Below are 222,953 nucleotides of genomic sequence, written 5' to 3' on the forward strand. Positions count from 1 at the left end.
CACCTGGACATCCTGGTGGACCGCATGCGCCGCGAGTTCAAGGTCGAGGCGAACGTCGGCAAGCCGCAGGTGGCCTACAAGGAGACCATCAAGCGCGCGGTCGAGAAGGTCGAGTTCACCCACAAAAAGCAGACGGGTGGCTCCGGCCAGTTCGCAAAGGTACTCGTCAGCATCGAGCCCTTCACGGGCGAGGACGGCGCGACGTACGAGTTCGAGAACAAGGTCACCGGTGGCCGCATCCCGCGCGAGTACATTCCGTCGGTGGATGCCGGCGCCCAGGACGCCATGCAGTACGGCGTGCTGGCCGGCTACCCGTTGGTGAACGTCAAGCTGACGTTGCTCGACGGTGCCTACCACGAAGTCGACTCCTCGGAGATGGCGTTCAAGGTGGCCGGTTCCCAGGTGATGAAAAAGGCTGCGGCACAGGCTCAGCCGGTCATCCTGGAGCCAGTGATGGCCGTCGAGGTCACGACGCCCGAGGACTACATGGGCGAAGTGATCGGCGACCTGAACTCCCGCCGTGGTCAGATCCAGGCCATGGAGGAGCGGAGCGGTGCTCGTGTCGTGAAGGCGCAGGTTCCGCTCTCGGAGATGTTCGGCTACGTCGGCGACCTTCGGTCGAAGACCCAGGGCCGGGCGAACTACTCCATGGTGTTCGACTCGTACGCCGAAGTTCCGGCGAACGTGTCGAAGGAGATCATCGCGAAGGCGACGGGCCAGTAATCTGACCCGCTGGTTTCGCGGAACCACACAACTGCAACGATCAACACTGCTTTAGAAGAAGCACCAACACAGTCCAGGAGGACACAGAAGTGGCGAAGGCGAAGTTCGAGCGGACGAAGCCGCACGTCAACATCGGGACCATCGGTCACGTTGACCACGGCAAGACCACACTGACGGCAGCAATCACCAAGGTTCTGCACGACAAGTACCCCGATTTGAACGAGTCGCGCGCATTCGACCAGATCGACAATGCGCCCGAGGAGCGTCAGCGCGGTATCACGATCAACATCTCCCACGTGGAGTACCAGACCGACAAGCGTCACTACGCACACGTCGACGCCCCCGGTCACGCTGACTACATCAAGAACATGATCACCGGTGCCGCCCAGATGGACGGCGCAATCCTGGTGGTCGCCGCCACTGACGGCCCGATGCCGCAGACCCGCGAGCACGTGCTGCTGGCCCGCCAGGTCGGTGTGCCCTACATCCTGGTGGCCCTGAACAAGGCCGACATGGTGGACGACGAGGAGCTCATCGAGCTCGTCGAGATGGAGGTCCGCGAACTGCTGGCCGCCCAGGACTTCGACGAGGAAGCCCCGGTCATCAAGGTCTCGGCGCTGAAGGCCCTCGAGGGCGACCCGCAGTGGGTCAAGTCCGTCGAGGAGCTCATGGAGGCCGTGGACGCGTCGATCCCGGATCCGGTCCGCGAGACCGACAAGCCGTTCCTGATGCCCGTCGAGGACGTCTTCACGATCACCGGCCGCGGCACCGTGGTCACCGGTCGTGTCGAGCGTGGCGTGATCAACGTGAACGAGGAAGTCGAGATCGTCGGCATCCGCCCGACCGTCACCAAGACGACCGTCACCGGTGTCGAGATGTTCCGCAAGCTGCTCGATCAGGGCATGGCGGGCGACAACGTCGGTCTGCTGGTGCGTGGCATCAAGCGTGAGGACGTCGAGCGTGGCCAGGTTGTGGTCAAGCCCGGCACCACCACGCCGCACACCGAGTTCGAGGGCAGCGTCTACATCCTGTCCAAGGACGAGGGTGGCCGCCACACGCCGTTCTTCAACAACTACCGCCCGCAGTTCTACTTCCGTACCACGGACGTGACCGGCGTGGTGACCCTCCCCGAGGGCACCGAGATGGTGATGCCCGGTGACAACACCGACATCTCCGTCAAGCTGATCCAGCCCGTGGCCATGGACGAGGGCCTGCGCTTCGCGATCCGCGAGGGTGGCCGTACCGTCGGCGCCGGCCGCGTCACCAAGATCATCAAGTGATCTAGGTACTCAGCCAACGAGAGTGGCGCTCACCCGGAAGGGTGGGCGCCACTTTTGTGTTGCCGACTGGTGTAACGCGTCGACAGACAAGTCCGATGTATTGGGCGTCGGCTGTCGAGGGGTCAGTCGGGGTGTGAAGTGAGGTTCGGCGTTTTGAGGTTCATGGTGAAGAGCAAGACCGGCATGACGGCACTCGTGGCCGCGGTGGGGGCCGCTGCCGCGACCGTGCTGACGGCGGGGGCTGCGTCCGCGCAGCCCGCCTGTCCGGACGTGCACTGGATCGGGGCCGCCGGATCCGGGGAACGCGCCGGGGACATGAGTGCCGACGCCGGCATGGGCCGCGTGGTGTACAAGTCCTATCGCGACTTCGCGTCGCTGGTTCAGCAGAGCGGCCGCACGATCACCGCCGAAGCGGTCAACTATCCCGCCACCGAAGTGCCCGAGGACGGCGGCGTCCTGGCCTGGGCGGGATTCATGAGCAGTGTCGACACCGGCGCAGAGGCGCTGGGCGTCCAGTACCAGCAGTTCGTCGCGCAGTGCCCGACCACCCAGGTGGTGCTCGCCGGCTACTCGCAGGGCGCCATGGTGGTCCACCGCAATCTGCACGCACTCGACGCGAGCCCGAACCTGGCCGCGGCGCTGCTCGTCGCCGACGGCGACCGTCTTCCGCAGGACCCGACCATCAACCTCGGCTCGGCGACCTCGGTGCCGGGTGCAGGCAAGGGCGTCGCGCAGGACTGGCCGATCCTGGCGGGGGCTCCCGGGCCGCTGCCGGTGACGGTCGGTGTCAAGACCGTCAGCGTCTGTGACCTCGGGGACGCGGTGTGCGACTACGACCCCGACGCCGAGGACGAGATGAACCCGGCTGCCGTCGCGGTGCACACGAGCTATGCCCGCCGGACAGCCGCGATGGACCCGTGGACGATGCCGCTGTACCAGCTCGTCGCCCGGACGCCTGCGCCCGCGCCGGCTCCGCTTCCCGTGCAGGTGGCGGCGGGCTCCTGAGCCGTTGGGCGCCGCCGGACGCCACTGAACGCAAAGACTAGAACGCGTTCTAATTCGGCTGTTAGCCTGATCCCCATGGCATCAGGTGCACCCTTGGAAGGTCGCGTCGCGCTGGTCACCGGCGCAGCGCGCGGTCAGGGCCGCGCGCACGCGGTCCGGTTGGCCGAAGACGGCGCCGACATCGTCGCGATCGACGTCTGCAAGCCCGTCTCGGCGTCGATCACCTACCCGATGCCCACCTCCGAGGACCTGACCGAGACGGTGCGCCTGGTGGAGGCCACCGGCCGCAAAGTGCTGGCCCGCGAGGTCGACATCCGTGACCTGGCCGCCCAGCAGCAGCTCGTCGCCGACGCGGTCGAGCAGTTCGGCCGCCTCGACATCGTGGTGGCCAACGCCGGCGTGCTGAGCTGGGGCCGCATCTGGGAGATGTCGGAGGAGCAGTGGGACACCGTCGTCGACGTCAACCTCAACGGCACCTGGCGCACGATCCGGGCGGCGGTGCCGGCGATGATCGAGGCCGGCAACGGCGGTTCGATTGTCGTCGTCAGCTCGTCGGCCGGGCTGAAGGCCACGCCGGGCAACGCGCACTACGCGGCGTCCAAGCACGGGCTGGTGGCGCTGACCAATGCGCTGGCCCTGGAGGCGGGGGAGTACGGCATCCGGGTGAACTCGATCCATCCGTACTCGATCGACACGCCGATGATCGAGAAGGACGCGATGATGGAGATCTTCTCGAAGTACCCGACGTTCCTGCACAGCTTCGCGCCGATGCCGTACAAACCTGTTGCGCGCGACGGCAAACCGGGTCTGCAGGAGTTCATGACGGTCGAGGAGGTCGCCGACGTGGTGGCGTGGCTGGCCAGTGACGCGTCGGCGACGATCTCCGGGTCGCAGATCGCCGTCGACCGCGGCACCATGAAGTACTAGCCGGTCAGCACTCCGGCGAACTGCTCCACCGCCCAGTCGATCTCGTCGGCGGTGACCACCAGCGGCGGCGCGAAGCGCAGCGTCGAACCGTGCGTGTCCTTGACGAGCACGCCGCGTTCGGCCAGTCGCAGGCTGACCTGCTTGCCGGTGCCCAGCGCCGGGTCGAGGTCGACCCCGGCCCACAGCCCCTTCCCGCGCACCGCCAGCACTCCGCGGCCGTTGAGCTCGGCGAGGCGCGCGTGTAGGTGGGCGCCGAGTTCGGCTGAGCGACACTGGAATTCGCCCCGGCGCAGGATGTCGACGACGGTGCTGCCGATCGCGGTGGCCAGCGGGTTCCCGCCGAACGTCGAACCGTGTTCGCCTGGGTGCAGGACGCCGAGGATGTCGCTGTCGGCGACCACCGCCGACAGCGGGACCACGCCGCCGCCGAGCGCCTTGCCCAGCAGGTAGACATCGGGCACCACGCGCCAGTGGTCGCACGCGAACGTGCGCCCGGTGCGGGCGAGCCCGGACTGGATCTCGTCGGCGATCATCAGCACGCGGCGTTCGGTGCACAGCGCACGCACCCGCGGCAGGTAGTCGTCGGGAGGCACGACGACGCCGGCCTCGCCCTGGATCGGTTCCAGCAGCACGGCGACGGTGTCGCCGTCGATCGCGTCGGCCAGCGCTTCGGCGTCACCGAAGGGCACCGCCCGGAAACCCGGCGTGTACGGACCGAACCCGCGGCGTGCGGTCTCGTCGTCGGAGAAGCTGACGATCGTCGTGGTGCGCCCGTGGAAGTTGTTGTGCGCCACAATGATGGTAGGGGTGTTCGGGTGATTGACACCCTTGACGTCGGCGCCCCACTTGCGTGCCACCTTGATGCCGCTCTCGACCGCCTCGGCGCCGCTGTTCATCGGCAGCACCATGTCCTTGCCGCACAGTTCGGCCAGCGACGCGCAGAACGGGGCCAGCCGGTCGGAATGGAACGCGCGGCTCACCAGCGTCACCGCATCGAGCTGCGCGTGGGCCGTGGCGATGATCTCCGGGTTGCGGTGCCCGAAGTTCACGGCGGAGTACGCGGCCAGGCAATCGAGATAGCGCCGCCCGTCCACGTCGGTGATCCACGCGCCGTCGGCGCTCGCGGCGACGACCGGCAGCGGGGAGTAGTTGTGTGCGACGTGGCGTCGGTCGAGGTCGATGACCGCATCGGCGGTGGACGTCACGGCCGTCATCGGTGGATCTCCAGCGTGCAGCATTTCACCGACCCGCCTCCCTTCAGCAGTTCGGACAGGTCCACGGGCACCGGGTGGAAGCCTGCGCGACGCAGCTGCTCGGCGAAACCGGTTGCCGCCGAGGGCAGCACCACGTTGAGTCCGTCGGACACGACGTTGAGGCCGAGCACGTAGGCGTCCGCGCTGGCGACTTCGACGGCGTTGGGGAACAGGCGTTCCAGAGTCGCGCGGGAGGCGGGCGCGAACGCCGGCGGGTAGTACGCGACGGTCGCGTCGTCGAGCACGGCCAGCGCGGTGTCGAGGTGGTAGAAGCGCGGATCCACCAGCTCCAGGCTGACGACCGGCATCCCGACGTGGGCGGCGACCTCGTCGTGGGCGCGGCGGTCGGTGCGGAAACCGTGCCCGGCGAGGATCGTCGAACCGACCGCGAGGAAGTCACCCTGGCCCTCGTTGACGTGTCGGGTCTCGTTGGGGCGGTAGCCGTTACGCGACATCCACTCGGCATACGCGACCGCTTCCCCGGCGCGCTCGGCGTAGGCGAAGCGGGCTACCACGGCCCGGCCGTCGATGACCGTGCCTCCGTTGGCCGCGTAGACCATGTCCGGAAGGCCCGGCAGCGGTTCGACGAGTTCGACGGTGTGGCCGAGGTCGAGGTAGGTGCGGCGCAGGGTCTCCCACTGGGTGAGCGCGCGGCCGGTGTCGACCGGCGTCGTGGTGTCCATCCACGGGTTGATGGCGTATTCGACGGCGAAGTGCGTCGGGGCGGTCATCAGATAGTGGCGGCGGCCGGCGGTGCGTTCGGTGGTGCTCTCGACGTTCTGGGTGCCGGCGAGCTCGGTCGTCATGAAACAAACGATATGGGCGGCGTTTCGCGCAATCAATCGACGAATCTTGCGTGTCTTGCGTTGATCTGTTGTTGTAGTCGCGGCTATCCGAAGAATTATTGTGCGGGGGAGAAGATGGACCGACTCGATGAGACCGACGAGCGCATCCTGGCCGAGTTGGCCGACAACGCGCGCGCCACGTTCGCCGAGATCGGCCAGCAGGTGAACCTGTCCGCCCCGGCGGTGAAGCGTCGGGTGGACCGGATGGTGGACGCGGGCGTCATCAAGGGATTCACCACGGTGATCGACCGCAGCGCGCTGGGGTGGACGACCGAGGCCTACGTCCAGGTGTTCTGTCACGGCACCATCGCGCCCACCGCGCTGCGGGCGGCCTGGCGGGACATCCCGGAGGTGGTCAGCGCCGCGACGGTGACGGGCACGGCCGACGCGATGCTGCACGTGCTGGCACGCGACATGCGGCACCTGGAGGAGGCGCTGGAACGCATCCGGGCCAGCGCGGACGTGGAACGCAGCGAAAGCATCGTCGTGCTGTCCAACCTCATCGAACGCGCACCGCGCTGAGCGGTCACCTGTGGGGTGGCGCACAACAGCAGCTCGGCATCGTGTAAAAAGCCCACGTGAGCACATCTGAGGTGTCCGGCGGCGTTGTCATCGTCGGCGGCGGGCTGGCCGCTGCCCGCACGGCCGAGCAGTTGCGTCGTTCCGAGTATCCGGGACCGGTCACGATCGTCAGCGACGAGGACCACCTGCCCTATGACCGGCCGCCGCTGTCCAAAGAGGTGCTGCGCGCCGAGACCGACGACGTCACGCTGAAGCCGGCCGAGTTCTACGCCGACAACAACATCACCGTGCTGCTCGGCAACGGCGCGAAATCGGTGGACACCGAGGCCCGGACCCTGACCCTGGCCGACGGCACCCAGCTGCGTTACGACGAGCTGGTGATCGCCACGGGCCTGGTGCCCAAGCGCATTCCGTCGTTCCCGGACCTTGCCGGTATCCACGTGCTGCGTAACTTCGACGAGAGCCTCGCCCTGCGGAAGGAAGCGGGCACGGCCCGCCACGCGGTCGTGGTGGGCGCAGGCTTCATCGGCTGCGAGGTCGCGGCCAGCCTGCGCAAGCTCGGTGTCGACGTGGTGCTGGTGGAGCCGCAGCCCACGCCGCTGGCGTCGGTGCTGGGGCGGCAGATCGGTGATCTGGTCACGCGACTGCACCGTGCCGAGGGGGTCGACGTCCGCTGCGGCGTGGGCGTCTCCGCCGTCAGCGGCGACGACCGGGTCCGCAAGGTCATCCTCAGCGACGGCACGGAGCTCGACGCCGACATCGTCATCGTGGGGATCGGTTCACATCCCGCGACGGACTGGCTTGCCGGCAGCGGCATCGCGGTCGACAACGGCGTGGTGTGCGACGAGGCGGGCCGCTCGAGCGCACCCCACGTGTGGGCGATCGGAGATGTCGCGTCGTGGCGCGACACCATCGGCGGCCAGGTGCGCGTCGAGCATTGGAGCAACGTCGCCGACCAGGCACGGGTGCTGGTGCCGACCATGCTGGGTCAGGAGCCGCCGACCGCTGTTTCGGTGCCGTACTTCTGGAGCGACCAGTACGACGTCAAGATCCAGGCCCTCGGTGAGCCGGAGGCCACCGACACGGTGCACATCGTGGAAGACGACGGGCGCAAGTTCCTCGCCTACTACGAGCGCGACGGTGTGGTGGTCGGCGTGGTCGGCGGCGGCTTCCCGGGCAAGGTCATGAAGGTCCGGTCCAAGATCGCCGCGGGCGCGCCGATCTCCGACCTCCTCGGGTAGCCCATTCCGTCGAGATTGCATGTAGCGCGGGATAATCCGCGTGATTCGAGCAGAGGATGCAATCTCGGCGAAGGGGTGTAGATAAGGGTGGGAGGGGTCAGACTCAGCCTGTCTTGAGTCAAGAATTTGGCAGGTTTTGTGGGTTTGGTGGGGTGAGGTAGGCCTGTTTCGGGGTGTGGTCTGCCAGGGCTTGGTGGGGTCGGATGGTGTTTGTAGATGATGCGGAAGCGGTGGACTTCCATGTCGAGGGTGTCGCCGTCGCCGATGTATCCGCGGAACAGGTGCTCGTATTTGAGGGTGCCGAAGAACCGCTCGATCACGCCGTTGGTTTGCGGTGGTTGGACGCGATTCCTGACGTGTCGCAGCAGGGGTCCTCGCCGGTGAATGCGGTTTGGAAGGTTTTGCGGCGAAAGCAGGGGCCGTTATCGGAGACCACGGCAACCGGGGCCGGGGCCTGGCCGATGACGGTGTCGTCGGCGTCGAGGATGTCCATCAGTCCGCGATCGGCGCGTAGGTCGTCGAGGTTGAGCAGGCGTTGGGCTTCGCTGACAGCCAGGTGCAGGCAGTTCCATCTGTAGCCGCCGCTGTTCGGGAGTGCCTCTGGCCCCGGCTGGACCGCGGGGCACCTCCTGGAGCCGCTCAGCGCCAGCGGCGAGGAACTGGTGCTTCCACTTCGTCATCGTCACTGTCGTAACCCCGCAACGCCGGGCAGCTTCTGCGCCGTGATCGAGCCATATCCACAACCTTCCAGCCATGGCCGCGGTTATCCACAAGTCGCGACCCTGCCGAAAAGTTTGAGTCAGTGGAGGCAGGTAATATCGAACGTATGTTCGATCGAATGCATGCGGGGAGGGATGAGCCGGCCCTGATCGCTGCGATCGAACAGGCTGCGCGCGAGGAAGCCCAGGCCGGTGCGCGCAAGTTGGCCGCGATCGCCGAATTGGTCGATCTGACGGTCGACGAGGATGACGAACGCGGCAGGTGGGCTTTCGATCCATGGAAGAACGCCGCGTGCCACGTCGGCGCCGCACTGTCGATCAGCCAGCAGCGCGCCTCCGCTCAGATGTGCATTGCGACGGCGCTGCGTTACCGACTACCCAAGGTTGCGGCCTTGTACTTGCGGGGCCGACTGAGCGCCCGGTTGATCTCGGAGATCACTTGGCGCACGCAGCTGGTCGCCGACGAAGTCATCGCCGTCGTCGATGCGACGCTGGCCGATAAGGCCGAGAAGTGGGGTCCGCTGTCCGACGAGAAACTGATCAACGGAATCAACGCCGAGATCGAGCGTCACGACCCCGATGCAGTACGCCGCACGAAGGAAGTGCTCAAGAAGCGGGATGTGCACATCGGGGCGCATGACGATCCCAACGAGGCCATTTCGCTCTGGGGATTGTTGTTGCCTCCTGACGCCGCGGCATACAGAGCTCGGATTGCCAGGCTCGTCAAGGGGCTGTGTGACGCGGATCCGCGGCCGATAGGCGAGCGGCGATCGGATGCAATGGGTGCGATCGGTCGGGGCGATGACCACCTGCCGTGCCGGTGCGGATCTTCGGCATGCGCCGCGGGCGGTCCCGGGAAATCGAACATCGTGATTCACGTGATCGCCGACGAGGCTGCGGTCGATGCCGCGGAGCAGCTGATCGCCGCCGAGGACCGCGAACAGCAGAATGTCAGGGTCGACCCTGAGGCCGAAAACGAGACCGATTCCCGCGCAAAGGAATCCGGGGTGGCACTGCTTCCGGCGGCTCAGGTCCTGCCGATCGCGGCGTTGGCAGAGGCCATCCGCTCGGGAGCGTCGATCAAGCCGTTGTGGCTGCCGGGCCCAGATCCCGAACCGCGCTACCAGCCCTCGGCGAAGCTGGCCGCATTCATTCGCGCCCGTGACCTGTTCTGCCGCTTCCCGGGATGCGATGTTCCCGCCGAACGCTGCGACATCGACCACGTCGTTCCTTATCCGCACGGGCCGACCCACGCGTCGAACATGCACTGCAAGTGCCGAACTCACCACTTGATGAAGACCTTCTGGGGCGGCCCCGACGGCTGGCGCGATAGACAACTACCCGATGGCACCGTCATCTGGACCACGCCGGCCGGGCAGACCTACACCACGACGCCCGGGAGTCGGCTGTTCTTCCCGACGTGGAACACGACGACCGCGGAACTGCCGCCGATGACCCAACCCCCGCCCGGGACGGGCCGCGATGTCCAGATGCCGAAACGGCAACGCACTCGAGCCGCGGACAGGGCGGCACGCATCAAAGCCGAGCGCGAATACAACGCTGTCCAACGCGTCGTCGACCAGCCACCCCAAGAGCCGCAGCCGCCACCCGATTACGCCGACGACCCACCACCTTTCTAGAGCTCGCCGAGGTAGAAGCGGGTGCCCTGATCGTCGGCGCACAGCGCGGACTTCCCGTAGGACTGCTGCGACGGCTCGTCGATCACGGTGCCGCCCGCCTCGCGCACCCGGGCCACCGCGGCGTCGATGTCGTCGACCGTCCACATCGGCACGGTGACCGCGCTCGTACTGCCGCCCGCGGCGCCCGACATCGGACGGGTCCCTTCGATCTCCCAGCCGTCGGCAACCCGACCAGGGGAGAACGTCCAGAACAACACCCTGCTGTAGAAAGCCTTGAACTCTTGCGAATCCGGCACCTGGTAGGTGAGGTAGGACAGCTCGCCGTGCCCGCCGCCGTTCAGCAGCGGCCTCGGTTCCGCCTGATTGGGCACGTACACGCCGAACTCGGTGCCCTGAGAGTCGGTGGCGCGCAGCACGTCACCGAAGCCCAGCCGCTCGACCGCGCCGACGGATCCGCCGCCGGACACGATGCTCTCCCGCGCGCCGTCGAGGTCGGTCACCGCGTAGCAGCAGAACAGCGTCTGTCGGTCTGCCGACGCCAGGCCGATGCGCTGACCGACGTTGGTCACCGTCTGGGTCGCGGCGTCGACCTGCCAGCCGAGCACGCGGCCGTAGAACGCCGCCGCGAGCTGCGCGTCCGGCGTCCACACCGAAACGAACCCGACGTCACCGTGCTGGATCGGCACGACGGCGCCGGTCACCGGGCCGGTGAGCATCCACCGGTGCCCGAACGGGTCGACCAGTGCGGCGTTTCGGGCGCCGTAATTCTCGTACGGCTCGCGCTGGATGTGCGCACCCCCGTCGCGGGCGCGCTGCAACGCGGCATCGGTGTCTGCCACCGTGACCATCAGGCTCACCGAGACCGCCTGCGGCGCCGGTGCTTTCAGCCCGATTTCGGGATACTCGTCGGCCAGGTACAGCACGCCGCCGGCCAGCGTGAGTTCGGCGTGGCCGATCCGGCCGTCGTCCATCTCGATCGGGTCACCGGCCAGCGCGGCGCCGAATACGTCGATGTACCAGTCGATGGCGGCGCGGGCGTCGGCGACGGTGAGATAGGGCACGGCCGCGCCGTGCACCACCGGCGCCGGCCGGGCGAGTTCGGCGATGGCAGTATCGGTTCCGCTCATGGTCACTCCTTGGGTTCGATCAGGTTGCTGTTCGAAGAGGTCGGCCGCCGCCTCGAGGCGGGCCCGCAGGCGCTGCGCGAACGCGCGGTCCGGTGCGACGGGGAGGTCGCCGCCGCGCAGCACGTCGAGCGGATCGTGTCCGTTCACAGCAGTCCTCCTTCCGGTTGCGGGTACGCGGCCCGGAACGCCCGTCGGGCCCGCACCAGAAGCGCCTCCGTCGCGTGGACGGTGCGCCCGATCATCTCCGCGCACTCCGGCACGGAGCAGTCGTCCATGTAGCGCAACGCCAGCACGCTGCGGTGATGCTCGGGCAACCGGGCCAGCACCTGCTCGGCAACGATGCGGTTCAGATGCGCGTCCCAGGTGTCCTCGGGCTCGACCGGTTCGGGCGGCTCGGCGACCGGCACCGAGTGCCGGTCGTGCCGTCGCCGGTAGTGGTCGGCGAGCTTGTGCCGGGCCACCCCGATCAGCCACGGCACGGTCAGCTCCGGCGGTGACGGCTTGCGCGCAGCATCCATCGCCGCCAGAAAGGTCTCCGACGTCAGGTCCTCGGCCGTCCCGCGGTCACCGCAGCGCCTGACGAAGTAGCCGAAGACCGCCGGCAGAGCCTCGTCGTACAGCGCGAGCAGTGCCCGCGGAGCGTGCTCGCCGTCCGGTTGGGCACTCACATCTCTATCGTCGCCCTCAGGCGCCGAACTCCGACACCCCAGTTTCCAGACCGGCGAGACCGGACGACAGCATGTCGAACGACTCGCCCAGCGCAACCGGCAGCGCCACCGACTCGTCGGCCAGCCAGTGCTCATAAGCCGACAGGGACACCGCGAGCATCGTCCACGCCACCGTCTGCGGCATCAGGTGCGCCGGCTCGACTCCCAGCCTGCGGGCGACGAAGGCCGCGATCACCGCCCGCCATCCTTCGTACATCGTCATCGAATAGGCTTGCAGTGCCTCGGTTTCCAGGATCAGGCGCATCCGCTGCCGGTGCCGTTCGGGGTCGTCGAAGTCGTTGAACGCCAGCAGTGCGGTGCGCAGCGCGTCGCGGATCGGTACGCCGGGACCGAACTCGTCGAGCAGTTCGCGCATGTGCTCGAGGTGGGCGTCGAAGTCGCCCCAGGGCAGCGCACTCTTGGACGGGTAGTAGCGGAACAGGGTCCGGCGAGCGATACCGGCCGCGGCTGCGACGTCGTCGACGCTGACCTCGTCGAACCCGCGTGCCATGAACAGGTCCAGCGCGACATCGCTGAGGTGCTCGAAGCTCGTCGACCGACGGCGGCCCACCCGCGCTTTTGCGGCGCCCATCTGCCCCCTCTTCCGTTCCTGCACTCGATGCCATATTGTGAGCGACCTACGTCACAAGTGTCGAGACCCTACCCGGGTCCGGTGAGCAGAAAGGTCAGATCCATGGATCAGAATCAGCATGCCCAGACCGAGGAACTGGTAACCGAGAGCCTGGTCGAAGAGGTCTCCATCGACGGGATGTGCGGGGTCTACTGAGCATGACCGCGCCGAACTTCGATGCCGACCGGCACTGGCGGTTGCACCCGCAGGTGGCGGTGCGGCCCGAACCGTTCGGCGCCCTGCTCTACCACTTCGGGACTCGCAAGCTGTCATTCCTGAAGAACCGGACGATCGTCGAGGTGATCAACTCGCTTCCTGATCACCCCGACGCTCGTTCCGCTTGCCGCGCCGCCGGGATCGACGATGCCGCGCAGGCGCCCTACTTCCACGCGCTGGGTGTACTGGTCCAGTCGCAGATGCTCGTCGCCGACTCAGGAGAGAAGTCATGACGCTCGCCGCACCCGTGCCCCGGCTGGTCGACCAGTTCGAGCGCGGCCTGGACGCCCCGATCTGCCTGACGTGGGAGCTCACCTACGCATGCAACCTGTCCTGCGTGCACTGCCTGTCCTCGTCGGGCAAGCGCGACCCGCGTGAGCTGTCCACGCAGCAGTGCAAGGACATCATCGACGAGCTCGAACGCATGCAGGTGTTCTACGTCAACATCGGTGGCGGCGAACCCACTGTGCGCAGCGACTTCTGGGAGCTCGTCGACTACGCGACCGAGCACCACGTCGGGGTGAAGTTCTCCACCAACGGCGTACGGATCGACAAGGAGGTGGCCGCGAAGCTGGCCGCCAGCGACTACGTCGACGTGCAGATCTCGCTCGACGGCGCCACCGCCGAGGTCAACGACGCGGTCCGCGGCCCGGGTTCGTTCGCGATGGCGGTGCGCGCGCTGGAGAACCTCAAAGAGGCCGGCTTCAAGGACGCCAAGATCTCGGTGGTGGTCACCCGCCACAACATCGACCAGCTCGACGACTTCAAGGCGCTGGCCGACAACTACGGCGCCACGCTGCGCATCACCCGGCTGCGCCCGTCGGGCCGCGGCGCCGACGTCTGGGACGAACTGCACCCGACGCCGGCCCAGCAGGTTCAGCTCTACGACTGGCTGGTCGCCCGCGGCGAGCGGGTGCTCACCGGTGACTCGTTCTTCCACCTGTCCGGGCTCGGCGAGCCCGGCGCACTGGCCGGGCTGAACCTGTGCGGTGCGGGGCGCGTGGTCTGCCTGATCGACCCGGTGGGCGACGTCTACGCCTGCCCGTTCGCCATCCACGACAAGTTCCTGGCCGGGAACATCCTGACCAGCAACGGATTTCAGGACGTTTGGCAGAACTCGGAGTTGTTCCGGGAGCTGCGCGAGCCGCAGTCGGCCGGCGCCTGCAGCGGTTGCGGACACTACGACGCGTGCCGCGGCGGCTGCATGGCCGCCAAGTTCTTCACCGGCCTGCCGATGGACGGTCCCGACCCCGAGTGCGTGCAGGGCTACGGCGAGCCCGCCCTGGCCCTCGAGCGCGACAAGCCCAAGTCCAGCGTGGACCACTCCCGCTCCGGCAGCCGTAAGCCGAAGGGCCCCATCCCGCTCACGCTGCTGAGCGCTCCTCCCAAGAAGTTCTGTAACGAAAGTCCGGTGTAGACCCCCATGGCACGTGATACCTGGTTCGAAACCGTCGCGATCGCCCAGCAGCGGGCGAAGAAGCGGCTGCCGAAATCGGCCTACTCCTCGCTGATCTCGGCCAGCGAGAAGGGCGTGACGGTCTCCGACAACGTCGAGTCTTTCTCTCAGCTCGGCTTCGCGCCCCACGTGATCGGCGCGACTGAGAAGCGTGAGATGTCGACAACGGTGATGGGGCAAGACATTTCGTTGCCGGTCATCATCTCGCCGACCGGTGTGCAGGCGATCGACCCGGACGGCGAAGTGGCGGTGGCGCGGGCGGCCGCGGCGCGTGGCACCGCGATGGGCCTGTCGTCGTTCGCGAGCAAGCCCATGGAAGAGGTCACCGCGGTCAACGACAAGATCTTCTTCCAGATCTACTGGCTGGGCAGCCGCGACGAGATCCTCGCGCGCATGGAGCGCGCCAGGGCGGCCGGCGCCAAGGGCCTGATCCTGACCACCGACTGGAGCTTCTCGCACGGCCGGGACTGGGGCAGCCCGAAGATCCCGGAGCAGATGGACCTCAAGACCATGCTGCGGATGTCGCCGGAGGTCATCACCAAGCCGCGCTGGTTCTTCAGTTTCGCCAAGCACCTGCGCCCGCCGGACCTGCGGGTGCCCAACCAGGGCCGCATCGGCGAGGCCGGTCCGCCGTTCTTCGAGGCCTACGGGCAGTGGATGGGAACTCCGCCTCCGACCTGGGAAGACGTCGCCTGGCTGCGCGAACAGTGGGGCGGCCCGTTCCTGCTCAAGGGCACGGTGCGTGTCGACGACGCCAAACGTGCTGTGGATGCCGGTGTTTCGGCGATCACGGTGTCCAACCACGGCGGCAACAACCTGGACGGCACGCCGGCCGCGATCCGCTGCCTGCCCGCCATCGCCGATGCCGTCGGCGACCAGATCGAGGTTTTGCTGGACGGCGGGATCCGGCGGGGCAGCGACGTGGTCAAAGCGGTTGCTCTGGGCGCCAGGGCCGTGATGATCGGCCGCGCGTATCTGTGGGGTCTGGCCGCCAACGGGCAGGCCGGCGTGGAGAACGTGCTCGACATCCTGCGCGGCGGTATCGACTCCGCGATGATGGGTTTGGGCAAATCCTCGATCCATGAACTGACCCGGGAGGACATCCTGATTCCGGAAGGATTCACCAGGACTCTCGGGGTCTGATACGGGCGGGGCACAGGGGGCTGGTGTGTTTGCGCGACCGGCCCCCGGCCCAGTTCGGGAAATCAGTTGCTTCGCATGACCCAACATTCGGCGCACGGCAGGTGAATTCGGCCTACCATCGTCGCGTGGTCTTCCCCCGTGTGCTCGGGAACTCAACGTCGAGGCAGCTGCACGACTCTTTGACCCAGCAGATGCCCGCCTTGGTCGTTCCGGTCGGCTCCCTCGAGCAACACGGACCCCATCTTCCGTTGGACACCGACACCCGGATCGCGTCCGCCGTCGCGGAGGCGCTCATCACCCGGCTGCGGGCCGGGGACACGCCGGACTGGGTGATCGCGCCTGCGGTCGGCTACGGCGCCAGCGGGGAGCACGAGGGCTTCGCAGGCACCGTCTCGATCGGCACCATCGCGCTGGCCGAACTGCTGACCGAATTCGCCCGATCCGCGTGCCGCTGGGCCTCGCGGATCGTCTTCGTCAACGGCCACGGCGGCAATGTCGAGGCACTGCGCCGCGCGGTGGGCCTACTGCGCGACGAGGCACGGGATGTGGGATGGTCGTCCTGTATGTCCAGCAATGCCGATGCGCATGCCGGCCATACCGAAACATCCGTATTGCTACATATTTCGCCGGACGCGGTGAGGCAGGATGAGCTGGTCCCGGGCAACCGGGCACCGCTGTCTGAGCTGATGCCGCAGATGCGGCGAGGGGGAGTGGCGGCGGTGAGTTCGCTGGGGATTCTGGGGGATCCCACCACGGCGACGGCGGAGGAGGGGGAGAGGATCTTTGCCGAGATGGTGGACGCGTGTGCGGTGCGGGTTCGCCGCTGGGCACCGGACCGACAGGGGATGCTGACGTGACCGGCCCACGGCTCCCGGATGGGTTTGCCATCCAGGTGGACCGAAGGGTGCGGGTGCTCGGGGAAGGCGCCGCCCTGCTCGGTGGCTCGCCGACGCGTCTGCTCCGGCTCGCGCCCGCTGCGCAGACCATGCTTAACGGCGGCAGGCTCGAAGTGCACGACGCGGTCAGCGCGCAACTGGCGCGCACCCTGCTCGACGCCACCGTCGCCCATCCGCGGCCGCTCAGCGGGCCGTCGCACCGTGACGTCACCGTAGTGATCCCGGTGCGCGACAACGCTTCCGGGCTGGGTCGGCTGGTCGCCGCGCTGCGCGGGCTGAGGGTCGTGATCGTCGACGACGGTTCGACCGTGCCGGTATCCGAATCGGACTTCGCGTCGACGCGCTGCGACGTCTGCGTGCTGCGCCACGACACGAGCAGGGGCCCCGCGGCGGCCCGCAACACCGGGCTGGCGGCCTGCACCACCGACCTCGTCGCGTTCCTGGACTCCGACGTCGTCCCCCGCAAGGGCTGGCTCGAAGCATTGCTGGGTCACTTCTGCGACCCGGCGGTGGCCCTGGTGGCGCCGCGGATCGTCGCGCTGAATCCGTCCGACAGCGTGGTGGCCCGCTACGAGGCGGTGCGCTCGTCGCTGGACCTCGGCATCCGGGAGGCGCCGGTGATCCCATACGGGACCGTGGCCTACGTGCCCAGTGCCGCCATCATCTGCCGGCGTACCGCGCTGCTGGAGATCGGCGGCTTCGACGAGTCGCTGGTGTCCGGCGAGGACGTCGACCTGTGTTGGCGGCTCAACGAGGCCGGCGCCCGCCTGCGTTACGAGCCGATCGCCACGGTGGCCCACGACCACCGCACCGAGTTGCGAAAGTGGTTCACCCGCAAGTCCTTCTACGGGAGTTCGGCGGCCCCGCTGACGATGCGCCACCCGGGAAAGACCGCGCCGCTGGTGATCTCGGGCTGGACGCTGGTGGTGTGGATGCTGGTCGCGCTGGGCTCCGGGATCGGCTACGCGGCCTCGATTGCGGTCGCGGCGCTGACGGGCCGGCGGATCGCGAAGTCACTGTCGAGTGTGCAGACCGAGCCCATGGAAGTCGCGGTGGTGGCTGCGCAGGGGCTGGGGTCGGCGGCGCTTCAGCTGGCCTCGGCGATCTGCCGGCATTACTGGCCGGTGGCGCTGGTCGCCGCGGTGGTGTCGCGCCGCTGCCGCCGGGTGGTGGTGGTGGCCGCGGTGCTCGACGGCGTGTTCGACTGGGTGAGCCGCCACGGCCACGCCGATGACGACACCAAACGGGTCGGGCTGCTCACCCACCTCGCGCTCAAGCGACTCGACGACATCGCCTACGGGCTCGGTCTGTGGACCGGGGTGATCCGCGAGCGCAACGCCGGCGCCCTCAAGCCGCAGATCCGAGCCTAGGTGCGCGTTCTCGTCGTCGGCGCCGGTAGTGCGGGATCGGTTCTGGCGGAACGGCTTTCCGCTGAAACAGGCTTCCAGGTCACGGTCGTCGAGGCGGGACCGGGGCCGTTCGATCCCCGGGTGGGCAGCCAGATCACCGATGGATTGCGGCTACCGATCGGGGTGGCCAGCTCGGTGGTGCGCCGCTACCGGACCACGCTGACCGAGGCCCCAGAGCGGCACGCCGAGATCATGCGCGGGGCCGTGGTCGGCGGGTCGGGAGCTGTCAACGGCGGGTACTTCTGCCGTGCGCTGCCGTCGGACGTGGACGGCTGGGGGTTGCCGGGGTGGAGCTGGACCGACGTACTCCCGCATTTCGTCGCGATCGAGAACGACCTGGACTTCCCGGGCCTGCCGCACGGCACGGCGGGGCCGATCACCGTGCGCCGCGTCGCTGAATTCGACGGGTGCACAGCATCTTTCGTGCAGGCATGCCGCGCGGCCGGGTTCGACTGGATCGCGGACCTGAACGGATCGACCCCCGAGCACCCGCTGCCGGCTGGGGTCGGCGCCGTGCCGCTGAACATCTACGGCGGCACCCGGGTCGGCCCTGGCGGTGCGTTCCTGCAGCCGGCGCTGCAGCGGTCCAACCTCACGCTGCTGACCGACACCAGGGTGCACCGACTGCGGTTCTCGGCCGGACGGGTGGTGGGTGTGGACTGCGTCGGCCCGGACGGGCCGGCGACGCTGACCGCGGACCGAGTGGTGCTCTGTGCGGGCGCCATCGCATCGGCTCACCTACTGATGGTGTCCGGGGTCGGACCGCAGCGGATGCTCGCGGCGGCCGGGGTCGACGTCGAGATCGACCTACCGGTCGGTGTCGACACCGTCGACCATCCGGAGTGGGTGCTGCCGGTGAGTTGGTCTCCCACCCACGGGGTCCCGCCGCTGGAGGCGGTGCTGACCACCGGCGACGGGCTGGAGATCCGGCCCTACACCGCGGGATTCGGCGCGATGACGACCGGCGGGCGCCCGGACCCGGCCGACCAGCCGCATCTCGGGGTGACCCTGATGCGCCCGCGCTCGCGCGGCCGGGTCACGATCGTCTCCGCCGATCCGGACGTCGCCCCGGTGATCGAGCACCGCTACGACAGCGCGCCGGCCGACGTGGAACTGCTCCGGTCGGGAAGTCGACTGGCCGCCGAACTATCCTGTGCCACTGTGCAATCCGAGCCGTCGTGGGCGACATCGCAACACCTGTGCGGCACCGCGAGGATGGGCACCGTGGTGGACGAACGGTGCCGCGTGTACGGGGTGGACAACCTGTGGGTGGTGGACGGGTCGGTGCTGCCCGACATCCCCAGCCGCGGCCCGCACGCGACGATCGTGATGGCCGGCCATCGCGCGGCCGAGTTTGTCAGCGCGGCTCACGTATCCGCCTGATGAGTGCCCACTGCCGTCCGTCGCGCCCGGGTGACCAGATCGCGGTGAACACCGATCCGACGAGCAGCAGGATCGCCAGCACGAGCAGCGCCTGGCTGGTGGCGTGCATGAACGCGTCCTGGGCTAGTCGCGACAGCGCAGCGCCCTGCGGGCCCATCTGCTCGGCGACCGACAACGCGTGCGCCAGCGAATCGGTGGCGGTGGCGCGGACCGGCTCGGGGAACGTGTCGAGCTTCGGGGTCAGCGCATTGTGGTAGACGGCGGCCAGGATGGACCCGGCGACCGCGATCCCGACTGCGGCGCCGACTTCGCGGGTGGCGTCGTTGACCGCCGAGGCCACCCCCTGCTTCTCGTCGGGCACCGCGTTCATGATCGCCGAAGTCGTTGGCGCCGTGCATAGCCCGATACCCGAGGCGGTGATGATCAGCGGCCACATCAGATCGAGGTATGTCGAGTCGGCGTCCAGGAAGCGCATGCAGAACAAACCGACCGCCACCAGCAGCAGGCCCACGCTGACCGCGAACCGCAGCCCCACCTTGGGCAGATACAGGTGCAGGGTGGCGCCGAGTACGAGGACCGGAAGGGCCAACGGGGACAACGCGAACGCCGTCTCGAGTGCGCTGTAGCCCATCACCAGCTGCATGAACTGCATCTCGATGAAGAAGAACCCGAAGTTCGCGATAAACAGGAACGTGATGCCGGCCGCGCCGGTCGCGAAATCGGGCCGCCGGAACAGCCGCACGTCCAGTAGCGGGTGCGCCCGGCGCAACTGCACCAACGCGAACAGTCCGGCCAGCACCACCCCGGCCACCAGGCAGCCCACCACGATCGGGTCGGTCCACCCGCGGACGGGTGCCTCAACCAGTCCGAGGACGAACACCGCGATCGCGGTGCCGATCAGCGTGGCGCCGAACCAGTCGATGGGCGTGGCGGTCTCGTCACGCGAGGATCCGATGGTGCAGGTCGCCGCGAACATCAGCAGCGCGCCGCCGGCGAACATGTAGAAGATCGACTGCCACGAGAAGTACTGCAGCAGAATGCCGGTGCCGAGGAACCCGAACACCGCGCCCGAGCCCGCGACGCCGGCCCAGATGCCCACGGCCTTGTTGCGCTCCGACTTCGGGAACGCGGCGGTCAGCAACGACAGCGTGGCGGGCATGATGAACGCCGCGCCGACGCCGGCGACCGCTCGCGCGACGATGATGTGGGTCGGGCTGTCGAACATCACCGGTGCCAGGGACGCCAGGCAGAAGATCGCAAGCCCGGTCAGCAGTGCGCCGCGTCGGCCGTACCGGTCCCCGAGGGCACCGGCCGGCAGCAGCAGGCACGCCAGGGCGAGGGTGTAGCCGTCCACCACCCAGGTGAGCTGAGCCTGCGTCGCGGACGTCTGTACCGCGATGTCGGGCAGAGCCGCGTTGAGCGCCACCATCGACGCGATGACCATCAGCACGTCGACGCTGGCCACGGTGAGCAACCAGACGCGCCGGCGCCGGGACAGGGTGGGCGCCTCGCCGCCGATATCCTGGTCGGTACGCGGGACAGTGTCGACCATGTCGGCTCTCTTCGTCAGGTACAAACGAGACTAACAGTCTCGTAGCAAGACCGAGAGTCTTGTTCCCGTTCGGGAGGTGAGGGAAACACATGAGCGCCGCAGGGGGCGATCCCCGTCCCGCCCAATCCCGGGCGCGGCTGCTCGATGCCGCGACGGAGCTGCTGCGCGCGGGTGGTCCGAGCGCGGTCACCGTGGACGCGGTCACCCGCCAGGCCAACGTGGCCCGGGCGACCCTCTACCGGCACTTTCCCAGCGCCAACGACCTGGTGGCGGCCGCGTTCATGCGGCTGATCCCGCCACCGCCGATGCCGCCGGAGCAGGGCAGCCTGCGCGAGCGGCTGCTGGCGATCGTGGTGGAGTGGGCCGAGTCGATCGCCGAGGCGCCGACGACGCTGACCGCGATGGCGTGGCTGTCGCTGGGGCCCGACATCAACGAGGTGCCCAGTGCGGGGGCGCACACTCTGCGCGAATACATCGCCGAGCAATACGCCGCGCCGTTCGAAGCGGTGTTCGGCAGCCCGGCGGCCGCGGAACGACTCGGCGCCGTCGACCGCGCGAAGGCGCTGGCGCTGCTCATCGGTCCGCTGGCGTTCGGGCGGATCAGCACACTCACCGACTTCGACTACCGGGAGGTCGCCGTCGCGGCCGTGGACGGCTTCCTGGCGACGACCGCGCTCAGCGCACCGAGTACCGAATCGGCAGGTGCTTGAGCCCGCCGACGAACGTCGTCGCCGACAGCTCGGGCTCGCCCGCCAGTTCGATGGACTCCAGCCGCGGGATCAGTTCGGAGAACAGGCTGGTCATCTCCATCCGCGCCAGCGCGGCGCCGAGGCAGAAGTGCACGCCGTAGCCGAAGGCGACGTGCTTGTTCGGGTCGCGGCCCACGTCGAAACGGAACGGCTCGTCGAACACCTCCTCGTCGCGGTTGCCTGACACGTAGGCCAGATACACCGACTCGCCCTTGGCGATCGGCACCCCGCGCACCACGGTGTCCTCGGCCGCGGTGCGCATGAACTCCTTGACAGGGGTGGTCCAGCGGATCATCTCCTCGACCGCGGTGCCCATCAGCCCGGGATCGGCCTTCAGGCGGGCCATTTCGCCGGGGTTCTCGATCAGCGCGTGCAGACCGCCCGAGATCGCGTCCTTGGTGGTGTCGTGGCCGGCGCTGGCGACGATGACGTAGTAGGACAGCGTGTCCATGTCCGACATCGGCTCGCCGTCGACGAGGCCGTTGGCGATCGCCGAGGCCAGATCCTCGGTCGGGTTCTCGCGCCGCGACGCCGTCAGCGCCGAGAAGTAGTTGAAGAAATCGGTCAGCACGGCCATCTGTTCCTCGACCGTGGTGCCGCGCTTGTACTCGTCGTCGTCGCCGCCGAACATCTCCTGGGTCAGCATGTGCATCCGGCCGAAGTCCTCTTCGGGCAGGCCGAGCAGCGACAGGATCACGTAGAGCGGGAAGTTGACTGCGATGTCGGTGACGAAGTCGCACTCGGGGCCGATGTCGCGCATCGCGTCGACGTACCGCTTGGCCAGCTCGTCGACGCGAATCTTCAAGTCCCGCATCGCCTTCGGGCGGAACCAGTCGGCGCCGATCGTGCGCACCTTGCGGTGGTGCGGGTCGTCCATGTGGATCAGGGTGCGCAACCCGATCCCCATCTCCTGCTGGCTCTTGCCGATGTCGTCGGCCTCGGCGGTGGCCAGCAGTGGGCGGGGAGCCGACAGGAACAGGTCGTTGGCCCGTTCGATCGCCATGATGTCGGCGTGCTTGGTGATCGCCCAGAACGGCCGGTACGGGCCGTGTTCGACGTAGGCGACGGGATTGTGCGCCCGCAGGTGGGCCAGCGCGGCGTGCAGTCGGGCGTCGTCGGCGTAGGCCTTGGGATCGGCCAGTGCCTTCGCCGCCTCCAGCGAATCCCGGTCCATCGTCGGTGTGCTCACGGGGCTCCTCACAGGCTGTGCTTGACGGGTGTCAAGCACAGCCTATGTGATCGGCGCCACTGCGGCGCGGAATCAGCGTAGCGAGTACCGGATCGGCAGGTGCTTGAGCCCGCCGACGAAGATCGTCGAGACGAACTCCGGGTCGCCGGCCATTTCGATGGACTCCAGTCTCGGGAGCAGCTCGGTGAAGAAGCTGTTGATCTCCATCCGGGCCAGCGCCGCGCCCAGGCAGAAGTGCACGCCGTAGCCGAAGGACAGGTGCTTGTTCGGATCGCGGCCGACGTCGAACGTCTGCGGGTTCGCGAAGATGTCCTCGTCCCGGTTGGCCGACACGTAGGACAGCAGCACCGACTCGCCCTTGGCGATCGGCACGCCGCGCACCTCGGTGTCGGAGGTGGCCGTGCGCATGAACTCCTTGACCGGTGCGGTCCAGCGGATGATCTCCTCGACCGCGGTGCCCATCAGCGACGGATCGGCCTTGAGGCGGGCCAGCTGGTCCTGGTTCTCGATCAGCGCGAGCAGGCCACCCGAGATCGCTGCGCTGGTGGTGTCGTGTCCGGCACTGGCGACGATGACGTAGTAGGACAGGCAGTCGATGTCGTTGAGGTACTCGCCGTCGAGCTTCGCGTTCGCGATGGCCGAGGCGAGGTCCTCGGTGGGATTGGCGCGCCGGTCGGCGGTCAGCTTGGTGAAGTACCGGAAAAAGTCGGTGATGACCTCGTGCAGTTCCTGGGGGCTCTTGCCGCGGGTGAACTCGTCGTCGTCACCGCCGAACATCTCCTGCGTCAGCTTGAGCATCCGGCCGAAGTCCGATTCGGGCAGGCCGAGCAGCGACAGGATCACGTACAGCGGGAAGTTGACCGCGACCTCTTGCACGAAGTCGCACTCCGGGCCCTTCTCCACCATCTTGTCGACGTAGATCTTGGCCAACTCGTCGACGCGCGTCTTCAGCGCGCGCATCGCCTTGGGGCGGAACCAATCGGCGCCCACCTTGCGGATGTCGCGGTGCAGCGGGTCGTCCATGTGGATCAGCGTGCGGATACCGCCACCGGCGGCGAGGTTGGCCTGCGACAGGTCGTCGGTGGCCGCGGTGACGAGCATCGGCCGGGGGGCGTTGATCCAGAGCTCGTTGTCACGCTCGATCGCCATGATGTCGGAGTGCTTGGTGACTGCCCAGAACGGCCGGTAGTCGGGCACGTCCACATAGGAGACCGGGGCGTGCGCGCGCAGATGTGCGAGCGCTGCGTGCAACCGTGCCTCGTCGGCATAGGCCTTGGGTTCGGCCAGCACCTTGGCTGCGTCGTCGATAATCGGCGTACTCATGTGCCCTCACTCGCATTGACTTGACGGGTGTCAAGTAAAGCACATGTGACCGGCGCTACTCTCGATGATCATGCCGATCCGACGGTTCGCCGCGCTGGCCGCGCTGTTGCTGCTGGTCGCGTGCGGCGGGGCCGAATCGGTGACGCCGCAGCGCGCCGATCCGGCGGTCGTGCAGACCACGTCAGGGGCGGTGCGCGGCACCGTCGCCGAGGATCATCGACTGTTCGCCGGAATACCTTATGCCGCAGCGCCTGTCGGGCATCTGCGGTGGCGGGAGCCGCAACCGGCGTCCGCCTGGCAGGGGGTCAGGGAGGCCACCGCGTTCGGCCCGCGATGCATGCAGGACCTCGCAGGCGATCTGGAGCTCGGCAGGCAGACCGACGAGGACTGCCTGAACCTGAACGTGTGGACGCCGCCGGCCGATTCGGCCGGCGAGCCGACCGCGCCCAAGCCGGTGATGGTGTGGATCCACGGCGGGTCGTTCGTCGCGGGCAGCGGCGGCATCTACGACAGCCGCCGCCTGGTCTCGCGCGGCGACATCGTGGTGGTCACGCTGAACTACCGGCTCGGCGCGCTCGGCTTCCTGGCCCACCCCGCGCTCGCGGACGCCGGGCACACCGGTGACTACGGCCTGGCCGACCAGCAGGCCGCACTGCGCTGGGTGCGCGACAACATCGCGAACTTCGGCGGTGACCCGGACCGGGTCACGGTCGCGGGGGAGTCCGCGGGCGCGATGTCGGTGTGCGACCACCTGGTCGCGCCGGACTCGCAGGGCCTGTTCGGCGCCGCGATCATCATGAGCGGGCCGTGTCAGGCGCAGGTCGCGCTGCCGGTCGCCGAGCAGCGCAGCATCGACTACGCCGCCGAGGTGGGCTGCCCGGATCCGGCCACCGCCGCCGACTGCCTGCGCGCGCTGCCGGCCAACACGCTGCGCACGCCCGTCTGGTACTACGACATCGGCGAAGACCGGCTCAGCGGTCCGGTCACCGGCACGCCGACGCTGCCGGTCGACCCGGTGGCCGCGTTCGGCGAGGGCCGGGCGGCGCGGGTCCCGGTGCTGATGGGCACCACCCGCGACGAGTGGACGCTGTTCGTGGCACTGCAGCATCTGCGGGGCACGAATTACCTCGCCGAGCAGTATCCGCAACTGCTGGCCGACACCTTCGGGGCCGATGCCCCGGCGGTGGCCGCCCGGTATCCGCTGACCGACTATCCCCACGTCGCGCTCGCCTACGCCGCAACCGTCACCGACGGAGTGCTCGCGTGCCCCAACGCACGTTGGGCCCGGGAGTTGAGCCGGGACGCAGACGTCTACTTCTACGAGTTCGACGATCCGGACGCGCCGGCACCCGAGCCGCTGCGCACGCTGCCGTTCCCCGTCGGGGCCAGCCACTCACTGGAACTGCGCTACCTGTTCGACGTCGGCGGCGCGTCGCCGCCGAACGCCGCGCAGGTCAGACTGGGTGAGCTGATGGTCGACCAGTGGTCGGCGTTCGTGACGTCCGGCGACCCAGACGTCGACGGCGGACCGGCCTGGCCCGAATTCGGCGCGGCGGGGGAGGTGCTGTCACTGCGGCCCGACGGCAGTCGAACGGCAGACGACTACGCTCGGGTGCATCAGTGCAGCTTCTGGGACGGTCTGCGGTAGGGCCTCCCGAGTGTGGGGGCTGTGCACGGCGGCGAGCCGTTTTGCGTGCATAAGGCCCACAGTCGGGCGCTCCACCAGGGATTTGGAGCACGCTCAGATCTGAGGCATACTGTTCGGGTTGCCTTGAGCCGGGGCGGTGTGCTTTCACACCGGGTCGGCGCAGGCATGCGACCAGTGCCCCTAGCGGGGCATATCCGGTCCTCAACCTCGATCGCGACGAATTCTGCCGCGTAAGAGTGTGCGAACGGGCGACACACCCGACCGCGTGGACCGGTGAACCAGAGACAGGTAAACAGCGGCGGCACAGCCAGGCCCATGGTCTTTCCATGGACACCGTGGGCCCGTTAGTAGTGAGGTAGGAGAAGCGTGGCGGGACAAAAGATCCGCATCAGGCTCAAGGCCTACGACCATGAGGCCATTGATGCCTCTGCGCGCAAGATCGTCGAGACGGTCACCCGGACGGGAGCCAGTGTGGTCGGCCCGGTGCCGCTGCCGACCGAGAAGAACGTGTACTGCGTCATTCGGTCCCCGCACAAGTACAAAGACTCGCGGGAGCACTTCGAGATGCGTACGCACAAGCGGCTGATCGACATCCTCGACCCCACGCCGAAGACGGTCGACGCGCTGATGCGCATCGACCTGCCGGCCAGCGTCGACGTCAACATCCAGTAGGAGAACCAGAACCATGGCAAGAAAAGGCATTCTGGGTACCAAGCTGGGCATGACGCAGGTGTTCGATGAGAACAACAAGGTCGTGCCGGTGACGGTCGTCAAGGCCGGACCCAATGTCGTGACGCGCATCCGCACCCCGGAGCGCGACGGCTACAGCGCCGTTCAGCTCGCCTATGGCGAGATCAGCCCGCGCAAGGTGAACAAGCCGGTCACCGGTCAGTTCGCCGCCGCGGGTGTCAATCCGCGCCGCCACCTCGCCGAGCTGCGGCTCGACAGCGAGGAAGCAGCGGCCGCCTATGAGGTCGGCCAGGAGCTGACGGCGGAGATCTTCGCCGACGGCGCCTACGTCGACGTGACGGGCACCAGCAAGGGCAAGGGCTTCGCGGGCACCATGAAGCGGCACGGCTTCGCCGGTCAGGGCGCCAGCCACGGCGCTCAGGCCGTGCACCGCCGGCCGGGCTCGATCGGTGGCTGCGCCACCCCGGGCCGCGTGTTCAAGGGCACGCGCATGTCGGGCCGGATGGGCCACGACCGCGTGACGACCCAGAACCTGAAGGTGCACAAGGTCGACGCCGAGAACGGCGTGCTGCTGATCAAGGGCGCCGTCCCCGGACGCAACGGTGGACTGGTGGTTGTCCGCAGCGCAATCAAGCGAGGCGAGAAGGCATGACTCTGAATATTGAGGTGAGGACCCCCGCCGGCACGACGGACGGCAGCATCGAGCTGCCCGCCGCGCTGTTCGACGTGGAACCCAACATCGCGCTGATGCACCAGGTCGTCAACGCACAGCTGGCCGCCAAGCGCCAGGGCACCCACTCCACCAAGACCCGCGGTGAGGTCTCCGGCGGCGGCAAGAAGCCGTACCGGCAGAAGGGCACCGGCCGCGCCCGTCAGGGCTCGACCCGCGCACCGCAGTTCACCGGCGGTGGCGTCGTGCACGGCCCCAAGCCGCGCGACTACAGCGAGCGGACCCCCAAGAAGATGATCCGCGCGGCTTTGCGCTCCGCTCTCTCTGATCGGGCCCGCAACGACCGCATCCACGCTGTCACCGAGCTGATCGAGGGTCAGACCCCGTCGACCAAGAACGCGAAGTCGTTCCTGTCGACACTGACCGATCGCAGGCAGGTGCTCGTGGTGATCGGCCGGACCGACGAGGCCAGTGCGCTGAGCGTGCGCAATCTGCCTGGCGTGCACGTGATCTCGCCGGATCAGCTGAACACCTACGACGTGCTGAAGGCCGACGACGTGGTGTTCAGCGTCGAGGCACTCAACGCGTACATCGCAGCGAACACCAAGCAGGACCAGGAGGTGTCGGCCTGATGGCTAACGTGACCGATCCCCGCGACATCATCTTGGCGCCGGTGATCTCGGAGAAGTCCTACGGGCTCATCGAGGACAACGTCTACACGTTCATCGTGCACCCGGACTCGAACAAGACCCAGATCAAGATCGCTATCGAGAAGATCTTCAAGGTCAAGGTCGACTCGGTGAACACGGCCAACCGGCAGGGTAAGCGCAAGCGCACCCGCACCGGTTACGGCCAGCGCAAGGCCACCAAGCGCGCGATCGTGACGCTGGCTGCCGGAAGCAAGCCCATCGACCTGTTCGGAGCGCCGGCCTCAGCCGGCAGGGAGACCCACAGAATCATGGCAATTCGCAAATACAAGCCGACGACCCCGGGTCGCCGCGGCTCGAGCGTCTCCGACTTCGCCGAGATCACTCGCGATCACCCGGAGAAGTCGCTGGTCCGTCCGCTGCACGGCCGCGGTGGCCGCAACGCGCACGGCCGGATCACCACCCGTCACAAGGGTGGTGGCCACAAGCGCGCCTACCGCGTGATCGACTTCCGTCGCCACGACAAGGACGGCGTCAACGCCAAGGTCGCACACATCGAGTACGACCCCAACCGCACCGCGAACATCGCGCTGCTGCACTACCTGGACGGCGAGAAGCGCTACATCATCGCGCCGCAGGGACTCAAGCAGGGGATGATCGTCGAGTCCGGCGCCAACGCCGACATCAAGCCCGGCAACAACCTGCCGCTGCGCAACATCCCCGCGGGCACGCTGATCCACGCAGTGGAGCTGCGTCCCGGCGGCGGCGCGAAGATGGCCCGCTCGGCCGGCGCCTCGATCCAGCTGCTGGGCAAGGAAGGCACCTACGCCTCCCTGCGTATGCCCAGCGGTGAAATCCGCCGCGTCGACGTGCGCTGCCGCGCCACCGTCGGCGAGGTCGGCAACGCCGAGCAGGCCAACATCAACTGGGGCAAGGCCTGCCGTATGCGCTGGAAGGGCAAGCGCCCCACCGTCCGTGGTGTCGTGATGAACCCGGTCGACCACCCGCACGGCGGTGGTGAGGGTAAGACCTCCGGTGGCCGCCACCCGGTGAGCCCGTGGGGTAAGCCCGAGGGCCGCACCCGCAAGCCGAAGAAGGCGAGCGACAAACTCATCGTCCGTCGCCGGCGCACCGGCAAGAAGCGCTAGGGAGTAAAGCGATGCCACGCAGCCTGAAGAAGGGCCCGTTCGTCGACGACCATCTGCTCAAGAAGGTCGACGTCCAGAACGAGAAGAACACCAAGCAGGTCATCAAGACCTGGTCCCGTCGGTCCACCATCATCCCCGACTTCATCGGGCACACCTTCGCCGTCCACGACGGTCGCAAGCATGTCCCGGTGTTCGTCACCGAGGCGATGGTCGGGCACAAGCTGGGCGAGTTCGCCCCCACCCGGACCTTCAAGGGTCACATCAAGGACGACCGGAAGTCCAAGAGGCGCTAGAAATGACCACTGCACTAAAAGGCGTTGAATATCCGTCCGCGACGGCCAGGGCGCGCTTCGTGCGCGTCTCGGCCACGAAGGCGCGCCGAGTCATCGATCTGGTCCGCGGCAAGACCGTCGAGGAAGCCCTCGACATCCTGCGCTGGGCCCCGCAGTCGGCCAGCGAGCCGGTCGCCAAGGTGATCGCCAGCGCTGCCGCCAACGCGCAGAACAACGAAGGCCTGGACCCGACCACGCTCGTGGTCGCGACCATCCAGGCGGACGAGGGTCCCACCGCCAAGCGCATCCGGCCCCGCGCCCAGGGACGGGCGTTCCGGATCCGCAAGCGCACCAGCCACATCACGGTGATCGTTGAAAGTAGGCCGAGCCGCTCCAACAAGGGTGCTTCGGCTTCGGCGGCGCGCGCGCGTCGTGCGCAGGCCAGCAAGGCTGCGTCTTCCAAGACCGCAGCAGCCGATAACTCGAAGGAGGGCTCGGAGTAGTGGGCCAGAAGATCAACCCGCACGGCTTCCGACTCGGCATCACCACCGGCTGGAAGTCCCGCTGGTACGCCGACAAGCAGTACGCGGACTACATCAAGGAAGATGTCGCGATCCGCAAGCTCCTGGCCACCGGCCTTGAGCGCGCCGGCATCGCCGACGTGGAGATCGAGCGCACCCGTGACCGCGTTCGCGTGGACATCCACACCGCGCGTCCGGGCATCGTGATCGGTCGCCGCGGCACCGAGGCCGACCGCATCCGCGGCGACCTGGAGAAGCTCACCGGCAAGCAGGTCCAGCTGAACATCCTCGAGGTGAAGAACCCCGAGTCGGTGGCACAGCTGGTCGCCCAGGGTGTCGCCGAGCAGCTGAGCAACCGTGTGGCGTTCCGCCGCGCGATGCGCAAGGCGATCCAGTCGGCGATGCGCCAGCCCAACGTCAAGGGCATCCGGGTGCAGTGCTCAGGCCGTCTCGGCGGCGCCGAGATGAGCCGGTCGGAGTTCTACCGCGAGGGCCGCGTGCCGCTGCACACCCTGCGGGCCGACATCGACTACGGCCTCTACGAGGCCAAGACCACCTTCGGCCGCATCGGCGTGAAGGTCTGGATCTACAAGGGCGACATCGTCGGTGGCAAGCGCGAGCTGACCGCCGCCGCACCCGCCGCGGACCGTCCGCGCCGTGAGCGTCCGTCGGGCACCCGTCCGCGCCGCAGTGGCGCGTCGGGCACCACCGCGACGAGCACCGACGCCGGTCGTGCCGCCGAGGCTCCTGCCGTCGCGGAAGCGACCCAGGGCACCGAGGCCGCTGCGGGAGCAGCAGCCGAGACAACAGAGAATTCTGGGAGCTAGTCATGCTGATTCCCCGCAAGGTCAAGCACCGCAAGCAGCACCACCCGAGGCAGCGTGGTATCGCCAGCGGCGGCACCGAGGTCAGCTTCGGTGACTACGGCATCCAGGCCCTCGGCCATGCCTACATCACCAACCGGCAGATCGAGTCGGCCCGTATCGCCATCAACCGGCACATCAAGCGTGGCGGCAAGGTGTGGATCAACATCTTCCCGGACCGCCCGCTGACCAAGAAGCCCGCCGAGACCCGCATGGGTTCCGGTAAGGGTTCGCCTGAGTGGTGGGTCGCCAACGTCAAGCCCGGCCGCGTGCTGTTCGAGCTGAGCTACCCCGACGAGAAGGTCGCCCGGGAAGCGCTGACCCGCGCGATCCACAAGTTGCCGATCAAGGCACGCATCGTCACGAGAGAGGAGCAGTTCTGATGGCTGTCGGAACAACGACCGGCGAACTGCGCGAGCTCACCGACGACGAACTGACCGACAAGCTGCGCGAGTCCAAGGAAGAGCTGTTCAACCTGCGCTTCCAGATGGCGACCGGCCAGCTTGCCAACAACCGCCGGCTGCGCGTGGTCCGGCAGGAGATCGCACGCCTGTACACGGTGCTGCGTGAACGTGAGTTGGGTCTGGCCGCCGGACCCGGAGGTGAGGATTCGTAATGGCAGATACCAAGGGTGCCGAGAAAGGCGCCAAGTACACCCCGCCCACTGAGAAGCCGCGCGGTCGCCGCAAGACCGCCATCGGCTACGTGGTGTCGGACAAGATGCAGAAGACCATCGTGGTCGAGCTGGAGTCGCGTAAGAGCCACCCGCTCTACGGCAAGATCATCCGGACCACCACCAAGGTCAAGGCCCACGACGAGAACGAGGACGCCGGTGTCGGCGACCGCGTGTCGCTGATGGAGACCCGCCCGACGTCGGCCACCAAGCGCTGGCGCCTGGTCGAGGTGCTCGAGAAGGCCAAGTAGCCTCACAACGTCTGACAACATCGACTGCCCACCGCATCGCGCGGTGGGCAGCGGTGTTTGTGCCCCCGCTAACCAGGCGTTGTGGCACAGATATGTGATCCAGATGGCATATCTGTGCATGGCGAGGGTGGGGGTGCCTCGGCGCGCTGCTGGGCGTGCTGGCGGTGTTGACCGCTGCGCCGCCCCTGGCGCTCAACGGGCAGACCGGCACGGTGACGCTGACGGTTCCCGTGCCACCCGGGCTGCGGCCGGCCGCGCTCAACGTCGTCGTCGAGCAGCCTGTCTTTGGGGGCACCGCGGTACTCACCGTGGTACAGAACCGGCGAACCGTCGCCGAGGTCACGCTGCCACCGGATCCCCGCGCCCCGGTGGCGATTCGCTTGACGGCGCCGTCGTCGAGGACAACGCGCTGTTCCTGACGGTTCACTCCTATCTGCTTCCGGACGAGGGCTACTGCCTGGATCCGACCAACCCGCTGCGACTGGTCGACGGCTCCGTCGAGTTCACCGGCACCGAGGTCGCGCCGACCGCCGATTTCCTGCCGCCGGTGCTGCGCAGACTGACCATCGGGATCCCTGACGAGCCCTCCCTGTCCGAATTCGACGCCGCGTTACGGTTGGGGACCGCTGTGGCGGCTCAGTACCGTCGGCAGAACGTCGGCATCGACGTGGTGGCGCTGGCCGACGGGCAGAGTCTGCCCGAGGTGGCGTCGGCGCCGCTGGAGCGGCAGGCCGTGATCCGCGAGGGCCCCGACACCGGACTGTCGCTGCAGGGCGGCCCGGGCGTGCCGGTCCTGACGGTCTCCGCTCCGGCAGGCGAGCTGACGAGCAGACGAGACTGCTGGCGAGCGACCAGCGCACGCTGGCGGTCAGCAGCGGTGCGCTGGTGGGCCCGCTGCGGGACAGTCCGCAGCTGCCCGGAGATTCCGTCACCCTGCGGGACCTCGGCCAACCCGGTGTCAGTGCGGAGTCGTTGGCGCCGCAGGTGACTTGGGCATCGACCATCCCCGGATGGGCAGGTCGGCCCGTGACGTGCGGATCCATCTCCGCGGTTCGTACACACCGGCGCCGGAGAACATCGGGGCGCAGCTGATCGTGCGGGTCGGTGAGGAGACGATCGACCGGTGGCCCGCGCAGGCCGACGGGTTCATCGACCGGTGGGTCGACATCCCCGACCGACTGCTGCAACGCTTCACCGACGTCACGGTCGCGATCGACATCGCAGGCAACACCGGCCGCCCTGCCCGTCCCCGCCCGGACTGCAGTCGCTACCGCAGGCGATGATGCCCCGGATCGAGATCGGCTTGGGCGCAACGCGATTCGCCGACACCGCGCGCGATGTCGAACGCGCCGCAGGAATTCGCGCTTGGCGCGGTACTCGCACCGGACCCCGACAGCGTCAGTCCGACCAAGGCCGAGCAGCACCGCGTCGCGGCAACCTTCTCCACCGAGCGCGAACTTGCGCAGTATCTGGACAGTCTGCGATTACCGCAGAGCTCGGTCATCACCGACACCGTCTACGGGTTCGCCGTCGTCGTTGCCTCGCTGCGGCCGAAAAACTTTGTGGTGCCGTCCGACCGGGACTTCGTACGACTGCCCAACGACCCGGAGCGCAACGACATCCGCTATCTGCTCGCGGTGCCCAACACCGGCCGCGGCACCACGCGCTGAACCTGCGGTATCCCGCCCTCTACGAGACCGATTCGGACGTCGCCACACTCGAACTCGAGATCCACAACGAGGGCGCCAATCAGCCGAATTACCGGCTCTACCGCGTCGCCATTCCCCCTTCCGGGTGACCGCCCGGTGTAGTCTCCGGACGTGGCAACGGACTTCAACGGCAAGATCGAGGTGGACATCCGGGACTCCGAGCCGGACTGGGGGCCGTTCGCGGCGCCGACCGCGCAACCGGATGCGCCCAACGTGCTGTACCTGGTCTGGGACGACATCGGCATCGCCACCTGGGACTGCTTCGGCGGGCTGGTCGACATGCCCGCGATGCGGCGCATTGCCGAACGCGGAGTGCGCCTTTCGCAGTTCCACACCACCGCGCTGTGTTCGCCGACCCGGGCCTCGCTGCTCACCGGCCGCAACCCCACCACCGTGGGGATGGCGACCATCGAGGAGTTCACCGACGGTTTCCCGAACTGTAACGGCCGCATTCCATTCGACACCGCGCTGCTGTCGGAGGTGCTCGTAGAGAACGGCTACAACACCTACTGCGTCGGCAAATGGCATCTGACCCCGCTGGAGGAGTCCAATCTCGCCGCGACCAAACGGCACTGGCCACTGGCGCGCGGCTTCGAGAGGTTCTACGGCTTCATGGGCGGGGAGACCGACCAGTGGTATCCCGACCTCGTCTACGACAACCACCCGGTGTCGCCGCCGGCGACCCCCGAGCAGGGCTACCACCTGTCCCGGGACCTCGCGGACAAGACCATAGAGTTCATCCGCGACTCGAAAGTCATTGCACCGGAGAAGCCGTGGTTCTCCTACGTGTGCCCCGGCGCCGGGCACGCCCCCCACCACGTCCCCAAGGAGTGGGCCGACCGGTATGCCGGTGTCTTCGACATGGGCTACGAGCGGTACCGCGAGATCGTGCTGGAGAACCAGAAGCGGCTCGGTCTCGTCCCGCCGGACACCGAGCTGTCGCCGATGAATCCGTACTCAGATGTCAAGGGGCCCAACGGCGAAGACTGGCCGGCCCAGGACACGGTGCGTCCGTGGGAGTCGCTCAGCGACGACGAGAAGCGGCTGTTCGCCCGGATGGCCGAGGTCTTCGCCGGGTTCCTTTCCTACACCGACGCCCAGATCGGGCGCGTGCTGGACTATCTGGAGGAGTCGGGGCAACTCGACAACACCGTGATCGTGGTGATCTCCGACAACGGCGCCAGCGGTGAGGGCGGGCCGAACGGGTCGGTCAACGAGGTTAAGTTCTTCAACGGCTACCTCGACTCGGTCGAGGAGGCGCTGAAGGCCTACGACGACCTCGGCGGCACCGAGACCTACAACCATTACCCGATCGGCTGGGCGATGGCGTTCAACACCCCCTACAAGCTGTACAAGCGGTATGCCTCGCACGAGGGCGGTATCGCCGACCCGGCGATCATCTCGTGGCCCGCGGGCATCGCCTCCCACGGGGAGATCCGGGACAACTACGTCAACGTCTGCGACATCACCCCGACGGTGTACGACCTGCTCGACATCACGGTGCCCGCGACCGTGCGCGGTGTCGCGCAGAAGCCGCTTGACGGGGTCAGTTTTAAAGTGGCGCTGGATAATCCGACCGCACCCACCGGCAAGGAGACCCAGTTCTACGCGATGCTCGGCACGCGCGGGGTCTGGCACAGGGGCTGGTTCGCCGGCGCCGTGCACGCCGCGTCGCCGGCCGGCTGGTCGCATTTCGACCGGGATCGCTGGGAGCTGTTCCACATCGAGGCCGACCGGAGCCAGTGCCGCGATCTGGCGGCCGAACACCCGGACAAGCTCGAAGAGCTGAAGTCGTTGTGGTTCCGGGAGGCCGAGAAGTACAACGGTCTGCCGCTGGGCGACCTGAACCTGCTGGAGACGATGTCGCGCTGGCGGCCGTACCTGGCCGGCGAACGCAGCGCCTACGTGTACTACCCGGGCACCGCCGACGTCGGGATGGGCGCGGTGGTCGAACTGCGTGGCCGGTCGTTCGCAGTGCTCGCCGAGGTCACGGTGGGGCAGCGCGGCGCGGACGGTGTGGTGGTGAAACACGGTGCGGCGCACGGTGGCTACGTGATGTACCTGCAGGGCGGCCGGCTGCACTTCTGTTACAACTTCCTGGGCGAGTACGAACAGACGCTGGTCTCCGCCGAGGTCGTGGCCCCCGGTCCGCACACACTCGGGTTCACGTTCACCCGCACCGGCACCGCCGAGGGCAGCCACACCCCGATCGGGGACGCCGAGCTGTTCGTCGACACGGCCCGGGTGGCCGCACTGGCAGAGATGCGGGTCCATCCCGGAACCTTCGGTCTCGCCGGGGCCGGCCTGAGCGTCGGGCGGAACAGCGGATCGCCGGTCTCGCGGGCGTACCGCGCGCCGTACCCGTTCACCGGCGGCGCGATCGCGCGGGTGAACGTGGACGTCTCCGGTGCGCCGTACGTGGACCTGGAAAGGGACTTCGCGCGCGCGTTCGCCAGGGACTGACTCCCGTGAGAGCGCAAGGAAAATTGGACGGCATGCAATATATCGCGGGTGGCGACCGTTTACCACTGTATGAACGTCATCGAAGCGAAGTCGACGGCCCTGGGCAGCTTTCTGCGCTGGCACCGCCATCGACTCACCCCGCGTGACGTCGGGCTTCCCGAGTACGGGCGCCGCCGGGTCCCTGGTCTGCGGCGCGAGGAGGTCGCCAATCTGGCCGGCATCAGCACGGAGTACTACATCCGGCTGGAGCAGGGCAGGGAGCGCACGCCGTCGCCGAACGTCGTCGATGCGCTCGCCGACGCATTGCGCCTGGACGCCGACCAGACGGCGCACCTGCGCAACATCGCCCGGCCGGGATCACGGCGCAACGCAGGCGGGCGGCGCACCGACGTCCCCGAGGGCGCGACCCGGCTGCTCGACCACTTGAACGTGCCCGCGGTGATCCTGAATCGGTACATGGACGTCGTGACGTCGAATCATTCTGCGCAGGCGTTGTTTCCGAATATGACGCCCGGAACGAACCGGCTCCGGGCGGTGTTCCTGGATCCGCGCGAGCGGGAGTTCTGGCGCGACTGGGAGTCGGCCGTGGCCGACGCCGTCGCCCAGTTGCGCGCGGACATCGGCAACGAGTTGGAGTCGTCGTCGGCACACGCACTGATCGGCGACCTGCGGAACCGGTGCAGGCACTTCGACCGGTTGTGGTCCTGCCAGCACGTTCAGCAGCGCGCGTGCAGCCCGGTCCGGGTGCGCCACCACCTACTCGGCGAACTCGAATTGCACCGCGAGAAACTTCTCGTCACGGGCGCCGAAGGGCTGTTCCTGTTCATCTATTTCACCGAACCCGGGTCGGCGTCGGCCGAGAAGCTCGACCGGCTGAGGCACCTGCAGGCTGGTAGTGGCAGTACCAGGATGAACATGGCCTGGCTAGCACCTCACCGGTGACCGCACGCTGACCGGCGTGCACGACTACGACCCACGCCTCCAAGGCATTCAACGCGTTCAGAACTTCCAGGACTCTGCTCGAGAATGGCAGAAGCTCCAACTCGGCGTAATCGGTTTCGTCGGATTGTGCGGTGTGTTCAGCGACGGCGGCTCCAGCCGGACCCGTCCGCTCTGGCTGCAGCAGGTCGGCGCCATCTCCGCGCTCGCCGGTTTCCTGCTGGCGGTGCTCGGGGTGCTGCTCGTCGCCACCGTCGCTCATCCGCTGACCGGCCGGCCCAACGCGACAACGATCGCCGGGCGCCGGCTCCTCGTCGGCATCGTGATCACGTTCGTCGCCGCCGCGCTGACCGCCCTTGCCGCGCTGACGTGGTGGTGGCCTCAGGCCGGTGCACAGTGATGGCCCCGGTGCACGCGTTCGGGGACTTCGTCCTCGATCCCAAACGCTACGAGTTGCGCCGCAACGCGGAGGTCATCCCGGTCGAACCGCAGGTCTTCGACGTGCTCGCGGTCCTGGTCGCCAACCACCACCGCTGTGTCACCAAGCAGGAGCTGTTCGACACGGTGTGGGGCGGGCGGTTCGTCGGTGAGGCGGCGCTGTCCAGCCGCATCATGGCGGCCCGGCGCGCACTGGGCGACAACGGCGAGTCCCAGCACTTCATCCGGACGGTGCGCGGCCGGGGCTACCGGTTCGTCGGGACGCTCGCCGAGAACGATCAGCCCGCGGAGGACAGCGGCGCGGGGGAGCCCGCGGTGGAACAGCACGTCGCGTTCTGCCGCGCGGCCGACGGCCTGCGTCTGGCCTACGCGGTGGCGGGGACGGGGCCACCGCTGGTGCGCGCGGCGAACTGGATGACCCATCTCAGCTACGACATCGAGTCCCCAGTGTGGCGGCACTGGGTGTCGGAGCTGTCCCAGCGTTACCGCTTCATCCGTTATGACGAACGCGGGTCAGGTCTTTCCGACTGGGATGCACCCGATTTCACGTTCGACGACTGGGTCAGTGATCTGGCCGCGGTGGTCGACGCGCTGGGGCTGACGCGCTTCCCGCTGCTCGGGGTGTCCCAGGGCGGGGCGGTGGCGGTGGCCTACGCCGCCCGGTATCCCGAGCGGGTCTCCAAACTGGTGCTCTGCGGCGCGTATGCGCGGGGGCGTGCCGTCCGTGCGGTCGGTGAAGGTGAACGACGGGCCGCCACGCTGGACCTCGATCTGGCCCGGGTGGGCTGGGGGCACGACGATCCGGCGTTCCGCCAGGTGTTCGCCGCGCAGTTCCTGCCCGACGGGTCGAGGCGGGACTGGCAGGCATTCGACGACCTGCAGCGCCGGACCACGTCGGCGGAGAACGCGGTGCGCTTCCTGGAGCAGTTCGCGCACATCGACGTCTGCGAGCTGGCCGGGCAGGTCAGATGCCCGACGCTGGTCATGCATTCCCGAAACGACCGGCGGGTGCCGCTTCGCTTCGGCGAGGAACTCGCGGCGCTGATCCCGCAGGGACGCCTGGTCCTGCTGGAAAGCAACAACCACCTGCTCACCGCGACCGAGCCGGCCTGGCGGGCGTTCGGTGCGGAGATGGACGCGTTCCTGGCTGCGTGAGGCTGCGACGGAGCCGATCCCGGCCGCGGTGCAGTCGGGACATCACGGTGCCCACGGGCACGGACATGATCTCTGCGACTTCACGGCAGGACATCCCCTCGACCGCCGTGTAGTACATGGCCAGCCGCATCGGCTCCGGTAGCTCGGCCAGTGCGGCGACCAGGCGGGAGTCCGAAATCCCCTGAAGGACCACGTGTTCGGCGGATTCGGTAACGGCGTCGCTGTCGCCGAAGTCGTCGACCAGATGCTCGCCCACCCGGCACCGGGTCGCCCGGTGCCGGGCGATCCAGGTGTTGCGCATGATGCACAGCAGCCATGCGTTGACGTGCGGGTCCGGGCCGAGCGTGTGAAATCCCCGGTAGGCCTTGAGCAGTGTCTCCTGGACCAGGTCCTCGGCGTCGGCGGCGTTGCGCGTCAACGAGTGCGCCCGGCGGTACAGGCCTGGTGCAAGCGGTAGTACCTGACGATCGAAGTCGTTGTCCGAGTGGGTGTCCAGTGCGATTGTCACACCGACCATGTTCGACGGGATCGGGCGCCGTTGCTTGGAGACTGTATGGAGATCGCGTGCAGAGATATGGGCTAGACCGGGGCCGCAGCCACCTCGTCCTGTCGTCGGGGAGACAGTCGCAGGTGTCCGACGAGGGCCACGACCGCGGTCATCGCGGCGGCCAGGCCGAAGGGCACCGCGAGGTGGATCCGCAGCAGCGCGGCGCCCACGACCGCGCCGGCGAAGATCACCGCGATCGCGGCAAGGCGCCGGTTGAACAACGCTCCCCGGCCGCCGCGGGTCCAGGTCTCCCCGGCCAGCGACGCCAGCGTCGAGGTGCCCACGCCCGGCTGGATGGCTGACCGCCGAGGCGGTGGACCGGTTGGCCCGGGCCGCCCGGCTGGCCTTCACCGACCGATTCGCGTTGTGCGCCAGCGACAATGACGGCGCCTGTGAGGTGCTGGCGGTGGACCGGATCGAGGCCCAGCGGCGCGATCTGGACCTCGGCGTCGAACGGCGCGGCCGCGCCGAGGTGCACGCCGGCGACACCACGTCCACCGTGGCCGTCGACGCGGACGGCCGCGCGGTGAGCTTCATCCACTCGCTGGCCTTCACCTTCGGCGCCAAGTTCAGCGTCCCCGGCACCGGCGTGGTGCTCAACAACCGGCTCGGCCGCGGCGCGTACCTGATCCCCGGCCATCCCAACGAGGTGGCGCCGCGCCGCAAGCCCCTGCACACCCTCAACGCGTGGGTCGTCACCGACGACGCAGGCGCGCTGCGGCACGCGGGAAACACCCCGGGCGGCGACGGTCAGGTGCAGTGGAACATGCAGCTGCTCTACCCACCTGCTCGACCACGGGCTCGATCCGGCCGAGGCGGTCTCGGCGCCCCGGTTCACCGTGTTCCCGGGATCCGACGCCGACGTCCTCGGCGCGCCGGACGAACTGCGCGTGGAGGAGACGCTGCCTGCCGAGACGCGGCGGCGGCTCGAGGCCGCCGGGCACCAGGTCGTGGTCCAGCCCGAGTTCGGCGGCGGTGGCAGCGCCCAGGTCGTCTCCGTCGACGACCGCTGCGTGCTGGCCGGGGCCGCCGACCCGCGTCAGGAAGGTGTCGCGCTCGGTGTCGACTGAGCAGGCCGTGCCGTCCCCGCAGGGCGACTACGTGCCCGCGGTGCGCCACGGCGACGTGGCCTACTCGGCCGGGATGACCCGCGGCGCGACGGGAAACTGGTGGTCACCGGCGTGGTGGGGGACACGCTGTCGGTCGAGCAGGCGCACGCGCCGCCGCGCTGGCGGTGGGCAACGCGCTGGCCGCGGTACGGTCGGTGCTACCCGAAAGCGCAGGTCTGCGGTGTCTCCGGATGACTGTTCTACATCGCGTGCCTACCGGGGTTCGCCGAGTTGAGCGCGGTCGCCGACGGGGCGTCGGCGGTGCTGGCCGCCGAACTCGGCGTGGCTGCGCTGCCCGCCCGGTCCGCGATCGGGGTTGCGGCGCTGCCGTCCGGCGCACCCGTCGATTTGGAGCATTCGGCGAGCTCACCTAGTATATGGGGGTTGCCTAGGGCAGACCTCGGTTGTCTCCATGCGGAGATGGCCCCGCGTGCTCTTAGGGAACAAAGACCGCGCACGTCAGGGTCGGTAATCCTGCGTGCACACAGTAACCAGGTCGAGGAGATCTAGTGATTCAGCAAGAATCGCGGCTCAAGGTCGCCGACAACACGGGCGCCAAGGAGATCTTGTGCATCCGCGTGCTCGGCGGCTCGTCGCGGCGCTATGCCGGCATCGGCGACATCATCGTGGCGACCGTCAAGGACGCCATCCCGGGCGGCAACGTCAAGCGCGGCGATGTCGTCAAGGCCGTCATCGTCCGCACCGCCAAGGAGCGCCGCCGCGCCGACGGCAGCTACATCAAGTTCGACGAGAACGCCGCCGTCATCATCAAGAACGACAACGACCCCCGTGGCACCCGCATCTTCGGGCCCGTCGGTCGCGAACTGCGCGAGAAGCGCTTCATGAAGATCGTCTCGCTCGCCCCGGAGGTGTTGTAGATGAAGGTCCGTAAGGGCGACACCGTGCTCGTCATCTCGGGCAAGGACAAGGGCGCCAAGGGCAAGGTCCTGGTGGCCTACCCCGAGCGCAACAAGGTCCTCGTCGAGGGCGTGAACCGGATCAAGAAGCACACCCCCGAGTCGCGTACCGAGCGCGGCGCGGCCTCGGGCGGCATCGTCACGCAGGAGGCGCCGATCTCGGTGTCCAACGTGATGCTGCTCGATTCCGACGGCAAGCCGACCCGCGTCGGTTTCCGCACCGACGACGAGACCGGCAAGAAGGTCCGCATCGCCAAGTCCAACGGCAAGGACATCGTGTAATGACCACCACTGAGAAGACCCTCCCCCGCTTGAAGCAGCGCTACCGCGAAGAGATCCGCGAGGCGCTGCAGCAGGAATTCGGCTACGCCAACGTGATGCAGATCCCGGGCGTCACCAAGGTCGTCGTCAACATGGGTGTCGGCGACGCCGCCCGTGACGCCAAGCTGATCAACGGCGCGGTCAACGACCTCACCCTGATCACCGGCCAGAAGCCCGAGATCCGCCGGGCCCGGAAGTCCATCGCGCAGTTCAAGCTTCGCGAGGGCATGCCCATCGGTGCGCGCGTCACGCTCCGTGGCGACCGCATGTGGGAGTTCCTCGACCGGCTGATCTCGATCTCGCTGCCCCGTATCCGCGACTTCCGCGGACTTTCGCCGAAGCAGTTCGACGGCACGGGCAACTACACCTTCGGGCTCAACGAGCAGTCGGTGTTCCACGAGATCGACGTGGACAGCATCGATCGCCCGCGTGGCATGGACATCACCGTCGTCACCTCGGCGACGAACGACGACGAGGGACGTGCGCTGCTGCGGGCGCTCGGCTTCCCGTTCAAGGAGAACTGAGCAGATGGCAAAGAAGGCTCTGGTCAACAAGGCCAACAAGAAGCCCAAGTTCAAGGTGCGGGGTTACACCCGTTGCAACCGCTGCGGCCGTCCGCACTCGGTGTTCCGCAAGTTCGGCCTGTGCCGGATCTGCCTGCGCGAAATGGCACATGCCGGCGAACTGCCGGGTGTGCAGAAGTCCAGCTGGTAAGCCGGCTCCAGACCGTAACTACGAAACAGGTTGCGGCAGGCCCAATCCGAGCACCGGGGATGGGAACCGCCGCGAGAAAGGTGAACCGGCTGTCATGACCATGACGGATCCGATCGCAGACTTCTTGACACGTCTGCGCAACGCCAACTCGGCGTATCACGACGAAGTGACCCTGCCGCACAGCAAGATCAAGGCGAACATCGCCGAGATCCTGAAGTCCGAGGGCTACATCAACGACTACCGCACCGAGGACGCCCGCGTGGGCAAGTCCCTTGTGGTGCAACTCAAGTACGGCCCGAGCCGTGAACGCAGCATCGCGGGCCTGCGCCGGGTGTCCAAGCCCGGTCTGCGGGTGTACGCGAAGTCCACCAACCTGCCGCGTGTGCTCGGTGGGCTCGGTGTGGCGATCATTTCCACGTCGTCCGGTCTGAGGACCGACCGCCAGGCGGCCCGTGAGGGCGTCGGCGGCGAGGTCCTCGCCTACGTGTGGTGAGGGAGGGCTAGATACATGTCTCGCATTGGAAAACAGCCGGTCCCGGTCCCCAACGGGGTCGACGTGACGATCGACGGACAGAACGTGTCCGTCAAGGGCCCCAAGGGCACGCTGACCCTCGACGTCGCCGAGCCGATCGCGGTCACCCGCGACGACGACGGTGCGCTGGTGGTCACCCGCCCCGACGACGAGCGGCGTAACCGTTCGTTGCACGGCCTGTCCCGCACGTTGATCGCCAACCTGGTGACCGGCGTGACCGAGGGCTACACCACCAAGATGGAGATCTTCGGCGTCGGTTACCGCGTGGTGGCCAAGGGCAGCGACCTCGAGTTCGCCCTGGGCTACAGCCACCCGGTGCTGATCACCGCCCCGGAAGGCGTGACCTTCACGGTCGAAACGCCGACGAAGTTCTCGATCTCCGGTATCGACAAGCAGAAGGTCGGCCAGATCGCGGCGAACATCCGCCGCCTCCGTAAGAGCGATCCCTATAAGGGCAAGGGAATCCGCTACGAGGGCGAGCAGATCCGTCGCAAGGTCGGAAAGACGGGTAAGTAGTAGATGGCTACCAACACCAAATCCAAAGAGGCCGCGGGTCACACCCCGGTCGGCAAGAACATCTCCGAGACGCGGCGTACGTCGCGGCTGCGCCGGCACGCGCGTCTGCGCAAGAAGGTGTCCGGCACCGCCCAGCGTCCGCGCCTGGTGGTCAACCGGTCCGCCCGGCACATCCACGTGCAGCTGGTCGACGACCTCGACGGCGTCACGCTGGCTGCGGCCTCGTCGATCGAGGCCGATGTGCGGGCACTCGAGGGCGACAAGAAGGCCGCCAGCGCCCGTGTGGGTCAGCTGATCGCCGAGCGCGCCAAGGCCGCGGGTATCGACGAGGTCGTCTTCGACCGCGGTGGGTACACGTACGGTGGACGGATCGCGGCGCTGGCCGATGCCGCCCGCGAAGGCGGGTTGAAGTTCTGATGTCCTACCTGACCAGTAACGGAAGGAATGCATGATGGCCGAGCAGGCTGTAGGAGCCGGCGGGCCGTCGAGCGACGGCCGCGACGGTGGCAGGGGCGACCGCGGTGGCCGTGGGCGCCGTGACGATCGTGGCGGCCGCGGCCGCGACGACCGCGAGAAGAGCAACTACATCGAGCGCGTCGTCACGATCAACCGCGTGTCGAAGGTGGTCAAGGGCGGTCGCCGGTTCAGCTTCACCGCGCTGGTGATCGTCGGCGACGGCAAGGGCATGGTCGGCGTCGGCTACGGCAAGGCCAAAGAGGTCCCCGCCGCGATCGCCAAGGGTGTCGAAGAGGCGCGCAAGAACTTCTTCCGGGTTCCGCTGATCGGCGGCACCGTGACCCACCCCGTCCAGGGTGAGGCCGCGGCCGGTGTGGTCATGCTGCGTCCGGCCAGCCCGGGTACCGGTGTCATCGCCGGCGGCGCCTGCCGCGCCGTGCTGGAGTGCGCCGGAGTGCACGACGTCCTGGCCAAGTCGTTGGGCAGCGACAACGCGATCAACGTGGTGCACGCCACGGTCGCCGCGCTGAAGCTGCTCCAGCGTCCCGAAGAGGTCGCGGCCCGCCGCGGCCTGTCCATCGAGGATGTAGCGCCCGCAGGCATGCTCCGGGCCCGCCGCGAGGCGGAGGCTCTGGCTGCCACGGCCGCGCGTGAGGGAACGGCGTAATCATGGCAGAGCTCAAGATCACCCAGGTGCGCAGCACCATCGGTGCGCGCTGGAAGCAGCGGGAGTCCCTGCGGACGCTCGGGCTGCGCAAGATCCGCCAGTCCGTGGTCCGTGAGGACAACGCCCAGACGCGTGGACTCATCAAGACCGTGCACCACCTCGTCACGGTCGAGGAGGTTTAACCATGGCTCCGATCAAGCTTCACGATCTGCGTCCGGCACCCGGCGAGAAGAAGGCCAAGACCCGCGTGGGTCGCGGCGAGGGCTCCAAGGGTAAGACCGCCGGTCGTGGTACCAAGGGCACCAAGGCCCGCAAGAACGTCCCGGTGACGTTCGAGGGCGGCCAGATGCCGATCCACATGCGGCTGCCGAAGCTCAAGGGCTTCCGCAACCGCTTCCGTACCGAGTACGCCCCGGTCAACGTCGGCGACATCGCCAGGGCGTTCCCCGAGGGCGGCACGGTCGGTGTCGACCAGCTGGTGGCCAAGGGCCTCGTTCGCAAGAACGTCCTGGTCAAGGTGCTCGGCGACGGCAAGCTGACCGCCAAGGTCGACGTGACCGCGCACAAGTTCAGCGGCAGTGCCCGAGAGGCGATCACCGCCGCCGGTGGCACCGTCACCGAACTGTAGAGACATCGCACGAACAGAAACCCCCGCCCCGGCGGGGGTTTCTGCGTTGGCGCTCGTAACGACAGGCGTCGATAACCCGAATTACACTGCGTCGGGGAACCCAGCTGAGGAGCACGTCATGAATCGCCACCGTCGAACCGTCGTCGCGGCACTGGCCGCCACCGGTCTCGTCATGTTCGGCGGCGCGACCGCGCACGCCCAGCCGCAGGACCAGAAGTTCACCGACGCGATCACCACGATGGGGATCCCGCTCGGCGCCAGTGACGACGCACCCACCGTGGGCAAGCGCATCTGCGAGATGCTCACCACGGGGCTCACCGGTAGCCCCAACCCGGTCCCGGTGGTGCGCGGCGTGGTCAACACGCTGGCAGGCAACGGACTGAGCAAGGACCAGGCCGTCGGGCTGACCCGGGCCGCCGTGGCCGTGTACTGCCCGCAGTACACCCGGTACTTCGGGCGCTGACCGCCCGGTTCGGCGTCGGTACGCTCGAACCATGTTCTCTCTGCTGTCCGGATTGCCCGGGTTCGACGATGTCCGTGACCTCGCCCGCAAGGTCGACACCGCCCGTCACCAGGGCGTGCCCGACGGGTGCATCCTCGAGCTGGATCTGCAGGCCGCGCCGCCGGAGTCGGCCGGCTTCGACCCGATGGCATTGATAAACGGCGCCGGGAAGCCGCTGCTGCTGCGCGAGGCGGTCGCCGCGATCCACCGCGCCGCCGACGATCCGCGGGTTGCCGGGCTCATCGCACGCGTCCAGATCGACGCCGCGCCACCGGGACCCGTACAGGAGCTGCGCGACGCCATCGTCGCGTTCACCGCGAAGAAGCCGTCGCTGGCCTGGGCCGAGACCTACCCGGGCACGCTGTCCTACTACCTGGCCTCCGCGTTCGGCGAGGTGTGGATGCAACCGTCGGGCACGGTCGGGCTGGTCGGTTTCGCGACCAGCGCCCTGTTCCTGCGGGACGCCCTCGACAAGCTGGGCGTGGAGGCGCAGTTCATCGCACGCGGTGAATACAAGTCGGCGGCAAACCTTTTCACCCAGGACCGCTACACCGAGGCGCACCGAGAAGCCGACACCGCACTGGTCGACGGGCTGCGCGCGCAGGTGTGGGACGCGGTGAGCACCTCGCGCGGGGTGGACCGGGCCGCACTGGACGAACTGGCCGACCGGGCGCCGCTGCTGCGCGACGACGCCGTCGCAGCGGGCCTGGTGGACCGCATCGGTTTCCGGGACGAGGTCTACGGGCGCATCGCGGAAATGTCCGGGGCAGAGGGCATTTCCCCGGAAACCGGTGACGCCGACGGTGAGGACGCTCCGCCGCGGCTCTACCTGTCCCGCTACGCACGCGCGAAGAAGCCGGCCGTGCCGGGACTCAAGAGCCATCCGAAGGTCGCGGTCGTGACCGTCGCAGGCCCGATCGTCAGCGGCCGCGGTGGGCGGCAGATGTCACCGATGGGCAGCTCGAGCTCCGGTGGGGACACCATCGCCGCCGCGCTGCGCCAGGCCGCCGCCGACGACGACGTCGCCGCGATCGTGCTGCGCGTCGACAGCCCGGGAGGTTCGGTCACCGGTTCGGAGACCATCTGGCGCGAGGTCGTGCGGACCCGCGAGCGCGGTAAGCCGGTCGTCGCGTCGATGGGTGCGGTCGCCGCGTCCGGCGGCTACTACGTGTCGATGGCCGCCGACGCCATCGTCGCCAACCCGGGCACCATCACCGGTTCGATCGGGGTGGTCACGGGCAAGTTCGTCGCCCGGGAGCTCAAGGACCGTCTCGGGGTCGGGTCGGACACGGTGCGCACCAACGCCAACGCCGACGCCTGGTCGATCAACGCTCCGTTCACCGACGAGCAGCAGGCGCACGTCGAGGCCGAGGCCGACCTGTTCTACACCGACTTCGTCCGGCGGGTCGCCGACGGCCGCTCCATGAGCATCGAGGACGTCGAGAGTGTGGCGCGCGGCCGGGTGTGGACCGGCGCCGACGCACTGGAACGGGGCCTGGTCGACGAACTCGGCGGGTTGCGCACCGCGATCCGGCGGGCCAAGAAGCTCGCAGGCATCGACGAGGACACCAAGGTGCGGGTCGAGAACCTGCCGGGCTCGTCGCTGCGGGACGTGCTGCGGCCCAAGCCGTCCTCGCAGCCCGCGGCGGCCTCCCTGGAGGACGCCTTCGGCGCCCTGGCCTTCCGGTCGGTCCGCGGTCTGGTCGACCAGACGCAGCGGTCGCTGTCCGGCGTGAACGTGCTGTGGATGGGGGAGACGCGCTACTGAGGCAGGCGCGCCGTCAGGTAGCCGGAGTCGCCGATCATCGACACCAGGTGCTCGGGCAGCGGCCCGAAGCCCTGTAGCCGGTAGGCGTCGTTGCTGGACAGCACCGTGGTCTGCCAGCCCTGCGCGGCCAGGTGGTCGGCAGCCGAGGTGCGGGGGCCGTTGTAGAACAGCTCGCTGACGTCGACGTCGCTGCCGTGCCTGCGCGCCCGCGCCGACATCTGCTTGGCCCAGTCCCCGGTGAGCGCCTTGGCGTCCATGTGCTCGGTGGCCAGCCGGCTGCCCGGCACGCTGAGCTCGGTGATGTGGTCCAGCAGCCGGTCCTGGGCGTCCGGGGGCAGATAGATCAGCAGGCCCTCGGCGATCCACGCCGTCGGCTGGGCCGGGTCGAACCCGGCGGCGCGCAGCGCGGCGGGCCAGTCGTCGCGCAGGTCCACCGCGACGGTACTGCGCTCGGCGGCCGGGGCGACCCCGGCCTCGGCCAGCACCGTGGTCTTGAACTCGATGACCGCAGGCTGATCGATCTCGTAGACCACCGTGCCAGCGGGCCAGTCCAGCCGGTAGGCACGGGTGTCGAGGCCGGAGGCCAGGATCACCACCTGCCGGATCCCGTCGGCGGCGGCCTCGGTGAAGAAGTCGTCGAAGAAGCGGGTGCGGACCGTGATCTGCTCCAGCATCTGGCGGGCGCCGAACAGCGGGTCGTCGTCGAAGTCGATCTCGCCGCGGGCCACCCGGATGAAGTGCGGCAACCCGACCGCCTCGACCAGCAGGTCGGCATACGGGTCCTGCAGCAGCGGGTCGGGTCCGCGGCTGGCGAACGCGCGGTTGGCCGCCACCGACGTCGCGGTGGCCCCGACGCTGGAGGCCAGGTCCCAGGTGTCGCCCTCGGTACGCGCCACGTCCGGCCCTCCTATCGGGTCGCGCTGACGTAGCGCACGTCGCCGAAGCGCTCGTCAGGGTTCAGCGGGGCCATCCCGTAGCGGACCAGCAGGTCGTTGGTCGGGGCCGCGTCCACGGTCCAGCCCCGGCTGCGCAGGTACTCGTCGACCTCCGCCCGCTCCCCGGTGAACACCAGCTCGCTGAAATCGAGGTCGAAGCCGTGTTCGCGCCAGCGGTCGGTCGACGCCGACATCCGCTCGCGCAACTCCTCGTCGTCGAGGTCCTGAACGGCCGGGACGGCCTCGGCGGCCAGCCGGCTGCCCGCCGGGCTGAGCTCGGTGATGGTGTCCAGCAGCCGGTCCTGTGCGTCCGGCGGCAGATAGCCGAGCAGGCCCTCGGCGATCCACGCCGTCGGCGCGGCCGGGTCGAACCCCGCGGCGGTCAGCGCCGCGGGCCAGTCGTCGCGCAGGTCGACGGCCACCGGGGTCAGCGAGACCGCCGGTCGCACTCCGAGGTCGGCCAGCGTCCTGGTCTTGAACTCGAGCACCTCGGGCTGGTCGATCTCGAACAGCGTCATGTCCTCGGGCCAGCTCAGCCGGTAGGCGCGGGCGTCCAGGCCGGAGGCCAGAATGACCCCCTGCCGGACGCCGGCCGCGACGGCGGAGGTGAAGAAGTCGTCGAAGAACCGGGTGCGTGCGGCCATCCCGTCGGCGAACCGGCTCATCCCGACCGGCGACTCGCCCCCGTCGTGGGTGTCCAGGTCGGCGGGCGTCAACTCGCCGGAGGCCAGCTTGGTGAAGAAGTCGACGCCGACCGCGCGGACCAGCGGCTCGGCGTACGGATCGTTGATCACGGGCTGCTCGGCGCGGGTCGCCACCGCGCGTGCGGCGGCCACCATGGTGGCGGTGGCGCCCACGCTCGAGGCGAGGTCCCAGCTGTCGTTTTCGCTACGTGGCATCGAGTCCCCAAAGATGATTAGGCAGGTTAATTACTGTTTTCGACTGTACGCTGCATCGGAGTGACGGATGCGGGTCAAGCAACCGGCAACTGTTAGTCTCGTAGACTGTTTGAACGCGTGACTTGCGCAGGCTGTTCTGCCTGCTCATGCCGTCGCGCACACGCCTTAACCACGACGCTGGTGACGCCAGCCACATGAGCACGCCGCGATCGACCGGCCGTGCAGGAGGAAAGAGTGCTCTCGGCTTTCATCTCATCACTGCGGACAGTCGATCTAAGGCGAAAGATCCTGTTCACGCTCGGCATCGTGATCCTCTACCGGGTCGGTGCCCAGATTCCGTCGCCAGGCGTCGACTACCCGAACGTGCAGCAGTGCATCGCGCAGGTCAGCGGCGGCGAGTCCGGGCAGATCTACTCCCTGATCAACCTGTTCTCCGGCGGCGCGCTGTTGCAACTGTCGGTGTTCGCGGTCGGCATCATGCCCTACATCACCGCGAGCATCATCGTGCAGCTGCTCGGCGTGGTCATCCCGCGCTTCGAGCAGCTCCGCAAGGAGGGCCAGGCGGGCCAGACCAAGCTCACCCAGTACACCCGCTACCTGGCCATCGCACTGGCGATCCTGCAGGCCACCAGCATCGTGGCCCTCGCCGCCAACGGCGGCCTGCTGCAGGGCTGCTCGCTGGACATCATCCAGGGCCAGAGCGACGGCCTGAACATCGGCACCCTGGCCGTCATCGTGATCGTGATGACCGCCGGCGCGGCGCTGGTCATGTGGATGGGCGAGCTGGTCACCGAGCGCGGCGTCGGCAACGGCATGTCGCTGATCATCTTCGCCAGCATCGCGGCGTCGATCCCCGGCGAGGGCAAGAACATCCTGGACAGCCGCGGCGGCATGGTGTTCACGCTGGTGTGTGTCGCGGCCGTGGCCATCGTGGTCGGCGTGGTCTTCGTGGAGCAGGGTCAGCGCCGCATCCCGGTGCAGTACGCCAAGCGCATGGTCGGCCGCAAGATGTACGGCGGCACGTCGACCTACCTGCCGCTGAAGGTCAACCAGGCCGGCGTCATCCCGGTGATCTTCGCGTCGTCGCTGATCTACATCCCGCACCTGATCACCCAGCTGATCACCAGCGCCAGCGACGCACCGAGCACCGGGTGGTGGCAGACCTTCGTCGCCGAGTACCTGACCGACCCGAGTAGCCCGGTCTACATCGCGATCTACTTCGGCCTGATCGTGTTCTTCACGTACTTCTACGTCTCGATCACGTTCAACCCCGAGGAACGCGCCGACGAGATGAAGAAGTACGGCGGCTTCATCCCGGGCATCCGCCCCGGTAAGCCCACCGCCGACTATCTGCGGTTCGTGCTGTCGCGCATCACGCTGCCGGGTTCGGTCTACCTCGGCATCATCGCCGTGCTGCCGAACCTGTTCCTGGAGATCGGCAACACCGGCTCGGTGCAGAACCTGCCGTTCGGCGGTACCGCGGTGCTGATCGCCGTGGGCGTCGCGTTGGACACCGTCAAGCAAATCGAAAGCCAGCTCATGCAGCGCAACTACGAAGGCTTTTTGAAGTGAGAAAGGGTTCTTCCGTGAGAATCGTGTTGTTGGGACCGCCGGGAGCGGGCAAGGGAACCCAGGCCGTGAAGCTCGCCGAGAAGCTCGGCATCCCGCACATCTCCACCGGGGACCTGTTCCGCTACAACATCAGCAACGGCACCGAGCTCGGCCTGGAGGCCAAGAAGTACCTCGACGCCGGTGACCTGGTGCCCGCCACCCTCACCAACGCCCTGGTCGACGACCGGCTCGACGACGAGGACGCCAAGCAGGGATTCATCCTCGACGGGTTCCCGCGCTCGGTGGAACAGGCCAAGGCCCTCGACGAGATGCTCAAGAAGCGCGACCTGTCGCTGGACGCCGTGATCGAGTTCCGGGTCCCGGAAGAGGAGCTGGTGTCCCGGCTCAAGGGCCGTGGCCGCGCCGACGACACCGAGGACGTCATCCGCAACCGCTTCAAGGTGTACCGCGACGAGACCGCCCCGCTGCTGGACTACTACGCCTCGAACCTCAAGACCGTCGAAGCGGTCGGTGAGCTCGACGAGGTGTTCGAGCGGGCGCTCACCGCGCTCGGTCGCTGACCTCGGCCATGGTCTCGATTCCCGGCCTCCGCAGCCGCAAGGTGGTTCCGCAGCGCACCGCCGGTGAACTCGACGCGATGGCGGCCGCGGGCGCCCTGGTGGCCGCCGCGCTGCGCGCGGTACGTGCCGCTGCCGCACCCGGGGTGTCCACCCTGGAACTCGACGCCGTCGCCGAATCGGTGATCCGCGACGGCGGCGGTGTGCCGTCCTTCCTCGGGTACCACGGCTTCCCGGCGTCCATCTGCGCGTCGGTGAACGACCGCGTCGTGCACGGCATCCCGACCGACGCCGAGAAACTGGCCGCCGGCGACCTCGTGTCGATCGACTGCGGGGCCATCCTGGAGGGCTGGCACGGCGACTCGGCGTTCACGTTCGGCGTCGGCCAGGTCATCCCCGCCGACGAGGCGCTGTCGGACGCGACGCGGGAATCGATGGAGGCCGGCATCGCGGCGATGGTGCCGGGCAACCGGCTGACCGACGTCTCGCACGCCATCGAGCAGGGCACCAAGGCCGCCGAGCAGCGCCACGGCCGCAAGTTCGGCATCGTCGCCGGTTACGGCGGGCACGGCATCGGCCGGGAGATGCACATGGACCCGTTCCTGCCGAACGAGGGCGCCCCCGGCCGCGGGCCGCACCTCGCACCGGGTTCGGTGCTGGCCATCGAACCGATGCTCACCCTCGGGACACGTAAGACAGTCGTCCTCGACGACGGCTGGACCGTGGTCACCGCCGACGGCTCCCGCGCGGCACACTGGGAGCACACGGTCGCGGTCACGGACGACGGACCGAGAATCCTGACCGCCTGACCGGTCCGGGCTGAACCGATCGTCCGCCGCCGTCGTGTCCTGGACGGAGGGCGGGATGGACGATCCGGACGCGGCGATGATGCGGGCGCTCTACGACGAGCATGCCGCGGCGCTGTGGCGGTACGCGCTCCGTCTCACCGGTGACCGGTCCAGGGCCGAAGACGTCGTCCAGGAGACCCTGCTGCGCGCCTGGCGGCACCCCGAGGTCACCGCCGACGCGGACAGGTCCGCGCGGGCCTGGCTGTTCACCGTCGCGCGCAACATGATCATCGACGAACATCGCAGCGCCCGGTCCCGGCACGAGACCGGCGTCCCCGACACCGAGGACGTCGCCGACCGGGCCTCGCCCGACGAGACGGACTCCACGGTGAACCGGATGCTGCTGAGCGCCGCGCTGAGCCGGCTGTCCGACGAGCATCGGGCCGTCGTGCGGCGGGCCTACTACCAGGGCTGGACCACTGGACAGATCGCCGCCGACCTGCACATCCCGGAAGGGACCGTGAAGTCCCGGCTGCACTACGCAGTCCGTGCGCTGCGCCTCGGACTGCAGGAGATGGGGGTGACGCGATGATCCGGGACCATTACCTGACCTGGGATGCCGCGTATGTGCTCGGCGCGCTGGCCGACGACGAGCGCGTCGAGTACGAGCACCACCTGGTCGACTGTGAGCGATGCCGGTCGGCCGTGGCCGAACTGAGCGACATGCCCGCACTGCTGGGGATGCTCGACGCCGACGATGTCGACGCGCTGTACCGGGCCCGCGCCCGGCGGCGCCGCACCCGGTGGCTGGCGACCGTCGCGGTCGGGGTGGCCGCCGCGGTGCTGGCCGCGACGTTGGTGTTGGTGCTGGTGATCCGGCCCGAGCCGGGCCAGTCCGTCGCGCAGATGCAGGAGATGACCAAGGTCGCCGACACCCCGATCAACGCGAGCATCGCGGTGTCCGGGTACGGATGGGGCACCCGCATCGACATGGCCTGCTCGTACGGCGAATGGGGCAGTCAGGACGCGCCGCCGCAGAACCTCGGCATGGTGGTGATCGGCCACGACGGCAGCCGCAACGAGATCGCCACCTGGCTGGGGGTGTCCGGGGCCACCGCACTGCCCAGCGCCACCACGCCGATGGAGCCGGCTGAAATAGCTGCCGTCCAACTTGTTTCGTCGCCCGACGGGAAGGTGCTGCTGGAACGGCGGCTGTGAGCCCGGCCGGGCCATACGGTATGAAGAGTCGTGGCATCCGAACGGCGCGACCCGATCGCCACCGCACGCGCGAACTGGGAACGCTCCGGGTGGGGTGACGTCGCCGACGGCATGGTCGCGGTGACCTCGGTGATGCGGGCCCACCAGATCCTGCTGGCCCGGGTGGAGACCGCGTTGCGGCCCTACGACCTGAGCTTCTCGCGGTACGAACTGTTGCGCCTGCTGGCCTTCAGCCGCACCGGCGCGCTGCCGATCACGAAGGCCTCCGACCGGTTGCAGGTGCACGTCACCAGCGTCACGCACGCGATCCGCCGGCTGGAGGCCGACGGGCTCGTCGAACGGCTGCCGCACCCCACGGACGGCCGCACCACGCTGGTGCGGATCACCGACCTGGGCCGCTCCACGGTCGAGGACGCGACGGTCACGCTGAACAAGGACGTGTTCGGCGACATCGGGATCTCGCCCGAACAGTCACGTGCGCTGGCGGATTCGATTCAGACGCTGCGCCGCAGCGCGGGCGACTTCTGAGCCCGGTGGTTCCGCTCAGGCGTCGCCGGTGTCCTCGGAGCGGTGCCGGACCGGGTTCAGCGGGATCGTCGCGGTCACCGTGGTGCCGGATCCGGGCCGGGAGCGGATGTTGAGCCGGCCGCCGACGATCTCGGCGCGTTCGGCCATCGACAACAGCCCGTAGCCGCCCATCTCGTCGCTGCCCAACGGATGCTCGAAGGTGTCGAAACCGACTCCGTCGTCGGCGATTTCGAGCCGGGCCTGGTTGTCGTCGACGCGGAAGGCCAGTCGCGCCGAGGATGCGCCCGCGTGCTTGACGACGTTCTGCAGGCATTCTTGGGCGATGCGGTAGAGCGCCAGCTCGATGTGGTCGGGAAGCCGGGAGCCGGCGAGTTCGCGGCCGATCTCCAGGTCGATCGGGATCTGCGGGATCGACCTGGCCAGGCTGGCCAGCCCGCCGGGCAGCCCCAGGTCGTCCAGCACCGGGGGCCGCAGCCCGCTGATCGCGGCGCGGGCCTCCTCCAGCGTCAGCCCCGCCAGTTCCCGCGCCCGGTCCAGTTGCTCGAGGAGGGCGTCGTGGTCGTCCGGAGACTTCGCGGCCTGGGCCGCCGCGTCCAGCCGGAACGACAGCGTGACCAGCCGCTGGGAGATTCCGTCGTGGATGTCGCCGGCCAGCCGGCGGCGCTCCAGCTCCTGCGCTTCGATCACCTGCTCGACGAAGTTCTCGTGCGCGCGTTCGCGAGCGACCAGCTGTCGGTGCAGGCGCGCCTGGTGCATCGCGCCCGCGATCAGGCGGCCGATGACCAGCAGGAGTTCCACGTCGCGGTCACCGAAGTCGCGCTCGGCCACCGTGTGTACGTTGAGCACCCCGACCAGCCCGCCGGGGTCGGTCTCCATCGGCACCGACACCATCGAGGTGAAATCGCGGCCGCGGAGCGAGCGGAACGGCAGGTAGCGCGGGTCGGACTCCTTGTCCCTCCTGATCACCACCGGTTCCCGGTGACCGGCCACCCAGCCCGAGATGCCCTGTCCCAGCGGCAGTCTGATCTTGCCGACCTCCGAGTCGAACGGCGGGGTGGCGCCGGTCAGCGTCAGCGAACGGTCGGTGTCGTCGAGCACGTGCACGAAGCACACGTCCGAATCAGTGGCCGCGGTGATCATCCGGGCCGCCGCGGCGGCCAACGGTTCGACACCGGGACCGCTGGAGGCGGCCTGGATCAGCTCACGCAGCAGTGCCAATTCGCGGTCGGCGGTCAGCACCGGGCGGGTCACTGGTAGATGCCTTCCCGCAGCGCAGTGGCGACCGCGCCCGTCCGGTCGCCGACATTGAGCTTGCGGTAGATCGAGCTCAGATGGGTCTTGACGGTCTCGTCGCCGATGATCAGCTTGGTGGCGATGGCGCGGTTGGACAGGCCGTTGACCACCAGCGCCAGAATCTCGCTCTCCCGCTGGGTCAGCCCGCGGCGCGCCCCGGGCCAGAACTCGTCGCGCTGCATGCGGGCCGCGGTGTCGGCGGCCCTGGCCGCCATGCTCGGGTCGATCGCGGTCTGGCCGCCGTGCACGAACTCCAGCTGGCGGACCAGTTCCTCGCTGCTGATGCTCTTGAGCAGGTAACCCGACGCGCCCACTCGCAACGCCTGGAACAGGTACTGCTCGTCGTCGTAGACCGACAGCATCACCACCCGCCGGTCGGGGTCGCGTTCGCGCAGCTGCTGGCATACGTCCAGCCCGCTGGAGCCCTGCATGCGCACGTCGCACAGCACGATGTCGGGGTCGAGGTCCGCCACGACCTGCAGCACGTGGTCCGCGCCGACCGCCTGACCGACCACCACCACCCGGCTGGTGAACGCGGCGAGCATCGCCTTGAGGCCCTCGATGACCATTTCGTGGTCGTCGACCAGCACGATTCGCACCGGATCGGCACCCATACGCCTCACCTTAGAGCCGAGGCGCCCGCTCTCCCCCCAACTTGGCCCGGCGAATCCCCCGCACGGGGGAGGTGGCCGTGGTGTGACGTAGGACACTATTCGTTCGTGCAAGCGACAGAGCAGAAGGCATGGCGGGCCGGCCGATTCTGGTGGGACTGGCCTACCCCGACGTCGATCAGGAAACTGCGCGCGGTGATCTTCGATCTGGACGCGCTCGCCGACCTGGAGGTCGCCGGTCACCGGCCGGCGTTCAACGCGGCGTTCGCCGAGCTCGGGTTGGACATCGAGTGGTCGCCGGCGCGTTACCGGCAACTGCTGGTGCTGCCCGACGAACGCCGGCGCGTCTCGGCCGAACTGCGCAAGCGGGGGATCAGCAGCGAGTGCGACGTGCTCGCCGAGCTTCTGGTCGACGAGATCTGTGCGGCCAAGGCCATGATCCTCGACGAGACGGTGCTCGACGCCGACCTCACCGCGCGGCCCGGGATGGCCGAGCTCATCGCCGAGGCGTACGGCGCGGGCATCGGGGTCGGGCTGATCAGCACCGCCGGCCACACCTGGGTGGAACCGCTGGTGCGCCAGCTCGTCGGGGACGGGGTCGTCACCACGGTCGTGACCGCGGGCGACGCGCCGCGGGGCACGCTCTACGCCGCCGCGCTGGGCGATCTCGGCGTGCCGGCACCGGACTCACTTGCGTTCGCGGGGTCGCGAGAGAGTCAGCGCGCCGCGGTCGCCACCGGGCTCGCGACGGTGCTGGTCGACGACGACGCCCCGGCGGGGGTTCCGCTGTGTGTGGCCGACTGTCAGCGCGTCCACGACGCGTGGCACGAGTCCCACCTGAAGCCGACCGCCGCCTGACCCGCTGCGCTCGACTCTGCGCTCGACTCTGAACTTGTTGTCGAAATCCTGGCCGCGTGGCAGCAACTACTTCAAAGTCGGCGGGCAGAGTCGCTAGCCGCGCAGCATCTCGATGATCGCGCTGAAGTCCTTGTCGGCGTGGTCCTTGTTGAACTCGGCGTAGATCTCGGCCGCGTGGGTGCCCAGCGGTGCGTTGGAGCCGGCCGACTCGACTGCGGCCATCGCCAAGCCGAGGTCCTTGTTCATCAGCGCGGTCGCGAAGCCCGGCTTGAAATCGTTGTTCGCCGGGGAGGTGGGGACCGGGCCGGGCACCGGGCAGTTGGTGTGCACCGACCAGCAGTTCCCGGTGGCTCCGGTGATGACGTCGAACAGCGACTGCGCCGGCAGGCCGAGCTTCTCGGCCAGCACGAACGCCTCGCCGATCGCGATCTGCTGCACGGCCAGCACCATGTTGTTGCACAGCTTGGCGGCCTGACCCGCTCCCGAGGCGCCGCAATGGATGACCTTGCCCGCCATGGGTTCGAGCACTGGGCGGGCCGCCTCGACTGCTTCATCGGTGCCGCCGACCATGAACGCCAGAGTGCCCGCCGTCGCGCCCTTGATGCCCCCGGAGACCGGGGCGTCGATCTGGGCCAGACCCTTCTCGGCGGCCTGCGCGTGGATGGCGCGGGCGTCGTCGACCGAGATCGTGGAGGTGTCGATCAGCAATGCCCCGGCCTTGGCCGCGGGCACCACCTCGTCGTAGACGGACTTGACGATGTTGCCGTTCGGCAGCGAGGTGATCACCACGTCGGCATCGGCGACCGCGGCGGCAGCGCTGTCGAACACGTTCGCGCCCTTGGCCTTCGCCGCTTCCTTCAGTTCGTCGACCAGGTCGAAGGCGTGCACGGTGTACCCGGCTCCCACCAGGTTCGCCGCCATCGGTCCGCCCATGTTGCCCAGGCCCAGAAACGCGATCGTCGTCATCGACACAACCTTTCTTAGACGGCGGCTCGGGCCCGGGCCGCTTCGGCCCGGCCGATCACCACGCGCATGATTTCATTGGTGCCTTCGAGGATCCGGTGAACGCGAAGATCCCGCAGGATCTTCTCCAGGCCGTACTCCTTGAGATACCCGTAGCCGCCGTGTAGCTGCAGCGCGGAATCGGCCACGTCGTAACACGCGTCGGTCACGTACAGCTTGGCCATCGCGCACAGCTCGACCTTGTCGGGGTCGCCGGCGTCGAGCGCGGATGCCGCCCGCCACAACATCATCCGGGACGTCTGCAGCGAGGTGGCCATATCGGCCAGCGTGAAGCGGATGGTCGGCTCGTCGAGCAGCGACCCGCCGAACGCCTCCCGGTCCCGCACATAGCCGGCGGCCTTCTCGTGCGCCGAGCGGGCACCGCCCAGCGAGCAGGCCGCGATGTTGATCCGCCCGCCGTTGAGACCGTTCATCGCGATGCCGAACCCAGTGCCCTCCCCGTCGGCGCCGCCGAGCATCGCGTCGGCGGGCACGCGGGCCTTCTCGAAGATCACCTGTGCGGTCGGCTGGGCGTTCCAGCCCATCTTGGCCTCGTTGGGGCCGAAACTCAGCCCGGGCGTGTCCTTTTCGACGACGAACGTGGAGATCCCGCGCGGGCCGTCGACCCCGGTGCGCGCCATCACCACATAGACGTCGGAGGTTCCGGCGCCGGAGATGAACTGTTTGACGCCGTCGAGCACGTAGGAGTCACCGTCGCGGACCGCCCGGGTGCGCAGCGCCGAAGCATCGGAGCCGGCACCCGGTTCGGTCAGGCAGTAGCTGGCGATGCTGTCCATCGACGCCAGCCGTGGCACCCACTTCTTGCGTTGCTCGGGCGTGCCGTAGGTGTCGATCATCCACGCGCACATGTTGTGGATCGAGATGAACGACGCGATCGCCGGATCGGCGGCGGCCAGCTCCTCGAAGATGCGGACCGCGTCGATGCGCCGCAGGCCGCTGCCGCCGACCTCTTCGGAACAGTAGATCGCGCCCATGCCGAGCTCGGCGGCCTCCCGCAGCGCATCGACGGGAAAGTGCTTGTCGGCATCCCAGTCGAGGGCATGCGGGGCAAGGCGTTTGGCTGCGAACGCGGCAGCCGTCTCGGTGATAACGCGTTCGTCGCTGTTCAATCCGAACATGTCCAACTCGAACACTGAACCGTCCTACTTCATGGTGGGGATGACGAACTCCGCGCCATCCTTGATGCCCGAGGGCCAGCGCTCGGTGACGGTCTTGACCTTGGTGTAGAACTGGATCAACGCCGGCCCGTGCTGGTTCAGGTCGCCGAAACCGGAGCGCTTCCAACCGCCGAAGGTGTGGTAGGCCACGGGAACCGGGATCGGGACGTTGACCCCGACCATGCCGACCTGCACCTTGGACACGAAGTCGCGGGCGGCGTCGCCGTCCCGGGTGAAGATCGCCACGCCGTTGCCGTACTCGTGCTCCGACGGGAGCTTCAACGCCTCGTCGTAGTCCTTGGCGCGCACGATGCACAGCACCGGGCCGAAGATCTCGTCGGTGTAGATCGACATGTCGGTGGTGACGTGATCGAACAGGGTGGGGCCGATGAAGTAGCCCTTCGACAGATCCTGATCGTCGAAACTCAGTTCGTCGGTGGTGCGTTCGCGGCCGTCGACCACCAGCTCGGCGCCGGCTTCCACGCCCTGGCCGATGTAGTCGCGCACCCGCTCCAGCGCCGCGCCCGTGACCAGCGGCCCGTAATCGGCCTTCGGGTCGAGGCTGTGGCCGACCCGGAGCTGGTTGACGCGCTCGACGAGCCTGTTGCGCAACCGATTCGCAGTCTCCTCGCCAACCGGCACAGCGACGCTGATCGCCATGCAGCGCTCGCCTGCGCTGCCGTAGCCGGCGCCGATCAGCGCATCGACGGCCTGGTCGAGGTCGGCGTCGGGCATGATGATCATGTGGTTCTTCGCGCCGCCGAAGCACTGCGAACGCTTGCCGTGTGCCGCGGCGGTCGAGTAGATGTACTGCGCGATGTCCGAGCTGCCCACGAAGCCGACGGCCTGGATGTCGGGATGGGTCAGGATCGCGTCGACGGCCTCCTTGTCGCCCTGCACGACCTGGAACACGCCTGCGGGCAGGCCGGCCTCCAGGAACAGTTCGGCCAGTCGCAGCGGCACCGACGGGTCCCGCTCAGAAGGCTTGAGAATGAATGCGTTCCCGCACGCGAGCGCCGGGCCGGCCTTCCACAGCGGGATCATCGCGGGGAAGTTGAACGGCGTGATGCCGGCAACGACGCCCAGCGGCTGACGGATCGAGTAGACGTCGATACCGCCGCCCGCGCCTTCGGTGAACTCACCCTTGAGCAGGTGCGGGATGCCGATCGCGAACTCGATGACCTCGACGCCGCGCTGGATGTCGCCCTTGGAGTCGGCGACGGTCTTGCCGTGCTCGATGGACAGCAGCTCGGCCAGCTCGTCGACGTTGTCGTTGACCAGCTGGACGAACTTCATCATCACCCGTGCGCGCCGCTGCGGGTTCCATGCCGCCCATTCCTTCTGGGCCTCGACGGCCGAGGCCACGGCGGTGTCGACGTCGGCCGCCGACGCAAGCAGCACCTGCGCCTGGACCTCGCCGGTGCTCGGGTTCAGCACGTCAGCCGTGCGGGTGGACGAGAGCTCGCTGCGCTTCCCGTCGATGAAATGGGGGATCCGGGTGGTCGCCGTGGTTGAGCTTGGCGCCGTAGTTGAGGTCATGGGAATCGAACCTTCCGTGTAGATACTTGGATATCCTAGTAATGCGGTTCGGCCTTGGCAAGAGTGTTGGCAGCGGTACCGCCGCAATTTCGTGGGCCCTTGTCGCACTCCGGTGGGTGTCGGCCACAGCGGCGGTCCCACTCGCGCGATATCGCGGTTTGCGGGAATGGTTGCTGGCTAAACCCGGCGACATGGGCGCGCGTCTTGCGTCAGGCCGGTCGTCGGTACCGTCGCAGGTCCTGACCCGTTCAGTCGCTGCGGAGTTCCTCGACGAACGTCTGCGCCTGCTCCCACGTCGGTAGCAGGCCGGCGGCGCGGGCCTGCTCCAGCGTCGGGGCGGCGCGGTCGCGGTCCGACAGGATCAACTCGTCGGCGGGCGACTCCGAAAGCCAGGAGCGCCAATCGATTCCGAGGGCCGGGTCGAGCGGGTCGACGGTGTGTTCGCGGATGGGGGCGTAGCCCGCCGAGCACAGATACGTCACCGCGGAGTCGTCCTGCAGGGCCAGGAACGCGTGCCCGAGACCCTCGGACAGATACACCGACCGGTGCGCCCGGTCGTCGAGGACGACCGCGTCCCAGCGCCCGAACGTCGGCGAGCCGACGCGGATGTCCACCACGACGTCGACGACGGCGCCGCGCATGCATGTCACGTATTTGGCCTGGCTCGGCGGCAGTTGGGCGAAGTGCACGCCGCGCAGCACCCCGGCCCGCGACACCGAGCAGTTGGCCTGCCGCAGGTCGAGCCGGTGGCCGGTGATCGCGGTGAAGCCGGGATCGGTGAACCACTCGAAGAACGCGCCGCGCTCGTCGGTGTGCACCACCGGCGTGATCTCCCACGCCCCGGGGACCGTCAGCTCGCGTGCGTTCACTGCCGTCGTCCTTCGTACGCCGATTCCACCGCGTCTTTCAAGGGCCGCCACCATGATTCGTTGTCGCGGTACCACGCGATGGTGTCACGCAGCCCGCTCTCGAAGTCCGTGTGCTCGGGCACCCAACCCAGCTCGGTGCGCAACGGGGTGGGATCGATCGCGTACCGCAGGTCGTGTCCGGCCCGGTCGGTCACGTGGTCGAAGTCGTCGGGGGAGCGGCCCATCAGGCGCAGGATCGTGCGCATCACCGACAGGTTGTCGCGTTCGCCGTCGGCGCCGATCAGATAGGTGCGCCCGACCGCTCCGTCGGTGAGGATCCGCCACACCGCGCGGTTGTGGTCGTCGACGTGGATCCAGTCGCGCACGTTGGCCCCGGTGCCGTAGAGCTTGGGCCGCCGGCCGGTGAGCACGTTGGTGATCTGGCGCGGGATGAACTTCTCGACGTGCTGGTAGGGCCCGTAGTTGTTGGAGCAGTTGGACAGCGTCGCGGCCAGCTTGTAGGAACGGACCCACGCGCGCACCAGCATGTCGGCCGCGGCCTTGGTCGACGAGTACGGGCTCGACGGGTTGTACGGCGTCGACTCGGTGAACCGGGCCGGGTCGTCGAGTTCCAGGTCGCCGTACACCTCGTCGGTCGACACGTGGTGCAACCGGATCCCGGCGTGCCGGACTGCCTCCAGGATCGTGAACGTGCCGACCACGTTGGTGTGGACGAAGGGCTCGGGGTCGGCCAGCGCGTTGTCGACGTGCGTCTCGGCGGCGAAGTGCACGACGGCATCGGATTCGCCGATCAACGTGCCGACGAGGCCGGCGTCGGTGATGTCGCCCTCGACCAGCCGGATCTCGGAGTCGACGTCGCGCAACGACTCCCTACTGCCGGCATAGGTCAGCGAATCCAGCACCGTCACGCGCACCTCGGGGCGTTCACGCACGGCGTTGCGCACGAAGTTGGCACCGATGAACCCCGCGCCGCCGGTCACCAGCAACCGCATGGCCACCGAGCCTAACCAGGGCGAGAGATGCAACCGGCCGCCGCCCTGTGTTCTGCTGGGATCGAACCGTCGACAGGGGGAGAACAGATGCGGTCCACGACGACCATCAGCGTGCTGGCGGCAGTGGCCGTGGTGCTCGGCACGACCGTGTCCGGCTGCGCTTCCGGACGTGACGACAGCGCCGAGACCGGCAGCGGAGCCGCCACCAGCGAGACCAGCGCCGCGCCGGCGACCGACGACCGGGACGTCGACGACTATCTGTTGGCCAACGGCGTCACCCAGACCGTCGTCAAGGCCGGCGAGCCGGGGGTGCCGAACGTCGAGTTGCCGATGCCCGACGGCTGGGAACCCGTCACCGACGCCGCCGCAGTGCCCCCGGACGCCTACGGCGCCATCTTCCTGTCCGCGGGCGAGGGCACCCCGAACCCGCCGGCGATCCTGGTCCGGATGGTGCGGCTGGACGGCGGCACCTTCGACGCCGCGAAGATCCTGGAACTGTCCCCGAACGCGGTGAGGGCGCTACCGGCGTGGACCGGCCCGGAAATCGGCACGCCCGGTGAGGTCGGCGGCTTCCGGTCGAGCGAGATTGCCGGCCGGGCCGACATCGACGGCGTACCGAACTTCGTGTCCCGCGAGACCATCGTGATCCCGGGCCCGGAGCACACCTACCTGCTCTTGCTGGACGCGCAGGGCCCGCTGGACCAGCAGCAGGCGATCATCGCCGCGACGAAAATCATCGACGAGCGCACCATCATCACGCCCTGAGCGTCAGCCTTTCAGCTCCAGCGGGCCGGCCAGCTCCTCCAGCGTCGACAACAGTTCGTCGGGGCCGCCCAGGACCTGGATCGCGACGTGGTCGGCGCCCGCGGCCAGATGTTCGGTCAGCCGCGCCGCGATCGCGTCCGGTGATCCGTGCGCGACGACCGCGTCGATGAACCGGTCGCTGCCGGGCCGCACCAGGTCCTCGTCGGTGAACCCGAGCCGCTTCCAGTTGTTCACGTAGTTCGACAACCCGAGGTAGAAGTCGACGGTCTCGCGGCCGATCTCGCGGGCCTTCTCGGCGTCGTCGGTGAGCACCACCTTGTGCTCGGGAGCGATCAGCACTGTCGGACCGAGCAATTCGCGCGCCTGGCCGGTGTGCACCGGGGTGGTCAGGTACGGGTGTGCGCCGGCACTGCGTTGCGCGGCCAGCTTGAGCACCTTCGGGCCGAGCGCGGCCACCACCCGCCTGCTGGTCGGCACCTTCGACACGTCCAGCTTGTCCAGGTAGTCGACCAGCGCCTGATACGGCTTGGTGTACTCCTGGGTGTGCTCAGGGTGACCGACACCGACGCCGAGCAGGAACCGCCCCGGGAACGCCTTCTCGATGCGGTGATAGGACTTCGACACCTCGTCGGCGTCCGCCGTCCAGATGTTCACGATGCCGGTGGCCACCTGCAGCGACTCGGTCTTCTCCAGGATCGGCTCGACGAACGCCAGATCGGCGGCGGGTGACGCGCCGACCCACACCGTGCCGTAGCCGAGCTTCTCGATCTCGACGGCCTGGTCGGGTGACACCGGCGCACCGGTCCACACTCCGAAGCGGCCCAGAGCGGGCTTCAGCGACGGGCCTTCAGTGTCGGTCATGCTCTATCCCTTTCCTCGCAGTCCGAGCGGCCCGGCGAGCTCGGCCAGTGCGGGCACCAGCTGGTCGGGGCCGGTCAGTACCTGCACCGGCACATGGTCGGCACCTGCGTCGAGGTGCTCGGTGAGCCGGGCCGCGATGGCGTCGACGGTGCCGTAGGCGACGACGGCGTCCACCAGACGGTCACTACCCGGTTTCGCCACGTCTTCATCACTGAATCCGAGGCGTTTCCAGTTGTTGAGGTAGTTGGCCAGGTTCAGGTAGATCGCCAGGGCCTCGCGACCGACCGCGCGGGCCTGCTCCGCATCGGTGGTCAGGACCGCCTTGTGCTCCGGCGCCAGGAACGCCTCGGGGCCGATCAGCTCCCGCGCGCGGGCGGTGTGCTCCGGCGTCGTCAGATAGGGATGGGCGCCCGCCGAGCGGGCGGCGGCCAGCTGCAGCACCTTCGGACCCAGCGCCGCCACCACGCGCCGTTCGCGCGGCACGCCGTACTCGTCGAGCTTGTCCAGGTACTCGTTGAGCGCTTCCAGCGGCTTGCGGTACTGCTGCTGCGCCTCGGGGTGGCCGACGCCGATCCCGAGCAGGAACCGGCCGGGATGGGCGGCCTCGATGCGGTGGAACGACTCGGCGACCGGCCCCGCCGCGGCGGTCCAGATGTTCACGATTCCGGTGGCCACCTTCAGCGTGGTGGTGGCGTCCAGGATGGGCTCGACCCAGTCCAGTTCGGCGGGCGGGGAACCGCCCACCCACACGGCGCCGTAGCCGAGGGCCTCGATGTCTGCCGCCTGCTGTGGGGTCACCAGGCGGCCGAACGCCCCGAACCTGCCCAGGTCGGGCTTCACGGCGGTCATGCCGGGCTCGCCGGTGCCGGGGCCTGCCACGGCAGCGAGACGATGAACCGGGTGTTGCCGGGTTCGGATTCCACCGCCAGGTGGCCGTGGTGCTTCTCGACGACGATGCGCCAGGCCAGGTCCAAGCCCAGGCCGGTGCCCTCCCCGAACGGCTTGGTGGTGAAGAACGGGGTGAAGATCCGGTCGACGATGTCCTCGGGAATTCCGGGGCCGTCATCGCAGACCTCGACGACGACCCCGGCATCGCTGCTCTGGCGGTAGGTGCGGATGGTCAGCGTGCCGTGGCCGTCCATCGCCTGGATCGCATTGTCGATCAGGTTGGTCCAGACCTGGTTGAGATCGCCTGGGTAGCACTGCAATTCGGGTAGCGACTTGTCCTTGTCCCAGACCAGCTTGACCGGGTTGTCCTTGCCGACCTTGTCTCCGAAGATCGTCTTGATGGTGCTGTAGATCAACTCGTGCACGTTCGCGCTCTGGTATTCGGCGCGATCCATCTGGGAGTACTGCTTGGCGCCGGCCAGCAGCGCCGAGATCCGCTTGCTGGCCTCGCCGATCTGGTTCATCAGCAGCTCGGTGTCGATCGTGTACTTCAGCCAGCCGATCGCGCCCGGCAGCGTCGCCGAGCAGTCGACGTCGTCGATGGAGGCCTCGACCCGTTCCAGCCAGTCGACGTCCAAGCCCGCCTCCACGAACGTCGGCGCGTAATCCCAGGCGCCCGAGATGCCGTGCTCTTCCAGCCAGTCGCCGATCTGGTCCTCGCGGTCGGAGGTCTCCAGTGCCGTCAGCTCCTGGGATTTCGACTTGGCGACCTGCTCGGCGACCTCGTCCTGAATGCTGACCAGCACCTTCAGCGCGGCCGGGGTGAACTTTCCGTCAGCGAGCATCGCGAGCTTGTGGCGCATCTTGCCCACGCCCTCGCGCAGGTCGGCCACTGCGCGGGCGGTGGCGCCGGCGGGGTTGTTGAGCTGGTGGGTCAACCCGGCCGAGAGCTGCCCGAGCGCCAGCAGCTTCTCGCGCTGGCCGAGGATCTGGCGCTGCCGCAGCCCGCCGACCATGTGGCCCTCCAGCAGGTGCACCGCCATCGGGAATTCCTTCTGCATGAACTCGGCGAACGCGTCGGCGTCGAGTACGAAGAACTGCGACGGCCGCGTCACCCGTACCGACGCCTGGTAGACGTGTTCCTCGCCGGGGATGTACGCCGACCATGCGCCGCAGTACACGCCGCGCTGCGAGGTCCGGTTGGTCTCGATGTCCACGCCGCCCGACCGCTTGGACATCACCAGCTCACCGTCGATCAGTACGTAGAAGCACGTCGCCGGATCGCCCTCGGTGTGGATCGGGCCGGGCTCGAATGTCGCGATGTGACCGTTGGCGCACAAGGTGTCCAGTTGCGCGTCGGTCAGGGCCTCGAACAGGAACAGGGAACGCAGTTGATCGGGCAGACATTTCTCACCCATGACGGGTCCTTCCTAAAGAGGCAGTGAAGTAATGAAACGCGTATCGCCGGGCGTTGATTCCGCCCAGAGGGTGCCGAGGTGCCGGTCGGCGATGCGGGCGGCGATGTCCAGACCGAGTCCGGTGCCCTCACCGAACGGTTTGGTGGTGAAGAACGGGTCGAATACCCTGGTCAGGACGTCGGCGGGGATGCCGGGCCCGTTGTCGCACACCTCGACGCGCACAGTGTCCTGGACGCGGCGGGTGCGGAGGGTCAGCACGCCGGACGGCTGATCGGCGAGCGCGTCGAGCGCGTTGTCGATCAGGTTCGTCCACACCTGGTTGAGCTCTGCCGGGTTGCACGGCAGTTCCGGCAGGCCGAGGTCGTAGTCGCGCACCACGGTCACCGCGTCGCCGAGCCGGTGGGAGAACATCGTCAGGGTCGAGTCCAGAAGTTCGTGGACATCGGCGACGTCGAACGGCGCCCGGTCGAGCTGGGTGTACTGCTTGACCTTGTTCACCAGTGACGAGATGCGCGCGGTCGCGTCGGAGATCTCGCTCAGCAGCAGTTCGGTCTCGGCGGTTCCGGCCAGCCGGCGGATGACCGTGTCGAGCTGTCCCGTCCCGCTGCACGGTGCGGTGGCGATGCGCTCCAGCGAGTCGATGTCCAGTCCGGCCTCGACGAACGTCGCGGCGTGCGCCCACGCGTCGGTGACGCCGCGGTCCGTCAGCCACTGGCCCAGCGCGTCCTCCAGATCTGATTTCTGCACCGAGGTCAGGTCTTTCGGTTTGCCGGCCAGCTCGGCCACCCTGTCCTCCAGTTCGGCCAGCGCCTCGTCGGGCCGGTCGGCCCGGCGGCGCGCGGCGAGCTGGGAGCGCAGGCTGTTGGCCGCGCGCACCGCCGCGGCCGCCGGATTGTTCAGCTCGTGCGTCAGTCCCGCGGTGAGCTGGCCCAGCTGGACGAGCCGGTCGTGGGGATCGACGATGCGGTGGGCGTGGAACCGGCCGTGCGAGTGCCCGATCAGGAGGTGCGTCGCCATCGAGAACTCGGACACCAGGAAATTGCCCAACGTGGCGGCATCGAGCACGAGCAGGCGCGACGGGCGGGTCAGCGTCGCGTTGTTCTCGTAGGTCAGGTCGGGGTCGAGCAGGAACGCCGACCACGCGCCGCAGTACACGCCGGGATCCGCTGCCCGCCAGATCTCGATCTCGCGATCGCCGGACCGTTTCGACAGGGCGATCTCGCCGTCGAGGAGCACGTAGAAGTACTCGGCGAGGTCCCCCTCCCGGCACAGCGGTCCCGCGGGGAACGTCTGCACCGTGGCGTCGGCACACAGCCTGCTCAGCTGCGCGTCGGTGAGTTTCTCGAACAGGAACAACCCGCGCAGCTCCGCGATGTCACAGGTCGACAAGGGCGCGCCTACGTCTCGGCCAGGTAGCGGTGCACGAGCATGACGGCCATGGACCCCTCGCCGACCGCCGCGGCCACCCGCTTGGCGGACTCGGCACGGACGTCGCCGGCGACGAACACCCCGGGCACGCTGGACTCCAGGTGGTGCGGCGGACGGTCCAGCGTCCATCCGCTGATTTCACGCAGGTCCGGGCCGGCCAGGATGAAGCCGTGGTCGTCGCGCACCACGACGCCGTCGAGCCAGTCGGTGCGCGGTTCGGCGCCGATGAAGATGAACATCCGCCCGCACGGGAACGTCTCGCGCTCACGGGTCCGGGTGTTCTCCAGACAGATGCCTTCGAGGTGGCCGTTGCCGTTGACCGCGTGCACCACGGTGTGGGGCAGTTCCTTGATGTTGTCCTGCGCCCTGATCTGCTGGATCAGGTAGTGCGACATCGAGTCCTCCAGCGTGCGCCTGCTGACGATCGTCACCGACTTCGCGGTGCGCGCCAGGTACATCGCGGCCTGCCCGGCCGAGTTCGCACCGCCGATCACGTACACCTCGTCGTCGTCACAGTCGGCGGCCACCGACGCCGTCGCGCCGTAGTACACCCCGGCGCCGGTGAGGTCCGCGCAGCCCTCGGCGGACAGCTGCCGGTACTCGACGCCCATCGCGAGGATCACCGCGCGGGCGCCGATGGTGCGGCCGTCGGACAGGTGCACGGTGCGCGCGCTGCCGTCCACCTCCAGCCGGACCACCTCAGCGGCGGTGATCAGCTCGGCCTCGAACTTCTCGGCCTGCCTGCGCGCCCGTTCGGCCAGCTGCGCGCCGGACAGGCCGTCAGGGAAGCCGAGGTAGTTCTCGATGCGGGAACTCTGGCCGGCCTGCCCGCCGGTCGCGGTGCGCTCGATGAGCACCGTCTTGAGGCCCTCCGACGCGCCGTAGACCGCGGCGGCCAGACCGGCGGGACCGCCGCCGATCACGACCAGGTCGTAGAAGTCCCCGGACGGGGTGGTGGTCAGCCCGAGGGTGGCGGCCAGTTCGGCGTCGGTGGGATCGACGAGCGTCTCGCCCTGCTCGGTGATCACCACCGGCAGCGTCAGCCCGTCCTGGCCCGCGGCCTCCAGCAGCTGGGCGCCTCTGCTCTCGTCTGACCGGAACCAGGTGTAGTACAGGCGATTGCGGGCCAGGAACTCGCGCACCTCCGACGACCGCGCGTTCCACGGGTGCCCGATGATCTTGGTGTGCGGGATCGCCCGGTCCCCGGTGGAGCGCCAGGCGTCTATCAGCGCGTCGATCACCGGGTAGAGCTTCTCCTCCGGCGGGTCCCACGGCTTGAGCAGGTAGTGGTCCAGGTCCACGACGTTGATCGCGTCGATCGCCGCGTGGGTGTCGGCGTAGGCGGTCAGCAGCACGCGGCGCGCCATCGGGAAGATGTCCATCGCCGCTTCGAGGAACTCGATGCCGCTCATCTGCGGCATCCGGTAGTCGGCGACGAACACCGCCACCGTCTCGCCCCGCAATTTGAGCTCGTTGAGGGTCTCCAGCGCGTCCGGGCCCGACTCGGCGCGCACGATGCGGAACTTCTCGCCGTAGTGGCGGCGGAGATCCCGCGCGACCGCGCGGGACACCGCGGGGTCGTCGTCGACGGTCAAGATCACAGGCTTGCGGGGCTGGTGCTCAGGTCCAGTCATCGCAACAAGTATGCGCCGTCTGTCCAGCGGAAATCGGGGGTGCGGCGGACGGGGGCATTTAGTCCCTAGTGGCGCGGGCCGCGGCTGCCTACGCTCGCATCCAACGGTGTGGGCGGCCGCGGGTTCGGCCGGCGGGGGAGGTGCGGATGGCGGCGAGTGTGATGGTCGGATACGACGGGTCGCCGGCGGCGAATGCGGCGATCAACGCCGGCGCGGTGCTGTTTCCCGACGCGCACGCGTGGATCGCGCACATCTGGACTCCTCCGTTCGCCAGCACGAAACTCCGGCGCCGGCTGCGCGCCGCCGCGGCCAGCACCGACGAGCTGGTTGAGCTCATCGAACGGGAGGGCTCCCGCGAGGCAGACGCCATCGCCGCGACCGGGGTCGCGCTGGCCAAGGCTGCCGAATGGGATGCCGAGCCGATCGTCAAGCGCACGATCGGTTCCGACGGGCTGCGGCTGGCTCAGCTGGCCGAAAAGCTGGACAACGACGTGATCGTGGTCGGCGACCGCGGGCTGGGCCGCAGCGAGGCGCTCCTCGGGGCGGTCAGCGACATGGTCGTGCACTACGCCACCGTTCCGGTGCTGGTGGTGCCGAACCCGCTGCTGGCCGACGAGGCCGCCGCGCTGACCGGCGGGCCGGTGGTGGTGGGCTACGACGGATCGGCCGGTGCCGATGTGGCCGTCGACAGGGTGCGCCGGCTGTTCCCCGGCCGCGAGGTGATCCTGGCGGCCGCCCGCGACGAGGGCGTCGATGTCACGGTGGGTCCCGCTGCCTCGGGACTGGAGCTGGTGCGGTTGAGAGAGCCCGCCGGAGTCGGCAGGTGGCGCGAGCGCGCCGTCGCCGACGAACTGATCGGCTGCGCCGAGAGCCGCGGTGCTGCCGTGCTGGCGGTCGGCTCCCGCGGGCGGTCGGCCACCCGTGAGGTGCTGCTGGGCAGTGTCGCGCTCGCGGCGGTTCACCGCTCGCGACGACCGGTACTGGTGGTCCACGGGTGAACCGCCCCCCGGGCGTCGACGTCGACGTCACGACCCACGGCGAGTTCCCGGGCGCCGACGAGTATGTGCAGGCCAAGATCGGCGGCCTGGCCCGGCTGGCGCGGCGCCCGATCATACGGGCGCGGGTCCGGTTGACCCGCCACCAGGACCCGGCCGTCGCGCAACCGGTGATCGCGCAGGCCAACCTCGACGTGGGCGGCCGGCAGGTGCGCGCCCAGGTGACCGCGGACTCCGCACGCGAGGCCGTTGACGCGCTGGAATCGCGGCTGCGCCGCCGGCTGGAACATCTCACCGAGCACTGGGACGCGCGGAAGGGTCACGGTGCGGCGCCTCCGTGGCGACACGACGACAAGCCCGGCCGCGGCCCGCAGGTCGCCACCGGCGCGGGGCCCGAACCCAGGATCGTCCGCCGCAAGTCCTACGCGATGGCGCCGTGCACGCTCGACGAAGCGGTCACCGAGATGGAACTGCTCGATTACGACTTCCACTTGTTCACTGAAAGCGGTTCGGGCACAGCGGCTGTCGTGTACAGAGACGGCCCGGCCGGATACCGGGCCGCGCTGGTGGCGCCCTCGGTCGCCGACGCGCTCGCCCCGCATCAGGGCCGGGTCACGGTCAGCACGCAGCCGCTGCCCTGCCTGCGCGAGCAGGACGCGCTCGAACGGCTCGCCCTGCTCGACCGCCCGTTCCTGTTCTTCGTCGATGCCGCGCAGGGCCGGGTCGGTGTCCTGTACCGGCGCTACGACGGCGACTACGGGTTGATCACCCCGGCCGGGCCGTCCTGAGAGGGGCACGACATGCACGCGATGGTGTACGAGGGGCCCGGACGGCGCTCCTGGCAGACGGTCCCCGATCCGGAGATCCGGCACGCCGGTGATGCGATCGTCCGCGTCGACGCGGTGACGATCTGCGGCACCGATCTGCACATCCTCAAAGGCGATGTGCCGGAGGTGGAAACGGGCCGGATCCTGGGCCACGAGGCGGTCGGCACCGTGACCGCGACCGGGTCCGCCGTGCAGACGCTGTCACCCGGTGACCGGGTGCTGGTGTCCTGCGTCAGTGCCTGCGGCGCATGCCGGTACTGCAGGCAGGGGCACTACGGCCAGTGTCTGGGCGGAGGGGGATGGATCCTGGGACGCTACATCGACGGCACCCAGGCCGAGTACGTCCGGGTGCCGTTCGCCGACAACTCCACCCACAAGGTGCCCGCCGGGGTCAGCGACGAGCAGATGATCGTGCTGGCCGACATCCTTCCCACCTCCTACGAGGTCGGTGTGCTCGCCGGCACCGTCACCCCCGGGGACGTGGTCGCGATCGTCGGCGCCGGCCCGATCGGTCTGGCGGCCATTCTCACCGCGAAGCTGTACAGCCCCAGCCACATCGTGGCGATCGACCTCGCCGACGCCCGGTTGGATGCGGCGCGCGCGCTGGGGGCCGATCTCACCGTGAACTCCCGAATCCAGTCGGCCCGCGAGATCATCGACGACGTGACCGCAGGGCTCGGCGCCGACGTCGTGATGGAGGCCGTCGGCGTGCCCGACACCTTCGAGGAGGCGGTCCGCCTGGTGCGCCCCGGCGGGCACGTCGCCAACATCGGGGTGCACGGCGCCCCGGCCACACTGCATCTCGAGCAGATCTGGAGCAAGAACCTGACCATCACCACCGGCCTGGTCGACACCTTCTCCACACCCACGTTGATCGGGCTGGTCGCCTCCGGCCGCCTCGACACCACACCGATGGTCACCCACCGATTCACCATGGACGAATTCGACACGGCCTACCAGGTTTTCAGCGACGCTGCGCACTCCGGTGCGTTGAAGGTCCTGCTGACGGCGACCACGTGAGCCTGGACCGGGGCGATCTCGGCGCCGAGGTGTACGAGACACACACCGGTCTCGTGGCACTCGTCGGCGACCGCGCATACAAGGTGAAGAAGCCGGTGCGCACCGACTTCCTCGACTTCAGCACCCGCGACAAGCGCGAATCCGCGTGCCGCCGCGAGCTCAAGCTGAACCGCAGGCTGGCGCCCGCGGCTTATCTGGGTTTGGGGTCCTTCCAGCCGCCGACCGGCGACCCGGAGCCGGTGATCGTGATGCGCAGGTATCCCGACGCCGAGCGGCTCGCCGCGCTGGTGCGCGCCGGCGACGACGTCCAGGGATGGCTGGTGACGATCGCCGGGATCCTGGCCGGGTTCCACCGAACCGCGGACCGCGGACCGATGATCGACCGGGAGGCCACCGCCGAGGTCCTGGCCGCGCGGTGGCGGCAGAACCTGACCGAGCTACGGCGGCACACCGGCACCGTCCTCGACGAGCCGTCCCTGGCCGAGATCGAGCGGCTGGCCGAGCGGTACCTCGCCGGGCGCGGGCCGCTCTACGCAGACCGGATCGCGGCCGGCCGCGTCGTCGACGGGCACGGTGATCTGCTCACCCAGGACATCTTCTGCACCGCCGACGGCCCGGTGATGCTGGACTGCCTGGAGTTCGATGATCAGCTCCGGTACGTCGACGGGGTCGACGACGCGTCTTTCCTGGCAATGGATCTGGAGTTCCTGGGCCGTCCCGACCTCGGTGCGCTCTTCCTCGACGAGTACTGCCGCCGAGCCGACGACACTGCGCCGGTCTCGTTGCGGCACTTCTGCATCGCCTACCGCGCGACGGTGCGTGCCAAGACCGACTGTGTGCGCGCCGGCCAGGGCCGCACCGATTCGGCTCCCGAGGCGCAGCACCACCTCTCGATCGCGTTGGCGCACCTGAGGATGGGAAGTGTGCGGCTTGTCATGGTCGGCGGCGGCCCGGGCACCGGCAAGACCACGGTCGCCCGCGGGTTGGCGGAAAGGCTTGACGCAGAGGTGATCTCGACGGACGACGTGCGGCGCGAGCTGATCCGCGCCGGCGAGGTGCAGGGCCGTGCCGGGGAGCTCGGCGCCGGTCTTTACGCCCCGGAGAACGTGTCAGCGGTCTACGGCGAAGTGCTCAACCGGGCCCGTGCGTGGCTCGGCGCCGGGCATTCGGTGGTGCTCGACGGCACCTGGCGCGACGCCGGGCACCGTCGGCACGCGCACGCCGTGGCCGCCGAGACACACTCCTCGATCGTCGAATTGCGGTGCGCGTTGCCGGTTTCCGAGGCGCAACGACGGATAGCGACCCGGGGCGCGACGACATCCGATGCCACCCCGGAACTCGCCGCCGAGCTGGCGCGCTGGGAGGCGGACTGGCCGGGCGCGCATCCGGTCGACACCGCCGCGCCGCTGCCCGACACGGTCGCCGCGGCCCACCGGGTGTGCCTCGACGCCCTGTGACCGGTCAGCTGTCGGTCTCGTCCTGCGCCAGCGCGAAGTAGTCAGGCGCGCAGCACAGCCACCGGAGCCAGAGCCGACTCGGCGACGGCGGTACTGACCGAGCCCAGCAGCATGCTGGAGATGCCTCCGCGCCCGCGGCTGCCGAGGACCACCAGCTGGGCGTTCTTGGATTCGTCGATGAGCCAGCGCGCGGGCTTGTCGCTGACCACGCGGCGCTGCACGTTGACGTCGGGATAGCGCTCCTGCCAGCCGGCGAGGCGCTCGGCGAGGATCTCGTGGCCCTGCTGTTCGTACTGGTGCCAGTCCGTTCCGAGGCCCGGGAACACCGCGACGTCGCTCCATGCGTGCAGCGCGACCAGTTCGACGCCACGGAACGATGCTTCGGAGAAGGCGAACGCCGTCGCGTTCTCCGACGCGGGGGAGCCGTCGATGCCCAGCAGCACCGGCAGTGTGTCGTGCGACTTCCCGACCGCCCCCTCCTTGGTGACCACTACGGGGCAGCGCGCATGGTGGAGCAGCGTGCGGCTCACCGAGCCCAGCACGGCACCGCCGACGGGACCCAGCCCACGGCTGCCGATCACCAGCAGATCGGCGTGCTCGGACGCACCGGTCAGCTCGGGAACGATGCCGTCGTGGCGGATCTCGGCGTTGACCGCCGGCAGCGCGGCGCCCTGCACCGCGGCGTCGAGCGTCTCCTGGGCTTCTTTCACGACGGTCTGCGCGTTCTCTTCCTGCCATTCGTAGAAGCTCGTCACCACCGCGTCGATGGGCCAGGTCACCACGATCGGCGCCACGACGTGCATCAGGGTCACCGGCAGATTGCGCAGCACCGCCTCCTGCGCTGCCCACCGCACCGCGGAATGTGACTCCGGTGAGCCGTCGATGCCGACGAGAATCCCGACATCTGTTGATGTTCCGGACATGTACTGCCTCCTCGGGATGGTCGGACTAGGGCCGGACCACGAGCGCCGAGGCGGCGCCGTGCCGGAACCGGGAATGGCCGTGTCCCACGATCTGCGCCACGTCGCCGGCCTCGTCGGCGCCGATCACGGCCAGCACCACCGGCTCGTCGTGTCTCTTGAGGAAATGCGCGACGTCCGCGTCCCCGGCGACCGGATAGATGTGGACGTCGGGGTGGCTTGCCCGCCAGGGGCGGATCTTCTCTTCGAGAGTTTCGGTCGGGCTGGCGCCCCGATCGTCGCCGAGGGCCAGCACCGGAACCTGCCGCAGCTCCGCCTCCCGCAACGCGTGCTCGACAACTGCTTCGTTACCGGGCCGGTCGTCGACCGCGACGAGGATCCAGCGCTGCGGGGCGGCCGGGTGCAGCTCGGTGCGGATCACCGCGACCGGGCAGTGCGCCTTCTCGGCCAGGTCACCCGCGGTGGAACCGACGATGGATCTGGCGTACCCGTCGATACCGGTCGAGCCGACGCACACCATCTGGGCCTCGGCCGACTGGGCGATCAGCGCCTCGGTGGCCGGCCCGTCGAGGATCGCGGTCTGCACCGTCACCGGCATGCCCATGGCCTCGATCGCGGTGCGCGCCTCGTGCAGGCTTTCGTGACCACGGCGCACGTCCTCGGCGTACTCGGGGGCGCTGCGGTCGTCCGGCTTGGTGACGTAGACCAGGCGCAGCACCGTACCGCGCAAGACGGCTTCGTCGATTGCCCACAACGCTGCGTGCAGTGCGGTCGCCGAACCGTCGATACCGGCGACCACGGGCCCAGAGGTGTTCGCGGCTGTCATCGCGTGCTCCGATCGAGGGTGCGGTTTCTGACGTTATTGCGTGGCGGTGCGCCGGCCTAGGGCCATAGGTCACCCAGGCAGGCTGAACCGCGCGGCGCGCCGGTGCACCCGGTGGGCGTGGCCCCGGGTCCGGTGCGGTTGGCCGGCGGAGCGCATCGGCTCGGCGTAGAACACGGTCTTGGTGACGTCGACGAGCACCAGGTAGCCGACGGTCAGCGCGACCAGTGCAGCGAAGAACTCCCAGGGCAGCGGCGTGAAGCCCAGGTGCGCGGCGGCGGGGGAGACGGTCACCCCGATCCCGACGGCGATCACCAGGCCGGTGGAGAGCATCAGCGCGCCCGCGGGCCGGCTGCGCAGGAACGGCACCTTCCTGGTGCGGATGGCGAAGATGATCAGCGTCTGGGTCGCCAGCGACTCGACGAACCAGCCGGTGCGGAACTCGACCGGGCCCGCGTGCAGTACGCCCAGCATCAACCCGAAGGTGAGGAAGTCGAACAGCGAACTCACCGGGCCGAACGTCAACATGAACCGGCGAATGAACGCGATGTCCCAGTGCGCGGGTGCGTGCAGCTGCTCGTCGTCGACCCGGTCGGCCGGGATCGCGAGCTGGGAGGTGTCGTAGAGCAGGTTGTTGAGCAGGATCTGGCTCGGCAGCATCGGCAGGAACGGCAGCACCGCCGAGGCGGCCGCGGCGCTGAACATGTTGCCGAAGTTGCTCGAGGTCCCCATCAGGACGTATTTGACGGTGTTGGCGAAGATCCGCCGGCCCTCGGCGACGCCGGTGGCCAGGACCCCGAGGTCCTTCTCCAGCAGCACCACGTCCGCGGCGTCCTTCGCGACATCGGTTGCGGTGTCCACCGATATCCCGACGTCGGCGGCGTGCAGGGCCAGCGCGTCGTTGACGCCGTCGCCGAGGAACCCGACCGACCGGCCGGTGCGCCGCAGCGACGACACGATCCGGGCTTTCTGGCTGGGGGAGATGCGGGCGAAGATCGTGTGGTCGCGGGCCGCGGCGTCGATCTCGCTGTCGTCGAGCTGTTCCAGCTCGGTGCCCGTCAGGGTGCCCCGGGACGCCAAGCCCAGTTCCTCACAGACCTTCCCGGCGACCCGAGGGTTGTCCCCGGTGGCGATCTTGACCTCGATGCCGAGGCCCGCCAGCCGGGCCAGCGATTCCCTGGCCGCGGGTTTGGGGTTGTCGGCGAAGACCAGGAACCCGTCGAGGGTCAGTCCCTTCTCGTCGTCGGCGGTCAGCGCCGTCAGCTCGGTGGCGGATCTGGAGGCCACTGCGACCACCCGCCTGCCGTCGGCGAACAGGTCCGAGAGCGTCCGCTGAGCGTCCGGGGGGACCGCGACGCAGCGCGCCAGCACCTGCTCGGGGGCACCCTTGACCACCAGCACGCGCGCGGAGTCGTCGTCGACCAGCGCGGAGCTGGCGCGCCGGTCGTGGTCGAACGGCAGGAAGACGACCCGCGTGACCCTGGACAGCGGACGCCGGCCCACCCACAGCGCGGCATCGAGATCGTTGGCGCTGGCGCCCCCGGCTGCAGGGTCCACGTCGGTGGCCAGCATTCCCTTGCGCACCAACGGCTCCGAGTGCTGACCGGCCGGGGTGACGGCGTCGACGAACGCGACCTGCCCGTCGGTCAGTGTCCCGGTCTTGTCGGTGATCAGGATGTCGATGTCGCCGAGGTCCTCGATGCAGACCAGCCGCTTGACCAGAACCTTGTCCTTGGCCAGCCTGCGCGAGCCGGTCGCCAGGCTGGTGCTGACGATCGCGGGCAGCAGTTGGGGGGTGATGCCGACGGCGATCGCCAACCCGAACAGCGCCGCATCGATCAGCGGCCTGCCGAGCAGCATGTTGGTCACGAAGATCACCGCGGTGAGTGTCAGGGCCACCCGCAGCAGCAGGTAGGAGAACCGGCGCAGCCCGGCCTGGAACGCGGTCTCGGGTGCGCTCTGCGACAGTCCCACGGCGATGCGCCCGAATTCGGCGTTCGGCCCGGTCGCGAACACCACCGCGACGGCCTCGCCGGCGCTGACCACCGTGCCCATGTAGGCCAGGTCGACGCAGTCCGCGGGCCCGGCCCCCGCGGGGGCCGGGGCGGTGGTCTTCTCGACCACCGCGGATTCCCCGGTGAGAATGCCCTCGTTGCACGCCAATCCGTTGACGTCGATGAGGCGGACGTCGGCGGGCACCAGCTCGCCGATGGTCAGCCGGATCACGTCGCCGGGCACCAGTTCGCTGACGTCGACGCGGCGAAACGTCCCGTCCCGGCGCACCACCGCGCTGTGCCGGATCGCTGAATGCATTGCCGCAGAGGCCTTCTCGGCGCGATACTCGTTGGCGAAGCCGAGCCCGACGCTGATCAGCAGGATGATGCCGATGATCACCGCCTGCCCGGAGTCGCCGAGGAAGTAGGACAGCGCGGCGGTCACCGCGAGCAGGCCGAGCAGGGCGTTGGCGAGCTGACGGCGCAACACGGCCAGCGCGCTGACCGTGTGGGTGTGCACCACGTTGGCGCCCAGGCTGTGCAGGCGCGCCTGCGCCTCGGCGCTCGACAGACCCTGGGCGGAGGTGCCGAGCAACTCGAACGCGTCACCGACCGGTACACACGCGATGCGATCGCGGCTGGGCAGCGGGCCGGTGAGCGTCGCGGTCATCGCGCGGCGGCGAGCAGGATCCGGCGTTCGGCGGCGGCGATGACCCGCCGGGTGGCGTCGACGGCGTCCGGGTTGACCGACACGGACGTGATGCCCAGACGCACCAGGTGTTCGGCGAACGCCGGGTTGGTCGACGGGGCCTGCCCGCACAGCGAGGAGGTGATTCCGTACTTGTTGGCGGTCTCGATGATGCGGCGAATGGCATGCAGCACAGCCGGATCCGATTCGTCGAACAGCTCGGCGCACACGTCGGAGTCGCGGTCGACGCCCAGCACCAGCTGGGTCAGGTCGTTGCTGCCGATGGACACCCCGTCGATGCCCATGCCGATGTACTCGGGCAGCCAGTGCACGACCGACGGCACCTCCGCCATCACCCACCGGTGCAGTCCCCGCTGACGGCCCAGCGCACTCGCATCGACGAGGGCCAGGCATTCTTCGAGTTCCCACCGGGTGCGCACGAACGGGATCATCAGCCCGACGCCGGGGTACTGTTCGCGCACCCGGGCCAGCGCCTCCAGCTCGAGCGCGAACAATTCGGGCTGCTTGATGTACCGGTAGCAGCCGCGGAAGCCGATCATCGGATTGTGTTCGACCGGTTCGTATTCCGCCCCGCCGGTGAGGCCACGGAACTCGTTGCTGCGGAAGTCGGTGGCCCGGTACACCACCGGTCGCGGAGCGAACGCCGCGGCGATCCTGCCGACCGAGGCCACCATCTTCTCGACGAGCGCAGGCTGTTCGCCCCGCGCGATCAGGTCGCGGGGATGGCGGCCGCCCAGCGCCTCGGTCAGCATGAACTCCGCGCGCAGCAGCCCGACCCCGTCGACCGGTTGCGCGGCAACGGTTTCCGCGCTGTCCGGCATTGCGAGGTTCACATACACCCGGGTTCCTGTGGCTTCGGCGGCTGGTGCAGCGGCCGGGGCTTCGCGGACCCGGCCGGTCACCGCCTGTGCCGGCGTGGCACGCCCCGACACCACCTCACCGCGCGCTCCGTCGACGGTGACGGTGGTGCCGTCGTGCAGGTCCCGGGTCCCGCTTCGGGTGCCGACGATGCACGGAACGCCCAGCTCACGCGCCACGATCGCGGCGTGGCAGGTCATCCCGCCGCTGTCGGTGACCAGCGCGGCCGCGCGCCGGATCGTCGGAAGCCAGTCCGGGTTGGTCATCTGGGCGACCAGGATCTCGCCCTCCTGTAACCGGTGGCCCTCGTCCGGGCTCTGCAGCACCCGGACCTTTCCCGACGCGATGCCCGGCGCCGCGGCCAGCCCGCGGGCCAGCACCACGTGTTCGGCCTTGTCCGGTGGCGTGGTGTGCCCGAGCGTGGTGATGGGCCGGGCCTGCACCAGGTAGGTCGCGCCGTCGCTGATCGCCCACTCGGTGTCCTGCGGGCATCCGTTGTGGCGTTCGGTGGCGATCGCCAGTTCGGCGATCGAACGCAGTTCGTCGTCGTCGAGCACCCGCGCGGACGCCTGCTCCTCGTCGAGCTGCACCGTGGTGTCGCGGCCGTCCGGACCGCGCACGATCTTGAAATCCTGATGCCCGACGCGGATGTCGATCGGCTGCAGGGTCTCCTTGGACACCATGTAGGTGTCGGGTTCCACCTCGCCGGAGACCACGACCTCGCCCAGACCGAACGCGGCCTCGATCACCACGCGGTCCCGCGCCCCGGTGCTCGGATCGGCGGTGAACGCGACGCCGGACTTGTCCGACTCGATCATCTGCTGCACCACGACGGCCATCGCGGGCGCGCCGAGGAACCCCCGGCTGGCGCGGTAGGTGATCACCCGCGGGCTGAACAACGACATCCAGCACCGCGTCACCGCGGCAAGCAGGCCGTCGTCCCCGGTGACGTTGGTCAGGGTGGCGTTCATCCCGGCGAAGGACGCGTCGGCACCGTCCTCGCCGGTGGCCGAGGAGCGCACCGCGACCACCGCGCCGGGACCCAGTGCGTGGTAGGCGTCCAGCGTCAGCGACTTCGTGGTGTCGTCGACACCCGCCGTCCGCACCAGGCCCTGCATGCGGTCGCACAGCTCGCCGAGCCGCGCGGTGTCGGCGACCTGGGAGAGCGCCTCCCGGTGCAGTGCCGCCAGTTCGGTGTCCACGGCACCGGCCCGCATGGAGTCCAGGTAGCAGTCGCGCAGTAGCACGAAGCCCGGTGGTACCGGCAGTCCGGCAGCGACGAGCTCGCCCATGTTGGCGCCCTTGCCGCCGGCTTCCTCGGCGTCCTGAATCGTCACGGCCGAGATGTCGCGGACGGGGCTGCGACGACTTCCTGGGTCCATCAGCCAATCGTGCGCCTCCGCTGGAGCGCCCGCGTAGCGTTTGAGCTGTCTCGATTTCGCTTCCCGAACGAGAGGGGGCGTGAGGCCGGTGACCGGGTACTGGACCGACCTGGCGCTGGTCGCGGTCCTCGTGCTGGTCAATGGTGTGCTCTCGGGCAGCGAGGCCGCGTTCATCGCGCTGGGCGAGGGACAACTACGCGAGATGGAACGCCGCGGCGGCCGCGTCGACCGGATCGTGGCCCATCTGGCCCGGGAGCCGAACCGCTTCCTGGCCACCATCCAACTCGGCATCACCCTCGCCGGGTTCCTCGCCTCGGCCACCGCGGCGGTGTCGCTGGCCGAGCCGCTGCGGATGCGGCTGCAATTCCTCGGTGCCGCAGCGGGTCCGGTCAGCATCGCGGTGGTGACGGTGCTGGTCACCGCGTCCACGCTGGTGGTCGGCGAGCTTGTGCCCAAGCGGCTGGGCATGCAGTACGCCCGCCGCTGGGCCCGGCTGGTGGCCCGGCCACTGAAGGCGATGGCGGTGCTGGCCACCCCCGTCGTGTGGTTCCTCGGCAAGACGACCGACGTCGTGGTGGCGGCGCTGGGTGGCGACCCGGACATCGGGAAGGAGGAACCGACGTTCGGCGAACTGCGGGAGTTGATCGTCAGCCACAGCGGGCTGAGCGACGAACAGCGCAGGATCATCTCCGGGGCGCTGGAGATCCACGAACGTTCCCTGCGGGAGGTCGCGGTGCCGCGGATGTCGGTGTTCCGGCTGCGCGCCGATCTCCCTGTGCCACAGGCTCGTTCGGTGCTGGGGGCGTCAGGGTACGTGCGGGCGCCCGTAGTGCCCGCCGACGAGTTGGACGACGCGACCGGGGTGGTGCACCTGCGCGATCTCCTCGGTTCCGACGGGACGGTCGCCGACGTGGCGCGCCCGGCGATGCTGTTGCCCGACAGTCTGCGGGTCACCGGCGCGATGTCGCGGTTGATGTCGGAACGCGAGCAGTTCGCTCTGGTGATCGGCGAACGCGGCGGGGTCACCGGGATCGTGACGCTGGAGGATCTGCTCGAAGAGGTCGTCGGCGAGATCTACGACGAGCAGGACGAGGACGTCAAAGCGGTCCGGGTGTTGCCCGACGGCAGCCGAGTCCTGCCGGGTTCGTTCCCGATTCACGATCTGCTCGACATCGGCATCGACGCCCCGGAACTGGCCGGGGACGACTACACGACGGTGGCCGGGCTGATCCTGAGCCGCCTGGGACGGGTACCGGAGGAGCCCGGCGACCACGTCGAGGCGGCCGGCTACCGGTTCGACGTGCTGGCGGTGGACCGGCACGCCATCGCCGAGGTGCGCCTGCGGCCGCTGGGAGTGACCGGGTCGGTCAGCGCGGGCGGACCACCATCACCGGGACCTTCGCCGCCTGCACCACCGCGCCGCTGACCGAGCCGAGCAGCGTGCCTGCGACCGCGCCGTAGCCGTGACTGCCCACCACGACGAGCTGTGCCGTCTCTGCGCGCTCCACGAGCCGGCGGGCCGGTTCGTCGGGCACCACCACGAGTTCGACCGCGACGTCGCGGTAGCGCTGCTGCCGCTCGGCGAGCTGGCGAGCCGCCTCGCGCTCGACCTCGGGGCGGGTCTGCTCCCAGTCGAAGCCCGGCATTTCGAACGCGCCCGGCGACCACCACGCGTGCAGCACGACCAGCCCCACCTTCCGGCGGGAGGCCTCGTCGAAGGCGATCTCGACGGCGTCCTCGGACGCCGCCGAGCCGTCGAACCCGAGCAGCACCGGCGCGCCCGCGTCCGGCGCGGACTCCTCGTCGTGCACCACCACGACCGGGCAGTGCGCACGGTGCACCAGGCCCATGCTGGTGCTGCCGAGCATCCGGCGGGCGAGCCCGCCACGTCCCCGCGAGCCGACGACGACCATGTCGGCAGTGTGGGACTGCTCCACCAGCGCCGCGGTTGGGGTCGCGACGGCGAACTCCATGCTCACCGGTACGGCGCCGCCGGTCAGCTGCTCGGCGATCCGGCGCGCGTCGGTGAGGATGTCCTGGCCGATCTCGCGCTGCCAGTCCAGGAACCCCGTCGGCACCGGCACCACCGGCCACGCCCCGATCGGCAGCGTGGTCGCGTACAGGATGACCAGCGGAACACCGCGCAGCGCGGCCTCCGCGGCGGCCCACTCCAGGGCCGGCTGCGACGACGGCGAATCGTCGACGCCGACGACCACCTTCGAGTTCTCCGCGTCAGCGGCCATGGTGTCTCCTGTCCTCGTGTGGGCAGCGAGGCGATGTCCGCGCCCTGCCACTACGTTATGGGCAGGTGGGTGGCGCGCCTAGGGACTTCGGCGCGGATTTTGGGGTATCGCAGTGTGCGAGTAACATGGATCAACGGTGCGGCTTCCGCGCCGACTTTTCGCGTGCCCCATCGGGAGCCCCGCCGTCAGCGGGGGGAATTCCCGACATCCGGCCCACGTTCTCAAGTCGGATCGAACGCTGTGCCGACCAGGCCAGCAAGCCGATACGAAACGAAAGCAAGGATCGTCACAGAGTATGGCCAAAAAAGACGGTGCCATAGAGGTCGAGGGGCGTGTCGTCGAACCCCTGCCCAATGCGATGTTCCGCATTGAGCTGGAGAACGGACACAAGGTCCTCGCCCACATCAGCGGAAAGATGCGGCAGCACTACATCCGCATCCTCCCCGAGGATCGCGTCGTGGTGGAGCTCTCGCCCTACGACCTGTCCCGCGGTCGCATCGTGTACCGCTACAAGTAAGTCCCGAAGACCCCCGAAGAACTACCGAGAAGAAGGATCGACGACAGCCGTGAAGGTGAACCCGAGCGTCAAGCCGATCTGCGACAAGTGCAGGGTGATCCGCCGGCACGGGCGGGTCATGGTGATCTGCTCCGATCCGCGGCACAAGCAGCGGCAGGGCTAGCAGCTAGGCCGGCGATGAGCGCTCGCGCGAAGAGCAGATCGCCGGAGCAGTACCCACAACTGAATGATGAACTCCCAGCACCACTGAGTGGATAGGCCACTTGCTTCCGATGAACGCTTGCGCGAAGAGCATCGGAGAACGTCCGGAACGGAGGCCGGACCCCGGGCAGACCCGGGAACGGGCTGGGACCAGACCTCCGCAGAACACGAGGGAATGGCACACATGGCCCGACTTATGGGCGTAGACCTCCCGCGCGATAAGCGCATGGAGATCGCATTGACGTACATCTACGGCATCGGCCGTACCCGCTCCCAGGAGATCTTGGAAGCGACCGGCATCAGCCGGGACATGCGCACCAAGGATCTGACCGACGATCAGGTCACGCAGCTGCGCGACTACATCGAGGGCAACCTCAAGGTGGAGGGTGATCTGCGCCGCGAGGTGCAGGCGGACATCCGCCGCAAGATCGAGATCGGCTGCTACCAGGGTCTGCGGCACCGCCGTGGCCTGCCTGTGCGCGGCCAGCGGACCAAGACCAATGCGCGCACCCGCAAGGGCCCCAAGCGCACCATCGCCGGCAAGAAGAAGGCCAGGTAACCCCGGATGGCACAGGCAAAGAAGGGCGCCCCGAAGAAGGGGCAGAAGACCCGTCGCAAGGAAAAGAAGAACGTCCCGCACGGCGCCGCCCATATCAAGAGCACGTTCAACAACACGATCGTGTCGATCACCGATCCCCAGGGCAACGTCATCGCGTGGGCGTCGTCGGGACACGTTGGCTTCAAGGGGTCGCGTAAGTCCACCCCGTTCGCCGCACAGCTGGCCGCCGAGAACGCGGCCCGCAAGGCGCAGGAGCACGGCGTCAAGAAGGTCGACGTCTTCGTGAAGGGCCCCGGCTCGGGTCGTGAGACCGCCATCCGCTCGCTGCAGGCCGCCGGCCTCGAGGTGGGCGCGATCGCCGATGTCACCCCCCAGCCGCACAACGGCTGCCGTCCGCCCAAGCGGCGCCGGGTCTAGGAAAAAGGAGTTTAGAGACTTATGGCTCGTTATACCGGACCCGTCACTCGCAAGTCGCGCCGTCTGGGCGTCGACCTTGTCGGTGGAGATCAGTCCTTCGAGAGGCGCCCCTACCCGCCCGGCCAGCACGGCCGTGCGCGGATCAAGGAGAGCGAATACCGCACCCAGCTGCAGGAGAAGCAGAAGGCCCGCTTCACCTACGGCGTCATGGAGAAGCAGTTCCGCCGCTACTACGAGGAGGCCAACCGCCTCCCCGGCAAGACCGGTGACAACCTGCTCCGCATCCTGGAAAGCCGCCTGGACAACGTCGTGTACCGCGCCGGTCTGGCCCGTACCCGTCGCATGGCGCGCCAGCTGGTCAGCCACGGCCACTTCACCGTCAACGGTGTGAAGGTCGACGTCCCCAGCTACCGGGTGTCGCAGTACGACATCATCGACATCAAGGACAAGTCGATCAACACGTTGCCGTTCGAGCTCGCTCGGGCCAACGCTGGTGATCGGCCGATCCCGGGCTGGCTGCAGGTCGTCGGCGAGCGTCAGCGCATCCTCGTGCACCAGCTGCCCGAGCGCGCCCAGATCGACGTGCCGCTCACCGAGCAGCTCATCGTCGAGCTCTACTCGAAGTAGTAATCCTGGCCCCGGAATCCACCGGGGAACAGGCCACTTAACGGCATCAAATAGCGGTTGCCGAGAAGGAGAACAGAAACACCATGCTGATTTCTCAGCGCCCCACCCTGAGCGAAGAGGTCGTCGCCGAGAACCGCTCCCAGTTCGTCATCGAACCGCTGGAGCCCGGTTTCGGTTACACCCTCGGAAACTCGCTGCGTCGCACGCTGCTGTCGTCCATCCCGGGCGCGGCCGTCACCAGCATCCGCATCGACGGTGTGCTGCACGAGTTCACCACCGTCCCCGGGGTCAAGGAAGACGTCACCGACATCATCCTGAACCTCAAGGGCCTCGTGGTGTCCTCCGAGGAGGACGAGCCGGTCACCATGTACCTGCGCAAGCAGGGACCCGGTGAGGTCACCGCGGGCGACATCGTGCCGCCTGCGGGTGTCACGGTGCACAACCCCGAGATGCACATCGCCACCCTCAACGACAAGGGCAAGCTCGAGGTCGAGCTCGTCGTCGAGCGCGGTCGCGGCTACGTGCCTGCCGTGCAGAACAAGGCCTCCGGCGCCGAGATCGGCCGTATCCCGGTCGATTCCATCTACTCGCCGGTGCTCAAGGTCACCTACAAGGTGGAGGCGACCCGTGTCGAGCAGCGCACCGACTTCGACAAGCTGATCCTCGACGTCGAGACCAAGAACTCGATCACCCCGCGTGACGCGCTGGCCTCGGCCGGCAAGACGCTGGTCGAGTTGTTCGGTCTGGCACGGGAACTCAACGTCGAGGCCGAGGGCATCGAGATCGGGCCGTCGCCGGCCGAGGCCGATCAGGCTGCGCACTTCGCGCTGCCGATCGACGACCTGGACCTGACGGTGCGCTCGTACAACTGCCTCAAGCGCGAGGGTGTGCACACCGTCGGCGAGCTGGTGGCCCGCACGGAGTCCGATCTGCTGGACATCCGCAACTTCGGCCAGAAGTCCATCGACGAGGTGAAGATCAAGCTGCACCAGCTCGGTCTCTCGCTGAAGGACAGCCCGGCCACGTTCGATCCGTCCGAGGTTGCCGGCTACGACGTCGCCACGGGCACCTGGAACAGCGACGCCGGCTACGACCTGGACGACAACCAGGACTACGCCGAAACCGAACAGCTCTGAGCGGAACCCCGAACAGGCTCTAAGAAGTCCGTCCCGGTCCTACCTGATACGGGGACCGGCCCCATTTAGGAGATAGCGCAATGCCCAAGCCCACCAAGGGTCCTCGCCTCGGCGGGTCGTCCTCGCACCAGAAGGCCCTGCTGGCCAACCTGGCCACGTCGCTTTTCGAGCACGGCCGTATCAAGACGACCGAGCCGAAGGCGCGTGCGTTGCGCCCGTACGCGGAGAAGCTCATCACCCATGCCAAGAAGGGCACGCTGCACAACCGGCGTGAGGTGATGAAGAAGATCCGCGACAAGGACATCGTCCACGTCCTGTTCGCCGAGATCGGCCCGTTCTTCGCCGATCGCAGCGGCGGCTACACCCGCATCATCAAGGTCGAGAACCGCAAGGGCGACAACGCCCCCATGGCGGTCATCGAACTGGTGCGGGAGAAGACCGTCACCTCCGAGGCCAACCGCGCACGTCGCGCGGACGCGGCTCAGAAGGTGGCGAGCGCGGGCGCTCAGAAGGTCACCGCCGCCGCGGCGCCGCAGGCCGCCGTCGAGCCCGAGGCAGCCGAAGGCCCGGCCGCCGAGGAGGAGACCGTCGAAGAGGTCAAGGCAGAAGATGCCGCGATCGAGCAGGCACAGGAAGCTGTGGCCACCGACGAGGCCGAAGCCGAGGATGACAAGAAGTCCTGACGACGACGTCGTGAGCATGCCCGCCACCGATTCCGGTGGCGGGCATGTTCATATCTCGTCCCCCTCCGCACACACCCGTCTGCGGCTCGACATCGCCTACGACGGCACTGAATTCGCCGGCTGGGCGACACAGGCCGGGCAGCGCACCGTCGCGGGCGCCATCGACGACGCGCTGTCGACGGTGTTCCGCACCCCGGTGCTGACCCGCGCCGCCGGCCGCACCGACTCCGGCGTGCACGCGAGCGGCCAGGTGGCCCACGTCGACGTGCCCACCGACGCGCTGCCGCACGCCTACCCGCGCACCACGCGACCCGGGGAGCCGGAGTTCGGGCCGCTGGTCCGCCGGCTCGCCAAGATGCTGCCCGAGGACGTCCGGGTCCGCGAGATCACCCGGGCTGCACCCGGATTCGACGCCCGGTTCTCGGCTCTGCGCCGGCACTACGTGTACCGGCTCACCACCGCCCCGTACGGCGCCGAGCCCGCGCAGGCCCGGTTCGTCACCGCGTGGCCGCGTCCGCTCGACGTGGCGGCGATGGCGGGTGCCGCACAGGAGTTGTTGGGACTGCACGACTTCGCGGCGTTCTGCCGCCACCGCGACGGCGCCACGACGATCCGCGAGCTGCAGCGGCTGGACTGCGAGCGTGCGGGCGACGACATCTCCGTGCACGTCAGCGCAGACGCGTTCTGCTGGAACATGGTGCGCTCGCTGGTCGGTGCTCTGCTCGCGGTGGGGGAACACCGGCGGGACAGCGCCTGGCTCGCGGGGCTGCTGGACTCGTCGCGACGCTCCAGCGACTTCGCCGCCGCCCCGGCGCGCGGCCTGACCCTGGTCGGAGTGGACTACCCGCCGGACGCCGAGTTGGCGGCCCGCAACCTGGTGACGCGCGACGTGCGCACCGCCGACGAGATCTAGAGCCCGGTGTCTAGAGCCGGGGTGCCACGAAGTCGGCCGCCTGGTTGACCATGCCTGCGCTGATGTAGGCGGGTGCCAGATGGTCGGGCCAGTAGTCCTGCCAGTTCTCCGGATCCGTCGGGTTGCAGATCGGATCGTCACCGTGGCACAGCTCGATGGTGCGCTCGGCGTAGAGCGGGCTGAAGTTCGAGATCGGGCCGACCCACGCGATGCCGTTGCCGAACAGCGTCACCGCGGCGATATGGCGGTCGGCGCCGGCCGGGAGCGGGGCCTTGAAGCCGAACGCGGCGATCGGCACGGCCAGTACGACGTCGGTGACGGCCGCGCCGAGCGAGTACCCGCCGAGCACCAGCCGGGTGTCCGGGCAGTTGTTCATCATGTACTGGATGCGGTTGCTCATGTCGTTCGCGCCGATGTCGATCTCGGTGTCGGCGGGATACTTCACCGCGTACAGGTTGATGTTCCTGTCGGTCTTGTTGCGCAGCGCGCTGACCAACGCGTTGCCGATCTGCCCGGCGCCGGGAGACTCGATGCGGCCGCGGGCGAAGATCAGCTCGACCTCGGGGCAGGACTGTGCCGACGCGAGGGGCGGCGCGGCCAATGTGGCTGCGGTGAGCAGCAGTGCAGCCGTGGCCGACAGAACTCGGAATTTTCGCAGCTGACGAATCACCGTGCCGATCCTAACTGCCCGCATCCGTTCAGACCCGTCCTGCGGCAAAGCCGGCTGCCTGCCCGATGAAAGGGGAACGTTCGTAGCTGGTGTGGGCAAACGGGTTGCGGCCCGGCGAGCAGATCGGATCACCGTCGGCACACAGGTCCAGCGCCTTGCCCGCGAACGCGCCGCGCGCCGAGACCGGACTACCGAACTTGGCCGACGGGTTGCCGAACACCGCGACTGCGGCGACGTTGCCGTTGAGTCCGGCGGGCAGCGGCGGCGCCGAGCCGATGGTGCCGATCCGGTCGCCGAGCGGGGGCACACCGGCGAGCATCGCGACCACGGCGGCGCCCTGCGAATAGCCGCCCAGCACGACGCGGGTGTTCGGGCACTCGGCCGCCAGGTAGGCGATCCGACCGGTCGCGTCCGTGGCGCCGCTGGCGGTGTTGAGGAAGTCGTAGGTGGCGGGATAGTTCACCCCGTAGGTGGCCACGCTGCGACCGCCGAGCTGGTTGCGGAGGGTGTCCGCGAGGGCCAGTCCGACGCGCCCGACGCCGGGCGGCTCACTGGTGCCGCGAGCGAAGATCACCTCGACGTCGGCGCACGGCTGTGCGGAGGCCGGGGCTGCGGGCAGGAGGAAGGCGGCGGTCGCGGACGCCATCACGGCAGCTGCGGTGGCGACAATCCGGCGGCTCAGTCTTTCGGCGGGCACAAGACACGGTAACGCATAGCTGTGTTAAACAAGTCGGGCGACGAACGCCGCTGCCTGCTCGGTGAACCCCGCGGTGTCGTTGCGGTGGGCGGCGATGTTGACGGCGTACGCGCCTACCGAGCGGCCGCCCACCGTCGCCACGCGGCGAGCGTCAGAGTCGATGGGCGCCCGGCGATGCCAGCTGCTCGGCGGCGTGGTCGCCTGGGCATCCGGCCAGGTCACCCGCGCGGGCCAGGGCCAGGCCGGCCAGCACGACGGCACCGCCGACCGCCTGGGTGGCGGTCATCGCCTCGCCGAGCAGCACCCAGGCCGCCAGCACCGCGAACATCACCTCGGACAGCCCGACCAGCGAGGCGAACCGGGGCCGAAGTCGCGCGATCCCGACGATGCCGAGGGTGTAGGCGATCGCGGTCGGGAGCAGCCCGAGCGCGATCACCGGGACGATCCAGGAGGTGTGCCAGCCCGCGATCACCGCGTCGTTCGCGGTGAACCGCATCGGCATCACGCCCGCGACGCCCAGGGCGGTCACCGTGGCGGCGCCGACGACCAGGCCGCCGGCGGCCAGCGTGATCGGATGCAGCGGCGTCTTTCCGTCGGGTACGGCGGCGCCGGCTTTGTCCGACATCAGGAAGTAGCAGGCCGCGCACACCGCCGCGGCCAGGCCCCAGCCGACGCCGACGGGGTTGATCTGGGCGCCGGTCAGCCCGCCGGGCCCGACCAGCCCGAGTACCAGCATGATCCCGGCGACCGCGAGCGCGACCCCGACCAGCGTCATGCCGGTGGGCCGTTTCCTGGTGCTCGCCCACAGCCAGCCGACCACCAGGATCGGGGCGGTGTATTCGAGCAGCAGTGCCACGCCGACCGACAGGTGCGAGACGGCGTTGTAGTAGAAGAGCTGGGCGCCGGCGATCGGGACCAGGCCGTACAGCGCCACCGTGGTGGCATGTTCGCGCGCCTCACGCAGCCAGCCCGGACGCACGACGGAGGCGAAGATCGCCATCGCCAACGCTCCGCCTGCCAGGCGCGCGGTGACCGCCGCGGTCGGGGTCCAGCCGGCCTCCATCAGCGCTTTGGCGAAGGGCCCGCTGCAGCCGAACGCGAACGCCGAGCCGATGGCGAAAAGCAGACCGGTACGAAAATGATCGGTGCGAACGCCGGGGTCGATATCGAGTGCCGCCATGAGCAAACCGCTTCCATGCATGTGACAAGGGGTGACATGAGTAAAATGAACTTTGGTCATGACGCTACAACCGGAGGGAGTCATGGGTCAAATGCTTTTTACTTATGACACGGAGCTCACATTGCGGGCGGTCAGCGTCCTGATCAACAGCGACCGCGTCGACGGCGAGCAACTCGCCGACCTCGCCGCGCTCGACGAATATCTCGACACGTTCGGGTGGACCGGACGCCGGGACCGCGACGCCGCCGAACTCGACGCGGTGCGCGCACTGCGCACCCGACTGGGACGGATCTGGGAAACCGCGGACGACGAGACCCGCGCCGTCGAGCAGGTCAACGCACTGCTGTCGGACACCAAGGCGTCGCCCTGGCTGACCCGCCACCCCGAGATGCCCGAGTGGCACCTGCATCTGGCATCGATCCACGACCCGCTGTGGCAGCGGATGGGCGCCGAGATGGCAATGGCGCTGGCCGACCTGATCCGCGGCGGCGAACTGCGCCGACTCAAGCTGTGCGCCGCCCCGGACTGCCATGCCGTGCTGGTCGACCTGTCGCGCAACCGGTCGGGGAAATTCTGCGACACCGGCAACTGCGGCAACCGCCAGCACGTCGCCGCCTACCGGGAACGCCGCTCCAACAAGTGATCTGACCCAGTCGCAGCCCCCGCTACGCTGGCCCGGGGGGAGTGATGGCGCAACCGACGACACGCCTGCAGGTCAGCGGGCACCGCTTTCTGGCCCGCCGGATGGAGCACGCGCTCGTCCGCGGTGATCCGCGGCTGCTCGACGATCCGCTTCGCGCGCAATCAGTTTCGCTCGTCTCCGGTGCGGTACTGGCGGTGCTGGCCGTCGCGGTGAGCGCGATCCTGGCGGTCGTCCGCCCCGGCGGAGCGCTGGGTGACGCGCCGCTGGTCGTGGTCCGCGAGTCCGGCGCGATGTACGTCCGGATCGACGACGTCCTGCATCCGGTGTTCAACCTGGCCTCGGCACGCCTGATCCTCGGCGCCGCCGCCGAGCCGCGCCTCGTCTCGCAGCGCGCCGTCGACGCGGCGACGCTGGGGCCGCAGGTCGGGATTCCCGGGGCGCCGTACCGGATCTCACCGCCGCTCGAAGCCGGGGACGCCGGGTGGACGGTCTGCGACGACGCGCAGTCCGGCACTTCGGTGGCCGTCGGCCCGTCCGCCGTGGCGCTGGAGCCCGGCGCCAGTGTGCTGGTGACGCCCCGCGGGGAGAGCGCCGCGTTGACCTACCTGCTGCACGGCGGATGGCGATCGCGGGTGGATCTGCGTCACCCCGCAGTGGTCCGTGCGCTGAGGCTGGACCGAATTGTGCCACAACAGGTTTCCGCTGCACTGTTGGCTGCCGTGCCCGAGGCGCCGGCAATCGAGCCGCCTCGCATCCCCGCACTCGGCACGGCCGGGCCCCCGCCGCTGCGCGATCACCCGGTCGGCACCGTGGTGCGCGTCCGCGGGACAGGCGGCGCGACCGACCATTACGTGGTGCTGCCCGACGGACTGCAGCGCATCGGCGAGGTCGCCGCGGATCTGATCCGCTACACCGACCGCCGAGTCGGCGAGGACCTGCCGACCGTGCCGGCCGATGTGGTGGGAACGCTGCCGGTGGTCGACACACTGCCGGTGGCGACGTTCCCGCTCACCGGCGGCGTCACCGACGCCGCCGTGGTCTGCGCACATTGGGACGGCACCGCCCGGGCGGGTTCGCACACCACGGTGCTCACCGCGGAGGTGGCCGCGCCGCTGCCGCACCCCGTCGCGCTGGCGCAGGCCGACGCCGACGGCCCGGCCGTGGACACGGTCTCGGTGCCCGCGGGACGCACCGCGTTCGTACGCTCGGTATCGCTGACCGGCTCCGGGCACAGCACGGGTTCCCTGTTCCTGGTCACCGACGCCGGGGTGCTGTTCGGTATCCGCGACCAGGAAACCGCGCGGGCCCTGGGTATTTCGGCGCCCGCGGCGCCCGCACCGTGGCCGGTGCTCGCGACCCTGCCCCGCGGGCCGGAACTCAGCGGGCAGGCCGCGTCAGTCGTCAGGGACGGCACGCCGTGACCGGTGCGCCGCGGACATCACTGCCGTGCAACCGGCCAGCCCGACGCAGACCAGAGCGGCGCGCACCGCGGTCCCGCGGTCGGCAGGTCCGGTCTCCGGTGGCGAGGCGGCGGCCAGCGGCGCCACGGTGGGGGTGATGGTCCGGTCCGGTCCGGTCGCCGAGACCGCGGCGAGCGCGTCGACCACGCCGTGCCCGACCACCGGATTCCAGCCGCCGGGTGGGTCGTGCGCGGTGTCCTCGATGATCCGCATGACCTGACGCGCAGTCAGTTCCGGCGCCCGGGCCCGGACAAGCGCCGCGATCGCGGCAACCACGGGAACGGCATAGCTGGTACCGGAGATCGGCGAGCCCGACGGCGCGACGTCGACGAGGCCGTCGCCGGTCGGGGCCAGCGACACCACCGCCTCGGCCGGGGCCGCCACGTCCACCCACGGCCCGGCCAGGCTGAACTCCGACGCGATCCCGTCCGGCCCGACCGAGCCGACGGTCAGCACGTAATCGTCGTACCAGGCCGGGCTGGCCACCATGGTCACCGCGTCGGCGTGCGCGGGATCCCGCGGGTTGTGCCCGGGGCACTGCCCGCCACCACCGACGTTGCCGGCGGCGGTGACCACGACGGCGTTCTTCACGTCGACGGCATAGGACAGCGCGGCGCCCAGCGCCCGGTCGTCGAGTGCCGAGTCGGCCTGCACACACGCCACCGTCGAGATGTTCAGGACCGTCGCGCCCAGATCAGCGGCGGTGCGTACCGCGGCGGCCAGAGTGTCGACGTCGCCGACACCTGTCCCTCCCGGCTCGTCGGCGGCGCGGAACTTGGTGCTGGACTGCCTGATCGCGAGCAGGGACACCTCCGGCGCGATGCCGGTGAACCCGTCGGGGTCGGCGGTGTCCGGGGTGGCGGCGATGATCCCCGCGACCAGGGTGCCGTGTCCGTCGCAATCGGCGGTGCCGTCCTGGCGGGACACGTAGTCACCGCCGGGAACCAGATGGGGCAGCCGGTGGTGGCGCGCCACCCCGGTGTCGATCACCGCGACGGTCTGCCCCGCACCGCGGGTCAGCGCCCACACCGCGCTGAGGTCCATGCCCTGCAACTGCCCCGGCCGCTTCGGCGGATCGGGTGCCGAGCGGGCAGCAGTGACGCACTCGTTGTGTTGGGTGGTGGGATGGCGCGGTGCGGCGGGGCGCGGCTGCGGCAGGCGCAACTCGTCCACCGCCGGCGGCCCCGCCGCCGCTGCACACGGCGCGGTGGGCAGCAGCGCCAGTGCCATGACCGCCGGCGCCCGCCACCATCGGGTCCACCTCGTCATGCCAGGCTCAGCTGTCCGACCATGCCGTAGACCCCGGCAAGCCAGCACGCCAGCGGCACCACGGCCACCAGTGCGGCATACTCGGCGTACTGGATCAGCCGTGACAACAACGGGTTCGACGGCCACGGCCGTGCCGCAGCGGATACCGCCAAAGCGCCGAACGCCGTCGCGCCCGCCCCGAGCCAGCCCGCGTGGTCCGGTGCGGCAGCCACCGTGACCAGCAGCGCGGCCAACAAGGACGTCACCCCGGCGACGCCGAGTACGAGGCGCCGCCGGGTGTCGGCGTGCACCCGCCCGCGCAGCACGAGCAGCACACCGAGATCGGCGGCGAACACCGCGGCAGGCACCGTTTGCGCACCGGTGCCGATCGCCGCGACCGAGACCACGACACCGCCGGCGGCCGCGCTCGCCGACCAGCCGGCCACCAGTTCCGTCAGCGCGCGATGCGCTGCCGCGGAACGGGATCCGTCGTCCGCTGTGCAGAGTGCTGCGAGCTTGCCGGCCACCGACAGCCCGGCCAGCGATACCGCGGCCAGCGCTGCGCCGAATGTCGGTACTCCGGGCGCCAGGTTGCCGACCCCGGCCGCCGCGGTGACCGCCGCCGATGCGGCCGCGAGCGTGGTCAGCGGCGGCAGATCGGGAAGCCACCGCAACAGCAGCACCGTCACCGCGAACCCCGCCGACGCGGCCAGCAGCAGCATCGCCGCCCACGGCGCCGCGGGGGTCGCGAGAAGTCCTGCGGTGACGGCGAACTGCGTGGCCGCGGTGCTCAACAGCGCCGCCAGGGTCCGATCGCCGCGCGCCGCGGCGACCGCGCCCGCCCCGGCAACCAGCGACAGTGCCGCCGCCGTCCAGAGGTGCCACGGCGTCGGTGCCGTGACGCCCGCCCAGGCCAGCGCCGCCGCGCCCGTCGAAGCGGCGGCCACCGCGGCTGCCGGACCCAGAACGTCCGAGCCCGGCGCGGTGATCCCGTCCGCGACGACGGCGCACGGGTCGGCGGGGCGTCGCCGCGGCGGCGGAATCCGGACATCGGCCAGCACGAGCATCGCGCCGTCGTCGACATCGTTGTCGCGCAACGACAGTGATGTGTCCACCGGCTCGCCGGCCACCCGGGTCAGCAGCCAGCGCCGCGGTCCGTCCGCGGCACTCGCGGCAGCCTCGACGATCGACGGCATCAGCTCACCGAGCGGCCGGTCCGCGGGCACGACGAGATCCACGGTGCCCGGAGCGCCGGAATCCGGCACGGTGACGGCGATCCTGCGCAACGTATCCGGCACCGGTTCAACGTAACTCGGCACGGCCTGGCAGTGACGCAGCACTTTGCGTGGGTTGTGGAGGGAACCGGCCGGGCCGCTCGTGCGTCTACTCACACATGGACCCGGGCCGGATCGTAGTCGACAACCCGCCGGAACCACCGGCCCGGACGCCGGTCAATCCGCTGGCCCGGCTCATGCCGGTGGCGATGATCGTCGCGATGGCGGGCATGACCGTGCTGTATCTGACGTCGTCGGGATCGTCGCGCAATCCGATGTTCCTGTTCTTCCCGGTCATGATGATGGTGTCGCTGGTCGGCACCCTGGCCGCCACCGGCCGGGATCGGGGCGGCGACCTCGACGGCGGCCGGGCCGCCTACCTGCGCCACCTGGACACCGTCGACGCCGCGCTCCTGACGGCCGCCGACGAGCAGTGCCTGACCCAGCTCGAGCTGCACCCGGACCCGGCCGCGCTGTGGACGCTGGCGGGCAGCGCCCGGATGTGGGCCCGCACGGAGGACGATCCGCAGTTCGGGGTGGCCCGGATCGGCATGGGGGAGCAACCGGCGGCCGTCACGGTGGTGGCGCCTGCGCTGGGCTCCGACGAGGACGCCGATCCCGTCACCACCGGGGCGGTGCGCAGGCTGCTGCGCCACCACGCGGTCGTCGGCGGCCTGCCCGTCACGGTGCGACTGCCCGGCACCCGCCTGGTCACCATCACCGGTGATCCGGCGCAGATCCGCGATGTCGCGCGGGCGCTGGTGTGCCAACTCGCCACTCACCACCACCCGCGCCTGGTGACCATCGGGGCGGCCCGCCCGGACCCGCACTGGGAGTGGCTGAAATGGCTTCCGCACCAGACTGATCGGCGACCGGGCCGATGTCACCTGCTCCTCGTCGAGGGCGGCGGGCTCCCTGAGCCCGCCGACGGTGTGACCGTGGTGGAGATGCGTGCCGCGCCCGGGACCGAGGTCGAGGTGCACGCGGACGGCCGGCGGCTCACGGCCGAGTACGACAAGCTCGCGTACGCCGACGCGGTGGCGTGCGCGCGGCGGCTGGCCCGCCACCGCAAGGACGCTGCCGCGCGCCGCGCGCCCGGTACGCCGGACTGGCCGGCGCTGATGGGCATCGACGACCCGGAGGCGATCGATCCGGCGCAGCTGTGGTCCGGACGGACAGCGGCGGCCTGCTGCGGGTGCCGATCGGGGTGGCCGAGGACGGGAGCGTCGTCGAACTCGACATCAAGGAAGCGGCCGCCGGCGGTCTCGGACCGCACGGCCTGTGCGTCGGCGCAACAGGTTCGGGCAAGTCGGAGTTCCTGCGCACGCTGGCGCTGGGGATGGTCGCCGCCCATCCGCCCGAGGCGCTCAACCTCGTGCTCGTTGACTTCAAGGGCGGTGCGACGTTCCTCGGACTGGACGGGGTCGAGCACGTGTCGGCGGTGATCACCAACCTCGCCGACGAGGCGCCACTGGTGTCGCGGATGCGGGAGGCGCTGACGGGGGAGATCAACCGCAGGCAACAGATCCTGCGCGCGGCGGGCAACCTGGCCAACCTCGCCGAGTACCGGCGGGCCCGCGACCGGGACCCGGCGCTCGCCCCGCTGCCGGCACTGCTGATCATCGTCGACGAGTTCTCCGAACTGCTGACCCGCCATCCCGACTTCGCCGAGCTGTTCGTCGCGATCGGCCGCCTCGGCCGCTCGCTGGGCATGCATCTCCTGCTGGCCAGCCAGCGTCTCGACGAGGGGCGGCTGCGCGGCCTGGAGACCCATCTGTCCTACCGGATCTGCCTGAAGACGTTCTCGGCCGCCGAGTCCCGCGCCGTGCTCGGCGTCCCCGACGCCCACCACCTCCCCGCGCAACCGGGCGCGGCCTACCTGAGCACCGCATCCGGCACCCTGACCCGGTTCCAGACCGCGTTCGTCTCCGGCCGCTTCCCGGTGCGCGCACCGCACCGGCACGACGTCCCGGCGGTGCGCCCGTTCATGCTCACCGGCGGGGACGGGGGCCCGCCGCCGCAGACGTCGCGGCGCCCGCTGCTGGACGCCGTGCTGGACCGGCTGCGCGGTTCCGGCACTGCGGCGCACCGGGTTTGGCTGCCGCCGCTGGATCGGTCGCCGCGGCTGGCCGAGGTGCTGGCGGGAACGCAGGCAGGCCGGCTGCGGGTGCCGATCGGTGTGGTGGACCGCCCGTTCGAGCAGAGGCGCGATCCGCTGATCGTGGACGTGTCGGGTGCGGCGGGCAATGTCGCGGTGGTGGGCGCCCCCCGGTCGGGCAAGTCGACGACGTTGCGGACACTCATCGGCGCGCTGGCCGCCACCCACAGTTCGTCGGCGGTGCAGTTCTACTGTGTGGACCTCGGTGGCGGTGACCTCGCCGCGCTGCGCGACCTGCCGCACGTCGGGGCGGTGGCCGGGCGGGGCGACGCAGACCTGTGCCGGCGCATCGTCGCGCAGGTGGAATCGGTGCTGCGGTCCCGCGAGAAGTCCGGCGGCGCCGGCGACGACCCGTACGGTGAGGTGGTCCTGGTGATCGACGGTTGGGCCGCTCTGCGCCAGGACTTCGACGGACTGGAGAACACGGTCACCATGCTGGCCGCACAGGGACTGGCCTACGGCGTGCACGTGATGATCGCCGCGGCGCGATGGGCGGATCTGCGGCCAGCGCTGAAGGATCAGATCGGCACCCGAATCGAATTGCGGCTCGGCGACCCGACGGACTCCGAGATGGACCGCGGGCGCGCCAAGGAGCTCACCGATCGACCGCCAGGCCGCGGTATCACCGCGGACGGCCGTGAGATGGTCGTCGCGACACCGGATTCCGTCGCGGTGCAGCGGGACGGCCCCCCTGCCCCGCCGGTCGAATTGCTGCCGATGCGGGTGGACCGGGCCGCCATCGGTGTGGCCGGGCGGCGCCGCGGCGAGGTACTGCTGGGCCTCGGCGAACGTGACCTGGCCCCGGTGACCCTGGATTTCGCCGAGCACCCGCACCTGCTGGTGCTCGGCGACGGCGAATGCGGCAAGACCGCGATGCTGCGACTGCTGTGCACCGAGCTCGTCGCGGCCGCCGACGAACCGCATCTGGAGATCGTCGACTTCCGGCGCACGCTGCTCGGCGTCGTGGACAGCGGCCCCAGCACCGGGTACGCGGTGTCCGGGGTGGCGGTCGCGTCGCGGATGGCCGCGCTGACCGAGCGGCTCAACGCCAGGATGCCCGACGAGTTCGTCACCCAGCAGCAACTCCGGGACCGGTCCTGGTGGAGCGGGCCCGACATCTACGTCGTGGTGGACGACTACGACCTGGTGGCGGGTGCCACCGGGAACCCGCTCACCCCGCTGGCCGATTTCCTGCCGCACGCCAAGGATCTCGGGCTGCGGGTGATCCTGGCCCGGCGCTCGGGCGGCGCCGCGCGGGCGCTGTTCGATCCCGTGCCGGCGCGGATGCGCGACATGGGGTGCGTCGGCCTGATGATGAGCGCGGCACCCGACGAGGGCGTACTGCTGGGCACCGTGCGGCCAACCCCGCTGCCCCCGGGACGGGCCACGCTGATCATGCGGGGACGACCCGACGAGCTGGTGCAGACCGCGTGGGTGCAGCCGCCGTGACCCCGGTGCTGGTCGAGGTCGGACCGGCCACCGTGTCCGGTCCCGGAAATCCTGTCCTCGAACAGGTTTCGGCCGCGCTGGCCAGCATCGACGACCCGCTGGCACTGGTGGACGACCGACCGGTCGAGGTGTGCGCCCTCTGGCGCGACGTGCTGGCCGCCGCGGCCGGCGGGCACGCCGACATCCTGGTGCTCGTGGTGCCGACCTGGTGGCCGGCCTGGCCGGCTCGAAGTGGTCCGCGCCGCGGCCGAGGCCACGGCCACGGAAGTCGTCGTGCGGCAACGTGGTGACGTGCTGGCATCGATAAGCGCCGGCGTGGTGGTGGAGCTGTCGGCCGACTACGCGGTGGTGCTGGGCCCGGGCGACGCCTATGCCGTGGCGGCACGCGAAGACCGGGCGTTGGCGACGCATCTGCAGTCGGCGACGTCGGTGCTGATCGACACCCCGGCCGGCGTCGCACCGCTGTCGCCCGCGCTCACCTCCGAGCTCAGGAAGCTCACGATCCCCATCGCGTACAGCGATCGAGACCGCCTGCACGATGTTGCGCTGGGCGGCCTTCCCCGTCCCGCCCGCCGGTCACCGATGAGCCGGCGGGCCGGTGCGGTGCTGGCCGGAGTCGCGCTGACGCTCGCCGCGGCAGGCGGCGGGTGGGCGGCCCAGGCCGTTTCGGACCGGCCGCCGGTGGACGCGTCGAGGCTGCTGGTGGAAGGGAGGGTCGCCGTCTCGGTGCCGGCGTCTTGGACGGTCGAACGGGTCACCACCGGCCCGGGATCGGCGCGGGTGCGCGTCTCGGCGGTCGGCGGTCTGCCCGCCCTGCACATCACCCAGGCCGACGGGGGACCGGCCACCCTCGCAGATGTCACCGAATCGCTCTCGCGGGCAATCGGTTCCGAGGAGCCCGAGGTGTTCACCGATTTCGATCCCACGGGTGAGCGCGCCGGCCGGGCCGCCGCGACCTACGTGGAGCGGCGGACCGACAGCCAGACGCGGTGGAGCGTGCTGATCGACGGCACGCTGCGGATCGCGATCGGATGCCAGAGCGCGCCGGATCGTGCATCCACGGTCGGCGCCGTCTGCGACGAGGCGGTGCGATCGGCCCGCGCGGTGCGCTGAAACCCAAAACGGTGGAACCGAACTCGGGGCCGGCGCGTCCAATCTGTATATCGCTGTTCCAGGCTACGAGAGGACTGCACATGCCGACACCGTCAGGGGCCGCCGGGCCCGCGCTGACCACCGACTTCGACCTCATGCTGTCGGTGGCCGGCAAGACCGACGCGCGCAACGACGAGATCCGCGCGATGCTGCGCTCGTTCATCGGCGCGATGGGCAATGTCCCGCCGTCGGTGTGGGGCGGCATCGCCGCGACGCGGTTCCGCGACGTGGTCGAGCGGTGGAACGCCGAGTCGGTCAAGTTGAACGACGCACTCCAGCGCATCGCCGAGACGATCCGGGACAACGAGCGCATTCTCCGCGAAGTGGGCGACGGCCACTCACAGCGGATCGCCTCCGTCGCGGCGCAGCTGTAGGGGCCCGGCGATGACCAACACGCTGTCCTACAACTTCGGCGAGATCGAATACACCGTGCGCCAGGAGATCCACCGCACGTCGGCTCGGCTCAACAGCGCACTCGATGATCTGCGCGCCCAGATCGCCCCGCTGCAGGCGACCTGGACCCGGGAGTCCGCCGAGGCGTACCGCGTCGAGCAGTCCCGGTGGGAACAGTCGGCGGCAGCACTCAACGAGATCCTGATCAGCCTGGGCAATGCAGTGCGGGACGGGGCCGACGAAGTCGCCGACACCGACCGCAGGGCCGCCCACGCCTGGGGCGTCTGAGCGCCCCACGATGAGACTGTGCGGCCCCCGAGAGGAGGGGAGCCGATCGGGGGCCGCACTGTATTCCCGCCGCCGCAGCTGCTGAGTTAGGGTGGCAGTACGTGTGATGGCGAACACAAAGGAAGCGCCGGGTGGCAGCAGCTGAGACATCGGTCGGACGGGCATCGGTCGGACGGGCGCCGAAGCTACGTACTGTGCACGAGCTTTTCGTCGCGGGTGAGGTCGACGCGAACTATCTGAAATCCCATGCGGTGCGCCCGCTCGTCGCGCAGAGCTGGCAGCGCAGCCTGGCCGGCGGTGTCGATCCGTACCTCGACGGCGCGCGGGATGCCGTCACCACCATCGACAGACTGCGCGAAACCCATCCGCTGGCGCCGGCACTGCCGGTGATCCGGCGCCTGCTCGTCGACGACGCCGCCGACTCCGGGGTGGTCGTGGCGGTCAGCGCCGCCGACGGCACGCTGCTCTGGGTCGAGGGCGACCCGACCGCGCGCCGAAAGGCCGAGGCGATGAACTTCGTCCCCGGCGCCGACTGGAGCGAGCGCAGCGCAGGCACCAACGCGCCCGGCACCGCGCTGGCGCTGGATCGCGAGTTGCAGATCCACGGGTCCGAACACTTCTCCCGCATCGTGCAACCGTGGAGCTGCACCGCCGTGCCGGTGCACGACCCGGCCACCGGCGTATTGCTCGGCGCGATCGACCTGACCGGCGGCGACCAGGTCGCGACGGCACAGACGCTGGCTCTTGTGCGCGCCACCGCGGTGGCCGTCGAGAACCACCTGGCCCTGCTGCGGATCGCGGGCGTCGCCGCCGAACCGGCCGCGCGACGGCCACACCTGGTCGTGCTCGGCGGTGACCGGCCGCGCTGGGTCACCACCGACCGCAACGGCCACCTCCAGGCCACCTACCTGACTGGCCGGCACGCCGACATCCTGGTGCTGCTCAGCCGCCGGCCGGAGGGGCTGTCGGCCGACCACCTGGCGGTGCTGCTCGACGACAAGGACCTCGACGTTGTCACCGTCCGCGCCGAGATGTCGCGGCTGCGCAAGGTCATCGGCGCCGAGCACCTCGGGTCCCGGCCTTACCGGTTGTCGACGCCGGTCACCAGTGACATCGACGAGGTGTTCGACGCCCTCGACGCCGGCGACGTCGAATCCGCGCTCGCCCGCTACGCCGGCCCGCTGCTGATCCAGTCGGTGTCGCCGGCGATCGCGCGCCTGCGCACCCAGCTGTCGACCACGCTGCGCGACGCGGTGCTCGCCGAGGGCAGACAGGGCGGCACGGATCTGTTGCGGCGCTGGCTGGAGTTGCCCGATGGACGCGACGACCGCGAAGGCTGGCAGGCACTGCGGGACAGCGCAGGGCTGACGCCGGTGGCCCGGGCCCGGGCGCGTGGGCATCTCGCCGGGTTGGATTACGAGCTCGGCTGAGAACCCGAGCAAGGCCGGGAACCCGCAGGTCATCAACCCTGCAAAAGCGAGTTGTCCGACTCCGCAACGGGACTCGATGATGGGGACATGGACTTTCAGAGCTACGCCGCGTTCGTGCCCGGCGCCTACGCCTCGGTGCTGACCCCGCCGGCCAGCACCTGGTGGCAGTGGCGGGGCCGCACCGTGCACATCGCGCGGGCCCGAGCGGCGTCGGCGGACGTCCGCGGCATGGTCGTTCACGGCGGCGGCGGTTACAGCGGAGCGCTGTGGCCCGCCGCCGCGGTCGCGGCCGGGGACGGAATCGAGATGTTCGCCCCGGATCTGCCTCTCTACGGCGACACCGTCGAACCCGATCCGGCCGGCGTGCGCTACGGCGACTGGGTCGACCTGCTGTGTGACCTCGTCACCGCCGAACGTGCCGCCGATCCCCGCCCGTTGATCCTGTTCGGCGCCAGCATGGGCGGCATGCTGGCCTACGAGGTGGCCGCCCGCACCGGACAGGTCGCCGCGGTGGTGGCGACGTGTCTTCTCGATCTGGCCGACCCTGCCGCCCGATCCGCGGCCACCCGGTTCGCGTGGCTGGGCCGTCCCGCACCCGCTCTGCTGCGTGCCGCCGAACCTGTCCTCGGCCGAGTCCGGCTGCCGATCCGCTGGCTGGCCGACATGGCGGCGATGAGCACCGACCCGCAGCTGTCGCGCCTGTGCGCGTCCGACCCCCGCGGCGGCGGAGCCCGCGTCCCGCTCGGATTCCTCTCGAGCTGGATGAACTATCACCACACCGCGCCGGAGTCTTTCGGTGCCGCGCCCGTCACGCTGGTGGCTCCCGCAGCCGACACCTGGACCCCACCGGTGCTGAGTATCCGTTTCCTGCAACGTATTTCAGGACCCATAGAACTGGTCACGTTGGAGAACTGCGGTCACTTCCCGATCGAGGAGCCGGGACTTACCCAGCTGCGCGACGCGTTCACCCGGGTGGTGGAGCGAGCCGCCCGACCGTGAGCATCGCTGCGGCGCCCTCACGCGAGAACACCTGGGCACCCGCCTCCACCAGCGTGTTCACCGTCTCGCAGCTGCGCTGCTCGCGGGGTGTGCGGGCGGTTCTCGTCGATGACGGCAGGCTGCCGAACGATGCAACCGTGGTGCAACGGTGACGCGCGTAGCGTGAGTGACGCACACCACACGAGCAGGAGGCTCCCCATGACTGTGTACGCCCGCCCCGGGGCTGACGGCTCCCTCATGTCGTTCAAGTCCCGCTACGACAACTTCATCGGTGGCCAATGGGTGCCGCCGACCGCCGGCCGCTACTTCGAGAACCGGACACCGGTCACCGGGCAGACGTTCTGCGAGGTCGCCCGGTCTGATGAGAGCGATATCGAGAAGGCCCTCGACGCCGCGCACGCCGCCGCCCCGGCCTGGGGTAAGACCTCGGCCGCCGAGCGTGCCGTGGTCCTGAACAAGATCGCCGACCGTATCGAGGAGAACCTCGAGTCGCTCGCGCTGGCCGAGTCCTGGGACAACGGCAAGCCGATCCGCGAGACGCTCAACGCGGACCTCCCGTTGGCCGTGGACCACTTCCGCTACTTCGCGGGATGCATCCGCGCGCAGGAGGGCTCGCTGTCGGAGGTGGACGACGACACCGTCGCCTACCACTTCCACGAGCCGCTCGGCGTGGTGGGCCAGATCATCCCGTGGAACTTCCCGATCCTGATGGCGGTCTGGAAGCTGGCGCCGGCGCTGGCCGCGGGGAACGCGATCGTGCTCAAGCCGGCAGAGCAGACCCCGGCCTCGATCCTGTACCTGTTCGAGATCATCGGTGATCTGCTGCCTGCCGGCGTGGTCAACGTCGTCAACGGCTTCGGTGTCGAGGCGGGCAAGCCGCTGGCCTCGAGCAACCGGATCGCCAAGATCGCGTTCACCGGTGAGACCACCACGGGACGGCTGATCATGCAGTACGCGTCGCAGAACCTGATTCCGGTGACACTGGAGCTCGGCGGCAAGAGCCCGAACATCTTCTTCAACGATGTGCTCGCCGCCAACGACAGCTACCAGGACAAGGCGCTGGAGGGCTTCACGATGTTCGCCCTCAACCAGGGCGAGGTGTGTACCTGCCCGTCCCGGTCGCTGATCCAGGCCGACATCTACGACGACTTCCTTGCACTCGCGGCGATCCGCACCAAGGCCGTGCGCCAAGGTGATCCGCTGGACACTGAGACGATGATCGGCGCCCAAGCCTCCAACGACCAGCTGGAGAAGGTCCTGTCCTACATCGAGATCGGCAAGAGCGAGGGCGCCCAGGTGCTCACCGGCGGCGAGCGCGCCGAGCTCGGCGGCGATCTCAGCGGCGGGTACTACGTCGCGCCGACGATCTTCACCGGCAGCAACAAGATGCGGGTGTTCCAGGAGGAGATCTTCGGTCCGGTGGTGACCGTGACGTCGTTCGCCGACTACGACGAGGCCATCTCGATCGCCAACGACACGCTCTACGGCCTGGGTGCTGGAGTGTGGAGCCGCGACGGCAACACTGCCTACCGCGCCGGCCGGGACATCAAGGCGGGCCGGGTATGGACGAACTGCTATCACCAGTACCCGGCGCACGCGGCGTTCGGTGGTTACAAGCAGTCCGGTATCGGCCGGGAGAACCACAAGATGATGCTCGACCACTACCAGCAGACCAAGAACCTGCTGGTGAGCTACAGCAACAACGCCCAAGGCTTCTTCTGATCGAGTTCGTGGTGGCCCGGGTGTCGATCACCCGGGCCGCTGCGGCTTGGTTCCCTACGGGTACAGTCCTTTTGGACGCTAGGAGCGATGTTGCCCGAGTTCGTCGCCGCCGTTGACCAGGGCACCACAAGCACCCGTGCCATGATCTTCGATCATGCCGGGGCCGAGGTGGGCCGCTCCCAGCTGGAGCATGAGCAGATCATGCCCCGGACCGGGTGGGTGGAGCACAACCCGGTGGAGATCTGGGAACGCACCGGTTCGGTGCTGGCCACCGCGCTGAACCGGACGAACCTGACGACCACCGACCTCGTGGGGTTGGGCATCACCAATCAGCGCGAGACGACGCTGGTGTGGAACCGGCGCACCGGGCGGCCCTACTACAACGCGATCGTCTGGCAGGACACTCGTACCGACCGGATCGCGAGTGCACTGGACCGCGACGGTCGAGGGGATGTCATCCGGGAGAAGGCGGGACTGCCGCCGGCCACCTACTTCTCGGGCGGCAAGATCCAATGGATTCTGGAGAACGTCGACGGTGTCCGAGAAGCCGCGGAGAACGGCGATGCGCTCTTCGGGACCACCGACAGTTGGGTGGTCTGGAACCTGACCGGCGGGCACCGCGGCGGGGTGCACGTCACCGACGTGACCAACGCCAGCCGCACCATGCTGATGAATCTGGAGACCCTGGACTGGGACGACGAACTGTTGTCCTTCTTCGGGATTCCTCGGCAGATGCTGCCACAGATCCGGCCCTCCTCGTCCCCGGAACCCTATGGGGTGACCGTGCCCACCGGACCCATGGACGGCGAGGTCTCGGTGACCGGCATCCTCGGTGACCAGCAGGCGGCGATGGTCGGGCAGGTGTGCCTGAACGCCGGCGAAGCCAAGAACACCTACGGCACAGGCAATTTCCTGCTGCTCAATACCGGTGAGAAGATCGTGCGGTCGCAGAACGGCCTACTGACCACGGTCTGCTACCAGTTCGGGGATGCCAAACCCGTGTACGCGCTGGAGGGTTCGATCGCGGTGACCGGGTCGGCGGTGCAGTGGCTGCGCGACCAGCTCGGCATCATCAGTGGCGCGGCCCAGAGTGAGTCATTGGCCCGGCAGGTGGACGACAACGGCGGGGTGTACTTCGTGCCGGCATTCTCGGGGCTGTTCGCGCCGTACTGGCGGTCGGATGCCCGGGGCGCGATCGTCGGGTTGTCCCGGTTCAACACCAACGCGCACGTGGCGCGCGCGACGTTGGAGGCGATCTGCTACCAGAGCCGTGATGTCGTCGACGCGATGGAAGCCGATTCCGGTGTGCACCTTGAGGTCCTGAAAGTCGACGGTGGCATCACGGCCAACGATCTGTGCATGCAGATCCAGGCCGACGTGCTGGGCGTCGACGTGGTCAAACCGGTCGTCGCCGAGACCACCGCGCTGGGCGCGGCCTACGCCGCCGGGCTCGCGGTGAATTTCTGGGACGGACCCGATGACCTGCGGGCCAACTGGCAGGAGGGCAGTCGCTGGAACCCGGCGTGGTCTGAGCAGCAACGCAACGACGGGTACGCAGGCTGGCAGAAGGCGGTATCCCGCACGCTGGACTGGGTCGACGTCTCTTGACATGACGGTTGGACTCATTTGCGCGATTGCGCAGGAACTGGCCTACCTGCGTGGGTGTTTGGACGATGTGCGCAGCACCGACGTCGCCCACGTGAGTTTCCATGAGGGCACGCTCGACGGACACCGAGTGGTGCTGGTCGGCACCGGCATGGGCAAGGTCAACGCGGCGCTGGTGACCACCTTGCTCCTGGACCGTTTCGGATGCCGGGTCGCGGTGTTCTCCGGGGTCGCAGGCGGCCTGGATCCGGCATTGGCGATCGGTGACGTCGTGATCGCTCACCAAGTGGTGCAGTGGGATGCCGGGGTGATCGAGAACGAGCGCCTGACGGTGTACCAACCGGGGTTCGTCCCGAACATCAATCCGACCGACCGACTGGGCTATCCGGCCGATGGGCCACTTCTTGCCCGCGTCGCACGACGACTCGACGGCGTGCGGTTACCTGTGCTGTCCCGTGCAGAGGGCGGGCAGGACCGGCCGCCGACGATCAACTACGCCACCGTGTTGACCGGTGACTCGTATCTGCACTGCGAGGTCACCCGCGACCGGTTGCACCGTGAGCTGGGTGGCGCCGCGATCGAGATGGAAGGCGGCGCCGTGGCTCAGACCTGCGAAGCATTCGGGGTGCCGTGGCTGGTGATTCGGGCGCTGTCCGACCTTGCGGGCCGCGATGCACAACTTGACTTCGCAGCGTTCGTCGACGGGGTCGCCGTGATCTCCGCGAGAATCGTACGGTCGATTCTCGATGTCGTCTGACGTACGTCAGAACGCGGCTCTGCCCGCCTCGGCTACCGACACATCCTGCTCCACGCTGCCGGCGCTGACACCGATGGCGCCGACGACCACGTCGTCAACCGTGAGCAGCACCCCGCCGCCGAACACCACCAAGCCGCCGGAGGTCTGCTCCAATCCGAAGAGTTCGGCGCCGGGCTGAACCAGGTCCATCAGCGCACTGGTGGGGAGATTCATCAGAATCGAGGTGCGGGCCTTGCGAATCGAGATGTCGATGCTGGCCTTGATCGCGCCGTCCATGCGGGCAAATGCCACCAGATGACCGCCGTCGTCGACGACCGCGATGTTCATCGGCTGGCCGATGTCCTCGGCCTTGGCGATAGCGGCGTCGATCACCGGCTGTGCCTTGGACAGGGGCATGGATGTCATCGACAAACCTTTCGAGAATTTTCGTCACGCACACGTTGTCGCTACGAGACTAGCCCGGGCAGCGTTGGGACGCCGACGTTTTGGCTGACCTGTGATCGTATCGCGGGAAACCCTATCCAAAAGCTCAGTCATTTGTTCAGTAAGTGGTTGGTACATCGAGAAAGGTCCGTTGAACCGACACGGCGAGGCGCAGAATTCCGCACAGAACGATGCCGCCACGGCCGGGGAATCCTGGGGCACCTCGCGTCGAGCGGTCTTTCGAAAGGACCTGGCTTGTCGAATATCGACATCTTCATGTGGGAGTTCATCGGTACGGCAATCCTCTGCCTGATCGGTAACGGTGCGGTCGCTGCCGTAACGCTGAAGAACTCGTACTCCCATGGTGGAGGTGGGGATTGGGTGATCATCGTGCTCGGCTGGGGCTTCGCGGTCTTCACCGGTGCCAGCATCGCCAACCCTTCGGGTGGCCACATCAATCCCGCGGTGACGTTGGCGGTGGCCATCGACGGGGGCGTCCCGTGGTCGAGCGTGCCGATCTACTTCGCCGGACAGTTGGTCGGCGGCATCGTCGGGGCGACTCTGTGCTGGGCGGCGTTCAAACTGCAGTTCGACAAGATGGAGGACAACAGCGGCACCCGCGGGATCTTCTGCACCGCACCCGCGATTCGGAACATTCCGTGGAACATGGCCACCGAGGTGATCGGCACTTTCGTCTTGATTCTCGCGATCCTGTTGGCCCCGGACCTCAACGGCACGCTGGGATACGCGGCCGTGAGCTTCGTCGTCATCGCCATCGGCTTCGGCCTCGGTGGGCCCACCGGCTACGCCATCAACCCGGCGCGCGATCTCGGCCCCCGGATCGCATACGCGCTGCTGCCCATTCGGGGCAAGGCCCACGCAGACTGGTCGTACTCCTGGGTGCCGGTGCTGGCTCCGCTGATCGGTGCCGCGCTCGCGGCTGGACTGGCGGTGACGCTGGTATGAAACTGTTTGCGAGATACTGGAATAGGAACTCATGGCTGTTCATCTGACACGGATCTATACCCGTACCGGCGATGCGGGTACCACCGCATTGGGGGACATGTCGCGGGTCGCCAAGTCCGATGTGCGAGTCGGGGCCTACGCCGATTGCGACGAGACCAACGCGCTACTCGGAGTTGCGCTGGCTTGCGGTGGGCTCAGTCAACAGGTCGCCTCGGTGATCGGGGTGATTCAGAACGATCTGTTCGATGTGGGGGCCGACCTGTGCACCCCGATCGTGGCCGAGCCCGAGTACGAGCCGTTGCGGGTCACTGAAGAGCAAGTGACGCAGCTGGAATCGTGGTGCGATGAGTTCAACGCCGATCTGCCGAAGCTGTCGAGTTTCATCCTGCCGGGCGGCACGGCGGCTGCTGCCTCTCTGCATCACGCCCGCACCGTGGCGCGACGCGCAGAGCGCAGTGCGTGGTTCCTGGCCGAGCAGGCGACGGTGAACGACCGTGCGTTGCGCTATCTCAACAGGCTTTCGGATCTGCTGTTCATCCTGGCGCGATACGAGAACCCCGACGGGGACGTGCTGTGGCGGCCGGGCGGCGATCGGACGGCCGGATCCTGAACCCTATTGTCCGGTCGTCATCCCGGCGGCGACGGGTAGCGCGGTGCAGCCGGGAAGGAAACCGGCCACCGCACCGATCACCGTGGTGGCCGGCGGGCCGATGCCGGCGCTGCGGGCCACGGTCGCGATCGAACTCAGCGGAGCCCGCAGCACCCGTTGACTGGACAGGGTGCCGTCGGCAATGACCGCCGCCGGGGTGTCGCCGGACATTCCCGCATCCAGCAGCGACGCGGCGATGGCTTCGAGGTTGGCGACCGCCATCATCAGGATGATCGTCGTATTGGCTCGGGCCAGGGCCCGGTAGTTCACGGAGGACTCAGGGTGTCCCGGGGGGACATGGCCGGAGACGACCGTGAATCCCTGCGTCAGACCTCGATGGGTGACGGGGATGAGCGCTGTGGCCGGCGCGGCGATCGATGAACTCACTCCCGGGATCACGTTCACACTGACACCCGCACTGAGGCAGTGGTCGACCTCTTCGCCGCCGCGACCGAACACGAATCCGTCGCCGCCCTTGAGTCGGACCACCGTTCTGCCCGCCAGTGCGTGCGCGACCATGAGGTCGTTGATCGTCGACTGCTCGGTGCGGCGGCCGCCCGGAATCTTGGACACGTCGATGATGTCCGCGTGTGGTGCCAGTTCGGCCAGTGCCGACACCGGCGCCAACCGGTCGGTGATCACCACGTCCGCCCGGGTTATCGCGTCGCGACCCGCCAGCGTGAGTAGACCGGGGTCGCCGGGGCCACCTCCCACCAGAATGACCCGCCCGGTCTCACCATCGCGGGTCGGCAGCGGATGCACCGACCGGTCCCGCAGGTCGTTGCGGACACAGAACACTCCGCGCGCGGTGGCCTCGTCGGCGATTGCGGAGTCTTGGTCTGGATCGCCCGTGCAAGCGAAAACCAACGCTGCAGAGCCGATGTCGGCAGAGGTGAACGTTCTGCGGCGCAATGTCAACAAGCCGCGCGCGGCCAGGTCCGCTACGTACGGGGACGGATCGAGTGATACTGCGGTGACGACCGCGCCGGAGCGGATCAGGTCGGCAATGGTCGTCATCGCGCGCGTGGACGAGCCCACTACGGTCACCGGCCTGCCCTGTACAGGTAGGTCGACAGCCATGGTGGGCATCAACGCTCGCCGCTGACGTGACCGCGCAGCACTGCCGAGACCAATGCCGAACGCTTGCGCACCCCGAACTTGTCCATGATGTTGTGCAGGTGGAACTTCACCGTCGCTTCGGAGACGAAGAGGTCCCGAGCGATGGTGCGGTTGTCCAGTCCGTCGGTGAGCAGCGTGAGAACTTCACGCTCCCGACGGGTGAGACCGGCAAGGCAGGCAGAATCGCGCTCGCGTCGCTGCGCGCGGAGTTCGGTGATGAGCGCGTTGGCGCTGTGCGGGTCCAGCGCGGACTGACCGGAGGCCACCCGCGCAATGGTGGTCTGTAAGTCGGAGGACGACGAGCGACGGTCGACCAGGGCGTCGGCGCCGGCGCGGATGAATCGCAACGCCTTGGCCCCGTCGGCGGCGCTGTCGGCGACGATCACCACCTTGGGGCGCGGTGTGAGTTGGTCCAGCAACTCGGCCAGCGGAGGTGCGTCGTCGGCACAGATCAGCAGCAGCTCCGGCCGGAGCGCCCGAAGGCCGTCGACCAGTGAACTGTCGTGCCGGACATCCCCGACGAAGTCGCACTGGTCGATACCCGACAGCAGGTGCAGCAGTCCGTGCCGGAGCAGGTCGTCGCTCATCACGGTGACGGTACGAAGTCGTCGTCCTGCGCCGGGATGGGTTGGGCCGGAGGCGATGTGATGTGAGGGGGCGAACTCCGGCCTACGCCGTCCGGGGAGGCTCGTGGCGTACTCGGCTCGTGAACGATTCATCATCGACTCCGTCCTGCCAGTTGGCGGGCCGAACGTTAGTGCGCGGCGCGTTGCAGCAGGGTTGCATCGTGACGAGATCAGCGCGCAGGCGCCCGTTGGGAGGTGTCCGGTTGCGGCAGCACGCAATCACCGCAGAAGCCCGATCGAGGTGCCTGATAGAACAGGCAGCAGCTGCGGCGGATGAACGTGCCGGTGTCGAACGTCCCGGTGTCGTGTAGCGGTGCGGTTTCCAGCAGTGCCCGCACCAGGGCCCGTCCTGCGCGCTCGCGGTCGGGTCGAGCCGACGACAGGACCGTGACCGCTCCGTTGGCGGCGGAGGAGACGTTGCCCCAACTGATTTTCGGCGACAGGGAAACCGCCGTGGAGAGAATCTCGTTGAGCGGGTCGAAGAGTTCGTACAGTGCTGAATCCGCTATGGCGCAGGCCGCGTCAGCTGGGCCCGCCACGGTGACGAATTCGATCTCGTCGGCGGCGAACAGCACTGAATGACCGACGGGGCGCCAACGAATCGATGTCCTGTTCACTACCGGTAGGGCCGAATGGCAGATCGCGGCGCCGATCAGCGGGGAAAGTATGCGTGCCGCGATACCGAGTTGAAATGACGAGGCTGCCAGCCGGACAGAAACCTCGTCCCGGTCGCATGTCATCGCCGTGGCGATCGCCTGCCTGCTGCGGTCCACCAGATCCCGGACCGTCGTCTGCTCGAGCAGCGACGACAGCGGGTGCCAGACCGGACCACCGGGCGCGGATACGTCCGGCAGCGCGAAGTACTCGCCGAGTCGGGCGGTCTGCGCAAGAAGCGCGGCGGCGTCCGGGGGCGGGTCCGGCGGCGAGCTGAAAGACGTGCACATGGTCATGCCACGGTAGCCACCACGGAGCCCCTCCAAGGAAAGCCCAGTACTTTCCTGGCCGAACGGTCAGGTCCCGAGCGTCCGCCCTCCGCGACGCCTCGGTGCAACCCCGCTGCAACGTGACGCCAGCCACAATCGAAGGCACGCGATCCTCCGGGTCACGTAATCATCACTCACCACTGGGAGCTGTGCATGACGCGACCGAACCTCGATCCCGCGGTGGACTATCCGCTCAGCGTTCACCGCAGGGATCTGCTGTTCACACCGACCGGAAAGTCCATCGACGATCTCACCATGGAAGCAGTGGTCGCCGGTGACGTCGAGGCCGCCGATCTCCGCATCTCTCCGGACACGCTGCGGTTGCAGGCCGAGGTTTCGGAAAAGGTCGGCAGAAAGCAATTGGGTGCCAATCTGCGCCGGGCCGCCGAAATGACCGCCATCTCTGACGAGCGGGTTCTGGCGATCTACAACGCACTTCGGCCGAACGCGTCGAGCAAAGCCGAACTCGAGTCGATCGCCGATGAATTGGAGTCCCAGTACAACGCGACTCTGCTCGCGGAACTGGTTCGTGAGGCGGCTGACGTGTACCAGCGCCGCGACATTCTGGCGTCGAGCGAATAGGAGACGATGATGACAGCAACAGCAATCCCACAGAGCGAAGGCGCACACGGCGACGGGGTGCGGCATTCCCTGCGGACGCTGGTCCTGGAAGGCCGCCCGGTCAATCTCGACGGCTTCGTCGAGGAGTGGCCCGAGGTGGGCATGGTCGCCATGGACAGCCCGTTCGATCCCGAACCGAGTGTCCGGGTGGAGAACGGCGTGATCGTGGAGATGGACGGCACCGAACGGGCCGACTTCGACTTCATCGACCAGTTCATCGCCGACAAGGCCATCGACGTAGAGACCTCCGAGGCTTCGATGGCGTTGCCGGCAGCCGAAATCGCCCGCATGCTGGTCGATCCGAGGGTGACCCGTAAGGAGGTCATCGCCGTCACGAGTGGCCTTACCCCCGCCAAGCTGCTCGCGGTCGCCAAGACGCTGAACATCGTCGAGATCATGATGGGCATGCAGAAGATGCGGGCCCGTCGCACGCCCGCCAATCAGGGGCACTGCACCAGTGCTCGGGACAATCCGGTGCAGGTGGTGTGCGATGCCGCGGAAGCATCGCTGCGCGGATTCTCGGAGGTCGAGACGACCCTGGGTGTCGTGCGGTACGCGCCGCTGGTCGCGATGGCCCAGCAGATCGGTAGTCAGGTGGGTACGGGTGGCCCGCTCACCCAGTGCGCACTCGAAGAGGCGACCGAACTCGATCTCGGCATGCGGGGGATCACCGGGTACGCGGAGACCATTTCGGTCTACGGCACCGAGCCGGTCTTCGTGGACGGCGACGACACCCCATGGTCGAAGGCGTTCCTCGCTGCGGCCTACGCATCGCGGGGCATCAAGATGAGGTTCACCTCGGGAACCGGATCCGAAGTGCAGATGGGCAACGCCCAGGGTAAATCCATGCTGTATCTGGAGATTCGGTGCATCCTGATCGCCAAGGGGGCCGGGGTGCAGGGCCTGCAGAACGGCTCGATCTCATGTATCGGCGTGCCGGGCGCGGTTCCCGCCGGGATCCGGGCGGTGGCCGCCGAGAACCTCATCGCCTCGGCGGTGGACCTGGAGTGCGCGTCGGGCAATGACCAGTCGTTCTCGCACTCACCCATGCGCAGGACGGCGCGGCTGATGCCCCAGATGATGCCGGGCACAGACCTGGTGTGCTCGGGTTACTCCACGATGCCCAACTACGACGACATGTTCGCGGGCTCGAATCTGGACAGCGACGACTACGACGACTTCAACACCATTCAGCGTGACCTGCAGATCGACGGCGGATTGCGTCATGTGAAGGAGTCCGAGATCCTCGCGGTGCGCACCCGCGCAGCCAAGGCGTTGCAGGCGGTGTTCGCGTACCTGGACCTGCCACCGATCACCGATGCGGAAGTCGATACCGCGGTGTACGCCGACGGCAGCCGTGACCTGCTTCCGCGGGATGTGCTGGAAGATCTCAAGGGTGCCCAGCAGATGATGGACCGCAATATCACGGGTCTGGATCTCGTGAAAGCGCTTGATGCCACCGGATTCTCCGATGTCGCCGAGAATCTGCTGGCCGTGCTGCGGCAACGCGTGTCCGGAGATCTGCTGCAGACATCGGCGATCCTGACCCGGGACCTGGAGGTGTTGTCGGCCGTCAACGACGCCAACGACTACCAGGGTCCGGACACCGGGTATCGCCCGTCGGGCGCACGTTGGGAAGAAATGAAGCGACTGCGCCATGTGACGAGCGCGTCGAATCCCGAGGCGGAGGTGGAATGACCGTGTCAACCGAACCCGCTGATGGGAAGCGGACGATCACGTTCACCGAGATCGGTCCCGCCGGTCGCGGCACGCGATCCGATGAGGTGGTGATCGCGATATCGCCGACGTTCGCGGCCCTGTTCAGCCAGACGATCGTCGGGCTGCCGCATGCGGAGGTGATGCGCCAGATCCTCGCCGGCATCGAAGAGCAAGAAATCAGCGCCCGAATCATCCGGCTTCAGCACAGCGCCGATCTCGCGCTGATGGCGCACACGGCGGCGAAGCTGTCGGGCTCAGGGATCGGGATCGGGATTCTGGCCCGCGGCACGTCGATGATCCACCAGCGTGACCTTCCTCGGCTCTCGAGTCTGGAGTTGTTCCCGCAGAGTCCGCTCTTGACGTTGGAGACGTACCGCAATATCGGCTCGAACGCGGCGCAGTACGCCAAAGGGGAATCCCCTGAACCGGTTCCGACCCTCAACGACCAGATGGCCCGCCCTCGTTGGCAGGCGAAGGCGGCGTTGCTGCACCTCAAGGAGACCGAGATGATCCGAAAGGGCGCACCGACTGTCGAGGTGAGACCGGACTTCTCCACGGCAGCGGTCTGAGACAGGTGTTTCGGACGATCGTCGGGGTCGATATCGGCAACTCGACCACGGAGGCCAGTCTCGCGACAATCGGCGGGACCGGTTCGGTGGAGTACATCGGGGCGGCTTTGACACGCACGACGGGTGTCAAAGGCACGGTCAAGAACGTCGACGGCGTGGCAAAGGCCGTGACACGCGCGCTGCACAGTGCAGGAATCCCGTTGGCCGAGCTGGACCTGATACTGCTCAACGAGGCGACCCCGGTAATCAGTGGACTGGCGATGGAGACCATCACCGAAACCATCATCACCGAGTCCACGATGATCGGTCACGATCCACGGACCCCCGGCGGTCGGGGACTCGGAGTCGGCACCATTGTCGGCTTCGAGTCGCTGGCCGAGACGGCGCCGGGGGAGCCTGTGATCGTCCTGGTGCCCCAAGGCGTCGACTTCGATGTCACTGCGCAGCAGATCAACGCCGCTGTCGGCCGCGGCGTCGAGATCACGGGTGCCATCTTGGGCAATGACGACGCCGTGCTGGTGGCCAACCGGCTCGATGCCAGAATCCCGATCATCGACGAGGTCTCGCGGATCGACCTGGTGCCGGTCGGGATGACGGCCGCCGTCGAGGTGGCAGGTCCAGGGCAATCCATCCGTACCTTGTCGAACGCCTACGGCCTCGCGACCATCTTCGATCTCGATTCCGACCAGACCAAGGTGGTCTCACCGGTTGCGCGGGCGCTGACCGGTAACCGGTCGGCCGTCGTCGTGCGGACCCCGTCCGGTGATGTCGAGGACCGCACCATTCCGGCCGGTTCACTGGATCTGATAGGGGAGAAGAAGAAGGCGACGGTGGACGTGTCCCGTGGCGCCGCCGAGATCATGGCCGAGGTGCAGCGGGTCAGCCCGCTCGTCGACGTCATGGGCGAGGCGGGCACCAACACCGGCGGCATGATCGCCAACGTCCGTCAGAGCATGGCCGACCTGTCCGGGCATGCGCTTGCCGATGTTCGCATTCAGGATCTCTTGGCCATCGACACCCTTGTGCCGCAAGAGGTTCGAGGCGGTATGGCCGGTGAGGTCGCGTTGGAGAACGCAGTCGCGCTGGCGGCGATGGTCCGTACCAAGGAGAGCGGGATGCAGTCCGTCGCGGACGCGGTGGCGGCACACCTGCGCGCCTCCGGCGCCGAGCGCGTCGAGGTGATCGTCGGCGGTGTCGAGGCGGAGATGGCGGTCTTGGGAGCGCTCACCACCCCAGGGACCGACAAGCCGCTGGTGGTGCTCGACCTCGGTGGCGGCTCAACCGATGCCGCGGTGATAGCGGCCGACGAACGCATCGATGCCACTCACCTGGCAGGCGCCGGCGACCTCGTCACCAAACTGATCGATGCCGAGCTGGGACTGGACAACCTGGAGCTTGCCGAGGAGATCAAGCGAAACCCGCTGGCCAGGGCCGAGAGCTTCTTTCACGTCCGGCTGGAGAACGGCACCGTGCAGTTCTTCGAGACGCCGCTTCCGTCAACTGCTTTCGCACGTGTGGTGACGCTGGGCGAGACCGGAATCAATCCGATACCCACCCGGCATTCCCTCGATCGGATCCGGGCCGTCCGTCGTACGGCCAAGGAACGGGTGTTCGTGGTGAACGCGCTACGTGCCCTGCGCGCCGTCGCGCCGGCCGGAGATCTCCGGCAAGTCGGATTCGTCGTGCTGCTTGGCGGCTGCGCGCTCGATTTCGAGATCCCGGAACTGATCGCTGACGCGGTGGCTCAATACGGAATCGTCTGCGGCACCGGCAATGTTCGCGGGACCGAGGGGCCACGTAATGCGGTGGCATCCGGCCTGGTCGCCTCGTATGCCGCCAAGTCTCGCACCGGGGACCCAGCCATCCATGCATGAGGGAGGACAACCGGACAAACCGGCAATCCTGGTGTTCAGCGCGCATGCCTCCGCCATCGAGACCGAGGTCCTTGCCGGGATCGAGGAGGAGGGCGTGCCGTTCGTGGTGGAGCGTCCGGATGCCGCTGACGGAGCCGTCGTTCTCGCCGGCCTGGCTGCTGCCCGCTCGTCGCTGAGTGTCGGCGTCGGAATCGACGACAGTGGCCGGGTGTGCGTCCAGCACCAGAAGCTGGCGGACCCGCAGGCCGGACTTCACACGCCATCTACGGCAAGCCCCGTTGCGGCGCGGTCGCTCGGTCACAACGCCGCGCGCATGGTGGTCGGGATACCGCTGCGGATGCGCGGCTTGGGGTATGAGTGAGGACCAAAGGCTCTTCGGTGAACGTCTCAACCGGCGTCTGATGAAGGCATGACCCAAAACAGGATGCGAGCGGCAGTCGTCACCGAATTCGGCACGCCGCTGTCGATCGAAGAGCGTGATGTCCCTGAGCCCGGCTTCGGCGAGGCTCTGGTGAAGTTGGTGACCTCAGGGGTCTGCCACACCGATTTGCATGCCGCACACGGGGATTGGCCGGTCAAGCCGACTCCACCGTTCATTCCCGGCCATGAGGGGTTCGGCACCGTGGTGGCCGTCGGTGCGGGAGTCGAGGATCTCCAGGTCGGGGACATGGTGGGTAACGCGTGGCTGTGGTCGGCGTGCGGGCGCTGCGAGTACTGCCGCACCGGCTGGGAGACGCTGTGCCAGAGCCAACGCAACGGCGGCTACAGCGTCGACGGCAGCTTCGGCAGCTACATGCTCGTCGACGCCGACTACGCCGCACGCATCCCCGACGGCGTGGACCCGGTCGAGGTCGCGCCGATCCTGTGCGCCGGAGTCACCGTCTACAAGGGTCTGAAGGTCACCGAGGCCCGGCCCGGTCAGTGGGTGGCGATCTCGGGGATCGGCGGACTCGGCCACGTCGCCGTCCAATACGCCAGCGCGATGGGCCTGCGCGTCGTCGCGGTCGACGTCGACGACGCGAAACTCGATCTGGCCACCAGGCTGGGCGCCGAGGTCACGGTCAACGCACGGACCGCCGATGTGGTGGCCGAGGTGCAGCAGGCGACGGGCGGGGTGCACGGCGTGCTGGTGACCGCGGTCCATCCGACCGCCTTCGGGCAGGCGATCGGCCTGGCCAGGCGCGGAGGCACCATCGTATTCGTGGGTCTGCCGCCGGGCGACTTTCCGGCGTCCATCTTCGACATCGTGCTCAAGGGCCTGACGATCCGCGGCTCCATCGTGGGCACCCGGCAGGACATGGTCGAGGCGCTCGACTTCTTCGCGCGCGGGCTGATCCACCCCACGGTCCACACCGCCGGGCTCCAGGACATCAACGACGTGTTCGACCGGATGGAGCGCGGCCAGATTGACGGCCGGGTGGTCATCGATTACCGCTGACACACCGATTGTTGGCTTCCGCCATCGTTAAAATTTGCCCACTGCATGGCGCGATCTGCCATAGTCCGTAGTTAATTGCTTACGCAAGTAACTACGTCGAAGGGTGCCCGCTCCGTGTCCAGCTGCCGGAAAACCTCCTTGTCCGAGCCGTATTCGTCGAGCTCGACGGTCCGTGCTGCGTTACTGGCCGGCGTCGGCGGGGCGGCGCTCGTCAGTCTGGGATTGGCGCTTGCCGGTCCCGCGTCTGCGGACGAGAAAAGTTTGCTAGAGGTCTCGCTCGTTTCGGTTGATGCACCATTGGCGCCGGTCGGCGAACAACCGTGGTGGTGGCTGGAAAACGCCGAACGCGACTCGAACACCAGCGCGCTGAGCGCCGCGACCGCCCCGGTCCGGCCGATGATCGGGACCGGTGGGTGGCTGATCGGCCACGGCCTGGACGCCGCCGCGGACTGCACCGGCGCGGACTGCAACGGCGGCAACGGCGGACTGCTGTTCGGCAACGGCGGCAGCGGCGCCAACGGCGGGGCCGGCGGCCGTGCGTTCCTGATCGGTGACGGCGGTCGCGGCGGCGACGCAGGCGCGGTCGGAGTGGCCGGCGGCCACGGAGGGCGCGGCGGACTCCTGGGCGGCAACGGCGGTGACGGCGGTGACGGTGGCCTCGGCGCCCGCGGCGGAAACGGTGGCGACGCAGGACTGCTGGCGCTGTTCGGGCAGGGCGGAAACGGCGGCAACGGCGGCGACGGCTACACCGGAGCCACCGGGGCAGACGGTACTGACGGCGCCCGAGGGGACAACGGTGCCGACGGCGAGCATGGTGCCGATGGCACGCACGGTGTCGACGGCGCGCGCGGCGCCGATGGAACTGCCGGGGTGAACGAGACCGAAGGCGTGCCGGGTGCCGACGGTGCGTCCGGAGTGGCGACCGGTGAGGCCGGCGGCGCGGGTGGCGACGGCAATCCCGGTGGTAACGGCGGCAACGGAGGGCCCGGATACGGCGGATCACTCGCGGGGATAGATATTCCGCCGCCCGGTGACGGCGGCCGCGGCGGTGACGGTGTCGGCTATGGCGCGTCCGGCGGCAACGGCGGCAACGGCGGGGACTCGCTGGGGATCGCGTTCGGTCTCATCGGGGGAATCGGCGGCTCCGGCGGCAACGGCGGCAACGGGGCCGCCGGCGCCCCGGGTGGCAACGGCGGTGACGGCGAAAATGGTACGAACGGCGCGGACGGCGGCAACGGCGGCAACGGCCAGGCCGGCGGCAACGGCGTGGACGGCGGCAAGGGGGCGACCGGGGGCACCGGGATCGCCGGTGGCAACGGCGGCAGCGGCGGCTCCGGCGGGCTGTTCGGGAAGGGCGGCAAGGCCGGCAACGGCGGGACCGGCGGGACCGGCGGAACGGGTGGAACCGGCGGCGCGGGCGGGGCAGGCGGCAACGGCGGCAATGCCGGCGACGGTGGGAATGGCGGTAACGGGGGCCGCGGCGGCGACGCCGGCAACGGTGGCGACGGCGCAGCCGGTGGTGACGGTGGCGCCGGGGGCAACGGCGGCAGAGGCGGCACCCAGAACACCGGCCTGCCGGGCCAGCCCGGTCCCGGCGGTGCCGGCGGCATCGGGGGCGAGGGCGGCTCCGGTGGCGACGCGGGCACAGCCGGCGAGGGCGGTCTCGGCGGTGAGGGTGGCCAGGGCGGTTTCGGCGGTGAGGCCGGCCTCGGCGGGCGCGGTGGCGAGGGTGGCGACGGCGGTGCCGGCGGTCAGGGCGGTCAGGCCGGCCGAGCAGGCTCGGGCGGACTGTTCGGATCGCGAGGCGGCAGCGGAACCGACGGCGCGGCCGGTGCGAGCGGACAATCGGGTGCCAGGGGAGCGGACGGCCAGGACGGACAACGGGGTTCCGACGGCGTGTCGGGTGCCAACGGCTCCGACGGGGCGTCCGGCAGCGCGGGCACCGGCGGCAACCAGGGCGCCCGGGGCAACGACGGCGCCGCGGGTAACGGCGGGACGTCGGGCAGCGGCGGCTGAGCGCGTTTTGACCTGCGCCGATAGCGGCAGGTAAGCTGCGTCGTTGGCGTGCGCCGGCCCTCGGGTCGTCGGTCGCCTCGGGTCCCCGCCGGTCGCCGAGGTTATGTCGATGCGCACGCCTGACCGGCACCCCGGGTCGATCCCGGGATCCACCCGAGAAAGAGAAGGTAAGCGCTGTGCCTACATACACGCCGAAGGCGGGTGACACCACGCGTTCGTGGTACGTCATCGACGCCACCGACGTGGTGCTCGGCCGGCTCGCCGTCGAAGCAGCCAAGCTGCTCCGCGGCAAGCACAAGCCGACATTCACGCCCAATGTCGACGGCGGTGACTTCGTCATCGTCATCAACGCCGACAAGATCGCCGTCAGCGGCGACAAGCTCACCAAGAAGTTCGCTTACCGCCACTCGGGTTATCCGGGCGGTCTGCGTAAGCGCTCCATCGGTGAGCTGCTGCAGAAGCACCCGACCCGTGTCGTCGAGAACGCCATCACCGGGATGCTGCCGCACAACAAGCTCGGCCGTCAGATCCAGAAGAAGCTGAAGGTCTACGCCGGACCGGACCATCCGCACGCCGCCCAGCAGCCGGCCGTGTTCGAGATCAAGCAGGTGGCTCAGTGACATCCGAATTCGAGACCGAGACCGAATACACCGAGACCGCCGAGGTCGTCGAGACCGGTGAGGGCGACTACAGCGTCGAGGTCGACGCCGACGCGGTGTACCGCGAGCCCGTGCTGATCGACCGCCCGATCCAGACCGTCGGCCGCCGCAAGGAGGCCGTGGTCCGCGTTCGCCTGGTCCCCGGCACCGGACAGTTCAACCTCGACGGCCGCACCCTGGAGAACTACTTCCCCAACAAGGTGCACCAGCAGCTCATCAAGGCGCCGCTGGTGACCGTCGACCGCGTGGAGCAGTTCGACATCTACGCCCACCTCGACGGCGGTGGCCCGTCCGGACAGGCCGGTGCGCTGCGTCTGGCGATCGCCCGTGCACTGATCCTGGTGCAGCCCGAGGACCGTCCGGCGCTGAAGAAGGCCGGCTTCCTCACGCGTGACCCGCGTGCCATCGAGCGCAAGAAGTACGGACTCAAGAAGGCCCGCAAGGCGCCTCAGTACAGCAAGCGCTGATCGATCCACGTCCTGGCGCCCGGTCTGCTCGCATCGCGAGCGGCCGGGCGTCAGTCGTTTCCGGAGATTCTCGGCCCTCGCCCGGAATTGTGGCGTGACACACAGTGGAGTTTCAGGAAATGGTTACGCCCCCGCTGCGGTGGGGCGAAGGCGAAATAGTTAATTAGGCACAAAGGGGTATCTCCTTTCGCTCAGCGGCGAGGTTTGAATTCGGCCGACGGGGTACGTAAGCCTCGGAACTTGGACCCAGGGCGCCTGAGGGCGTCGGTGAGAATCTCTTGCCCATGGTTCCGCGAATGCAAAGGAGTGATTGATGAACTTCGTCAAGAACGCCGCAGCGGGTGCTTTCCTCGGTGGATCGCTGCTCTTTTCTGCCGGCCTCGGAATGGCACACGCGCAGCCCGCCGACGGTGCGGACGGCCTGGTGAACCTGGCCATCGGTGATGTCACGCTGCTGGACGGCGCATCCCCGGACACGGTGGCCTCCGCGGCCGCCGCCATCTGCGGGGCGGTCCCCGCTGACGTGACCGTCGTAGCGACCGAGGTCGACGGCAACAGTGTCGACCAGACGGTGTGCGAGGGTCTGCCCGGTGGCGACCTGGTCATCGCGCAGAACGTCGCGAGCGGTCCGGCCGAATCCCCGGCCGCACCCAGCTCGCCGACGGAGGCCCCGGCCCCGACTCCGGCCGCGGAGCCTGCGCCTGCGCCTGAGGGGGGTGCCGAAGGCACCTCCGGTTCGGGCGAGGGTCTCGGCGCTCCGGCAGGCACCGGTGCGGCTGACGGCGGCTCTGTGCCGCTGCCCAGCGACAGCGGCGAGTAACAGCTCCTCCCTCACCGCCCGCATCCTGAACAGGGTGCGGGCGGTGAGCCGTTTCTGCGCCGCCGGCACACCTGTGACGTGGATAATCACCCGGAGGCGCAATTGGCTCGGGAGCCCGGACCTGTGAGAGGTTGGCACGATGGCTCGACTGTTCGGCACCGATGGAGTGCGCGGCGTCGCCAACCTTGAGCTGACCGCCGAGCTGGCGATGGCACTCGGTTCGGCGGCCGCGCGACGGCTCGCAACGACCGGCGAGACCCGCCGACAGGTCGCCGTCGTCGGGCGTGACCCGCGGGCCAGCGGCGAGATGCTGGAAGCGGCCGTCATCGCAGGTATCGCCAGTGAGGGCGTCGACGTTCTCCGCGTCGGTGTGCTGCCGACGCCGGCGGTCGCCTATCTGACCAACGCCTACGACGCGGACTTCGGCGTGATGATCTCGGCGTCGCACAACCCGATGCCCGACAACGGCATCAAGATCTTCGGACCCGGCGGGCACAAGCTGGACGACGCCACCGAGGACCGGATCGAAGACCTCGTGCAGCAGGGGCCCGGCGCGCGGCCGACCGGCGCGGGCATCGGACGGGTGGTCGACGCCGAGGACGCGCTGGAGCGCTATCTGCGCCACGTCGGCAAGGCCGCGACCACCCGGCTGGACGCGCTGACCGTCGTCGTCGACTGCGCGCACGGCGCGGCCTCGGGCGCGGCGCCGCAGGCCTACCGCGCCGCGGGCGCCAACGTCATCCCGATCAACGCCGAGCCCGACGGCCTGAACATCAACGACGGATGCGGCTCGACCCATATGCAGACGCTGCGCCAGGCGGTGGTCGCCTACGGGGCCGACCTCGGTCTGGCCCACGACGGCGACGCCGACCGCTGCCTGGCCGTCGACGCACACGGACGCGTCATCGACGGTGACGCGATCATGGTGGTGCTCGCCTTGGCGATGCAGGAAGCCGGCGAACTCACCGCCGACACCCTGGTCGCCACGGTGATGAGCAACATGGGCCTGCACCTGGCGATGCGGTCGGCAGGCATCGACGTGCGCACCACCGGCGTCGGCGACCGCTACGTCCTGGAGGAACTGCGCGCCGGCCGTTTCGCGCTGGGCGGCGAGCAGTCCGGGCACATCGTGCTGCCGAGCTTCGGCACCACCGGTGACGGCATCGTCACGGGCCTTCGGTTGATGGCGCGGATGGCCCAGACCGGTCTGAGCCTGGCTGAACTGGCCGAACCGATGCGCACCCTTCCGCAGGTGCTCATCAACGTCGCGGTCACCGACAAGGCGACCGTGGCCGACGCCCCCTCGGTGCGTGACGCGGTCGCGCGGGTCGAGGCGGAACTCGGTGACACCGGACGAATCCTGTTGCGTCCCTCGGGAACCGAGCAGGTGGTCCGGGTCATGGTAGAGGCCGCCGACGAAGACACCGCCCGGCAGATGGCAGCGCGGGTCGCGGAGTCGGTCAGCGCGCAACGCTGAAATCCGCGGGAACCGGCAGGCCCTCGCCGGCGTCCAATCTCATATGGGTACTGCAGGCGCGGCCCGCGTCGACACGGCGGCGGTGCGCGCGATCGCGCGCGAATACGAGACGGTGGCGGCGATCCTCGACGCTGCGGTCCGCACACATCTGAGCGGTCTGGGATTCGGCGGCGCAACCGCGGGACGCGCCCACGCCGCACACGGGGATGCATTGCGCGGCAGGCTGTTCGAAGTCATCACCGCGCTGCGACAGTGGTCGCGCGCGGCCGAGGAGATCGCGGCGGCGCTGCGGACATCCGCGGAGCGCTACCAGGCCGGTGACGCGGCCGCCGCGGATCGGGTCGGGTGGCGGTGATGACCGACAGTTCCGATGCCGCAACGTATCTGGCCAAAGGGCGGCCCGCGGTGGAGAACCTGCAGACCTATGTGTGGGCGTGCCGCCAGCTCGGCTACCACCACCCCGACCTGACGGTGCACGCCGGTCAGCTGCGGGACTGGTACGGCACCGAGGACGGGCTGGACCTCAGTGTGCTGGCGCGGGACTGCGTGGCGCTGGAGGATGCGCTGCGCGCCGCGCAGGACGCGCTGGCCGGCCAGGACCGGCAGCTGGCCCAGTTGGCCGCGGCCTGGCAGGGCGCGGGAGCCGATGCCGCCTGCGGATTCCTGAGCAGGCACGCCGAGGCGTCCACTGCCGTCACCGGGATGCTGCGGGCGGCCACGCACACGCTGGCCACCCTCGGCGACGAGCTGCGGCAGGCCGTCGGGGCCAAGGCGGACGCCGCGACGGGCATCGAGGAACGCACCGCCGCCGCGCGCACCGAGTGGCTGGCCGCCGCGGCGACGGTCACCACCGGAGCCGGCGATCGCGCCGCCGCCAGTGAACTGGTCGACCAGGCGGTGAAGCCGTTCGTCGTCGGCACGGTGGCCACCGAATGGCTGACGGCGATGCAACAGTCCGTGGCGTCGGTCTCGGCGGCCTACGAACGCTCGCTGACCGACATCGGCGGCGACGCGGCACCGGTGTTCGATGTCCCCGGCGACCTCGGTCCGGTGTGGACCGCCGCGCGAGAGTCCGGCTGCGACGACGACGTGCAGTGTCCCCAGCCCCAGCCCCAGTCCCAGCCCCAGCCCCAGCCCCAGCCGGCAGCGGCGCAGGTCGGCGCGCCCGCTCCTGGCCCGGTCGCGGCTGCGCCCGCGCCGTGGAGCGAGTCCACCGCACCGGGCATACCCACCGCGCCCGCGGCGTGGAGCGCGCCCCCCGAACCGCCGGCACCGGCACCCGTGCCGGGCATGGGAGCTGGCCTGCCCGACCTCGGCAGTGGACTCTCAGGACTGGGCTCGCCGTTCGCCGACATGCTCGGTGGTCTGCTCGGCGGCGCCGGCGGCGGTCTGCCCGACCTGCCTGAGCCCGACCTGCCGGACCTGGACGAGGTCGAGCCCGACCTGGAGGAACCCGACCTGGACGAGGCCGAGCCCTCCGACGACGACGAGCCCTCCGGCGACGACGAAGACGAGGACGAGGACGGCGAACCCGTCGACGAGACCGCAGCGGTCGCCGAACCCGCGCCCACGGACGAACAACCCTGCGAATCCTCGGCTGGGCCCGCCGAAGAGGTCGCTGCGCCGACGCCGGTGCCCGCGCCGCCACCGGCCGAACCGCTGCCGCCGGCCGAACCCGTGGCCGAAGAACAGACCCCCTGTGAGATCGCCGCCGACGAGGTGCCGCAGGTCGGAGAACCCGCCGGGTAGCGTCAGCCGACGTGAAGCTGCGAATCCCGGAAGCGGTGTCCCTGTTTCTGCTCGGCGCGGTCGCGGCGCTGATCGGCGACCACAGCCACGTGGCCACCGGAACCACGGTCTACTTCACCGACGCGGTGCCGTTCCTGTGGAGCAGTCCGCTGTGGTTCCCGATCCTGGTCGGCTCGGCGACGGTGTCGCTGGCCGAATTGCGGCTGCATCTGCCCGCACTCCGGGCGGACGTGACGGCCCGGCAGGCACTGGGCGGTGTCGCCGCGGTCGTCGGCACCTATGTCATCACCTCGTTGGTGCATGAGGCGGCGGTGGTCCCGGTCACCGCGCTGGTCTGTGCGGCGGCGGTGATCGTCTGGTGCGTGCTCGGTGACGCGCCCGGTGCGGCCTGCGGGGTGGTGATCGCGGTGGTCGGGCCCGGCGTCGAGATCGCGCTGGCGCACCTGGACGTGTTCGCCTACCACCCGGCCGCCGACGGGCTGTTCGGCGTCGCACCGTTCCTGGTGCCGCTGTACTTCGCGTTCGGCGTGGTCGGCGCGCTGCTCGGAGAGCTCGCGGTGGCGCGCCGGCCGCAGACCGGCACGCCGGTGTGCGACACCGTCAGCCGCGCGCCAGGTGCCGGCTGATCACGAGCCGCTGAATCTGGTTGGTGCCCTCGAAGATCTGCATGATCTTGGCTTCGCGCATGTAGCGCTCCACCCGGTAGTCGCGGGTGTAGCCGGCGCCGCCGAGCACCTGGACGGCGTCGGTGGTGACCTTCATCGCCGCGTCCGTGGCCACCAGCTTGGCCACGGAGGCCTGCCGGGAGTACGGCAGCCCCGCGTCGCGACGGCGGGCCGCGTCGATATAGGTCGCGCGGGCGGAGTCGACGGCGGCGGCCATGTCGGCGAGCAGGAACGCCAGCCCCTGGTGGTCGATGATCTTGCGGCCGAAGGTCGTTCGCTGCTGGCTGTAGTCAACTGCCTGGTCGAGGGCGGCCTGGGCCAGCCCGACCGCGACCGCCGCGATACCGAGCCGTCCGGAATCCAGTGCGCTGAAAGCGATCTGCAGACCCTGACCTTCGGCACCGATCCGCCGGTCGGCATCGACGAATGCGTTGTCGTAGTGCGCGGCGGTGGTCGGGACCGCGTGCAGGCCCATCTTCTCCTCGGGCTTGCCGAAGCTCAGTCCCTCGGTGTCCTTGGGTACGAGGAAGCACGAGATACCTTGTGAGCCTTCACCGGTACGGGCGAACAGGTTGTAGAAGTCGGCGATGCCGCCGTGGGTGATCCACGCCTTCGCGCCGGTGATGCGGTAGCCACCGTCGGCGGTGACGGCTTTGCAGGCCAGCGCCGCGGCATCGGAGCCGGCCTGGGGTTCGGACAAGCTGTAGGCGCCGATGGTGGAGCCGCCCAGCATCTCGGGCAGCCAGCGCTGCCGTTGCTCGTCGGTGCCGAAGCTCATCAGGGGGTGGCAGGACAGGCTGTGCACGCTGACGGCGACGGCGACGGCGGCCCAGCGGGCGGCGAGCTCTTCGAGCACCTGCAGGTACACCTCGTAGGGCTGGCCGCCCCCGCCCCACTCCTCGGGGTAGGGCAGGCTCAGCAGCCCTGCCTCGCCGAGGGTCGCGAAGACACCGTCGGGGTAGGTCTCGTTCTTCTCGTGCCGATCGACGATCGGGTCGAGGACCTTGTCGCCGATCTGGCGAGCGAGGTCGACGAGATCGCGGGCGTCGTCGGTCGGGAGGAGACGGTCAACTGCCATACGCTGGACAGTACTACAGGACTATATCCAGTACTGTCTGGTGGTGTGACCAGGCCTGCCTTCGCCACCCGGCGCCGCACCGAGTTGTTCGACGCGCTGACCGCGCTGTTCCTGGCCGAGGGCTTCGCGCACCTGACCCTCGACGAGATCGCCGCGCGCCTGCGCTGCTCGAAGTCCACGCTGTACACGCTGGCGGGCAGCAAGGAACAACTGGTCCGCGCCGCCACCGTGCACTTCTTCCGCACCGCGACCGAGTCGGTCGAGTCCCGGGTCGCCGCGACCACCGGGGCCCGGGACCGGATCGCGGCGTACCTGAGCGCCGTCGGCGCCGCGCTGGATCCCGCCTCCGACCGGTTCATGGCCGATCTCGACGCGTTCGCCCCGGCCCGCGACATCTACGAGAAGAACACCAGGATCGCCGCCCGCCGGGTGCAGGAGCTGATCGCCGAGGGCGTCGAGGCGGGGGAGTTCCGCGACGTGCACGCCGCGTTTGCGGCCGACCTGGTCACCACGGTGATGGTGCGCATCCAGCAGCGGGTGGTGCGGGACAACACCGGGCTCGACGACGCCCGCGCCTATCGCGAGCTCGCCGCGATCCTGACGGGCGGCATCCAGGCCTGACGGGCGTCAGTCCGCGCCGTCAGTCAGCGAGGTCGAACGCGGCGATCACCTTGGTCGGGGCCAGCCGCACGATCAGCTCGCCGGGCACCCCGTTGCGGCGGCCGAACTCCTCGGCGCGGTGCTGGCCCATGTAGCGCCCGCCGATCCGGGTCGCGGTCGACAGCAGCTCGGCGGGATCCTCCCCGAGGACCGCCGTGCCCTGGATTTGTACGAATGAGAACGGCGGCCGCTCGTCGTCGACGCAGACCACGATCCGCGGATCGCGCGCCAGCGCGCGACCCTTCGCGGTGTCCCGGCCGGTGTTGAAGACGATCTGGCCGCCGTCGACGATGAACCACACGGGCGCGACGAGCGGTCTGCCGTCCGCGGCGAGGTAACCCACCTTGGCGGTGCGGGTGCCCTCGCTGAGGAAGGCGATGACGTCGTCGGACAGCTCCGTCATAGGAGCGACTGTAACTCCTCGACGAACTTCACGCGCTCGGCGGCGTCGACTCCCATCGGGTGGACGAGCAGCGTCGTCACGCCGGCCTCGGCGAATGCGGCCAGCCGCTCCTTGACGTATCCGGCGGGCCCGACCAGCGACACCTTGCGGACCAGCTCGTCGGGTACCGCGTCGATGGCCTCGGCCTTCTTGCCCGCCAGGTACAGGTCCTGGATGTGGTCGGCCACCTCGCCGAAGCCGTACCGGGTGGCGAGGTTGTGGTAGAAGTTCTTCCCGCGTGCGCCCATGCCGCCGATGTAGAGCGCCAATTGTGGTTTGCCCCAGGACAACCGGTCGTCCACGTCCTCGCCGATGGCCAGTGTCGCGCTGACCATCACATCGAGGGGACCCAACGCGGGGTCGCGCCGGGACGCACCCGCGCGCAGCGCGTCGCCCCACGCCTCATCGGCCTTCTCCGGAAGGAAGAACACCGGCTGCCAGCCCTCGGCGATCTCGGCGGTCAGCTCGACGTTCTTGGGTCCGAGGGCGGCGATGGTGATCGGGATCCGCTCCCGGACAGGATGATTGATGAGCTTCAGCGGCTTGCCGAGCCCGGTGCCCTTTTCGCTGGGCAGCGGAAGTTGGTAGTGCTTGCCCTCGTAGGCGAGCCGTTCGCGGCGCCAGACCTGCCTGCAGATCTCGACGACCTCGCGGGTCCGGCCGAGCGGGGCGTCGAACGGGATGCCGTGGAAGCCCTCGACCACCTGCGGACCCGAGGTGCCCAGGCCGAGCCGGAAGCGCCCGTCGGAGATGTAGTCCAGGCCCGCCGCGGTCATCGCCATCAGCGCCGGGGTGCGGGTGTAGATCGGCACCACGCCGGTGCCCAGCTCGATCCGCGACGTTCTGGCGGCCAGGAAGCCGAGCTGGCTGATCGCGTCGAACGAGTACGCCTCGGCCACCAGCGCGATGTCGACGCCGAGCTTCTCGCACTCGACGACCTCGTCGACCGCTTCCAGAAACCCACCGGCGTAGCTGAGGAAAATCCCGGTCCGCATGCGTCAGGTATAACAGCCAACCGGTTGGTTGGGAAGTCCGGGCTACGGTTTGAGCAGCGCGACGACCTTGTTCTCCAGGTCCGCCGGGTCCGAGGAGAAGGGGTCCATCACGGGCGCCTTGGGCAGATCGGCCTCCGGGTCGGCGAAGACGCGGTAGGTCTTGTCGCCGGTCAGGGTGTGCAGGAGGAAGCCCGTCATCAGCGCGCGCACGATCCGCTGGGTGCCCTTGTCGGCGCCCGGCAGTCCGACCACCGTGGCCAGCCGCCGGCCTTCGACGAGTCCGCCCGACTTGGTTTTGGAGGTGGCCCGCAACGTCGCGGACTTCCAGGCCCGCGCCATTTCCACCGCGTTGGAGCGCAGCGTCATCGGGTCGCCGGGATCGGTCAGGATCAGCCCCGGAACCGTCAGGCCCGCCGCGGGGGCCTCGGCGGGCGGACTGGAGACCGTCGGGTACGCCGCGACGACCCCTTTCGGCTTGACCGGGAGCCCGGCCGCGGCGAACACCACCGCCGACGCCCCGAACCCGTGGCCGGCCAGGCCCAGCTTGTTCGGGTGCACGCTGATGTCACCCTGACCGAGGCGCACCCCGGAGATGATGTCCAGCGTCGTGCCCAGGTCGAAGGCCAAATTGAGCGCCGACGGCGCCAGGCCGGTCTCGGTGTCGGGTGCCGCGGCGACGATGCCCCACGAGGCCAGGTGTTCCAGCGTCCCGTGGTACCGGCCTGCGGATGTGATCCAGTCGTGGGCGAACGCCACAGCAGGCAGATTCTTGCCCTCCGCCGGGGTGTACACAATGCCCGGTTGACCGGCGAAGGCCAGGTCACCGCGCAGAACCTTGTGGGGTCCACGGCGAGTCAACGCGGCAAAGAGCTTCTTCGGGCTGGCCACCCGATGACCGTATCCCAACCCGGTCAGGGGCGTCTTCTGCCGTACCCTGGATCCCTATGTGCGGAATCGTCGGCTATGTGGGGCAGCGTTCTGCCTGCGGCATCGTCGTCGACGCGCTACGCCGCATGGAGTACCGAGGGTACGACTCCGCCGGTGTCGCGCTGGTCGACGGCCAGGGCGGGCTGACCGTGCGCCGCAAGGCGGGGCGGCTGGCGAACCTGGAGGCCGCGCTGGCCGACAGCGGACCGGACCACCTCATTGGGTCGACCGGCCTCGGACACACCCGGTGGGCCACCCACGGCAGGCCCACCGACCGCAACGCGCACCCGCACCGGGATGCGTCCGGACGGGTCGCCGTCGTGCACAACGGCATCATCGAGAACTTCGCGCCGCTGCGCGGTGAGCTGGAGGCCGCCGGGGTCGAGTTCGCCAGCGACACCGACAGCGAGGTCGCCGTGCACCTGGTCGCCCGCGAATACGTCGAGGGTGAGAACGCCGGCGACTTCCCGGCCTCGGTGCTGGCGGTGCTGCGGCGCCTGGAGGGGCACTTCACCCTGGTCTTCGCGCACGCCGACGACCCGGGCACCATCGTCGCCGCCCGCCGGTCCACGCCGCTGGTGCTCGGCGTCGGGGACGGGGAGATGTTCGTCGGCTCCGACGTCGCGGCGTTCATCGAGCACACCCGCGAGGCCGTCGAGCTCGGGCAGGACCAGGCCGTCGTCGTCACCGCTGACGGTTACCGCATCACGGACTTCCACGGCGTCGACACCCAGGACTACCGCGAGTTCCACATCGACTGGGACACCTCGGCCGCTGAGAAGGGCGGCTACGAGTACTTCATGCTCAAGGAGATCGCCGAGCAGCCCGCCGCGGTGTCCGACACGCTGCTGGGGCACTTCGCCGACAACCGCATCGTGCTCGACGAGCAGCGCCTCTCCGACCAGGAGCTGCGCGACATCGACAAGGTCTTCGTGGTGGCCTGCGGCACGGCCTACCACTCCGGGCTGCTGGCCAAGTACGCGATCGAGCACTGGACCCGGCTCCCCGTCGAGGTCGAGCTCGCCAGTGAATTCCGTTATCGGGACCCGGTTCTGGACAGCCACACCCTGGTGGTGGCGATCTCCCAGTCCGGCGAGACCGCCGACACGCTGGAAGCGGTCCGGCACGCCAAGGAGCAGAAGGCCAAGGTGCTGGCGATCTGCAACACCAACGGCAGCCAGATCCCCCGCGAGTGTGACGCGGTGCTCTACACCCGTGCCGGACCGGAGATCGGCGTCGCGTCGACCAAGACGTTCCTGGCCCAGATCACCGCGAATTACCTTGTCGGACTGGCGCTCGCGCAGGCGCGCGGCACCAAGTACCCCGACGAGGTGGCCCGCGAGTACCACGCCCTGGAAGCGATGCCTGACCTGATCTCGCGGGTGCTCGACACCTCGGAGCCGGTCGTGCAACTGGCCAAGAAGTTCGCGGCGTCGCAGACGGTGCTGTTCCTGGGCCGCCACGTCGGCTATCCGGTGGCGCTCGAAGGCGCGTTGAAGCTCAAGGAACTGGCGTACATGCACGCCGAGGGCTTCGCCGCCGGCGAACTCAAGCACGGCCCGATCGCGCTGATCGAGGACGGCCTGCCGGTGTTCGTCGTGATGCCGTCACCGAAGAACGCGGCGATGCTGCACTCCAAGCTGATGTCGAACATCCGGGAGATCCAGGCCCGCGGCGCCGTCACCATCGTGATCGCCGAGGAGGGTGACGACGCGGTGCGGCCCTACGCGGATCACCTGATCGAGATCCCGGCGGTGTCAACGCTTTTCCAGCCGTTGCTGTCGACGATCCCGATGCAGCTGTTCTCGGCGGGGGTGGCCCAGGCCCGCGGTTACGACGTGGACAAGCCGCGCAACCTCGCGAAGTCGGTCACCGTCGAATAGTCGCCGGACACCGGTCAGCTCTTCGCCGACTGCTGGTACAGCGCGAGCTTCCAGTCGCCACCGTCGCGGTGGTACACCGACGACATCGCACCGACGAACGGTTCGCTGTCGCCGGCGCGCCAGCCCGTGCCCGTGTAGACCAGTGCCGCGGTGTCGGGGCTGATCGGGATCAACTGGACGTCGGTGATCTCGTACCGCGCCCACGGCGGGGACTGGCCCAGCGCCGCGGCGACCGACTCGCGGTCCATCACCATCCCGTTGGCCAACACCATCACCGCGTCGTCGGTCATCAGGGTGCCGTAGAACGTGTCGCCGGTGCCCTCGCACAGCGACTTCCAGCCCGCATGCTCCAGTTCGAGGAGTTCGTCCGTCGTGCTCATGGCGTGCGGTTACCCACGTACCGTGGGCCTCATGCGGTACCTCTACAGCGACGAGGCCATCCGGCAGGCCGAAGCGCCGCTGCTGGCCTCGCTGCCCGACGGCGCCCTGATGCGCCGGGCGGCGTTCGGGTTGGCGACCGCGATCGCCCGCGAGTTGGGCACGGTCGCAGGCAGGTCGGTGTGCGCGGTCGTGGGTTCGGGCGACAACGGCGGGGACGCGCTGTGGGCGGCGACGTTCCTGCGCCGCCGCGGCGCCCACGCGTCGGCGGTGCTGCTCAACCCCGAGCGTGCCCACAAGAAGGCGCTCGCGGCGTTCCTGCGTGCGGGTGGGCGCGTGGTCGCAACCGTGTCGACCACAACGGATCTGGTGATCGACGGGGTCGTCGGCATCTCGGGCTCGGGGCCGCTGCGCCCAGGCGCGGCGGAGGTGTTCGACGCCGTCGCCGACGCCGGGATCCCGGTGGTCGCGGTCGACCTGCCCAGCGGCGTCGACGTGCAGACCGGTGCGGCCGAGGGCCCGCACGTCCGGCCGGCCCTGACGGTCACCTTCGGAGGTCTCAAACCCGTGCACGTGCTGGGGGACTGCGGGCGGGTCGAACTCGTCGACATCGGGCTCGACCTCGCCCCCACCGCGCTGCGGGCGTTCGACGCCGAGGACGTCGCGGCCCGCTGGCCGGTCCCGGGACCCGACGACGACAAGTACAGCCAGGGCGTCACCGGAGTGATGGCCGGCTCGGCGACCTACCCGGGTGCGGGGATCCTGTGCACCGGCGCCGCGGTGGCCGCGACCTCCGGGATGGTCCGCTACGCCGGAACCGCCGCCGCGGAGGTCGTCTCGCACTGGCCAGAGGTGATCGCCACCGCCGACCACACGACCGCGGGCCGGGTGCAGGCCTGGGTGGTCGGCCCGGGTTTCGGCACCGACGAGCGCGCCGCGGCGGCCCTGGTCTTCGCGCTGGAGAGCGATCTGCCGGTGATCGTCGACGCGGACGGCCTGACGATTCTGGCGGCGCACCCCGAGCTCGTCGCCGACCGCGCCGCGCCCACCGTGCTGACCCCGCACGCCGGGGAGTTCGCCCGCCTGGCCGGCGGACCCCCGGGCGCCGACCGGGTCGGCGCCACGTGCAGGCTGGCCGACCGGCTCGGCGTCACCGTGCTGCTGAAGGGCAACGTCACCGTCGTCGCGGCACCTGGGGGTCCGGTGCACCTCAACGCCGCGGGGAATTCGTGGGCCGCCACGGCCGGCTCGGGTGACGTGCTCTCCGGTGTCATCGGCGCGCTGCTGGCCGCGGGCCTACCCGCCGACGAGGCCGCCGCGGCCGCGGCATTCGTGCACGCCCGCGCCGCCAACCTGTCCGCCCGCGACCCCGGACCCGCCGCCGCGCCCACGTCGTCGTCGCGCATCCTGGCCCATCTGCGAACAGCGCTGGGCTCCATCCTCTAGAAAGAAGCCATGCCCAACGTCTCCCGCCATTCGTCGCTGATGCCCGCCTACACCGGCCGGATGTCCACCACCCCGGTGCCCGCCCTGCGGCTGCCCGACGACTCGATGGACTCCGAACAGACCTACCGGTTCATCCACGACGAGCTGATGCTCGACGGGAGTTCACGGCTGAACCTCGCCACCTTCGTCACCACCTGGATGGACCCCGAGGCCGACCAGCTGATGTCGGAGACGTTCGACAAGAACATGATCGACAAGGACGAATACCCGGTCACCGCGGCGATCGAGCAGCGCTGCGTGTGCATGGTCGCCGACCTGTTCCACGCTGAGGACCTGCGCGACGACGACCCGTCCACCGCGATCGGGGTGTCCACCGTCGGCTCCAGCGAGGCGGTCATGCTCGCCGGGCTGGCGATGAAGTGGCGCTGGCGGGCCAAGCAGGAGAAGGCGGGTGCGGACTGGAAGTCCCGCACGCCGAACCTGGTGATGGGCTCCAACGTGCAGGTGGTCTGGGAGAAGTTCTGCCGGTACTTCGACGTCGAGGCGCGCTATCTGCCGATGGAGAAGGGGCGCTACGTCATCACCCCCGAGCAGGTGGTCGACGCCGTCGACGAGAACACCATCGGGGTGGTCGGGATCCTGGGCACCACCTACACCGGTGAGTTCGAACCCGTCCGGGAGATCTGCGCCGCACTCGACACCGTGGCCGCCGAGCGGGGTCTGGACGTTCCGGTGCACGTCGACGCGGCCAGCGGCGGCTTCGTGGCGCCGTTCCTGCACCCGGACGTGGTGTGGGATTTCCGGCTGCCGCGGGTGGCGTCGATCAACGTCAGCGGCCACAAGTACGGGCTGACCTACCCCGGCATCGGCTTCGTGGTGTGGCGCAACGCCGAGCATCTCCCCGAGGAACTGGTGTTCCGGGTCAACTACCTGGGCGGCGACATGCCCACGTTCACGCTGAACTTCTCCCGGCCCGGCAACCAGGTGGTCGGCCAGTACTACAACTTCCTGCGGCTGGGCCGCGAGGGGTACACGCAGGTGATGCGCAGCCTGTCAGACACCGCGCAGTGGCTGGCCCGCGAACTGGAGGGGATGCCGGGCCCGGACGGCCAGCCGGTCTTCGAGGTGATCTCCGACGGCTCGGCGATCCCGGTGGTGGCCTTCAAGCTGGTCGAGGGCACCAAATTCACCGTGTTCGACATCTCGGCGCTGCTGCGCGGCTTCGGCTGGCAGGTGCCCGCCTACACGATGCCCGACAACGCCAGCGACGTCGCGGTGCTGCGGGTGGTGGTCCGTGAGGGCTTCTCGGCGAACCTGGCCCGCGCGCTGCGCGACGACCTGCGGAAGGTGCTCGGCAAGCTGGACGAGGTGGGCATCGGCGACTTCTCCGATGAGCAGCATTTCGCCCACTGACCGCCCGCCTGGGACAATCGCGTGCAGTGACCACCACGCCGACTATGACTCAGAAAATGCCCCAGGCTCTGCCGACCGCGACCGTCGACCTGGACGCGATCGCCAACAACGTCGCTGTGCTGCGCGAACATGCCGGTTCAGCGGCGGTGATGGCTGTCGTCAAGGCCGACGGGTACGGCCACGGCGCCACTGCGGTGGCCCGGGCCGCGCTCGCCGCGGGGGCGGCCGAACTGGGTGTCGCCACCCTCCAGGAGGCGCTGGCGCTGCGCGGTGACGGGATCACCGCCCGGGTGCTGGCCTGGCTGCATCCGCCGGGCACCGATTTCGCGCCCGCGCTGCTGGCCGACGTCGACGTGGCGGTGTCCTCGGGACGCCAACTCGACGACGTCCTGGACGCGGTCGCGCGCACCGGACGCACCGCGAACGTGACGGTCAAGGTCGACACCGGGCTGAGCCGCAACGGGGTCGGGGAAGCCGAGTACCCGGCCGTGGTGGACGCGTTGCACCGCGCGCAGAGCGACGGCGCGGTGCGGGTGCGCGGGCTGATGTCACATCTGGCCCACGGCGACACCCCCGATCACCCGTTCAACGACGTGCAGGCGCGTCGGCTGACCGAGATGGCAGCCTCGGCGCGGTCCCGCGGCGTCGCGTACGAGGTCGTGCACCTGAGCAATTCGCCTGCCACGATGACCCGCCCGGACCTGGCGTTCGACCTGGTGCGCCCGGGCATCGCGGTGTACGGGCAGACACCGATCCCCGAGCGCGGGGACATGGGGCTGCGCCCGGCGATGACGGTGCGCTGCCCGGTGGTGAAGGTGCGGCCGGTGCGCGCCGGTGACGCCGTGTCCTACGGGCACACCTGGACCGCGCTGGCGGACACCACGCTGGCGCTGATCCCGGCCGGGTATGCCGACGGGGTGTTCCGCGCGCTGAGTAACCGCTTCGAGGTCTCGATCAACGGCCGCCGGTACCCGAATGTGGGACGGGTCTGCATGGACCAGTTCGTGGTGGATCTCGGTCCCGGCCGGGTGGATGTGGCGGAGGGTGACGACGCGATCCTGTTCGGGCCGGGCACCGACGGTGAGCCGACCGCGCAGGACTGGGCGGAACTGCTGGACACCATCAACTACGAGGTGGTGACCAGCCCGCGGGGCCGGATCGGCCGCACGTATGTGGGCGGTCCGCGATGAGCCGGGGCCGGGGTTGGCTCGCCGGCGCAGCAGGCGTGGCCGCCGTGGGGTCCGCGGCCGGGGTGTCGGTGGCGCGATCGCTCCGACGCCGGGTGACACCCGAGGACCCGCACCGGGACGAGGACTTCGAACTCCTCGACGCCGACCGGGGCTGCGTGGTGACCACCCCGGACGGGGTTCCGCTGACGGTGCGTGAGGTGGGGCCCACCGACGCCCCGCTGACCGTGGTGTTCTCGCACGGGTTCTCGCTGCGGATGGGGTCGTTCCACTTCCAGCGTGACCGCCTGACCGAGCAGTGGGGCGATCAGGTTCGGATGGTGTTCTACGACCAGCGTGGGCACGGCCTGTCCGGCGAGGCCCCGCCGCGGACCTACACCGTCGAACAGCTCGGCCAGGATCTGGAGAGCGTGCTGGCGGTGATGGCGCCGAAGGGGCCCGTGGTGCTGGTCGGACATTCCATGGGCGGGATGACCGTGCTCTCGCACGCCCGCCAGTACCCGCAGCGTTATCCGACGCGCGTGGTCGGCGTCGCATTGATCGCGTCTGCGGCCGAAGGGGTTTCACGCTCGCCGGTGGGCGAGATCCTGCGCAACCCGGCGCTGGAGGCGGTGCGCTTCGCGGCGAGGTACGCACCGAAGGTGGTGCACCGCAGCCGAGGCGCCGCGCGGAAGGTGATCGCGCCGATCCTGCGCGCGGCGTCCTACGGCGACGAGAAGATCAGCCCCAGCGTGGTGGCGTTCTCCGAGCGGATGATGCACGACACCCCGGTCACCACGCTGGTGGAGTTCCTGCACGCGCTCGAGGTGCACGACGAGACCGCCGCGCTGGAGACGCTGGGCAAGGTGCCGACGCTGATCGCGTGCGGTGATCGCGATCTGCTGACGCCGGTGGAGTACTCCAGGGAGATGGCGTCGGCGCTGAGCAAGTCCGAGCTCGTGATCGTCGGCGGCGCCGGGCATCTGGTCCAGTTGGAGCGGCCGGAGGTCATCAACGACGCGCTGGTGCGTCTGGTGGAGCGGGCCACGCCGTCGAAGCTGGTGGCACTGACTCGTCGGGTGAAGGAGCGGATCCGGTCCCATGGATGATCGCGCGGGCAACATCGAACTGCTCGGCGTCGACGACACGATTGCGCTGGGCGCCAGGCTGGGCCGACAGCTGCGCGCCGGCGACGTCGTCGTGCTGTCGGGGCCGTTGGGTGCGGGAAAGACAGTGCTGGCCAAGGGGATAGCGCAGGCCCTGGATGTGGAGGGCCCGGTGGTGTCGCCGACGTTCGTGCTGGCCCGGGTGCACCCGGCGCGGCGCGACGGCGCACCGGCGATGGTGCACGTCGACCTGTACCGGCTGCTCGACCAGGAGTCGGTCGACCTGCTCGCCGAACTGGATTCGCTGGACCTCGACACCGATCTCGACGACGCCGTGGTGGTCGTCGAGTGGGGCGAGGGCCTGGCCGAAAGGCTGTCGGACAGCCACCTCGACATCCGGCTGGAGCGGACGGCCGACACCGATGCGCGGACCGCGATCTGGCAGTGGAGCAGGCCATGAGCAGACTCGTGTTGGCGATCGACACGGCCACCCCCGCGGTGACGGCCGGGGTCGTGCGGGTGGACGGTGACGAGGTCGAGGTGCTGGCCGAGCAGGTCACCGTGGACGCCAGGGCGCACGCCGAGCGGTTGACACCGAACGTCGTTGACGCGCTGCGTATCGCGGGCGTGACGGTCGATCAGCTCGACGCCGTGGTGGTGGGTTGTGGCCCCGGTCCGTTCACCGGTCTGCGGGTCGGGATGGCGACGGCGGCGGCCTTCGGGCATGCGCTCGGTGTCCCCGTGCGCGGGGTGTGCACCCTGGATGCGATCGCGGTCGGTACGTCCGGCGATGTCCTGGTCGTCACCGATGCCCGCCGCCGCGAGGTGTACTGGGCGCGTTACCGCGATGGGCGACGGTTCGACGGGCCTGCGGTCAACGCTGCCGCCGATGTGCCTCCGGGGGCCGACTCGGTGGCAGGGTCACCGGAGCACGCCGCGATGTTCGCGCTGCCCCGGCTGGCTCCGGTGTATCCGACGGCGGCGGGTCTGGTTGCCGCAGTGGATGATTGGGTCGCGGATCCCGCTCCGTTGGTGCCGCTGTACCTGCGCAGGCCGGACGCCAAACCGTCGCAGGCGGTGTCGCGGTGACTGTCGAGTACGGGCTGCTGACGCCGGCGGACGCCGCGCGGTGTGCGGAGCTGGAAGCCCAGTTGTTCGACGGCGACGACCCGTGGCCGGAGCGCGCTTTCGTTGCCGAACTGGCCGCCAACCACAACCACTACGTCGCGGCGCGGGTGGAGGACAAGCTGGTCGGGTATGCGGGCATCGCGCGCCTGGGCCGGTTCACGCCCTATGAGTACGAGATCCACACCGTGGGGGTGGATCCGGCCTATCAGGGCAAGGGCATCGGGCGGGGCATGCTCGCCCGGCTGATCGACTATGCCGGCGACGGGGCGATCTACCTGGAGGTGCGCACCGACAACGCCGCGGCGATCGCGCTCTACGAGAGCGAAGGCTTCGTGAGAGTCGGTGTGCGCAAACGGTACTACCGGGTCAGCGGCGCGGATGCGTACACCATGAAACGGGAGAAGCCATGATCATCCTGGCCATCGAGAGTTCGTGCGACGAGACCGGCGTCGGCATTGCCGAACTCGGCGACGACGGGACGGTGACGCTGCTGGCCGACGAGGTGGCCTCCAGCGTCGACGAGCACGCCCGGTTCGGCGGTGTGGTGCCCGAGATCGCCTCACGTGCGCACCTGGAGGCGTTGGGGCCGACGATGCGGCGTGCGTTGGAGACGGCCGGGGTGACCAAGCCCGACGTGGTCGCCGCAACGATTGGGCCGGGGTTGGCCGGTGCGCTGCTGGTGGGGGTGGCCGCGGCCAAGGCGTACGCGGCGGCGTGGCAGGTGCCGTTCTATGCGGTCAACCACCTCGGCGGGCATCTGGCCGCAGACGTGTACGACCACGGTCCGCTGCCGGAGAGCATCGGGCTGCTGGTGTCGGGTGGGCACACGAATCTGCTGCATGTGCGGTCGCTAGGGGAACCGATCGTCGAGTTGGGCGCCACGGTCGACGACGCGGCGGGTGAGGCGTACGACAAGATCGCCCGGCTGCTGGGGCTGGGGTATCCGGGCGGCCGGGTGCTTGATGAGCTTGCGCGCGAGGGCGATCCGGCTGCGATCACCTTTCCGCGGGGGATGACGGGTCCGCGCGACGACCCGTACGCGTTCAGCTTCTCTGGGCTCAAGACGGCGGTGGCGCGATATGTCGAGCGGCATCCGGAGGCGTCCCAGGCCGATGTGGCGGCGGGGTTCCAGGAGGCGGTCGCTGACGTGCTGACCGCGAAGGCGGTGCGGGCGGCCAAGGAACTCGGGGTGTCGACGCTGCTGATCGCCGGGGGAGTGGCGGCGAACTCGCGGCTGCGCGAACTGGCGCTGCAGCGGTGTGAGGAGGCCGGGATGACTCTGCGGATCCCGCGGCCGCGGCTGTGCACCGACAACGGCGCGATGATCGCGTCGTTCGCGGCGCACCTGATCGCCGCGGGGGCGGAGCCGTCGCCGTTGGACGCGGCCAGTGATCCGGGACTGCCGGTGGTGCAGGGGCAGGTGGCGTGAGTCTGTCAGACAAGCTGGCGATCACCGAACTGTTGTACCGCTACGCCGAGTTGATCGACGCAGGCGACTTCGACGGAGTCGGTGAGCTTCTCGGACGGGGCCACTTCATGGGTGTCGCGGGCGCCGACGCTGTCGCGGGCTTGTTCGCCGCCACCACACGCCGGTTTCCCGAACACGGGAACACCCCGCGCACAAGGCATCTGGTGTTGAATCCGATCGTGGACATCGATGGCGACACCGCCGTCGCGCGCTCGACGTTCTGTGTAGTGCAGTGCACCGACGTGGTCGCGCTCGCGCCGATCGTGGTGGGGCGGTACGCCGACACGTTCGCCCGCGACGCGGAAGGCTGGTGCTTCACTTCGCGCACAGTCGATGTGGAGATGGTCGGGGACGTTTCCGACCACTTGATGATGGACCTCGGCCGCCTCGGTCAGAACGGCGGAGGGTCGTCTCCGTAGTCGGGTTCACGCCATCCGGTGGCTGATTCCCACGGGGTATGACTGCGTGGTTCAGGGTGTGCTCGCGTGCTCTCGCTGTCTGGTGCGCGTTGCTTGCGATTGCGCCGACGCTCGGCCTCGATCGATCGGGCCCGGTTGTGGGCGCGGGTGTTTCGACGTCGGGGCATCATGGCACCGCGGTGGTCGCTGATCACCTGTTCGGGTGGGTCGCCGGTCCACAACGTGCCGGTGGGTGTGCAGAGGGCGGGGAACAGCAGGCGGCTGCCGGGGTGGGTGGTGTAGGTGTGGCCGGTGGGTGCGGTCCAGACGACGGTGCCGTCGGGGTATTGGCGGTCGCGCCATCCGGTGGCGCCGGTCCAGAACGTTTTCAGTAAGTGGTGAAAACGGCACAGGGCTTTGAGGTTTGAGGCGTGGGTGGGTCCGAGCGGGTAGGGCACGGTGTGGTCGATGTCGGCCAGGGTGGCCGGGGCGTCGCAGCCGGGGAAGCGGCAGGTGAGGTCTCGGCAGCGGATGAACTCGGCCAGCGCCCGCGACGGGGTGTAGCGCGGTTCGGGTCCGGACATTCCGGGGTGGATGAGCGGGCGGATCCGGGCGCCTTCGCACATCTGGGCCAGCAGCCGGGTCGGGGTGAGCCCGGCCCCGAAGATATAGGCCGGCCTGGTCCGCGGCGCGGGGGCCGCCTCCTGGGTAGCAGGCTCTTCGCCGCCGGCCGCTTCGATGTCAGGCTCTTCGGCGCCATCCTCGTCGACGCCGCCGCTCTCGCGGTTGTCGGTGTCCGAACCGGCGTCGTTCTTGCTTTCCTTGTTGGCGCCGGGGGCCTCGGCGCCGCGGGTCTCCTCGGCGCCAGCGGTGTTCTCGGGGGTGTCGGGGGTGGGGTCGGTGAGGATGTAGAGGGTGGTGTCGCGGACCGGTCGGGGGTGGTCGGTGCCGGGGCAGGTGGTGTTGTCGCAGCCGCAGGCCAGGGTGGTGGGCGTGGTGTTGCCGGTCAGGCGGGCGGTGATGGCCGCGGCGCGGCGGTGGTCGAGGCTGCGGGGGTCGTCTTCGCACACGCTGAACGCCATCTGGTCCATCAGTTGTTCGGCGATGGCGGCGTCCCCGGCGAACAGTCGCGCCCACAGGGTGGTGAACCCGGGCGGATCGGTGGGGCTGCCGAACTGGACTGCGGGTTCGATGACGGATTCTTTTTTGGTGCGCACCGCGTCGCGGTCGTGGCGGGCCACCAGCGCGTCGATCTCGATCTCGGTCTTGGTCACCGACTTCGCTCCCCAGCCGCTGATCTCGGCGGCCAGCTCCGCATCGACGGCAGCCATCACCGTCGGGTCGGTGATCAGGTAGGTGCGCCAGACGATGGCCCGGACCAGCATCTCGCTGATCTGGCCGGCCAGAAACAGCGCGAACACCTTCGGCAGCCGGTCCCGTAATGCCACACCGCGGTGGGCTTGAGCCGAAGCCAGGCCGGCGGTGATGTGCTGGGCGGAGCCCAGTTCGGCGGTGACCGCGGCGTCGGGGTCGATCCACCACAGCTCGCGGTCTCCGGCGGGCAGGTCGGTGCGGCGGATGAACAGTTCGGCCATCACCGCCAACTTCCGGGCGCATGCGGCGTTCTCGGCGCGGGCACTGGCCCGGGCGGCATCGACCAACTCCGCCGCCGACAACCCGGCCAGCTGCTCGGGCTCCGGGACCCCCGAATTGTCGAACATGTGTTCGAGTATATCGGGGTGTACTGACAGCAGTGACGGGTTTCTGCCACCGGTGCGGCCAATTTCTGCCAGCTGAAATTATTGCGCTGACCTGCCGGTTCTAGCCATCAGAAGCACAGAGCAATACACCGCCAGGGAAGAAGTTGAGATCAATGAAGAACCTCACCATCGCCACCGCGTTCGCCGCCGGCCTGGGTGCGGCAGTCCTCGGACTGGCTGCCCCGGCTGCTGCCGCACCGTCGGGCTCCAACGCCGATGCCACCATCAGCCAGCTCGAAGCCCAGGGCCACCGCGTGGTCGTCAACCGGCTCTCGGACGCTCCGCTGAGCGAAGCCAGTGTCGTCGGGATCAACAAGGGTGGCGACATCCGCTCGACCACCCGCGACTACTTCAACGACCGCACCTACCAGAACACCAAGACCGGCAACAGCATCTACTACGTCGACGTCAAGTAACCCGACAGAGCTTCCCGGGTGACAGGGCCACCTCCTTAGAAGGGGGTGGCCCTGTCACATACCGAGCACCGAAATTGCATCCCCGGAGGCGTTTCCGGGCATTCGGGCGACGTAGTGGCAATCTCGGCGGCTGCGGTTCTGCTGTCCGCGCAGCCGATGTCGAGCGCCGAAACCCCGTTCCCAGAGGTGATTTCACGCACTATCGCGACCCGGGTGCGGTCTGCGGTGGTGGGTTTCTGCCAGCCGACCATTCAATTCCTGCCAATTGAGATCATTGCGCTGACCGGACGGGTTGAACGCAGCAGAGCAGCACGAAGTCATCACCGCCAGGGAAGAAGTTGAGACCAATGAAGAACCTCACCATCGCCACCGCTTTCGCCGCCGGCCTGGGCGCGGCAGTCCTCGGACTGGCCGCACCGGCTGCCGCCGCACCGAACGGCTCGAATGTCGATGCCACCATCAGCCAGCTCGAAGCCCAGGGGCACCGCGTGGTGGTCAACCGGCTCTCGGACACCCCGCTGAGCCAGGCCAGCATCGTCGGCATCAACAAGGGCGGTGACATCCGCTCCACCGTGCGCGACGACTTCAACAACCGCACCTACCAGAACACCACCACCGGCAGCGTCTACTACCTCGACGTCAAGTAACCCACCGATCCACGGCGAGAGGCACCCCTATCCCCCGGGGGTGCCTCTCGTCGTCTGTGTGCGAGTTTCGCCCCTGGCAGAAGAAACAGGCCCCGACCTTGAGTGCTAGCACTCTCCTGTATAGAGTGCTAGGCGGCAGTCGCTTCAGCCTTGTGTCGACACCCGCGACGACGGCGCGAGGCAGGGGAACGACCGCTGAGTACATACACCTACATCAGTGAAGGGGCTCCATCGTGGCGAGCGTGAACATCAAGCCACTCGAGGACAAGATCCTCGTTCAGGCCAACGAGGCCGAGACCACGACCGCTTCCGGTCTGGTCATCCCCGACACCGCCAAGGAGAAGCCGCAGGAAGGCACCGTCGTCGCAGTTGGCCCCGGCCGCTGGGATGAGGACGGCGAGAAGCGGATTCCCCTGGACGTGTCGGAGGGCGACGTCGTCATCTACAGCAAGTACGGCGGCACCGAGATCAAGTACAACGGCGAGGAGTACCTGATCCTCTCGGCCCGCGACGTGCTGGCTGTCGTCTCCAAGTAAACGAATCGTGTTCCGCCCCGGACGTCCCGCATCTACCGGTGATGTCCGGGGCGGTGCGCGTTTCACCCGTTCCTAGGAAAGACATACATGAGTAAGCAGATTGAGTTCAACGAAACCGCGCGTCGCGCTATGGAGATCGGCGTCGACAAGCTCGCCGACGCGGTCAAGGTGACGCTCGGCCCGCGCGGCCGCCATGTGGTGCTCGCCAAGTCCTGGGGCGGGCCGACCGTCACCAACGACGGCGTGACGATCGCGCGCGACATCGACCTCGAGGATCCCTTCGAGAACCTCGGTGCACAGCTGGTCAAGTCGGTGGCCACCAAGACCAACGACGTCGCCGGCGACGGCACCACCACCGCCACCGTGCTGGCTCAGGCCATGGTCAAGGCAGGTTTGCGCAACGTCGCTGCCGGCGCCAACCCCATCTCGCTCGGCCTCGGCATCTCCAAGGCCGCCGATGCCGTGTCCGAGGCGCTGCTGGCCGCCGCGACGCCGGTCAAGGACGCCAAGTCCATCGCGCAGGTCGCGACGGTGTCCTCGCGTGACGAGCTGGTCGGCGAACTCGTCGGCGAGGCCATGACCAAGGTCGGCACCGACGGCGTCGTCACCGTCGAAGAGTCCTCGACGATGGACACCGAGCTGGAGATCACCGAGGGCGTCGGCTTCGACAAGGGCTTCCTGTCGGCCTACTTCGTCACCGATTTCGACCTGCAGGAAGCGGTGCTCGAAGACGCACTGATCCTGCTGCACCGCGAGAAGATCAGCTCGCTGCCCGACCTGCTGCCGCTGCTGGAGAAGGTCGCCGAGGCAGGTAAGCCGCTGTTGATCGTCGCTGAAGACGTTGAGGGTGAGGCGCTTTCGACGCTTGTCGTCAACGCGATCCGCAAGACGCTGAAGGCTGTCGCGGTCAAGGCGCCGTTCTTCGGCGACCGCCGTAAGGCATTCCTGGACGACCTCGCGGTCGTCACCGGCGGCCAGGTCGTCAACCCCGACGTCGGCCTGCTGCTGCGCGAGGCGGGTCTGGACGTGCTCGGCACGGCCCGCCGTGTCGTGGTCGACAAGGACAGCACGGTCATCGTCGACGGCGGTGGCACTCAGGAGGCCATCGAGGGACGCAAGTCTCAGCTGCGCGCCGAGATTGAGGCTTCCGACTCCGACTGGGATCGCGAGAAGCTCGAAGAGCGACTGGCCAAGCTCGCCGGTGGCGTTGCGGTGATCAAGGTCGGCGCGGCCACCGAGACCGACCTGAAGAAGCGCAAGGAAGCCGTCGAGGACGCCGTCGCAGCCGCGAAAGCCGCTGTGGAGGAAGGCATCGTCGTCGGCGGCGGCGCCGCGCTGGTGCAGGCCCGCAAGTCGCTGGAGAAGCTCCGCTCGGAGCTGTCCGGTGACGAGGCCCTCGGCGTCGACGTGTTCTCTGCCGCACTGTCCTCGCCGCTGTACTGGATCGCCACCAACGCCGGACTCGACGGAGCGGTCGTGGTGAACAAGGTCGGCGAACAGCCTGCCGGACACGGCTTCAACGCCGCGACGCTGGAGTACGGCGACCTGATCGCCGACGGCGTCATCGACCCGGTGAAGGTGACGCGCTCGGCAGTGGTCAACGCGGCGTCGGTGGCCCGCATGATCCTGACCACCGAGACCGCGATCGTCGAAAAGCCGGTCGAGGCCGAGGACGACGGCCACGGCCATGGCCACGGCCACGGGCACGCCCACTAGTTCGTAGCTCTGCAAAACACCCCCGGTCGCTGCGACCGGGGGTGTTTTGTCTCGGTTGGCCACTGCGGGCCGGGCATGGCTCCGCCGTCAGCACCTTCGATCGTTGAGTTACGCGAGACCCCGGTCCTGTTGGGACCAGAGTGTTTTCGTTGTCGTGGCAACAAGTGACAACCCGCGACGGGTGGTCGATACTTTTCAATCATCTGATTGCGCAGTCAGCGGGGCGGGCATGGCACGTGTGGGCGAGACGATCGAGCATCCGCTCAGTGGAGAGCGGCTCACCTTCCTCGAAACCGCTGCGACAACGGCGGTGCGTTCCTGAAGGTGAGAATCGAGATGGCACCCGGCGGGTCGGACTCGCCAGAGACGGAAAGGTCGATCCGAGGACGCAGATGCCCAGCTTCCTCCAGTTGGTGTCGTTAGCACACGCATATCGAGACGGCATCGGGACTCGGTCCGGTGCTGGCCCCGCTGGCGCGTGCGCGCGGATGCCTGCCGAGCTATCCCGAGTACAGCGACCACCCGATCGGGGGGTAGCAATGGCCATCGTCGCCATTTTCGGGGCAGTCAATTATGGCCTGGTTCTTGGGGTTTCGAAACGGCGATCGTGGCTATCAATGTACCGGCTGAGCAGGGGTTCTTTACGGCGCGGCCATACTTGGGTCGGGTCTCTCGTCGAGGGTGTCGGGCCGGTGAGTGGCCCCGGCGAGTTTGTTAGGTAGGCTCGAAATCTCACTAGAGAGGAATTCATGAAACTGAATCACCTTGTTGCAGGAGCGGTTCTGGCCGCCGGACTGGGCGCTGCGGGCCTTGTCGGAGCAGGCGCGGCAGGTGCCGCACCGGTCGGTCTGGGGGGCGGGTTCGCCGAGAAGCCGCACCACGACTGGAAGCATCCCGGCAAGGGCCCGCGTCACGCCAAGTGGGCCGGTAACGACGTGCGGGGAGTCGACGCGTGCATCACCGCGACCAGCCCGTACGGGAACGTCAGCGGATTCGTCTGCATCTAGTTCCACGGCGCCGGTGTCGCTGACACCGGACACGAAAACGCCCCCGGTTCCGGCCGGGGGCGTTTTCGTGTCCGCCCCGAGGTGAGCGACGGAGAAACCCCTCCGATTCGTCGTCACGGGTGTTTCGTTGATCCATGGATCGCATCTGGCAGTGGGCTTGGGAGCGGTACGGACCCCGGTACGCGTGGGCGTGCTGGGCGATCACGCTGCCTCTGGCACTGCCCGTCTATCTCGCCTGGTCGGTCGGGATCATCGCGTTCGAGAGGTCCGGCCGCTACCTCGAGGCGGCCGCCGTCACCGTCGCCGCCGTACTCGTCTACCTGTATGTGGTGATCTTCCCGCACGGCAAGGAGGTCCGTCTCATCCAACGCTGGGCCGCAGGCGATGACGTCGACCGCGCTGACGCACTGCGTGCCACCTACACCTACGGCCGCAAGCTGACCGTGCGCGGGATGGTCGTCACCGGTGTGTGCATCGGCTCGCTGTTCGTGGTGCTGGGGATGATCGCCGGAGCGCGCGGGTCGAGGCTGCTCGAGTACGCCCTTCTCGGCGCCATCGCCGGGACTGCCGGTCAACTGATCACGCTGCACAGTTTCGTCGAGGCGACGTTGCGGCCCGCGCGAGCGGCGATCGCCGCAGACACCGACATCGGTGACGGCCTGCCGCAATCCCGGCCCGCGTTCGCCACGTGGACGAACACCGCCATGCTCGCCGTGGGGTTCGCGTTCGCCGTCGCCGGCGCGATCATGGGCGCGGTGTTCGAGATGGGCCGGCACGGCCCCATCCTTGCCCTGGTGATCGGCGGAGTCCTGGTGCTCGTCGTCGGGCCCTCCATGTGGGCCGCGTATTCCCCTCTGCTGCAGCCACTTCGAGATCTCGCCGCGGGAACCCGCCGCGTCGCCGTTGGTGACATCAGCCGACGACTGCCGGTGGTGCAGGACGACGACCTCGGTGCCCTGGCGGCGTCGTTCAACCGAATGCAGGCGGGCCTGGCCGAGCGGCGGCGTCTTCACGCCGCCTTCGGTACCTACGTCGATCCCGATCTCGCGGCCCGACTGCTGGAGCAGGGCGACGACGTGTTCAGCGGCGAGCGCCGGGAAGTGACGGTGATGTTCGTCGACATCCGGGATTTCACCCCGTTCGCCGAGGTGAACTCCGCCGAGGACACCGTCGCACGGCTCAACGACCTGTTCGGGATCGTGGTCCCGGCGGTCGTGGACGCCGGTGGCCACGTCAACAAGTTCCTCGGCGACGGTGCGTTGGCCATCTTCGGCGCCCCCAACGACCTGGCCAACCACGCCGACAAAGCGCTGAGCGCCGCCGTCTTGATCCATCGCCAGGTGGGCGAGCGGTTCGACGACGAGTTGCGCATCGGTGTCGGGATCAACACCGGGCTGGTCATCGCCGGCACGATCGGCGGCGGCGGAAAACTCGAGTTCACGTTGATCGGCGACACGGTCAACGTCGCAGCCCGCGTCGAGCAGCTGACCAAGACGACCGGTGACACGATCCTTCTCACCGGCACCAGCGTCGGCGCCCTGGCCGGCCGGCCGGCCGGACTCACCGAGCGCGGGTTCTTCGCCCTGAAGGGGAAGTCGGCACCGGTGCAGGTCTTCGGTCTCGATCCGGTGGGGTGAACCGTCGTGGCAGCGCGTAAGGACTCAGGCCGGCTTGCCCGCCGGATCGATCGGCGTGTAGGACAACTCCCCGTCGAGTTCGTTGCGCCAGGCCAGTCCCATCTGGACCAGCTCCTCGGCTGCAGAGATGTGCTCCCGGGGCACGCACGGTTGGTGAGCGATCACCTCGGCCGCGGCGTGATGTTGCGTCCCGGTGCGGGGGTCTTCGGTGACCGCCGACAGCCAGCGCTGACGCTCAGTGGCCTCGTTGTCGGGGTCCTCGGCGGGATCATGGGACGGTGCGCTCATGCCGTGCCGGTTTGCCGCTGAACCCGGCCGCCAAACCGGACGTCAGGACGGCAGGGGCACCCGCTCGATCAGTTCGTCGAGCACGACCAAGTCGAGATAGGCGACGACGTCGGTGACCTGGCCGCCCTCCAGAGTCATCACCCAGTTGTACTCGTTGACGTAGGGGTGACCGTCCCGCGCGGTCGCGGTGCCCCGCCACCGCGCCATGACGCGGTCGTCGTCGGCGAGGATCTCGTGCACCTCGGCCTGGATGGGTCCGGTCAGCCGGTCCACGATCGGCGCGGCGGCAACGTCGAGGAACTCCTGGCGTGAGGTGTAGGTCCGAGGCGTCGCCCTGGCCACCGTCCACCGCACGTCCTCGGCGAGCAACGCGTAGAACGTGTCGGCTCCGCCGACACCGCGGGCGAGGCCGTCGCGCACGATGTCGGCGTTGCCGGGTGCGTCGGGCGGCGCGGCGTGACTGGCTGCGCACCCCGCAGAGACGACGGCGGCGCCCAGTAGGAGGGTGAAATTCCTGGTCATCGAATGTGTGGAGGTCATATCTCCGCAACGTAATCCGGCCGCCGCCGCGCTGGCAGGGTGCGGTTCTCCCAGGGGCGGTGGCCGACGGCACAGCGGCCGGTGTATGGTCGTCGACGTGAACATCCGTATGCGCGCCGGCTACTGGCGCTTTATCGAGGCTCCGGGCGGAGCCGATAAAGCGCGGCACTAAGCACGCATCCTCCCGGAGCCCAGGCAGTGACCACTCGGTCGCTGCCTTTCGTCATTAAAGGGCGCCGGACATTTTCACCCTCGGTGCCCGAACCAAGAAAGGCACCAACACAATGGCTTCCGCCCAGACCGTGACCGCACCCGCGACGTCGGACCGGCGCATCCGCAGGTTCAGCGAGATCCCCAGCCCGCACGACGTGCTCGCCGAGTTCCCGCTCGGTGCCCGCCGCGCCGAACGGGTGGCCCGGGACCGCGAGGAGATCGCCGACATCCTGGCCGGACGCGACGACCGGCTGCTGGTCGTGGTGGGCCCGTGCTCGGTGCACGACCCCGCCGCTGCGCTGGACTACGCGGCCCGGCTCGCCGAGGTCGCCGGTGAGCTCGACGGTCGGCTCAAGATCGTGATGCGGGTCTACTTCGAGAAGCCACGCACCACCACCGGGTGGAAGGGGCTCATCAACGACCCCGGGATGGACGGCACCTTCGACGTCGCGCGGGGTCTCCGGACCGCCCGGCAACTGCTGCTCGACATCATCGACATCGGCCTGCCGGTCGGTTGCGAGTTCCTGGAGCCGACCAGCCCGCAGTACATCGCCGACGCCGTGGCGTGGGGCGCGATCGGTGCCCGCACCACCGAGTCGCAGGTGCACCGCCAGCTGGCGTCCGGGCTGTCGATGCCGGTCGGGTTCAAGAACGGCACCGACGGCAACATCCAGGTCGCCGTGGACGGCGTGAAAGCCGCTGCCGCCCAGCATGTCTTCTTCGGCATGGACGACCTCGGCCGCGGTGCGCTGGTGAGCACCGAGGGCAACGACGACTGCCACGTGATCCTGCGCGGCGGCACCGGGGGACCGAACTCCGATGCGGAGTCGGTGCGCGCGACGGTCGCCAAGCTGACCGCCGCCGGACTGCCCGGCCGCGTGGTGATCGACTGCAGCCACGCGAACTCCGGGAAGGACCACGTGCGTCAGGCCGGGGTGGCCGCCGAGGTGGCACAGCTGGTCCGCGACGGCCTGCCGGTCAGCGGCGTGATGTTGGAGAGCTTTCTCGTCGCCGGTGCGCAAGCGCCCGAGGCGCGTCCGCTGACCTACGGGCAGTCGGTCACCGACAAGTGCATGGACTGGACGGCCACCAGCGCGGTGCTGCGCGAGCTGGCCCGGCGCGACTGACGGCGTGCGCCGGAAGGTCAGGCCTCCAGCCGGGTTCTGATGCCGGACATCCGCCGGCGCAGGTCCTCGTCGTCGATGACGCCCCGTGCGAGCAGCGAGTGGGCCAGCGCGACGAGTTGGCTCTCCGGGTACGGCAGGTCGGCGTAGCGCGTCGCAGTCAGGAGGTCCTCCTCGTCCCGGCGTTCCTTGAAGTCCGGCACGTCGGCGTCGCACGCGGCGTGGTCGAGGGCCTCGCACAGCCCGTCGAGGCTGGTCTTCCACGGGGGGACCGGATTCTCGACGTTGTACTTGGCGGCCATCACCGGCCACACCTGGTTGCGCTCCACGATCTGGCTCAGCGTCGGGCTCTCGACACGCTCGACCGGATGGGAGAGTTCCTCGGAGGTCATGTGCTGTCCTAGGGATGCAGGGCGGGCCGGGTGTCGACGATGACGTTGGACGTGACACCGGGTTTCGGCAGCGCCACACCGATCAGGCAGTCGCGCGTGATGATCTCCGTCAGCTGGTCCTCGGTCCAGCCGTCGGTGCCCTCCGGCCGCATCGGCATCACCATGAATCGGTGCTTCTGGTTGGAGTCCTCGACACGCACGGCGACGTCGTCGGACAGGTAGAGGCCGAACTCCGCGAGCACCTCGCGGGGCCAGCGGATGAGCCTGCGGCGGTAGTTGGGTGTGCGATACCACTCGGGCGAGTTGCCCAGGATGGGCCGCGGGTAGCACGAGCAGAGCCCGCACACGATGACGTTGTGCAGGGTGGGGGTGTCTTCGAGCACCTGGAATGCCACGAAGTCACTCGGTGTGCCGAACCCGGTGGGCTGCAGCCAATCGACGCCGACCTCTTTGCTGGCGGTCAGCGCATCGGTCAGGGCCAGATTCTTGAAGTCCGGATCAAGCCACGATTTCGCGACCAGACGTGCGGCCGGGGTGGGACCGATCTGTTCGGAGAACTCGGTGAAGCGCCGGTGGTCCTCGGCGGTGAAGATGCCCTTCTCGATGCACAGTTCGCGCAACGCGATCTCCAGCACCTCGAAGTCGGTGATTTCGTCCACCATCGGCTTGACGGTGCGGGCGTGGTCGTGGCCGTGATCGTGGTTGTGGTCGTCGCTCATCGTTGAAACCCTCTCGACAGCAGTCTGATTCAGTTCGCCGGCGCCAGCCAGCGCTGCGGTATTTCGGTGCGCAACTTGTCGTGCGCCGCTCCGGCGTAGCCGTAGAAAAGGTCCGGCATGTCGAACTCGACGATGTAGAACCATTCCGCGGGGGCGTCGGTGCGGCCCCAGGTCTCGTCTTCGGCGGCCGGGCTCTCATAGGAGACCTTCGCGATCCGTCCGGTGGCGCCGCGCACGTACTCGGGGGTCCGGGTGTAGAAGATGACCGGAGTGTCGCGCACCACGACACTGTCGCCGACGGCGAATCCCGGCTCGCCCGCCGTACCGGCGTAGATCTGCGGATCGCCGATGCCGACCGCCTTGATGTGGTGCTCGTTGCGCTTCACATCGGCGCCGTCTCCCTCGGACTTCGGCTGCGCCTCGATCTTCTTGCCGTCGAGCCCGCCCGCGTAGCGCTCCTGGACCTCGGCCATGCGATCGCCGAGTTCGCCGAGGGTGATGAGGTGTTTCTCCACCAGCACCCGGGCCACCGACACCAACCACCGTGCGTAGTAGGGGAGCCCGAGATACTGTGCGCGGCCGACGTCCACGTTGCCGATCCTGCGGCGTTCCTCGGACATCCAGATGCCGCGCCAGCCGAGGACCTCGCACATGATGTACGTCAGCTCTTCCCACTGCTCGTACTGCTTGTTCTCGAACTTGATCGGGGCGTCGGGTTCCCCGCCCACGTCGTGCACCGGTTTGAGGTACGCCTTGATCCGGGGGTGGTCGAGCATGTCCGCGGTGGGGGCGTCCGGCAGTTCGGGGAACGCCGACCGCAGCCGCGACACCAGGGTCAGCTGGTCGGCCCGGTCGTGGGAATCGCTGGTGGCGTGGTTTTGTGTGCTGACGGCCATTCCGGAGGCCCTTCCCTGCTTCGGGACATGCGGCAAACTAGTGGGATGGCTGCCGTTCCGCTGCCGGCCGCCTACTCACGCTGCAGCTGAAATTCCTGTGCAGCAACACTTTTCATCGAACTTCGGTGACCCAGGCGCGGCGCGGCGGCGGCAAGTCGTCGGTCGCGGAGAAGGCTCCTGACGAATCGAGGCTAGCACCGGGAAATGACCTGCGGCAATAGCCCGGCCGACATCGTCACGAAGCGCTCACCGATGTTGCCCAGTATCGCGAAAGATGCTCCGCGACAGTCGAAATGGCTCCGACCGCCATGGCATTTCCGTTCGCTGAGAGGATAGACATCGCGAGCGCAGCTGCGTCACACGTTTACGAGCACTTTCAGGCTGCGCCGCTCGTCCATATCCCGGTATCCGTCGGGTACGCCGTCCAGATCGGTGGCCGTGTCGAACACCCGACCGGGTTCGAGCGTGCCGTCGAGGATGTCGGGCATCAGCTCTTCGATGTAGGCGCGCACCGGGGCGGGCCCGCCGGCGAGGCGGATGTTGTGGCGGAACAGGCTGCCGAATCCGATGGGCGCCTCCTCGTACTGGGGCACCCCGACCCGGCTGATCACCCCGCCACGCCGGACGACGCCCAGGGCCTGCTGATACGCAGGCATGTACCCGACTGCTTCGAGCACAGCGTGGGTGCCCTCGCCGCCGGTGAGGTCACGGACTCTGGCGATCCCTTCCTCGCCGCGCTCGGCCACGACGTCGGTGGCGCCGAATTCGCGGCCCAGGTCGGTGCGGTCGCGGTGATGTCCCATGAGGATGATCTGCTCGGCGCCGAGTCGTTTGGCGGACAGCACCGCCAGCAGTCCCACCGCGCCGTCCCCGATCACGGTCACCCGCTTGCCGGGGCCCACCCCGCCCATTCTGGCGGCGTGGAACCCGGTGCCGTAGACGTCGGCCAGGGTGAGCAGCGAGGGCATGAGTGCCGAGTCCGGCGCGACGGGCAGTTTCACCAGGGTGCCGTCGGCGAGCGGCACGCGGATGCCTTCGGCCTGTGCACCCTCGTCGGGGATGCCGTCCCAGAAGTTCGCGTCCGGATGCGAGCAGGAGGTGTGCAGGTTGTCGTGGCAGTACTCGCACACGTTGTCGGAGACGGCGAACGGCGAGACCACCAGGTCCCCGGGCTTGACGGTGCCGACGTCCGACCCGACATCCTCGACGACTCCGATGAACTCGTGCCCCATGCGCGCCGGTGGGTCGGTGGCGGGCATGTGGTGATACGGGTGCAGATCGCTGCCGCAGATGCACGACGCGGTGATGCGTACCAGTGCGTCGGTCGGGTGTTTGATGACGGAGTCTGGGACCGTCTCGACGCGGACATCGCCGGCTTCGTACATCAGTGTGGCGCGCATGGCGATTCCTCGGGGGAGTGGGTGCCAGACGGCGACCGCGGTGCCTGGTGACGATGGGCTACCCCGAATCCTGGCGGCATACTCCCCGCGAAGCGGCATGGCCCGGCCTCACAGGAACCTCGCAGCACTCACACATATTGTGCCGCAAGGGCGAAGAGCCCACCCCGGTGGCGACAAGCCGGGGTGGGCCCTCCGTTCAGGTCTGGCTCTAGGCGCTGCGGCGAATCCCGCGCTTGAGCAGCAGCTCACGCTCGGATTCGCTCAGGCCGCCCCAGATGCCGTACGGCTCTCCGACGGCGAGTGCGTGTGAACGGCATTGTGCGATCACAGGACAACGCCGGCACATCTCCTTGGCCCGCATCTCACGCTGAGCGCGGGCCCGGCCGCGCTCACCGTCGGGGTGGAAGAACATCGACGAATCGACGCCCCGGCAAACCCCCTTCATCTGCCAATCCCAGATGTCAGCATTCGGACCGGGAAGCTCCTGCGGCTGTGGCAATGGAATTCCTCTCCCTACAGACTCTTTCGCCGAACACGTCCGGTCGAGTCGTTGGAACAATCCGAGCACAGTCGCCGATGACCACTCGTGCACACAACGTAGAAGGGCTTCGGAATTGCCGTCAATAGCCTTGTGGTGTGCCGAACCACATATCCGCAGGCCGAAAATTTACATCACGTTCATTCCCGAGACGACCAGCCAACGCGAGCAGTGGTATAGAGGTCGCCCGGCCGGTCCCGGTGACCGGTCATTTCGCCAGAAAGCGCGGCGCGGCAGCCGATATCCGGCAACCCCGGCCGCCGGGCCCGGTGACATTGCTGTAACACGGGATGCACGAATTGTTAACCGGGCCGAATCTTCGCGCCCCTGCACCTTGGTAGCGTCGCGGTCCGATGAGCACAGGTGCCGCGATTTCCGCAAACACCCTCGAAGTCGCCGCGTTCGGCGACCGGCCGGACACCTGGCCGCTTCCCCCCGCCACCGCGCAACGCGACGTGTGGTTGCGCGCCGTCGCCGCGGGCGGCCAGGGACGGTACGCCTGCGCGCTGACCGACCTCGATCGGCTAACGCGCCGTCCTGTCCCCGACGCGCAGGCGTCGCTCGCCGCGAGCACCCACGCGTCGTTCCTCCGCCAGCTGGGCTGGCACGACCGCGCCCGTGTCTGGGATGGCAGGGCGGCGGCACTGGCCACGACCGCCGAGGCCGAGGCCGACGCTCTGCTCGGGCTGGCGGCCGACGCGCTCGGGGTCGGCCGCTTCGCCGCGTCGGCGCGGGCGCTGGAGCTCGCCGCCGGCGCCGTCGCAGCCACCGACACGCCACGCTCGGCCGTCCGACTGGCCTGGGTGTCGGCCGAGCTGGCGATGTTCCGCGGTGACGGCGGCGAGGCCGTCGGTCACGCAGAGCGTGGCGTGCAGCTCGCCTCGGCCCTGCCGTCGGTACGCCACGCGGTCAAATCCCAGGTGGTCCTCGCCGCGGCGCTGTGCAGCCGGGGTGACCTGAGCCGGCCCGGCGGGAAGGCGCGGCCGCATTGGGCCGCGCCAGCCGACACGGCCTGATGCCGCTGCAGTGGGCGGTGGCGTCCCTGCTGGCCGACATCGGCGCCGATGACCACTCACCGGCGCAGATCAGAGATCTCCGGGACACCGCCGCCCAAACCGTAACCAGATGGGGCGGCGTGTGGCGTCCCAGGTAACGGGGTTGCGCCTGCCTTGATCGTTATTGTTTAGCTGAGCCGGCACACGACCGGTACCTACTGATACCGCGCCTCCCCTCCGGGATGTGCCCCGACGTAACGCTGGAGATCCTGCTCACGATGACAATCTCGGGAGAACGTCTCGACAGTGTCGTTGCTGAGGCAGTGGCAGGTGATCGGGACGCGCTCCGGGAGGTGCTGGAGACCATCCGCCCCCTCGTCGTCCGGTACTGCCGGGCGAGGGTGGGGACCGCGGAACGCAGCGGTCTTTCAGCTGATGACGTAGCTCAGGAGGTGTGCTTGGCCGCCATCACGGCGCTGCCGCGTTACCGGGATCAGGGACGACCGTTCCTGGCCTTCGTGTACGGGATCGCAGCGCACAAGGTTGCCGACGCGCACCGCGCCGCCGGGCGGAACAAATCGGATCCGATGGAGATCGTGCCCGAGCGGTTTGCCGGCGAGGCCGGTCCGGAACAGTTGGCCATCGACTCCGAAGCCTCGGCGCGGATGGCCAAGCTGCTGCAGGTGCTCCCGGAGAAGCAGCGGGAGATCCTCATCCTGCGCGTCGTCGTCGGGATGAGCGCGGAGGAGACCGCGGACGCCGTCGGCAGCACCGCCGGAGCCGTGCGGGTCGCTCAGCACCGCGCGCTGGCGCGGCTGAAATCGGAGCTCACGTCGAACGGGCGGGACCATGCCTGACTTCGGACGCTGGAACTCCGCAGGCGGAGACCCGTCGCTCAACGAGATCAATCGCACCGACCAGTTCCTGGACGCGCTGGCCGCACAGCAGCCGCCGTACTCGACCGACCGGGACGAGGCGGAGCTGGCGAGCCTGCTCGCGGGCTGGCGCGACGATGTGCGCGAGACCCCGATGGGTCATGTGCTGACGCCGCAGGACGCGGCCGCCGCATTGGACCGGGCCACCCGCCCGGCTCCGCGCCGGCGACTCTCGCTGGCGGTGGTCGGCTCGGCGGCCGCCGCGGTGCTGGCCATCGGCGGTGTCGGTGCGGTGGTGGCCGGGTCGGGCCCGGGCGACGCGCTCTACGGACTGCGCTCCATGTTGTTCGGTGAGCAGATCCAGACCCGCGACGACGCGGTGATCCTGGCTGCCCAGACCGAGATGCAGCAGGTTCAGCAGCTCATCGAACAGGGTGACTGGCAGGGTGCGCAGGCCAAACTCGAGGCCGTCACCACCACGGTCGCCACGGTCGACGACATGGATCGCAAGCAGGAACTGGTCGCCCAGTGGCAGGAGCTGACCGTCAAGGTCGAGGCCCAAGATCCCGCCGCAACCGTCGCCCCCGACGCGGTGCTGCCGACGTTCCCGGACGTGCCGGTCGTCATCCTCGAGCCCGACGCGCCGGTGACCGGGCCGACCAGCGAGACCACCGCGACGCCGTCTCCGTCGGAGACGACCTCGCCGTCGAGTGCGGCCGAGACCACCTCACCGTCGAACTCACCGTCGAGCGAGACGGAGACGACTCCGCCGTCGAGCACCGCTGCGCCGACGTCGACCTCGGTGCGGGCCACCCCGTCACCGTCGAGTGCGACGGCGACACCGTCGGTGACTCCCTCGGCGACCCCGTCAGTGACGCCGTCGACGACGGTCGGCCAGGCGCCTGCGCCGACGACACCGACGACGCCCCTTCAGGCGACGACGACTCTCCAGTCGACGACCACGCTTCAGACCACGACGACGCTTCAGACCACGACGACGCTTCAGACCACGACGACGCGGGCCGCGACGCCGACGCCGACCTCGGTGGCGCCACCGGTGGAAGAGGAGACGGTCGCGCCGGAGACGCCGACGGTGACTCTGCCGACGGTGACTCTGCCAACGACGACCACGCCGATCATCCCGCTGCCCGTGCCGGGCGAGGCGGGCTGATCACCGGGGGCCGAGCCGCCGAATCAGGAAACGCCGGGGAATTGCGCTCTCAGCGATAGCCGTCGGAATCCGAGGTCGCCTCGTTGAGCGACGCGTCGGCGTAACCGCGGCAGTAGTCCCACGTGACATACGAGTCGGGCTCGGGGTCGTAGGCCGGCTCGTGCGGACGGACGGTGCCGTCGACAAGGAGCTGCAGCAGGTTGGCGCGCAGCATGTCCCAGTCGTGGTAGTGATCCTGCTGGCATTCGTCACAGCAGACGACGAGTCCGCGAATTCCCTTGTGTGCCAACAATGCTTCGTAGACAGCCAGGTCGGCCAGATCGGCCTCCACGGCGGTGCGTTCCTGCGGATCCAGCGGCTGACCCGGTTCCAGGGCGTCGAGCGCCGCCGACGGATCGCTCGGATCGTCGGCGAACGGGTCTGGCGGCAATCCTGGTGGCAGGTGGTCTCGCACGTTCCCAGACTACGCAGCACCCGAGGTATCGCGCCAGCGCACACCCGGTAGGTCGCGGGGAATCAAAACTGCAGGCTCGGAGCCGATAAGATGTTGCTTTCAGGTGGTTCCGTCACCTGGCTGCAATTGTTACCGGAGGCCCCACCCATGTCGATCGCCGAAAGCAGCATCTCGCTCGCCGTTCCTGTGCCCACAGGCGGTGACGACCCCACCAAGGTCGCGATGCTCGGGCTCACCTTCGACGACGTCCTGCTGCTGCCCGCAGCCTCGGACGTGATCCCGGCCACAGCGGACACCGCGAGTCAGCTGACCCGCAAGATCCGGTTGAAGGTGCCGCTGGTGAGTTCGGCCATGGACACCGTGACCGAGTCCCGCATGGCGATCGCGATGGCGCGCGCCGGCGGCATGGGCGTGCTGCACCGCAACCTCCCGGCAGCCGAGCAGGCTGCGCAGGTCGAGACGGTCAAGCGCTCCGAGGCGGGCATGGTCACCGACCCGGTGACGTGCAAGCCGGACAACACGCTGGCCGAGGTCGACGCGATGTGCGCGCGGTTCCGGATCTCGGGCCTGCCCGTCGTCGACAAGGACGGGCAGCTGGTCGGGATCATCACCAACCGCGACATGCGGTTCGAGGTCGACCTGTCCAAGCCGGTCTCCGAGGTGATGACCAAGGCCCCGCTGATCACCGCGCAGGAAGGCGTCTCGGCTGAGGCCGCGCTGGGACTGCTGCGCCGCCACAAGATCGAGAAGCTGCCGATCGTCGACGGCAACGGCAAGCTCACCGGCCTGATCACGGTCAAGGACTTCGTCAAGACCGAGCAGTTCCCGCTGGCCACCAAGGACAGCGACGGCCGGCTGCTGGTCGGCGCTGCTGTCGGTGTCGGTGAGGACGCGTGGACACGCGCGATGTTGCTCGCCGACGCCGGCGTCGACGTGCTGGTGGTCGACACCGCCCACGCCCACAACCGCGGCGTGCTCGACATGGTGCACCGGCTCAAAGTGGCGGTCGGGGACCGCGTCGAGGTCGTCGGCGGCAATGTCGCCACCCGGGCCGCGGCAGCGGCGTTGGTGGCGGCCGGTGCCGACGCGGTCAAGGTCGGCGTCGGACCCGGCTCGATCTGCACCACGCGGGTGGTCGCCGGTGTCGGCGCCCCGCAGATCACCGCGATCCTGGAAGCCGTCGCGGCCTGCGCCCCGCACGGCGTCCCGGTCATCGCCGACGGCGGCCTGCAGTACTCCGGTGACATCGCCAAGGCGTTGGCCGCGGGCGCGTCGACCGCGATGCTGGGTTCGCTGCTGGCCGGCACCGCCGAATCTCCCGGCGACCTGATCCTGGTGAACGGCAAGCAGTTCAAGAGCTACCGGGGCATGGGCTCGCTCGGCGCGATGCAGGGCCGGTCCAACGCGGCCGCCGGCGGCGCCCGGGTGTCCTACTCCAAGGACCGCTACTTCCAGGACGACGTCCTCTCGGAGGACAAGCTGGTGCCCGAGGGCATCGAGGGCCGGGTGCCGTTCCGCGGCCCGCTGTCCACCGTGATCCACCAGCTCGTCGGCGGACTGCGCGCGGCGATGGGCTACACCGGCTCGGCGACCATCGAACAACTGCAGCAGGCGCAGTTCGTCCAGATCACCGCCGCAGGGCTCAAGGAAAGCCACCCCCACGACATCACCATGACTGCGGAAGCCCCGAACTACACCACCCGCTAGGGTTGCACGGGCCTACACAGGGGAGCTGAACATGCGTGAGATGGTGGAAATCGGCATGGGCCGGACCGCCCGCCGCACCTACGAACTCGACGACATCAACATCGTGCCGTCTCGGCGCACCCGCTCGTCGAAGGATGTCTCGACGGCGTGGCAGCTCGACGCGTACCGGTTCGAGATCCCGGTGGTGGCTCACCCCACCGATGCGCTGGTGTCGGTCGAGTTCGCGATCGAGATGGGCCGCACCGGCGGCCTCGGTGTGCTCAACGGCGAGGGTCTGATCGGCAGGCACGCCGATGTCGCCGACAAGATCGCCCAGGTGATCGAGGTCGCCGAGAAGGATCCGGATCCGGCGGCGGCGACCCGACTGCTGCAGCAATTGCATTCCGCACCAATCGATCTCGATCTGCTCGGTGCCGCAGTGGCACGCATTCGGGAGGCCGGTGTCACCACCGCGGTGCGGGTCAGCCCGCAGAACGCGCAGGCGCTGACCCCCACGCTGGTGGCCGCGGGCATCGACCTGCTCGTCATCCAGGGCACCATCATCTCCGCCGAGCGGGTCGCCAAGGGCAGCGACGAGACCGGCGAGCCGCTGAACCTGAAGACCTTCATCTCCGAACTCGACGTGCCGGTGGTGGCCGGCGGCGTGCTCGACCACCGCACCGCGCTGCACCTGATGCGCACCGGCGCCGCCGGGGTCATCGTCGGATACGGCTCCACCGCCGGGGTCACCACGTCCGACGAGGTGCTGGGCATCAGCGTCCCGATGGCCACCGCGATCGCCGACGCCGCCGCCGCGCGCCGCGAGTACCTCGACGAGACCGGCGGGCGGTACGTGCACGTGCTCGCCGACGGCGACATCCACACCTCCGGCGACCTGGCCAAGGCGATCGCGTGCGGCGCCGACGCGGTCGTGCTCGGCACCCCGCTGGCCGTCTCGGCCGAGGCGCTCGGCGGGGGCTGGTTCTGGCCGTCCGCCGCCGCGCACCCGTCGCTGCCGCGCGGTGCGCTGCTTCAGGTGGCCGGCGAGGACCGGCCGTCGCTGGAGCAGGTGCTCAACGGCCCGTCCGACGACCCGTTCGGCTCGCTGAACCTCGTCGGCGGCCTGGCCCGCTCGATGGCCAAGGCCGGCTACTGCGATCTCAAGGAGTTCCAGAAGGTCGGGCTCACCGTCGGGAGCTAGGCCGACCTCTACTGCATGCTGCGCAGCGTCCGGACCAAATAGTCGTCGAGCAACACCGTCCGGCCGGTGGATTCGTCGGTGGTGATCAGCAGCGCGTACAGGCCCAGCAGGAAGTAGATCGCGCTGTTCATCGGCGTGATGTCGGCGGCGGTCTCGCCGCGTTGCCTGGCGTTCTCGATCTGGTCAGCCACCAGCACCACCAGCGGGTGGTCGTCGCCGTGTTCGGCGGGCGGGCGGGTCGGCGAGAAGTGCAACGCCAGGAAGTCCTTGAACAGCAGCACGCCCAGCCTGCGCTCCAGCGCCGCCACCAGGTCGGCCGCCTCGCGCAGCATCGCGGCCAGATCGTCGTGGGTCTTGGTGAACGTGGCGAACCGCTTGGCCATGCGGTCCTCCTCGCGGCGCTCGAGCTCGAGCAGCACGTGTTCCTTGGTGGGGAAGTGGAAGAAGAAGGTGCCGTGGGCGACCCCGGCCGCGGCGACGATCGCGCCGACGTCGGCCTCGTCCTTACCCGCGCGCTTGAACTCGGCGATGGCCGCGCCCAGGAGCCGTTCCCTGGTCTGCAGGCGCTTGGCCTGGCGCGCGGTGATGCCCGAACCGGCCCGAGTGCTCACAGCCACCGACCCTATCGCCTGGCGAAGTTAGGGTGGCCTCTCTAGCTGGTTACCGGCGGGTAAGTTCATAATGTGCCGATGAAGCCTGACTACGACGTGCTGATCATCGGCTCGGGGTTCGGCGGCAGCGTCAGCGCGCTGCGCCTGACCGAGAAGGGCTACCGGGTCGGGGTGCTGGAGGCGGGCCGCCGCTTCGCCGACGAGGAGTTCGCCGAGACCTCGTGGAACCTGCGTAAGTTCCTGTGGGCCCCGCAGTTCGGCATGTACGGCATCCAGCGGATCCATCTGCTGCGCAACGTGATGATCCTGGCAGGCGCCGGGGTGGGCGGTGGATCGCTGAACTATGCGAACACGCTGTACGTGCCGCCGGAGCCGTTCTTCAACGACGCGCAGTGGAAGGACATCACCGACTGGCGGGCCGAACTGATGCCCCACTACGACCAGGCCCAGCGCATGCTCGGCGTGGTCACCAACCCGACCTTCACCGACGCCGACCGGGTGATGAAAGAGGTCGCCGATGACATGGGCGTCGGGGACACCTTCGTGCCGACGCCGGTCGGGGTGTTCTTCGGTCCCGGCAACGACAAGACCCCGGGCAAGACCGTGCCCGACCCGTACTTCGGCGGGGTCGGACCGGCGCGGACCGGCTGCATCGAGTGCGGCTCGTGCATGACCGGCTGCCGGTACGGCGCCAAGAACACGCTGCTGAAGAACTACCTGGGTCTGGCGGAGAAGGCCGGCGCGTACGTGCACCCGATGACCACGGTCACCGGGTTCGAGCAGCGCCCGGACGGGCTGTGGGAGGTGCGCACCGCGCGCACCGGCGGCAAGCTGCGCAAGCGGCCCAGGACGTTCACCGCCGAGCACGTGATCCTGGCCGCAGGCACCTACGGCACGCAGAAGCTGCTGTTCAAGATGCGCGACCAGGGCAAGCTGCCGAAGCTGTCCGACAAGCTGGGCGTGCTCACCCGCACCAACTCCGAGTCGATCGTCGGCGCCGGGCGGCTCAAGGTCGGCGACGACCTCGACCTCACCCACGGTGTCGCGATCACGTCGTCGATCCACCCCACCGCAGACACCCACGTCGAACCGGTGCGCTACGGCAAGGGCTCCAACGCGATGGGGCTGCTGCAGACGCTGATGACCGACGGCACCGGACCGGAGGGCACCGACGTGCCGCGGTGGCGGCAGCTGGTCGAGACGGCGCGTCAGGATCCGCGGGGCACGCTGCGGCTGCTCAATGCGCGCCGGTGGAGCGAACGCACGATGATCGCGCTGGTCATGCAGCACCTGGATAACTCGATCACCACGTTCACCCGCAAGACCAGGTTCGGCTTCCGCATCCTCGACAGCAAGCAGGGCCACGGCGAACCCAATCCCAGCTGGATCCCGGCGGGCAACGAGGTGACCCGGCGCATCGCCGAGAAGATCGACGGAGTGGCCGGCGGCACGTGGGGCGAGTTGTTCAACATCCCGCTGACCGCCCACTTCCTCGGCGGAGCGGCGATCGGCGACAGCCCGGAGCACGGCGTCATCGATCCTTATCACCGGGTCTACGGCTACCCGACGCTGTCGGTGGCCGACGGCGCGGCGATTTCGGCGAACCTCGGTGTGAACCCGTCCTTGTCGATCACCGCCCAGGCCGAGCGGGCCGCGTCGCTGTGGCCGAACAAGGGCGAGCAGGATCTGCGCCCGGCGCAGGGGGAGCCGTACCGCCGGCTGTCGGCGATCGCGCCGAAGAACCCCGTGGTGCCCGCCGACGCGCCGGCGGCGCTGCGCCGGATCCCGATCGAACCGGTCAGCTCCACGGGCTAGATCTGTTAGCTTCCGGGGATGGCGCTGCACCTCAGAAGCACACTGGCAGTTGCGGTTGCAGCGGGAGTGACCCTGGCGGCCGGGGTTGCCTGCGGCGCCACCGGACAGGCTGCAGGAGAGCCGAACTTCACCTGCCGCGGCCACGACGGGACGCGCACCGCCCGGCAGCTCGACGCCTCGCGGGAGAAGGCCGAGGGTCTGCCGCAGGACGATGTCGTCGAGATCGTCGGTGGCGTCTACGGGGATCCGGACGCGGCCACCCGTTACTGGGAACAGCAGAGCGAAGGTGACTGCGGGCTGATGGCCACCAGGATGGTGGTCGGCGAGGTCACCGGGGCGCCGCCCACCGAACGGGAGATCATCGATCTGGCCGCCGGCACCCCCAGCCAGTGCACACCGGGTGAACCCGTCTACGACGAGAGCGTCGACCCGGAAGACGGTGGTGTCGGTCACGGCACCTGTTCGCGCGATCTGCCGTTACTGCTCAAGCACTTCGGGATCGACGCCGACTACACCAACGACGACGAGGCCGCCGACGGCGGCCTCGACACCGGTCTCGACGCGCTGGCCGACTACCTCGGCAACGGGCAGCAGGCCATGGTGTGCGTGAACTCGCGGATCATCTGGGACACCGAGGGCGACCGGACCAACTGCGGCCACATGATCACAGTCGCCGCCATCGACTTCGACGAGGACATCGTCTACCTCGGCGACAGCGGCGGCGACGACACCCGCGACGAGCAGGTCAGCATCGACACCTTCGAATCGGCCTGGGCCACGGGTGATCACGAGCTCGTCGTGACCCGCTGAGCATCCGCGCGCAGCAGGCGACAGCAGGCACGTGCCAGCCGGCGAGCCGGGGGTGTCGGCGAGCGATCGAGGACGGCATCCTCAGCCTCAACGATCTCTACTAGCGAGGTCGCCCGTTTGGCCGACAGACACCCGTGACAGGCGCCGCTACCGTGGCGAGTGCTCGGGGGAGTCAGCGTGATCGCCGGCGCCGACGCTCCGGCGATCACGTTGACCGGGCAACTCACTAGACTGTCCCGGTGGAATCTGCAGCCCCCCGCCCGGTCCTGGTCGTCGACTTCGGCGCGCAGTACGCGCAGCTGATCGCCCGGCGCGTCCGTGAGGCGCGGGTGTTCTCCGAGGTCGTCCCGCACACCACCTCCGTCGAGGAGATCAAGGCGCGCAATCCCCGCGCGGTCGTGCTGTCGGGCGGGCCGGCCAGCGTGTACGCCGAGGGTGCGCCCCAGTTGGATCCCGCGCTGTTCGACCTCGACGTGCCGGTGTTCGGGATCTGCTACGGATTCCAGGCGATGGCGCAGGCCCTCGGCGGCACCGTGGCGCACACCGGAACCAGCGAGTACGGCCGCACCGAGCTGAAAGTGGCAGGCGGACACCTGCATACCGATCTGCCCGAGACGCAGCCGGTGTGGATGAGCCACGGCGACGCGGTGACGGCCGCGCCGGACGGCTTCGAGGTGGTCGCCACGAGCGCGGGAGCGCCGGTGGCGGCGTTCGAGAACCGGGACCGGCGGCTGGCCGGCGTGCAGTACCACCCCGAGGTGATGCACAGCCCGCACGGCCAGCAGGTGCTCAGCCGCTTCCTGCACGAGTTCGCCGGCATCGACGCGGCCTGGACACCGGCCAACATCGCCGAGGCGCTCATCGCTCAGGTGCGCGCCCAGATCGGTGACGGGCGGGCGATCTGCGGGCTGTCCGGCGGGGTCGACTCCGCGGTGGCCGCCGCGCTGGTGCAGCGGGCCATCGGGGACCGGCTCACGTGTGTGTTCGTCGACCACGGGTTGCTGCGCTCGGGTGAACGGGCCCAGGTGCAGCGTGATTTCGTCGCCGCGACGGGCGCCAACCTGGTCACCGTCGACGTGGCTGACCGCTTCCTGGAGGCGCTGGCCGGGGTGACCAACCCCGAGGGCAAGCGCAAGATCATCGGCCGTGAGTTCATCCGCGCGTTCGAGGGCGCCGTCCGCGACGCCGTCGACGTGTCCGGCGGCGAGGTCGACTTCCTGGTGCAGGGCACGCTCTACCCCGATGTGGTCGAGTCGGGCGGCGGATCCGGCACCGCGAACATCAAGAGTCACCACAACGTCGGCGGCCTGCCGGACGACCTGAAGTTCAAGCTCGTCGAACCGTTGCGGCTGCTGTTCAAGGACGAGGTGCGTGCGGTCGGTCGCGAACTCGGTCTGCCCGAGGAAATCGTTGCCCGCCAACCGTTCCCCGGCCCGGGGTTGGGGATCCGCATCGTCGGTGAGGTCACCGCCGAGCGGCTGGACACGTTGCGGCGCGCGGACGCCATCGCCCGCGAGGAGTTGACCTCGGCCGGGCTGGACCACCAGATCTGGCAGTGCCCGGTGGTGCTGCTGGCCGACGTCCGCTCGGTGGGTGTGCAGGGCGACGGCCGCACCTACGGCCATCCCATCGTGCTGCGCCCGGTGTCCAGCGAGGACGCGATGACGGCGGACTGGACGCGGGTGCCTTACGAAGTGCTGGAACGGATTTCGACGCGGATCACCAACGAGGTGCGTGAGGTCAACCGGGTGGTGCTGGACGTGACCAGCAAGCCGCCGGGCACCATCGAATGGGAGTGAGGCTACTCGCCGAGTAGCTGTGCGATCACTGACTCCACCGCGACGGGGTGCGGAACCGGATCAGTGTGGTGATCAGCTTGTCAAAAGTCGCGCCGTGGTCGGCGTCCTCGACCCGGCGTCCATGGCGATGGCCCTCGCCGATTTGCAGCACCCAAGGGTGACATTCGTCAATGTCGTCGTTGTCGGATGGCGGCGTCGGTCTTGTTGACGCTTGTCGGTGGGTGGGTGTTTACTGACGGTATCGAACAAAGTTTCGAACAACAGATGATTCGGATGAGGTGAAAGGTGCTGCTGTGACGACGCCGAAGAGCAGAACAAGGTGTGCCGTCACACGCGCTGAGCAGGTAGAACAGCTGCGCAAGCAGATCGCGTCGGTGTCCGGCAAGGTGGGTGGGACGCGGCGGGCAGCGGCGCCTGTCCCGGAGCTTTCGTCCACTCCGGATTCTTTGCTACCGAGGCCGGATTCGCTGGCTGAACTGCTTCCCGATTCGTTGCCGCGCGGCACCGTCGCGGTGCTTTCAGGGGCTCGGTCGCTGCAGCTGCGGATGGTCGCGGCGGTGACGGCCGCAGGCGGTCATGTCGCGATCATCGGCCAACCTGACGTCGGACTGCTGGCGGCGGTGGAGATGGGGGCCGACCTGAGCAGGATCGCGGTCATCCCGGAGGCCGGGGCCGACCCGGTCGAAGTGGCCGCGGTGCTGATGGACGGGATGGATTTGGTGGTGCTCGGGCTGGGTGGCCGACGGGTGCCGGCCACCCGGGCCAGGGCGGTGGTGGCCCGGGCCCGCCAGCGGGGGTGCACCCTGCTCGTCACCGACGGTGACTGGCAGGGGGCCTCCGCGCGACTGGAGGCCCACGTCAGCGGTTACGAGATCGCCGGCGGGCGGGACGGGCGGCCCACCCCCGGGTGCGGACGGATCAGCCGGGTGCGTCTGTCGATGCGGGCCCGGGGCCGGTCCGTCGGCCATCAGGCCCGCGCCGTGGGTGGGTGACGGGTGGCTGCCTCCAGGGTTCTGGCGCTGTGGTGCATGGACTGGCCCGCCGTGGCCGCCGCCGCGGCAGCGGGGTTGCCGCCGACCCTGCCGATCGCGGTCACACTGGCCAACCGGGTGATCGCCTGCTCGGCGGCGGCCCGCGCGGTCGGCGTGCGCCGGGGTCTGCGGCGCCGGGAGTCGCAGGCCCGGTGTCCGGGGTTGCACGTGGTCACCGCCGACCCGGCCCGCGACGCCCGGCACTTCGAGAACATCACCACCGCCGTGGACGACCTCGTCCCCCGGGCGGAGGTGCTCCGGCCCGGGCTGCTGGCCTTGTCGGTGCGCGGAGCGGCCCGGTACTTCGGCTCCGAGCAGACCGCCGCCGAGCGACTGGTCGACGCGGTGGCCGCCGCGGGCGCCGAATGTCAGGTCGGGGTCGCCGACCAGCTGCCCACCGCGGTCTTCGCCGCCCGGGCCGGTCGGCTCGTGGACGCGGGGGAGGACGCGGCATTCCTGTCGGGGCTGTCGGTGCGGCAGCTGGCCGCCGAACCCAGCCTGTCGTCCACCCGTCGGGAGGACTTGGCAGATCTGTTGTGGCGCCTGGGAATCCGGACCATCGGACAGTTCGCCGAGCTGTCGCGCAGCGACGTGGCCTCCCGGTTCGGCGCCGACGCGGTGGTGGCGCACCGGATCGCGCGCGGCGAGCCCGCGCGGGGCCCCTCGGGACGCGAGCCCGAGGCGGAACTGGACGCGGTGATGGACTGCGACCCGCCCATCGACCGGGTCGACGCGGCTGCTTTCGCCGGACGGTCGCTGGCCGGCGAACTGCACCGCCATCTGGAAGGCGCGGGTGTGGGTTGCACCCGGCTGGCCATCCATGCGGTGACCACCACCGGCCAGGAGCTGGAACGGGTCTGGCGGTGTGCGGAGCCGCTGACGGAGGACGCCACCGCAGACCGGGTGCGCTGGCAGCTGGACGGTTGGCTGAATCGCCGCAACTCGCAGGACCGGCCCGCCGCACCGATCGCGGTGCTGCGGCTGCGGCCGGTGGAGGTGGTGTCGGCCGAGGCCCTGCAACTGCCGCTGTGGGGTGGAGTGGGCGAGGAGGACAGGCTGCGGGCCCGCCGGGCGCTGGTCCGGGTTCAGGGCCTGCTGGGTCCTGAGGCGGTCAAGGTGCCGGTGCTCAGCGGTGGGCGGGGCCGGCCGAGCGCATCACCTTCACTCCGCTCGGGGATGAGCTTGTGCCGCAGTCGAACCCGGATCAGCCGTGGCCAGGCCGGTTGCCCGAGCCCTCGCCGACGGTGCTGCTCGACGACCCCGTGGAGTTGTTCGACGCCGAGGGCGATCCGGTGCGGGTCACCGGCCGCGGGCTGTTCTCCACCGATCCGGTCCGACTGCACGCGCCGGGCCGGTCCGCCCGGCTGTCGTGGTGGACGGGGCCCTGGCCGGTCGACGAACGGTGGTGGGATCCCCGGCGGCGGCCAAGGCCGGGCGGACTGCCCGGGCGCAGGTGCTGCTCGACACCGATCCGGCGCAGGCCCTGTTGCTGTGTTACCGGCAGCGGCAGTGGTATCTCGAAGGAGTCTACGAGTAAGGCGCAATTTGATTGTGCTCAATTGAATTGTGCGCTACCGTCGTGGACATGGCACCGCTGAGTCTGGACGAACACCTGTGTTTCGCTCTGTACTCGGCATCGCGTGCCATGACCGCGGCCTACCGTCCGCTGCTGGCCGAGTTGGGCATCACCTATCCGCAGTATTTGGTGCTGCTCGTTCTCGGCGAGGAGGGCAGCATCACGGTCGGCCGCCTCGGCGAGCGGCTGCAACTCGACTCCGGGACGCTCTCGCCATTGCTCAAACGCATGGAGGCCGGCGGGATCGTCCGACGCCGGCGAAGTGACACCGACGAGCGTCAGGTCGAGGTGGCGCTGACCACCGAAGGGAAACGGTTGCGGCGCAAGGCGCTATGCATTCCCGAGCAGCTCTTCCCGCTCACCGGACTGACGCCCGAGCAGGCGATGGACCTGCGCGCAGGCGTGGCCCGCCTCACCGAAGCTCTCATCCACGCCCAGAAAGGCACCACTGATGGATAAAGTCCTCTACACCGCAGAAGCCCTCGCCACCGGAGAGGGACGCGACGGCCACGGCCGCACCTCCGACGGCAAGCTCGACCTCGACCTGGCCATCCCCACCGAGATGGGCGGCACCGGCAACGGCACCAACCCCGAGCAGCTCTTCGCCGTCGGCTACGCCGCATGCTTCCACTCCGCGCTGCGCCTGGTGGGGCGCCAGGAGAAGGTCGACGTCTCCGATTCCGCTGTGGGAGCGCGGGTTCAGATCGGTCCCACCGACAGCGGCGGTTTCGGGCTGGCTGTCGAGCTGGAGATCACCCTGCCCAACGTCGACCACGACACCGCCGTGCAGGTTGCCGAAAAGGCGCACCAGGTCTGCCCGTACTCGAATGCCACTCGCGGCAACATCGACGTCAAGCTGGTGGTCACCGACGACTGACGTCGCCCAGCTGTGCGGCGAACGCGCCGACCCGCGCGATGAACCGGTCGAAGAACACGGCAGGTTCGACCTCAACTCCGATGAGCGCGTTGGGTTCTCGTCCCCAGCGGTGACTCCAGTCGGCGATCGTCATGCCGCGGGTCAGCGTGCCCGTCAGCTCCACGTCCACCGGCGCGCGGCGGCACCGCACCAGCGCGGTGTCCAGCGCGACCGCGGCGGCCAGCGGGTCGTGCAGGTGGGCCAGGTAGCCCTCGCCCTGGTCGTGATGGAACTCGAAGTAGAAGCGCATCGCGTCTTCGAGGGTCCGGATCAGCGGATTGGCCGCCGTCGACGCGGTGCCGCGCACGTCGTGCACCGACATCGGCGTGGACGGCGAGCCGGCGGCCTCGGCCAGTCGGCTGAGCAGCTGCGGCGTCAGCACGGCGTGCTCGGTCAGGTTGAGTCCCAACACGATCGGAAGATGCTCGGCGCCCGAGTCGCTCCACGCGGCGAACACCTCGGCCGCGGATTCCGGGTCGACGCTGACGTTCCACTCGGCCACCGGCGTGGTGTTGCCCCGGTAGTCGAAGGCGCCGCCCATGATCACCAGGCGTCCCAGTAGCCGCGGCAGCGCGGGTTCGGCGCGCAACGCCAGCGCCAGGTTGGTCAGCGGTCCGGTCGCGATGCCGATCAGCTCGCCCGGGTGCTCGCGGGCCGCGCGCACCCACGCCTGCGCGGCGTCATGGTCGGTGAGTTCTGTTGTCGGATCGGGCAAGCGTGCGTACCCGAGGCCCTGGGGCCCGTGGGTGTCCTCGGCGGTGCGCAGCGGTGCCACCAACGGCACCTCGGACCCGCGCGACACCGGAACGCCGGAGATCCCGCACAACTCCAGCAGCGCCAGGTTGTTCCGGCAGACGTCGTCCACCCCGACGTTGCCCGCGGTGGACGCGATCCCGACCAGCTCGGCCTCCGGGCTGGCGAACAGGTACACCAGTGCCATCGCGTCGTCGACGCCGGTGTCCACGTCGATGAAGACCGGCTGACGCAGCTGCACCCCGACATGCTCACCCGCCCACTGGCGCAACGTCAACACGACTAGTCTCTGGCCATGCCGCTCGATCCCGGCGCCATCGGCGCGACCACCCCACCGCAACTGTTCACCTGGACCGACCGGGACACCCTGCTCTACGCGCTCGGCGTCGGAGCGGGCACCGCCGATCTGGCGTTCACCACCGAGAACAGTCACGACGTCGACCAGCAGGTGCTGCCGACGTATGCGGTGATCGCGTGCTCGCCGTTCGCGGCCGCCGCCAAGATCGGGTCGTTCGACTTCAGCAGGCTGCTGCACGGATCGCAGAGCATCCGGGTGTTCAGCCCGCTCCCGCCGGCCGGCCGCCTCAGCGTGGTCAGCGAGGTCGCCGACATCCAGGACAAGGGGGAGGGCAAGAACGCGGTGGTGATGCTGAAGGCGACCGGCAGCGACCCGGACACCGGTCGGGCCGTCGCCGAATCGCTTTCCACCCTCGTCATCCGCGGCGAGGGCGGGTTCGGGGGCAGCCCGGGACAGCGCCCGCAGGCGCCGGCGATCCCGGAGCGCGCGCCCGACGCCCAAGTGTCTTTGCCCACCCGGGAGGACCAGGCGCTGATCTACCGGCTCTCCGGGGACCGTAACCCGCTGCACAGCGATCCGTGGTTCGCCCAGCTCGCCGGGTTCCCGAAACCGATCCTGCACGGGCTGTGCACCTATGGCGTGGCCGGGCGCGCGCTGGTCGCCGAACTCGGCGGCGGGGACGCCGCCAAGGTCACCGCGGTCGGGGCGCGGTTCACCTCGCCGGTCTTTCCCGGCGAGACGCTGACGACCTCGATCTGGCGCACCGGTGAGGGCCGTGCGGTGTTCCGCACCGAGGCCGCCGGACCGGACGGAGCCGTCCCGATTGGTGCTTGAGGACGGCGAGGCCGAGTTCGTCGGCTGATCGTGTCTCAGCCGGGAAGTACAAACGCTGGGAAATACTTTGCTGGGCTGGTAGCCTTCGCGCAGGGGAGGGGCTATTGATCTGGCACGGGGACGCTTGCGACGGGGGTGAGCGGATGTTTGGTGGTTTGCGGAATTCATCCGCGTCCAAGATCGGCGCTGGGCGGTGGCGCTCCGATCAGTACTACTGGTTTACTGCGATCCTCGCTGCGCGCGGGCTGCAGGCCGCGTCCTGCCGGCTGGTGGCGCTGTGCATCGTGGCGTTGGGCCTACTGCCGGTCAGCCTGACCCTCGGCAGGCCGGGGTCCCAGGGTCTGCAGCTGCGGATCATCGCCATCACCATCGCGGTCGGTGCGCTGGCGATGGCCGTGCTGTGGCTGCGCGACCGGTGGCCCACCAGGGCGCAGTCGCTGATGTGCGTGGCGCTGGGCTCGATCGCCACCGGCACGGCCGCGCTGATCGCGCCCAGTCCGCTGATCGGGTTCCTGGGCACCGCCACCTATGTGGTGCTCACCGTGTTCGTGGTGTGCTTCCACGCCGCCCGGCTGCTGGTGTTGCCGTGGACGATCGGTGCGGCGGTGCTGGCGGTGCTGTTCGTACGGCAGGCCTCGGTCGACCTGACGGTCGCCATCTGCTCGCTGGTGGTGGTGGTGCTGCTCAACATCTTCGTCGCGTTCTCCTGCCGCGCGGTGATCAAGCTGCTGCAGCCCGACGCCCACCACGGTGACATCGAGCAGCTGACCGGTCTGCTGCACCGGGACGCGTTCTACAACTCCGTCGCGACCCTGCTGGCCTCGCGCAGCCGCAGCGACGACAAGTACCTGGTCGTGGTCGCGGTGAACATCGACAGCTTCTCGCTGCTGCTCGGACTGACGGGCTCGGGTGGTGGAAACCGGGCGCGGGTGACCGTCGGGCAGGCGCTGCGCGAGACGGTGCGGCACAACGCGATCGTCGCCCACGTCTCTGACGACGACTTCCTGATCGCCGACACCTTCACCACCGCCGACGCGTCGCCTCTGGTGGAACGGATCCGCGGGGCGATCGCAGCGACCCCGCAGCGGCTCACGGCCAGCATCGGCGTGGTCTGCACACCGCTGCCGCCGCTGGCCGCCGAACCGCCCGAAGAAGTCCTCGACAAGCTGATCGGGATCGCCACCCAGGCGATCGAGCAGGCCCGGATGGCCGGGGGCAACCAGGTCCGCTACGTCCTGCGCCCCAACCTCGAAGGCGGCGACGAGGACGGCAACGGGATGAGCGCCTGACGGTCGAACGCCTGTTCGATACACTGGCTGGGTGGGTTGGCACACCGGGCCGCCGAGTTGGGGCGAGATGCAGCGCGTGCTGGACGGCAAGCCGCGCCGGGCCGGCTGGCCGTCCCCCGCAAGCGGGCGGTACCCCCACGACCAGCAGGTCGGCGACGGCGGCGACAGCCCGGCCTGGTCGCGCAAGCGGGGCCGGTACGAGGCGCCCGACCTGTCCCGGCCGGGGGCCTCGGTGCCCTATGCCGAACTGCACACCCACTCGGCCTACAGCTTCCTCGATGGCGCCAGCACGCCGGAGGAACTCGTGGAGGAGGCGGCCCGGCTCGATCTGCGTGCCATCGCGCTGACCGACCACGACGGGCTCTACGGGGTGGTGCGGTTCGCTGAGGCGGCCAGAGAGCTCGACATGGCCACAGTGTTCGGCGCCGAGCTGTCCCTGGGCGGGGGTTCCCGCACCGATGTCCCCGACCCGCCCGGACCGCACCTACTGGTGCTGGCCCGCGGGCCGGAGGGATATCGGCGGCTGTCGCGGCAGCTGGCCGCGGCGCATCTGGCCGGCGGGGAGAAAGGGGTGCTGCGCTACGACTTCGACGCGCTGACCGAGGCCGCGGGCGGGCACTGGCAGATTCTCACCGGCTGCCGTAAAGGACATGTCCGGCAGGCGCTTTCCACCGGGGGGCCGGATGCGGCCGAGGCGGCCCTGGCCGATCTGGTGGACCGGTTTGGCCCCGACCGGGTCACCGTGGAACTCACCCACCACGGCCATCCGCTCGACGACGAACGCAACGCCGCGCTGGCCGCGCTGGCGCCCCGGTTCGGCGTCGGCGTCGTCGCCACCACCGCCGCACACTTCGCCGAACCGTCGCGGGGCAGGCTCGCGATGGCGATGGCCGCGATCCGGGCCCGCAACTCCGTCGACGACGCCGCGGGTCACCTGGCGCCCCTGGGCGGTTCGCATCTGCGCTCCGGGCTGGAGATGGCGCGGTTGTTCGCCCGCTTTCCCGAGGCGGTGACGGCCGCCGCCGAGCTCGGCGAACAGTGCGCGTTCGGGCTGGCGCTGATCGCTCCGCAGCTGCCGCCGTTCGACGTGCCCGACGGGCACACCGAGCACAGCTGGCTGCGGCACCTGGTGATGCAGGGCGCGCGTGAGCGTTACGGCCCTCCGGAGCGGGCGGCCCGCGCGTACGCCCAGATCGAACGCGAGCTGGCGGTCATCGAACAGCTGAACTTTCCCGGCTACTTCCTGGTGGTGCACGACATCACCCGGTTCTGCCGGGAGAACAACATCCTGTGCCAGGGCAGGGGATCGGCGGCCAACTCCGCGGTCTGCTACGCGCTCAAGGTCACCAACGTCGATCCGGTCGCCAACGGTCTGCTGTTCGAACGGTTCCTGTCGCCGGCCCGCGATGGGCCGCCCGACATCGACATCGACATCGAATCCGACCTGCGCGAGGAGGCGATCCAGTACGTCTACCGCCGCTACGGGCGCGAGTATGCCGCCCAGGTCGCCAACGTGATCACCTACCGGGGGCGCAGTGCGGTCCGTGACATGGCCCGGGCGCTGGGGTTCTCGCAAGGCCAGCAGGATGCCTGGAGCAAGCAGTTCAGCCAGTGGGGCAACCTGTCCGACGCCACGCACATCGAGGACATCCCCGAGCCGGTGATCGACCTGGCCAAGCAGATCTCCAACCTGCCCCGCCACATGGGCATCCACTCCGGCGGCATGGTGATCTGCGACCGCCCGATCGCCGACGTGTGCCCGGTCGAATGGGCGCGGATGGCCGATCGCAGTGTGCTGCAGTGGGACAAAGATGACTGCGCGGCAATCGGTCTGGTGAAGTTCGACCTGCTGGGTCTCGGTATGCTGTCGGCGCTGCATTACGCCATCGACCTGGTCGCCGAGCACAAGGGCATCGAGGTCGATCTGGCCAAACTGGACCTGTCCGAACCGGCGGTCTACGAGATGTTGCAGCGTGCCGACTCGGTCGGGGTGTTCCAGGTGGAGTCGCGTGCCCAGATGGCCACACTGCCCAGGCTCAAGCCGCGGATGTTCTACGACCTGGTCGTCGAGGTGGCGCTGATCCGGCCGGGGCCGATCCAGGGCGGATCGGTGCACCCGTACATCAAGCGGCGCAACGGGCAGGAGGCGGTCACCTATGATCACCCGTCGATGGCCCCCGCGCTGCGAAAGACGTTGGGTGTGCCGCTGTTCCAGGAGCAGTTGATGCAGCTGGCCGTCGACTGCGCCGGGTTCTCGCCGGCCGAGGCCGACCAGTTGCGGCGCGCGATGGGTTCGAAACGTTCGACGGAGAAGATGCGCCGGCTGCGTAGCCGCTTCTTCGCCGGCATGGCCGACAAGCACGGCATCACCGGCGAGGTGGCCCAGCGGATCTACGAGAAGCTGGAGGCGTTCGCCAACTTCGGCTTCCCGGAAAGCCATTCGCTGAGCTTCGCGTCGCTGGTGTTCTACTCGTCGTGGTTCAAGCTGCATCATCCCGCGGCGTTCTGCGCAGCGCTGCTGCGGGCCCAGCCGATGGGCTTCTACTCGCCGCAGACGCTGGTCGCCGACGCGCGCAGGCACGGCGTCGCCGTGCACGGCCCGGACGTCAACGCCAGCCTGGCGCACGCCACGCTGGAGAACCACGGGCTGGACGTGCGGCTGGGCCTGGGCAGCGTCCGTCACATCGGGACAGAGTTGGCCGAGCAGCTCGTCGCGGAACGGAAAGCGCACGGCGCCTTCGCTTCTCTGAACGATCTGACCAGGCGGGTGCAGCTTTCGGTGCCGCAGACCGAGGCGCTGGCCACCGCGGGTGCACTGGGTTGTTTCGGGATCACCCGGCGCGAGGGCCTGTGGGCCGCGGGTGCGGCGGCCACCGAACGGCCCGACCGCTTGCCCGGGATCGGGTCGGCCTCGCACGTGCCGTCGCTGCCAGGCATGTCCGAACTGGAGTTGACCGTCGCGGACGTGTGGGCCACCGGGGTGTCGCCGGACCGGTACCCCACGAAGTTCCTCCGCGCGGACCTGGCGGCGATGGGGGTGGTGCCGGCCGATCAGCTGCTGTCGGTGCCGGACGGCACCCGGGTGCTGGTGGCCGGGGCGGTGACCCACCGGCAGCGGCCGGCCACCGCGCAGGGGGTCACGTTCATGAACCTCGAAGACGAGTCGGGGATGGTCAATGTGATGTGCTCCCAAGGGGTCTGGGCCCGGCACCGCAAACTGGCCCTGACCGCGTCGGCACTGGTGGTGCGCGGCATCGTGCAGAACGCCACCGGAGCGGTCACCGTGGTGGCCGACCGGATGGGTCCGATCAACATGAGGGTGGCCTCGAAGTCCCGCGACTTCCGCTGACCCTCGCCGAAATTGCATTCCACGCGCGAAATTTCGCCTCACGGCCGCATGGAATGCAATTTCGGCGGAAACGGAAATGTAGGCTCGGAGCAATGACACTCAATCTCTCCGCGGACGAAGTTCTGACGACCACCCGTTCGGTGCGCAAGCGGCTGGATTTCGACAAGCCGGTGCCCCGCGAGGTGCTGATGGAATGTCTGGACATCGCGCTGCAGGCCCCGACTGGGTCGAACAACCAGGGCTGGCAATGGGTGTTCGTCGAGGATCCGGCCAAGAAGAAGGCGATCGCCGACATCTACCGGGCCAACGCGACGCCCTACCTGAACGCGCCGAAGCCGACGACGGGCGACATGCGGGACGAGCAGCGGCCCCGGGTCGAGGACTCCGCGAGGTACCTCAACGACCACCTCGACGAGGTGCCGGTGATGTTGATCCCGTGTCTGGAGGGCAAGCCGCAGGAGGCGGTCTCGGGGGCCAGCGCCGGCTACTGGGGCTCACTGCTTCCCGCCGTGTGGAGCTTCATGCTGGCGCTGCGTTCGCGGGGGCTGGGGTCGGCGTGGACCACGCTGCATCTGCTCGGCGACGGCGAGCGGCAGGCCGCCGAAATCCTCGGCATCCCGTTCGAGGACTACAGCCAGGCCGGCCTGTTCCCGATCGCGTACACCAAGGGCACCGACTTCCGGCGCGCCAAGCGGCTGCCCGCCGAGCAGCTGACCCACTGGGACACCTGGTAGACCCCGATCAGATCGCGCCGCTGAACCCCTGCTGGCGCCACGCCTCGTAGACGGCGACGGCGGCGGCGTTGGACAGGTTCAGCGAGCGCCGCCCGGCCAGCATCGGAATGCGCACCTGAGACGTGATGTGCGGGTCGCCCAGCGTCGCCTCGTTCAGTCCGGTCGGTTCCGGGCCGAACATCAGCACATCGCCGGGCAGGTAGGCGATGTCGGCGAACGACGTGGTGGCGTGGGCGGTGAACGCGAACACCCGCGCCGGCGCCACCGCGGCCCACGCGGCGTCGAGGTCGGCGTGCACGAACACCGACGCGAGATCGTGGTAGTCCAGCCCGGCCCGGCGCAGCTTGGGTTCGGACAGGTCGAAACCGAGTGGCTCGACCAGGTGCAGTTCGCACCCGGTCCCTGCCACCATCCGGATCGCGTTGCCCGTATTGGGTGCGATCCGTGGCGAGTAGAACATCACCTTGAACACACCGGGATAATGCCAGCATGGTCGAAACGAGTCTGTGGATGCGCAAGGTTGCCGACGATCCCGGGCATTCGCGTTGGTACATCGAGCGTTTCCGTGCGATGGCGCGCGCCGGCGATGATCTGGACGGCGAGGCCCGGATGGTGGACGCGATGGTGCCGCGCGGTGCCCGGATCCTCGACGCCGGGTGCGGCCCGGGCCGGGTGGGCGGGTATCTCGCCGCGGCCGGTCACCAGGTGGTCGGCGTCGACGTCGACCCGGCGCTCATCGAGGCCGCCGAGCAGGACCATCCCGGACCGCGGTGGCTCGTCGGGGACCTCGCCGAGCTCGACCTGCCCGCGCGGGGCATCACCGAACCGTTCGACCTGATCGTGTCGGCCGGCAATGTGATGACGTTTCTCGCACCTAGCACCCGAGGGCAGGTGCTGCAGCGGCTCCGGGCCCACCTGGCCGACGACGGGCGCGCGGTCATCGGGTTCGGCGCAGGGCGTGACTATGCGTACTCAGAGTTCCTCGCCGACGCGACCGGCGCCGGCTTCGCGCCGGACCTTCTGCTGTCGAGCTGGGACCTGCGCCCGTTCGACGACGCATCCGACTTCCTCGTCGCCGTTCTGCGGCCCGGGTAGTCCTTCGCCCAGGCGGCTCTTCAGTCCAAGCAGGTTTCGTAGCTGGCGATGGAGATCAGGCCGGCGAGTGTGTCGACGTCGACCACCTCGCTGCACATCGCTCGCATCAGGGGAGAGTCACCGATTTCGGAGGCATCGGCCAGAGTGGCCACCTCCACGCCGTTGCGGACCATTTCGCACCTCCGGGTACAAGTGCCAGGTTACCTAATGTGACGCGATTCTCACTTGACTTGACGCGTCAATTGTCCTCGTGTCGCCACTGGACGGCGGCATCGAATGCGTAACGATCGCCTACCGTTTCGGCGCACGGGCGTCTGAGGCCGCGGAAACTAGTTTGCTGACATGACGTTTGGCTAACCCTCTTGGAGTTTGCGAGAGCGCGTATCCAGTGCCAACGGTGGAAACGGCCGGAAGTCGGTGTCATAACCTGTCAATTGCCGCCAGCGGGAACCCCGCTCAGTGAACAACTGCGTGGCCAGCCCGAACCAGAGTCAAATCGCAGAGATGTATGGTGGCGGCTTCAGGTACGTCCCCCGCAAGCATTCGGACGAAGACCTCCTGATCCGAGTGAACGAATACACCGATCTCACCGACGACGGCGAAGTGACCTGGTGCTGGCCACCAGACATCGACACCGTGATCTAGCCGAGAGAGCCGCTGATGCCTTTGCCTGAGTTGGGAACGCTCTTCCCTGACCGCTTGAACCCCATCCCTGAGCGGGCGCGACTGGCGGCGGCCGACTGAATGGACGCCCGAGAGTGCGACCGGGAGTTCGAGCAGCAGGGCTTCCGCGACGAGGATCTCAGCCGACTGCGCACCGAGCGGGTGGTGTTCACCGAATGCGACTTCACCGGTGCGGACCTGTCCGACTCCGAGCACGTCGGGTCAGCTTTCCGTAACTGCACATTTCGCCGGACATCGCTGTGGCACAGCACTTTCCGAAACTGCAGCTTCCTCGGATCGACGTTCACCGAATGCCGGCTGCGGCCGCTGACGCTCGTCGAGGTGGACTTCACGCTCGCGGTGCTGGCCGGGGTCGATCTCCGCAAGACCGACCTGTCGGGTTGCCGACTCCGGGAGACCAGCCTGGTGGGCACTGATCTGCGCGAGGCGGTGCTGGCGGGAGCGGATCTGAGCGGGGCGCGGGTGCAGAATGCGCGCTTTGACGACGCGGACCTGCGGGGCGCCCGGGTCGACCCCACGTTCTGGACCACCGCCAAGTTGCGCGGCGCCAAGGTCGACATCGAGCAGGCGATCGCGTTCGCGGCGGCGCACGGGCTCGACATCTCGGGCTGACACCGCGTCGCCGTCTCCCTGCCGAAATCGCATTCCGTGAGGGCTTTTCCGCGGTGTTCGCGCCGTGGTCGCAGTCTCGGCGGCGGGTTTCTGCCACCGGTGCGGCTAATTTCTGCCAGCTGAAATTATTGCGCTGACCTGCCGGTTCTAGCCATCAGAAGCACAGAGCAATACACCGCCAGGGAAGAAGTTGAGATCAATGAAGAACCTCACCATCGCCACCGCGTTCGCCGCCGGCCTGGGTGCGGCAGTCCTCGGACTGGCCGCCCCGGCTGCTGCCGCACCGTCGGGCTCCAACGCCGATGCCACCATCAGCCAGCTCGAAGCCCAGGGCCACCGCGTGGTCGTCAACCGGCTCTCGGACGCCCCGCTGAGCGAAGCCAGTGTCGTCGGGATCAACAAGGGCGGCGATATCCGCTCCACCACCCGCGACTATTTCAACGACCGCACCTACCAGAACACCAAGACCGGCAACAGCATCTACTACGTCGACGTCAAGTAACCCGACAGAGCTTCCCGGGTGACAGGGCCACCTCCTTAGAAGGGGGTGGCCCTGTCACATACCGAGCGCCGAAATCCCGTTGCCGTAGGTGATTTCACGCACTATCGCGGCCCGGGTGCGGTCTGCGGTGGTGGGTTTCTGCCAGCCGACCATTCAATTCCTGCCAGTTGAGATCATTGCCCTGACCGGACGGGTTGAACGCAGCAGAGCAGCACGAAATCATCACCGCCAGGGAAGAAGTTGAGACCAATGAAGAACCTCACCATCGCCACCGCTTTCGCCGCCGGCTTGGGCGCGGCGGTCCTCGGACTAGCTGCACCGGCTGCTGCCGCACCGAACGGCTCGAATGTCGATGCCACCATCAGCCAGCTCGAAGCCCAGGGGCACCGCGTGGTGGTCAACCGGCTCTCGGACACCCCGCTGAGCCAGTCCAGCATCGTCGGCATCAACAAGGGCGGTGACATCCGCTCCACCGTGCGCGACGACTTCAACAACCGCACCTACCAGAACACCACCACCGGCAGCGTCTACTACCTCGACGTCAAGTAACCCGTCAGAGCTTCCCGGGTGACAGGGCCACCTCCGACAGGAGGTGGCCCTGTCGCATGCCGGGCACCGACATTGCACTCGCGCAGGCGGGTTCTCGCAGTTTCCCGACCGGAATGCAATCTCGGCGGCCGCAGGGGATCAACGCTGGATGGCGCGGGTGACCAGGTCGGCGATCTCGCGGCAGTACCGGGAATTGACCGGCCGGTCGCTGTAGAGCGCGAACGTGTGCAGCGGCGACGTCAGCAATTGGAGGACGATCATCGGCCTGATGTCGTCTCGCAGTTCGCCGCGCTCGGCGGCACGACGGAAGATGACTTCGATCGTCGAGGTGCGCATGGTCCAGAACCGTGCCCTGGTGCCATAGTCGGCGGCCTGGCTCTTGGTGTCTACGACCATCATGCGCGCGATACGCCGGCCGACCGGCTCGTTGACGTACGCGGCGATGGACAGCGCCAACTCGGTCAGGTCACCGTGTAGGGAGCCCGTGTCGGGGACGGTGATGATCGTCTGGCTGTAGTCGAGAAGCGCGTCGAGCACCAGCTGCTGCTCGTTGTGCCAGAGGGTGTGCAGGTAGTCGGTGCTCAGGCGGGACCGGTCGGCCACGCCCTCCATGCTGAAGCGATCTACTCCCCATTGCTGGAGTTCAGCTAACGCAGCGCGAATAGCCGCGGCCCGCTGCGACGCGTCGGCGTCAGACACCTGGTTCCCCCTGTTTGACCTGCTTGTCCAGGTTACGAAAACTGTGGGGAATTACGGGTGTTTCCGTAAATATTATTGCGCAGGAACGCATGGGCGCGCCCTGTGGGAAACATGTGCGGGTCTATGCCACTTTTATGCGGACTTCAATCGGATCCGCCAGCGGACGAAGCCCAGGTAGGCCACGCTGATCACCACGAGCATGCCCATGTCGAACAGCCACGCTCCCGAGGTGTGCTCCCAGTGCCGGTCCTGCGGGGTCAGCGGTCCGGGAACCAGGCGTATCAGGTCGACGGTCGACGCCGACGCGGCGAAACCCCACCGGGCCGGGGTGAACCACGACATCTGGTCGAGCACGAGCCGGTCGGTCACCGGGATCATCCCGCCGGAGAACACCAGCTGCGACATGATCGCGACCACCAGCAGCGGCATGATCTGTTCGGCGGACTTGGCCAGCGCCGACAGGGCCAGCCCGACCATCGCAGCGGCCACACAGGTGACCGCGATGTCGGTGAACAGCTCCAGGCTCGGGTTGCCGAGCACCGAGCCGCTCTCCACCGCGCCGGGGCCCCAGCCCTTGCCGGCAATCGCGATCGACGTGACGATCGCGGCCTGCACGATCGCGAACGCGGTGAACACCACCACCTTGGCGAGCAGGTAGGCCGTCGTCGACAGGCCGACGGCTTGTTCGCGCCGGAAGATCGCGCGCTCGCTGATCAGCGCGCGGATGGTCAGCGCGGTGCCCATGAAGATCGCGCCGACGTTCAGCATGACCAGGATCTGGCCGGGTTCGTTGGGGGCCTCACCGCCCTCGAGTGCGGTTTTCGGCATGCCGAACCCGACGTCTCCCGGTACGGACAGAGACAGCACGCCCATGATGAACGGCAACATCATCAGGAACGCGAAGTAACCGCGGTCGGAGACCACCAGCCGGATCTGTCGCCGCGCGATCGTCGACAACTGTCTGCGCAGACTCGTGCGGGTCGGGTTGCCCAGGTCCGACGGTGTCAGTGCGGCGGGCTGCGGTGGCGGTGGCCCGTGCTGGACCAGGTAGCGCTGCGCGGCTGCGTCGGGATCGCCGGCGACGGTGCTGAAGATGTCGGCCCAGTTGGTGGTGCCCATCGACGGGCCGATCTGGCTCGGCGGGCCGTAGAACGCGGTCTTGCCGCCGGGCGCCAGCAGCAGCACCTGGTCGCACACGTCGAGGTAGGTGAGCGAGTGGGTGACGACCAGGACCACGCGGCCGGCGTCGGCCAGTTGGCGCAGCATCGTCATGACCTGGCGGTCCAGCGCGGGGTCCAGGCCCGAGGTCGGCTCGTCGAGGATCAGCAGCGACGGACCGGTCAGCAGTTCCAGCGCCACCGATGCGCGTTTGCGCTGCCCGCCGGAGAGCTTGTCGACACGGGTGTCGAGGTGTTTGGTCATCTCGAGCTCTTCGAGCACCTCGTTGACGACCTGCTCGCGGTCGGCCTTGGTGGTGTCCGGCGGCAGCCGCAGCTCGGCGGCGTACATCAGCGCCTGCCGCACCGTCAGCTGGCCGTGGACGACGTCGTCCTGCGGCACCATCCCGATTCGGGAGCGCAGCGAGGCGTACTCGGCGTGCACGTCGTGCCCCTCGAACGACACCTGGCCCGTGGTCGGGTGCGTGTAGCCGGCGACCAGCCGCGCGAACGTCGACTTACCGGCGCCGGACGGACCGATCACCGCGGTCAGCGTGCCCGGGCGCGCCGACATCGAGATGTTGTCGAGCAGCGTCTTGTTGCCCTCGATCGTCCACGTGACGCCGTGGACCTCGAGGCCGCCGGTTGCGGTCGCCGCGGCGGTCTCGGTGCGACGGACCAGGGTGCCGTCGCGGAACACCAGGTCGACGTTGCCGATGGTCACGGTGTCGCCGTCGGTGAGCACGGCGCTCTCGACCCGCGAGCCGTTGACGAACGTGCCGTTGATGCTGCGGTTGTCGCGGATCTCGGCGGTCCCACCCGGGCGCGGCGCCCGGGATCAGCGTGGCGTGGTGACGCGAGGCCAGCACGTCGGGGATGACGATGTCGTTGTCGCTGGCCCGGCCGATCTTGATGGATCCCGCAGGAGCCTCCGCGGGCCTACCCGGCCGCAGAATCTTCAGCATGCTGGTGGCGATGTTGCCGTCGCCGCCGGAACGGGGCGCTGCGGCGGGCCCCATCACGGTCACCGATTCCATCGCCGGCGCCGAGATGGGCTGTTGCTGCCGCGGTGGTGGCGGTGGTGGCGGAGTCGGCGTGCGGTAGGGCTGCTGGCCGGTGGGCCGGGGTGCGCCGAGCGGCTGGGTGCCGGGGGCGGTCGGGTAGGGGCGCTGCACCGGCGGGCGCCCGGTCGGCGGCGGGGGTTGCGACGGCCAGGTGGCGCTGGGCCTGCCGGTGACCGGGACGGCGACCGTCGGGGGCGGGGAACCTGCCGATCCCTGGTGGCGGCCCACCTCGAAGACCAGCAGCGGGCCGTCGGGATTGCCGACGTGGATCTGGGTGCCGTCGGTGATCTCGGCGGCGGGTACCCGCCTGCCGTTGACGTACATGCCGTTGAGGCTGCCGTTGTCGATCGCCACCCACCGGCCCTGGTCGAATCGGAGCACCAGGTGGGCGCGTGAGATCAGGGGGTGGGCGATCCGGATGTCGGCCCGCAGATCCCGTCCGACGACGACGTCGTTGCCGGCCGAGAAGGAGCGGGTGGATCCGTCGTACCGCACGGTCAGCGCAGGGCTTACAGGTCGGCTCATCGCGGGCAACTCTATCGGTTGGCGGTCGGGGCGGTAGGTGCGACCTGGCGCTGTCGGTGATCTGTTGCAGCGCTGTTATCTGCTCGTTCTCCACCGTGATCACCCCGCGCGCCGCCCGAGGGTGATCATCGCGACACGCCCGTGGCGTTCGCCAACTGCTGCGTGCCGCCTGCCTGCGTTCGCGGCATCGGCGAAATCGGCTGTGGGCGAGGCGAACAACGCCTCGGCCTGGACCGGCAACAGCGTCCCGCTGCGAACGACGGGCAACGCTTTCCGGACCCGCAACGGGTTCGACCGGTATTTCAGAGATGGATCGCTATTTTAGGGTGGAGCAATGCCGCGGCCCGCCAGATACACCGTCGATATCCTGCTCGACGCCGCCGCTGAGCTGCTGAGCGCGCAGGGCCCTGCGGCGGTGACGATGTCGGCGGTCGCGCGTACCACGGGAGCGCCGAGCGGGTCGGTGTACCACCGATTCCCGACGCGCGCGGCGCTGTGCGGCGAGCTGTGGGTGCGCACCGAGGAGCGCTTCCAGGAGCAGCTGATCGAGGCGCTGACGGTCGACGGGGACGCCCAGCACCGCTGTGTGACCGGCGCACTGCAGATCCTGCAGTGGTGCCGCGACAATCCGGTCGAGGCGCAGGTCATGCTGGCCGGGCCCGCCGCCCTCGACATGGCCGAGTGGCCGGAGCCGGTCATGGGCCGACGGAAACGCTTGCAGCGCAAGCTGCGTAAGGCACTGGCCGACGTGCCCGACGACGCGGCACGGGTCAACGCCGCGATCATGGATGTGCCCGCCGCGATCGTGCGGCGTCATCTGCGGGCGCGTCAGGGCATCCCGGCGATCGCCGACGCGATCGTCGAGGACTGCGCCCGGGCGCTCATCGCCCCGAGCTGACCGGCTTCTGCGTTCCCGGGGAGCCGGTGCGCACGCAGTAGGTGTGGCTGTAGATCGTCGGCATGCACAGATTGCAGTGGTCGCAGATCGACTGCACGCTGCTGTCGGCCTGGATCCGGTTGAGCAGATCCGGTTCGGCCAGCAGTGCCCGCCCCATCGCCACGAAGTCGAAGCCCTCGGCCATCGCGCGGTCCATGGTCTCGCGGTTGGTGATCCCGCCGAGCAGGATCAGCGGCAGCGTCAACTCGTCACGGAACTTCTTGGCGTCCCGCATCAGGTACGCCTCGTGGTACGGGTACTCGCGCATGAACTTCTTGCCGGTCATCCGCATGCCCCACGACAGCGGAGGTTTGAAGTTCCGGGCGAATTCCTTGATCGGGGCGCCGCCGCGGAACAGGTACATCGGGTTCAGCAGTGAACTCCCGGCGGTCAGTTCCAGTGCGTCGAGGCCGCCGTCCTCTTCGAGCCACTTGGCGGTCTGCAGCGATTCCTCGAGCGGGATGCCGCCGCGCACCCCGTCGGACATGTTCAGCTTCGCGGTCACCGCGATCTGGTCACCGACGGCACGCTTGACGGCCAGCACCACGCCGCGGGCGACCTTGGCGCGGTTCTCCAGCGAGCCGCCGAACTCGTCGGTGCGCCGGTTGATCAGCGGCGACAGGAACGAACTGGCGAGGTAGTTGTGGCCGAGGTGGATCTCGACCGCGTCGAAGCCGGAGTCGATGGCCAGCCGGGCGGCGTTGGCGTGCGCCTCGGTCACCTCGAGGATGTCCTCGCGGGTGGCCTTCTTGGCGAACCGCATCGACAGCGGATTGAAGAACCGCACCGGCGCCAACGCCGGCGCCTTGTTGGTGCGCGCGTTGGCCACCGGTCCGGCGTGGCCGATCTGCGCGCTGATCATGGCGCCCTCGGCGTGCACCGCGTCGGTGAGCCGGCGCAGCCCGGGAACTGCTTCGGGCCGCATCCACAGCTGCCAGCCGTCGGTCCGCCCGCCGGGCGCGACGGCGCAATAGGCGACGGTGGTCATGCCGACCCCGCCGGCGGCGGGCAGCCGGTGGTAGGTGATCAGGTCCTCGGTGACCAGCGCGTCCGGGGTCGCGGCCTCGAACGTCGCAGCCTTGATGATGCGGTTGCGCAGCGTGAGCGGTCCGAGTTTGGCCGGACTGAACACATCGTGGGCGACTGTCATGTCTGGAGCATGCCACGCCCTCGGTGGGTCGCAACACTGCCTGTCAGAATGAACCCGTGGGTGCAATCACTTTGGACGGCAAGGCCACGCGCGACGAGATCTTCGTCGACCTCAAGGAGCGCGTCGCGGCGCTGACCGCGGCCGGCCGGACACCCGGCCTCGGCACCGTGCTGGTCGGCGACGATCCCGGCTCCCAGGCCTACGTGCGCGGCAAGCATGCGGACTGCGCCAAGGTGGGCATCAACTCGATCCGGCGCGACCTGCCCGCCGACATCAGTCAGCAGACGCTGCTCGACACCCTCGACGAACTCAACGCCAACCCCGAGTGCACCGGCTACATCGTGCAGTTGCCGCTGCCCAAGCATCTCAACGAGAACGCCGCACTGGAACGTGTCGACCCGGCCAAGGACGCCGACGGCCTGCACCCGATGAACCTGGGCCGGTTGGTGCTCAACGAGCCTGCGGCGCTGCCGTGCACCCCGCGCGGCATCGTGCATCTGCTGCGGCGCTACCAGGTCGAGATCGCGGGCGCGCATGTCGTGGTGATCGGCCGCGGCGTCACGGTCGGCCGTCCGTTGGGGCTGCTGCTCACCCGCCGCTCGGAGAACGCGACGGTCACGCTGTGTCACACCGCAACCCGCCACCTGCCCCAGATCACCCGCGAGGCTGACATCATCGTCGCCGCGGCCGGGGTGCCGCACATGGTGACGGCCGAGATGGTGCGGCCCGGCGCGGCGGTCGTCGACGTCGGGGTCAGCCGAGACGACGCGGGCAAGTTGGTCGGCGACGTGCACCCGGACGTGTGGGAGGTGGCCGGGCACGTGTCGCCCAATCCCGGCGGGGTGGGCCCGTTGACCCGGGCGTTCCTGCTGACCAACGTCGTCGAACGGGCCGAAGCCGCCACGTGACCGTCAAGGAACTCGCGCGCAAGGTGTTCGCCGGGCAGTGGCCCATCCTGGTGGTGGGGCTGCTGCTGGCCGCGGCGTTCGTGTTGGTGGCAGCGGGTTTCTGGCGGCGCGGCGCGTTGGTGATGGCGGTCGGCGTCGCTGCCGCGGCGGGCCTGCGGCTCGGGTTGCCCGACGATCGCTGTGGGCTGCTCGCGGTGCGCAGCCGCACCGTCGACGTGCTGACCACCGCGTCGGTCAGCGCCGCGATGTTCTACATCGCGTGGACGATCGACCCGCTGGGCACCAGCTGAGCGGTCAGCTCGGACGGCGCAGGATGAACTGCCAGGACCACGGCAGGCGGCGCATCGGCCGCTCCAGAGCCCGGGCGACCCATCGCACCTTCTGCGGGATCACCTCGGGCGGATAGTTGAAGTTCTGCACGTGGGTGACGTCGAATCCCGCGCGGGCGGCGGACAGCCGGATGTGCTTCATGGTGACGACGTAGAAGTCGTGTTCCCAGTGCACGGGTGACAGTTTCCAGTAGCGGTGCTGCAGCGAGGTCGGCAGATATCCCATCAGCGGCAGCCGGCTGTGCGATTCGATGAGGAAGTAGGGATTGGGGATCTGGCCGACGACCACGCCGCCGGGCTTGAGGACCCGGAAGATCTCGCGCAGGCTCGGATCGCGGTCGTCGGGCGGGATGTGTTCGAAGACGTTGGCGAACAGCGCGACGTCGAACCGCTCGCCGGGGAAGTCCAGTCGGCTGGCCCGCGCCGGGTACAGGACGCAGCCGTGGGAGGTGGTGAGCTCCCCGGGCAGGGTCGGGTCGATGCCCGTCCACTTCGGCACGCGGGTGAGCTGGCCCATCTGATCGGTCAATGCGCCTCGCTGGCAGCCGATTTCGATGCCCTCGGTGGCGCCGATGGGGCTGAACTCGTCGACCAGGCCGGCGAGGCTCTGGCTGAGCACCGCGCCGCGGGTGACCCACTCCTCCTCGGTCTGCAGCACCTGGGACCTGACGTAGCGGCGCAGACGTCCCAGGTTGTGCGGTACCCGGGATTCGTCCTCGCCGGCCATCAGTTCTACGGGGCGTTCGGCCCGGTCCCTGCTCTTCAACATCTGTGCTCCCGCCCTGAGTGCGACAATCTTTGACAGTCTTGGTGTTTCATGCCGGCAGGCTGCTCCGCAGGACCGGCGCCGAGTGCCCCCAGTCGGCGTGCACCCGGTTCAGCAGGGCTTCGTACCGCTCGGCGGTGCGCCGCCACGAGTGCGGGTCGGCATGGGCCCTGCCCACCAGCGGCAACGCGATGCGGATGCCGTCGGCGAGTGCGTCGGGGTCGCCGGGTGGCACCAGCACGGCGCCGGAGTATCCCTCGGTGGCCTCGACCAGTCCGCCGACCGATGTGGTCACCACGGGCAGGCCGCAGCTCATCGCGATGTGCAACGGCCCCGACGCCGAGGACCGGCGATAGGGGAGCACGACAAGGTCTGCCGTGGCGAAGAATCCGGGGACTTCGTGGTCGGCGACGTAGCGGTCCACGACGGTGAGCCGGTCGGCGGGCAGGAGCGACCTGAGTTCGTCCAGCGGCTGCCGGTAGCCCTGCCACACCTCACCGACCACGCTGAGGTGGATGTCCACTCCGGACTCGACGAGCAGCCGGACCGCGTCGGCCAGGTCGGCGTGGCCCTTGTACGGGCGCACCACGCCGAAGATGAGCACGCGGACAGGTTGCGGTGCAACGGATTCGGCGCGAGAGTCGATCTCCCGCTGCTCGGCGTGCTGCGGATAGGGGCCGTGCAGGATGACCTCGACCGGCAGCTGGGCCAGCCGCGGGTAGGCCGCGGTGAGTTCACGGCGGTCGAAGTCCGAGTGGACGACGATCGCGTCGGCGCGCTCCAGCAGCAGGTTCATCCCGGCGCGGGTGTACCGGCCGACCAGCGGCAGTCCGGCTTCGCCGATGTCCTGCGTCTCGTGGAACTCGATCACCAGGCGTGCCCCGGCGCGTTTGGCCAGCCATGCGATGACCAGGTAGCTGTGCAGCACGGTGGCGGTCCACCACTGCAGGATCACCACGGTGGGTTGGGTCCGGCGCCAGAACCGCCAGGCGCCGACGGCCGACGGTCCCCAGAACCAGTCCAGGCCGTTGAACACCGAAACCTTTGGCAGCGGCAGCATCCCGTCGGTGCTGCCGACCCGGGCGCGGCCGGGGTAGAGCACGCGGGGGCACAATCTGCGCAGCAGCAGCGCGGCCACGGGCCCACGTTCGGCCAGTGCGTCGGTCAGCAGCGCCGTGTAATAGCTGACACCGGACAGGAATCGGTCCCCCGGACCGACGATCAGAGCTACGGGCCTGCGCCCCCCGGCGCGCCCGTGGCTCACGCAGTTGTCCCGATGCGATCGCCGGCGTGCACCCGCCTGCGGACCGATTGGACGACGTGGCCGCTGAGGCCCGCGTGGTGCCCGCGCAGCACGGTCCGCAGCACCCGGATGCCGTCGCTCACCGAGTGCAGGTTGGACTTGCCCGCCCGTCGCGGCAGTTCGAGGCTCGGTACCTCGGCGACCCGCAGACCCGCGCGCATGGCGTGCACGACCATCTCGGCCTCGATCTCGAAACCGGTCGCGGACAGGGCCAGCACGTCCAGGTAACGGCGGTGGAAGGCGCAGAATCCGTAGCAGAGGTCGGTGAGGTCGGCGCGGTACAGCGCGTTGAACACCCCCAGCAGGAACCGGTTGCCCAGCCGGCGGAACCGGGTGATGTCCAGCGAGCCGCCGCCCGGGATGAAGCGGGAGCCCTTGACGAAGTCGTAGCCGTTGGCCAGGAAGTGGACGTAGTGGGTGATCTCGTCCGGGGTCATGCTGCCGTCCGCGTCCATCATCACGATGATGTCGCCGGAGGCGGCCAGGAATCCCGTCCTCAGGGCGCTGCCCTTGCCGACCCCCTCTTGGGCCACGACCTTGACGTCCGGCCTGCAGCGCTGGGCGGTGATCAGAGTGGCGTCGGTCGATTTCCCGTCGACGAGGATCACCTCGTCGACGTCGTCGGCGATGCGCTCGAGCACCCAACCGATGTTGCGGGCCTCGTTCTTGACCGGGATCACCAGGCTGACCGACGGCGCCGTGTCGGCACCGAACGCGGCTTTGCTGCGCGGGTTGCTTCGGTGGCCGGCGTGCTCGGTGGCAACAGCGCGAACCCCCAGCGATGGGGATGCATTTCCCTGCTGGAAACCGTTCGCAATATGTTGCTCAGTCATTCGGACCCCCCGTAGACCTGACTGTGATTCAGTGAATGTCAGTTGATTAGCTGGTATCGCACCGAGCTGTGCGCGGCAGCATGATGAACCTCACGCTAGCACCGGCTCTGGGGGCGTGCAATACAGTTCAGGGCCTGTTCACGGAGCATCGCGGATTGGCTTCGGGATCCGGCTAGCGAGTTCGTAAATATTCGCTGTGTGCCTGACAGCGATGATGTTTGACTCGTCAAACAATTTCACCGAAATGTATGTCCGTGATCTTGTCGTGACCTGCGATTGCGCGAATTCGAAAACAAATGACGCCGTCGAAATTCGATACGAGAACAACACCGCAAAACGGCGGGGCGGCGGCCGCCGAGCGATCTGACGGCTGCCGAGTGTGCCGGGCTCAGCCCAGCGTCGCGCGGACGCAGACCGTGACGTAGGGCAGAGCCAGTCCGGAACTGTTGGCCAGCGCCGGGTGGGTGGCCAACAGCTCGCGGACCCGGTCCAGCGTGCGGGCCCGCACCTTCTCCGGCGAGGTGATGCAGTAGCTGCGCGAGGCCACCAGGTCGATCAGCGCCTGCGGCGTCAGATAGCTCGTCCACTCGACCTGGTGCCGCGCCACATCGGTGAACGGGGCAGGAAGGTCGACGCTCTGGGTGAACGGGTCGACCTCGTGGCCGATGATCGCCCCGAGGTCCTTGACCCAGCCCAGTCGTTCGTCACGGTTGTTCCAGACCAGGCCGAGACGGCCGCCGGGCCGCAGCACCCGGGCCACCTCTTTGACCGCGCGTTCGGGGTCGAACCAGTGCCAGGCCTGCGCGACCAGCACCGCGTCGACGCTGTCGTCGGGCAGCGGGATGTCCTCGGCGGTGCCGAGCAGGGCGGGGGTGTCGGGCAGCGACGAGCTGAGCAGCTCCAGCATCTCCGGCAGGGGGTCGACGGCGACCACGTCGAGATCCCGCTCGACCAGTCGGGTGGTCAGCTTGCCGGTGCCGGCCCCGAGGTCCAGCACATCGCGTGCGCCATCGGGCAGCAGCCAATCGATCGCCTCCGGCGGGTACGACGGACGTCCCCGCTCGTAGGCGGCCGCCTCCGCCCCGAACGACAGGGAACGGTGATCCGCGGACCCACTCACCGTGACGCCAGCTCCAGCGTGCGCCGGATCAGCTCGCCCACCGCGTCGGTCTCGACCAGGAAGCCGTCGTGACCGTACTGGGACTCCACCACGTCGAGCCCGTCACAGCCGGGCAGCAGCTCGGCCAGCTCGGCCTGCAGCCGCAGCGGATAGAGCCGGTCGGTGGTGATCCCGCCGACGACGGCGGGCACCGGGCAACTCTGCAGTGCGGCCGCCACCCCGCCGCGGCCGCGGCCGACGTCATGGCTGGACAGCGCATCGGTGAGCGCGACGTAGGTGCCGGCATCAAAGCGCGCCAACAACTTTCGGCCCTGGTATTCCAGGTAGCTCTGCACCGCGTAACGGCCGCCGGTGGCCGGGTCCTCTTCGAGCTGCGCGTCGTTTCCGAAGCGCTCGTCTAGTTCGGTCTCGCCGCGGTACGTCAGATGAGCGAAGCGCCGGGCGATCTCCAGGCGGCGGCGGGGAAGCGCCCGGTGTCGTGGTAGTCGCCGCCGCACCAGTTGGGATCGGCCTTGATTGCGGCGACCTGGGTGCTCTGCGTGCCGATCTGGTCGGCGGTCGCGCGCGCGCCGACCGCCAGCACCAGTGCGGCGCGGACGCTGTGCGGATAGGTCACCATCCACTCCAGAGCCCTTGCGCCGCCCATGGATCCGCCGATCACCGCAGCGGCCTCGGTGATCCCGAACCGTTCCAGGGCCGCCACGTCGGCGGCCACCTGGTCGCGCACCGAGATCGTCGGAAACCTTGAGCCCCAGGGCTTTCCGTCGGGGCCGGGCGAGCTGGGGCCGGTCGATCCGCGGCAGCCGCCCAACACGTTCGTCGAGATCGCGCACCAGCGGTCGGTGTCGATCGGGGCGCCGGGGCCTGCCACGCCGTCCCACCAGCCCGGCGTCGGATGATCAGGGCCCGCGGGCCCGGTGATGTGCGAATCGCCGGTCAGCGCGTGCAGCACGACCACGGCGTTGTCGCGGTTGGGCGAGAGCTCACCCCAGCGCTGCACCGCGATCGACACGTCGTCGATGACCTCGCCGTTCTCCAGGGTCAGCGGACCGATGTCGACGATGCCGATCTGGCCTTCGGGGGGCAGCGCCACGCGATCGGTCAGGATGTCCACAATCGTCATCAGAACGACGCCAAGGTGTTCGGGTCGGCGTCGGCGGCGACGCTGAACGGCTTGGCAGCCGCGAATCCCTGCTCCAGGTCGGCGATGATGTCGTCGATGCCCTCGATACCGACGGCCAGCCGCACCAGCCCCGGCGTCACTCCGCTGGCGAGTTGTTCGTCGGCGGACAGCTGCTGATGCGTCGTCGACGCCGGATGGATCACCAGCGAGCGCACATCACCGATGTTGGCGACGTGGCTGTGCAGGGTCAGCGCGTTGACGAACGCCTTGCCCGCCTCGACCCCGCCGGCCAGCTCGAATGCGAGCACCGCGCCGGTTCCCTTGGGCGCCAGCTTCTTTCCGAGGTCGTGCCACGGGGACGACGCAAGGCCGGCGTAGTTCACCGACACCACGTCCGGGTGGGCCTCGAGGAATTCGGCCACCCGCTGGGCGTTCGCGACGTGGCGCTCCATGCGCAGGCTCAGCGTCTCGAGACCCTGGGCGACCAGGAACGCGTTGAACGGCGCCGCGGCGGGACCGAGGTCACGCAACAGCTGTACGCGCGCCTTGAGGGCGTACGCGGGCGGGCCGAGTTCGGCGAACACCACACCGTGGTAGGAGGGGTCCGGGCTGGTGAAGCCCGGGAACCGGCCGTTTGTCCAGTCGAAGGTGCCGCCGTCGACGATCACACCGGCGATCGCCGTGCCGTGCCCGCCGAGGTACTTGGTCGCCGAATGGACCACGATGTCGGCGCCGTGGCTCAGCGGCTGGATCAGGTACGGCGTGGCGATGGTGTTGTCGACGATCAGCGGCACACCGACCTCGTGCGCGACGCCGGCCACGCCCGGGATGTCGAGGACGTCTATTTTCGGGTTGGAGATCGTCTCGCCGAAGAACGCCTTGGTGTTCGGCCGGGCGGCGGCCCGCCAGGACTCCAGGTCGTCGGGGTTCTCCACGAACGACACCTCGATGCCGAGCTTGGGCAGCGTGTAGTGGAACAGGTTGTAGGTGCCGCCGTACAGCCGCGGGCTGGAGACGATGTGGTCACCGCTGTTGGCGATGTTGAGGATCGCGAGCGTCTCGGCTGCCTGCCCGGAGGACAGGAACAGTGCCGCCACACCACCTTCCAGCGCCGCGATGCGCTGCTCGACCACGTCCTGGGTCGGGTTCATGATGCGGGTGTAGATGTTGCCGGGTTCGGCCAGGCCGAACAGCGCGGCCGCGTGGTCGGTGCTGTCGAAGGTGTAACTGGTGGTCTGGTAGATCGGCAGGGCCCTGGCATGGGTGGCGGTGTCGGGCGTCTGGCCCGCGTGCACCTGCTTGGTCTCGAACGACCAATGGGCGCTGTTGTCGGACACCGGACTGTTATCGGACATCGTCGTGCTCCTCTGTGGAACAGGGGCCCGATTGACAGCGGACCCGCGCTTGCCTTATAGCCGTGTTCGGCTACTCAACCTGGTCGTCTCCCGGGGCACCCCACCGCGGTTGGAGGGTTGCCGGCCAGCGAGCCGGGGCTTGACGCTGGCACTCATGACCGAGACGAACTGTATCTCAAGCGGGACAGACGGTGCCACCGGACCCGCTGACCAGGGCGTTAGCCGAGGGCGGTGCGCGGTGTGCGGTGTTCGTCGACGAACGTCGCGATCAGCTCGGTGATCACGTCGGGGGTCTCGAGCATCGGGATGTGGCCGACGCCGTCGAGACGCACCACTTTGGCGTCGTCGGGCAGGTGGGTCAGGAAGTACCGGTTGCCGCGCGGCGTCGGGAACACGCGGTCCTTCTCGCACAGCACCAGCTGGGTCGGGGCGCCCAGCGAGGCGAGTTCCAGCAGCCCGGGCAGGCGCAGAGTCTTGACCAGTAACTGGAGGTAGGCGCTGCAGTGGGTGGCGTCCTGCACCAGTAGTCGCAGGTCCTCCTCGGACGGGCCGTCGGCGGGTCCGCTGACCGGCAGCGTGGCCAGCCGGCGGACGCCGGGCAGTTTCAGGATCCGCGGCCCGAGCAGTCGGGCGGCGATCAGCGCCGGCCCGCCGAGGATGAACTTCAACACCGTCTCGTACTTCGACACCGAGTGGTGCGGCCAGCCGCCTGCGGGGGCGATCGCGGTGAGCGTGCGGGCGCGACCCCGTCGTTCCAGCTCGAAGGCGACCCACCCGCCCAGCGAGTTGCCGACGATGTGCGCGGTCTCCCAGCCGAGCTCGTCCATCCGGCGTTCCACGTCCTCGACCAGGGCATGGGTGTCGAGCAGCCAGGACGGGGACGGGTTGCCGCCGTGATGGCCGACCATCGTGGGCGCGTACACCTCGAACCGGCCGGTGTCGGCGAGTTGGCCGGCCACCGTGCGCCACACGTTCTGCGAGCACAGGAACGGGTGCAGCAGCAGGACGGGTTCTCCTGATCCGGCGTGGATCGGCTCTCGCGGTGCCATGTGCCCGACGATAAAGGTGGGACCGGCGGTACCGCAAGGATGCGGGCGGGGCGCTCGGCTAGGGTCTGCCGTCGTGACGCGTCCCATCACGGTGAGCACCATCAACGTCAACGGCATCCGCGCGGCGGTCAAACAGCGCTCCCTGGAGAACCTCGGCCTGCTCGTGTGGTTCAAGGAGACGACGGCGGACGTGGTGTGCTTGCAGGAGACCCGCGCCGACGACGATCAGCTCGCCGACGCGCTGGCCCCGGCGCTGGCCGACGGGTGGCACCTGGCGTCGGCGGCCCCGCATGTGAAGGGCCGCAACGGGGTGGCCGTGCTGTCCCGTTCGCCTCTGAATGCTGTTCGGATCGGTTGTGGGGCAGAGGAGTTCGCTGCGCACGGCCGCTACATCGAGGTCGACACCGCCGGGATCACGGTGGGCAGTGTGTACGTCCCGACCGGCGAGGCCGAAACGGATCGTCAGCTGGAGAAGGAACGGTTCATGGCCGCGGTGGGCGAGCGGATGGCGGTGTTGCTGGCCGGCGGCCGGGACGCCGTGCTGTGCGGGGACTGGAACATCGCCCACACCGAGAACGACATCAAGAACTGGAAGGGCAATCTGAAGAAGTCCGGGTTCCTGCCGCAGGAACGCCAGTGGCTCACCGGGCTACTCGAGTCCGGCTGGGTGGACGTGGTGCGGCAGGCGCACCCCGAGACCGCAGGCCCGTACGCGTGGTGGTCGTGGCGCGGCAAGGCGTTCGACAACGACGCGGGCTGGCGCATCGACTACCACCTGGCTACGCCGGGGCTGGCCGCGCGCGTCGCGTCGGTCACCACCGAACGGCCCGCCGCCTATGCGCTGCGGTGGTCCGATCACTGCCCGGTGACGGTCGCCTACGCGTGAATCCGGCGCGCCCAGGCACCCTGATGGCGCCGTAGCGCGCCCGATTCGCTCAGTGCGAAGATGGTGTCATCATGAGTACCGCCAGCAACCCAGCCAGGCCCGTCGTCTTCTCGGGCGCGCAACCCACGTCTGACTCCCTGCATCTGGGCAACGCGCTGGGCGCGGTCAGTCAGTGGGTGGCCCTGCAGGACGGCAACGACGCGTACTTCTGCGTGGTGGACCTGCATGCGATCACCGTCACGCAGGATCCGGAGACGTTGCGTCGGCGCACCCTGGCCACCGCGGCCCAGTACCTCGCACTCGGTGTCGATCCCGCCCGGGCAACGGTGTTCGTGCAGAGCCACGTCCCCACCCACTCCGAATTGGCCTGGGTGCTCGGATGTTTCACCGGCTTCGGGCAGGCGTCGCGGATGACGCAGTTCAAGGACAAGTCGCAGAAGCAGGGCGCCGATTCCACCACGGTCGGGCTGTTCACCTACCCGGTGCTGATGGCCGCCGACGTGCTGCTCTACGACACCCAGCTGGTGCCCGTCGGCGAGGATCAGCGCCAGCATCTGGAGCTGGCGCGCGATCTGGCCCAGCGGATCAACGCCCGGTTCCCCGACACCTTCGTGGTGCCCGAGGCGATGATCCCGAAGGCCACCGCAAAGATCTACGACCTGCAGGACCCGACGGCGAAGATGAGCAAGTCGGCCGACAGCGACGCCGGCCTGATCAGCCTGCTCGACGATCCGGCCAAGACCGCTAAGAAGATCCGCTCGGCCGTCACCGACAGCGAACGGGAGATCCGGTTCGACCGGGAGGCCAAGCCGGGGGTGTCCAATCTGCTGACCATCCAGTCGGCGGTGACCGGCGCCGACATCGACAAGCTCGTCGACGGCTACGCCGGCCGCGGCTACGGAGACCTGAAGAAGGAGACCGCCGAGGCGGTCGTGGAGTTCGTCACCCCGATCAAGAACCGGGTCGACGAGTTGCTCGCCGACCCGGCCGAGCTGGAGAGCATCCTGGCCAGCGGCGCCGCCCGCGCCCGCGAGGTGTCTGGACACACGCTGCGGCGGGTATATGACCGGTTAGGGTTCTTGGCGGCTCGATAATCTCGATCACTCGGAGGGGGTCGGATCGCATGACATCTCCGCCCGCACCGGCTGACACCGAGGACAAACCCGGCCTGCTGGACCGGTGGCGGGCCCGGATGCCGTGGTTCGACCACGTGATGCGTGCCCAAGGCCGATACAAAGACTCCAAGGGCGACTTCTACGCCGCCGGTATCACCTACTTCACGATCTTCGCGCTGTTCCCGCTTCTGATGTTGGGCTTCTCCATCGCCGGTTTCGTGCTGGCCAATCAACCCGAACTGTTCGCGACGGTCGAGCAACGGATCCGCAGTTCGGTCAGCGGCGACCTCGGCACGCAGTTGATCGATTTGATGGACTCGGCGATCAAGTCGCGCGGAACGGTCGGCATCATCGGGTTGGCGACCGCGGCGTGGGCCGGGCTCGGCTGGATGGCCAATCTACGTGAGGCGCTCAGCCAGATGTGGGGCCTCTACCGCGACGAGCTGCCGGGGTTTCTCAAGACCAAGCTGTCGGACCTGCTGGCGCTGCTGACGACGTTCGCCGCGATCCTCGTCACGCTCGCGCTGACCGCGCTGGGCAACACGTCGGTGATGGTCGGCGTGTTGGACCGACTCGGCATCCAGGACGCGCCGGGCCTGAGCCTGGTGCTGCGGGTCGCCTCGATCGCGGTGGCGGTGCTGGTGTCGTGGATGCTGTTCACCTACATGATCTTTCGGCTACCGCGGGAATCCGTCAGCTTCCGCAGCAGCGTGCGCGCCGGGTTGATCGCGGCGGTGGCGTTCGAGGTCTTCAAGTTTTTCGCCGCGGTGTACCTGAAGTCGGTGGTCACCGGCCCCGCGGGCGCGACGTTCGGGCCGGTGCTGGGTTTGATGGTGTTCGCCTACATCGTGTCCCGGCTGATCCTGTTCGCCACCGCGTGGGCGGCGACGATGCCCGAGAACATGGCCGAGGAGCCCGTCCCGGCGCCGGGGCCCGCGGTGATCAACAACCGGATCATCGACCGGCCGGGCTTGCCGCTGTGGCAGGCAGGCGCCGCCGCGGCGGCGGGTGCGCTCGGCGCGTTGAGCCTCACGCGCAGGCGCAAGCCTTAGCGGACAGGCCTGCGGTTGAGGGCCCGCGCACCCATGATCAGCATGAACACGATCACCGCGCCGATCACCCCGACCCCGATCCGCACCGGCATCGCGTCGACGTCGGGCAGCGCGGCGTTGGCGGTGGTCGTGGTGCCTGCGGCGGCCGCGTCGGGGAGCGTCACCCCGAGTGACGGGTCGGGTTCGATGAGCGTGCCGACCTTCGTGCCGGGCGCGGACGCGAAGCCGTAGTCGAGCAGCCGGGCCGCCTGTTCCCAGGGCGCGATCGGCTGCCGGGTGCCGCGCAGCAGTACCGCCACCAGACGGCGGCCGTCGCGGGCGGCGGCGCCGACGAACGTCTGTCCGGCGTCGTCGGTGAAACCGGTCTTGCCGCCGAGGGCGCCGGGGTAGTTGGCGAGCAGCTTGTTGTCGTTCTCGATCGGGTAGCCCGCACCGTCGCGGCCGGGGAAGTTCGACGACCGGGTGGCGACGATGTCGGTGAACACCGGGTTGTTCCAGGCGTACCGGTAGAACAGGCCGATGTCGTAGGCCGAGGTGCTCATGCCGGGGCCGTCCAGCCCGGACGGCGTTGCGACCCTGGTGTCCCTGGCGCCGAGCTTGTCGGCCAGCGCGTTGAGTTTGGTCAGCGTGGCGTCCATGCCGCCCATCTGCATGGCCAGTGCGTGCGCGGCGTCGTTGCCGGAGTACATGAGCAGGCCGTGCAGCAGGTCGTTGACGGAGTAGAAGCCGCCCGGCCCGACGCCGACCTTGGTGCCTTCCTGCGCGGCGTCCTCCTCGGTGCCGGGGACGACCTTGTGCAGCGGCAGGTCGTTGATCGCCTGCATCGCGGTCAGCACCTTGATCACGCTGGCGGGCCGGTGCCGGCCGTGCGGGTCGCGGGCGGCGATGACGTCGCCGGTGTCGAGGTCGGCGACCAGCCACGCCTCGGCGGACACGTCGCCGGGGACCGGGAGGCTGCCGGGCGCGGCGATGACACCGCAGCCGGACAGTGCGTCCCCGCCCATCGGTTTGGCCGGCACCGGGATCGGTCCTGGCGTCGGATCGCCGGGTGCGGGCACCTCGGACGCATCCACCGCGGGCGGCGTCGTCTCGCGGTACGGACACACGTTGGCCTCGGGTGGCGGCTGGGCCGCCGCGATCGGGGCCAGCGTCAGCATCGCAACGCTGACCAGCGCCGATGCGCGCGTCAGGACTGTCCGTATGGTCGCCATCGTCTGCGCAGATTAGGCGATTCCGGGGGAGGGATCGGGGAGCCACGCGGTGACAGGTGAGGTTGTTGTTTCAGGAGTGACTCGGGCGGGTAGCGCCGGGGGCTGCCGAAACTAGGCTGTGGGAACCTCCGAGCCCCGCAAAGGTGTGCATGTTCATTCTCGTTCTCGGTTCGATTCTGGCGCTGATGCACCTTTACGTGTGGAAACGGATGGTCAAGGACACCACCGGGCCGGGCCGGCTCCGGTGGCTCCTCTCGGGACTGGTGGTGGCGTTGTTGCTGCTGCTGATCGTCGCGCTGGTCGTGCCGCGGGTGTTCGGTGTCGCGGAGTCCGGCTGGCTGGCCTGGCCCGGCTATCTCTGGTTCGGCCTGCTGTTCTACCTGTTCCTGGCCCTGCTGGTGCTGGAGCCGGTGCGATGGATCCTGCGCCGCAGGCAGACCCGCGCCCGGTCCCGGCCGGAGACCCAGCCTGCGCATGCGTCTGAGCCGCTCCCGGAGGAGGCCCCGGCGGTGGACCGGCGGATGTTCCTGGCGCGGGCGTCGGCGGTGGCCGCAGGCGCGGCGGCCGTCGGCCTGGTCGGCACCGGCGCCGCGACCGCGCTGGGCCCCCCACAGCTGCTGCGGGTTCCGGTGCGGCTGCCGCGGCTGGACCGGGCGTTCGACGGCTATCGCATCGCGGTGGTCTCCGACATCCATCTCGGCCCGCTGCTGGGCCGCGCGCACACCGAACGGATCGTGCGGATCATCAACGAGGCCGAACCCGATCTGGTCGCCGTGGTCGGTGACGTCATCGACGGCACGGTCGCCGAGTTGGGCGCCGCCGCGGCGCCGTTGCAGGACCTGCAGGCCCGCGATGGCGCTTTCTTCGTCACCGGCAACCACGAGTACTTCGTCGACGACACCGCCGAGTGGATCCGCGAGCTGGAACGGCTCGGGCTGCAGCCGCTGCGCAACGAGAACACCCGGATCCGGCGCGGGGCGGCCGGGTTCGATCTGGCGGGGGTCAACGATCTCGCCGGCGCGCAGCAGTCCGACCCGCCGGATTTCGACCTCGCGCTCACCGGGGTCAACCGGAAGGACCCGACCATCCTGTTGGCCCACCAGCCGGTCGAGGTCGGCCGCGCATCCGAGCGCGGGGTCGATCTGCAGCTGTCGGGGCACACCCACGGCGGTCAGATGTGGCCGTTCCACTACGCCGTCGCACTGGCGCAGCCGGCCCTGGCCGGGTTGTCCCGGGTCGGCGACACCCAGCTCTACGTCACCCGCGGGGCCGGATTCTGGGGGCCACCTGTACGGATCGGCGCGCCGCCGGACATCAGCCTGCTGAACCTGCGTGCCGACGAGGTTTAGCGGGGCCGCGCGCCGGTAATTCTCAGCCAGTTCACGGTCAACTCCGACGGTAACGCTCAGCTGGGGTCCGCACGCTGTGGTGACCAGGAACTTCGCGGGGAGGACGTGGACGAATGCTGAGGACGACGAAGACGCCGTCGGTGGTGCGGCTGAGAGCCACCCGTCTTTTCGTGCGGCGCAACGTCGCTGGCGCGAACGTGAGGAAGCGATGCGCAGGCATCCCGCTTTCCAGTCCCGAATACCGACGCCTGCACCGCCTTTCCGGCGGGTGTAGTTGCGCGGGGAGGGGGCGTCCCTGGTGGTGGGGGCGCCCCTTTTCCCTGTCTAAGGGGTCTGCGTGGGCGCAGCCGCGAACATGCGGGAGCTGGCCTCGCGCATCTCGACCTTGCGGACCTTGCCCGTCACCGTCATCGGGAACTCGTCGACCACGTGGACATACCGCGGGATCTTGTAGTGGGCCATCTTGCCCGCGGCGAACTCCCGCACCGCGTCCGCGTCGAGTGCGGGCCGGCCCGGGCGCATCCGGATCCAGGCGCACACCTCTTCGCCATAGCGAGCGTCAGGCACCCCGATCACCTGGGCGTCCTCGATGTCGGGATGGGTGTAGAGGAACTCCTCGATCTCCCGGGGGTAGATGTTCTCCCCGCCACGGATCACCACATCCTTGATGCGCCCGACGATGTTGCAGTAGCCGTCAGGCCGCATGACCGCGAGGTCGCCGGTGTGCATCCAGCCGTCGGCGTCGACGGCCTGGGCGGTCTTCTCGTCGTCGCGCCAGTAGCCGATCATCACCGAGTAGCCGCGCGTGCAGAACTCCCCGGGGGCGCCACGCTCGACGACCTCGCCGGTCTCCGGATCGACGATCTTGACCTCGACGTGAGGGTGCGCCCGCCCGATCGAGGACGTCCGGCGTTCCAGGTCGTCGTCGATCAGCGTCTGACATGACACCGGCGACGTCTCGGTCATGCCGTAGGCGATCGAGATCTCCGACATGTGCATGTCCTCGACGCAGTGCTTCATCACCTCGACCGGGCACACCGCCCCGGCCATGATGCCGGTCCGCAGCGACGACAGATCCCGTCCCGCGAAGTCGGCGTGGTTCTGCATCGCGATGAACATCGTCGGCACCCCGTATACCGCGGTGCAGCTCTCGGATTCGATCGCCTGCAGCGTCTGCGCCGGGTCGAACGACGGGCCCGGGATCACCATGGTCGCGCCGTGGGTGGTGCAGCCGAGGTTGCCCATCACCATCCCGAAGCAGTGGTAGAACGGCACCGGGATGCACAGCCGGTCCCCGGGTCGCAGCCGGATCTGTTCGGTGACGAAGAAGCCGTTGTTGAGGATGTTGCGGTGCGACAGCGTCGCGCCCTTCGGGAAACCGGTTGTCCCCGAGGTGTATTGGATGTTGACGGGATCGCGGTGGGACAGGCCGGCCGACCGGTCGCGCAACTCGGCGTCCCCGACCGACTCGGCGCCGGCGCGCAGGTCGTCCCAGTCCTGGCCGCCGATGTACAGAACACGCTGCAGCGCAGTGATGTCCGGGCGCACCTCGTCGACCATCGCGACGTAGTCCGAGGACTTGAACGCGGTCGCCGAGACCAGCGTGGAGACCCCGGACTGGTCCAGGACGTAACGCAGCTCGTGGGTCCGGTAGGCGGGGTTGATGTTGACCAGGATCGCGCCGATCTTGGCCGTCGCGTACTGCACGATCGTCCATTCGGGACAGTTCGGCGCCCAGATGCCGACCCGGTCGCCGACGACGATCCCCAGCGACATCAGACCCTTTGCCACCGTGTCGATCTCACGATCGAGCTCGGCGTAGGTCCAGCGCGGCCACCGGCGACGTCGACGAGCGCGTCCACATCGGGATGCGTCGCGGCGATCCGTTCGAAATTGGCGCCGATCGTCTCCTCGAGGATCGGGAGGTCGGTCGGCCCGGCGTCGTAGGACTCGTTCATCACTGCACCAGGTCCTCGTAGCGGTACTCGGTGTCGATCCTGCGTCCGGCCCGGTGTGCGTCGTCCTCGCGGCGGCGCAGCTCCACCCGGCGGATCTTGCCCGAGATCGTCTTGGGCAGCTCGAAGAACTCCACCCGGCGCACCTTCAGGTACGGCGCGAGGTGGTCGCGGGAGTACTCCAGGATCGCTCTTGCGGTGTCGGAGTCGGGATTCCACCCCTCGGCCAGACTGACGTAGGCCTTCGGCACCGCCAACCTGGTGTCGTCGGGCTGCGGCACCACGGCGGCCTCGACGACCGCCGGGTGCTCGATGAGCACGCTCTCCAGCTCGAACGGCGACACCTTGTAGTCGGAGGACTTGAACACGTCGTCGGTGCGTCCGATGTAGGTGATGTAACCGTCGGCGTCGCGGCTCGCGACGTCGCCGGTGTGGTAGTAGCCGTCGCGCATGACCAGCGTGTTGCGGTCGTCGTCACCGAGGTAACCGGTCATCAGGTTCAGCGGTGCCCGGCTCAGGTCCAGGCAGATCTCTCCCTCGTCGGCGAGCTCACCGGTCAGCGGATCCACCAGCACCACGGGCACACCGGGCATCGGCCGGCCCATCGAGCCGGCCTTGACCGGCTGGCCGGGGGTGTTGCCGATCTGCAGCGTGGTCTCGGTCTGGCCGAACCCGTCGCGGATGGTCAGCCCCCATGCCCGTTCCACGGCGGCGATCACCTCGGGGTTGAGCGGTTCGCCGGCCCGAGCACTTCGCGCAGCCCATCGGGCCGCTCGCCCAGGTCGGCCTGGATGAGCATGCGCCATACGGTCGGCGGCGCGCAGAACGTGTTGACCCCGGCCCGGCGCATCTGGTGCAGCAGCGCCGGGGCCTCGAAGCGGCGGTAGTTGAAGACGAAGATCGTGGCTTCGGCGATCCACGGGGCGAAGAAGCAGCTCCACGCGTGCTTGGCCCAGCCCGGCGAGCTGATGGCCAGGTGGACGTCGCCCGGGCGTACCCCGATCCACGTCATCGTCGTCAGGTGCCCGACGGGGTAGCTGATCTGGGAGTGCTCGACGAGCTTGGGCTTACTGGTGGTGCCGGAGGTGAAATAGACCAGCAGCGGGTCGTCGGTGGTGGTCTGCGGGTTGTGCGGGCGCGCCGGCGCGGTGTCGGCGTCGGCGTAGGACTGCCAGCCGGGGACCCGTTCACCGACGGCGATGCGCGCGTACTCGCCGGGCACGTCGGCGAACTTGGCGGCGTCGGCGGCATTGGCGATCACGAAGCGCGCGCCGCCGCGGCCGATCCGGTCGGCCAGGTCCTCGGGGCCCAGGGCCCCGGTCGTGGGCATGATCACCGCGCCCAGCTTGGCGACCGCGAGCATCGACTCCCAGAGTTCGACCTGGTTGCCCAGCATCAGGATGACCCGGTCGCCTGCGCCCACGCCGAGCCCGTGCAACCAGGCGGCGACCTGGTCGGAGCGGCGGGCCATCTCGTCGAACGTCACCTTCTGCTCGCTGCCGTCCTCCTCGACGATCCACAGCGCGAGCGTGTCGTTGCCGCGGGCGATCGTGTCGAACCAGTCGGTGGCCCAGTTGAACGATCCGCTGATCGGCGGCCACTCGAAGGTGTCCACGGCTTTGCGGTAGTCGGCCATGACGTCGACCAGGTGGTCGCGGGCGCTGCGGAAGAGATCGGTGTTGGTCGCCATGCCTAATAGGATCTAGGTCACAGTTGTCCGCCCACCACCCCCGAAAGAGGGTAGAGGCCCCATGTCCGTCTCGCCGCGGTCCGTCTCGTCGCCGCTGCTGCGCCCGCGCGACTCTGACGCGCTGCGCGCCGAGTTGCGGCGGGTCGCGCTGCTCGGCGAGGTCCCGGTGATGTTCGGCGGCGAGGTGCACGGCGACACCCTGGTGATCACCGAGTACCTCGGCGTGCGGACCGCCGGGCTGCGCGGACTGGCGGTGCGGTCCAACTCGGGGCTGGGCGGGGCCAGCATGGTTGCCGCCCGGCCGCTGTCGGTGGCCGACTACCGCAACGCCGCGGGCATCACCCACGACTACGACGGCCCGGTGCTGTCGGAGGGTATCCAGTCGGTGCTGGCGGTGCCGGTCCTGGTGGACGGCCGGGCGCGGGCGATGCTCTACGGCGCCTACCGCAGCGGCGCCCCGTTCGGCGGGCGGGTCACCGATCTCGTCATGGAGTCGGCGCGCAACCTCGGCGAGGAGTTCCGCATCCGCGACGAGGTGGACCGGCGGTTGCGGCTGCGCGACAGCCAGGCCGCCGGCCTTGGTGACGGCGGCGTCGACCCCGAACAGGTGCGTGCCGTGCACGCCGAACTGCGCAGCCTGGCCGGTGAGGCGCGGCCGAACTGCAGGAGCGGTTGCGGATTCTGGCCGACAAGCTGTCCGGTACCGCCGACGAGCCCACCGCGGCGGCGCCGCTGACCCGCCGCGAGCTCGACGTGCTGGCACAGGTCGCCCTCGGTTGCACCAACGCCGAGGCAGCGCAACGTCTTTCGCTCAAGACCGAGACGGTCAAGAGCTATCTGCGCAGCGCGGCCACCAAGCTCGGGACCCGCACCCGCTACGAAGCGGTCTCCAAGGCCAGGCGGCTGCATCTGATCCCGTGAACGTCAGGACGACTTCGATTCGATCTCGATCTTTTTGGCCCGGGGCTCTTCCTTGGCCACGGGTACGGTCACGGTAAGGATTCCCTTGTCGTAGTTGGCCTTCACAGCGTCCTCATCCGCGCCCTTGGGAAGTGTGATGGTTCGGGTGAACGATCCGTAGCTGAACTCCGAACGTCCGGTCTGCTCGCTCTTCTCGGTGCGTTCGGCTTTGATGGTCAGCCGCCCGTCGTTGACCGAGATGTCGATGTCCTTGGCAGGATCCACGCCGGGAATCTCGGCGCGCACCTGGTATTTTCCGTCGCCCACCTCTTCTTCCAGGCGCATCAAGTTGGTGTCCAACAGCGGTCGCACACCGCTCCACGCAGGCAAGCCGGAGAAGAACTCGGCGAGGTCGGGAAACAGCGAGCGGGTGCGCTGAGCGGGAACATTGCTCATTGGGTCCTCCATTGTCGAGGCGACGTTCACCGCCTCGGAGTCGGTTATTCAAGGCCGGCGCAGCGGGGTGGCGTGCTCCGGTCCGCGGCCCTTCGGCCCATTACGGCGACGGCCGACATACTCAGTGTGACCCACCTCATAGTTCTCAAACCCCCGGTGGCGGTCGGGCCCGCCGAAATTGCATTCCACGCGCGTCAAGTCGCCTTTCGGGCGCATGGAATGCAATTTCGGCAGTATCGGTGGCCTGGGGGCTAGCTGGAAGACGCCATGGTGGCCAGTGGCGAGGCCGGAAGCGGCTTGAGCTGGCATATTGGGCCGGTGACCATCCACACCACCGCCGACGGCACCGACATCTTCTACAAGGACTGGGGATCCGGACAGCCCATCGTGTTCAGTCACGGCTGGCCGCTGTCCTCCGACGACTGGGACAACCAGATGCTGTTCTTCCTGCAGCAGGGCTACCGCGTGATCGCCCACGACCGCAGGGGCCACGGCCGGTCCACCCAGACGCCCGACGGGCACGACCTCGACCACTACGCCGACGATCTGGCCGACCTCACCGCTCATCTGGACCTGCACGACGCGATCCACGTCGGTCATTCCACCGGCGGCGGCGAGGTGGTGCGCTACCTCGCCCGGCACGGCGAGAGCCGGGTCGCCAAGGCGGCACTGATCAGCGCGGTTCCGCCGCTGATGGTGCGTACCGAGGCCAACCCTGAGGGCACGCCCAAGGAGGCCTTCGACGACCTGCAGGCGCAGTTGGCCGCCAACCGGTCGGTGTTCTACCGCACCCTGGCCGCGGGCCCCTTCTACGGGTTCAACCGTCCCGGGGTCGAGCCTCAGGAGGCGGTGATCGCGAACTGGTGGCGTCAGGGGATGATGGGCGACGCGTACTCCCACTACGACGGCATCGTCGCGTTCTCCCAGACCGACTTCACCGAAGACCTCAAGAAGATCACCGTGCCGGTGCTGGTGATGCACAGCGAGGACGACCAGATCGTGCCGTATGCGGCGTCGGGCCCGAAGTCGGCGCAGCTGCTCCAGAACGGAACATTGAAGACCTACAAGGACTTTCCGCACGGCATGCCGACCACGCAGGCCGACGTCATCAACGCCGACCTCCTGGAGTTCCTCAGGAGCTGACCGTGGGCCTCAGCGCGGCAGGGTGATCCAGCCGAGATGGGCAGAGCCGATGCTGCCCATCCAGAGCCGTCCGCCGGACTCGACCAGGCCGGTCACCATGCTGAACCGGGGATGGGTGGTGCGCATGCCCGCGACCGCGGCGCCGCTGTCCGGGTCGAATGCCACCACCCACACCACCGCCTTCGGCTTCGGCTGGAGCCGGGAAGGCAGCCGCCACAGGGCTTCCGCACTCCTGGCGGACCTGCGGCGAGCCTGTCGGCGAGCGGATTGGCCGGGGTGACCATCGCACACCAGATCCGGCCGTCCGCGCCGGTGGACAGATTGTCCGGCATCGCAGGCAGATTCACCGCCAGCGGGGTCACGGTGCCTGCCTGCGGGCCGGTCAGCCAGTACTTCGACAGCCGGCGGCCCTGCGTCTCGGCGAACACCAGCGCCGAACCGTCGGCCGTCGGCGTCACCCCGTTCGCGAAGTACAGGCCGTCGACGACCGTCGTCACCGTCCCGTCGGGATCCAGGCGGTGCAGCGCGCCCCGGCCCCGCGCCTCCAGGATCGCGCCGAGATAGTCACCCACTGTGAACGCCGTCGTCGACTCCGTGAAATACACGGCGCCGTCGGCGGTTTCGGTGACGTTGGAGCAGAAGATCAACGGGCGTCCGGCGATCGACTCGACGAGCGTCTCGATCCGCCCGGTCGTGGTGTCGAGCGCCAGCAGTCCGCGCGGGCTGTCGCACACCAGCAGGCGGCCGTCGCGCGCGAACGTCAACCCGAGCGGGCGCCCGCCGGTGTTGGCGATCACCTTCGGCGCGCTGCCGTCGGGCCGCAGCCGCACGATGCCGCCGTCCAGAGCCCCGGCCCACAGGTTGCCGTCCCCGTCGACGACGACGTCCTCGGGCTCCCCGCCGGGAACCGGGACCAGTGTCAGCGTCGCGGCGCCGAACTCCGGTAGCGCCTGCACCGGCGGTGGACGCCACCGCACGGGGTCGATCGTCGGCTTCGCCGTCTGCATCGTGCCGACGTTAGCGCCCGAACCCGCCGAAATCGCATTCCACGCGCGATCGACCGGCTACATCCGAGCTACATCCGCGCTGAGGCCTCGGTGAGCACGGTGCGCAGGATGTCGTAGATCGCGTCGAATTCGGCCTGCCCGCTGATCAGCGGCGGGGCCAGCTGCACGACCGGGTCGCCACGGTCGTCGGCGCGGCAGTACAGGCCGGCCTCCCACAGCGCCGGGGTCAGGAAGCCGCGCAGCAGCCGTTCGGACTCCTCGTCGTTGAACGTCTCCTTGGTGGTCTTGTCTTTGACGAGTTCGATGCCGTAGAAGTAGCCCTCGCCGCGGACGTCGCCGACGATCGGCAGGTCCAGCAGCTGCTCCAGCGTGGCGCGGAACGCCGGGGCGTTCTGCTTGACGCGGTCGTTGAGACCTTCACGCTCGAAGATGTCGAGGTTGGCCAGCGCGACCGCGGACGACACTGGGTGACCGCCGAAGGTGTAGCCGTGCCCGAACACGGTCTGTCCGTCGTTGAAGGGCTCGAAGAGCCGGTCGCTGGCGATCATCGCGCCGATCGGCGAGTAGCCCGACGTCAGCCCCTTGGCGCAGGTGATGATGTCCGGCACGTAGCCGAAGTCGTCACACGCGAACATCGAACCGATGCGGCCGTAGGCGCAGATCACCTCGTCGGAGACCAGCAGCACGTCGTACTCGTCGCAGATTTCGCGGACCCGCTCGAAGTATCCGGGCGGGGGAGGGAAGCAGCCGCCTGCGTTCTGCACCGGCTCCAGGAACACCGCGGCGACGGTCTCGGGACCCTCGAACTCGATGGCCTCGGCGATCCGGTCGGCGCAGTAGCGGCCGAAAACCTTTTCGTCGTGGGCGTATTCGGCCGGTGCGCGGTAGAAGTTGGTGTTCGGCGCGCGGAAACCACCGGGCACCAACGGCTCGAACGGGGCCTTGAACGCGGGGATGCCGGTGATGGACAGGGCGCCCTGGGGTGTGCCGTGATAGGCGATCGCCCGCGACACCACCTTGTGCTTGCCCGGCTTGCCGGTCAGCTTGAAGTACTGCTTGGCCAGCTTCCAGGCGCTCTCGACGGCCTCGCCGCCGCCGGTGGTGAAGAACACCCGGTTCAGGTCGCCTGGCGCATAACCTGCGATGCGCGCGGCCAGCTCGACCGCGGTCGGGGTGGCGTAGGACCACAGCGGGAAGAACGCCAGCTTCTCGGCCTGCTTGGCGGCGGCCTCGGCGAGTTCCTTGCGGCCGTGGCCGGCCTGGACCACGAACAGGCCGGAGAGCCCGTCGATGTACTTGCGGCCCTGGTCATCCCAGATGTGCACCCCCTCGCCGCGGGTGATGATCGGCGGTGTGATGCCCGCGCCGTGGCGGGCGAAGTGACCCCAGAGGTGGCGGTTGGCCTTGGCGGCCAGATCGGTGGTGGCCGCCTGTTCGGTTTCGGAGATAATCGTCATCGTGTACCCCAATTGTATTGCTGTTTAACAAGTCTCAAGTAAACAAGGGTTTCGGTTGATATCACTCCCGGCAAGGCGCGGATCTGGGTGTTCAGAAGTTCCAGCAGGTGGTCGTCGTCCTCGCAGACAACCTCGGCGATGGCGTCGAACGAGCCCGCGGTGAGCACCACGTAGTCGACGGCTTCCATCGTGGCGAGCTTCTCGGCGATCTTGGTGGTGTCGCCGGTGCATTTGATGCCGATCATCGCCTGGCGCGCGAAGCCGAGTTGCATCGGATCGGTGACGGCCACGATCTGCATCACGCCGGCGTCGACCATGCGCTGGACCCGCTGCCGCACCGCCGCCTCCGACAGGCCGACGGCCTTTCCGATGCCTGCGTACGAGCGGCGGCCGTCCTGCTGCAGCTTCTCGATGATGGCCTTCGACAGCTCGTCGAGCTGGAACGCGGCGCCCGGGCGGGATTCACTGACGCGGAACGAGACGGGACCGACGGCGTGCGGCATCCCGGGGTTGGCCATGCCAGTGATTGTGCACGGAATCCGTCGTCACAGGCAACCATCACCATGAAATCACGCGTCCAGAGCGGTTGACGCTGCCGTAATGCGTAGCCCGGCTGATGGGGGCGCGATACCGTAGGACGCATGACCGCAGTTTCGTCCCCACCCGTATTGGCAGGCAGTTGGATCGATGGTGCCCCGGTGTCCACCGGCGGCCCCACGCACGTCGTGGTGAGTCCCGCGACCGGCAGGCCGGTGGCCGAGTACCAGCTGGCGCAGCCGGCCGACGTCGACGCCGCGGTGAGTTCGGCGCGGTCGGCGCTGCGTGGTTGGTCCACCGCGACCCCGGCCGAGCGTTCGGCGGTGCTGGCCAAGCTCGCCAAACTGGCCGACGAGGCGTCGGCGGACCTGGTTGCCGAGGAGGTCAGCCAGACCGGCAAGCCGGTGCGGCTGGCCACCGAGTTCGACGTCCCCGGCAGCGTCGACAACATCGACTTCTTCGCCGGCGCAGCTCGCCACCTCGAAGGCAAGGCCTCCGGCGAGTACTCCGCGGACCACACCTCGTCGATCCGGCGCGAGGCCGTCGGCGTGGTCGCCACCATCACCCCGTGGAACTATCCGCTGCAGATGGCGGTGTGGAAAGTGCTTCCCGCACTGGCCGCCGGATGTTCGGTGGTGATCAAGCCCGCCGAGATCACCCCGCTGACGACGCTGACGCTGGCCCGGCTGGCCGGTGAGGCGGGCCTGCCGCCCGGAGTGTTCAACGTGGTGACCGGGGGCGGCGCCGACGTCGGCACCGCGCTGGCCGGGCACGCCGGCGTCGACATGGTCACGTTCACCGGGTCCACGCCCGTGGGGCGCCGGGTGATGGCCGCGGCCGCCGTGCACGGGCACCGCACCCAGCTGGAGCTCGGCGGCAAGGCGCCGTTCGTGGTGTTCGATGACGCCGATCTGGACGCCGCGATCCAGGGGGCCGTCGCCGGATCGCTGATCAACACCGGGCAGGACTGCACCGCCGCGACCCGCGCCATCGTCGCGCGCCCGCTGTACGACGACTTCGTGGCCGGGGTGGCCGAGCTGATGGGCAAGGTCGTGATCGGTGATCCGCACGACCCCGACACCGACCTGGGGCCGCTGATCACGCTCGCGCACCGGGCCAAGGTCGCCGGCATGGTCGAGCGGGCGCCGGGGGAGGGCGGCCGTGTGGTGACCGGTGGGGTGGCGCCGGAGGGCCCCGGGTCGTTCTACCGGCCGACGTTGATCGCCGACGTGGCGGAGTCCTCCGAGGTCTGGCGCGACGAGATCTTCGGGCCGGTGCTGGCGGTGCGCTCGTTCACCGACGACGACGACGCGATCCGGCAGGCGAACGACACCGCCTACGGGCTGGCGGCGTCGGCATGGACGCGGGATGTGTACCGCGCGCAGCGGGCCTCGCGGGAGATCCACGCGGGCTGTGTGTGGATCAACGACCACATCCCGATCATCTCGGAGATGCCGCACGGCGGGTTCGGCGCGTCGGGCTTCGGCAAGGACATGAGCCAGTACTCGCTCGAGGAGTACCTGTCGATCAAACACGTGATGAGCGACATCACCGGTGTGGCCGACAAGGCTTGGCACCGCACGATTTTCACCAAGCGCTGAGCCGCGCGGAATAGCGTTCCTGGCCGCTCTCCCGGCGGCGGATTCATACGGTCATTGCAACATCGGGCGGTTTGAGGAGTTGCTGAGTGACCAGTGGTCGGCGGTTCGGGTGTGAGGTTCGGCGCGAGTTTTACGACCGGGTGTGTGCTGGTGCGCCGGTCAAGCACGCGGCTGTGGAGTTGGGCGTGTCTTTCCAGGCCGGCTACCTGTGGTGGCGCAAGGCTGGCGCGATGCGACTGCTCAATGGCAACGGTGGATCAGGTTTGGCTGAACCGGGTGATCTGACCCGGGTCGGTGGACCGGGGCGGCGGCTCAGTTTCGACGAACGTGTGGTGATCATGCGGGGTCTCGACGCGGGGTTGGGCTACGCCGCGATCGGGGCGAAGCTGGGCCGAGATCGCTCGGTCATCTGGCGCGAAGTGTCTCGCAACCGCACCGACGACGGGGACTACCACGCCCACGTGGCCCACGCCCGGGCCGCGCGGGCTGCGCGCCGGCCCAAGTCGTTCAAGCTGTCTGACCCGAACCTGTGCGCGGCGGTCGAAGCGTGGATGGACGACGGGTGGAGCCCCAAGCTGATCGCTGAGGTGTTGGCCCGTGATCACCCTGGTGACAAGCTGGCACGGGTGAGCCACGAGACGATTTACCGCAGCCTGTATGTACAAGCTCGTGGCCAGTTGCGCGCTGATCTGCATCGATGCTTGTCCACTCGACGAGCGGCGCGTAAGCCGCGCGGGCATGCCCAACGGCGCGGCACCTTCGATGACGTGCTGCGTATCAGTCAACGGCCCGCTGAAGCCGCTGATCGTGCGGTGCCCGGGCATTGGGAAGGCGATCTGATCGTCGGCGCCCGCGGCGCCAGCGCGATCGGCACCCTGGTCGAACGCAGCACCCGGTTCACCATCTTGTTGCATCTGCCCGTCGACCACACCTCCGAAGCGGTCGCCACGGCGATGCTTGAGGCAATGGCCAAGCTGCCCGATCACCTGCGCCGTTCGATCGCCTGGGACCGCGGCAGCGAGATGGCCCGCTGGCAGGACATCTCGCTGCAGCTTCAAGCGCCGGTGTACTTCTGCGACCCGCACGCGCCCTGGCAGCGTGGCAGCAACGAGAACACCAACCGGCTGCTGCGCCACTGGTTTGAGAAGGGCACTGATCTGAGCGTCTACACCAAAGCCGACCTGCAAGCCGTCGCCGACAAACTCAACACCCGACCACGCCCCACCCTTGACCTCGACACCCCCGCCCAGCGCATGGCCGCTCTGATTAGCCAAGCAGCCTAAGCGTTGTCATAACCACTTGACTTTGAGGGCGTAAAACGCGGCCAGGAATGCTATTCCGCGGTGGTTTAGAGGGCGGTTGGTGTCGTCGGCAGGATCGGTCCGGTCTCGCTGTAGGTGTCGACGGGGGTCACGGTGACCAGGCCCGTGTCGGAGATCGTGAGGGTGAACACCGACCAGAAGCGACCGGTCGCCTCGTCGGAAATCGTGAAGACAGTGTCGATCCCGCTGACCGAGTCGCGCACCGTGACGCTGGCTTCGGAGACATCCCACCCGGCTTCGGTGCTGAGCCGGTGAACGTAGAAGAGGTACTCGCCGGGCGTGCGGGTGAAGATCGTCGTCAGTTCGGGCCCGAAGCCGTTGATGTCGTCGGCGGCGAGGTTGGCGGCCAATGCACCGTCGGATTGGGCAAGGTTCTTGTTGCCGTAATAGAGGTGGAACTGCCCGTTGCCTCCGATACCGGGCCCCAGAAGGTGTGAGTCCAGATCTCTCGGCGCTGCGCCCCAAAGCAGTTCGATGGTGATGTTGTCGATGTTCGGGGTGACGGCGACGGTGAAGGTCTGGCTCACGGCGCCGCCGTTACCGTCGGACACCGTCACGGTGAAGGTGTCGGTGGCAGGTCCGCCCTGCCCGGCCGCGGCGCGGGCCTCGGCGGTGGGGGTGTAGACGAACGCCCCGTCGACGATGGTCACGGTGCCCCGCGACGGCGTGGTGACCTCATAGGTCAGCGCGTCGCCGTCGACGTCTGCTGCGTTCAGGTCCGCGGTGACCACACCGGTGGTCGAATCGGTCGCCGGTCTGTCCGGATTGATCGTGGGTGCGTCGTTGACGGCGCCGACGGCGATGGCGACGGTGGCCGTGGACGCGTGCCCGCCGCGGAAGAGCAGGCTGATCAGGCCGTGGACATGCCAGGGGCTGGCTTCGTCGGAGATGGTGTAGGTGAACGTGTCGGTGCCGTGGAAGTCGGCGTTCGGTGTGTAGGTGAAGGTGCCGTCGGGGTTGAGGACGACGGTGCCGTTGGCGGGTTGGGTGTACTTGGTGATCGTCAGCGGGTCGTCGTTGGGGTCGGTGTCGTTGGCCAGCACCGGGATCGTGGCTGGCACGTCCTCGCTGGTGGTCGCTGTGTCCGCGACCGCATAGGGCGCGCTGTTGAAGAAGGTGCGGTGGATCTCGCGGTGCACGAAAGCCAGTACGCCCCAGAGAATCGGCGGATCGGTCGGCGTGCCGGGCGCCGGTGAGAACAGCATGTTGAGGGCTTCGACGGCGATGTTGATCAGGGCGAACGGTGCGCCGAGAAGCGCGCCGATCGGGGTGACCGGCTGACGGACCAGCGGCGCCGGTGCCGGCGCGCCCGGGGACTCGACCGCCGATGTGGACTCTGGTGAGCTGTCCTCTGGGACAGCGGGATTGGCGACCGCGACGACGTCCGCGGCCGGGCTTTCGTGCCCTGTCGGTTCGGAATCATCAACCGGGTCCGCGATCTGCGACGCGTCGTCCACGGTGTCTTCCGCACCTGCCGGTTCTTCTCCGACCGGTGGTGCGGCGCTGGAATCCCGGACCTCTGGGGCCGGATCGGGGAGCTCGTCCTCGACGGGTTCGTCCTCGACGGGTTCCGGGTCGACGGGTTCCGGGTCGACGGGCTCGGAGTCGACGGGCTCGGGGTCGGCGGGGTCGGCGATGTCGTCGTCTACATCGATGTCCTCGTCGGTCTCCTCGACATCCTCGGTGGATTCGTCGGTGCCGTCCGAGTCGTCGGTGTCGTCCGAGTGGGCTCCGGTGGCGGGTGTGTGGGTCGGCGATTCGGTGGCCGCAGAGTCCGCAGAGTCCGCAGAGTCCGAAGGGGACGCCGAGGAGCTTGTGGCCTCGCTCGTGGAAGTCTCTGCCCCGGCGGGACTGGCGATGGCCGTGCCGATCCCGAGCACCACCGCCAGCGCGCCGACGCGACCGATGTATTTCGCATAACCCATGACACTCTCCCCGCGTAGATGTCCGTGGCACTACTGGCGGAGCAGATGGTACGGGATGGCATTCGGATTTGCTATATCAAGATCAACCGCAGGTGGGCTGAGCTTCACGGCGCTGCAGCAGAGAACGTACCAGTGGACATAATTTACCCGTTGTACTGGTATTTCGCTGACACACGGCAAACTCGCTAATCAAGATCACATACGAGTTTGCTGGATTGTTGCGCGAGGGTGTGCGATGTCGGGGAACCCGCGTTGCGGACGGCAGCGGGCGCACGCAACCGGAAGGCGGCGTGTCGCCGGCGTGTCGCGTCCCGGTGGCGCGAGCGTGCACCTCCAGTAGTCACCGAGCGGCGCGCACTACCGGGAACGCACGTTCGCGGCGAAGTCGACTATCGCGGCTCGTGCGGCACCACGACCACCGGCACGTCGACGCCGGCGAGAATCCGGGCGGCCGTCGACCCCAGGAAGACCCGTCGCGGCGCGGCGAATCGGCTCGACCCGACGATCAACAGATCGCCGTCCTCCCACCGGAGTTTCTTCAGCGCCGACTCCAGCGTCATCCCGTCAGCCACCATCGACGCGATCTCCGGCGAATCGGGCAGGGCACGCGCGGCGACCTCCAGGTTCTTCTCGGCGGCCGTCCGCTGCAGCGCCCGCACCTCGAGCGCGCTGCCGGCCTCGGCGAGGTTCTCCGCCGACACCAGCGAGAGCATCCGGATCCGCAGACCGGCCTCACCGGCCAACCCGATCGCGAACGGCAGCGGGTTGTCGTCGCCGGGCTTGGTGGGCACCGCCGCCGTGACCTCTAGAAACTTCTCGTCGGGATCTTCGGCGTACCCGCGCGGCGCGAGCGCCACCGGGATCGGCGACGAGTGCAGCAGCGACCCGGTGACCGGCCCGATGGTGTGCCCGCCGAAGAATCCGTCCCGCGCACCGCCGACGACGATCATCTCCGACGACTTCTGCTCCGCGACCTCGATCAGGGTCTGCGCGAACGATTCTCCGACGAGCACCGACGACCCCGCGGTGATCCCGTCGGCGGCCAGCGCGGCCACCGCCCTGCCGATCCACTGTTCTCCGCGGTGGATCAGCATCTCCTGGTACTCCAGCCGACCAGGATGGCCGTCGGGCAGTTCTTCCCGGACGACGAGCACCACGTCGACGGACGCGTCGAAGGTCCGGGCCATCGCACTGGCCAATGCGATTCCGTCGTCACCGGTGGGTGTCGCGAGGTATCCGACTGTCAGATGCATTGCAGGACCTGTCTTTCAGTGCTTTCAGTAGGTGTCTATTACCTTCACCTCGGTGGTCGCGTTGAGCGTCTCGCCGCGGAAGAACCGCTTGGTGCCGAAGGCGAAGCACGCCAGCATCAGTGGGATGCCGAGCACCAGCATCCCCACGCCGAGCACGAACACCCCGCCCAGCGGTCCGAACGCGGTGTAGCCGTAGTCGGGCTGGACCATGTCGTAGGCGCTCTGGAAGAACGCCCACGTCATGGCCAGCGCGCCCAGGAGCGGAAAGATGCCGCGGAAGAACAGGTTTCGCGCGGAGGTGAACAGCGTCCGGCGGAAATACCACACGCATGCGTAGGCGGTGATGCCGTAGTAGAAGGCGACCGCCAACCCCAGCGAGGCCACCGAGTCGGCCAGCGCGTTCTCCGACAGGAACGTCAGCAGCATGTAGAAGAAGAGCGCCGAGGCGCCCATCACGAGGGTGCCGAACGCCGGTGTCATGTAGCGCGGGTGCACCGAGGAGAACCTCTTCGGAATCGCCTCGTAGACGGCCATCGACAGCGTCCCGCGGGCGGTCGGCAGGATCGTGGTCTGGGTCGAGGACAGCGCCGACAGCGACACTGTCAGTAGCAGCGCCGACGCCGCGACGGCGCCCGCGACCGGTTCGCCGAGGACGGTCAGCACGTCGTCGGTGTTGTTCGGGTTGTTCAGCCCGATGCCGACCTCGCTGAACCCGGCGAACGACTGGATGGCATAGGCCACCAGCACGTAGGTGCACACCAGGATCACGGTGGTGATCAGCGCCGCGATCCCGGGGGTGCGGCCGGGGTCCTTGGTCTCCTCGCCGACGGCGAGGCAGGCGTCCCAGCCCCAGTAGATGAAGATGCACAGGATCACCGCCGCGGCGATCGACGACGCGTCCAGTCCGCTCGGCCACAGCCACGACCACTGCGGGGAGATGGCCTGTGCTCCGGCGGTGCCGGTGAACACCCGGACCAGCGCGATGACGCTGACGACGATCAGCACCCCGAACTGGATCGTGATCAACACGTTCTGCACCCGCTCGCTGACCACGATGCCGCGCGCGGACAACAGCGTCATCGCGATGATGAAGAACGACCCGAGCAGCACCTTCGCCGGCACGTTCTCGGCGAGGTCGTCCAGACCGAGGAAGTTGAACAGGTAGATGGCGGCGATCTCGGCGACGTTGGCCAGCACGATGATCGCCGACACCGCCAGGCCCCATCCGCCCATCCAGCCGATCCATGGCCCGAATGCCTTGGTGCCCCAGGTGAACGTGGTGCCGCAGTCCGGGGTGTCCTGGGACAGTTCCTTATAGGCGAATGCGACGAGCAGCATCGGGATGAAGGCGAGCACGAACATCGACGGCGCCTTTTCCCCGACTGCGAGCACGACGTAGCCGAGGGTGGCCGCCAGGCTGTAGGCCGGGGCCACGGCGGCAAGGCCGATCACCACGTTGCCCACCAGGCCGAGCGCGCCGGCCTGCAGACCCTTACCGCCGACCATGGGGGTCGGCGGCTGCTCCCTGACAGCCATCTGCGCAATATACGGTTCGCAGGGTCGGCCCACCCCTGGTACGGAGAATCCTTGCCGCGGCAGATCTTTGCCGTCACAACGGTATCCGGGTCCGGTGCGTTCTAGACTCGTGCCATGACCGCGAGCGCGCGCGTCGGCGAGTTCGAGCAGCTGCGGCCACACCTGATGTCGGTGGCCTACCGGCTCACCGGCACGGTGGCCGACGCCGAGGACATCGTGCAGGATGCCTGGCTGCGCTGGGAAACACATCGCGCCACGGCGATCGACGACCTCAAAGCGTGGCTGACCACGGTGGTGAGCCGGCTGGCGCTGGACCGGTTGCGCTCGGCGGCGCACCGCCGCGAGACCTACGTCGGCGAGTGGCTGCCCGAGCCGGTGGTCACGGGATTCGACGGCGCCGACCCGCTGGCGTCGGTGGTGGCCGGCGAGGACGCGCGGTTCGCCGCGATGGTGGTGCTGGAGAACCTGACCCCCGATCAGCGGGTCGCGTTCGTGCTGCACGACGGTTTCGCGGTGCCGTTCCCCGAGATCGCGCAGGTGCTCGGCTCGTCGGCCGACTCCGCCCGCCAGCTCGCGTCCCGCGCGCGCCGCGCAGTCGCGGCCGCTCCGCCGCCCGCCGCCGACCACGCCGAGGTGGTCGGAAAGCTGTTGGCAGCCATGGCTTCCGGCGATCTCGACCAGGTGGTCGGGCTGCTGCACCCGGACGTCACGTTCACCGGCGACTCGAACCGCAGGGCGCCCACCGCCGCGCGTGTGGTCCACGGCAGCGACAAGGTGGCCCGCCTGCTGCTCGGGCTGCGGCGGCGCTACGGGGCGCAGCGGCTGCTCGGCAGCGGGCTGCTCGGGCTGGTCAACGGTGAGCTCGGGCTGTACTCGCCCGGCGCGGAGGCCACCGACGACGCGCCGGCGATCACCCCGCGCATCCAGGCGATGACGGTGCGCGACGGGCGGGTGGTGGCGATCTACGACATCGCCAACCCCGACAAGTTCACCGGTTCGCCGCTGAATCCTGCTGATCGGCGTTCGCCCACGGCACCCGGCAGGAATCCCCAGAGCTGAACCCCTGCTCGGTGATCCCGAGCGCGGCGTTCATCCGGGCCCGCATGTTCTCCACGGCGATCTGATAGGTCAGCTCGATGACACCGTCGGCGCCGAAGCGGCGGCGCAGGTCGGCCACCTGCTCGTCGGTGACGGTGTGCGGGTCGGTGGTCATCGCGCCCGCGTAGGCGATCGCGGCGCGTTCGTCGCCGGTGAAGCGCGGCGAGCTGGCGTAGTCGTCGATCTCGGTCAGCCGCGCCATGTCCAGGCCGTCCAGGCGCATCAGCATCGCGCCGAAGTCGACGCACCACGAGCACCCGATCTGCCGGGCGGTCCAGTAGACGGCCAGTTCGCGCACGCCGGCGGGCAACGTGGTCGAGGCCCGGTCCAGCATCGCCTCGTGCACCGCGCCGGCCAGCATCAGCCGCGGATGATGCGCGTAGATCGCGAACGGTTCGGGCACCTCGCCGAAGCGGCGCTTGGCGAAGCGCCACAACAGCCGGGTTCGCAGCGAGGCGCGGGCGGGGGACAGGGGTTCGATGCGTGTCGTCGTCATACAGGTCAGACGAACCAGGCCTCCCAGGTGTGACAGAAATCCGACGGTCGATCCGGCCAGGTTTCCGCGCGGTGCCCGCAGGGAAGAGCTGTGGTCGAACCCCGGCGCCGGGTGATCCGGCGGTATCGAGAAGAGGCGCCGTCTGCTGCACCGAATCGCGTTGTGGGCCATCGCGGCACCGCGCCGCATCGTGGCCGTGGCAGTCATGCTCATGGTCGGGGCGGCGATTTTCGGCGTACCGGTGGCGGGCAGTCTGGCCGCCGGCGGCTTCCAGGATCCGACGTCGGAGTCGACGCGCGCCACCCGCATCCTGATCGACACGTTCGGCCGCGGCGACATGCAGCTCGTCCTCGCCGTCACCGATCCGCAGGGCGCCGACGCCCCGGCCGCCCGGGACACCGGACAGGACATCGCCGCACGGGTTGCGGCGGACCCGGCCGTCGTCAGCGTGACCTCCACCTGGACCGCACCGCCCGGCCAGGCCGCCGCGCTGACCTCTGAGGACGGTCGCACCGGCCTGGTCATCGCCGAACTGCGCGGCGACGAGAATATCGCCCCCCGCCGGGCCCAGGCGCTGGTCGACGACATCACCGCCACCGTGCTGCCGCGGCATCCGGGCGTCACGGTGCTGGCAGGCGGGTCGACGATCGTCTACGAGCAGATCAACGACCAGACGCAGCGCGACGTGCTGCTGATGGAGGCGATCGCGATCCCGCTCAGTTTTCTGGTGCTGGTCTGGGTGTTCAAGGGACTGCTCGCCGCGGCGCTGCCGGTGGCGGTCGGCGGCCTGGCGATCGTGTCGACGATGTCGGTGCTGCGCGTCGTCGCCACGGGCACCGACGTGTCGATCTTCGCGCTGAATCTGGCCACCGCGCTGGGTCTGGCGCTGGCCATCGACTACACACTGCTGATCGTCAGCCGGTTCCGCGACGAGATCGCCGCAGGCGCGGACCGCGACCGCGCGCTGATCACCACGATGACGACCGCGGGCCGCACCGTGCTGTTCTCCGCGCTGACCGTCGCGCTGTCGATGGCGACGCTGGTGCTGTTCCCGATGTACTTCCTGAAGTCGTTCGCCTACGCCGGCGTCGCCACCGTCGTGTTGTGCGCCGTGGCCGCGATCGTGGTCACCCCGGCGGCGATCGTGCTGGCCGGTCCACGCCTCGATGCGTTCGACGTCCGCCGCCTGGTCCGGCGCACCGCGCCGGCGGACCGGCCTATGGAACAGAACTTCTGGTACCGCTCGACCAAGTTCGTGATGGGCCGGGCGGTGCCGGTGGGGCTGGCCGGGGTGGTGCTGCTGGTCGCTCTCGGCCTGCCGTTTTTGGGGGTGACGTGGGGGGTGGCCGACGACCGGGCGCTGCCCGCGTCGGCGTCCGCGCATCAGGTCGGCGACATTCTGCGCGCCGACTTCGCCGACAACTCCGAGACCGCGCTGACGGTTGTGGTGCCCGACGCCGCCGGTCTGACACCGCAGGACTTCGACCGGTTCGCCGCCGAGGCGTCGGTGATCGAGGACGTGTCGATGGTCAGCGCGCCGACGGGCACGTTCGCCGACGGCCGCCGGGTGGGACCGGTGACCGGTGCGGCCGGTCAGCGTGGCGGCGCGGCGTTCCTGACCGTCGGCAGCAACGCGCCGCCGTTCTCGGTGGAGTCCGAACGCCAGCTCGACCGGCTGCGCGCGCTCGGCGGCCCCGGCGGTCGCGCCGTCGAGGTCACCGGGATCGCGCAGATCAACAGGGACAGCGTCGATTCGATCACCGCGCGGCTGCCGATGGTGCTCGGCATCATCGCGGCGATCACCTTCGTGCTGTTGTTCCTGCTCACCGGCAGTGTGGTGCTGCCGCTCAAGGCGCTGGTGCTCAACGCGCTGTCGTTGTCGGCGGCGTTCGGCGCGCTGGTCTGGATCTTCCAGGACGGCCATCTCGGCGCCCTCGGCACCACACCGACCGGGACGCTGGTGGTCAACATGCCGGTGCTGCTGTTCTGCGTGGCGTTCGGGCTGTCCATGGACTACGAGGTCTTCCTGATCGCCCGCATCCGCGAGTTCTGGCTCGCCGCTGGGTGTCGGGACAACGACGAGAGCGTCGCGCTGGGCCTGGCGCACACCGGCAGGGTGGTGACCGCGGCGGCGTTGATCATGTCGGTCTCGTTCGGCGCGCTCATCGCCGCACAGGTGTCGTTCATGCGGATGTTCGGGCTCGGCCTGATGCTGGCCGTGCTGATCGATGCCACGCTGGTGCGGATGGTGCTGCTGCCTGCGCTGATGCATCTGATGGGGCGGTGGAACTGGTGGGCACCGGCCCCGCTGGCCCGCTGGCATGACCGTCTGGGCAGCGGCTCGCGGCGCTCGGCGCGGCATCCGGTACGGCGGAGCGCGTACGGCGGCGGTGACGAAATAAATGACACATCCGACCAATCCGGGGTGACCGCGGTTCCGAATGGAAGCCATAGCACTCAGCCGAGATGAAGAGGGGACACGGTTGAACAGGGGTGAACTCGCCGGCCTGCAGTTGGCGGAGCCGGGTCTGAGGAGTTGGCGGCAGAACGTCCGGGCGGCGGTCCGGGACAATCTTGAAGACTTCGTACATGGCGAGTGCGTGCGCCGGCTGGACAGAGCCGGGGTCGGCGTCGCCGGGGATCTGCTGGCCGGGTTCCTCGACGGCGGCAAGTACGTGCGCTCGACGTTCATGTACCTGGGCTGGCTGTGCGGCGCAGACGAGGACGACGCCGCGCTGAGGGCGTCGGCGAGCCTGGAGTTGTTGCACACTTTCGCGCTGATCCAGGACGACGTGATGGACAACTCGCCGCTGCGGCGGGCCCGCCCCACCGCGCACGTGGTGTTCGGGCGCTGGCACCGCGACAACGGTCTGGCCGGCTCGGCGAGCCGGTTCGGCGAGTCCGCGGCGATCCTGCTCGGCGATCTGTGCCTGGTGTGGGCCGAGGAGATGTTGCGCCGCAGCGGAATTGGCGCCGACGCGCTAGCCCGGGTGCTGCCGCGCTATGACGACATGCGCACCGAGCTGGCGGTCGGTCAGTTGTCGGACCTGCTCAACAGCTGCCAGACGTTCCCGACCCTGCCGGAGGTGCTCGACGTGCTGCGCCGCAAATCCGGCAACTACACGGTGCGCCGGCCGCTGGAGCTCGGCGCCGCGATGGCCGGCTGCGGCAACGACGTCTCGGATGCGCTGTCCGGGTACGGCGCCGCGATCGGCGAGGCGTTCCAGTTGCGCGACGACATCCTCGGGGTGTTCGGATCCCCTTCTCTGACCGGTAAATCCGTGCGCAGCGACATGGAAGAGGGCAAGGCCACCAGCGTCATCGTCGCGGCATACGAACTGGCCGGGGCGGGGCTGCGGCGCCAGCTCGCCGAGCTGATGCGCAGCCCGGAGGTGGACGCCGACGCGGTGGAGCGCTGGCGCACGCTGATCATGGCCAGCGGCGCCGTGCAGTGGATCGAGGAGCAGATCGCCCGGCGGCACGACGCGGCGCTGCGCTTCCTCGACGGAGCCCGCCTCCCCGAGGTGCCCCGCGCCGCGCTGGCCGAGATGGCCGTCGCCTGCACGCAGCGGGCCGCCTGATGCGCGCGCTGAGCGGTCGAACCGACCGCGTCGTCGTGGTCGGCGCCGGGCTGTCCGGACTGTCGGCGGCGATGCAGTTGGCCGGACGCGGGCGCGCGGTCACCGTCGTCGAACGCGGTCTGCACCCCGGCGGCCGCGTCGGCCGCGCCGACGTCCTCGGCTACCGGCTGGACACCGGGCCGACGGTGCTGACCATGCCCGACATCATCGACCAGGCCTTCGCCGCCGTCGGGGAGTCGCTGGCCGACTGCCTGCCGATGGACCCCGTACACCCGGCCTATCACGCGAAATTCGCCGACGGCAGCGCCCTGCAGGTGCACACCGAGGCGGCGGCGATGGCGACGGAGATCGAACGCTTCGCCGGCCGCGCGGAGGCCGACGGCTATCTGCGGCTGCGGGACTGGCTGACCAAGCTGTACCGCACCGAGTTCGACGGGTTCATCGCGGACAACTTCGACTCGCCGCTGTCGCTGCTGACGCCGTCGCTGGCACGGCTCGTCGCGCTCGGCGGGTTCCGCCGGTGGGAGCCGATGGTGCGCCGCTTCCTCAGCGACGAACGGCTGCTGCGGGTGTTCACCTTCCAAGCGCTCTACGCCGGGGTGCCGCCGCAGAGCGCGCTGGCGGTGTACGCGGTGATCGCCTACATGGACACCGTGGCCGGGGTGTACTTCCCGCGCGGCGGGATGCGCGCGCTGCCCGACGCCATGGCCGCGGCCGCCACCCGGGCCGGTGTCGAATTTATCTACGAAGCACCGGTTTCCGAGCTGGAGTTCAACGGGTCCCGGGTGGCCGCGGTGCGCACCTCCGGCGGCCTGCGGGTGCCGGCCGACGCGGTGGTGCTGACCACCGAGTTACCCGACACCTACCGGCTGCTCGGCCGTACGCCGCGCCGGCCGCTGCGGCTGCGGCCCGCACCGTCGGCGGTGGTCGCCCACGTCGGCTGCAAGTCCCTCGGCGACGGTGCCGGTCAGGAAGTCGGCCACCACACCATCCTGTTCGGCGACGCATGGAAGCAGACCTTCCGCGACATCATCGACGACGGCCGGGTGATGGGTGATCCGTCGCTGCTGGTGACCCGCCCGACCGCCGGCGACCCGTCGCTGGCCCCGCCCGGACGTGACCTGCTCTACGTGCTGGCCCCGGCGCCCAACACCGAAATCGGCGCGCTGGACTGGGACAGCGCCGGATCGGGGTATGTCCAACAGATGCTGTCCACGGTGCGCGACCGGATGCCCGGTGTCGGCGACGACGCCGAGCTGCTGCACGTGGTCACCCCGGCCGACTGGCGCCGCCAGGGAATGGCGGCAGGCACCCCGTTCGCGCTCGCGCACACCTTCGCCCAGACCGGGCCGTTCCGCCCGGCCAACACCGTGCGCGGCATCGACAACGTCGTGCTCGCCGGCTCGTCCACCGTCCCCGGGGTCGGTGTTCCGACCGCGATCCTGTCCGGCCGCCTCGCCGCCGACCGGATCACCGGCGTTCCTGTTCGTCTCACCTCGGAGGTCAACCACTCATGATCAAGATGGAGCTCGACGCCGCAGGGGTGCGCGACCCGGAACTGCGCGAGGCCTACCGGCAGTGCCGGACGATCAACGCCCAGCACGGCAAGACGTTCTACCTGGCCACCCGGCTGCTCGCGCCCAAACAGCGCCCGGCGGTGCACGCGCTGTACGGGTTCGCCCGGGTCGCCGACGACATCCTCGACGATCTGGCCGGGACGGCGACGATCGAGCAGCGCGCCGAGCGGCTGCAGGAGTTGTCGACGCGGCTGTTCAGCAGTCTCGTCGACCGGCAGTCCTGTGACGGGGACCCGGTCCTGACCGCGGTGGTGCACACCGCGCGCACCTACGACATCGGCTGGGACCTGTTCGACGATTTCCTGGCGTCGATGCGGATGGACCTGACGGTCACCGACTATCCCGACCGGCAGTCCCTGGACCGCTACATGCACGGCTCGGCCGAGGTGATCGGCCTGCAGATGCTGCCGGTGCTGGGCACCGTGGTTCCCCGCGAGGAGTCGGCGCCCTATGCCGCCGCGCTCGGCAAGGCGTTCCAGCTGACGAACTTCCTGCGCGACGTCGACGAGGATCTGACCAGGGGACGGGTCTACCTGCCCGCCGACGAGCTCGCCGCCCACGGCGTGGACCGCGAGCTGCTGGCGTGGTGTCAGGCCAACCGGCGCACCGACGGCCGGGTGCGCGCGGCCCTGGCCGAGCAGCATGCGGTCGCGCGTCAGGTCTACGACCAGGCCCGGCCCGGGATCGCCACCCTGGCCCCGCCGTCGCGGCCCTGCGTGGCGGCCGCGCTGACGCTGTACTCCGACATCCTGG

Annotated in this window: 220 protein-coding genes, 13 pseudogenes and 1 riboswitch (2 of these 234 cut by a window edge); of the genes and pseudogenes, 154 read left to right on the forward strand and 79 right to left on the reverse strand. The window is 68.9% G+C overall.

All coding sequences use genetic code 11. From position 1 onward, the window contains the following. The 4 genes from fusA to C6A87_RS05385 all read left to right on the forward strand — a co-directional run. On the forward strand, positions 1-723 hold the final stretch of the coding sequence (fusA, locus tag C6A87_RS05370; RefSeq protein WP_396837071.1) for an elongation factor G. It extends 1,329 nt beyond the left edge of the window; 723 of the gene's 2,052 nt are visible here — the last part of the coding sequence; its start codon lies beyond the left edge, outside the window; the stop codon is at positions 721-723. Positions 724-812: 89 nt separating this feature from the next. Beyond that, the gene (gene tuf, locus C6A87_RS05375; RefSeq protein ID WP_003929599.1) at positions 813-2,003 is read left to right on the forward strand and encodes an elongation factor Tu; all 1,191 of its coding nucleotides are present in this window, start codon (positions 813-815) and stop codon (positions 2,001-2,003) included. Positions 2,004-2,186: 183 nt separating this feature from the next. After that, positions 2,187-3,008, forward strand: a complete 822-nt coding sequence (locus C6A87_RS05380) for a cutinase family protein (protein WP_311116315.1) — start codon at positions 2,187-2,189, stop codon at positions 3,006-3,008. 75 nt (positions 3,009-3,083) lie between these two features. Next, positions 3,084-3,935 carry a mycofactocin-coupled SDR family oxidoreductase gene (locus tag C6A87_RS05385; protein ID WP_311116316.1) on the forward strand — a complete coding sequence of 284 codons (852 nt, stop codon included), beginning with the start codon at positions 3,084-3,086 and terminating at the stop codon, positions 3,933-3,935. On the opposite strand, the gene rocD is transcribed toward C6A87_RS05385, so the two are convergent. Together rocD and ddaH are read right to left on the reverse strand one after the other, a co-directional pair. Further along, positions 3,932-5,149: an ornithine--oxo-acid transaminase gene (gene rocD, locus C6A87_RS05390; protein ID WP_311116317.1), complete on the reverse strand. Its 1,218-nt coding sequence runs from the start codon at positions 5,147-5,149 to the stop codon at positions 3,932-3,934. The two genes, C6A87_RS05385 and rocD, sit on opposite strands and share 4 nt — an antisense overlap. Beyond that, positions 5,146-5,994: a dimethylargininase gene (ddaH, locus tag C6A87_RS05395; protein WP_311116318.1), complete on the reverse strand. Its 849-nt coding sequence runs from the start codon at positions 5,992-5,994 to the stop codon at positions 5,146-5,148. Before ddaH ends, rocD begins: the two co-directional genes overlap by 4 nt. 114 nt (positions 5,995-6,108) lie before the next feature. On the opposite strand from ddaH, the gene C6A87_RS05400 reads away from it, so the two are divergent. Both C6A87_RS05400 and C6A87_RS05405 read left to right on the forward strand, forming a co-directional pair. Then, positions 6,109-6,555, forward strand: coding sequence for an Lrp/AsnC family transcriptional regulator (locus C6A87_RS05400; protein WP_311116319.1), 447 nt, complete (start codon positions 6,109-6,111; stop codon positions 6,553-6,555). 56 nt (positions 6,556-6,611) lie between these two features. Further along, a complete protein-coding gene (locus C6A87_RS05405) occupies positions 6,612-7,796 on the forward strand; it encodes an FAD/NAD(P)-binding oxidoreductase (protein WP_311116320.1) in 1,185 nt (394 codons plus the stop codon). 316 nt (positions 7,797-8,112) lie between these two features. Here C6A87_RS05405 and C6A87_RS05410 read toward each other — a convergent pair whose 3' ends face one another. Then, positions 8,113-8,289 carry a hypothetical protein gene (locus C6A87_RS05410; RefSeq protein WP_311116321.1) on the reverse strand — a complete coding sequence of 59 codons (177 nt, stop codon included), beginning with the start codon at positions 8,287-8,289 and terminating at the stop codon, positions 8,113-8,115. A 333-nt stretch (positions 8,290-8,622) separates the two neighbouring features. On the opposite strand from C6A87_RS05410, the gene C6A87_RS05415 reads away from it, so the two are divergent. Next, on the forward strand, positions 8,623-10,155 hold the full coding sequence (locus C6A87_RS05415) for a DUF222 domain-containing protein (RefSeq protein WP_311116322.1): 1,533 nt from the start codon (positions 8,623-8,625) through the stop codon (positions 10,153-10,155). Here C6A87_RS05415 and C6A87_RS05420 read toward each other — a convergent pair. Genes C6A87_RS05420 through mftR form a run of 3 tightly spaced genes read right to left on the reverse strand, consistent with a single transcriptional unit; the run spans position 10,152 to position 12,581 of the window. Beyond that, complete coding sequence (locus C6A87_RS05420) at positions 10,152-11,429, reverse strand: VOC family protein (RefSeq protein ID WP_311116323.1); 1,278 nt, start codon at positions 11,427-11,429, stop codon at positions 10,152-10,154. The genes C6A87_RS05415 and C6A87_RS05420 overlap by 4 nt on opposite strands. Then, on the reverse strand, positions 11,426-11,950 hold the full coding sequence (locus C6A87_RS05425) for a sigma-70 family RNA polymerase sigma factor (RefSeq protein ID WP_311116324.1): 525 nt from the start codon (positions 11,948-11,950) through the stop codon (positions 11,426-11,428). Before C6A87_RS05425 ends, C6A87_RS05420 begins: the two co-directional genes overlap by 4 nt. 16 nt (positions 11,951-11,966) lie before the next feature. Further along, entirely contained in the window at positions 11,967-12,581 is a 615-nt protein-coding gene (gene mftR, locus C6A87_RS05430) for a mycofactocin system transcriptional regulator (protein ID WP_311116325.1), read from the reverse strand. A gap of 102 nt (positions 12,582-12,683) precedes the next feature. Here mftR and mftA point away from each other — a divergent pair, with 102 nt between their 5' ends. The 7 genes from mftA to mftG all read left to right on the forward strand — a co-directional run bounded on the left by mftA (position 12,684) and on the right by mftG (position 19,123). Then, entirely contained in the window at positions 12,684-12,776 is a 93-nt protein-coding gene (mftA, locus tag C6A87_RS05435) for a mycofactocin precursor MftA (RefSeq protein WP_311116326.1), read from the forward strand. A gap of 2 nt (positions 12,777-12,778) precedes the next feature. Continuing rightward, positions 12,779-13,069, forward strand: a complete 291-nt coding sequence (gene mftB, locus C6A87_RS05440; RefSeq protein ID WP_311116327.1) for a mycofactocin biosynthesis chaperone MftB — start codon at positions 12,779-12,781, stop codon at positions 13,067-13,069. Further along, positions 13,066-14,253: a mycofactocin radical SAM maturase gene (gene mftC, locus C6A87_RS05445; protein WP_311116328.1), complete on the forward strand. Its 1,188-nt coding sequence runs from the start codon at positions 13,066-13,068 to the stop codon at positions 14,251-14,253. Before mftB ends, mftC begins: the two co-directional genes overlap by 4 nt. A 6-nt stretch (positions 14,254-14,259) precedes the next feature. Then, complete coding sequence (mftD, locus tag C6A87_RS05450; protein ID WP_311116329.1) at positions 14,260-15,435, forward strand: pre-mycofactocin synthase MftD; 1,176 nt, start codon at positions 14,260-14,262, stop codon at positions 15,433-15,435. Positions 15,436-15,536: 101 nt separating this feature from the next. Beyond that, the gene (gene mftE / locus C6A87_RS05455; protein WP_311117823.1) at positions 15,537-16,292 is read left to right on the forward strand and encodes a mycofactocin biosynthesis peptidyl-dipeptidase MftE; all 756 of its coding nucleotides are present in this window, start codon (positions 15,537-15,539) and stop codon (positions 16,290-16,292) included. Continuing rightward, positions 16,289-17,701, forward strand: a complete 1,413-nt coding sequence (gene mftF, locus C6A87_RS05460; RefSeq protein ID WP_311116330.1) for a mycofactocin biosynthesis glycosyltransferase MftF — start codon at positions 16,289-16,291, stop codon at positions 17,699-17,701. Before mftE ends, mftF begins: the two co-directional genes overlap by 4 nt. After that, positions 17,702-19,123 carry a mycofactocin system GMC family oxidoreductase MftG gene (gene mftG, locus C6A87_RS05465; RefSeq protein WP_311116331.1) on the forward strand — a complete coding sequence of 474 codons (1,422 nt, stop codon included), beginning with the start codon at positions 17,702-17,704 and terminating at the stop codon, positions 19,121-19,123. Here the strand turns inward: mftG and C6A87_RS05470 are convergent. Beyond that, positions 19,098-20,675: an MFS transporter gene (locus C6A87_RS05470; RefSeq protein ID WP_311116332.1), complete on the reverse strand. Its 1,578-nt coding sequence runs from the start codon at positions 20,673-20,675 to the stop codon at positions 19,098-19,100. The genes mftG and C6A87_RS05470 overlap by 26 nt on opposite strands. Positions 20,676-20,764: 89 nt before the next feature. Here C6A87_RS05470 and C6A87_RS05475 point away from each other — a divergent pair, with 89 nt between their 5' ends. Continuing rightward, complete coding sequence (locus tag C6A87_RS05475) at positions 20,765-21,385, forward strand: TetR/AcrR family transcriptional regulator (RefSeq protein ID WP_311116333.1); 621 nt, start codon at positions 20,765-20,767, stop codon at positions 21,383-21,385. Here the strand turns inward: C6A87_RS05475 and C6A87_RS05480 are convergent. Further along, positions 21,351-22,613 (reverse strand): cytochrome P450, encoded by a 1,263-nt coding sequence (locus C6A87_RS05480; RefSeq protein ID WP_311116334.1) that lies wholly within the window; start codon positions 22,611-22,613, stop codon positions 21,351-21,353. The genes C6A87_RS05475 and C6A87_RS05480 overlap by 35 nt on opposite strands. A gap of 72 nt (positions 22,614-22,685) precedes the next feature. Next, positions 22,686-23,936 (reverse strand): cytochrome P450, encoded by a 1,251-nt coding sequence (locus tag C6A87_RS05485; protein ID WP_311116335.1) that lies wholly within the window; start codon positions 23,934-23,936, stop codon positions 22,686-22,688. Between the two features lie 70 nt (positions 23,937-24,006). Here C6A87_RS05485 and C6A87_RS05490 point away from each other — a divergent pair, with 70 nt between their 5' ends. The 20 genes and pseudogenes from C6A87_RS05490 to C6A87_RS05585 all read left to right on the forward strand — a co-directional run bounded on the left by C6A87_RS05490 (position 24,007) and on the right by C6A87_RS05585 (position 38,023). Then, the gene (locus C6A87_RS05490; protein ID WP_311116336.1) at positions 24,007-25,584 is read left to right on the forward strand and encodes a carboxylesterase family protein; all 1,578 of its coding nucleotides are present in this window, start codon (positions 24,007-24,009) and stop codon (positions 25,582-25,584) included. 366 nt (positions 25,585-25,950) lie between these two features. Then, positions 25,951-26,256 carry a 30S ribosomal protein S10 gene (rpsJ, locus tag C6A87_RS05495; RefSeq protein ID WP_003883485.1) on the forward strand — a complete coding sequence of 102 codons (306 nt, stop codon included), beginning with the start codon at positions 25,951-25,953 and terminating at the stop codon, positions 26,254-26,256. A gap of 13 nt (positions 26,257-26,269) precedes the next feature. Further along, complete coding sequence (gene rplC / locus C6A87_RS05500; RefSeq protein ID WP_311116337.1) at positions 26,270-26,926, forward strand: 50S ribosomal protein L3; 657 nt, start codon at positions 26,270-26,272, stop codon at positions 26,924-26,926. Beyond that, positions 26,923-27,576, forward strand: a complete 654-nt coding sequence (rplD, locus tag C6A87_RS05505) for a 50S ribosomal protein L4 (RefSeq protein WP_311116338.1) — start codon at positions 26,923-26,925, stop codon at positions 27,574-27,576. Before rplC ends, rplD begins: the two co-directional genes overlap by 4 nt. Next, positions 27,576-27,875 (forward strand): annotated as a pseudogene (gene rplW, locus C6A87_RS05510) (50S ribosomal protein L23); the annotation flags it as partial. The gene rplD and the pseudogene rplW, both read left to right, overlap by 1 nt. Positions 27,876-27,902: 27 nt before the next feature. Next, positions 27,903-28,739 (forward strand): 50S ribosomal protein L2, encoded by an 837-nt coding sequence (gene rplB, locus C6A87_RS05515; protein WP_311117824.1) that lies wholly within the window; start codon positions 27,903-27,905, stop codon positions 28,737-28,739. Positions 28,740-28,750: 11 nt separating this feature from the next. After that, positions 28,751-29,032: a 30S ribosomal protein S19 gene (rpsS, locus tag C6A87_RS05520; protein WP_003892827.1), complete on the forward strand. Its 282-nt coding sequence runs from the start codon at positions 28,751-28,753 to the stop codon at positions 29,030-29,032. A 2-nt stretch (positions 29,033-29,034) separates the two neighbouring features. Then, positions 29,035-29,514: a 50S ribosomal protein L22 gene (rplV, locus tag C6A87_RS05525; RefSeq protein WP_311116339.1), complete on the forward strand. Its 480-nt coding sequence runs from the start codon at positions 29,035-29,037 to the stop codon at positions 29,512-29,514. Then, positions 29,514-30,359 (forward strand): 30S ribosomal protein S3, encoded by an 846-nt coding sequence (gene rpsC, locus C6A87_RS05530; protein ID WP_003929570.1) that lies wholly within the window; start codon positions 29,514-29,516, stop codon positions 30,357-30,359. The genes rplV and rpsC overlap by 1 nt, the downstream gene beginning before the upstream one ends. Before the next feature lie 2 nt (positions 30,360-30,361). Next, a complete protein-coding gene (gene rplP, locus C6A87_RS05535) occupies positions 30,362-30,778 on the forward strand; it encodes a 50S ribosomal protein L16 (protein ID WP_311116340.1) in 417 nt (138 codons plus the stop codon). Continuing rightward, the gene (gene rpmC / locus C6A87_RS05540) at positions 30,778-31,011 is read left to right on the forward strand and encodes a 50S ribosomal protein L29 (protein WP_311116341.1); all 234 of its coding nucleotides are present in this window, start codon (positions 30,778-30,780) and stop codon (positions 31,009-31,011) included. Before rplP ends, rpmC begins: the two co-directional genes overlap by 1 nt. Beyond that, the gene (rpsQ, locus tag C6A87_RS05545; RefSeq protein ID WP_311116342.1) at positions 31,011-31,319 is read left to right on the forward strand and encodes a 30S ribosomal protein S17; all 309 of its coding nucleotides are present in this window, start codon (positions 31,011-31,013) and stop codon (positions 31,317-31,319) included. The genes rpmC and rpsQ overlap by 1 nt, the downstream gene beginning before the upstream one ends. Before the next feature lie 155 nt (positions 31,320-31,474). Then, positions 31,475-31,738, forward strand: coding sequence for a hypothetical protein (locus C6A87_RS05550; RefSeq protein ID WP_311116343.1), 264 nt, complete (start codon positions 31,475-31,477; stop codon positions 31,736-31,738). Positions 31,739-31,866: 128 nt separating this feature from the next. Beyond that, complete coding sequence (locus C6A87_RS05555) at positions 31,867-32,307, forward strand: hypothetical protein (protein WP_311116344.1); 441 nt, start codon at positions 31,867-31,869, stop codon at positions 32,305-32,307. Positions 32,308-32,329: 22 nt separating this feature from the next. After that, a complete protein-coding gene (locus C6A87_RS05560) occupies positions 32,330-32,602 on the forward strand; it encodes a hypothetical protein (RefSeq protein WP_311116345.1) in 273 nt (90 codons plus the stop codon). A gap of 54 nt (positions 32,603-32,656) precedes the next feature. Beyond that, positions 32,657-32,989: a hypothetical protein gene (locus tag C6A87_RS05565; protein ID WP_311116346.1), complete on the forward strand. Its 333-nt coding sequence runs from the start codon at positions 32,657-32,659 to the stop codon at positions 32,987-32,989. Positions 32,990-33,139: 150 nt separating this feature from the next. Further along, positions 33,140-35,491, forward strand: coding sequence for an arylsulfatase (locus C6A87_RS05570; protein ID WP_311116347.1), 2,352 nt, complete (start codon positions 33,140-33,142; stop codon positions 35,489-35,491). A gap of 69 nt (positions 35,492-35,560) precedes the next feature. Further along, positions 35,561-36,433: a helix-turn-helix transcriptional regulator gene (locus C6A87_RS05575; RefSeq protein ID WP_311116348.1), complete on the forward strand. Its 873-nt coding sequence runs from the start codon at positions 35,561-35,563 to the stop codon at positions 36,431-36,433. 16 nt (positions 36,434-36,449) lie between these two features. Next, positions 36,450-36,830, forward strand: a complete 381-nt coding sequence (locus tag C6A87_RS05580) for a hypothetical protein (RefSeq protein ID WP_311116349.1) — start codon at positions 36,450-36,452, stop codon at positions 36,828-36,830. Then, a complete protein-coding gene (locus C6A87_RS05585; protein WP_311116350.1) occupies positions 36,830-38,023 on the forward strand; it encodes an alpha/beta fold hydrolase in 1,194 nt (397 codons plus the stop codon). The genes C6A87_RS05580 and C6A87_RS05585 overlap by 1 nt, the downstream gene beginning before the upstream one ends. Here the strand turns inward: C6A87_RS05585 and C6A87_RS05590 are convergent. Both C6A87_RS05590 and C6A87_RS05595 read right to left on the reverse strand, forming a co-directional pair. Further along, the gene (locus tag C6A87_RS05590) at positions 37,959-38,540 is read right to left on the reverse strand and encodes a sigma-70 family RNA polymerase sigma factor (RefSeq protein ID WP_311116351.1); all 582 of its coding nucleotides are present in this window, start codon (positions 38,538-38,540) and stop codon (positions 37,959-37,961) included. The genes C6A87_RS05585 and C6A87_RS05590 overlap by 65 nt on opposite strands. 62 nt (positions 38,541-38,602) lie before the next feature. After that, positions 38,603-38,854, reverse strand: coding sequence for a hypothetical protein (locus C6A87_RS05595; RefSeq protein WP_311116352.1), 252 nt, complete (start codon positions 38,852-38,854; stop codon positions 38,603-38,605). Positions 38,855-38,865: 11 nt separating this feature from the next. Here C6A87_RS05595 and C6A87_RS05600 point away from each other — a divergent pair. The 14 genes and pseudogenes from C6A87_RS05600 to sppA all read left to right on the forward strand — a co-directional run. Continuing rightward, positions 38,866-39,640: pseudogene (locus tag C6A87_RS05600) on the forward strand (gamma-glutamyltransferase); the annotation flags it as partial. Further along, positions 39,630-40,033: pseudogene (locus C6A87_RS05605) on the forward strand (RidA family protein); the annotation flags it as partial. The pseudogenes C6A87_RS05600 and C6A87_RS05605, both read left to right, overlap by 11 nt. Before the next feature lie 155 nt (positions 40,034-40,188). Continuing rightward, on the forward strand, positions 40,189-40,557 hold the full coding sequence (gene rplN / locus C6A87_RS05610) for a 50S ribosomal protein L14 (protein WP_311116353.1): 369 nt from the start codon (positions 40,189-40,191) through the stop codon (positions 40,555-40,557). After that, positions 40,558-40,878 carry a 50S ribosomal protein L24 gene (gene rplX, locus C6A87_RS05615; RefSeq protein WP_311116354.1) on the forward strand — a complete coding sequence of 107 codons (321 nt, stop codon included), beginning with the start codon at positions 40,558-40,560 and terminating at the stop codon, positions 40,876-40,878. It abuts the gene before it with no gap. Continuing rightward, a complete protein-coding gene (gene rplE, locus C6A87_RS05620) occupies positions 40,878-41,441 on the forward strand; it encodes a 50S ribosomal protein L5 (protein WP_311116355.1) in 564 nt (187 codons plus the stop codon). Before rplX ends, rplE begins: the two co-directional genes overlap by 1 nt. A gap of 4 nt (positions 41,442-41,445) precedes the next feature. Further along, on the forward strand, positions 41,446-41,631 hold the full coding sequence (locus tag C6A87_RS05625) for a type Z 30S ribosomal protein S14 (protein WP_003929546.1): 186 nt from the start codon (positions 41,446-41,448) through the stop codon (positions 41,629-41,631). Positions 41,632-41,725: 94 nt separating this feature from the next. Next, positions 41,726-42,124: a 30S ribosomal protein S8 gene (rpsH, locus tag C6A87_RS05630; RefSeq protein WP_311116356.1), complete on the forward strand. Its 399-nt coding sequence runs from the start codon at positions 41,726-41,728 to the stop codon at positions 42,122-42,124. A gap of 15 nt (positions 42,125-42,139) precedes the next feature. After that, positions 42,140-42,679 carry a 50S ribosomal protein L6 gene (rplF, locus tag C6A87_RS05635; RefSeq protein ID WP_311116357.1) on the forward strand — a complete coding sequence of 180 codons (540 nt, stop codon included), beginning with the start codon at positions 42,140-42,142 and terminating at the stop codon, positions 42,677-42,679. Between the two features lie 3 nt (positions 42,680-42,682). Then, the gene (rplR, locus tag C6A87_RS05640; RefSeq protein ID WP_311116358.1) at positions 42,683-43,096 is read left to right on the forward strand and encodes a 50S ribosomal protein L18; all 414 of its coding nucleotides are present in this window, start codon (positions 42,683-42,685) and stop codon (positions 43,094-43,096) included. A 34-nt stretch (positions 43,097-43,130) separates the two neighbouring features. Then, the gene (gene rpsE / locus C6A87_RS05645; RefSeq protein WP_311116359.1) at positions 43,131-43,802 is read left to right on the forward strand and encodes a 30S ribosomal protein S5; all 672 of its coding nucleotides are present in this window, start codon (positions 43,131-43,133) and stop codon (positions 43,800-43,802) included. 2 nt (positions 43,803-43,804) lie between these two features. Then, the gene (gene rpmD, locus C6A87_RS05650; RefSeq protein ID WP_003929541.1) at positions 43,805-43,984 is read left to right on the forward strand and encodes a 50S ribosomal protein L30; all 180 of its coding nucleotides are present in this window, start codon (positions 43,805-43,807) and stop codon (positions 43,982-43,984) included. Positions 43,985-43,986: 2 nt separating this feature from the next. Further along, positions 43,987-44,430, forward strand: coding sequence for a 50S ribosomal protein L15 (gene rplO / locus C6A87_RS05655; RefSeq protein ID WP_311116360.1), 444 nt, complete (start codon positions 43,987-43,989; stop codon positions 44,428-44,430). A gap of 118 nt (positions 44,431-44,548) precedes the next feature. After that, positions 44,549-44,893 (forward strand): DUF732 domain-containing protein, encoded by a 345-nt coding sequence (locus C6A87_RS05660; protein WP_311116361.1) that lies wholly within the window; start codon positions 44,549-44,551, stop codon positions 44,891-44,893. A 31-nt stretch (positions 44,894-44,924) separates the two neighbouring features. Then, positions 44,925-46,700, forward strand: a complete 1,776-nt coding sequence (gene sppA / locus C6A87_RS05665) for a signal peptide peptidase SppA (RefSeq protein WP_311116362.1) — start codon at positions 44,925-44,927, stop codon at positions 46,698-46,700. Here the strand turns inward: sppA and C6A87_RS05670 are convergent. Beyond that, the gene (locus tag C6A87_RS05670; protein ID WP_311116363.1) at positions 46,694-47,596 is read right to left on the reverse strand and encodes a class I SAM-dependent methyltransferase; all 903 of its coding nucleotides are present in this window, start codon (positions 47,594-47,596) and stop codon (positions 46,694-46,696) included. The genes sppA and C6A87_RS05670 overlap by 7 nt on opposite strands. A gap of 11 nt (positions 47,597-47,607) precedes the next feature. Further along, positions 47,608-48,534 carry a class I SAM-dependent methyltransferase gene (locus C6A87_RS05675; protein ID WP_311116364.1) on the reverse strand — a complete coding sequence of 309 codons (927 nt, stop codon included), beginning with the start codon at positions 48,532-48,534 and terminating at the stop codon, positions 47,608-47,610. Between the two features lie 234 nt (positions 48,535-48,768). Here C6A87_RS05675 and secY point away from each other — a divergent pair, with 234 nt between their 5' ends. The 6 genes from secY to C6A87_RS05705 are packed head-to-tail and all read left to right on the forward strand — an operon-like array spanning position 48,769 to position 53,197. Continuing rightward, complete coding sequence (gene secY / locus C6A87_RS05680) at positions 48,769-50,106, forward strand: preprotein translocase subunit SecY (protein WP_311116365.1); 1,338 nt, start codon at positions 48,769-48,771, stop codon at positions 50,104-50,106. 14 nt (positions 50,107-50,120) lie between these two features. Further along, positions 50,121-50,666, forward strand: a complete 546-nt coding sequence (locus C6A87_RS05685) for an adenylate kinase (protein WP_311116366.1) — start codon at positions 50,121-50,123, stop codon at positions 50,664-50,666. An 8-nt stretch (positions 50,667-50,674) separates the two neighbouring features. Then, positions 50,675-51,472, forward strand: a complete 798-nt coding sequence (gene map, locus C6A87_RS05690; protein ID WP_311116367.1) for a type I methionyl aminopeptidase — start codon at positions 50,675-50,677, stop codon at positions 51,470-51,472. A gap of 55 nt (positions 51,473-51,527) precedes the next feature. Continuing rightward, on the forward strand, positions 51,528-52,043 hold the full coding sequence (locus C6A87_RS05695; RefSeq protein ID WP_311116368.1) for a sigma-70 family RNA polymerase sigma factor: 516 nt from the start codon (positions 51,528-51,530) through the stop codon (positions 52,041-52,043). Further along, on the forward strand, positions 52,040-52,669 hold the full coding sequence (locus tag C6A87_RS05700) for a zf-HC2 domain-containing protein (protein WP_311116369.1): 630 nt from the start codon (positions 52,040-52,042) through the stop codon (positions 52,667-52,669). Before C6A87_RS05695 ends, C6A87_RS05700 begins: the two co-directional genes overlap by 4 nt. Before the next feature lie 30 nt (positions 52,670-52,699). Then, a complete protein-coding gene (locus tag C6A87_RS05705; RefSeq protein ID WP_311116370.1) occupies positions 52,700-53,197 on the forward strand; it encodes a MarR family transcriptional regulator in 498 nt (165 codons plus the stop codon). Positions 53,198-53,212: 15 nt separating this feature from the next. Here the strand turns inward: C6A87_RS05705 and C6A87_RS05710 are convergent, their stop codons facing one another. After that, positions 53,213-54,448: a GAF domain-containing sensor histidine kinase gene (locus tag C6A87_RS05710; RefSeq protein WP_311116371.1), complete on the reverse strand. Its 1,236-nt coding sequence runs from the start codon at positions 54,446-54,448 to the stop codon at positions 53,213-53,215. Then, positions 54,445-55,104 (reverse strand): response regulator transcription factor, encoded by a 660-nt coding sequence (locus C6A87_RS05715; protein WP_311116372.1) that lies wholly within the window; start codon positions 55,102-55,104, stop codon positions 54,445-54,447. Before C6A87_RS05715 ends, C6A87_RS05710 begins: the two co-directional genes overlap by 4 nt. 105 nt (positions 55,105-55,209) lie before the next feature. Here C6A87_RS05715 and C6A87_RS05720 point away from each other — a divergent pair, with 105 nt between their 5' ends. After that, positions 55,210-55,959, forward strand: coding sequence for an HAD family hydrolase (locus tag C6A87_RS05720; RefSeq protein WP_311116373.1), 750 nt, complete (start codon positions 55,210-55,212; stop codon positions 55,957-55,959). Positions 55,960-56,052: 93 nt separating this feature from the next. On the opposite strand, the gene mmsB is transcribed toward C6A87_RS05720, so the two are convergent. From mmsB to rfbB, 5 genes are all read right to left on the reverse strand, one after another. Further along, on the reverse strand, positions 56,053-56,925 hold the full coding sequence (mmsB, locus tag C6A87_RS05725) for a 3-hydroxyisobutyrate dehydrogenase (RefSeq protein ID WP_311116374.1): 873 nt from the start codon (positions 56,923-56,925) through the stop codon (positions 56,053-56,055). Positions 56,926-56,939: 14 nt separating this feature from the next. After that, complete coding sequence (locus C6A87_RS05730; RefSeq protein ID WP_311117825.1) at positions 56,940-58,100, reverse strand: acyl-CoA dehydrogenase family protein; 1,161 nt, start codon at positions 58,098-58,100, stop codon at positions 56,940-56,942. Between the two features lie 24 nt (positions 58,101-58,124). Beyond that, positions 58,125-59,678, reverse strand: coding sequence for a CoA-acylating methylmalonate-semialdehyde dehydrogenase (locus tag C6A87_RS05735; protein WP_311116375.1), 1,554 nt, complete (start codon positions 59,676-59,678; stop codon positions 58,125-58,127). A gap of 248 nt (positions 59,679-59,926) precedes the next feature. Further along, complete coding sequence (locus C6A87_RS05740; RefSeq protein WP_311116376.1) at positions 59,927-60,547, reverse strand: dTDP-4-dehydrorhamnose 3,5-epimerase family protein; 621 nt, start codon at positions 60,545-60,547, stop codon at positions 59,927-59,929. Continuing rightward, positions 60,544-61,539, reverse strand: coding sequence for a dTDP-glucose 4,6-dehydratase (gene rfbB / locus C6A87_RS05745; RefSeq protein ID WP_311116377.1), 996 nt, complete (start codon positions 61,537-61,539; stop codon positions 60,544-60,546). The genes C6A87_RS05740 and rfbB overlap by 4 nt, the downstream gene beginning before the upstream one ends. 87 nt (positions 61,540-61,626) lie before the next feature. Here rfbB and C6A87_RS05750 point away from each other — a divergent pair, with 87 nt between their 5' ends. Continuing rightward, positions 61,627-62,304, forward strand: coding sequence for an LpqN/LpqT family lipoprotein (locus tag C6A87_RS05750; RefSeq protein WP_311116378.1), 678 nt, complete (start codon positions 61,627-61,629; stop codon positions 62,302-62,304). Between the two features lie 3 nt (positions 62,305-62,307). On the opposite strand, the gene C6A87_RS05755 is transcribed toward C6A87_RS05750, so the two are convergent. The 5 genes from C6A87_RS05755 to C6A87_RS05775 are packed head-to-tail and all read right to left on the reverse strand — an operon-like array spanning position 62,308 to position 68,533. Continuing rightward, the gene (locus C6A87_RS05755; RefSeq protein WP_311116379.1) at positions 62,308-63,165 is read right to left on the reverse strand and encodes an LLM class F420-dependent oxidoreductase; all 858 of its coding nucleotides are present in this window, start codon (positions 63,163-63,165) and stop codon (positions 62,308-62,310) included. A 3-nt stretch (positions 63,166-63,168) separates the two neighbouring features. After that, the gene (locus C6A87_RS05760; protein ID WP_311116380.1) at positions 63,169-64,014 is read right to left on the reverse strand and encodes an LLM class F420-dependent oxidoreductase; all 846 of its coding nucleotides are present in this window, start codon (positions 64,012-64,014) and stop codon (positions 63,169-63,171) included. Next, positions 64,011-65,471, reverse strand: coding sequence for an ATP-binding protein (locus C6A87_RS05765; protein WP_311116381.1), 1,461 nt, complete (start codon positions 65,469-65,471; stop codon positions 64,011-64,013). Before C6A87_RS05765 ends, C6A87_RS05760 begins: the two co-directional genes overlap by 4 nt. A gap of 12 nt (positions 65,472-65,483) precedes the next feature. Continuing rightward, positions 65,484-66,860, reverse strand: a complete 1,377-nt coding sequence (locus C6A87_RS05770) for an ATP-binding protein (RefSeq protein WP_311116382.1) — start codon at positions 66,858-66,860, stop codon at positions 65,484-65,486. Between the two features lie 8 nt (positions 66,861-66,868). Continuing rightward, positions 66,869-68,533, reverse strand: a complete 1,665-nt coding sequence (locus C6A87_RS05775; protein ID WP_311116383.1) for an FAD-dependent oxidoreductase — start codon at positions 68,531-68,533, stop codon at positions 66,869-66,871. 146 nt (positions 68,534-68,679) lie between these two features. Between C6A87_RS05775 and C6A87_RS05780 the strand changes: the two genes are divergently transcribed. The 4 genes from C6A87_RS05780 to C6A87_RS05795 are packed head-to-tail and all read left to right on the forward strand — an operon-like array spanning position 68,680 to position 72,832. Next, positions 68,680-69,531, forward strand: coding sequence for a universal stress protein (locus tag C6A87_RS05780; protein WP_311116384.1), 852 nt, complete (start codon positions 68,680-68,682; stop codon positions 69,529-69,531). After that, positions 69,528-70,316 carry an HPF/RaiA family ribosome-associated protein gene (locus tag C6A87_RS05785; RefSeq protein ID WP_311116385.1) on the forward strand — a complete coding sequence of 263 codons (789 nt, stop codon included), beginning with the start codon at positions 69,528-69,530 and terminating at the stop codon, positions 70,314-70,316. The genes C6A87_RS05780 and C6A87_RS05785 overlap by 4 nt, the downstream gene beginning before the upstream one ends. Positions 70,317-70,328: 12 nt before the next feature. Beyond that, positions 70,329-71,375: an alcohol dehydrogenase catalytic domain-containing protein gene (locus tag C6A87_RS05790; protein WP_311116386.1), complete on the forward strand. Its 1,047-nt coding sequence runs from the start codon at positions 70,329-70,331 to the stop codon at positions 71,373-71,375. After that, entirely contained in the window at positions 71,372-72,832 is a 1,461-nt protein-coding gene (locus C6A87_RS05795; protein WP_311116387.1) for an AAA family ATPase, read from the forward strand. The genes C6A87_RS05790 and C6A87_RS05795 overlap by 4 nt, the downstream gene beginning before the upstream one ends. Before the next feature lie 41 nt (positions 72,833-72,873). Here the strand turns inward: C6A87_RS05795 and C6A87_RS05800 are convergent, their stop codons facing one another. The 4 genes from C6A87_RS05800 to ppsA form a co-directional block, all read right to left on the reverse strand. Then, a complete protein-coding gene (locus tag C6A87_RS05800) occupies positions 72,874-73,755 on the reverse strand; it encodes a universal stress protein (RefSeq protein ID WP_311116388.1) in 882 nt (293 codons plus the stop codon). Positions 73,756-73,780: 25 nt separating this feature from the next. Then, on the reverse strand, positions 73,781-74,578 hold the full coding sequence (locus C6A87_RS05805; protein WP_311116389.1) for a universal stress protein: 798 nt from the start codon (positions 74,576-74,578) through the stop codon (positions 73,781-73,783). Between the two features lie 69 nt (positions 74,579-74,647). Next, positions 74,648-77,239, reverse strand: a complete 2,592-nt coding sequence (gene mgtA / locus C6A87_RS05810) for a magnesium-translocating P-type ATPase (protein ID WP_311116390.1) — start codon at positions 77,237-77,239, stop codon at positions 74,648-74,650. Then, positions 77,236-79,518 (reverse strand): phosphoenolpyruvate synthase, encoded by a 2,283-nt coding sequence (ppsA, locus tag C6A87_RS05815; protein ID WP_311116391.1) that lies wholly within the window; start codon positions 79,516-79,518, stop codon positions 77,236-77,238. The genes mgtA and ppsA overlap by 4 nt, the downstream gene beginning before the upstream one ends. 88 nt (positions 79,519-79,606) lie before the next feature. Between ppsA and C6A87_RS05820 the strand changes: the two genes are divergently transcribed. Further along, the gene (locus tag C6A87_RS05820; protein WP_311117826.1) at positions 79,607-80,944 is read left to right on the forward strand and encodes a hemolysin family protein; all 1,338 of its coding nucleotides are present in this window, start codon (positions 79,607-79,609) and stop codon (positions 80,942-80,944) included. On the opposite strand, the gene C6A87_RS05825 is transcribed toward C6A87_RS05820, so the two are convergent. After that, on the reverse strand, positions 80,886-81,761 hold the full coding sequence (locus tag C6A87_RS05825) for a universal stress protein (protein ID WP_311116392.1): 876 nt from the start codon (positions 81,759-81,761) through the stop codon (positions 80,886-80,888). The genes C6A87_RS05820 and C6A87_RS05825 overlap by 59 nt on opposite strands. A gap of 295 nt (positions 81,762-82,056) precedes the next feature. Here C6A87_RS05825 and infA point away from each other — a divergent pair, with 295 nt between their 5' ends. The 8 genes from infA (at position 82,057) to truA (ending at position 86,814) form a co-directional block, all read left to right on the forward strand. Then, positions 82,057-82,278: a translation initiation factor IF-1 gene (gene infA, locus C6A87_RS05830; protein WP_003418601.1), complete on the forward strand. Its 222-nt coding sequence runs from the start codon at positions 82,057-82,059 to the stop codon at positions 82,276-82,278. A 49-nt stretch (positions 82,279-82,327) separates the two neighbouring features. Then, the gene (gene rpmJ, locus C6A87_RS05835; protein WP_003879483.1) at positions 82,328-82,441 is read left to right on the forward strand and encodes a 50S ribosomal protein L36; all 114 of its coding nucleotides are present in this window, start codon (positions 82,328-82,330) and stop codon (positions 82,439-82,441) included. A 222-nt stretch (positions 82,442-82,663) separates the two neighbouring features. Beyond that, the gene (gene rpsM, locus C6A87_RS05840; protein ID WP_003929501.1) at positions 82,664-83,038 is read left to right on the forward strand and encodes a 30S ribosomal protein S13; all 375 of its coding nucleotides are present in this window, start codon (positions 82,664-82,666) and stop codon (positions 83,036-83,038) included. 6 nt (positions 83,039-83,044) lie between these two features. Continuing rightward, entirely contained in the window at positions 83,045-83,455 is a 411-nt protein-coding gene (gene rpsK, locus C6A87_RS05845) for a 30S ribosomal protein S11 (RefSeq protein WP_003929500.1), read from the forward strand. Between the two features lie 21 nt (positions 83,456-83,476). Further along, positions 83,477-84,082, forward strand: coding sequence for a 30S ribosomal protein S4 (gene rpsD / locus C6A87_RS05850; RefSeq protein WP_311116393.1), 606 nt, complete (start codon positions 83,477-83,479; stop codon positions 84,080-84,082). Positions 84,083-84,165: 83 nt separating this feature from the next. Then, entirely contained in the window at positions 84,166-85,218 is a 1,053-nt protein-coding gene (locus C6A87_RS05855; RefSeq protein WP_311116394.1) for a DNA-directed RNA polymerase subunit alpha, read from the forward strand. Between the two features lie 80 nt (positions 85,219-85,298). Then, a complete protein-coding gene (gene rplQ, locus C6A87_RS05860; RefSeq protein WP_311116395.1) occupies positions 85,299-85,901 on the forward strand; it encodes a 50S ribosomal protein L17 in 603 nt (200 codons plus the stop codon). Then, the gene (truA, locus tag C6A87_RS05865) at positions 85,885-86,814 is read left to right on the forward strand and encodes a tRNA pseudouridine(38-40) synthase TruA (RefSeq protein ID WP_311116396.1); all 930 of its coding nucleotides are present in this window, start codon (positions 85,885-85,887) and stop codon (positions 86,812-86,814) included. The genes rplQ and truA overlap by 17 nt, the downstream gene beginning before the upstream one ends. Before the next feature lie 10 nt (positions 86,815-86,824). Here truA and C6A87_RS05870 read toward each other — a convergent pair whose 3' ends face one another. From C6A87_RS05870 to C6A87_RS05880, 3 genes are all read right to left on the reverse strand, one after another. Beyond that, positions 86,825-87,508, reverse strand: a complete 684-nt coding sequence (locus C6A87_RS05870) for a cutinase family protein (protein ID WP_396837006.1) — start codon at positions 87,506-87,508, stop codon at positions 86,825-86,827. A gap of 4 nt (positions 87,509-87,512) precedes the next feature. Further along, entirely contained in the window at positions 87,513-88,130 is a 618-nt protein-coding gene (locus C6A87_RS05875; protein ID WP_311116398.1) for a cutinase family protein, read from the reverse strand. A gap of 202 nt (positions 88,131-88,332) precedes the next feature. After that, positions 88,333-89,361, reverse strand: a complete 1,029-nt coding sequence (locus tag C6A87_RS05880) for an EamA family transporter (protein ID WP_311116399.1) — start codon at positions 89,359-89,361, stop codon at positions 88,333-88,335. Between the two features lie 91 nt (positions 89,362-89,452). On the opposite strand from C6A87_RS05880, the gene C6A87_RS05885 reads away from it, so the two are divergent. Then, positions 89,453-90,004, forward strand: a complete 552-nt coding sequence (locus C6A87_RS05885) for a CGNR zinc finger domain-containing protein (RefSeq protein ID WP_311117827.1) — start codon at positions 89,453-89,455, stop codon at positions 90,002-90,004. A gap of 44 nt (positions 90,005-90,048) precedes the next feature. Beyond that, the gene (eccB, locus tag C6A87_RS05890) at positions 90,049-91,425 is read left to right on the forward strand and encodes a type VII secretion protein EccB (protein WP_311116400.1); all 1,377 of its coding nucleotides are present in this window, start codon (positions 90,049-90,051) and stop codon (positions 91,423-91,425) included. Here eccB and mycP read toward each other — a convergent pair. Then, positions 91,399-92,733 (reverse strand): type VII secretion-associated serine protease mycosin, encoded by a 1,335-nt coding sequence (gene mycP / locus C6A87_RS05895; RefSeq protein WP_311116401.1) that lies wholly within the window; start codon positions 92,731-92,733, stop codon positions 91,399-91,401. The genes eccB and mycP overlap by 27 nt on opposite strands. Then, positions 92,730-94,010: a type VII secretion integral membrane protein EccD gene (gene eccD / locus C6A87_RS05900; protein ID WP_311116402.1), complete on the reverse strand. Its 1,281-nt coding sequence runs from the start codon at positions 94,008-94,010 to the stop codon at positions 92,730-92,732. Before eccD ends, mycP begins: the two co-directional genes overlap by 4 nt. Positions 94,011-94,105: 95 nt before the next feature. On the opposite strand from eccD, the pseudogene eccCa reads away from it, so the two are divergent. The 11 genes and pseudogenes from eccCa to C6A87_RS05955 all read left to right on the forward strand — a co-directional run bounded on the left by eccCa (position 94,106) and on the right by C6A87_RS05955 (position 105,939). Then, positions 94,106-97,593, forward strand: a pseudogene (gene eccCa / locus C6A87_RS05905) (type VII secretion protein EccCa). After that, positions 97,575-97,883, forward strand: a complete 309-nt coding sequence (locus C6A87_RS05910) for a hypothetical protein (protein ID WP_311116403.1) — start codon at positions 97,575-97,577, stop codon at positions 97,881-97,883. The pseudogene eccCa and the gene C6A87_RS05910 overlap by 19 nt, the downstream one beginning before the upstream one ends. 1 nt (position 97,884) lies before the next feature. Beyond that, positions 97,885-98,706, forward strand: a complete 822-nt coding sequence (locus C6A87_RS05915; protein ID WP_311116404.1) for a type VII secretion-associated protein — start codon at positions 97,885-97,887, stop codon at positions 98,704-98,706. Between the two features lie 80 nt (positions 98,707-98,786). Next, a complete protein-coding gene (locus tag C6A87_RS05920; RefSeq protein WP_311116405.1) occupies positions 98,787-99,119 on the forward strand; it encodes a WXG100 family type VII secretion target in 333 nt (110 codons plus the stop codon). Positions 99,120-99,129: 10 nt separating this feature from the next. Continuing rightward, the gene (locus C6A87_RS05925) at positions 99,130-99,426 is read left to right on the forward strand and encodes a WXG100 family type VII secretion target (RefSeq protein WP_311116406.1); all 297 of its coding nucleotides are present in this window, start codon (positions 99,130-99,132) and stop codon (positions 99,424-99,426) included. Positions 99,427-99,557: 131 nt separating this feature from the next. Then, a complete protein-coding gene (locus C6A87_RS05930; RefSeq protein WP_396837007.1) occupies positions 99,558-100,856 on the forward strand; it encodes a GAF domain-containing protein in 1,299 nt (432 codons plus the stop codon). A gap of 87 nt (positions 100,857-100,943) precedes the next feature. After that, complete coding sequence (locus C6A87_RS05935) at positions 100,944-101,855, forward strand: alpha/beta hydrolase (RefSeq protein WP_311116408.1); 912 nt, start codon at positions 100,944-100,946, stop codon at positions 101,853-101,855. Next, positions 101,852-102,007 carry a hypothetical protein gene (locus tag C6A87_RS05940; RefSeq protein WP_311116409.1) on the forward strand — a complete coding sequence of 52 codons (156 nt, stop codon included), beginning with the start codon at positions 101,852-101,854 and terminating at the stop codon, positions 102,005-102,007. Before C6A87_RS05935 ends, C6A87_RS05940 begins: the two co-directional genes overlap by 4 nt. Positions 102,008-102,053: 46 nt before the next feature. Beyond that, positions 102,054-103,577: an aldehyde dehydrogenase gene (gene adh / locus C6A87_RS05945; RefSeq protein ID WP_311116410.1), complete on the forward strand. Its 1,524-nt coding sequence runs from the start codon at positions 102,054-102,056 to the stop codon at positions 103,575-103,577. A gap of 87 nt (positions 103,578-103,664) precedes the next feature. After that, entirely contained in the window at positions 103,665-105,185 is a 1,521-nt protein-coding gene (gene glpK, locus C6A87_RS05950) for a glycerol kinase GlpK (protein ID WP_311116411.1), read from the forward strand. A 1-nt stretch (position 105,186) separates the two neighbouring features. Further along, positions 105,187-105,939, forward strand: coding sequence for a 5'-methylthioadenosine/adenosylhomocysteine nucleosidase (locus C6A87_RS05955; protein WP_311116412.1), 753 nt, complete (start codon positions 105,187-105,189; stop codon positions 105,937-105,939). Between the two features lie 6 nt (positions 105,940-105,945). On the opposite strand, the gene C6A87_RS05960 is transcribed toward C6A87_RS05955, so the two are convergent. Further along, entirely contained in the window at positions 105,946-106,344 is a 399-nt protein-coding gene (locus C6A87_RS05960) for a heme-binding protein (protein WP_311116413.1), read from the reverse strand. A gap of 273 nt (positions 106,345-106,617) precedes the next feature. Here C6A87_RS05960 and C6A87_RS05965 point away from each other — a divergent pair, with 273 nt between their 5' ends. Together C6A87_RS05965 and C6A87_RS05970 are read left to right on the forward strand one after the other, a co-directional pair. Further along, positions 106,618-107,328 carry an MIP/aquaporin family protein gene (locus C6A87_RS05965; protein WP_311116414.1) on the forward strand — a complete coding sequence of 237 codons (711 nt, stop codon included), beginning with the start codon at positions 106,618-106,620 and terminating at the stop codon, positions 107,326-107,328. A gap of 31 nt (positions 107,329-107,359) precedes the next feature. After that, complete coding sequence (locus C6A87_RS05970; protein ID WP_311116415.1) at positions 107,360-107,938, forward strand: cob(I)yrinic acid a,c-diamide adenosyltransferase; 579 nt, start codon at positions 107,360-107,362, stop codon at positions 107,936-107,938. 3 nt (positions 107,939-107,941) lie between these two features. Here C6A87_RS05970 and cobA read toward each other — a convergent pair whose 3' ends face one another. From cobA to C6A87_RS05985, 3 genes are all read right to left on the reverse strand, one after another. Then, the gene (gene cobA / locus C6A87_RS05975) at positions 107,942-109,066 is read right to left on the reverse strand and encodes a uroporphyrinogen-III C-methyltransferase (protein ID WP_311116416.1); all 1,125 of its coding nucleotides are present in this window, start codon (positions 109,064-109,066) and stop codon (positions 107,942-107,944) included. Beyond that, a complete protein-coding gene (locus C6A87_RS05980) occupies positions 109,066-109,683 on the reverse strand; it encodes a response regulator transcription factor (RefSeq protein WP_311116417.1) in 618 nt (205 codons plus the stop codon). The genes cobA and C6A87_RS05980 overlap by 1 nt, the downstream gene beginning before the upstream one ends. Before the next feature lie 209 nt (positions 109,684-109,892). Continuing rightward, positions 109,893-110,666, reverse strand: a complete 774-nt coding sequence (locus C6A87_RS05985) for a (2Fe-2S)-binding protein (protein WP_311116418.1) — start codon at positions 110,664-110,666, stop codon at positions 109,893-109,895. A 219-nt stretch (positions 110,667-110,885) separates the two neighbouring features. On the opposite strand from C6A87_RS05985, the gene C6A87_RS05990 reads away from it, so the two are divergent. The 14 genes from C6A87_RS05990 to C6A87_RS06055 all read left to right on the forward strand — a co-directional run bounded on the left by C6A87_RS05990 (position 110,886) and on the right by C6A87_RS06055 (position 124,740). Further along, positions 110,886-111,287, forward strand: a complete 402-nt coding sequence (locus tag C6A87_RS05990) for a diol dehydratase small subunit (RefSeq protein ID WP_396837008.1) — start codon at positions 110,886-110,888, stop codon at positions 111,285-111,287. Positions 111,288-111,296: 9 nt separating this feature from the next. After that, the gene (locus C6A87_RS05995; protein WP_311116420.1) at positions 111,297-113,024 is read left to right on the forward strand and encodes a propanediol/glycerol family dehydratase large subunit; all 1,728 of its coding nucleotides are present in this window, start codon (positions 111,297-111,299) and stop codon (positions 113,022-113,024) included. Further along, a complete protein-coding gene (locus C6A87_RS06000; protein WP_311116421.1) occupies positions 113,021-113,614 on the forward strand; it encodes a propanediol/glycerol family dehydratase medium subunit in 594 nt (197 codons plus the stop codon). The genes C6A87_RS05995 and C6A87_RS06000 overlap by 4 nt, the downstream gene beginning before the upstream one ends. A gap of 5 nt (positions 113,615-113,619) precedes the next feature. After that, complete coding sequence (locus tag C6A87_RS06005; protein ID WP_311116422.1) at positions 113,620-115,488, forward strand: diol dehydratase reactivase subunit alpha; 1,869 nt, start codon at positions 113,620-113,622, stop codon at positions 115,486-115,488. Continuing rightward, positions 115,481-115,849: a glycerol dehydratase reactivase beta/small subunit family protein gene (locus C6A87_RS06010; RefSeq protein WP_311116423.1), complete on the forward strand. Its 369-nt coding sequence runs from the start codon at positions 115,481-115,483 to the stop codon at positions 115,847-115,849. Before C6A87_RS06005 ends, C6A87_RS06010 begins: the two co-directional genes overlap by 8 nt. 63 nt (positions 115,850-115,912) lie before the next feature. Further along, complete coding sequence (gene adhP, locus C6A87_RS06015) at positions 115,913-116,926, forward strand: alcohol dehydrogenase AdhP (protein ID WP_311116424.1); 1,014 nt, start codon at positions 115,913-115,915, stop codon at positions 116,924-116,926. A gap of 297 nt (positions 116,927-117,223) precedes the next feature. Then, positions 117,224-118,942, forward strand: a complete 1,719-nt coding sequence (locus tag C6A87_RS06020; protein ID WP_311116425.1) for a hypothetical protein — start codon at positions 117,224-117,226, stop codon at positions 118,940-118,942. A gap of 176 nt (positions 118,943-119,118) precedes the next feature. Next, positions 119,119-119,562: a 50S ribosomal protein L13 gene (gene rplM, locus C6A87_RS06025; RefSeq protein WP_003929223.1), complete on the forward strand. Its 444-nt coding sequence runs from the start codon at positions 119,119-119,121 to the stop codon at positions 119,560-119,562. Between the two features lie 95 nt (positions 119,563-119,657). Continuing rightward, the gene (rpsI, locus tag C6A87_RS06030; protein ID WP_311117828.1) at positions 119,658-120,068 is read left to right on the forward strand and encodes a 30S ribosomal protein S9; all 411 of its coding nucleotides are present in this window, start codon (positions 119,658-119,660) and stop codon (positions 120,066-120,068) included. A gap of 313 nt (positions 120,069-120,381) precedes the next feature. After that, on the forward strand, positions 120,382-120,888 hold the full coding sequence (locus C6A87_RS06035) for a hypothetical protein (RefSeq protein WP_311116426.1): 507 nt from the start codon (positions 120,382-120,384) through the stop codon (positions 120,886-120,888). Between the two features lie 139 nt (positions 120,889-121,027). Then, positions 121,028-122,365: a phosphoglucosamine mutase gene (gene glmM / locus C6A87_RS06040; RefSeq protein WP_311116427.1), complete on the forward strand. Its 1,338-nt coding sequence runs from the start codon at positions 121,028-121,030 to the stop codon at positions 122,363-122,365. Positions 122,366-122,408: 43 nt separating this feature from the next. Next, on the forward strand, positions 122,409-122,720 hold the full coding sequence (locus C6A87_RS06045) for a type VII secretion target (protein ID WP_311116428.1): 312 nt from the start codon (positions 122,409-122,411) through the stop codon (positions 122,718-122,720). Beyond that, a complete protein-coding gene (locus C6A87_RS06050; protein WP_311116429.1) occupies positions 122,720-124,114 on the forward strand; it encodes a hypothetical protein in 1,395 nt (464 codons plus the stop codon). The genes C6A87_RS06045 and C6A87_RS06050 overlap by 1 nt, the downstream gene beginning before the upstream one ends. Before the next feature lie 11 nt (positions 124,115-124,125). Continuing rightward, a complete protein-coding gene (locus C6A87_RS06055; RefSeq protein ID WP_311116430.1) occupies positions 124,126-124,740 on the forward strand; it encodes a hypothetical protein in 615 nt (204 codons plus the stop codon). Here the strand turns inward: C6A87_RS06055 and C6A87_RS06060 are convergent. Next, positions 124,715-125,857 (reverse strand): acyl-CoA dehydrogenase family protein, encoded by a 1,143-nt coding sequence (locus C6A87_RS06060; protein ID WP_311116431.1) that lies wholly within the window; start codon positions 125,855-125,857, stop codon positions 124,715-124,717. The genes C6A87_RS06055 and C6A87_RS06060 overlap by 26 nt on opposite strands. 45 nt (positions 125,858-125,902) lie before the next feature. Here C6A87_RS06060 and C6A87_RS06065 point away from each other — a divergent pair, with 45 nt between their 5' ends. Next, positions 125,903-126,478 (forward strand): TetR/AcrR family transcriptional regulator, encoded by a 576-nt coding sequence (locus C6A87_RS06065; RefSeq protein WP_311116432.1) that lies wholly within the window; start codon positions 125,903-125,905, stop codon positions 126,476-126,478. 19 nt (positions 126,479-126,497) lie between these two features. Here C6A87_RS06065 and C6A87_RS06070 read toward each other — a convergent pair whose 3' ends face one another. The 3 genes from C6A87_RS06070 to C6A87_RS06080 are packed head-to-tail and all read right to left on the reverse strand — an operon-like array spanning position 126,498 to position 128,842. Further along, the gene (locus tag C6A87_RS06070; RefSeq protein ID WP_311116433.1) at positions 126,498-126,920 is read right to left on the reverse strand and encodes a PPOX class F420-dependent oxidoreductase; all 423 of its coding nucleotides are present in this window, start codon (positions 126,918-126,920) and stop codon (positions 126,498-126,500) included. Then, complete coding sequence (locus C6A87_RS06075) at positions 126,917-127,954, reverse strand: LLM class F420-dependent oxidoreductase (protein ID WP_311116434.1); 1,038 nt, start codon at positions 127,952-127,954, stop codon at positions 126,917-126,919. Before C6A87_RS06075 ends, C6A87_RS06070 begins: the two co-directional genes overlap by 4 nt. A 42-nt stretch (positions 127,955-127,996) precedes the next feature. Then, positions 127,997-128,842: a hypothetical protein gene (locus tag C6A87_RS06080; RefSeq protein ID WP_311116435.1), complete on the reverse strand. Its 846-nt coding sequence runs from the start codon at positions 128,840-128,842 to the stop codon at positions 127,997-127,999. Positions 128,843-128,898: 56 nt separating this feature from the next. Between C6A87_RS06080 and glmS the strand changes: the two genes are divergently transcribed. Further along, positions 128,899-130,764, forward strand: a complete 1,866-nt coding sequence (gene glmS / locus C6A87_RS06085; protein ID WP_311116436.1) for a glutamine--fructose-6-phosphate transaminase (isomerizing) — start codon at positions 128,899-128,901, stop codon at positions 130,762-130,764. Positions 130,765-130,778: 14 nt separating this feature from the next. Here the strand turns inward: glmS and C6A87_RS06090 are convergent, their stop codons facing one another. Further along, positions 130,779-131,144 carry a nuclear transport factor 2 family protein gene (locus C6A87_RS06090; protein WP_311116437.1) on the reverse strand — a complete coding sequence of 122 codons (366 nt, stop codon included), beginning with the start codon at positions 131,142-131,144 and terminating at the stop codon, positions 130,779-130,781. A 31-nt stretch (positions 131,145-131,175) separates the two neighbouring features. Between C6A87_RS06090 and C6A87_RS06095 the strand changes: the two genes are divergently transcribed. From C6A87_RS06095 to C6A87_RS06135, 9 genes are read left to right on the forward strand one after another with little or no spacing between them, the layout of a single operon-like run. Continuing rightward, entirely contained in the window at positions 131,176-132,588 is a 1,413-nt protein-coding gene (locus C6A87_RS06095) for an NAD(P)H-hydrate dehydratase (RefSeq protein WP_311116438.1), read from the forward strand. A 9-nt stretch (positions 132,589-132,597) separates the two neighbouring features. Further along, complete coding sequence (locus C6A87_RS06100) at positions 132,598-134,001, forward strand: glutamate decarboxylase (protein WP_311116439.1); 1,404 nt, start codon at positions 132,598-132,600, stop codon at positions 133,999-134,001. A 56-nt stretch (positions 134,002-134,057) separates the two neighbouring features. Then, a complete protein-coding gene (alr, locus tag C6A87_RS06105; protein WP_311116440.1) occupies positions 134,058-135,191 on the forward strand; it encodes an alanine racemase in 1,134 nt (377 codons plus the stop codon). Beyond that, complete coding sequence (locus tag C6A87_RS06110; RefSeq protein ID WP_311116441.1) at positions 135,188-136,276, forward strand: alpha/beta hydrolase; 1,089 nt, start codon at positions 135,188-135,190, stop codon at positions 136,274-136,276. The genes alr and C6A87_RS06110 overlap by 4 nt, the downstream gene beginning before the upstream one ends. Beyond that, positions 136,269-136,733: a tRNA (adenosine(37)-N6)-threonylcarbamoyltransferase complex ATPase subunit type 1 TsaE gene (gene tsaE, locus C6A87_RS06115; protein WP_311116442.1), complete on the forward strand. Its 465-nt coding sequence runs from the start codon at positions 136,269-136,271 to the stop codon at positions 136,731-136,733. Before C6A87_RS06110 ends, tsaE begins: the two co-directional genes overlap by 8 nt. Further along, the gene (gene tsaB / locus C6A87_RS06120; RefSeq protein WP_311116443.1) at positions 136,730-137,362 is read left to right on the forward strand and encodes a tRNA (adenosine(37)-N6)-threonylcarbamoyltransferase complex dimerization subunit type 1 TsaB; all 633 of its coding nucleotides are present in this window, start codon (positions 136,730-136,732) and stop codon (positions 137,360-137,362) included. The genes tsaE and tsaB overlap by 4 nt, the downstream gene beginning before the upstream one ends. Continuing rightward, positions 137,359-137,811, forward strand: coding sequence for a ribosomal protein S18-alanine N-acetyltransferase (rimI, locus tag C6A87_RS06125; RefSeq protein WP_311116444.1), 453 nt, complete (start codon positions 137,359-137,361; stop codon positions 137,809-137,811). Before tsaB ends, rimI begins: the two co-directional genes overlap by 4 nt. After that, positions 137,808-138,830: a tRNA (adenosine(37)-N6)-threonylcarbamoyltransferase complex transferase subunit TsaD gene (tsaD, locus tag C6A87_RS06130; RefSeq protein WP_311116445.1), complete on the forward strand. Its 1,023-nt coding sequence runs from the start codon at positions 137,808-137,810 to the stop codon at positions 138,828-138,830. The genes rimI and tsaD overlap by 4 nt, the downstream gene beginning before the upstream one ends. Further along, positions 138,827-139,288, forward strand: a complete 462-nt coding sequence (locus C6A87_RS06135) for a nuclear transport factor 2 family protein (RefSeq protein WP_311116446.1) — start codon at positions 138,827-138,829, stop codon at positions 139,286-139,288. Before tsaD ends, C6A87_RS06135 begins: the two co-directional genes overlap by 4 nt. Here the strand turns inward: C6A87_RS06135 and C6A87_RS06140 are convergent. After that, complete coding sequence (locus C6A87_RS06140; RefSeq protein WP_311116447.1) at positions 139,261-140,988, reverse strand: DUF222 domain-containing protein; 1,728 nt, start codon at positions 140,986-140,988, stop codon at positions 139,261-139,263. The genes C6A87_RS06135 and C6A87_RS06140 overlap by 28 nt on opposite strands. 152 nt (positions 140,989-141,140) lie before the next feature. On the opposite strand from C6A87_RS06140, the gene C6A87_RS06145 reads away from it, so the two are divergent. The 6 genes from C6A87_RS06145 (at position 141,141) to C6A87_RS06170 (ending at position 146,986) form a co-directional block, all read left to right on the forward strand. Beyond that, complete coding sequence (locus tag C6A87_RS06145; RefSeq protein WP_311116448.1) at positions 141,141-141,443, forward strand: hypothetical protein; 303 nt, start codon at positions 141,141-141,143, stop codon at positions 141,441-141,443. Between the two features lie 347 nt (positions 141,444-141,790). Continuing rightward, positions 141,791-142,090, forward strand: coding sequence for a hypothetical protein (locus C6A87_RS06150; RefSeq protein ID WP_311116449.1), 300 nt, complete (start codon positions 141,791-141,793; stop codon positions 142,088-142,090). Positions 142,091-142,323: 233 nt separating this feature from the next. Beyond that, on the forward strand, positions 142,324-142,626 hold the full coding sequence (groES, locus tag C6A87_RS06155) for a co-chaperone GroES (protein ID WP_003929249.1): 303 nt from the start codon (positions 142,324-142,326) through the stop codon (positions 142,624-142,626). Positions 142,627-142,713: 87 nt separating this feature from the next. Continuing rightward, positions 142,714-144,342: a chaperonin GroEL gene (groL, locus tag C6A87_RS06160; protein ID WP_311116450.1), complete on the forward strand. Its 1,629-nt coding sequence runs from the start codon at positions 142,714-142,716 to the stop codon at positions 144,340-144,342. A gap of 749 nt (positions 144,343-145,091) precedes the next feature. Then, positions 145,092-145,349, forward strand: a complete 258-nt coding sequence (locus C6A87_RS06165; protein WP_311116451.1) for a hypothetical protein — start codon at positions 145,092-145,094, stop codon at positions 145,347-145,349. A gap of 134 nt (positions 145,350-145,483) precedes the next feature. Next, positions 145,484-146,986: an adenylate/guanylate cyclase domain-containing protein gene (locus tag C6A87_RS06170; protein WP_311116452.1), complete on the forward strand. Its 1,503-nt coding sequence runs from the start codon at positions 145,484-145,486 to the stop codon at positions 146,984-146,986. A 24-nt stretch (positions 146,987-147,010) separates the two neighbouring features. Here the strand turns inward: C6A87_RS06170 and C6A87_RS06175 are convergent, their stop codons facing one another. Together C6A87_RS06175 and C6A87_RS06180 are read right to left on the reverse strand one after the other, a co-directional pair. Beyond that, positions 147,011-147,274 (reverse strand): hypothetical protein, encoded by a 264-nt coding sequence (locus C6A87_RS06175; RefSeq protein ID WP_311116453.1) that lies wholly within the window; start codon positions 147,272-147,274, stop codon positions 147,011-147,013. A gap of 42 nt (positions 147,275-147,316) precedes the next feature. Then, a complete protein-coding gene (locus C6A87_RS06180) occupies positions 147,317-147,814 on the reverse strand; it encodes a nuclear transport factor 2 family protein (RefSeq protein WP_311116454.1) in 498 nt (165 codons plus the stop codon). 284 nt (positions 147,815-148,098) lie between these two features. On the opposite strand from C6A87_RS06180, the gene C6A87_RS06185 reads away from it, so the two are divergent. Beyond that, positions 148,099-149,154: a 3-deoxy-7-phosphoheptulonate synthase gene (locus C6A87_RS06185; protein WP_311116455.1), complete on the forward strand. Its 1,056-nt coding sequence runs from the start codon at positions 148,099-148,101 to the stop codon at positions 149,152-149,154. A gap of 17 nt (positions 149,155-149,171) precedes the next feature. On the opposite strand, the gene C6A87_RS06190 is transcribed toward C6A87_RS06185, so the two are convergent. The 5 genes from C6A87_RS06190 to C6A87_RS06210 form a co-directional block, all read right to left on the reverse strand. Continuing rightward, positions 149,172-149,543 carry a thiocyanate hydrolase gene (locus tag C6A87_RS06190; protein WP_311116456.1) on the reverse strand — a complete coding sequence of 124 codons (372 nt, stop codon included), beginning with the start codon at positions 149,541-149,543 and terminating at the stop codon, positions 149,172-149,174. An 8-nt stretch (positions 149,544-149,551) separates the two neighbouring features. Beyond that, positions 149,552-150,262: a thiocyanate hydrolase subunit gamma gene (gene scnC / locus C6A87_RS06195; protein ID WP_311116457.1), complete on the reverse strand. Its 711-nt coding sequence runs from the start codon at positions 150,260-150,262 to the stop codon at positions 149,552-149,554. Between the two features lie 29 nt (positions 150,263-150,291). Beyond that, positions 150,292-151,158, reverse strand: coding sequence for an SH3-like domain-containing protein (locus tag C6A87_RS06200; protein ID WP_311116458.1), 867 nt, complete (start codon positions 151,156-151,158; stop codon positions 150,292-150,294). A gap of 356 nt (positions 151,159-151,514) precedes the next feature. Further along, complete coding sequence (locus C6A87_RS06205; protein ID WP_311116459.1) at positions 151,515-152,558, reverse strand: zinc-binding dehydrogenase; 1,044 nt, start codon at positions 152,556-152,558, stop codon at positions 151,515-151,517. A 208-nt stretch (positions 152,559-152,766) separates the two neighbouring features. Next, positions 152,767-153,057, reverse strand: a complete 291-nt coding sequence (locus C6A87_RS06210) for a WhiB family transcriptional regulator (protein WP_003929260.1) — start codon at positions 153,055-153,057, stop codon at positions 152,767-152,769. 392 nt (positions 153,058-153,449) lie between these two features. Here C6A87_RS06210 and C6A87_RS06215 point away from each other — a divergent pair. From C6A87_RS06215 to C6A87_RS06225, 3 genes and pseudogenes are all read left to right on the forward strand, one after another. Beyond that, a pseudogene (locus tag C6A87_RS06215) lies at positions 153,450-154,249 on the forward strand (hypothetical protein). Between the two features lie 120 nt (positions 154,250-154,369). Then, the gene (locus C6A87_RS06220) at positions 154,370-154,948 is read left to right on the forward strand and encodes a sigma-70 family RNA polymerase sigma factor (RefSeq protein ID WP_311116460.1); all 579 of its coding nucleotides are present in this window, start codon (positions 154,370-154,372) and stop codon (positions 154,946-154,948) included. Next, complete coding sequence (locus C6A87_RS06225) at positions 154,941-156,137, forward strand: anti-sigma-D factor RsdA (RefSeq protein ID WP_311116461.1); 1,197 nt, start codon at positions 154,941-154,943, stop codon at positions 156,135-156,137. The genes C6A87_RS06220 and C6A87_RS06225 overlap by 8 nt, the downstream gene beginning before the upstream one ends. A gap of 49 nt (positions 156,138-156,186) precedes the next feature. On the opposite strand, the gene C6A87_RS06230 is transcribed toward C6A87_RS06225, so the two are convergent. Further along, a complete protein-coding gene (locus tag C6A87_RS06230) occupies positions 156,187-156,591 on the reverse strand; it encodes a DUF5319 domain-containing protein (protein WP_040540522.1) in 405 nt (134 codons plus the stop codon). A gap of 147 nt (positions 156,592-156,738) precedes the next feature. Between C6A87_RS06230 and guaB the strand changes: the two genes are divergently transcribed. Further along, positions 156,739-158,298 (forward strand): IMP dehydrogenase, encoded by a 1,560-nt coding sequence (gene guaB, locus C6A87_RS06235; RefSeq protein ID WP_311116462.1) that lies wholly within the window; start codon positions 156,739-156,741, stop codon positions 158,296-158,298. 40 nt (positions 158,299-158,338) lie between these two features. Then, a complete protein-coding gene (locus C6A87_RS06240; RefSeq protein ID WP_311117829.1) occupies positions 158,339-159,478 on the forward strand; it encodes a GuaB3 family IMP dehydrogenase-related protein in 1,140 nt (379 codons plus the stop codon). An 8-nt stretch (positions 159,479-159,486) separates the two neighbouring features. Here C6A87_RS06240 and C6A87_RS06245 read toward each other — a convergent pair whose 3' ends face one another. Further along, positions 159,487-160,095 (reverse strand): TetR/AcrR family transcriptional regulator, encoded by a 609-nt coding sequence (locus C6A87_RS06245; protein WP_396837009.1) that lies wholly within the window; start codon positions 160,093-160,095, stop codon positions 159,487-159,489. A gap of 72 nt (positions 160,096-160,167) precedes the next feature. On the opposite strand from C6A87_RS06245, the gene C6A87_RS06250 reads away from it, so the two are divergent. From C6A87_RS06250 to guaA, 3 genes are all read left to right on the forward strand, one after another. Continuing rightward, a complete protein-coding gene (locus tag C6A87_RS06250) occupies positions 160,168-161,904 on the forward strand; it encodes a GMC family oxidoreductase (protein ID WP_311116464.1) in 1,737 nt (578 codons plus the stop codon). Positions 161,905-161,922: 18 nt separating this feature from the next. Next, complete coding sequence (locus C6A87_RS06255; RefSeq protein WP_311116465.1) at positions 161,923-162,714, forward strand: hypothetical protein; 792 nt, start codon at positions 161,923-161,925, stop codon at positions 162,712-162,714. Positions 162,715-162,953: 239 nt separating this feature from the next. Continuing rightward, positions 162,954-164,513: a glutamine-hydrolyzing GMP synthase gene (gene guaA / locus C6A87_RS06260; RefSeq protein ID WP_311116466.1), complete on the forward strand. Its 1,560-nt coding sequence runs from the start codon at positions 162,954-162,956 to the stop codon at positions 164,511-164,513. Between the two features lie 25 nt (positions 164,514-164,538). Here the strand turns inward: guaA and C6A87_RS06265 are convergent, their stop codons facing one another. Further along, a complete protein-coding gene (locus C6A87_RS06265) occupies positions 164,539-164,664 on the reverse strand; it encodes a hypothetical protein (protein ID WP_311116467.1) in 126 nt (41 codons plus the stop codon). Between the two features lie 142 nt (positions 164,665-164,806). On the opposite strand from C6A87_RS06265, the gene C6A87_RS06270 reads away from it, so the two are divergent. From C6A87_RS06270 to C6A87_RS06285, 4 genes and pseudogenes are all read left to right on the forward strand, one after another. Further along, positions 164,807-165,505: a hypothetical protein gene (locus tag C6A87_RS06270; RefSeq protein WP_311116468.1), complete on the forward strand. Its 699-nt coding sequence runs from the start codon at positions 164,807-164,809 to the stop codon at positions 165,503-165,505. 36 nt (positions 165,506-165,541) lie between these two features. After that, positions 165,542-167,081: pseudogene (locus C6A87_RS06275) on the forward strand (DNA polymerase Y family protein). A 48-nt stretch (positions 167,082-167,129) separates the two neighbouring features. Beyond that, positions 167,130-167,579, forward strand: a complete 450-nt coding sequence (locus tag C6A87_RS06280; RefSeq protein ID WP_311116469.1) for a MarR family transcriptional regulator — start codon at positions 167,130-167,132, stop codon at positions 167,577-167,579. Continuing rightward, positions 167,572-167,997: an organic hydroperoxide resistance protein gene (locus C6A87_RS06285; protein WP_311116470.1), complete on the forward strand. Its 426-nt coding sequence runs from the start codon at positions 167,572-167,574 to the stop codon at positions 167,995-167,997. Before C6A87_RS06280 ends, C6A87_RS06285 begins: the two co-directional genes overlap by 8 nt. Here the strand turns inward: C6A87_RS06285 and C6A87_RS06290 are convergent. Next, on the reverse strand, positions 167,984-168,976 hold the full coding sequence (locus C6A87_RS06290; protein WP_396837072.1) for a nucleoside hydrolase: 993 nt from the start codon (positions 168,974-168,976) through the stop codon (positions 167,984-167,986). The two genes, C6A87_RS06285 and C6A87_RS06290, sit on opposite strands and share 14 nt — an antisense overlap. A gap of 108 nt (positions 168,977-169,084) precedes the next feature. On the opposite strand from C6A87_RS06290, the pseudogene C6A87_RS06295 reads away from it, so the two are divergent. The 4 genes and pseudogenes from C6A87_RS06295 (at position 169,085) to C6A87_RS06310 (ending at position 175,293) form a co-directional block, all read left to right on the forward strand. After that, positions 169,085-169,949 (forward strand): annotated as a pseudogene (locus C6A87_RS06295) (MaoC/PaaZ C-terminal domain-containing protein). A gap of 127 nt (positions 169,950-170,076) precedes the next feature. Then, positions 170,077-171,210, forward strand: a complete 1,134-nt coding sequence (locus C6A87_RS06300) for a diguanylate cyclase domain-containing protein (RefSeq protein ID WP_311116472.1) — start codon at positions 170,077-170,079, stop codon at positions 171,208-171,210. A gap of 31 nt (positions 171,211-171,241) precedes the next feature. Further along, positions 171,242-174,559 carry an error-prone DNA polymerase gene (locus C6A87_RS06305; RefSeq protein ID WP_311116473.1) on the forward strand — a complete coding sequence of 1,106 codons (3,318 nt, stop codon included), beginning with the start codon at positions 171,242-171,244 and terminating at the stop codon, positions 174,557-174,559. A 92-nt stretch (positions 174,560-174,651) separates the two neighbouring features. Then, positions 174,652-175,293 (forward strand): nitroreductase family protein, encoded by a 642-nt coding sequence (locus C6A87_RS06310; RefSeq protein WP_311116474.1) that lies wholly within the window; start codon positions 174,652-174,654, stop codon positions 175,291-175,293. A 7-nt stretch (positions 175,294-175,300) separates the two neighbouring features. On the opposite strand, the gene C6A87_RS06315 is transcribed toward C6A87_RS06310, so the two are convergent. Then, positions 175,301-175,753 carry a tRNA (cytidine(34)-2'-O)-methyltransferase gene (locus C6A87_RS06315; protein ID WP_396837073.1) on the reverse strand — a complete coding sequence of 151 codons (453 nt, stop codon included), beginning with the start codon at positions 175,751-175,753 and terminating at the stop codon, positions 175,301-175,303. A gap of 29 nt (positions 175,754-175,782) precedes the next feature. Here C6A87_RS06315 and C6A87_RS06320 point away from each other — a divergent pair, with 29 nt between their 5' ends. Next, positions 175,783-176,388, forward strand: a complete 606-nt coding sequence (locus C6A87_RS06320) for a class I SAM-dependent methyltransferase (RefSeq protein ID WP_311116476.1) — start codon at positions 175,783-175,785, stop codon at positions 176,386-176,388. Between the two features lie 20 nt (positions 176,389-176,408). Here the strand turns inward: C6A87_RS06320 and C6A87_RS06325 are convergent, their stop codons facing one another. Then, on the reverse strand, positions 176,409-176,561 hold the full coding sequence (locus tag C6A87_RS06325) for a hypothetical protein (RefSeq protein WP_003929286.1): 153 nt from the start codon (positions 176,559-176,561) through the stop codon (positions 176,409-176,411). A gap of 298 nt (positions 176,562-176,859) precedes the next feature. On the opposite strand from C6A87_RS06325, the gene C6A87_RS06330 reads away from it, so the two are divergent. The 4 genes from C6A87_RS06330 to C6A87_RS06345 all read left to right on the forward strand — a co-directional run bounded on the left by C6A87_RS06330 (position 176,860) and on the right by C6A87_RS06345 (position 178,735). Next, complete coding sequence (locus tag C6A87_RS06330) at positions 176,860-177,033, forward strand: hypothetical protein (RefSeq protein WP_311116477.1); 174 nt, start codon at positions 176,860-176,862, stop codon at positions 177,031-177,033. A 99-nt stretch (positions 177,034-177,132) separates the two neighbouring features. Further along, the gene (locus tag C6A87_RS06335; RefSeq protein WP_311116478.1) at positions 177,133-177,684 is read left to right on the forward strand and encodes a pentapeptide repeat-containing protein; all 552 of its coding nucleotides are present in this window, start codon (positions 177,133-177,135) and stop codon (positions 177,682-177,684) included. Between the two features lie 199 nt (positions 177,685-177,883). After that, positions 177,884-178,186, forward strand: coding sequence for a hypothetical protein (locus tag C6A87_RS06340; RefSeq protein ID WP_311116448.1), 303 nt, complete (start codon positions 177,884-177,886; stop codon positions 178,184-178,186). Positions 178,187-178,435: 249 nt separating this feature from the next. Next, the gene (locus C6A87_RS06345) at positions 178,436-178,735 is read left to right on the forward strand and encodes a hypothetical protein (protein WP_311116479.1); all 300 of its coding nucleotides are present in this window, start codon (positions 178,436-178,438) and stop codon (positions 178,733-178,735) included. 138 nt (positions 178,736-178,873) lie between these two features. Here C6A87_RS06345 and C6A87_RS06350 read toward each other — a convergent pair whose 3' ends face one another. Together C6A87_RS06350 and C6A87_RS06355 are read right to left on the reverse strand one after the other, a co-directional pair. Next, positions 178,874-179,347 (reverse strand): TetR-like C-terminal domain-containing protein, encoded by a 474-nt coding sequence (locus C6A87_RS06350; protein ID WP_311116480.1) that lies wholly within the window; start codon positions 179,345-179,347, stop codon positions 178,874-178,876. Between the two features lie 219 nt (positions 179,348-179,566). After that, positions 179,567-182,180, reverse strand: a pseudogene (locus C6A87_RS06355) (FHA domain-containing protein). 334 nt (positions 182,181-182,514) lie between these two features. Here C6A87_RS06355 and C6A87_RS06360 point away from each other — a divergent pair. Continuing rightward, positions 182,515-183,078, forward strand: a complete 564-nt coding sequence (locus C6A87_RS06360) for a helix-turn-helix domain-containing protein (RefSeq protein WP_311116481.1) — start codon at positions 182,515-182,517, stop codon at positions 183,076-183,078. Here the strand turns inward: C6A87_RS06360 and C6A87_RS06365 are convergent. Then, positions 183,062-184,267 (reverse strand): NADH:flavin oxidoreductase, encoded by a 1,206-nt coding sequence (locus tag C6A87_RS06365; RefSeq protein WP_311116482.1) that lies wholly within the window; start codon positions 184,265-184,267, stop codon positions 183,062-183,064. The two genes, C6A87_RS06360 and C6A87_RS06365, sit on opposite strands and share 17 nt — an antisense overlap. Positions 184,268-184,323: 56 nt before the next feature. Between C6A87_RS06365 and C6A87_RS06370 the strand changes: the two genes are divergently transcribed. Together C6A87_RS06370 and C6A87_RS06375 are read left to right on the forward strand one after the other, a co-directional pair. Next, on the forward strand, positions 184,324-185,175 hold the full coding sequence (locus C6A87_RS06370) for a bifunctional methylenetetrahydrofolate dehydrogenase/methenyltetrahydrofolate cyclohydrolase (RefSeq protein WP_311116483.1): 852 nt from the start codon (positions 184,324-184,326) through the stop codon (positions 185,173-185,175). Beyond that, positions 185,172-185,465, forward strand: a complete 294-nt coding sequence (locus C6A87_RS06375; RefSeq protein WP_311116484.1) for a DUF3017 domain-containing protein — start codon at positions 185,172-185,174, stop codon at positions 185,463-185,465. Before C6A87_RS06370 ends, C6A87_RS06375 begins: the two co-directional genes overlap by 4 nt. A gap of 4 nt (positions 185,466-185,469) precedes the next feature. On the opposite strand, the gene C6A87_RS06380 is transcribed toward C6A87_RS06375, so the two are convergent. The 7 genes and pseudogenes from C6A87_RS06380 to C6A87_RS06410 all read right to left on the reverse strand — a co-directional run bounded on the left by C6A87_RS06380 (position 185,470) and on the right by C6A87_RS06410 (position 193,053). Beyond that, complete coding sequence (locus tag C6A87_RS06380) at positions 185,470-186,273, reverse strand: methyltransferase domain-containing protein (RefSeq protein WP_311116485.1); 804 nt, start codon at positions 186,271-186,273, stop codon at positions 185,470-185,472. Between the two features lie 46 nt (positions 186,274-186,319). Further along, on the reverse strand, positions 186,320-187,534 hold the full coding sequence (locus C6A87_RS06385) for a glycosyltransferase family 4 protein (protein WP_311116486.1): 1,215 nt from the start codon (positions 187,532-187,534) through the stop codon (positions 186,320-186,322). Beyond that, complete coding sequence (locus C6A87_RS06390; protein ID WP_311116487.1) at positions 187,531-188,406, reverse strand: glycosyltransferase family 2 protein; 876 nt, start codon at positions 188,404-188,406, stop codon at positions 187,531-187,533. The genes C6A87_RS06385 and C6A87_RS06390 overlap by 4 nt, the downstream gene beginning before the upstream one ends. Positions 188,407-188,794: 388 nt before the next feature. Further along, the gene (locus C6A87_RS06395) at positions 188,795-189,526 is read right to left on the reverse strand and encodes a class I SAM-dependent methyltransferase (RefSeq protein ID WP_311116488.1); all 732 of its coding nucleotides are present in this window, start codon (positions 189,524-189,526) and stop codon (positions 188,795-188,797) included. Beyond that, positions 189,523-190,649: pseudogene (locus C6A87_RS06400) on the reverse strand (homoserine O-acetyltransferase). Before C6A87_RS06400 ends, C6A87_RS06395 begins: the two are co-directional and overlap by 4 nt. Further along, positions 190,649-192,004 (reverse strand): bifunctional o-acetylhomoserine/o-acetylserine sulfhydrylase, encoded by a 1,356-nt coding sequence (locus C6A87_RS06405; RefSeq protein WP_311116489.1) that lies wholly within the window; start codon positions 192,002-192,004, stop codon positions 190,649-190,651. The pseudogene C6A87_RS06400 and the gene C6A87_RS06405 overlap by 1 nt, the downstream one beginning before the upstream one ends. Positions 192,005-192,044: 40 nt before the next feature. Next, positions 192,045-192,164: riboswitch (SAM riboswitch) on the reverse strand. A 58-nt stretch (positions 192,165-192,222) separates the two neighbouring features. Continuing rightward, a complete protein-coding gene (locus tag C6A87_RS06410) occupies positions 192,223-193,053 on the reverse strand; it encodes an alpha/beta fold hydrolase (RefSeq protein WP_311116490.1) in 831 nt (276 codons plus the stop codon). An 85-nt stretch (positions 193,054-193,138) separates the two neighbouring features. On the opposite strand from C6A87_RS06410, the gene C6A87_RS06415 reads away from it, so the two are divergent. From C6A87_RS06415 to yhjD, 3 genes are all read left to right on the forward strand, one after another. Beyond that, positions 193,139-193,939, forward strand: coding sequence for an exodeoxyribonuclease III (locus C6A87_RS06415; protein WP_311117830.1), 801 nt, complete (start codon positions 193,139-193,141; stop codon positions 193,937-193,939). A gap of 71 nt (positions 193,940-194,010) precedes the next feature. Next, entirely contained in the window at positions 194,011-195,033 is a 1,023-nt protein-coding gene (trpS, locus tag C6A87_RS06420) for a tryptophan--tRNA ligase (RefSeq protein WP_311116491.1), read from the forward strand. A 29-nt stretch (positions 195,034-195,062) separates the two neighbouring features. Beyond that, positions 195,063-196,106, forward strand: coding sequence for an inner membrane protein YhjD (yhjD, locus tag C6A87_RS06425; protein WP_311116492.1), 1,044 nt, complete (start codon positions 195,063-195,065; stop codon positions 196,104-196,106). Here yhjD and C6A87_RS06430 read toward each other — a convergent pair. Beyond that, on the reverse strand, positions 196,103-197,317 hold the full coding sequence (locus C6A87_RS06430) for a D-alanyl-D-alanine carboxypeptidase family protein (RefSeq protein ID WP_311116493.1): 1,215 nt from the start codon (positions 197,315-197,317) through the stop codon (positions 196,103-196,105). The two genes, yhjD and C6A87_RS06430, sit on opposite strands and share 4 nt — an antisense overlap. 149 nt (positions 197,318-197,466) lie before the next feature. On the opposite strand from C6A87_RS06430, the gene C6A87_RS06435 reads away from it, so the two are divergent. Further along, positions 197,467-198,666: a metallophosphoesterase gene (locus C6A87_RS06435; RefSeq protein ID WP_311116494.1), complete on the forward strand. Its 1,200-nt coding sequence runs from the start codon at positions 197,467-197,469 to the stop codon at positions 198,664-198,666. A gap of 324 nt (positions 198,667-198,990) precedes the next feature. Here the strand turns inward: C6A87_RS06435 and C6A87_RS06440 are convergent. Together C6A87_RS06440 and C6A87_RS06445 are read right to left on the reverse strand one after the other, a co-directional pair. Then, positions 198,991-200,624, reverse strand: a pseudogene (locus tag C6A87_RS06440) (AMP-binding protein). Continuing rightward, positions 200,624-202,311 (reverse strand): annotated as a pseudogene (locus C6A87_RS06445) (AMP-binding protein). The pseudogenes C6A87_RS06440 and C6A87_RS06445 overlap by 1 nt, the downstream one beginning before the upstream one ends. A gap of 61 nt (positions 202,312-202,372) precedes the next feature. Here C6A87_RS06445 and C6A87_RS06450 point away from each other — a divergent pair. Further along, positions 202,373-203,232: pseudogene (locus C6A87_RS06450) on the forward strand (LuxR C-terminal-related transcriptional regulator). A gap of 3 nt (positions 203,233-203,235) precedes the next feature. On the opposite strand, the gene C6A87_RS06455 reads toward C6A87_RS06450, so the two are convergent. Continuing rightward, positions 203,236-203,667, reverse strand: a complete 432-nt coding sequence (locus C6A87_RS06455; protein WP_311116495.1) for an Hsp20/alpha crystallin family protein — start codon at positions 203,665-203,667, stop codon at positions 203,236-203,238. A 318-nt stretch (positions 203,668-203,985) separates the two neighbouring features. On the opposite strand from C6A87_RS06455, the gene C6A87_RS06460 reads away from it, so the two are divergent. Continuing rightward, the gene (locus tag C6A87_RS06460) at positions 203,986-204,810 is read left to right on the forward strand and encodes an alpha/beta fold hydrolase (RefSeq protein ID WP_311116496.1); all 825 of its coding nucleotides are present in this window, start codon (positions 203,986-203,988) and stop codon (positions 204,808-204,810) included. A gap of 9 nt (positions 204,811-204,819) precedes the next feature. On the opposite strand, the pseudogene C6A87_RS06465 reads toward C6A87_RS06460, so the two are convergent. The 3 genes and pseudogenes from C6A87_RS06465 to C6A87_RS06475 all read right to left on the reverse strand — a co-directional run bounded on the left by C6A87_RS06465 (position 204,820) and on the right by C6A87_RS06475 (position 207,792). Further along, positions 204,820-205,817, reverse strand: a pseudogene (locus C6A87_RS06465) (SMP-30/gluconolactonase/LRE family protein). A 68-nt stretch (positions 205,818-205,885) separates the two neighbouring features. Continuing rightward, a complete protein-coding gene (locus C6A87_RS06470; RefSeq protein WP_311116497.1) occupies positions 205,886-207,274 on the reverse strand; it encodes an aspartate aminotransferase family protein in 1,389 nt (462 codons plus the stop codon). Beyond that, positions 207,271-207,792, reverse strand: a complete 522-nt coding sequence (locus C6A87_RS06475) for an Lrp/AsnC family transcriptional regulator (protein WP_311116498.1) — start codon at positions 207,790-207,792, stop codon at positions 207,271-207,273. Before C6A87_RS06475 ends, C6A87_RS06470 begins: the two co-directional genes overlap by 4 nt. Positions 207,793-207,915: 123 nt before the next feature. On the opposite strand from C6A87_RS06475, the gene C6A87_RS06480 reads away from it, so the two are divergent. Both C6A87_RS06480 and C6A87_RS06485 read left to right on the forward strand, forming a co-directional pair. Beyond that, a complete protein-coding gene (locus C6A87_RS06480; RefSeq protein ID WP_311116499.1) occupies positions 207,916-209,412 on the forward strand; it encodes a gamma-aminobutyraldehyde dehydrogenase in 1,497 nt (498 codons plus the stop codon). An 86-nt stretch (positions 209,413-209,498) separates the two neighbouring features. Further along, positions 209,499-210,695: an IS30 family transposase gene (locus tag C6A87_RS06485; RefSeq protein ID WP_311113956.1), complete on the forward strand. Its 1,197-nt coding sequence runs from the start codon at positions 209,499-209,501 to the stop codon at positions 210,693-210,695. A 65-nt stretch (positions 210,696-210,760) separates the two neighbouring features. Here the strand turns inward: C6A87_RS06485 and C6A87_RS06490 are convergent, their stop codons facing one another. From C6A87_RS06490 to C6A87_RS06500, 3 genes are all read right to left on the reverse strand, one after another. Further along, entirely contained in the window at positions 210,761-212,659 is a 1,899-nt protein-coding gene (locus C6A87_RS06490) for an Ig-like domain-containing protein (protein ID WP_311116500.1), read from the reverse strand. Between the two features lie 389 nt (positions 212,660-213,048). Next, positions 213,049-213,912, reverse strand: coding sequence for a universal stress protein (locus C6A87_RS06495; protein WP_311116501.1), 864 nt, complete (start codon positions 213,910-213,912; stop codon positions 213,049-213,051). Between the two features lie 24 nt (positions 213,913-213,936). Continuing rightward, on the reverse strand, positions 213,937-215,448 hold the full coding sequence (locus tag C6A87_RS06500) for an APC family permease (RefSeq protein WP_311116502.1): 1,512 nt from the start codon (positions 215,446-215,448) through the stop codon (positions 213,937-213,939). 114 nt (positions 215,449-215,562) lie between these two features. On the opposite strand from C6A87_RS06500, the gene C6A87_RS06505 reads away from it, so the two are divergent. Next, positions 215,563-216,507: a sigma-70 family RNA polymerase sigma factor gene (locus C6A87_RS06505; protein WP_311116503.1), complete on the forward strand. Its 945-nt coding sequence runs from the start codon at positions 215,563-215,565 to the stop codon at positions 216,505-216,507. Here C6A87_RS06505 and C6A87_RS06510 read toward each other — a convergent pair. Next, positions 216,437-217,042 (reverse strand): carboxymuconolactone decarboxylase family protein, encoded by a 606-nt coding sequence (locus tag C6A87_RS06510; RefSeq protein ID WP_396837010.1) that lies wholly within the window; start codon positions 217,040-217,042, stop codon positions 216,437-216,439. The two genes, C6A87_RS06505 and C6A87_RS06510, sit on opposite strands and share 71 nt — an antisense overlap. A gap of 142 nt (positions 217,043-217,184) precedes the next feature. Here C6A87_RS06510 and C6A87_RS06515 point away from each other — a divergent pair, with 142 nt between their 5' ends. The 4 genes in view from C6A87_RS06515 to C6A87_RS06530 are tightly spaced (at most 13 nt apart) and all read left to right on the forward strand, a layout consistent with a single transcriptional unit that may run on beyond the window. Beyond that, positions 217,185-219,512, forward strand: a complete 2,328-nt coding sequence (locus C6A87_RS06515; protein ID WP_311117831.1) for an MMPL family transporter — start codon at positions 217,185-217,187, stop codon at positions 219,510-219,512. Between the two features lie 13 nt (positions 219,513-219,525). After that, positions 219,526-220,623 (forward strand): polyprenyl synthetase family protein, encoded by a 1,098-nt coding sequence (locus C6A87_RS06520; protein WP_311116504.1) that lies wholly within the window; start codon positions 219,526-219,528, stop codon positions 220,621-220,623. Continuing rightward, positions 220,623-222,140 (forward strand): phytoene desaturase family protein, encoded by a 1,518-nt coding sequence (gene crtI, locus C6A87_RS06525; protein WP_311116505.1) that lies wholly within the window; start codon positions 220,623-220,625, stop codon positions 222,138-222,140. Before C6A87_RS06520 ends, crtI begins: the two co-directional genes overlap by 1 nt. Further along, positions 222,137-222,953, forward strand: the 5' portion of a protein-coding gene (locus tag C6A87_RS06530) for a phytoene/squalene synthase family protein (RefSeq protein ID WP_311116506.1). The gene runs 131 nt beyond the window's last position; only the first 817 of its 948 coding nucleotides appear in the window; it begins with the start codon at positions 222,137-222,139; the stop codon falls past the right edge of the window. The genes crtI and C6A87_RS06530 overlap by 4 nt, the downstream gene beginning before the upstream one ends.

The organism is Mycobacterium sp. ITM-2016-00317 (assembly GCF_002968295.1).
Classification (GTDB): Bacteria; Actinomycetota; Actinomycetes; order Mycobacteriales; family Mycobacteriaceae; genus Mycobacterium.

What these genes read in the sequence shown, in the direction of transcription:
- C6A87_RS05380 (WP_311116315.1), top strand. Translation starts at nt 2,187, where the DNA reads ATGACGGCACTCGTGGCCGCGGTGGGGGCCGCTGCCGCGACCGTGCTG.
- C6A87_RS05385 (WP_311116316.1), top strand. Translation starts at nt 3,084, where the DNA reads ATGGCATCAGGTGCACCCTTGGAAGGTCGCGTCGCGCTGGTCACCGGC.
- rocD (WP_311116317.1), bottom strand. Translation starts at nt 5,149, where the DNA reads ATGACGGCCGTGACGTCCACCGCCGATGCGGTCATCGACCTCGACCGA.
- ddaH (WP_311116318.1), bottom strand. Translation starts at nt 5,994, where the DNA reads ATGACGACCGAGCTCGCCGGCACCCAGAACGTCGAGAGCACCACCGAA.
- C6A87_RS05400 (WP_311116319.1), top strand. Translation starts at nt 6,109, where the DNA reads ATGGACCGACTCGATGAGACCGACGAGCGCATCCTGGCCGAGTTGGCC.
- C6A87_RS05410 (WP_311116321.1), bottom strand. Translation starts at nt 8,289, where the DNA reads ATGGACATCCTCGACGCCGACGACACCGTCATCGGCCAGGCCCCGGCC.
- C6A87_RS05415 (WP_311116322.1), top strand. Translation starts at nt 8,623, where the DNA reads ATGTTCGATCGAATGCATGCGGGGAGGGATGAGCCGGCCCTGATCGCT.
- mftR (WP_311116325.1), bottom strand. Translation starts at nt 12,581, where the DNA reads ATGGGCGCCGCAAAAGCGCGGGTGGGCCGCCGTCGGTCGACGAGCTTC.
- mftA (WP_311116326.1), top strand. Translation starts at nt 12,684, where the DNA reads ATGGATCAGAATCAGCATGCCCAGACCGAGGAACTGGTAACCGAGAGC.
- mftB (WP_311116327.1), top strand. Translation starts at nt 12,779, where the DNA reads ATGACCGCGCCGAACTTCGATGCCGACCGGCACTGGCGGTTGCACCCG.
- mftC (WP_311116328.1), top strand. Translation starts at nt 13,066, where the DNA reads ATGACGCTCGCCGCACCCGTGCCCCGGCTGGTCGACCAGTTCGAGCGC.
- mftD (WP_311116329.1), top strand. Translation starts at nt 14,260, where the DNA reads ATGGCACGTGATACCTGGTTCGAAACCGTCGCGATCGCCCAGCAGCGG.
- C6A87_RS05470 (WP_311116332.1), bottom strand. Translation starts at nt 20,675, where the DNA reads ATGGTCGACACTGTCCCGCGTACCGACCAGGATATCGGCGGCGAGGCG.
- C6A87_RS05475 (WP_311116333.1), top strand. Translation starts at nt 20,765, where the DNA reads ATGAGCGCCGCAGGGGGCGATCCCCGTCCCGCCCAATCCCGGGCGCGG.
- C6A87_RS05485 (WP_311116335.1), bottom strand. Translation starts at nt 23,936, where the DNA reads ATGAGTACGCCGATTATCGACGACGCAGCCAAGGTGCTGGCCGAACCC.
- C6A87_RS05490 (WP_311116336.1), top strand. Translation starts at nt 24,007, where the DNA reads ATGCCGATCCGACGGTTCGCCGCGCTGGCCGCGCTGTTGCTGCTGGTC.
- rplC (WP_311116337.1), top strand. Translation starts at nt 26,270, where the DNA reads ATGGCAAGAAAAGGCATTCTGGGTACCAAGCTGGGCATGACGCAGGTG.
- rplD (WP_311116338.1), top strand. Translation starts at nt 26,923, where the DNA reads ATGACTCTGAATATTGAGGTGAGGACCCCCGCCGGCACGACGGACGGC.
- rplB (WP_311117824.1), top strand. Translation starts at nt 27,903, where the DNA reads ATGGCAATTCGCAAATACAAGCCGACGACCCCGGGTCGCCGCGGCTCG.
- rpsS (WP_003892827.1), top strand. Translation starts at nt 28,751, where the DNA reads ATGCCACGCAGCCTGAAGAAGGGCCCGTTCGTCGACGACCATCTGCTC.
- rplV (WP_311116339.1), top strand. Translation starts at nt 29,035, where the DNA reads ATGACCACTGCACTAAAAGGCGTTGAATATCCGTCCGCGACGGCCAGG.
- rplP (WP_311116340.1), top strand. Translation starts at nt 30,362, where the DNA reads ATGCTGATTCCCCGCAAGGTCAAGCACCGCAAGCAGCACCACCCGAGG.
- rpmC (WP_311116341.1), top strand. Translation starts at nt 30,778, where the DNA reads ATGGCTGTCGGAACAACGACCGGCGAACTGCGCGAGCTCACCGACGAC.
- rpsQ (WP_311116342.1), top strand. Translation starts at nt 31,011, where the DNA reads ATGGCAGATACCAAGGGTGCCGAGAAAGGCGCCAAGTACACCCCGCCC.
- C6A87_RS05560 (WP_311116345.1), top strand. Translation starts at nt 32,330, where the DNA reads ATGGGCAGGTCGGCCCGTGACGTGCGGATCCATCTCCGCGGTTCGTAC.
- C6A87_RS05565 (WP_311116346.1), top strand. Translation starts at nt 32,657, where the DNA reads ATGTCGAACGCGCCGCAGGAATTCGCGCTTGGCGCGGTACTCGCACCG.
- C6A87_RS05575 (WP_311116348.1), top strand. Translation starts at nt 35,561, where the DNA reads ATGAACGTCATCGAAGCGAAGTCGACGGCCCTGGGCAGCTTTCTGCGC.
- C6A87_RS05585 (WP_311116350.1), top strand. Translation starts at nt 36,830, where the DNA reads ATGGCCCCGGTGCACGCGTTCGGGGACTTCGTCCTCGATCCCAAACGC.
- C6A87_RS05590 (WP_311116351.1), bottom strand. Translation starts at nt 38,540, where the DNA reads ATGGTCGGTGTGACAATCGCACTGGACACCCACTCGGACAACGACTTC.
- rplX (WP_311116354.1), top strand. Translation starts at nt 40,558, where the DNA reads ATGAAGGTCCGTAAGGGCGACACCGTGCTCGTCATCTCGGGCAAGGAC.
- rplE (WP_311116355.1), top strand. Translation starts at nt 40,878, where the DNA reads ATGACCACCACTGAGAAGACCCTCCCCCGCTTGAAGCAGCGCTACCGC.
- C6A87_RS05625 (WP_003929546.1), top strand. Translation starts at nt 41,446, where the DNA reads ATGGCAAAGAAGGCTCTGGTCAACAAGGCCAACAAGAAGCCCAAGTTC.
- rpsH (WP_311116356.1), top strand. Translation starts at nt 41,726, where the DNA reads ATGACCATGACGGATCCGATCGCAGACTTCTTGACACGTCTGCGCAAC.
- rplF (WP_311116357.1), top strand. Translation starts at nt 42,140, where the DNA reads ATGTCTCGCATTGGAAAACAGCCGGTCCCGGTCCCCAACGGGGTCGAC.
- rplR (WP_311116358.1), top strand. Translation starts at nt 42,683, where the DNA reads ATGGCTACCAACACCAAATCCAAAGAGGCCGCGGGTCACACCCCGGTC.
- rpsE (WP_311116359.1), top strand. Translation starts at nt 43,131, where the DNA reads ATGGCCGAGCAGGCTGTAGGAGCCGGCGGGCCGTCGAGCGACGGCCGC.
- rpmD (WP_003929541.1), top strand. Translation starts at nt 43,805, where the DNA reads ATGGCAGAGCTCAAGATCACCCAGGTGCGCAGCACCATCGGTGCGCGC.
- rplO (WP_311116360.1), top strand. Translation starts at nt 43,987, where the DNA reads ATGGCTCCGATCAAGCTTCACGATCTGCGTCCGGCACCCGGCGAGAAG.
- C6A87_RS05660 (WP_311116361.1), top strand. Translation starts at nt 44,549, where the DNA reads ATGAATCGCCACCGTCGAACCGTCGTCGCGGCACTGGCCGCCACCGGT.
- sppA (WP_311116362.1), top strand. Translation starts at nt 44,925, where the DNA reads ATGTTCTCTCTGCTGTCCGGATTGCCCGGGTTCGACGATGTCCGTGAC.
- C6A87_RS05675 (WP_311116364.1), bottom strand. Translation starts at nt 48,534, where the DNA reads ATGCCACGTAGCGAAAACGACAGCTGGGACCTCGCCTCGAGCGTGGGC.
- map (WP_311116367.1), top strand. Translation starts at nt 50,675, where the DNA reads ATGGTCTCGATTCCCGGCCTCCGCAGCCGCAAGGTGGTTCCGCAGCGC.
- C6A87_RS05695 (WP_311116368.1), top strand. Translation starts at nt 51,528, where the DNA reads ATGGACGATCCGGACGCGGCGATGATGCGGGCGCTCTACGACGAGCAT.
- C6A87_RS05700 (WP_311116369.1), top strand. Translation starts at nt 52,040, where the DNA reads ATGATCCGGGACCATTACCTGACCTGGGATGCCGCGTATGTGCTCGGC.
- C6A87_RS05715 (WP_311116372.1), bottom strand. Translation starts at nt 55,104, where the DNA reads ATGGGTGCCGATCCGGTGCGAATCGTGCTGGTCGACGACCACGAAATG.
- mmsB (WP_311116374.1), bottom strand. Translation starts at nt 56,925, where the DNA reads ATGACGACGATCGCGTTTCTGGGCCTGGGCAACATGGGCGGACCGATG.
- C6A87_RS05730 (WP_311117825.1), bottom strand. Translation starts at nt 58,100, where the DNA reads ATGTTCGGATTGAACAGCGACGAACGCGTTATCACCGAGACGGCTGCC.
- C6A87_RS05735 (WP_311116375.1), bottom strand. Translation starts at nt 59,678, where the DNA reads ATGACCTCAACTACGGCGCCAAGCTCAACCACGGCGACCACCCGGATC.
- rfbB (WP_311116377.1), bottom strand. Translation starts at nt 61,539, where the DNA reads ATGCGGTTGCTGGTGACCGGCGGCGCGGGGTTCATCGGTGCCAACTTC.
- C6A87_RS05750 (WP_311116378.1), top strand. Translation starts at nt 61,627, where the DNA reads ATGCGGTCCACGACGACCATCAGCGTGCTGGCGGCAGTGGCCGTGGTG.
- C6A87_RS05755 (WP_311116379.1), bottom strand. Translation starts at nt 63,165, where the DNA reads ATGACCGACACTGAAGGCCCGTCGCTGAAGCCCGCTCTGGGCCGCTTC.
- C6A87_RS05760 (WP_311116380.1), bottom strand. Translation starts at nt 64,014, where the DNA reads ATGACCGCCGTGAAGCCCGACCTGGGCAGGTTCGGGGCGTTCGGCCGC.
- C6A87_RS05765 (WP_311116381.1), bottom strand. Translation starts at nt 65,471, where the DNA reads ATGGGTGAGAAATGTCTGCCCGATCAACTGCGTTCCCTGTTCCTGTTC.
- C6A87_RS05775 (WP_311116383.1), bottom strand. Translation starts at nt 68,533, where the DNA reads ATGACTGGACCTGAGCACCAGCCCCGCAAGCCTGTGATCTTGACCGTC.
- C6A87_RS05780 (WP_311116384.1), top strand. Translation starts at nt 68,680, where the DNA reads ATGGCGGCGAGTGTGATGGTCGGATACGACGGGTCGCCGGCGGCGAAT.
- C6A87_RS05790 (WP_311116386.1), top strand. Translation starts at nt 70,329, where the DNA reads ATGCACGCGATGGTGTACGAGGGGCCCGGACGGCGCTCCTGGCAGACG.
- C6A87_RS05800 (WP_311116388.1), bottom strand. Translation starts at nt 73,755, where the DNA reads ATGTCCGGAACATCAACAGATGTCGGGATTCTCGTCGGCATCGACGGC.
- C6A87_RS05805 (WP_311116389.1), bottom strand. Translation starts at nt 74,578, where the DNA reads ATGACAGCCGCGAACACCTCTGGGCCCGTGGTCGCCGGTATCGACGGT.
- mgtA (WP_311116390.1), bottom strand. Translation starts at nt 77,239, where the DNA reads ATGACCGCGACGCTCACCGGCCCGCTGCCCAGCCGCGATCGCATCGCG.
- ppsA (WP_311116391.1), bottom strand. Translation starts at nt 79,518, where the DNA reads ATGGACCCAGGAAGTCGTCGCAGCCCCGTCCGCGACATCTCGGCCGTG.
- C6A87_RS05825 (WP_311116392.1), bottom strand. Translation starts at nt 81,761, where the DNA reads ATGGCCGCTGACGCGGAGAACTCGAAGGTGGTCGTCGGCGTCGACGAT.
- infA (WP_003418601.1), top strand. Translation starts at nt 82,057, where the DNA reads ATGGCCAAAAAAGACGGTGCCATAGAGGTCGAGGGGCGTGTCGTCGAA.
- rpsM (WP_003929501.1), top strand. Translation starts at nt 82,664, where the DNA reads ATGGCCCGACTTATGGGCGTAGACCTCCCGCGCGATAAGCGCATGGAG.
- rpsK (WP_003929500.1), top strand. Translation starts at nt 83,045, where the DNA reads ATGGCACAGGCAAAGAAGGGCGCCCCGAAGAAGGGGCAGAAGACCCGT.
- rpsD (WP_311116393.1), top strand. Translation starts at nt 83,477, where the DNA reads ATGGCTCGTTATACCGGACCCGTCACTCGCAAGTCGCGCCGTCTGGGC.
- C6A87_RS05855 (WP_311116394.1), top strand. Translation starts at nt 84,166, where the DNA reads ATGCTGATTTCTCAGCGCCCCACCCTGAGCGAAGAGGTCGTCGCCGAG.
- rplQ (WP_311116395.1), top strand. Translation starts at nt 85,299, where the DNA reads ATGCCCAAGCCCACCAAGGGTCCTCGCCTCGGCGGGTCGTCCTCGCAC.
- truA (WP_311116396.1), top strand. Translation starts at nt 85,885, where the DNA reads ATGACAAGAAGTCCTGACGACGACGTCGTGAGCATGCCCGCCACCGAT.
- C6A87_RS05870 (WP_396837006.1), bottom strand. Translation starts at nt 87,508, where the DNA reads ATGCGGGCAGTTAGGATCGGCACGGTGATTCGTCAGCTGCGAAAATTC.
- C6A87_RS05875 (WP_311116398.1), bottom strand. Translation starts at nt 88,130, where the DNA reads ATGGCGTCCGCGACCGCCGCCTTCCTCCTGCCCGCAGCCCCGGCCTCC.
- C6A87_RS05880 (WP_311116399.1), bottom strand. Translation starts at nt 89,361, where the DNA reads ATGGCGGCACTCGATATCGACCCCGGCGTTCGCACCGATCATTTTCGT.
- C6A87_RS05885 (WP_311117827.1), top strand. Translation starts at nt 89,453, where the DNA reads ATGCTTTTTACTTATGACACGGAGCTCACATTGCGGGCGGTCAGCGTC.
- eccB (WP_311116400.1), top strand. Translation starts at nt 90,049, where the DNA reads ATGGCGCAACCGACGACACGCCTGCAGGTCAGCGGGCACCGCTTTCTG.
- mycP (WP_311116401.1), bottom strand. Translation starts at nt 92,733, where the DNA reads ATGACGAGGTGGACCCGATGGTGGCGGGCGCCGGCGGTCATGGCACTG.
- C6A87_RS05920 (WP_311116405.1), top strand. Translation starts at nt 98,787, where the DNA reads ATGCCGACACCGTCAGGGGCCGCCGGGCCCGCGCTGACCACCGACTTC.
- C6A87_RS05925 (WP_311116406.1), top strand. Translation starts at nt 99,130, where the DNA reads ATGACCAACACGCTGTCCTACAACTTCGGCGAGATCGAATACACCGTG.
- C6A87_RS05935 (WP_311116408.1), top strand. Translation starts at nt 100,944, where the DNA reads ATGGACTTTCAGAGCTACGCCGCGTTCGTGCCCGGCGCCTACGCCTCG.
- adh (WP_311116410.1), top strand. Translation starts at nt 102,054, where the DNA reads ATGACTGTGTACGCCCGCCCCGGGGCTGACGGCTCCCTCATGTCGTTC.
- glpK (WP_311116411.1), top strand. Translation starts at nt 103,665, where the DNA reads ATGTTGCCCGAGTTCGTCGCCGCCGTTGACCAGGGCACCACAAGCACC.
- C6A87_RS05955 (WP_311116412.1), top strand. Translation starts at nt 105,187, where the DNA reads ATGACGGTTGGACTCATTTGCGCGATTGCGCAGGAACTGGCCTACCTG.
- C6A87_RS05960 (WP_311116413.1), bottom strand. Translation starts at nt 106,344, where the DNA reads ATGACATCCATGCCCCTGTCCAAGGCACAGCCGGTGATCGACGCCGCT.
- C6A87_RS05970 (WP_311116415.1), top strand. Translation starts at nt 107,360, where the DNA reads ATGGCTGTTCATCTGACACGGATCTATACCCGTACCGGCGATGCGGGT.
- cobA (WP_311116416.1), bottom strand. Translation starts at nt 109,066, where the DNA reads ATGCCCACCATGGCTGTCGACCTACCTGTACAGGGCAGGCCGGTGACC.
- C6A87_RS05980 (WP_311116417.1), bottom strand. Translation starts at nt 109,683, where the DNA reads ATGAGCGACGACCTGCTCCGGCACGGACTGCTGCACCTGCTGTCGGGT.
- C6A87_RS05985 (WP_311116418.1), bottom strand. Translation starts at nt 110,666, where the DNA reads ATGTGCACGTCTTTCAGCTCGCCGCCGGACCCGCCCCCGGACGCCGCC.
- C6A87_RS05995 (WP_311116420.1), top strand. Translation starts at nt 111,297, where the DNA reads ATGACAGCAACAGCAATCCCACAGAGCGAAGGCGCACACGGCGACGGG.
- C6A87_RS06000 (WP_311116421.1), top strand. Translation starts at nt 113,021, where the DNA reads ATGACCGTGTCAACCGAACCCGCTGATGGGAAGCGGACGATCACGTTC.
- C6A87_RS06010 (WP_311116423.1), top strand. Translation starts at nt 115,481, where the DNA reads ATGCATGAGGGAGGACAACCGGACAAACCGGCAATCCTGGTGTTCAGC.
- adhP (WP_311116424.1), top strand. Translation starts at nt 115,913, where the DNA reads ATGCGAGCGGCAGTCGTCACCGAATTCGGCACGCCGCTGTCGATCGAA.
- C6A87_RS06035 (WP_311116426.1), top strand. Translation starts at nt 120,382, where the DNA reads ATGAACTTCGTCAAGAACGCCGCAGCGGGTGCTTTCCTCGGTGGATCG.
- glmM (WP_311116427.1), top strand. Translation starts at nt 121,028, where the DNA reads ATGGCTCGACTGTTCGGCACCGATGGAGTGCGCGGCGTCGCCAACCTT.
- C6A87_RS06045 (WP_311116428.1), top strand. Translation starts at nt 122,409, where the DNA reads ATGGGTACTGCAGGCGCGGCCCGCGTCGACACGGCGGCGGTGCGCGCG.
- C6A87_RS06050 (WP_311116429.1), top strand. Translation starts at nt 122,720, where the DNA reads ATGACCGACAGTTCCGATGCCGCAACGTATCTGGCCAAAGGGCGGCCC.
- C6A87_RS06060 (WP_311116431.1), bottom strand. Translation starts at nt 125,857, where the DNA reads ATGGCAGTTGACCGTCTCCTCCCGACCGACGACGCCCGCGATCTCGTC.
- C6A87_RS06070 (WP_311116433.1), bottom strand. Translation starts at nt 126,920, where the DNA reads ATGACGGAGCTGTCCGACGACGTCATCGCCTTCCTCAGCGAGGGCACC.
- C6A87_RS06075 (WP_311116434.1), bottom strand. Translation starts at nt 127,954, where the DNA reads ATGCGGACCGGGATTTTCCTCAGCTACGCCGGTGGGTTTCTGGAAGCG.
- glmS (WP_311116436.1), top strand. Translation starts at nt 128,899, where the DNA reads ATGTGCGGAATCGTCGGCTATGTGGGGCAGCGTTCTGCCTGCGGCATC.
- C6A87_RS06090 (WP_311116437.1), bottom strand. Translation starts at nt 131,144, where the DNA reads ATGAGCACGACGGACGAACTCCTCGAACTGGAGCATGCGGGCTGGAAG.
- C6A87_RS06095 (WP_311116438.1), top strand. Translation starts at nt 131,176, where the DNA reads ATGCGGTACCTCTACAGCGACGAGGCCATCCGGCAGGCCGAAGCGCCG.
- C6A87_RS06100 (WP_311116439.1), top strand. Translation starts at nt 132,598, where the DNA reads ATGCCCAACGTCTCCCGCCATTCGTCGCTGATGCCCGCCTACACCGGC.
- alr (WP_311116440.1), top strand. Translation starts at nt 134,058, where the DNA reads ATGCCCCAGGCTCTGCCGACCGCGACCGTCGACCTGGACGCGATCGCC.
- C6A87_RS06110 (WP_311116441.1), top strand. Translation starts at nt 135,188, where the DNA reads ATGAGCCGGGGCCGGGGTTGGCTCGCCGGCGCAGCAGGCGTGGCCGCC.
- tsaE (WP_311116442.1), top strand. Translation starts at nt 136,269, where the DNA reads ATGGATGATCGCGCGGGCAACATCGAACTGCTCGGCGTCGACGACACG.
- tsaB (WP_311116443.1), top strand. Translation starts at nt 136,730, where the DNA reads ATGAGCAGACTCGTGTTGGCGATCGACACGGCCACCCCCGCGGTGACG.
- tsaD (WP_311116445.1), top strand. Translation starts at nt 137,808, where the DNA reads ATGATCATCCTGGCCATCGAGAGTTCGTGCGACGAGACCGGCGTCGGC.
- C6A87_RS06140 (WP_311116447.1), bottom strand. Translation starts at nt 140,988, where the DNA reads ATGTTCGACAATTCGGGGGTCCCGGAGCCCGAGCAGCTGGCCGGGTTG.
- C6A87_RS06145 (WP_311116448.1), top strand. Translation starts at nt 141,141, where the DNA reads ATGAAGAACCTCACCATCGCCACCGCGTTCGCCGCCGGCCTGGGTGCG.
- C6A87_RS06150 (WP_311116449.1), top strand. Translation starts at nt 141,791, where the DNA reads ATGAAGAACCTCACCATCGCCACCGCTTTCGCCGCCGGCCTGGGCGCG.
- groL (WP_311116450.1), top strand. Translation starts at nt 142,714, where the DNA reads ATGAGTAAGCAGATTGAGTTCAACGAAACCGCGCGTCGCGCTATGGAG.
- C6A87_RS06165 (WP_311116451.1), top strand. Translation starts at nt 145,092, where the DNA reads ATGAAACTGAATCACCTTGTTGCAGGAGCGGTTCTGGCCGCCGGACTG.
- C6A87_RS06170 (WP_311116452.1), top strand. Translation starts at nt 145,484, where the DNA reads ATGGATCGCATCTGGCAGTGGGCTTGGGAGCGGTACGGACCCCGGTAC.
- C6A87_RS06175 (WP_311116453.1), bottom strand. Translation starts at nt 147,274, where the DNA reads ATGAGCGCACCGTCCCATGATCCCGCCGAGGACCCCGACAACGAGGCC.
- C6A87_RS06180 (WP_311116454.1), bottom strand. Translation starts at nt 147,814, where the DNA reads ATGACCTCCACACATTCGATGACCAGGAATTTCACCCTCCTACTGGGC.
- C6A87_RS06185 (WP_311116455.1), top strand. Translation starts at nt 148,099, where the DNA reads ATGGCTTCCGCCCAGACCGTGACCGCACCCGCGACGTCGGACCGGCGC.
- C6A87_RS06190 (WP_311116456.1), bottom strand. Translation starts at nt 149,543, where the DNA reads ATGACCTCCGAGGAACTCTCCCATCCGGTCGAGCGTGTCGAGAGCCCG.
- scnC (WP_311116457.1), bottom strand. Translation starts at nt 150,262, where the DNA reads ATGAGCGACGACCACAACCACGATCACGGCCACGACCACGCCCGCACC.
- C6A87_RS06200 (WP_311116458.1), bottom strand. Translation starts at nt 151,158, where the DNA reads ATGGCCGTCAGCACACAAAACCACGCCACCAGCGATTCCCACGACCGG.
- C6A87_RS06205 (WP_311116459.1), bottom strand. Translation starts at nt 152,558, where the DNA reads ATGCGCGCCACACTGATGTACGAAGCCGGCGATGTCCGCGTCGAGACG.
- C6A87_RS06220 (WP_311116460.1), top strand. Translation starts at nt 154,370, where the DNA reads ATGACAATCTCGGGAGAACGTCTCGACAGTGTCGTTGCTGAGGCAGTG.
- C6A87_RS06225 (WP_311116461.1), top strand. Translation starts at nt 154,941, where the DNA reads ATGCCTGACTTCGGACGCTGGAACTCCGCAGGCGGAGACCCGTCGCTC.
- guaB (WP_311116462.1), top strand. Translation starts at nt 156,739, where the DNA reads ATGTCGATCGCCGAAAGCAGCATCTCGCTCGCCGTTCCTGTGCCCACA.
- C6A87_RS06240 (WP_311117829.1), top strand. Translation starts at nt 158,339, where the DNA reads ATGGTGGAAATCGGCATGGGCCGGACCGCCCGCCGCACCTACGAACTC.
- C6A87_RS06250 (WP_311116464.1), top strand. Translation starts at nt 160,168, where the DNA reads ATGAAGCCTGACTACGACGTGCTGATCATCGGCTCGGGGTTCGGCGGC.
- C6A87_RS06255 (WP_311116465.1), top strand. Translation starts at nt 161,923, where the DNA reads ATGGCGCTGCACCTCAGAAGCACACTGGCAGTTGCGGTTGCAGCGGGA.
- C6A87_RS06280 (WP_311116469.1), top strand. Translation starts at nt 167,130, where the DNA reads ATGGCACCGCTGAGTCTGGACGAACACCTGTGTTTCGCTCTGTACTCG.
- C6A87_RS06285 (WP_311116470.1), top strand. Translation starts at nt 167,572, where the DNA reads ATGGATAAAGTCCTCTACACCGCAGAAGCCCTCGCCACCGGAGAGGGA.
- C6A87_RS06290 (WP_396837072.1), bottom strand. Translation starts at nt 168,976, where the DNA reads ATGGCACTGGTGTACCTGTTCGCCAGCCCGGAGGCCGAGCTGGTCGGG.
- C6A87_RS06310 (WP_311116474.1), top strand. Translation starts at nt 174,652, where the DNA reads ATGACACTCAATCTCTCCGCGGACGAAGTTCTGACGACCACCCGTTCG.
- C6A87_RS06315 (WP_396837073.1), bottom strand. Translation starts at nt 175,753, where the DNA reads ATGTTCTACTCGCCACGGATCGCACCCAATACGGGCAACGCGATCCGG.
- C6A87_RS06320 (WP_311116476.1), top strand. Translation starts at nt 175,783, where the DNA reads ATGGTCGAAACGAGTCTGTGGATGCGCAAGGTTGCCGACGATCCCGGG.
- C6A87_RS06325 (WP_003929286.1), bottom strand. Translation starts at nt 176,561, where the DNA reads ATGGTCCGCAACGGCGTGGAGGTGGCCACTCTGGCCGATGCCTCCGAA.
- C6A87_RS06335 (WP_311116478.1), top strand. Translation starts at nt 177,133, where the DNA reads ATGGACGCCCGAGAGTGCGACCGGGAGTTCGAGCAGCAGGGCTTCCGC.
- C6A87_RS06340 (WP_311116448.1), top strand. Translation starts at nt 177,884, where the DNA reads ATGAAGAACCTCACCATCGCCACCGCGTTCGCCGCCGGCCTGGGTGCG.
- C6A87_RS06345 (WP_311116479.1), top strand. Translation starts at nt 178,436, where the DNA reads ATGAAGAACCTCACCATCGCCACCGCTTTCGCCGCCGGCTTGGGCGCG.
- C6A87_RS06350 (WP_311116480.1), bottom strand. Translation starts at nt 179,347, where the DNA reads ATGGAGGGCGTGGCCGACCGGTCCCGCCTGAGCACCGACTACCTGCAC.
- C6A87_RS06360 (WP_311116481.1), top strand. Translation starts at nt 182,515, where the DNA reads ATGCCGCGGCCCGCCAGATACACCGTCGATATCCTGCTCGACGCCGCC.
- C6A87_RS06365 (WP_311116482.1), bottom strand. Translation starts at nt 184,267, where the DNA reads ATGACAGTCGCCCACGATGTGTTCAGTCCGGCCAAACTCGGACCGCTC.
- C6A87_RS06380 (WP_311116485.1), bottom strand. Translation starts at nt 186,273, where the DNA reads ATGTTGAAGAGCAGGGACCGGGCCGAACGCCCCGTAGAACTGATGGCC.
- C6A87_RS06390 (WP_311116487.1), bottom strand. Translation starts at nt 188,406, where the DNA reads ATGACTGAGCAACATATTGCGAACGGTTTCCAGCAGGGAAATGCATCC.
- C6A87_RS06405 (WP_311116489.1), bottom strand. Translation starts at nt 192,004, where the DNA reads ATGTCCGATAACAGTCCGGTGTCCGACAACAGCGCCCATTGGTCGTTC.
- C6A87_RS06410 (WP_311116490.1), bottom strand. Translation starts at nt 193,053, where the DNA reads ATGGCACCGCGAGAGCCGATCCACGCCGGATCAGGAGAACCCGTCCTG.
- trpS (WP_311116491.1), top strand. Translation starts at nt 194,011, where the DNA reads ATGAGTACCGCCAGCAACCCAGCCAGGCCCGTCGTCTTCTCGGGCGCG.
- yhjD (WP_311116492.1), top strand. Translation starts at nt 195,063, where the DNA reads ATGACATCTCCGCCCGCACCGGCTGACACCGAGGACAAACCCGGCCTG.
- C6A87_RS06430 (WP_311116493.1), bottom strand. Translation starts at nt 197,317, where the DNA reads ATGGCGACCATACGGACAGTCCTGACGCGCGCATCGGCGCTGGTCAGC.
- C6A87_RS06435 (WP_311116494.1), top strand. Translation starts at nt 197,467, where the DNA reads ATGTTCATTCTCGTTCTCGGTTCGATTCTGGCGCTGATGCACCTTTAC.
- C6A87_RS06455 (WP_311116495.1), bottom strand. Translation starts at nt 203,667, where the DNA reads ATGAGCAATGTTCCCGCTCAGCGCACCCGCTCGCTGTTTCCCGACCTC.
- C6A87_RS06470 (WP_311116497.1), bottom strand. Translation starts at nt 207,274, where the DNA reads ATGACGATTATCTCCGAAACCGAACAGGCGGCCACCACCGATCTGGCC.
- C6A87_RS06475 (WP_311116498.1), bottom strand. Translation starts at nt 207,792, where the DNA reads ATGGCCAACCCCGGGATGCCGCACGCCGTCGGTCCCGTCTCGTTCCGC.
- C6A87_RS06480 (WP_311116499.1), top strand. Translation starts at nt 207,916, where the DNA reads ATGACCGCAGTTTCGTCCCCACCCGTATTGGCAGGCAGTTGGATCGAT.
- C6A87_RS06490 (WP_311116500.1), bottom strand. Translation starts at nt 212,659, where the DNA reads ATGGGTTATGCGAAATACATCGGTCGCGTCGGCGCGCTGGCGGTGGTG.
- C6A87_RS06495 (WP_311116501.1), bottom strand. Translation starts at nt 213,912, where the DNA reads ATGCATCTGACAGTCGGATACCTCGCGACACCCACCGGTGACGACGGA.
- C6A87_RS06500 (WP_311116502.1), bottom strand. Translation starts at nt 215,448, where the DNA reads ATGGCTGTCAGGGAGCAGCCGCCGACCCCCATGGTCGGCGGTAAGGGT.
- C6A87_RS06505 (WP_311116503.1), top strand. Translation starts at nt 215,563, where the DNA reads ATGACCGCGAGCGCGCGCGTCGGCGAGTTCGAGCAGCTGCGGCCACAC.
- C6A87_RS06510 (WP_396837010.1), bottom strand. Translation starts at nt 217,042, where the DNA reads ATGACGACGACACGCATCGAACCCCTGTCCCCCGCCCGCGCCTCGCTG.
- crtI (WP_311116505.1), top strand. Translation starts at nt 220,623, where the DNA reads ATGCGCGCGCTGAGCGGTCGAACCGACCGCGTCGTCGTGGTCGGCGCC.